Raw genomic sequence first — 193,643 nt, forward strand, 5'->3', positions numbered from 1 at the left:
ACCGCAGGCTGCTGGAGCCGATCGGCAACATCCCGCCAGCCGAGGCCGAGGCGCGTTACTACGCCTCGCTAAATCAGACCGCCATCGCGGCCTGATTTGAACAAAATGGCCTCCGGCAAACCCGGCGCGGTTCAAAGCAGCCAAGCGCACACGCCCAGTCAGTGTTGAATTGCCGTTTACTCAGCCGGCAACTGCGACGCCGTCTGACGTTGGAAACGCGAACGCATACGCGGCGCTATCCACCACGACACGGGCGCTGAAGCGATGGCGCTGACGCCCACGACCCAAGGCATCAAATGCATCGCGAAAGCCGACAGCGGCGTTGCCAGCACCAAGACAACACCGGCGCCAAAAACGACGGCCTGGACCATGACATAGACGAGGATCGAGATTTGAAGTCGGATTGACATTTACGATCTCCTTTAGAAATCGAGGGCAGCTTGGCGGGATGATTTGACGGAGATCGAATGAACCACTCAAACGCGGAATGAAACCGCCAATGAGTCCGCTCTGAATATTCGCCGCAGACATCGATTTAATTGTCCCGCGATGAATATCTTCGTGTCCGTCTTGCACCAACATTGCAGAATATCAATATTTTACAGATGCGGGGCAGGTTCGGAATTTACCTATTTTCTTGCACAGCCCTCGTTTGCAACGGCGTGTCGATGAGCGAACGTGAAGCTGCGCCCGACATGAAGGGGCCGGGCTTTCGCGTGGCGATGTTCTCGTCCATCCGCTCTGAAACGCGCCCGCCGATTTCGACCGGACGTTGCGTCTCAACCTTGAGTAGTTTCCGATCCTGTTGAAGCGATATCCTGGCCGCTACCCTTTTTCACAGGCGAACACCGAACCGCCCCAGGCCTGTTCGAACGGCGCCCAGTCGGCCTAAGAAGCACTCGCCTTAAAAGCGACGCCTTCCGCTTGGCCGTCTGTCATGCGACAAGCGATGGAGGACGAACATGCAGTTTCATCATGCGGCTCTGGCGGGCGAACCGCGCTTGCGCGTCGTCTTCGCGAACAAATCCATCGCGCTTGGCCTTCCATCCGGATCGACGCTTGGCGACATTGCCGCATGGGTCGAGGACCGAAGCCACCGGCACAACGGCCTGCTGCGGTCCGTCCATGTCAAAATGGCCAGCCGGCGCGCCGCCGATATCCATGAATCCAACCAACGTCGCATCTGATCCGGCGCCGCCGCCCGCCTAAACCACTCGGGTTTCTGGTCCAGTCGCCCGTTGGCAAGGGCGGCGACCGCCGCCGACGGTATCCGGCGCCGTGAAGGAGTTCTCCATGCGTTTGATTTTCACCCTCCTAGTGATTGCTTATCTTGTCGGCGTTGGCGTCACGCTGGCGCCGACGATCAAGGCAAACTGGAACACCGCCCCCGCGTCACAATTCGTCGACCGCATCGTGGCGGACCTGCCTGAGGCCTTGTCCTGGCCGGCGACGGCATTTCGCAGCGTCAGGGACAATCCCGGCGCTCCTGAAAAACCTGCCGCTCCGCCGAAGCCCGGCGCCGCCGAGTAGCGGCGGCTTGAGGTCGCGGCGAACGAAATCCGCGCCTAAAGCAAACGCCGGTCCCCGAGGAATCCAAGACATGCAAAATCAAGATCACACGGCGATCGGAAGGCCGCGGGAGTCGATCGAATGGCTCCCGTCTTCCAGACTTTCGCGTTTTGCTCGTCAAACCATCTGAAAATTCATCACCGGACAACCTGTCGCTACCGACATCCGGCGAGTCTTGGACCGCATCGTCTTATGCTTCGTCCCTGAGAGAGCCGGGACCTCCGCTTGGTTTCGAACGAACTGACGATCGAGCCGACCGCCTCGGTCACGCAGGCGCGGGACGTGTTCGGCAATGCCGTGGCGACAGCGACGTTTCAACACATGACCGACCTCTCGGCATCGACAGTTTTGTCGAACTCCAGCTCGATGCCGAACTCTGGCCTGCTTTCGATATCGCCGCATCGGCGATTTCCTATCCGTTGCTGTATACGCGCGACGAGTGGAGCGACCCCGGGGCATTGGCGGTGCGGCAATATCGCGACCCGAGCGGACGCTTGCGGGCATGTCGGCGTCGGTCGCCGTTACGCCTGAAAGTTTCGTGGGCGACGCGCGCTTCGCCGCATGAAAGAGACAACCCCTGCCGGCATTCGGCGGGCGGTCTTGGTCAATCCCTCACACGCGAGTCCGCGATCGGACGTGTTGCAGCATTGTCCATCTCTCATAAAGCTGCTCAAGAGCCGCACAACGGCGGCCGGGTCACCCCCCACATGAGCAAAGGAAGAAACGATGACATCAAGCGCCGAGGGGAAAAGAACCGCTCTGGTCACAGGAGCCAACTCGGGCCTGGGCAAAGCCATCGCCATGGCTTTGGCGGCGCAGGGCATGCGCGTTGGTCTGGTGGCGCGCGACCGCGCGCGGGGCGCGTTGGCGCTGGAGGAAATCCGCGCCGCCACGGGCAACGACGATCTGCATCTTTTCGTCGCCGATCTGGCGGACCAGTCGGCGATCCGCGCCCTGGCGCAAGCTTTGCGCGAACGTTTCGAGCATCTGCATGTGCTGGTGAACAACGCCGGCACGGCCTTCCCCGAGCGGCGGCTCAGCCCCGACGGCATCGAATCCGCGCTGGCTGTGAACCATCTCGGCCCGTTTCTCCTCACCAACCTGCTGCTCGACCTGCTCAAGGCGAGCGCGCCGGCGCGGATCGTGAACGTCGGCACGCGCATGAACACGGCGATGGACTTTGACGACCTGAACTGGAGTCGGCGCCCCTACCGCATGATGCAGGCTTACGGCCAATCCAAACTCGGCAACCTGCATTTCACCTTTGAACTGGCGCGCCGGCTCCGGGGCGGCGGCGTGACCGTCAACTGCGTTTTCCCGGGCGTCTTCAATTCGAACCTGGGTGGGACCGACGGCGCCCAAAACCTCTTCTGGAAGCTTGTCGCCCGACTATTGGGCTGGGCGATCCCTTCCGCCGCGCAGGCGGCGCGCCGCGTGCTCTATGTCGCCACGGCGCCGGAACTTGCGGACGTGAGCGGGCAATATTTCGGCGACCGCAAGACGATTCCGGCGCCCGCCCAGGCGCGAGACCCCGAAGCCAACCGCCGGCTGTGGCGCATCAGCGAGGAGCTGACGGGCCTCCAGTCCGGCGGCGCGAGCGGTTGACAAATCAATTGCCGCCGGCCGCTTCGTCATGGGGCTTCAGGAAGCCGTCATAGGCGCTGGTGACGGCGTCGAGCCTTTCGAAATGCGGGAAAGCGCCCGTGGGAAACACGTTGAAACGCCAATTGGCGCGGCCTTGGACTTGAGTTTCGTGGCGGTAGTCGACGAAATCCCCGCGCACGCCATGCGCCATCCAGACCGGATGGGTCAGGCGCTTATACAGAAGCAGCGCGTCCTTGCTGAACAGATAGCCAGAGACGAAAGCATAGGGCGCGTAGCGCGCGCCCGGCTGATGGGTGGTGAGGTAGGCGTAGTCCCACATCCCCTGGTCGAAATCCTGCGAGCCAAAGGTCTTCTTCAGGAAGAACTTGATGCTGGATCGGCTGGTCAGCGCGTTGAACAGGCCGTGGCTCCAAAGCGGGACATTGAGCGCCGCGCGCAGCCAGGGCATCCCGCGATTGCCGCCGCGGGCGTCGTCGCGCGGAACACCTTCGAAGCCGGTCGGACTAATGAACGCCAGGGTGCGAAAACTGGCGGGCCGCTCCAGCGCGGCGCGGGCGAGAAACTCGCACGACAATGACAGCGCCAAGGCGTCGACCGCGCCGGCATGGCGGCGGCCGATCTCCTCGACCGCGGCGTGAATTGCGTCGGTCATGAGCTTGACGCTGTAGGCGCGGTCGCTGCGGTCGGACTGGCCGAAACCCGGCAGATCGAGCGCGTAGACCGGCCGCTTCCCGGCGTAGTGATCGAACAGCGGCTTGACCTCGTAGGCGGACGGGGTGGCGTTGATGCTGTGGATCAGCAGCAACGGGGCGACGCCCTCGGCGCCGCCGGCGCTGTAGATGGCGATCCGTCCGGCGGCGCCGTTGATGTCGGTGCGATGGCCCGACAGCGGATTCGGCAACTTCGGGTAGGTCTTACCCTCTACAGTCGATTTCTCGATGGCAATTTCATTCATCAAACGTCTCCCAGCTTTCAGGCGCGGCGCGCGGCGGGCAAATATTAATAGCACTGCTCCGAGCATCGTAGGTTCACCACGAAAAGGCAATGCTTGGCCTCGTCATGAGTTCCCTGACGGCGAGGTCCTCCCCAACGCTGAGCCATCCCTGATAGAGCTGGCCCCGGTTGTCTGAACAGTTTCCCGCGAAAGATAACTGGTGTTCTTCCGGGTTTGGTTCTAGCGGATTGCCGCGCGTTTGTCGCGATGGAGGGCGGGCGTAGCCCAACCGGAATTGCGACAAGTTTGCTGACGCGTGACGACGGCCCGCGAAGCGATCAGGTTCTATCGCTTGCGCTGGCGCATCGAGGAAGTGTTTCGCATGCCGAAGACGGACGGGCTTGCCTTGGAGAAAAGCCAGATCAGCAGGCGTCGCGCCTGTTCAATCCGGCTGCGATGGCGATTGGCGCCGTCACCCTTTGGTAAGGTTCCGCAAGGAAATATGTTGGGCGCTGGTCTCTTGCGATGACAGTTCGGACAGTCCACATTGATGCCCGATTTTCACAAGCCGGGATCGACGCGCTGTTAAGCAACGCAATTTCGCGAGGGCGCGGTGAACAGGGCGTGGCGAACCGGGCGCGCGCCATTTGCGGGATATCAAGGCGACACGGCCCGTCTTGGACGATATAATGGCGCCAATCAAAAATGATATAAATTCGGCGACGAAATGTCGTCGAACGGGGGGAGGCGGAATGTTCCAGGTTCGTATTCACGGCCGTGGCGGCCAGGGCGTGGTCACCGGGGCGGAAATGCTGTCGGTCGCCGCTTTCATTGAGGGGCGCCACGCTCAGGCTTTTCCCAGCTTCGGTTCGGAGCGCATGGGCGCGCCGGTCATCGCCTTTTGCCGCATCGCCGACCGGGAAATCCGGCTGCGCGAGCCGGTCCAGGATCCGGATTGCCTGGTTTTGCAGGATCCCACCCTGCTGAAGGTGATGGACGTGTTTTCCGGCCTGCGGGAAAACGGCTTTTTGCTGGTCAACACCAACAAGACGTTCGATGATCTGCATTTGGGCGCCATCGTCGAAAAATTGCCGGCGGGCCATGCCGTCATCGTGCCGGCGACCGATCTGGCGCTGAAACACGTCAAGCGCGCCGCGCCCAACGCCGCGCTTCTCGGCGCCTTCGCCGCGCTGACCGGCCTCGTTCATTTCGACAGCGTCAAGCGCGCCATCGCGGAAACCTTTCCGGGACGAATCGGCGAGGCCAATATCGCCGCCGCGCAGGACGCATACGATCTCGTAATGGCTCAGGAACGCGCCACGGCGGCGTGAGGGGAGCGGCTATGCTCAAGCAAATCGAAGGTTCGCACGCGATGGCCGAGGCGATCGCGCTGTGCCGTCCCGAAGTGATCTGCGCCTATCCGATCACGCCCCAGACCCATATCGTCGAGGGACTCGGCGAACTGGTGAAATCCGGCGAATTGGAAAATTGCGAATTCATCAATGTCGAGAGCGAGTTCGCGGCGCTTTCGGTGGCGATCGGGGCCTCCGCCGCCGGCGCCCGCGCCTATACCGCCACGGCCTCGCAAGGCCTGCTGTTCATGGCCGAAGCCGTCTATAACGCCGCCGGCCTCGGCCTGCCCATCGTCATGACGCTGGGCAACCGGGCCATTGGCGCGCCGATCAACATCTGGAACGACCATTCCGACGCCATGTCGATGCGCGACGCCGGCTGGATTCAGCTTTTCGCCGAAACCAACCAGGAGGCGGTGGACCTGCACATCCTCGCCTTCCGCCTCGCCGAGGAATTGTCCATGCCGGTGATGGTCTGCGTCGACGGGTTCATCCTCACCCACGCCTTCGAGCGGATCGATATTCCCGAGCAGGCGCAAGTGGACGCCTTCCTGCCGCCCTACGATCCGGTGCAGGTGCTCGACCCCGAGAATCCCGCCTCCATCGGCGCCATGGTCGGCCCCGAGGCTTTCACCGAAGTGCGCTTTCTCGCCCATTACAAGCAACGGCAGGCTTTGCGCCTGATCCCCGCCTTCTCCGCCGAACTCGGCAAGATTTTCGGACGGGCGACGGGCGGGTTGCTGCGAACCTACCGGATCGAGGACGCCGAGACGGTTGTCGTCGCCATGGGGTCGATCTGCGGCACCATCAAGGACACCGTGGACGAAATGCGCGAGGACGGCGTCAAGATCGGCGTGGTCTGTCTCGTGTCGTTCCGGCCTTTCCCGGTAGAGGCGCTCGGCGAGGTTTTGGCTGAAGCCAAGGATGTCGTGGTGGTGGAGAAAAGCATCGCCGTCGGCGTCGGCGGGGCGCTCGCCGACAATATCGAGGGCGCCTTGCGCAATCTGGAAAAGCGGCCCCGGCTGCATTCGGCCATCGCCGGTCTCGGCGGCCGGCCGATCCCGCGCGACAGCTTGCGCCGCCTGTTCGAGACGGCGGTCACGGACCCGTGGGAAGGCCCGCATTTCCTCGATCTCAACGACCGGGTCGTCGGGCGCGAGATTCATCGTGTGCGAAAAGTCCGCCGTTCCGGTTCGACCGCCGAGAATATTTTGCGCCAGCTCGCGCTGACCAGCCAATTGCCGCAGGATTGAAGGAGAGCGCCATGACAGACGTCCAAATGACCGATGTTCCCGCGCTCGCTCCAGACGAAGCGCAGCAAAAACTGAAGTTTTACCAAAAGGGCACGTTCACCGTCGGCAACAGGCTGATTTCGGAGGGCGAGCGTTCCGTGCAGGCCTCGCAGGCGCGCAGCAACGCGCTGACGTCTGGCCATCGCGCCTGCCAGGGCTGCGGCGAGGCGCTGGGCGCGCGCTATGCCATCGACGCCGCTATGCGCGCGAGCGGCAACGATCTGATCGCCGTCAACGCCACCGGCTGCCTGGAGGTGTTCACCACGCCCTACCCCGAAACCTCCTGGCAATTGCCCTGGCTGCACTCGCTGTTCGGCAATGCCGCGGCGGTGGCGACCGGCGTCGCGGCGGCCATGCGGGTGAAGGGCAAAAAGACGCGCGTGATCGCGCAAGGCGGCGACGGCGGCACCACCGACATCGGCTTTCAATGCCTGTCCGGCATGTTCGAGCGCAACGACGACGTGCTCTACATCTGCTACGACAACGAAGGCTACATGAACACCGGCGTGCAGCGCTCCTCCGCCACGCCGCCGGCGGCGCGCACCGCCACCACGCCGGCGCTGGGGCCGGAGCCGGGCAATGTGTTCGGCACCGGCAAATTCGTGCCGAAAATCGCCGTCGCCCACAACATTCCCTATGTCGCCACCGCGACGGTCGCCGATCTGCACGATCTCGAACGCAAGGTCGTCAAGGCCATGGCGATCCACGGCGCGCGCTATATCCAGATCAACGTCCCCTGCCCGCTCGGCTGGGGCGCGCCGTCCTGCGACACCATCAAGCTGGCGCGGTTCGCGGTGGAATGCGGGCTGTATCCGATTTTCGAGGCCGAACATGGCCGCGTCACCCATGCGCGAAAAATCAGGAAACAGATTCCGGTGCGAGAATATCTGAAATTGCAGAAACGCTATGCGCATCTGTTTCGCGGCGGCGTGGACGATCCCCGCGTGGCGCGGATACAGGCGATCTGCGACGCCCATATCGCCGAATATGGCCTGCTTGGCGATGACGAAGAAGTGTGAGGACACATCATGGATCATGATTTCGCCGTCACTCTCGACGTTGGCTCGTCGCTCGCCAATCATACCGGCTCGTGGCGCACGTTTCGGCCCGAATATGTCCATCGCCTGCCGCCCTGCAACCATGCCTGTCCGGCCGGCGAGGACATCCAGGGCTGGCTGTCGCTGGCCGAAGCCGGCGATTACGAGGGCGCGTGGCGGGCGCTGACGCGAAACAATCCGCTACCGGCGGTGATGGGGCGCGTCTGCTACCACCCGTGCGAAACCGCGTGCAATCGCGCGGGGATCGACGCCAGCGTGGGCATCAATTCGGTCGAGCGTTTTTTGGGCGACATGGCCATCGCCAAGGGCTGGGCTTTTGCGCCGCCGACAGCGAAGAGCGGCAAGAAGGTTCTGGTCGTCGGGGCCGGGCCGGCGGGGCTGTCGGCCGCCTATCATCTGGCAATGCTGGGCCATTCGCCGACCATCAAGGAGGCGGGACCGGCGCCCGGCGGCATGATGCGCTTCGGCATTCCCAAATATCGCCTGCCGCGTGAGACGCTCGACGCCGAAGTCGCGCGCATCGTCGCGCTTGGCGTCGCCATCGAGTATGATTGCAAGGTGTCCGACTTGCGGGCGACCATGCGCGAGGGCGGCTTCGACGCCGCCTTCCTCGCGGTGGGCGCCCATATCGCCAAGCGCGCTTACATTCCCGCCGGCGAGGCCGCCAAGGTGCTCGACGCCGTGCAGGTGCTGGCCTCGATGGAGGGCGAGGATCGGCCGCTGCTCGGACGCCGCGTCGTCGTCTATGGCGGCGGCAATACCGCGCTCGATGTCGCGCGCACAGCCAAACGCCTTGGCGCCGAGGAGGCGATCATCGTCTATCGCCGCACCCGCGAAAAAATGCCGGCGCATGATTTCGAGCTGGAGGAGGCGCTGGAAGAAGGCGTCATGATGAAATGGCTCTCGACCATCAAGAACGTCGAGGCCGGCTCCCTCACCGTTGAAAAAATGGTGCTCGACGAAAAAGGCTTCCCGCAGCCGACCGGCGAGTTGGAAACGCTGGAAGCCGATTCCGTGGTGCTGGCGCTCGGGCAGGATGTGGATCTGTCGCTGCTCAATGGCGTCGAGGGGTTGAAGATCGAGAAGGGCGTGGTTCAGGTCGGCGCCAACATGATGACCGGCGCCGCGGGCGTGTTCGCCGGCGGCGACATGGCGCCCTCGGAGCGCACCGTCACCGTGGCGGTCGGCCACGGCAAGAAGGCCGCGCGCAACATCGACGCTTTTTTGCGCGGCGAAGTCTATGCGCCGGCGCCGAAACATGAACTCGCCTCGTTCGAAAAGCTGAACGCCTGGTATTATGGCGAGGCGCCCAAAACCGTGCGGCCCACGCTGGAGCTGGCGCGGCGCTCCTCGACCTTCGAGGAAGTGGTGGCGGGCCTCGACGAAAGCAATGCGCTTTACGAGGCGCGGCGCTGCCTGTCCTGCGGCAATTGCTTCGAATGCGACAATTGCTATGGCGTCTGCCCGGACAATGCCGTGATCAAGCTCGGTCCCGGCAACGGCTTCAAGTTCAACTACGATTTCTGCAAGGGCTGCGGCGTCTGCGCCAGCGAATGCCCCTGCGGCGCAATTCGCATGGAGCCGGAGGAAATCTGATCGGGCGCCCCAACCCTCAGTGCGCGGCGATCACGGGACGCTGCGCGCCGGACAACCAGCCAAACAGACCCTGCCAGGGTTTTCGCGCGGCGCGGCGGCGCGCGGCGGGCGCCGGCGGGTTGAAATCCAGCGTCGCCGGCAGAGGTTCGGCCTCCAGCGCCGCGAAGGCGCCGCGCAGCCGTTCGGCGCCCCGGCGCCATTCCGCCGCGCGTCGCGCGGCTTCGCCATCCCGTTGCAGCAGCGCCTCGACTTCGGCGCGCCGCGACGGCTCCAGCAGATCGTCGGCGTAACCGTGCAGGTCGGCTTCGCATAAGCTGGAGGCGGCCCGCAGATGCGGCTGGGGGACGCCCGTCAACGCGCTCGCCAGTTCGGCCCGCGCGCGCGCCAGCCGGATCAGCGCCTGCGCCCCGGTCATGTCGAGCACGGCGCCGATGTCCGCGTAATCCAGGCGTTCAAGCGTCGCCAGCGCCAGCACGGCGCGCGATTCGAACGGCAGGCGCGGCAGCGCCCGCGCTTCGGGCGACCAGGGAGAGTGACGCGCGTCGCGCTGGAAGCCGCCGGAAGCCTCGGTCTCCTCGAACAGGGCGAAGTCCGCTTCGCGCCGCGAAAACTCCCGCGCGAGCCGGGTCAGGCAGCGCAGCAGCGCCAGCCGAAGCGCACCGGGCGGTTGCAACGCCCCGCCCTCCCGCGCCAACAGGCCAGCGCGCCAGAAGCTCAGCAAGGCCTCGTGCGCGAGATCGTCCGCGTCCTGGTCCGCGCGGCTCCGGGCGCCGGCGCGCGCCTCCGCCACCGGCCAGCGGCCGAGCAGGGCGTGGGCGCAGCGCCGCAGCGCTGGCGTCAGACTGGCTGCGGTCTCATGCTTGGCTGCGGTCTCATGCTTGGCGACGGTCTCTTGCATGGCGACCCCCTCCGGCTTTATCCCGCTTTGCCAAGGGATTGGCGTCGGGACGGTTCACAATATATTAATATATCGTAAACTGTTCCGTACGTCACCGCCAGACGCCCAAGCGCCTTGTTCCGGTTTATCAACGGATTCCGCGCGCTCAGGGATCCACAGGCTTGGCGCGTGGCGCTCTTGCTTCCGGCGTCGGGCGCGGGTAAATGCCCCCAAGCGCAATTGTGGATGCATTGCGGCGAATCGGCCGAAAGCCGGCTTCGGCGGACCAAGACAGTGTCCGACGAGCCAAGAAAAGGTTCGGCGTGCCAATATGGCCGCGACGTCGCCGCAAGCGAAACACAGGATTGTTCATGACGATAATTACTGAGGAACCCGCCACCCTCGCCGTTCAATCGGGGGTCTTGCGCGGCAAGCGCGGATTGGTGATGGGCCTCGCCAACAACCGCTCGATCGCCTGGGGCATCGCCAAGGCCGCCCGCCTCGCCGGCGCCGAAATCGCCCTGACCTACCAGGGCGAGGCGCTGGAGCGCCGGGTGCGCCCGCTGGCGGCCGAACTCGACGCCCATGTGGTCGGCGAATGCGACGTCACCGATGGCGCATCGATCGACCATGTCTTCGCCGAAGTCGAAAAGCTTTGGGGCGGGCTGGACTTCGTCGTCCATTGCATCGCCTTTTCCGACAAGGACGAACTGACCGGCCGCTACGTCGACACCAGCGAGAAAAACTTCACCACTTCGCTGGCGATCTCCTGCTATTCCTTCACTGCGGTGGCGCAGCGCGCCGAAAAGCTGATGAAGACCGGCGGGTCCCTGCTGACCCTGACCTATTACGGCGCCGAGAAATGGATGCCGCATTACAATGTGATGGGCGTCGCCAAGGCCGCGCTGGAGGCCAGCGTGCGCTATCTCGCCGCGGATCTGGGCGAGAAGGCCATTCGGGTGAACGCCATTTCCGCCGGGCCGATCAAGACCCTGGCGGCCTCGGGCATCGGCGACTTCCGCTATATCCTGAAGTGGAACGAATATAACGCGCCGCTGCGCCGCACCGTGACCATCGACGAAGTCGGCGAGAGCGCGGTGTTCCTGCTGTCGCCGATGGCGCGCGGCGTCACCGGCGAAATCCTCCACGTCGACGCCGGCTATCATGTCGTCGGCATGAAGAACCCCAAGGCGCCCGACATCGGCGAAATCGTGCGCGGCAAGGACTGAGCCGCGCCGATGACGCCGCCGCTGTTCTTCCTGCGTCACGGCGAAACCGATTGGAACGCGGAAGGGCGGCTGCAAGGCCAGAAGGACATCGACCTCAACGCGCTCGGCCGCCAACAGGCGGCGCAAGCCGGGCGCAAGCTGAAGAAAATCCTGTCCTCCCGGGGCCTGGACCCCGCGGCCCTGTGCTGGCAGGCCTCGCCGCTGGCGCGCACCCGCGAAACCATGTTTCTCGCGCGCAAGGAACTTGGGCTGCCCGCCGAGGGCGTCGTTTTCGACGCGCGACTCAGGGAATTCACCTTCGGACGCTGGGAGGGCAAGACCTGGCCGGAGGTTTGCGCCGAGGACCCGGAGGGCGCGGCGGCGCGCGACGCCGACAAATGGCGTTTTCGTCCCCCCGGCGGCGAATCCTACGCCGATCTCACGGAAAGACTGCGGCCCTGGCTCGACGCGCAGCACGAGCCTTCAGTGGTCGTTTCGCATGGCGGCGTCGCCCGCGCGCTGATGCATCTCATCGGCGGTCTCTGCGTGGAGCGCGCCCCGACCGCCGACATTTTTCAGGGGCGGGTGCTGGTGTTTTCGGCGGGACGGTTCGACTGGATATAATACGTCTCGCCGCCGTGAGCGTCAGCCATTGCAAAGATCAAGTTCGGTGAACGCGCGTTCACCGAACGTGCTCTAATGTCTCACGGCGATGGTGAATTCGCCGGCGGCGATCCGGTCCGGCAGGCGACCGGCGAAGGTGGCCACCGCCTCCTCGCCATAGGTTTCGACCAGCTCCTGCAAGGCCGCGAACAGAGCCGCGTGCGCAAAACTTTCGCTTTCGATCCCCGCGAGAATGGCTTCGGCCAATGCCTCGGTGACATAGGCCAAGGCCGCGCGACGCTCATCCTCGGCGCCAGAGAGTTCGACGTAATCTTCGGTATCGTGCGGGGTCATCATGGGGAAAGCTTAACCGCCAAACGCGCCCGTGGCGAGCAAGGTCTTAAGAAAGGGTTAACGCCAGTCCGCGCGGCCCGACCAAGCCATTCACAAGACGCCAACCATGCAACCAATTGTTTAAAATCATTTTTCGCTATATTGCGTCGTGATGTCGTGAGCCAGGCGCCCGCCCTCTTCCAGCAAACGGCGCCGCGCGAGGTCGGCGACGGGCGTGCATTGCCTGTGGAAATATTCATAGCCGCGCAAGCCATGGTTGTAGGCACCCGCGAGACGCTCGCGCTGGAGCGGGCCGGCGTCCTGCGAGTCCATCAGTTTGCGCATCGATTGGCGCCAGGCCGATTCGTCGCTCTTGCCGGCCGCCTCGCCGCAGAGCGGATCGAGCGCCGCCAGCGCGCCCATGATTTCCGACAGGCGCAGCAGTTGCGGCTGATAGGACGGCGGCGCCGTCTCGACCACGGTCGCGGGCGCCGGCTTTTGCGGTTCGGGCTTGGCCACGGGGGCGCGACGTTTTTCGGGCGCGGCTTTATGCGGCTTGTGCGGCTTGCGCGGGATCGCCTGGCGCTGTGGAGCCAAAACGGGCGGCGGCGGCGGCCGGTTGTCGAAAAATTGAAAGAATTGCGCGCGCGCGGGTTCCGCTGGCGCCAGCAACGCGGCCAGAGCGCAAAAAACCGCCAGTTTCGGCCAAGGCGCCATCATGGCTTCGCCTCCACCAGCTTTTGGGCGCCCGCGACCACGGCCGCCAGATTCGGCGTGAGCGCGAGATCGGCAAGGTCGTCGGGGCTTCGCCATAAAATTTCGCCCGCCTCGGCGCTGGTTTCCCCCTCCCCGGCGATCCAATGCGCCGCGAAGGAGAGGATGACATAATGCCGCTCGACCCGGCCGGCGCCATCGCGCTGGATGTGCTCGACCGGCCGGTTGAAGGCGCAGATACGCGCGAGCACGCCGGTTTCCTCGCGCAATTCGCGCAGGGCCGCCGCCTCCAGCGTCTCACCGGTTTCGACCAGGCCTCCGGGCAGCGTGTACCTTTGCGCGTAAGGCGCGTCGGTGCGGGTCGCCAGCAGCACCTTGCCGTCGCGAAACACGGCTATGCTCACGGCCAGGGCCGGCTGTGCCGGATAGTGACGGCGCGGCGCGCTCACGGCGTCCTGACTCACGGATACAGCGCCTCGCGGGTCCAGTCGCCGCGGGGCTCGGGGCGGCGGTAACACAGGCGCTCGTGCAGGCGGAACGGCTTGTCGGTCCAGAATTCGATTTCCACCGGCCGGATGCGATAGCCGCCCCAATGCGGCGGGCGCGGCACGTCGCCCAGGCCGAAGCGCGCGGCCTGCGCGGCGACGGCCTTTTCCAGCGCGAACCGGCTCTCCAGCGGGCGCGACTGCGCGCTGGCCCAGGCGCCGATTCGGCTGTCGCGGGGGCGACCGGCGAAATAGGCGTCCGATTCGGCTTCCGTCACGTGCTCGACCGCGCCGCGAAAGCGGAACTGCCGGCGCAGGCTCTTCCAGTGCAGCACGCCGGCGGCCATCGGCCGCGCCGCCAATTCGTCGCCCTTTGCGCTTTGCCTGTTGGTATAAAAGACGAATCCCTGATCGTCGTAGCCGCGCAGCAGCACCATCCGGGCGTTGGGCATGCCGTTTTCGTCCACGCTCGCCAGGCACATGGCCTCGGGATCGTTGATCTCGCTGGCCCGCGCCTCCTCCATCCAGCGCGCGAACAGGCCAAAAGGCTCGTGCTCGGGCAAATGCTTACCTGCCGTTAATGCGTTCATTGGATGATGCCCTTGTCCGGTTCGGCAACTGGACCTGTACCCGGATTACACCTGCTTGCTTGTACGTTCGCGTCCCCTTCCTAGCAAAACGCCACAGCGTGGGCTGCATTTTTTTGCGGTCCGCCGCGCGATGGCGTTAAGTCTCGCGCTGGCGGCGCTGTCGGGTTGCTCCGTGGTCAACCCGCTCAATCCCGACGTGGACATGCAGGCGACCGGCTCCGTCGCCGGCGCGCCCGCGACGCCGGCCAAAACCGCCCTGCCCGCCGGGCTCGACGCCGAGGACCGGCACCGGGCGCTGGGCGCGCTCGGCGTCGCGCTCGATCCCCAGGGCAATGGCGCGGCGGTGCGCTGGGACAATCCGGTGACCAAGGCGCGTGGGCTGGTGACGCCGGTCGGCTTCGCCTATCCCGAAAATGGGCTGATCTGCCGCAAATTTTCCGCGCGCTTCGAGACCGCGACCGGCGCAAAGAGCCGGGCGGGCGCAGCCTGCCGCGACAAGAACGCCGTGTGGACCCTGTCCGAAATCCACAAGGGCGCGTGAAGGCGCGCAAGAGACGCGCAAGAAACGCACCCCCTTGCGCCCGGCCGCGTTCAAGACCACATAACAGACAAAAGACATGCCGCCGGCGCCGTTGAGGGCCGGCGAGAAAATGGGCTTTGAAAGATGCGTGATCCCTATCAGATTCTCGGCGTCGCAAAGGACGCCTCGCAGGCCGATGTGAAAAAGGCGTTCCGCAAGCTCGCCAAGCAGCACCATCCCGACCAGAACCCCAACGAGCCCAAGGCCAAGGACAAATTCGCCGAGGTCAATTCGGCCTATGAAATCCTCGGCGACGAGAAAAAGCGCGGCGCCTTCGACCGCGGCGAGATCGACGCCGAAGGCAAGCCGCGCGGTTTTGAAGGTTTTCCCGGCGGCGGGTTCCGGCGCGGCGGTCATGGCGGCGGCCCGGGCGGCGGCGCGGGTCCGGGCGCGCATCCTTTCGAGTTCAATTTCGGCGGCGGCTCGCCGTTCGACGCGGCCGACATCTTCTCCGACCTGTTCGGACGCGGCGGACCCGGCGCGGCGCGTGGCGCAGGCGCCGGTCCTGGCGCGCGCGCGCGCCAGCCCGGCGCGGATATCGCGCTGGACACCCATGTTTCGCTGGAAACCGCCCTGCACGGCGGCAAGGCGCGGGTGCAGACGCCTTCGGGCAAGACGCTGGAGATCAATGTTCCCGCCGGCGTCGAGGAGGGCAAGCAGATCCGCCTGCGCGGCCAGGGCCAGCCCAGCCCCGGCGGCGGCCCGGCCGGCGACGCGCTGGTGACCGTCCATATCCAGAAACATCCGCATTTCCGCGTGGACGGCCGCGACATCAGGCTCGATTTGCCGGTAACGCTCTATGAGGCGGTGCTCGGCGGTCGGGTGGAGGCGCCGACGCTCGGCGGCAAGGTCGAGCTGACGCTGCCGCCCAAGAGCAATTCCGGCAAGACGCTGCGCTTGCGCGGCAAGGGCCTGCCGGCGGCCGGCGGCCAGCCCGCCGGCGACCTCCTGATCACCCTGCGCATCACCCTGCCCGACGGCGGCTGGGCCGAATTGGAGGAGGTGGCCAGGAAGATGCAGGCCAAGCAGCCATATGATCCGAGGGTGGAGCTGGCGAAGTAGGCGCGGTGGCGGCGCGGGTGGTGCGCGCGGCTGTTTGGTTGACGCATGCGGGCGCTTGAGATGGGTGCGGTGGCGGCGCCTGCCTCGGCGGCGATGCGCCACATGTGACCATGACCTTGTGGCGGCGACGATCCGAATGCGGCGGTAACCGGAAATCGAGCAAAGGGCCGGCGTCGAAGCTAGACCGGTCGATGGCTAACGGGAAAGCGGAAAGGATGCGGCATAACCGGAAATCCGCGCATCCGTGTTTTTCGACAGTCGTTAACATCTCGGCGCGGCGCGCCATCAAAAGTCATCCCTGAAACCATTCCGTCTTCACGAGACGGAAAACTCTTGGAAAAGAAAGGCCGCCAAATGGCGGCCTCGCTTTGCGTTCGACACCTTGCCGCCGCGGCTTAATGGTGGATGTGGCGGCGATGCTGACGATGGTGACGATGATGAGGGCCTGATCCACGGGAAATACTTGGCCCCGCCACGTAGCCAATCGTGCCTCCTGCGACTGCCCCGACGGGTCCGCCGACAAGCGCGCCGGCTCCTGCTCCCATCAACCCATCATTCAGCCGCTCGCCGGCCGTCGCGGGGACTCCAGTCAGCGCGACGCACGAAAGAAGAACGGCGATAAAACGAATATTACTCATTGACATATCCCATATTTGGCGCCGTCTCTCTAAGCCAATAAGTGGCTGAATCAAGCAACTTACGTATGCTTTCGAGCCAGCCAGCCTGCTAAAGTGGAAACATTATTCGACTTAAGGCGACGTTGGTATTCATCACTGAAAATCGGCCGGCTCAGATTTACTCGGCGCAACTCTTGTTTTACTTTATTTTTCTACGCCGCACAACCGAAAATGCGTTGAACAACACTGAGGGTCGTTCAGGGGTCACGCGTGTGAGTGCTTCTCGCTGCTGGAACGTCCGTTGAGTTAGGCGACTCCCGCCGGCGGGAGCTTCATGCCGCAGGACCGCAACGAACCGCATCGCGACCTTCGCGCAAGTCACCACGAGGGACTCCAACGGCAACGAGACGACGACTGGACGGCTTCGAGCCGTCGCGCCGGCGCGTTCAAGTGTCGTGGGTGGACAGGCCTCGGCGCGATGGGTCGAAGCTGGCCCGTCCCAATACTGAGCCGCGCGGGATTACGGCTGAAACTCTTGCGGGCGGCCGTGGCGCGCCCTGAAGTCGGGTGTCTTGGAATGGAAAGCAGCCCCCTTCGGCGATCCTGGCCGGGTCCAAATCCGAGGTCCGGCCCTTTTCGGCCCCCTCGATGCGCCACGATATACCTGACGTTAAACCGTGGGCGCCAGATTGGCGCCATTGCGTTGACTTGAGATCGAGCCATGAAGGAAGATCCTTACAAGCTTCGGGCCATCGGCTTGCTGATCGCGGCCGGCTTCGTCGGCGGGCTGTTCGTGCAGTACAAGGCGCCTGGCGCTTTCGCTTTCGCCAACCACAAGCCGGAAAAGAAAAAGGGCGTGGGCGGCGGCAACGAGGTCATTCTACAGGATGACGGGTCCGAGGAGGCCGCGCCCAAGGGCGCCGCCCTCAACGCGCCGCCCCCTTCCGCCGCCGCCGAGATGAAACGGCGCGAGGAGATGGCGAAAAAGGCCGAGGAGGCGGAAAAGCAGAAGGCGCCGCCGCCCGAGGAGGTCACGCCTCAGATTCTCGGACGGTTCGCGGCGATCTCGACCATTGTCGACAATACTCTGGAAATCACCCGACCCGATGGCGAAAAGCGCTACCTTTATTTCGCGCCGCGCGGGGTCGTCGGCGAGTTCGGCGGCGCCAGGATCGACGCGCGGCTGTGGACGCGCGAAGGCGATCAACTGTGTCGCGGCCAGGGCGACGACAAGCGCGAATGCTTCCATCTCTCCGTTCGCCTGAACGACGACTTGCGCAAGGGTTCGATCAAGACGCTCCAGGATCGCATCCGCGGCATGAGCGATGGCGCGCCGATCGGCGCTGTCGAGGGGCTGGCGCAGAACGCGCGATTGCTGCGCGGCAATATCCGCAAACTTCCAGGCTATGTTCCGCTGCTCGAAGGCAAGCCCGGCTCCGAATGGACCCGCGACCGCAACGCCAGCGGGCGCAGCTTTGTTGGCGCCCTTTTGCTGCGCCAGCGCAAGGACGAGGACCGCGCCGCCACCTTCTTCGCCCCCAACGGGCTGTTGTTCGAAGTCTCGCGCGCGACGCGCCAGGCGGTCAACCTCTGGGTTGGCGGCTGGCGCCGACAGGGCGAAATGATCTGCCGCGATCTCAGCCCGGAGGAAAGCGCGCGGGCCGGCGGCCGCGCCGAGGAATGCGCCCATGCGCGTCTGGCCGATGGACGCGTCGAATTCGCGGAAGCCGCGCCGAGCCGGCGCGCCTACCTGCGCGCGCCCTGGGCCGATGAAGACCCGGAGCCGGCGACTCCCGCCGTCGTTGCGCCCGCGAAAGGCGAGGTCAAACTTGCGCCGCCGCCGCGCGCGCCCGACGCCGAACCGTCCTCGTTCACGGATTTGCGCTGACACCGTCCCCTCCCTTGGCGCACGACGCCCGGGGGCGGGTGGCGTTCAGAAATGCGACTGGATGAAGCTCATGAAAAATCCGCCGGCGGACAAACCAACCATCAGGAACGCGCCATTGCCGACGATGCCGAGCCCCTTGTCGCGAAGGACCATGTGGACGGCATAGCCCAAAATAAGCGTCACCCCGAGCAACACGGGCAGCAGGATGGCAAGATCTATCGAATCGCCTGAACTTTCCACGAGACGTCTCCCCGTTTCCGCAGGTGAGAAAACCGCGAAAATCTGAAATCTTCGCTAAACAGCGAGACGGGCGCCCTTTCGATGGTGCGGGCGGCCGGACTTGAACCGGCATAGCCTTGCGGCTGAGAGATTTTAAGTCTCTTGCGTCTACCGATTTCGCCACGCCCGCGCAAAACCGTTTTAGCGCACGACCCGCCAAAGGCAAATCAGGTTTTGGCAAAACTTCGCGCCTGCCCGGACGCCACCGGGAAACCACATTTTCGTTAAAATTGTCTCAACAACTTGACCGGGGGTCACAATTTTGTGAAACCTTGCAGGTCCGGAGAATTTCGTGCCCCCACGCATCGCCCTCGTCGTCGGTCTCAAGCAAGAAGCCCGAGCCGCAGCTACCCCCCTGACCATCGTGGGCGGCGGTTCAGCCCAACGAATCTACGATTTGCTGAAACGCGCGGGGCCAATCGACGCCGTGATGAGTTTCGGCATCGCCGGCGGCATCGCCCCCGGCCATACGTCGGGCGATGTGATCCTGGCCGACATGATCATCGCCGACGAGATGTATCGGACGGATGCGCGCTGGCTGCAAACGCTGGCGCGGAAAATTCCGAACAGCCGCATCGGGGCGCTGGCCGGCGTGGACGAGATGATCGGCTGCCGCCGTCAGAAGGCGCGCTTGCACCGCAAAACCGGCGCGCTGGCGGTGGACATGGAGTCGCATGGCGCGGCGCGTTACGCGCGCGAGCGCGGCATACCCTTCGTCGCCCTGCGCGCCGTGGCCGATCCCCATCACCGCGTGCTGCCGCAATCGGCGCTCGTCGGCATGAATCCGGACGGCTCGACCAACGTCCCCGCCGTGTTGCGCAAACTGGCGCGCAGGCCGGGCGACCTGCCCGGCCTGATCTTGACGGCGCGCGAGGCCGGCGCCGCCATGCGTTCGCTACTCCGCTGCCGCGGCCTCCTGGGCGAGCTTTTCGGCTTCGACCACGGCGTTCAGCCGCTCCTCGACCTGCGCGGCAAAGGTGAATTGCGCCGGCCGCTGTTTGTCGAGGGCAATATCGGGCTTCATGGGGCCTTCAGTGTCGACGCCGAATAGAGCCGTCTTGATCGCCGCCCAGGGGTTGCGAATCGCGTGCTTCACGGCGCTCGGCTCGAAGCCGCAATGCACCATGCAGTCGGCGCATTTCTCGTAATTGCCGACGCCGTAGGAGTCCCAGTCGGTCGTCTCCATCAGCTCCTTGAACGACGAGGCGTAGCCCTCGTTGAGCAGGTAGCAGGGCCGCTGCCAGCCGAAAATGGTGCGCGCCGGATTGCCCCAGGGCGTGCAGGAATAGTTCTGGTTGCCCGCCAGGAAGTCGAGGAACAGCGACGACTGGAAGAAATCCCACTTCTTGCCGCCATTCCCCCGCCGGAAGATGGCGCGAAACAGATCCTTGGTCTTGGTGCGGTTGAGGAAGTGCTGCTGGTTGGGGGCGCGCTCGTAGGCGTAGCCCGGCGCGACCGTGGCGCCGCCGTTGACGCCGAGACCTTTCAGCGTATCCAGGAAATTGGCGACGCGTTCGGGATCGGCGTCGTTGAACAGGGTGCAGTTGACGCTGACCTTGAAGCCTTTTGCGCGGGCGGCGGCGATGGCTTTTACGGCGCGATCGTAGACCCCGTCCTGGCACACCGACTTGTCGTGCATCTCGCGGTCGCCGTCGAGGTGGACCGACCAGTTGAAGGCCGAACTCGGCTCGAATTCGTCGAGCTTCTTCTCAAGCAGCAGCGCGTTGGTGCAGACCGTGACGAATTTCTTGCGGTCCAGCGCGCCCTTGACGATTCGGGCGAGATCCTTGTGCAGCAGCGGTTCGCCGCCGGCGATCACCACCACGGGGGCGCCGCATTCGTCGATCGCCTCCATGCAATCTTCAAAGGGAAGGCGCTGGTTCAGGATCTTGTCGGGATAATCGATCTTGCCGCAGCCGGAGCAGGCGAGATTGCAACGAAACAGCGGCTCCAGCATGAGCACAAGCGGGTAACGCTTGCGGCCGAGCAGATGCTGCTTGACGATATAGGCGCCTATGCGCGCGCCTTCGAACACCGGTATTCCCATACTTCTCTCCGGTTTCTCCGGCGTCCATCACGATCGACACGGGAGGTTGGGTGCGCAGCGGTCTTGCGGCCCACGCTGCTCTGGCCATTCGGCCCAAGCCATAGTCCGGCGCCGTATTCGCCGCAAGCAAAAACCAGCCCAGCTTGGCCTCGAACAGGGTAAGCCCCGCAAGGCGGTTTCTTTTCTTGAGAAAATAACGCAGTTTGCGCGCACTTCAACGGAACGCCCACTCATGCCTTCCCCTGTTCTTCATCGCGCCGGCGAGGAAATCGCCCTTGTCGCCCGGCTGGTTTCGCTCTGCGCCCGGCGCAAATGGCTCACTTTGGCGCTGTCGCTGGCGCTGACGGCCTTCGCCGCCTGGTACGCCGTCGGCCATTTCGCCATGTCCACCGATCTCAACACGCTGATCGCCCAGGATCTGCCGTGGCGCCAGCGCGAGATCGCGCTGAGCAAGTCGTTTCCGCAGCGCCAGGACATGCTGCTGGCGGTGCTGGACGCGCCAAGCCCCGAACACGCCAATGCGGCGGCGCGCAAGCTCCAGGCCGCGTTGCAGACGCAAAGCGAGCATTTCAAGGACGTCCGCTCGCTGGAAACCTCGGATTTTTTCGCGCGCGAGGGGCTGCTTTATCTGCCGAAGCCCGACGTTTCCGCGCGCATGGGGCAATTGATCGACGCCCAGCCATTTTTGGGCGCGCTGGCGCGCGATCCCAGTCTGCGCGGCTTCGCCGGGACCATTGGCCTGATGGGCGGCGCGCAGGGCCAGCCGGCAGAGGGCCAAAACTCAAAGGGACAAGACTCAAAGGGCCAGCCGCCGAAGGGTCCGCCCGCCGCCGAAACGCAGGCGATGGCCAAGTCGCTTGGCGCCGTCGCGGAGGCGCTCGACGCCGCCAGCGCCGGCAAAGCCGCGAATTTTTCGTGGTCGGCGCTGTTTTCGGGCGCGCCCCCCAGCGTCGCCGACAAACGGCGCTTTCTCCAGATCAGCCCCAAGCTCGACTATTCCGCGCTGGAGCCCGGCGCGAGCGCCAGCGACGCGGTGCGCGCGACGGCCCAAAAGCTCGGCCTGACGCCGGAACTGGGCTATCGTGTTCGGCTCACCGGCGATGTCGCCATGCAGGACGAGGAATTTGGCACGCTGGCCGACGGCGCGGCGCTGAACAATTCCCTGATGGTGGCCGCCGTGCTGCTGATCCTGTGGCGGGCCTTGCGCTGGGGCAGATTGATCCTTGCGGTAATGGCGAACATGATCATGGGCCTCGCCCTGACCGCCGCCGCCGGTCTGGCCATGGTGGGCGTGCTCAATCCGATTTCCGTGGCCTTCGCCGTGCTGTTCGTCGGCATTGGCGTCGATTTCGGCATCCAGTTCACGGTGCGCTACCGCGAGGAGCGGTTTCAGCACGACGCGCTCGATACCGCGCTGAACCGGGCCGGCGCCGGCGCCAGCCTGCCTTTGGCTCTCGCCGCGGCGGCGACGGCTGCGGGGTTTTTCTCCTTCATTCCGACCGCCTATCGCGGCGTGTCCGAACTCGGCCTGATCGCCGGCGTCGGCATGATCCTGGCGTTTGGCTCCACCCTCACCCTGCTGCCGGCGCTGCTGGCGATTCTGAAACCGCCGCCGGAAACGGCGCCGGTCGGCTACGCCTTTCTGGCGCCGATCGACCGGTTCCAGACCGGCCACAGGAAACTGATCGTTTTCGCCGCGCTCGGCCTTGCGCTGTTGGGCGCGCCGCTGCTGACGAAAGTGAGCTTCGACATCAATCCGCTCAACCTGCGCAGCGCCAAGGTCGAGTCGGTCGCCACCATGCTCGAACTGACCAGCGACCCGCGCAATGCGCCCAATTCCATCGAGATTTTGACCGGAAGCCTGACGGAAGCCGACGCCCTGGCGCAAAAACTGCGCGCTCTGCCGGAAGTCGATAGCGTGACCACGCTCACGAGCTTTGTGCCGGAAGACCAGAAGGCGAAGCTCGCCGAGATCGCCGACGCCCGCGACCTGCTTGGCTCAACTTTGTCGGTCAAGCCCCTGCCCGCCCCCACCGACGCGGAAGATGTCGCCGTTTTACGCGCGAGCGCGCAGGCTTTGGCGCGCGCGAAAGGTTTGGAGGCGATGGCGGCGGCGTTCCAGCGCCTTGCCGACGCGCCGGCCGCGTCGCGCGAACTGGCGCGGCGCCATGTCATCGCGCCGGTGGAGTCGCTGCTCGGCGATGTGCGCAAATCCCTGGCCGCCGCGCCGGTCGTTCTGGCGGATTTGCCGCCGGAACTTGCGCGCGACTGGGTGTCAGCCAACGGAAAGGCGCGGCTGGAGCTGTTTCCGCGCGGCGACCGCAACGATTTCGCGAACTTGCGCAAGTTCTCCAACGTCGTGCGCAAAATTGCGCCGGAGGCGGCGGGGGCGGCGGTGTCCATTCTGGAATCCGGCGACACCGTGATCAAGGCTTTCGCGCAGGCCGGGGCGCTGGCGCTGGTCTCCATCACGCTGCTGCTTTGGCTGGCGCTGCGCCGCATCGGCGATGTGGCGCTGACGCTGGCGCCGCTGCTGCTCGCCGGGGTCTATACGATGGAGATTTGCGTCCTCATCGGTCTAAAACTGAATTTCGCCAATATCATCGCCTTGCCGCTGCTGCTGGGACTCGGCGTCGCCTTCAAGATTTACTATGTGATGGCGTGGCGGGCCGGCACGGCGCATCTGTTGCAGACCAGCCTGACGCGGGCGATCTTCTTCTCGGCCATGACCACGGCGACGGCGTTCGGCAGCCTCTATCTGTCCAATCATCCGGGCACGTCGAGCATGGGCGAGCTTCTGGCCTTGTCGCTCGCCACCACCTTGTGCGCGGCGGTGTTCTTCCAGCCGGCGCTGATGGGGCCGCCACGTCCACAGAGTGAGTCTGAATGACCGGAAATCCCGCGAAAATCGGCGTCCTCACCATTTCCGACCGCGCCAGCGCCGGGATTTATGAGGACATTTCCGGCCCGGCCATCCGCGATTGGCTGGCGCGGGCTCTGTCTGTTTCGTTTGAACTGGACATGCGCGTGATCCCCGACGGGTTTGAGCGCGTGCGCGACGAGATCATCGACATGGCCGATGTTTCCGGCTGCTGCCTCGTGCTCACCACCGGCGGCACCGGGCCGGCGCCGCGCGACCTCACGCCGGAGGCGACACTGGCGGCGTGTCACCGGGAGATGCCGGGCTTTGGCGAGTTGATGCGGATGAAGAGTCTGGAGCAGACCCCCACCGCCATTCTGTCGCGCCAGACCGCCGCCCATCGCGGGGCGTGCCTGGTGGTGAACCTGCCGGGCAGCCCGCGCTCGATCGACCTGTGCCTGTCCGCCGTGTTTCCGGCCATTCCCTATTGCGTGGAACTGATCGGCGGGTCCTGGCTCGACACCCATGCCGAGGTGGTGACGACGGTGCGGCCGAAGAAATAGCGGGCGGAGCGCGCCGCAAAGGGCGGTTGCGATGGCCCTGGGTCGAGACGCCGCCGATAGCTCGCCGCGATGATAATTCGCTGGTTCGCGTTGAGCCGCGCGCGCGATCAACGGCGGAGATCGGCGGAAAGTCGCCCTTTGCGCCCTTGAGATTGGGCGCGGCGTTTGCGCATCGCGTCGCCTAATATATTTGCCGGCCATCAACATATTTATTACGCACGTCATGTATAAATATCTAACAATAATAGATTTCATGGTGCGTTAACGAGTAGGAACCATATTGAACCAAGATACGTTTCATTCCGATGCCGGCTAATGGAAACAGAACATGCATTTCATCGACTGGACGATAAGCAAAAAAGTGCTGAGCCAGCTTTTCGTGTTCGGCCTTGTCGCGCTACTCGGCCTCGGCTTTGCGATGACGCGGCTGAGCGCCACGGACGCCGCCTACCGCCAACTCATCGAAGGAGAGGCCTCCGGAACCATTCATCTGGCGCGCGCCAGTCGTCTCGCCCAGGCGTCGGTATCGGCGATTCATGAGAATATCACGGCGGGGACCGAAGCGGAGAACAGCGCGGCGTCCGGGAAGAGACTCAAAGCCGCGCGCGACTATGACGAGGAAATCGCCCGAGCCCGCCTCCTCCTGCCGGATCGCGCTGCGGAGATCGACGCCATCTCCCGGAATTTTCATGCCGCTCTCGATAGCGCCTGCCTCGCCACGACCAAATTGGCGAATTCATTCGCTCAGGCCGAGCTTGCGACGGCGGCGGCGACCATGCGCCGGGACTGCGAGCCTGAACTGACCAAGGTTATCGCTTCCCAGATCAGCCTGAATGACTCCGTTCTCGCCGCCATGAACAAGGATACCAACGATCTCGGCAAAGCCACCGGCGGCGCCATCCTGTGGACGTCCATTGCTCTGTTCTCGGGCTTGCTGATCGCCTTGGGCGGGGCGATTCTTTTGGTGAGAACCTTCGTCACCGCGCCGCTTAAAGCCCTCGATGACGCCATGATCGCCGTGAGCCGGGGTGATTATAATTCAAGGATCGAGGGGGAGCGTCAGGACGAAATCGGATCGATGGCCCGCACGCTGGTGGTTCTCAGCACCGGGTTGCGGGACGGAGAGCGGATTCGCGGGGAGCAGGCGGCCCGCGTCGAAACCTCGCGCATCCGGTTGGAAAAGCGCGAGCGGCTGTCCGGTGATTTTGTCACAAACATGCAGCAGCTTGCCGGCGGCTTCTCGCGATCCTCGACGGAAGTGGCCGATTCGGCGCGCAGTCTCGCCGGGACGGCGGAAGAAACCTCGCGTCAGGCGCAAACCGTCTCAACCTCCGCGACGGACGCCGCCAACAATGTGCAAACCGTCGCGTCCGCTTCGGAACAACTGGCCGCATCGGTGCGCGAAATCACCCTTCAGGCCAATCGCTCGGCGCAAATTTCCGAAACCGCCTTCCGGGAAGCCGAAGCCTCCAACGCACGCATCAACGCCCTCGCCACAAACGCCTCGGCCATCGGCGATGTCGTCAACCTGATCAAAGGCATCGCCAATCAGACCAACCTCCTCGCGCTCAACGCGACGATTGAAGCCGCGCGCGCCGGCGAGGCGGGCCGGGGTTTCGCCGTCGTCGCCTCCGAGGTCAAGCAACTGGCGTTGGAGACGGCCAGGGCGACCGACGAAATCGCCCACAAGGTCGAGGAAATCCAGCAGGCCACGAGTTCGACCGTCACGTCGATCAGCGAAATCGTCAAGACGATCTCGCTCGTCAAGGAAGGCGCCATATCCATTGCGGCGTCCGTCGAACAGCAAGGCGAGGCGATCGCCGAGGTCGCCCGCAACTGCCAGCAAGCCGCGACCGGCACTCAGGATGTCACGCAAAATATCGCTCAAGTCGGCGAAGCCGCGAATATGACGGGTTCGGCTTCGACGCAACTCATGTCCTTGTCGGACGGATTGTCCACGCAAGCCACCAACCTCACGCAGACGGTTTCGGCCTTCGTCCGCGATCTCGCCGCCGCGTAGCTGTCCCTGTCGCTCAAGGCGCGGTTTGCGTCCCCTCATCCGGCTCGCGCTCTCAGCGCGAGCCGCCTTCTTCCGCAACGAGAGAAGGAATCTCCCTGTTGCCGCGTTGCATCACTTTCGCCAAACCACGCGAAAAAGGGTTTTTTTCCTTTCAAAAGTACGTCAGAGTTCGCAACTCATTTTTTGGGGTGTAAATGTCGGGGCCGGCGACCGAGAAAGCCTCCAGCGCCAAGGCGCGGCGGCTGGTGGAGATGACGGCGGCCTATCGGCCGTTCGACGGGACGCCGGATGAATTCATCGGCGCCGACGGGCGTCCGCGCGGCCACTGGCTGGAATTCTTCGACAAGATGGCCGGCCTCGGCGCCGACGATATCGCCCGCCGCTTCGAGGCCATCGAGCGCAACATCCGCGAACAGGGCGTGTCCTACCGCGCTTACGGCGAAACCACCGAACGCATCTGGCCGCTCAGCCATATGCCGCTGCTGATTTCGGAAAAGGACTGGGCGGTGATCGAGGCTGGCGTCACCCAGCGCGCCGAAATTTTCGATCTGCTGCTCGCCGATCTCTATGGCAAGGGCGAACTGGTCCGAAACGGGTTTTTGCCCGCCGCCGCCGTCACCGGCAGCTCCGACTTCCTGCGGCCCATGGTCGGGGTCAAGCCGCGCGGCGGACGCTGGCTCAATGTTTACGCCGCCGATCTCGGACGCGGCCCGGACGGGCAATGGTGGGTGCTGTCCGACCGCGTCCAGGCCCCCTCCGGCCTCGGCTATGCGCTGGAAAACCGGCTCAATCTGACGCGCGCCTTCCAGGCGATCTACCGCGACATGAACGTGCGCCGGCTCGCCCCGTTCTTCCAGGCGTTTCGCGCCGGCCTCGCCGCGCTGGCCAGCCGCTCCGACCCGCGCATCTGCCTCTACACCCCCGGCCCCTACAGCGAGACCTATTACGAACAGGCCTATCTCGCCCGCTATCTCGGCCTCGTGCTGGTCGAGGGCGCGGACCTCGTCGCCCGCGACGGCCTCGCCCATGTCCGCACCATCGCCGGGCTGAAGCGGGCGGATGTGATCTGGCGGCGCATCGACGCCGATTTCGCCGATCCGCTCGAACTCAAGAGCGGCTCGCAACTGGGCGTGCCCGGTCTGGTCGAAACCATCCGCCATGGCAGCGTCGCCGTCGTCAACGCGCTCGGCTCGGGCGTGGCCGAAACCCCCACGCTGCTCGGCTTCATCCCCGCGCTCGCCGGGCGCCTGCTCGGCGAAAAACTGCTGCTGCCGAACATCGCGACCTGGTGGTGCGGCCAGGCGCGCGAACGCGAACATGTGCTGTCGCGCTTGCAGGACATGGCGATCGCCCCGGCCTTCGGCTCGGCGACGACGCGCTCCCAACTCGGCCGCACTGTCGTCGGCAGCGAACTCACGCCGGTGCAGCGCGAGCGCCTCGCCGAGGCGATCCGCACGCGCGGCGCCGATTATATCGGGCAGGAGGTGGCCAGCCTTTCCACCACCCCGACCTGGGTCGGCTCCAAGCTCGAGCCGCGCCCGTTCGTGCTGCGCGTGTTCGCCGCGCTCGACGCCGACGGCAAGTTCCATGTCATGCCCGGCGGCTTCTGCCGCATTTCCGACCGGCTCGACTCCCGCGCCGTCGCCATGGGCGCGGGCGTGCAGACCACCGATGTCTGGATCGTCTCCAACAAGCCGGTGGCGCAAACCACCCTGTTGCCGCAGACCGAGAATGTCTCGATCCGCCGCATCATGGGCAATCTGCCGAGCCGCGCCGCCGACAATCTGTTCTGGCTCGGCCGCTATCTCGAACGCGCCGAGGCGACGCTGCGGTTGATCCGCTGCCTCGGCAAGCGCGTGATCGAGAACGAGGATTTGACCGCCGAGGGCGCGGCCACCATGCAGCGCCTGCGCAAACTGCTCACCGACTGGGGCGCGGCCCCCGCCAGGCCGAAAGTCGCGCTGACGCCGCAGGGCTTCCTCAACACCGCTTTGTTCAACGTCGATGAATTCGGCTCGGCGATCGCGCTGGCCCACAACGCGCAGCGCACGGCGGCGGTGATCCGCGAGCGCCTGTCCGCCGACACCTGGCGCATCGTCGTCGAACTGCTCCAGGGCCTGCAAGGCTGCCAGCCGCCGCTCGACGAGGCCGAGATCCTGGAACAGGCGGACATCGCGCTTCAGGCCATCGCCAGCATTTCCGGCCTGGCGCAGGAGAACATGAACCGCGTCGCCGGCTGGCGCTTCCTGGAAATGGGCCGCCGGCTGGAGCGCGGCGTCAACACCGGCCGCTTCATCCGCGCCTTCGGCATGGAGCAGGCGCGCGGCGCCGATTTCGACGTGCTGCTCGATCTGATCGATTCGCAAATCACCTATCGCTCGCGCTACCTCATCGGCGTCGCGCCCTATCCGGTGCGCGACATGGCCCTGCTCGACCCGTACAATCCGCGCTCCGTCGCCTTCCAGACCGCGCGGCTGGCGGAGCATATCGCCACCTTGCCGGTGCTGCGCCAGGATGGCATGCTGGAGCCGCCCAACCGCATCGCCATCAATCTCGACGCCGACCTGCGCACCGCCTCCGCTTCCGCCGTGACCACGGAATTCGTGATGTCGGTCGAGCGCCGGCTGCTGCAACTCGCGGATTCCATCGCCGCCCGCTATTTCCTGCAAGGGGCCAATGCGGCGCAGGCCGAGAAACAGGTGGGCCTCGCGTGATTTACGACATCCGCCACATCACCACCTACGCCTATGAATCGTCGGTCTCGTTCTCGCTCTGCGCGCTGCGCCTGCGCCCGACCAGCCGCGCCGGGCAAAAGGTGCTGTCGGTGGATGTGACGCTCGACCCGCCCGCCGCCCAGCGCACCCCGCGCTTTTGCTTCTTCGGCAATTCCTTCGAGATCGTGCGCGTCGATGACGAACATCGCGAGCTGAAGGTCACGGCCAAGGCGCGGATCGCGGTGGCGCGGCCCGAAGCGCCGGCCGTCACGCCGCCCTGGGAGGAAGTGCGCCAGCAGGCGTTCGGCGCGCACGATCTCGGCCCGCAATCGCCCGCCCATTTCATCTACGCCAGCCGCGCCGTGTCGCTCGACGAGCCGGTGGTGGCCTATGCCCGGACGAGCTTTCCGCCGGACCGCGAAATCCTCGCCGGCGCCCGCGACTTGATGCGAAGAATTTGGGACGATTTCGACTACGACCCCAAGGCGACGCTGGTCTCGACGCCGCTCGGCGAGGCCTTTTCCAAGAAAAAGGGCGTGTGCCAGGATTTCGCCCATATCATGATCGCCGGCCTGCGCGGTCTCGGCCTGCCGGCGCGTTATGTCAGCGGCTATCTGCGCACCGCGCCACCGCCTGGACAGAAGAGACTGGAGGGCGCCGACGCCACCCACGCCTGGGTCGCCGTGTGGTGCGGGCCGTTTGACGGCTGGGTCGGCCTCGACCCGACCAACAATATTTGCGTCGGCGACGACCACATCATTTTGGCTGAAGGGCGGGACTATGCCGACGTCGCGCCGATCGAGGGCGTGATCCTGTCCACCGGCGGCCAGGACGTGTCGGTGGCGGTGGACGTGATCCCTGTCGCGGCGGAAAACGCCCCGCCGACGTTCAAATAGGCGTTCTGTCCGAAGGTTTCAGCGCTCAGCCCGCCGCGCCCGCCCGAGAGATTTCGCGAACGGTCTTGGTCGAAACGGCGACCTGGTTGGTCGCGGCTGAAATCGAGGCGATGCTCTGGCTGATCTGCTCGACGCCGGTCGAGGCGACCTGCATGTTCTCCGCGATCTCGCGCGTGACCGCCGTCTGCTCCTCCACCGCCGTCGCGATGCCGGATGAGATTTCGCTCAGCCGGTTTATGGTCTCCGCGATCGAGCCGATGGCGGCGACGGCGCCGCGCGTGGCGTCCTGAACGGCCGCGATCTGCGCGGAAATTTCGCTGGTGGCCCTGCCGGTCTGATCGGCCAGCGCCTTGACCTCATTGGCGACGACGCCGAAACCGCGTCCCGCGTCTCCGGCGCGCGCGGCCTCGATGGTGGCGTTGAGCGCCAGCAGATTGGTCTGCGTGGCGATGGTGGAGATCAGCGAGGTGATTTCGCCAATGCGCTGGGTCGTCTGCGCGAGGCCGTTGACGATGCGATCGGCTTCGCCGGCCTGGGTGACGGCGTCGGTGGACATGTGCATGGCCGTGGTCACCTGCCGGCTGATTTCCTGCACCGAACCGGCCAGTTCCTCGGCGCCGGCGGCGACAGCCTGCACCGTCACGCTGGTCTGCGCCGCGGCGCTGGCCGCGCTGGCCGCGCGCTCGTCGGTCTCGAAAACCCTCTTGGCGACTTCGCTCAATTCCTCATCGACCTGGCGCGCGGTCTGTTCGCGGTGGCGGCGGCGCACGTAACTGCCGGTGATGTCGGTGGCGAATTTCACGATTTCGGAAATCTTGCCATTGGCGTCCAGGATCGGATTGAAAGAGGCGACCAGCCAGACTTCCTTGCCGCCCTTGCCGATCCTCTTGAATTCGCCCACCTTGGGCTGGCCGCGCGCCAGATCGTCCCAGAACTGGCGATAGTCCGGACTCGCGGCATAGGCGCCCTCGACGAAGATCGCGTGACGCTTGCCGATGACTTCCTCGCGGCTGTAGCCCATCGCGGAGAGAAAATTGTCGTTGGCGTCGAGCACGACGCCGTCCGGCGCGAAATGGACGACCGCCTGAACCCGTTTGATCGCCGCGACCTGTCCTTCGGCCGCGACCGCGCGCATTTTTTCCTCGGTGATGTCGGAAGCGATCTTGACGACCTTGACGACCTTGCCGCCCGACAGCACGGGATTGTAGGACGCATGAATCCAGACTTCGCGGCCGTCCTTGCCAATGCGCTTGAATGCGCCCGCCTTGAACTCGCCGCGCGCCAGGGCGGGCCAGAAGTCGCGATATTCGGCGCTGTCCCGATAGGCCGGCTCCACGAACATGGAATGAGGACGCCCCAGAATCTCCGCGCGCGAATAGCCAAGCGCCCGCAGGAAATTGTCGTTCACCGCGGCGACCTTGCCATCGGGCGTGAATTCGATCATGGCGTGAGACTTGTCGAAAGCCTCCAGCGTCTCCGCCGCATGGCCGTTATCATGCCATAGCCTCATGAGATCCTCGAATTCCTTGTTGAGGCCGCGCGACCAGGGACGACGATATGTCGTGATGTCGATTGGATATTACGGGGACTAGCCTGCGTGTAGCTTGCGCGCGCCGCGCCATCATGGCGCCGCCTGCAACCGCTCCCGCGCCGCCCTGCGCGCTTTTTTCGCCGCCAGCACCAGCGGCACGCATTGTGTTTTATCGTCGTGGATCGCCACGCAATCCATGCATTGGAAACATTCGGCATAGATCACGGCGCCGCCGCGCTCGATGGCGCCGTAACGACACTTCACCCGGCACATCTGGCACGGCGTTCCACACTCCCGACGGCGCGGAATCCAGTTGAACAGCCGAACGTAACTCAGCGCCGAGAAGGTCGCGCCGAGCGGACACAGGTAGCGGCAGAAAAACTTGTAGTGGAACATGCCCAGGATCAGCAGCGCGACCGCATAGAGCACGAAGGGCGCGGAGCGGATGAACAGCAGCGTGATCGAGGTCTTGAACGGCTCGACCTCCGCGACCCTTTCCGCCTGCGACGAAAAGAAGATCGCCGTGACCAGGATGGCCGCCAGCACGAGAAATTTCGGCAGCCGCGCCAGCCGCTCGTAGCGTTGCGGCAGGGAGAATTGCCGCAGCTTGGTCACGCGCGCGATTTCGCCGAAAAATTCCTGCAAGGCGCCGAACGGGCACAGCCAGCCGCAAAAGGTTCCGCGTCCCCAGATGAACAGGGCGGCGACGCCGAAGACCGTCACCATCAGCGTCGGCGGGTCCCACAGGAAGAACTGAAAAGTCCCCTGCCCCCGGATCGCCTTGATCAGCCCGAACAGCCAGACGATCGACAGTTGCGCCTGCGCGATCCAGCCGATGAAGACCAGCGTGAACGCGAGAAAGCCGAGCCGGAAGATTTTGAACGCGCGCGGCGAGCGCACCAGCAGTTTCTGGCGCGAAAGCGCGAAGGCCAGCACGATCAGGCCCGCGCTCAGGATGGACATGTCGCGCGCCCGGCTCGCCCAGATCGAGCGCAGACCCAAACCCTTGTCGTCCGGCGGCAGGTCGAACAGATCTTGCGGCAGGATGTAGTCCAGCTTGAAGTCGGTGGGGAATTTTTCGGGATAGACAATCCCCTTTTCGCGGATGACGCGGATCGAAAATTGCGAGGACGAGGCGGGATCGAAGGCGGCTTCCGGCGCGATGCGCAGCACCGCCACATCGGCGCCGGCGAAATCGGGCAGATCGAGCCGGTCGCGCCAGACGAAATCGCGCCACGCCACCGGCGCGCCGGCCTGCGCCAGCCCGATCAGGTCGGGCGTCGCGCCGGGCACGAAACTTTCGGGCATGAAGGTCCAGCGCCCCAGCGAAATCACCATCATGGCCGGGGCGCCGTCGAGTTGGCCCATCAGCTTGCGCCAATTGGCCTCCCCCAGCAGATTGCGGCCGATAATGGGGACATCGACTTCCGCGATATAGAGATCGGCGAAGGCGCCGCCGGGGTCCGCCAGCCCCTCGCGGTCCAGCCCCTCGGCTTCCGTCGCCTTGTAAGCCTGTTCGACTTCGGCGTTGCTCACGCGCAGACGCCGGATGTATCCGCGCTCCAGCATTTGCGCGAAGGTCAGCGGCGCGAACACGCCCGGCCGGATCTTGGCGACGCGGTTGGGGTCGCGCCCCCTGGAAAAGCCCAGGCGTTCGCGCGCGACCTGAAGCGCCGCGTTGACGATGGTTTCATTGATGATGCGCACGGAGGCCGTGGCCTTGGACACCCCGTCGATCTCGGCCGCCACGCCGTCGCGGTTTTTGGTGGCGAGCTTGCGCGGGGCGACGATCTTGATCGCCTGGTTGAGCGACAAGCCCTCATATTGCTTGACGAAATCGTTGAGCGGCTCCGGCCCCAGGCCATCGACGAACACCGGCTCGTGTTGCGACAGCACGCGCACGCTGAGGAAGGCGCCATTGGGCCGCAGCGCCACCAGCAGGTTGACCGGCGTGCCGGAAAAGCCGGGAATGGGCTCGAAATCCACCGACTCGAACACATAGGCGGCGAGGACGTCGCCGTTGTAGCTCTGCTTGAGGATCGGCCAGACCGGCAGGACGGGATCGCGTTCGCCGACACTGTAGGGCTTGGGAAACAACAGCTCCACGCCCGCGCGGTCCAGCGTCGCCGCCGCCGCCACACCGCCAATCAGCATCAGCAGCGCGGCGCACGCGCCGACGAGCACGCGGCGTCCGGCGCGCCATAGTCCAGAAACCATTGCCCCTCCCCCGAGCGCATTCGCGCCAGAGCCTTGTTCTTGTTTGCTTGTTCACGGCCGAACTCCGGCGGTGAACAAGCTCGGGCAGGTTGTGCGAGGCGGAAAACATCGCCTATAGTACTTTCTCACAATTGCGCGCCGAACCCGTCACACCAACGGGTCAGAACAAGACGCGCGGGTGATGGGAGCATCGTTGAGTGAGCGAACAAGCGGAGCGCGACGGCGTGGTGATCGCCTCCAGCAGCGCAGGCAGCCCCGAACAGGCCGCGCGGGACATAGCGGCGGACATCGCCCGACAGAGTCCGGACGAGGCGCCGCGCGACGCGCTGGCGGGGCTGATCTGTTTCGTCTGCGCCAGCCATGACGCCGCCCGTTTCGCGGCGGAGATCGAAACAGCCCTGCCGGGGGTGGCGATCTATGGCTGCACCACGGCGGGCGAACTCGCCCCCTCCGGCTGGGCTTCGCAATCGGTGGTGGCGCTGGGTTTCCTGCGCCGCGATTTCACCCTGGTCGCCCATCTCGTGCAAAACCTGTCGCATTTCTCGGTCGAGGCCGGCCGCGCCGCCTTCATGGAAACGCGCGACGCCCTGATCGCCAGCGACCCGCGCATCGAGCCGGAACATTGTTTCGGGCTGCTGCTGATCGACGGCCTGTGCCGGCGCGAGGAGGCGGTGATCTCCGCGCTTTATTCCGCGCTCGACGAAATCCCGGTGGTCGGCGGCTCGGCGGGCGACGCCTTGAGCTTCGACAAGACCTTCATGATCCGGGGCGGCGAGGTTTTCAGGGACGCCGCGCTGCTGCTGCTGTTTCATACCAATCTGCCGTTCGCGCCGTTCAAATGCGATTATTTCGAGCCGACGCAAAACAAGCTGGTGGTGACCGACGCCGACACCGACCTGCGCATCGTCCGCGAATTGAACGCCGAACCGGCCGCCGCCGAATATGCCCGCGCCGTCGGCGTGATGGAGAGCAAGCTCGAAACCTCCTCCTTCGCCTCGCATCCGGTGCTGGTGGGCGTCGGCGGCCAATATTACGCCCGCTCGATCCAGAAGGTGAACGCGGATGGCTCGCTGTCGTTCTTCTGCGCCATTGACGAGGGGCTGGTGCTCACCGTGGCCAAGCCGCGCGATCCCTATGAGAGCACGCTGGCGACATTCGTCAGCATGGAGGAGCAGCTTGGCTCGGTTTCGCTCTATATCGGCTTCGATTGCGTGCTGCGCCGGCTCGACGCCGAGCGCCGCCAGATCTCGCGCCGCCTGTCCGAGCTTTACCGTTCGCGCCGCGTGATCGGCTTCAACACTTATGGCGAACAGTTCCGCTCCATGCACGTCAACCAGACCTTTACCGGAATCGCGCTTGGACGGCGCAGCCGGGAGGACGCGGCGGAATGAATGGCGACGGCGCGGAAAATGTCGATGAGCTGAAGAAGCGCATCGCCAAGCTCGAAAAGATCAACAGCGCGCTGATGTCGCGCGTCGAGCGCTCGGTGGACAGCCAGTTCAACGCCTTTTCCCTGTTCGAGACGGCGATTTCGCTCGACCATCAGGTGCGCCGCCGCACCCAGGAACTCTCGCAAGCCATGCGCTCGCTGGAAAAGGCCAAACGTCAGGCCGAGGCCGCCTCGTCGCTGAAAACCACCTTCGTCACCTCGGTCGGCCACGACCTGTTGCAACCGCTCAACGCCGCCCGACTCGCCCTGTCGGCGCTGCACGAACTGCCGGGCGCTCCGGAAGCGGGCGTGCTGGTGGAGCAGGTCGATCGCAGTCTCGTCGCGCTGGAAGACCTGATCCGCACCCTGCTCGACCTGTCGAAACTCGACGCCGGCGTGATGAAGCCGGACTTGCGCGACGTCCCGCTCAACGACGTGCTGGAGCCGCTGGCGCGCGATTTCGCCTATTTCGCGCAAAAGCGCGGGCTGAAGCTGAAGATTTTTCCGTCAAAACTGCATGTGCGCTCCGACCCCTCCATGCTCCGGCGCATCCTGCAAAACCTGCTCGCCAACGCCCTGCGCTACACCGCCCATGGCGGCGTGCTGGTGGGGGCGCGCCGACGCGGCGACCGGGTGATGGTGCAGGTGTCCGACACCGGGCCGGGCATTCCCGAGACCAAGCGCGAGGCGATTTTTCAGGAATTCAAGCGCGCCCACAGCGATATACCCGGCGAGACCGGATTCGGCCTGGGGCTGGCCATCGTGCGCCGCTTCGCCCAGGCGCTCGACCATCCGGTGCGGCTCGCCTCCAATGTCGGGCGCGGCTCGACTTTTTATGTGCGCCTGCCGCGCGCGGCGGCGGCGACGAAGGATCTCCCGGCGCCGCCGCCGCTGCCGCGGCTGTTCCACTCCCCCGTGGCCGGCGCGAAAATCCTGCTGATCGAGAACGAGCCTTCGGTGAGCGAGGCCATGGTCACGCTGCTGGAGCGCTGGGGCTGCGACGTGGCGGTGTCCGGCTCCGGCGACGAGGCGCTGGAGCGCCTGCGCGCCCTGCCGGCCGCGCCGCATATCGTGATCGCCGACCTGCACCTCAACAATGACGAACGCGGCACGCAGGCCATCGCGCGCATCCGGGCGACGTTGGGGGCGGACATCCCCGCCCTGATCGTCACCGCCGACCATTCGGCCAAGTCGGAGGAAGAGGTGCGCGCGGCCGGCCTGGAACTGCTGAGGAAGCCCGTGCGCCCCGCGGAGATGCGGTCGCTGCTGTCGTTCCTGCTGACGTAAGACGGAATTCGGGCGTCGCGCGCCTTCAGGCTTGAAATTCAGCCCAGCACATCGGCGTCTCGAACACTTTTACCGCAGTCAGGCGCGGCAGGTCGGGGCTGACCTTGCGGAAAATCCACAGCGCGATGTTTTCCGCCGTGGGATTTTGCAGCCCCTCGACCTCGTTGAGCAGATGATGATCGAGTCGCGCCAGCACCGGCGCGAACGCCGCCTCGACATCGAAAAAGTCGATCACGAAGCCGGTATGGGGATCGACTTCGCCCGACAGCGTCAGTTCGACGCGATAGGAATGGCCATGCAGCCGGCGGCAGCGATGGGTTTCCGGCACATGGGGCAGATGATGCGCGGCCTCGAAGGTGAAGCCCTGGGTGATGGTGATTGGCATGGCCGGGGTCTTAGAGCATGATGGTGTCAAGGGGAAGACCAATCCCTCGCCCCGCGCGGACGGAAGCAGCCGGCGCCGTCAGCGGCTGAATGTCGTCGCTATTCGAACGCCACATCGCGGCGGCGCGCGAGCAAATGTTCGCCGCCGTCCATGGGAAACAGCGCGCCGGGCATGTCGGGATGGTCGAGCAGGAAACCGATCAGCGCGCACAGGTCTTGCGGCGGCAGCGCGCGGCCCGTCGGAATTTTTTGCGCATCCTCGGCGAAACGCGCCTCGTCCTGCGGTCCCGACGGGAACATCAGGCCGGGCAGAAGGCCGAACGCGCGCACATCGGCGCGGCCCGAGCGGCCCCAGAGTTCGGTGAGAGTTTGCAGGCCGGATTTTCCCAGCGTGTAGGAATAATAATCCGGATTGAGATTGAGCAGCTTTTGGTCGAGGATGTTGAAGACGCTGATTTTTTGCTCCTCGCGCTTTTCCCGGCAGGCCGTCTCCAGGATCAGGAACGGCGCGAGCATGTGGACCATGAAACTTTCCACAAGCAGATTGGCGTCGCCCCCGCCTGGAAAATCATGGACGAAATGCGAGGCGTTGTTGACGATCGCCTCGGGAACGCCGAACGGTTCGGCCAGTCCGGCGCAAAATGCGTCAATTTTTTCGCGCGTGGCGAAATCGAAGGTGAGAACTTCGACCGCCGTCCCGTGGTCGCGCAATTCGGCCGCCAGCGCCGCCACATTCTTGCGTGGGCTGCGCTGGTGCAGCAGCAGGGCATAGCCGCGCCCCGCGAAAAATCGCGCCAGCGGCGCCGCCAGCCGGCTGGAGGCGCCCGTTATCAACGCGCTCCTCAAGCCGGTGGAGTCCAGCGGGCGCGGGTGCGGAACAGGTCGATGCCGGCGCCGCGCGTCTCGTTGTAGATGTCGGGCTTGCGCACCGAAATCTGGCAGGCGGCCACCCGCTTGTCGCCGAAGCAGGCGTCCACCACGCGGTCGGCCACCGTCTCCAGCAGGTCGATATGGCCGTCCTTCTCCAGCGCCAGAATGCGGTTGCGCACCTTGTCGTAATTGATGATCGGCATCTGGTCGGCGCGGCCGGTCGTGAGCGGCGCATAGAGGCGCGCGGAGACGATCAGCCGGGTCGGGCGCTCGGGATGACGCTCCCAGGGATGCAGGCCGCAGGAAACGTTCACGCTGACATCGTCGAGCACCAGAACGATATGGTCCTCGCCGTTGAATAAGTCCTTCATGCTCCACCTTCCGTCGAGAGCCTCTCTTAAGCCCCGCGCGGGCGCCGAGCAATTGGGCTTGCCCCGGACCTCGCCCGATGGTTCAGTGCGCGCATGACTGCAAAGATCGTGCTCGCGACGTTCGGCTCCCATGGCGACATCCACCCTTTCATCGCGCTTGGCAAGGTTTTGCAGGCGCGCGGCTTTCATGTGACCGTGGCGAGCAGCGGCCAGTATCGGCCGCTGTTCGAGCGCGAGGGGCTGGCCTTCGCCGCCATAGGCCCGGACGAAGAGGAAATGGCGCGTCGCCTCGGCGCCAGCCCGCGCGAATTCGTCAAGGCCATGCTGTCCGACCATTTTTTCATCTTCAAGATCTCGCAGGATCTGCTCGCCGAAAACGTGAGCGATCTCATGCCGTTGGTCGCCGGCGCCGATCTCGTGGTCTGTCACCACATCGCCTATGCCGCGCAACTCGCCGCGGAAAAGCAGGGCGCGCCGCATGTCCAGGTGCTGCTGTCGCCTTTGCTGCTGATGGCCCCCGACGATCCGCCTTTCATGTCCACGCCCCCCTTCGGCGACGCGCCTTTCGCCTACGCGCCGGGCTGGCTGGGCCGCGTCTGGAACCGGATGCTGGCCGCTGTCTTTCGCGAGGCCTTCCGGCCGTTGACGCGCCGCGCGCGAAAATTGCGCGCCGAACTGGGCCTGCCGCGCTCCCGCGATCTGCCCTTCCTCCCCGGCGGCGCCCGCGCCATCCTCGGGCTGTACTCGCCCCTGATGACGCGGGGAGCCGCCAGTGAACTCGCCCTGGGCGCCACTTTTCACGATGGCGGCGTCGTCGCGCCGCTCGACCCGAAGGTCGAGGCTTTTCTGGGGGCCGGGCCGCCGCCCGTCGTCCTGACGCTCGGCAGTTTCGCGGCGCTCGACGGGGCCGATCTGTTGCGCGCCGGCGTCGCGGCGACGCGCGCGATTGGGCGCCGCGCGCTGGTGATCGCGGGGCGCGACGACGCCCGCTTCATCCGGGCGCCCAAGGGCGACGACCTGCTGGTGTGGGGCTATGCGCCGCATTCCGCCGTGTTTCCGCGCGCGGCGGCGATCCTGCATCACGGCGGCGCCGGAACCTGCGTCCAGGCCCTGCGCTCGGGCCGGCCGCAACTGGTCGCGCCGTTCTTCGCCGACCAGCCGGACAATGCGACGCGGCTCGCGCGGCTGGGCGTCGCCCGCGTTCTGCCGCGCCGGGAGTTTACGGCGGAGCTGGCGGCGGAAGCGTTGCGCGCGCTGCTGGAACAGCCGGATTATGCGATCCGGGCGCGGGAGGCTGCCGAGCGGATCGGCCCCGAGGACGGGGCGCGCGCGGCGGCGGATGTGATTGAAAATCTGCTGAAGAATGAACGCCGTCCCGCCTTGGAATCGTTTTCAAGCCAGGCGCATGCCGGTTGGCGCGAAGAAAACGCATAATAACAAAGACGAGCGCCCCGACCTGATGCGATCAGATCGGGGCGCGCGTGCGGCGGCGGGATGGTCTGGCGGAAACGCGCGGCCTTATTGCGGGCCTTCGCCCTTCTTCGCGCCGGAGCGGTCGTATTGGGCGATATAGGCGATGACGTCGGCGATGTCCTTGTCGCTCTTGAGGCCGGCGAAGGTCATGTAGGTCTTGGGCACGTCGTGCTGCGGCTGGCGCAGGTAGGATTTCAACGTCGGCACGTCCCAGACCTTGCCGGAGGTCTTGTTCGCCTCGGAATAATTGTAGCCGGGCACCGAGCCGGCCGGGCGGTCGATGAGGCCGTTGAGAACCGGGCCGTAGAAATTGGTGGCGCCGCGGCCGATGTGATGGCACTGGCGGCAGCTATGGAAGATTTTCTCGCCCGCCGCGGGATCGCCGCCTTCCTGCGCGAACGCGCCGGCGCCGAAGCCGCAAAGAAGCGCGGCGGAAAGAAGAATAGTTTTGCCGTTCATGGCCTGTTTGCTCCGCTAGAACCGTTCGGCTTGACTTGACCTCAAGCTGTTGGCGATCCCATCGACCTTGTTCATCGGGCAAGAACAAGCGACGGGGAATGACACCGGGCAATTAAATCATCGCGCGCGCGGCTTTTCCCCTCTCAATAAGTCCTATTCCTTTTTTCCCAGGGCGCGGTGGAGCCGTTTTGCGCGCGATTTCCCTCGCGGAGCCTCCCGCCCCTCGCGACGAGGGCGACGATTTACCGCAGGCGGGCCGGAAGGGCCAAATCCGCGACACGTTTCGGCTCAAGCCCTGAAATCGGCGGGATCGTAACAGCGCTTCGTCGAGCAGAATTCGCAGGTGACGGTGATGCGGCCATCCTCGCCCACCATGTCGTCGCGTTCGTCTTGCGTGAAATTGCGCAGCATCTCCTCGATGCGCGCATCGGAGCAGCGGCAGGCCGCGCGGATCGTCCGCGCCGGAAAAACCGTCACCCCGCGCTCGTTGAACAGCCGCCAGGCCAAATCCGCGCTGGAGAGGCCGGGGTCGAGCAATTCGTGGTCCTCGACCGTGGCGGCGAGCAGCCGAGCTTCGGTCCAGGCCTCGTCCTCGGAAAATTCCGGCGTCTCATGACCCTCCGGCGCGTCGCCGGGATGAAAATCGGCCATGCGGCGGCGCTCCGGCGAATGCGGCAGGAATTGCGCCAGCAGCCCGCCCGCGCGCCATTGCGTCCCCTGGGCCGTCACCGCCTGCCCGACCGCCAGCCGGACAAAGGACGGGATCTGCTCGGACTGGCTGAAATAGTTCAGCGCCGCCTGTTGCAGCGAGCCGGCCTCGACCGGCGCCACGCCCTGGTAGCGGGCGTTTTCGCCGCCCTGCTCGACAGTGAAGGCGAGATGGCCGTGGCCAAGCAGATGCTCGCGGTCATTCTCCGCCAACGCCGCCAGCTTGCGCGCATCGAAGCGCGCGAAGGCGCGCAGACGGTCGGGCGCGTCGAAATCCACCACCAGAAGGTCCACCACGCCATCGGTGCGGGTCTGCAACTGGAAACGGCCGTCGTCCTTGAGGGTTGTGCCGAGCAGCACACACAGGACGGCGGCCTCGCCCAAAAGTTTCGCTACCGGCGCCGGATAGGCGTGGCGCGTCAAAATCGTGTCCAGCGCCGGCCCGAGCCGGGCGATGCGCCCGCGCATGTCCAGCGGCTCGACCGCGAAGGGCAGGACGGAATCGTCCGGAAGCTCGGGCGAAGCCATCAGGCGACGACGCCGGTCAATTCGGCCTGAAGGCACCAGGCCAGAATGCCTTTTTGCGCGTGCAGGCGGTTCTCCGCCTCGTCGAACACCAGGGATCTCGGTCCGTCCATCACTTCGTCCGTGACCTCCTCGCCGCGATGGGCCGGCAGGCAATGCATGAACACCGCGTCCTTGGCGGCGTGACGCATCAGCTTGGCGTTGACCTGATAGGGCGCCAGCAGGGCGTGGCGCAATTTTTCGTCCTTGTCGCCCATGGACACCCAGCAGTCCGTCAGCACGCAGTCGGCGTCCTTCACCGCCTCGCAGGGGTCGCGCATCACATTGACGCCGCCGCCCTCTTTTCGCGCCCAGGAAATCAGCTCGGGACGCGGCGCCAGCTCCTCGGGCGTGGCGATGTCCAGGGTGAAGCCGAATTTCGCCGCCGCGTGGACCCAACTGGTGAGGACGTTGCAGGCGTCGCCGACCCAGGCGACCCGGGCGCCGGAAATATCGCCGCGATGCTCCTCGAACGTCATCAGGTCGGCCATCACCTGACACGGATGTGTCTTCTTGGTCAGGCCGTTGATGACAGGCACGGTGGCGTGGGCGGCGAGATCGGCGAGATGCTCGTGGCTGAGAATACGGATCATGATGGCGTCGACGAAGCGCGACAGCACGCGCGCCGTGTCGGCCATGGTCTCGCCGCGCCCAAGCTGCATTTCCGCGCCGGTCAGCATGATGGTCTCGCCGCCGAGTTCGCGCATGCCCACGTCGAAGGAGACGCGGGTGCGGGTGGACGGCTTGTCGAAGATCATCGCCAAAGTGCGGCCTTCGAGCGGCCTGTTTTCCGCGCGGCGGCCTTTGACGCGGCGGCTCTTGATGTCGCGGGCGAGATCGAGAACGGTGCGCAGTTCGGCGCGGGAGAAATCCGACAGATCGAGAAAGCAGCGCCGCGCCGGCGTGGGAAGTTGCGAAATGTTCATGCCTTTTCCGGCTCCTTGGCCGCCTTCATCGCCGCGCAGGCCTCCGCCAGCCTGTCCACGCCGATCCTGATTTCCTCGTCGCTGACGATCAGGGGCGGCAGAATGCGCACGACATTGTCCGCCGCCGGGATCACGATCAGTTTTTTCGCGCGGGCCGCTGCGGCGAATTCGGCGGGCGCGACCGTGAGCTTGAGGCCCTGCATCAGGCCCTCGCCACGGATTTCAGTGACAATCTCGGGATAGGCGGCGGTGAGGCCGGCGAGTTGCTGGCGCAGGACGAGGCCTTTTCGCGCGACCTCGTCGAGGAAGCCGTCCGCCAGCATGATGTCGAGCACGGCGTTGCCGCAGGCCATGGCGAGCGGATTGCCGCCATAAGTGGTGCCATGCGTGCCCAAGGTCATGCCCTTGCCGGCCTCCTTGGTCGCCAACACGGCGCCGAGCGGGAAGCCGCCGCCAATGCCCTTGGCCGAGGCCAGTATGTCCGGCGCGACGCCGTAAAGCTCATAGGCGAACAATTTGCCGGTGCGCCCCATGCCGCATTGCACCTCGTCGAAGCACAGCAGCAGCTTGTGATGATCGCACAGGGCGCGCAGGCCGCGGATGAAATCACGGTCGCCGACGCGTATGCCGCCCTCGCCCTGGATCGGTTCGACCAGAATGGCGCCGGTTCGCGGCCCGATCACCCTTTCCGCCGCCTTGAGATCGCCGAAGGCCACTTGGTCGAAGCCCGGCGTTCTTTCGCCGAAACCGTCCAGATATTTGGCGTTGCCGCCGGCGGCGATGGTGGCGAGCGTGCGGCCGTGGAACGCGCCCTGGAAGGTGACAATATGGAAACGCTCGGCCGAACCGTTGGCCGCATTCCACTTGCGCGCCATCTTGATCGTCAGCTCCAGCGCCTCGGCGCCGGAATTGGTGAAAAACACCGTATCCGCGAAACTCGCATCGCACAGCCGGCGCGCCAGACGCTCGCCCTCGGGCATCTGGAACAGGTTCGAGGTGTGCCAGAGCTTTTTCGCCTGCTCGGTCAAGGCCTCGACCAGATGCGGATGGTTGTAGCCAAGGCTGGCGACCGCGATGCCGCCGCCGAAATCCAGATATTTTTCGCCCTGCGTCGAAAACAGCCAGGCGCCCTCGCCGCGCTCGAAGGCCAACGCATAGCGCGCATAGGTCGGCAATAGAGCAGAGGTCATGTTGAACTCCCAACCGGCGCCGGCAAGCAAAGAAGCGCCGCCCAGAAAATGAAACAGCCGCCCCCTGGGACGGCATCGGCATGACGCGATCTTAGAAAATCCTGGCGCCAGGGTCAAATGGCGATCGTCCCCGCCCTTTGTGTCCAATCTGCAATGGGCTGGGGAAAACCTTATTGATGCGTTAAGGACTCTTGCGCGCGATTCCAGGCATGTTGTAGATTCTCATCCGTCGACTACGACATTTTGTTGCGGCGCGCGTTTGATCGGCGTCGTCTCGTCAGTCCCGTTGTAAGACTTTTGCGCCCGCGGCTTTGTCGCGCCAGCGGAGGAGGACTTATGCGCGACGGGGGTGAAAGGAATTGGAGACCGCTATATGTCCTGGACCGATGAACGTGTCGAGACCCTCAAGAAAATGTGGCTCGACGGTTTGAGCGCCAGCCAGATCGCCAATGAATTGGGACATGGCGTCAGCCGCAATGCCGTGATCGGAAAGGTGCATCGTCTGGGCCTGTCGGGCCGCGCCAAATCCCCCGCCGCGACGCCAGCGCGTCCGCGCAAGGAGGAGCCGGTTCGTCCCCAGGCCGCGCCCGCGCCCCTGACGCACGGCGCAATGACGCACGGCGCCCTGGCGCTGGCGATGGACGCGCTTCCGGCCCCCGCGCCTGCGCCGCGCGTCGCGACGGAAGAGGTGGTCATCGCCATTTCGGAGCGCGTGACCATCATGGACCTGCGCGAAGCCATGTGCCGCTGGCCGCTCGGCGACCCCACCAACCCCGACTTCCGCTATTGCGGGGCGAAGATGCAGATCGGCGCGGGGCCCTATTGCCTCGCCCACGCCCGTATCGCCTACCAGCCAGCCCAGGACCGCCGCCGCGACCGCGAAAAGCGCACGGCGATCCGCTAAAAAAAAAGGGCGCCGTTGCGGCGCCCTTTTTTTTCACGAAATGACCCATTCGGCCGCGCAAGCCGGTGTCGCGCCGATGAACGCCTATTCCCGAAAAGGGTGCGCGGTTTTCGGCAAAGAATATGCGCAAAACCAAAGAGCCGGAGCTAATTCGGTGAACGGGAGTTCACCGAATTAGCTCCAGGGCGCGAGGCGGGCGCCGCTCAGAGCTTGTCCACCTGCCCATATTCCAGTTCGACCGGCGTGGCGCGCCCGAAGATCGACACCGCCACTTTTACGCGCGAACGGCTTTCGTCGACCTCTTCCACCAGGCCTTCGAACGAGGCGAACGGGCCGTCGTTGACGCGCACCTTCTCGCCCACCTCGAAGGAAACCGAGGTTTTCGGACGATCGACCCCCTCCGCGACCTGCCCCTTGATCCGCTCGGCCTCATGGTCGGGGATGGGAAAGGGCTTGTTGTCCTGGCCCAGGAAACCCGTGACCTTGGCGGTGTTCTTGATCAGATGGAACACTTCGTCGGTCAGGTCGCATTTCACCAGCACATAGCCGGGAAAGAATTTTCGTTCGGCGTTGAATTTTCGCCCGCGACGAACTTCCACGACCTGCTCGGTCGGCACCAGGATTTCGTCGAACTTGTCGCTCAGGTTGCGCTGCGCCGCGCCTTCGCGGATCGACTCGGCGACCTTCTTTTCAAAATTGGAATAGGCGTGGACGATATACCAGCGCTTGGTCATGAATCTGCCCTGTAGGAACTGAAGCGTTTTCAGGCGAAGGCCGGTTCGCGTGAAGACAGCGCTTGAAAAAGCTCGGGCTCAGCCGCCGAAGCTGAGGATGAAGCGGACGCCGAGACGGATGATCTGATCGACCGAAAGGAAGAAAAGCGCGGCGAAGAAGACCATCACCGCGACCATGCCAGTTGTGATCATGGTTTCGCGGCGCGTGGGCCACGTCACCTTGGCGGCTTCGGAACGGACTTCCTGTAGGAAAGTGAACGGATTGGCCATGGGGTCCGGCTTTGTCTGTTCGGACCGTCCGGAGCGAACGGTCGCGGGCTAAAAAAGTGGGCGCGAGACCTCTCGGTCGCGCGCCTCACAGGGCTTTATAGCGAAATCGAACCCGCTCGCCAAGGATTTTATTAAGCGCCTTGCTCCGGCGGCGGTTTTCGGCCTTTCGCTCTCCGCCGCGCGCGGCCGGCGAACTGGTTGAGACCTTCCACCAGGACCGAGAAACCGATGGCCGCATAAATGAAACCTTTCGGCACGTCATAGCCGCAGGCGTCGGTGAGCAGGCTCATGCCGATCAGCAGCAGAAAACTCAGCGCCAGCATCTTCACCGTGGGATTTTCGCTGATGAACCGGCTCAGCGGCGCCGCCGCCACCATCATCAGCAGGATGGCGATGATCACCGCCGCCACCATGATTTCAAGATGGTCGGCCATGCCGATCGCCGTCAGCACGCTGTCGAACGAGAAAATGATGTCGAGCAGCGCGATCTGCACGATGGCCCTGATGCAACTCCGCGCCGGACGCCCCCCGCCTTCGGCCTGCTCGTCAAGCGCGATCTCCTCGTGAATCTCCTGCGTGCCCTTGTAGAGCAGGAACAGGCCGCCGAGCGCCAGCACGATGTCGCGGCCGCTGAACGCATGGTCGAACACCGTGAACAGGGGCTGCCTGAAATGCGCCAGCATGCACATGCTGGAGAGCAGGCCCAGCCGGAAGACGATGGCGAGCGCCAGTCCGAACCGCGCGGCCAGCGCCCGCTTTTCCGGCGGCAACCCCTGGGTGGCCAGGGCGACGAAGACGAGATTGTCGATGCCGAGCACGATTTCCATGGCGGAAAGGCTCAGCAAGCTGATCCAGCCGCCAATCGTGGTGAAGGGTTCAAGATATTCCACGTCATGCCCTTGGATGAGAAAGCCGCTCTCTAACGCAAAAACGCGCGGCGGGACAGATCACCCCCCGACCGGCAGCCTCAGCGTGAACACCGCGCCGCCCCCCGGCCGGTTGGCGGCGGAAATGGCTCCGCCATGCTCGCGGGCGATGGAATAGGAAATCCACAGCCCCAGCCCCGTCCCCTCGCCCACCGTCTTGGTGGTGAAGAACGGCTCGAACATTTTGTCGAAGGCGCTCTCGGCAATGCCGCCGCCATTGTCCTCGACGACAATCTCCACCTCGCCATTGACGGCCCGCGCCCGCACGCTGACGCACGCATCCGTCTGGCCGCGCACCGCATCCAGCGCATTGTCGATCAGGTTGACGACGATCTGGTGAATCTGCCCCTCATTGCCCCACAGCGCCAACCCGTCCTCGACATCAATGGCGATGCGCGCCTGATGCTTTTTCGACCGCGCCGCCCATTGCGCCGCCACCGCCACGATGCGCGCGACGTCGATTCTTTGCGCCTCGTGGACGCGGTTGAACGAGAGCCGGCGCAGGTTTTTCACGATCTCGCTGATGCGCTGCGCGCCTTCGAGCGTGCCATCGATCAGCGGCGCGAGGTCGTCGAGAATGGGGTCGATGCGATATTTTGCCCGCAGCGCCGCCGCGTCCACGTCCTCAAGTTTTTGCGCCTCGGCGAAATAATTCGACAGATTCTTCCTGTACCGCTCGAGCACATGCACATTGCCATAGACAAAACTGATGGGGTTGTTGAGCTCGTGAGCGACGCCGGCCACGAGGCGGCCGAGGCTCGCCATCTTCTCCTGTTCGATCAGCTTTTTTTGCGCCTGCTGCAGGTCGAGATGCGCCGTGCGCAGCGCCTGATAGGCGCGACGCAATTCACCGATCGGGCGCCCCGTCAGCACGGCGCCGACACAGCGGCCGGACTGGTCGAACCGATTGGAAAAGTTGATCGCCATCACATCCGACGGCCCGCCCGCCGTGGCGAAGCGCAATTCGCAATCGCCCGCGCGCCCGCCGCCGCACAAAAAACCGCGCGCCGCCGCCCGGTCCGCCTCGACCAGCACATCGAGCAGCGGCGAGCCGATCAGACCCGCCTCTGCGCGGCCGAGCAGTCGCACGAAAGCCGGATTGGCCTGGATAATTTTTCCCTCGGCGTCGCAAACCGCGAGAATGTCCGAAACCGACGCGATCACGCTGGAAATGAAACGCTGCGCTTCCTCCAGCTCCGCGTTCTTGGCTTCGAGATCGGATTCATAGCGCAGCAGATCGGAATAGACCTCGTCCACGCGCTTGACGACTTCCTGCCAGACGGACTCCTGCCCATCCGACAATTCGCCGTCATCGCCCGCGCCCGCCAGCGCGAGAATGTTTTCCGGGCGCGGCGGACGATGGGTCATTGCTCATAGCCCCCGCCGACATCCCGGCGCAGGTCGTAGCGGTCGATTTTCGCCCGCAAGCCAACGCGCGACAGACCGAGTTTTTCGGCGGCATGGCTGATATTGCCCGCGCAATCCAGCAGCGTCTTCGCGATGGCCACGCGCTCCAGCGCCTCGACCTGGTCCTTCAGCGTGGACGGACCGTTGAAATTTTTCGCCGCGCCGCGCTCGGCCCCAACGCGCGCGGACAGCAGATGCGCGCCGAGCGGCTCCTCGGCCTCGGCCATCACCACCATGCGCTGGATTTCGTTATGCAACTCGCGCACATTGCCGGGCCAGACATAGGCGCACAGCCGCCGCATGGTTTCCGGCGCGAAGCCGGGAATCTTGCGCCGGAAGGAGCGGTTGACCTCGGCCAGAATGCTTTCCGCGATGCGCGGAATGTCGCCGCGCCGCTCGCTGAGCGCAGGCAGGTGGATGGGGAAGGCGTTGAGGCGATAGAACAGGTCGCGCCGGAAACGCCCCTGTTCGACTTCGTTTTCGAGATCGCGATTGGTCGCGGAAATCACGCGCACGTCGATCTTTCGCGAGCGCGCGGCGCCGAGCGGGCGGATTTCACGCTCCTGCAACACGCGTAAAAGCTTGACCTGAAACGCCGGCGACGTCTCGCCGATTTCGTCGAGGAAAATCGTGCCGCCGTCGGCGAGTTCGAACAGGCCGATGCGGTCCTGATAGGCGCCGGTATAGGCTCCCTTCTTGCAGCCGAACAATTCGCTTTCCAGCAATTCATCCGGCAGCGCGCCGCAATTTTCGATGACGAACGGCTTGTCGCCGCGCGCCGAACCGAAATGAATCGCGCGGGCCAAAAGTTCCTTGCCGGCGCCGGACGCGCCGGTGACCAGAACGGAAATATCGTAGCCCGTCGCCTTGCGCGCCAGCGCGAGCGTATCGACCATCGGCCCGTTGGGATCGTGGACGATGCGGTCGAATTCGAACATTTTCTTCTGTTCGCGGCGTCGCTCGGCGAGCACGCGATTGAGGGTTCCATGCGACGGTTTGGACTCCGCGCCAACGCCCCCCGGCTCCTTCTGCAAATGATAAAGCCTGACAGCGTCGCGCACGGTTTCCAGCAGCTTTTCCGGCCGCCAGGGCTTTGTGATGTACTGGTAGATTCCGGCCTCGTTGACGCCGGCGATGATGTCCTCCGATTCCGAAAAACCGGAGATGATCATGCGCACCGGATCGGGCCAGGTCTCGCGCACATGGCGCAGGAAATCGACGCCTGATACGCCGGGCATGCGCTGGTCGCACAGAATGGCCTGCACCAGATCGCCCGCGAGAATGGCTTCCGCCTCCTGCGCGTTGCTGGCGAGCAGCACGTCGAATTCTTCGGCGAGAACGCGCTTCAGCGACTCTTGCGAACGCAATTCGTCGTCGATGATGAGAACGGCGCCGGATGTCATGTTGGCCTCAACAAATTCTTGCTCAGCAAATTCTTGGCAATTGCTCGCCGGACAGCCAGTCCACGATGCGCCCGCCGCCGAACGACGTGCGCATCTGCACGAAATGATGCGGGTCGTCCACGCAGGCCCCGATGATCGCGGCGTCCTTGCCGAGCGGATGTTCGCGCATCACGCGCAACAATTTTTCCGCGGCTTCCGGCGCGACGAAAGCGATCAGCTTGCCCTCATTGGCGACATTGAGCGGATCGAGTCCGAGCAACTCGCAGGCCGCCGCCACTTCCGGCTTGACCGGCAGCGCGTCTTCCTCGATGCGCACGCCGATGTTCGACTGGCGTGCGATCTCGTTGAGGGTGGCGGCGAGCCCGCCGCGCGTGGGGTCGCGCAACAGCCGCAGGCTTTCTCCGCAGGCCGCGACCATGTCAGCGACCAAACCGTTCAGCGCCGCCGAATCCGACAAGATCTGCGTCTCGAATTGCAGGTTTTCACGGCTCGACATGATGGCCACGCCATGATCGCCAATCGTGCCGGACACGAGGATCACGTCGCCCGGCCGCGCCTTGTCGCCGGACAGGTCGAGACCATCGGGAACGACGCCGATTCCGGCGGTGGAGATGAACACGCCATCGGCCTTGCCGCGCTCGACCACCTTGGTGTCGCCGGTGACGATTTTCACGCCGGCCTCGCGCGCCGCCGCGCCCATGCTCTCGGCAATACGTGCGAGGTCGGCGAGCGGAAACCCTTCTTCGAGAATGAAGCTCGCCGACAGATGCAACGGCCGCGCGCCGGCCATGGCGAGATCGTTGACCGTGCCATGCACGGCGAGCGAGCCGATATTGCCGCCGGGGAAAAACAGCGGCGACACCACATAGCCGTCGGTGGTCATGGCGAGTCTTCCGGGCGGGACGGAAAACACAGCCTGATCGTTGCCTTGGGCAAGTAAATCGTTGGCGAAATTTTCCGCAAAAATCTCGCCGATCAACTGCGCCATGGCGCGACCGCCGGCGCCATGCGAGAGATCGACTTTTCCCGTTTTCAGATCGAGTTTTCGAGCACGAAGGCGCGGGGCGCTCATGACGCTCTCCTGTTTTCGGAATCGCGGAAACGGCCGTAGGTCCAATGCGCCGCGCAGGAGCCTTCCGACGACACCATGCACGAGCCCATCGGGGTTTCCGGCGTACAGACGGTTCCAAACAATTTGCAGTCGGTCGGGCGCTTCTCGCCGCGCAAAATGGCGCCGCATTCACAGGCCGGATTGTCCTGCGCCGCGACGGTGTGAACGTCGAAGATTTTTTCGGCGTCGAACTCCGCATAAGCGTCGCGGAGTCTTAACGCGCTGTCGGCGACGGCGCCGAGGCCGCGCCACTCAAAGGTGTCGCGCAATTCAAACACCTGCGCGACGGTCTCCTGCGCCTTGAGATTGCCGTCCTGCGTGACCGCGCGGATGTATTCGTTCTCGACCATGGCGCGGCCGTCGTTGACCTGCCTCACCAGCATGAGAATGGCCTGCATCACATCGAGCGGCTCGAAACCGGCGATCACCACGGGCTTGGCGTAGGTTTCCGCGAAATGTTCGTAAGGCCGCGTGCCGATCACGGTGGAGACATGCGCCGGCCCGACAAAACCGTCGAGCGGCACTTTGCTGGCGCCTTCGGGCGCGCCGACAATGGCCTGGATCGCGGCCGGCGTCAGCACGTGGTTGCAGAACACCGAGAAATTCTTCAGCCCCAGCTTTTTCGCCTGCAAGATCGCCAGCGCGCTGGGCGGCGTGGTGGTCTCGAAGCCGATGCCGAAGAAAACAACTTGGCGCGCGGGTTTTTCCTGCGCGATGCGCAGCGCGTCCAGCGTCGAATAGACCATGCGTATGTCCGCGCCATCGGCCTTGGCTTTCGTCAGGCTCATGCCGTCCGAACCGGGCACGCGCATCAGGTCGGCATAGGTGCAGAGCGTGACCTCTGGGCGCCGCGCCAGCTTGATTGCGTCGTTCAGGCGTCCGACCGGCAGCACGCAGACGGGACAGCCGGGACCATGGATCATGCGCAGATTTTCCGGCAGCAAATCCTCCAGCCCATAGCGCGCGATGGCGTGGGTGTGGCCGCCGCAGAATTCCATGAAACGATAGGGGCGATCCGGCCGGACTTCCCTGGCGATGGTGGCGGCGATCCCGCGCGCCAGCTTGCCGTCGCGATATTCATCGACATATTTCATGACGCGACCACGCCGGCTTCGGCCAGGAGTTCGAGCGTCTTTTGCGCCTCTTCCGGATCGAGCTTGTTGAGCGCATAGCCAACATGCAGGATGACGTAATCGCCCACCGACACGTCCTCGACCAAAGCGAGCGAGATCACTTTCCCCACGCCGTCGAGACTGACTTTCGCCATGTCGCCGTCCAGCAGTTCCGTCACCTGGACGGGGATTGCGAGACACATGTTTTCACTCCCTATGTTGGCCGCGCCGCCGAGGCTCGGCGCAGCAGCAACCCATCAACCGCTCTCCCTCATGGTGAGGAGCGCCGCAAGGCGCGTCCCAAACCATGGGCGGACGCTCAAACCTTCATCAGAACCGCCCGCGCCAGCGCCGCCTGTCCGAGCGACAGGCCGCCGTCGTTGGGCGGCAGTTTGCGCGCCAGCAACGGCGCGCGATTTTCTTCGCGCAGGCGCGCGGCCAGACCTTCCGAGAGAATGCGGTTCATCATGCAGCCGCCGCCAAGCGCGATCTTTTCGCCGGATTGCGTGAGGGCGCACAGCGCCTCGGAAAAACCCGCGATCACTGTTCCATGCAACAGTTCCGCGCCCGCGCGCGCATCGGGCCGCGCGTCGATGAAATGCGCCAGCAACGGCGTGAAATCGAGTTTCCCGTCGCGCCAAACGAAGCCGCCAGCAAGCACCCTGGGTTCGCGCGCCAAAGCTTCGAGACGCATGGCCGCCTGGCCTTCGAACTCCTGTCGTTCAGGATAACCGAGCAGAGCGGCGGCGGCGTCGAACAGGCGCCCGAGGCTGCTGGTTTGCGGATGTTTCGCGCCGAGCATTTTCGCCGCCTGCGCGGCTTGCGGAACGGCGCTGAAAAAAGCCGACGCCTCGTCGAGACGGCCGAGCGCTGCAAAGGCCGCGACGCCCATGCGAAACGGTTCGCGCGCGGCGCGGTCGCCGCCCCAGAGCGGCAGCGCGCTGAGCGATCCTTCGCGGGTAAACCCGCCGTGGCCGTCGAGCCGCAAGACCTCGCCGCCCCAGACGGCGCCGTCCGCGCCAAGCCCGGTTCCATCGAGCGCGGCGCCAAGGATTTGCGTCTCGCCATGCTCCGCGCCTATGGCGGCGATATGCGCCGCGTGATGCTGGAAGCGCAGCACGGGCGCGCCAAAGTCTTCGGCGAAGCGGGTCGAGAGATAGTCGGGATGCAGATCGCAGGCGACCGCCTCCGGCGCGATGTCGAGCAGGCGCAAAAGGTGCGTCGCGCTCTCCTCGTAGAAGCGAAAGGTTTCGGCGTCGGAGAGATCGCCGATGTGCTGGCAGACAAACGCTTCTCGCCCACGGGTGAGCGTGAGGGTCGCTTTCAAATGACCGCCGCAGGCCAGCACGCTCGGCCCGTCTTCTCCGAGGTCGATGGGCTCGGGAACAAAGCCGCGCGCGCGGCGCAGAAAGGCGGGGGCGCCATCCACGATGTGCATCACGCTGTCGTCGGCGCGCACGACGATGTCGCGGTCGTGGGTGACGATCAGGTCCGCGATTTTTTCGAGCTTGCGTTGCGCTTCGTCATTGTCGGTGATGAGCGGTTCTCCGCCGGGATTGGCGGAGGTCGCGACGACAGCGAAAGCGCAAGGCGCGTTGCGCTGCGCGCCCGCCGCACGGAACAGCAGATGATGGACCGGCGCATAGGCCAGCATCACGCCAAGACGCGTCATGTCGGGCGCGACCGTGTCAGGCAGGTTGCGAGATGAATCGATCAGAACGATGGGATGCGCGGGCGCGCGCAGCAGCGCCAGTTCGGCGGGCGTTGGCCGACCGAACAAGGCGACCGACGCTGCATTGGCCAGCATGAGCGCGAAAGGTTTTGCCTCCCGGTCCTTGCGGCGGCGCAGTTCCAAAACCGTGTCCGCGTTGCGCGCGTCGCAGAGCAGATGGAAGCCGCCGATCCCTTTTAGCGCGACGATCTTTCCGGCGCGCAGCGCGGCGACGATGTCTTGCGGCTGATGCGACAGGCGCGGCCCGCATTTTTCGCAGGCGATGGGTTCGGCGTGGAAGCGACGATTTGTTGGGTCCGCGTAGTCGTTTGCGCAATCCTCACACATGGGAAAGCGCGCCATCGCCGTTTGCGCGCGATCATAGGGCAGCGCGCGGGTCAGGGTGTAGCGCGGGCCGCAATGCGTGCAGTTCACGAACGGATAAAGATGGAAGCGGCTCGACGGATCGAACAGATCGTCGAGGCATTTTTCGCAGGTCGCGGCGTCGGCGGGGATGCGAGTTTGCGCCCTGCCTTGCCGCGTGGTCTCGATGACAAAGCCTGTGTCGCCGCGCGGAAAAATTTCCTCGCATTCGCAAGAATCGAGACGCGCCAGCGGCGGCAGTTCGGCGTGAAGGGCGGCGACAAAGTCTTGCGTAAAACCTTCGACTTCGATCAGCACGCCTTCGGAATCATTGCGCACGAAGCCGGACAGGGAAAAACGCGCCGCCAGTCCATGCACGAAGGGCCGCATGCCCACGCCCTGCACCGCGCCACGCAAGCGCAAATGCAGGCGCGTCGGCTGCTGTTCGCGCTGGCGGGCGGGTTGCGTCATTCCTTCCTCGCCAGAGCGGCGCGTGCGGAAATCCAGGCGTAAAAGCTGGCGAGGCCCTCGCCGGTGCGCGCCGAGACGACCAGGATTTGCAGGCGCGGATTCACGCGCAAGGCATGAGCCAGACAGGCGCCGACGTCGAAATCGAGATGCGGCAGAAGGTCCGACTTGTTGAGGATCATGAGGTCGGCGGCTGCGAACATGTCGGGATATTTGGCCGGCTTGTCCTCGCCCTCGGTCGTGGAAAGCAGCACCACCTTGTGCGCCTCGCCGAGGTCGAAGGCGGCGGGGCAGACGAGATTGCCGACATTCTCGATGAACAGCAGCGAATTGTCGGCGATGTCGAGTTTTTCCAGCGCGTGGCCGATCATGTGGGCGTCGAGGTGGCAGCCTTTGCCGGTGTTCACTTGCAACGCCTGGACGCCGGTGGCGCGGATGCGCTCGGCGTCATTGGAGGTCTGCTGGTCGCCCTCGATCACGGCGATCGAAAACTTATCCTTGAGGTCGGTGATGGCGCGCACCAGCAGCGAGGTTTTTCCCGAGCCGGGGCTCGACACGAAATTCAGCGCCAGCACGCCCTTGCGCGCGAAGGCCGAACGGTTGGCGTCGGCGTAAGAGTTGTTCTTGCCGAGAATGTCGCGTTCGATCTGGACGATGCGCTCCTGGCTCAGGCCGGGGACATGGACGCCCGCCAGACCAGCCCCGTAATCCACCGCGCCTTCGTGCGTGTGGGCATGGGCGTGGCCGCCATGCGCGTGGACGTGGTCATCATCGTGATTGTGGTGATGATCGTGGTCGTGATGATGACCATGGCCATGATCGTGATCGTGGCCATGGTCGTGCTTTTCCTTCGGCTGTTCGCCTTCGACGCTGGCCGTTCCGCATCCGCAAACCGTGCACATCACTCGACCTCCAGTTCCTTCACGCGCATCGCGTCTCCCGACGTCATCTGCACGTGATATTGACCGCATTCGGGGCACTCGCCGAAGCGCTCGGCGAGCGCCACCGTCTTCCCGCAATCGAGGCACCAGCCGCTGCCTGGCGTCCTCACGATTTCCAGTTTCGCGCCTTCGGCCAAAGTGCCGCGCGCGACCACGTCGAAACAGAACAGCATGGCCTCCGGCTCGACGCCGGAGAGCGCGCCGATTTCCAGCCACACGGTTTTGACACGCGTAAAACCTTGCTTGCGGCCTTCCTCGACCAAAATGTCCACCACGCCTTCGGTGAGCGACATTTCATGCATGGGCCAGTTCCGTGATTTCCGCCTCAGCCTTGATGCAGGGATCGAACACGAAGGCGAGGCGCTCGACGCGGCGTTTCGCCTGCGCGCCCGCGCCGATATTGGCGCCGACAGCCAGGCGCGCGAACGGACCGTCGGGATGGAAATTCCACTCGGTCGGCGCGACGATGCGATAGTCGGAAATCCGGCGGCAGGCGTCGAGGCGGCAGGCGTGATACAGCCGTCCGCGCGCGGATTCCACGGCGGCGAAACCGAAGCCGCGCGCGACCAAATCTTTCGGCGCCGAACCGCCCTGCAAAAGGATTTCAATCGCGGCGGCGGTCTCGATCATCTCGGCCTCGCGCGCTGCGATCCGCGCCGCCAGCGCGCCCTGCGCGAGGTTGCGGCGGGCGGCGAGTCCGGTTTCGACGCGGCGACCCAGCAGGGCCGGGGCGCGGCTGAAAGTCTTGTGCGCCCAGAGCGCTTCGATCACCGCGAGGTCATCGTCCGGCGTCAGGAAATCGGCCCGGCGCGCGCGCAAATTCATGGCGGATTCGTCGGCCTGCGCCTCGGCTTTTTCGCGCGCGAAAACGCCTTGTTCGACGCCGAGACCCAGGCGGGACAATGCGGCGCGCAGCGCCTCGGCGGCGGCGGTTGAGGCTTCGTCGGGGAGGCGGCGCAGCAGCGGCAGAATTTCGCGCAGGGCGGCGATGTCCTCGGGCGCCGGCGTCGCGCCCGGCCAGTCGAGCAGGCTGGCGCGCAGCATTTCCGCGAGGCGTTCGCACAGCAGGGCAAGCGTTTCGTTGTCTTGCGGCGGCAGGCCGGTCGCGGCGCGCGTGGCGGTGGATTGCGCCATCGGGCAGAGCGAGAACAGGCGCCCCGCCAGCGCTGCCGCCTCCTCCGGCGTGCGACCGATGAAGACGGCGCTCGGATCGACGCGCGGCGAGGCGATTTCGACCTCCGCGACAATGCCGTCGCGCGTCCGCGCCAAAATCCGCAGCGCGCCGCTCATGCGCGCTTGCCCAATCGAAAGAAGGCGCGGCGGTCGAGCGCGACCTTCTCTTTCGGCTTTTCGGGCGGCGGCGGCGGCGCGGGGTCGGGCGTCTTCATCAGCGCCGCCATCGCCGCCTCGGCGGTCGCCAGCGCCGCCGCGTGGTCGACAAAATCCTGCATCGGCGAGAACAGTGAGGCGAACAGCAGGCGTTCCCCGTCGAGATCGGTGGCGAGGAAATCGACGTTGCCCGCAGGCAACGCCAGCGTGCGGGTCGCCCCCGGCTGGTCCTCGACTTTTGGCGCGCCCGCGCGCGGCGCGGCGCAGATATTCATGAACCAGGGCGTCAACACAATGCCGAGCGTAAAATCGCCGAAGGGTTGGAAACCGACGCAGGCGACCTGCAAGGAAAAATTGCAGATCGGCATGTCCTTCATGCAGCGCTCGAACAGCTCGGCAAAATGCTGTTCCAGCCGCGCCGCCAGTTCCTGCGATTCCCGGTCAACGTCAGTCATGTTTGTCGAGCCGCAGGAAGCGCGTTTGCGCGGCGTCGCAGTTCGGGCAGCGCCAGTCCTCGGGCAAAGCCGAGAACGGCGTGCCCGGCGCGATCTGCCAGACGGGATCGCCGAGCGCGGGATCGTAGACATGCCAGCACACGCCGCATTCCATTTTTGCGTCGTCGTCGCCGGTCGGCTTGCCGAAGTGCTCGAAAGCGCTCACGCGAAATAGGCCTCCTCGATCTCGCGCAGCCGTTCGGCGCTGTCGATGAAATCCTCGTCGGCCGCGCAGGCCGCCGCCGGCGGGGCGCCGATTTCCAGTGTGTCCAGCACGATTTCGTCGGAAGCGTTGAAATATTGCACCGACCACACGTGTTTTGCGCCGGTCGAATGCACGCGGCAGGCGCCATAGCCCTTGGAAATCAGCTTTACCGAGCCGGGGCCGAGATTTTGCTGCAAGAAGCTCATGTCCACCGGGTTCATCGGCAGCAGCGAGAAGGTGATGGTGTGGGTGGGGTCGCCCTCCTTCCACGCTTCCGAGCGCGCGGAAATTTCCTGCAACAGCGGCATCACGTTCATCGCGCCTTCGGGCGGGGCGCCGATTGTCAGCGGGCGGCCGTTGACGAGCGCGGCGCGGCGGGCGATTTCCGGCAAAGCGGAGACTTCGAGATAATCGGCGAACAATTGGCCGTCGGCGGCGGTGAAGCGCACGCGCCACAGGCCGGCCATATTGGCTTCCTGAATTTGCGCGACCACGCCGTCTGGCGTCGAGGCGACGCCGCCGACTTCGCCGTCGCCGATGGCTTCGGACAACAGGCGCTTTTCGTCGGCGGAAAATTCGGTGAGGTCGAACAATTGGCCGGGCGCGCCCGCCTTCTGGTTTTCCAAGGCGGCGACGATTTTCGGCAGCATGTCGCGCACGCGCGGACAGGCTTTCGCCAGCGCCTCGCCCTCGCCGGTGGCGAGCAGGGAGATGCGGCGCGCCTGCGTGTCTTCCTCCACCCCGATTGGCAGGATGGTCATGGCTTCGTCGGCGCCCTCGGGGGCGACCCAGAATCCGGCTTTCATGTCATTCTCCCTGGCGCACGAAGGCAAATTCGGTTTTCGGACCCTGCGCGGCGACGAGCACGGGCGCATCGGGGGCAAGGGCGGCGGCGATTTTTTGCTGGTAGTCCGCCCAATCCAGGATTTTCGGCAGCACGCCGACCGGCTGGCCGTCGCGCGTCACCACGAGCGAAGGGAAGACGAACACCTGAAAGCGGGTTTTGAGGGCGGCTTCGGCCTCCGGCGCCACCAGGGCGCCTCTGACATGGCCCGCGAACATTTTCAGCAGTTCGGGAAACAGCACAGCGACATCCGAGGTTTCCGGGCGCGGCGCGCCGGCGCCGGAGAAGAACAGCAGCGCGTGGCGGGCGTCGCAGGAGGCAAAGAATGTGTCGATGGAGGCTTCATCGACAGTTGCGACGCCGTGACGCGCGACGAGCGCCTTCAGCAGGGGATGATCCATCAAGCGTTTCCTCGTTTTTCCTCCCGCATATGCAAGAAGGCGGCGGGGGCGTTTTGCGCCGTCAGGCGACAGTATTGGAAACGAAGCTTACAGAAAGAGAAACATTCTTTCCAGTAGAAACCGGGGTCAGTGGTGAATTATTTTTGATCCAGATCAAGCTTGGGCGCAAAAATCTCAAGTCTAACAGCCGACATTGCGCGCGACCGCGTCAGCGCAGATGCTCCGGCAATTGCGGCTCACGGTTGATGAGGTCGGCGAAGGCGGATTCGAAATCCTCGCCGCGCATCGCCGCCTCCAGGCCGTGAAGCGCCTGGTCGATCAGCGCGGCCTCTTCCTCGTCGAGCACGCGCACGGCGCTGTCGATATGGATCAGCAATTTGGCGCCGACCGGCTGCGCGCCGACCAGCAGCACCGACACCCGGCGCAATTCGTCGCCGCGCGCGCAAAGCGCTGTGACATCGTCGCTTTCGATCACGCTCATCGGCACGCCAAGGCACATGAATTCGCTCTCCCGTCGGGACTTGAGGTTACGCCGGTTTGGCGCGGAGGAAAAAGGGCGGCGCGGCAGTGGCCCCGCGCCGCCAATTCGGCAGCCGGAGAGGGAGCGGCCGACAGTTTAGTTCGCCGCCGCCATCGGCCTTTCATAGCTGGCGTGGTCGATGTCATTGGCCAGCAGCGGTTCGACTTTTTCATTGGCGTCGCGACGCGCGCAGGGCGCGCCCCAGCCTTCGAGCACGCCAGCCGCCACCTCCGCCGCGCGGACCAATTGGTCGCGCACGGGTTGCGTCAGCGGGCCGCCCCAGTTCTCGAGATCCTCGGGCTGACAGCCGATCAGCGCCAGTTTTTCCGGATAGCCGCCCATCAGGTCGGCCGCCGACAGCACTTCCTGAAAGCCGGTCTGGTGCAGGCTCATTTTTTTCGCGCCGGTGAATTTCGGCACCTCGTCGTTTTCGACGATTTTCAGCGTTCCCGGCGTCAGACCGTAGTCGATGGCGTCGAAAACCAGCAGATAATCGGCTTCCTGCACGAATTGCACGAGATAGAGGCCCTGGGTGCCGCCATCGAGCAGGCTGACGTTTTCGGGAACGCGGTAGAGGCGGTGGAACGCCTCCAGCGCGCGCACGCCAAAGCCTTCGTCGGCCCACAGGATGTTGCCGATGCCGAGAACGAGAATTTTGGGCTGCGTCATGGTCAGACCTTGTCGTCGCGGAACTGGCGTTCGCCGGAGATCATCGACGAGATCATGCTCTGGCGCGACATGATGTCTTCGCGCACCGCCGCATAGACGTGGACGGCGGCGAACAGGCACAGCACCCACAGGCCGATGTGATGGTAGGTGTGGACGTCCTGGCTGTTGGGGAAGATCGCGAACACCCAGCCGAACGCCTTGGCCCAGAGCGAGTCGCGGCCGGCGCCTTCGGAATACATGGCGAAGCCGGTGCAGATCATGAAGACGGTTCCGAGCGTGAACACGAAGAACATCATCATATGCGCCAGCGGATTATGCCCGACATATTGCCGGGGATATTTGACCATGAAGGCGTACCATTTGGCTTCGTTGAACAGGCCGTCCCAGAAATTCTTCTTCCACACCGGCACCCAGAACAACTGTTTGGAAGCGGCGTTGCCGGCGAAGGTCCAGAGAAACCGCATCAGGAAGAACACGGCCATGGTCTGCCCGGCCGCGAAATGGGCGAAGCGGATGTAGCCCATCTGGAAATGGGCGCTGGCTTCGCCGCCAAGCGAGCCGGGCGGCGTGGCGATGAAATAGCCGGTGACGAACAGAACGGTCATGCAGGCCGCATTGACCCAATGCCAGATGCGCACCGGCGCCTGATAGACATAGACCGTGCGGCGGGCGACGACGACCTGGCCCTTCAACTCGCTGATATCCGCGATTTTCGCGTAATCCATGAAGACCTCCCGGGGAATATGACGCTTTGCCCCTTGCGCCGGGCTTGCCGGGTGGGGCGGAGTGGGGGCGATAGGCCGAGACGGACGAACCCCTCATCCGGCCCCTCCGGGGCCACCTTCTCCCGCAAGGGGAGAAGGTGGCCCCGGCTTGTGGATTAGCGGACCTGGACTTTCGCCATTTCCTGGCCGTCCTCGCTCATCACGTGTGTCGAGCAGGCCAGGCACGGATCGAACGAATGCAGCGTGCGCAAAATTTCCAGCGGCTGCGCGGGATCGACCATCGGGGTGTCCAGCAGCGAGGCCTCGAAGGCGCCGATATTGCCCTTGGGATCGCGCGGGCTGCCGTTCCATGTGGTCGGCACCACCGCCTGGTAATTGTCGATCTTGCCGTCCTTGATCTTGATCCAATGGGCGAGCGCGCCGCGCGGCGCCTCGGTGAAGCCGACGCCCTTGACTTCCGCCGGCCAGGTTTTGGGGTCCCATTTCTCGACATTGGCGGTGGAAGAATCGCCGGCTTTGATGTTGGCGATCAGCTTGTTGTAGAAATACAGCATCTTGTCGGCCGCCCAACTGCATTCGAGGCCGCGCGCCGCCGTGCGGCCCAGCGTCGAGAACAAAGCGGTGACGGGAACGTCGAGCTCCTTCAAGACCTTCTCGACCGGCTCCTTGAATTCGGGCTTGTTCTGGGCGTAGCCGATGATCCAGCGGGCCAGCGGGCCGACTTCCATCGCATGGCCCTTCCAGCGCGGCGCCTTGATCCAGCTGTACTTGCCCTCTTCGTCGAGGCTTTCAATATTGGTCCGCGTCCCCTTGGCCTTGGGGCCGAGCACGTAATTCGGCTCGGTGACGCCATCCCAGGGATGCAGGCCCTTGGTTTCGTCGGGATATTTGTACCAGCTATGCGCGACGAATTCCTGGATTTCCTCGGGGTCGCGGTGATTGACCGGGAAGATCTCCTTCAGATTGCCGTTGATGATCGCGCCCTGCGGCAGCAGCAGATTCGAGGCGCTGTAGTCGTTGGCGCGCTCGGGAATATCGCCGTAGGACAAAACCGACTTGCTCGACAGGCCCCCGCCATAGAGCCAGTCCTTGTAGAACGAGGCGATGGCCAGCAGATCGGGGATGTAAACTTGGTTGGTGAAAGTGATCGAGCGGTCGATGATTTCCTTGACGTAGTTGAGGCGCTCCATGTTGAGCGCGCCGACCCCGCCTATGCCATCGACGTTGATCGGACAGGGCACGCCGCCGACCAGCCAGTTCGGATGCGGGTTCTTGCCGCCGAAGATGGTGTGGATTTTGACGATTTCCTTCTGGAAATCGAGCGCCTCAAGGTAATGCGCCACCGCCATCAGATTGGCCTCGGGCGGCAGTCTGTAGGCGGCGGAACCCCAATAGCCGTTCTTGAACGGGCCGAGTTGGCCGCTCTCGACGAATTTTTTGAGGCGCGTCTGCAAATCCTTGAAATAGCCCGGCGAGGACAGCGGCCAGGACGAAATCGACTGCGCCAGCGTCGAGGTTTCCTTGGGATCGGCGGACAGAGCCGAGACCACATCGACCCAGTCGAGCGCATGCAGGTGATAAAAATGCACGATATGGTCGTGCACCTGCAGCGCCAACTGCATGATGTTGCGGATGGAGTTGGCGTTTTCCGGGATCTTGATGGCGAGGGCGTCTTCCACCGCGCGCACCGAGGTCAGCGCGTGCGTGCCGGTGCAGACGCCGCAGATCCGCTCGGTGAAGGCCCAGGCGTCGCGCGGATCGCGGTTTTTCAGGATGACTTCGATGCCGCGCCACATCGTGCCGGTGGAGACGGCGTTGCGGATGACATTGTTGGAATCGACGTTCACCTCGACGCGCATATGGCCTTCGATGCGGGTGACCGGATCGACGACGACGCGCTTGCCGGAATTGTCGAGTTTGAAGCCGTTCGGCGTTTCGAGACCCATGGCTGCGTTTCCTTAAGGGATTCTTGAATCGGTCTTTGACGGGGGCGAGCGCCTGAGCAGGATTTCCGAAAAGCGGCCCCCGGTTTCGGAGAAAAATCCTGCTCAAACAGAGGACTCTGAGCAAACATCCGTTGGCGAACCAACGAATGTCTGCTGAGCGATCACGTGCCTTGCGACAGGTCTTGGTCCGGCGCCTCAGGCGCCCTTCCGCCGTGCTTCACGCCCAGACGGCCGGCGGCCGTGACGGCGGTGTGGACGACAATGCCCGCGCCAACCACGGCCGCGGCGGCGACGCCGATCTTGTCGGCATTGGCCTCGATGCCGAACTGGTGGATGGTCGAGAGACGCTCGTAGAACGGCCCCTTGTCCCAGAACCCGTCTTCCGAACAGCCGATGCAGCCATGGCCCGACTGGATCGGGAACGACACGCCGTCGTTCCAGCGCACGGTGGAGCAGGCGTTGTAGGTGGTCGGGCCTTTGCAGCCCATCTTGTAGAGGCAGAAGCCTTTTCTGGCGTTTTCGTCGTCCCACTCTTCCACGAATTGTCCGGCGTCGAAATGCGGACGGCGGTAGCATTTGTCGTGGATGCGTTGCGAATAGAACATCTCCGGACGGCCCTGGCGGTCGAGCGTAGGCAATCTGCCGAAGGTGTTGATGAAGGTGATGACGCCGGTCATGACTTCAGCGATGGGCGGACAGCCCGGCACTTTAATGATCGGCTTGTCGGTGATGACCTTGTCGATCGGGGTGGCCTGGGTCGGGTTCGGCTTGGCGGCCTGCACGCAGCCCCAGGAGGCGCAGGCGCCCCAGGCGATCACGGCCATGGAATCCGCCGCCATTTCCTTGAGCCGCTCGACGAAGGGACGCCCGCCGTCGATGCAGAACATGCCGTCCTCGTTGAGCGGCGGATTGCCTTCGACCGCGAGGATATACTTGCCCTTGTACTTCTCGCGGGTCTCCTGGAGGATGGCCTCGGCCTGATGGCCGGCCGCCGCCATCAACGTGTCGTCATAGTCGAGCGAGATCATCGACAGCACGACATCCTTCACCAGCGGATGCGCCGAGCGGATGAAGCTTTCCGAACAGCAGGTGCATTCCAGCCCGTGCATCCAGATCACGGGCACGCGCGGATTGGTTTCCAGCGCGTGCGCGACCTCGGATGCGCCGGTCGCGCCCAACCCCATGCTGGCGGCGGTGAGCGAGCAAAATTTGGTGAAATTGCGCCGGGTTATCCCCTGGCGACGGATCACGTCGTAAAAAGTTTCGGTTGCCGACATCAAGCGCGCTCCTGCCCTGCTCCGTTTTTCTGGGCGCCCCATGGATGAACGGGGCGCCCTCGCGGCGGTGAAGACCGCCTGCGGTTACGCTTGGAATGGCAAGAAGGGCGCCAACTGCGACAATTTGTCCATGTCGGCTTTATTTCAATCGTTTATCCCCGAACCCTTTCGCCGCTGTGGCGGGGAAAATGGAAAGCGCGCTGGCGCCGGAAGCAAGTTTGTTGGCGCCCACGCAAAAAAATACCCCCGCCGGTTCGGGCGGAGGTGGTTTTGACCAAATGTCGCCGCCGCGTCAGTAGCGTGCGCTCACCGGGGGGTCGTAGGCCGGCGGACGGTTGACGATGACCAGCGGCGGACGATCGGGATCGTGGGCATAGACTTGCGTGTAATACAGTTCGAGGCGGAGCGCCGATTCGGACTGCCCGGCGAGGCAGGAGACGCCACAGACCGAGCCGACAGCCTCGTCCTGCACATAATAGCCGCCCGCATGGCTGGCGGGGGCGAGGCCGAACGCCGCCAGAGCGAAGACGAAAGGAACGATTTTGCGCATATTGGGCAACCCGTGAAAGAGTGGGGCGAGCGCGTCGATCTTCTGTGTCAACCCTTGCCGCGACGTTACGGCGCCCGCGCGATGCGCAAACGCGGTGAAGCAAGGGTTAATGCGCGGTGCAGACCATGCACGGGTCGAAACTGCGCACCACATGCTGGATCGCCGCCGCCTTCGCGCCTTGCGCGCCCGTCTCGACCCCGACCAGCGCCTGTTCCAGCGGACCGGGAACGCCAGCGGCATCGCGCGGCGAGAAATTCCAGGTGGTCGGCGCGATGATTTGATAGCTGCGGATCACGCCGCGCTCGACGCTGACCCAATGCCCGAGCGCGCCGCGCGCCGCCTCGATCCTGCCGACGCCAGCACCTTTCACCGCCGCCGCCGAGGCTGCGCAGAAACTCTCGCGCACGTCGAGCGCGCGCGCCCAGTTCTCGGCGGCCAGCGCCACGGCGGCGATTTCCAGCACGCGGGCGACGACGCGCACCAGCACATGGCTGCCGCGAGCGTCGCCGAGCAGCGCGCGAACCAGTTTGTGGCCGGCGACCGCCTGCCGCGCCACGGCCCCGGTTTCCGCCGGCCTGCCGTCGAGACGCGGCGCCTTGGCGAAGGAATAGGCTTGCGCACGCTCCATATCGGGCGTCGTAAACGACAGCGCCGGGTCTTCCGCGCTGTCGGCGAAAAAGGAGGAGGCGACCTGCTCGCCGATCGCCCCCATCGGCAGCGCCGCGCCGGCGGCGTCGGCGACGCCCGCGGGAAACAGCGCGCCCTCCGCCGTGTGATAGGCGCCGAAACTCATCAGCGGCAGGGCGCAACGGCCGAGGGTATCGAGGCGCAGGTCGCGGGCGACGCGCAGGAAGGCGGCGAAATCGCCCGGCCCCTCCGCGAAGGCAGCCAACTGCTCAGGCGTCTCCAACGCCGCGATCTGTTCCAGCGGCGCGCCGAACAGATGTTTTTCGGCGAAGGCGCGGAAATCGCCGAGAATCGCCAGCAGCCGCATCTTGCCGCCGAGATCGAGCGCGCGGGTGACGCCGCCCGGTTGCAAGGCCAGGGAATGCGGCCATTTGCCCGCGATCAGCCCCATAATATGTAGCAGCCGCGCCCGCGCCGGCAGCATGTCGCGCGCGGCGCTCCCCTCCACGGCCTTGAACCGCTTGTGGATCTCGCCATGCCAGGGTTTTGACGCATATTCGGCGCGACAAAAATCTGGCATAAAGAACAGATAGAAATGGCTGAGATGGTCGGCGATGTTTTCCGCCGCATGGGCGAGGTTCGCCGCCAGTTCGCCGTTACGCGGCGGTTGGACTCCGCAGAGTTCGCGTAAAACCGCAGCCGCCGCCAGGCTCTGCGACACCGAGCAAATGCCGCAGATGCGCGGCGCGATGGTCAGCGCATCGCCCGCCGGCCGCCCCACCAGAATCTGCTCGAAACCGCGATAGAGCGTGGTCGCGACCCGCGCCTCCGCGACGCGGCCGTCCTCGACGTCCAGCGTCAGCTCCAGATCGCCCTCGACCCGGTTGAACGGCCCGACAACCAGCCGGCTCATTTCGCTCTCTTGGGGTTGACGACGACGCGGTCGGCTTCGGCGTTTTGGCGCACCCGCGCCGGCGTCGCCGATTTCGACAGAGCGGCCAGCGTCATGAACCAGGCTTTGGGCATGTCGAGCGGCAGGCCCACGGGCACGCCGCCGATTTTCGGGGTGACATGGGTGTCGCGCGCGGCCTCGAAACCGGGCGAGGTGCAGGAAATGCAGGCGAAACCGGCATGGGTGCAGGAGCCGCCGCCGTTCCAGGCGCGCTGGTTGCAATCGCCGATCGCCTGCGTCGCCTTGCAGCCGAGATGCTCCATCATGCAACCACGCTCGGAGAGGACGCGCGCGGAAGCCTTGAACTCGTAAAATTCGTTGCGCGAACAGCCGTGATGGGCGAGATGGCCGGCGAAAAACAGCGGGCGTCCGAGCGCGTCGAGATCGTCGGGACCGAGGTCGCCGGCGGCGAGCGCGGCCAGGGTTTCGACGATCCAGCCGGGATGCGGCGCGCAACCGGCGATGTTGACCACCGGCAGACCGGCCCTGGAGCGCCAGTCCGCGTCGAGACTCCCGCCGGGCTCGGCGCCGTCGTAATGCAGGCCGCAGGCCTCGGTGGGATCGGGATCGCCGGCGGGGATGCCGCCGAACGCCGCGCAGGAGCCGACGGCGACGCAATATTCGGCGTGCTGGGCGAGCGCGCGGCTGAGATCGAGCAGCGTGCGCTGCGTGCCGGACAGCCGGTTGAACCGCCCCGTGCCGTTTGGCCCGCGCAGGATGGACCCCTCGACGCAGAGAATGTCGAGCTGTTGCGCGCCGGTTTCGATGCGCGCGAAAAGCTGCAAAACCTCGTCGCCGGTGGCCTCGCTGACGCTGGGATGCCAGAGCAGGTCGAGGCCGAGGTTTTGCAATTCGGCGAACAACCCGGCGCCGCCCTGTTCCAGCGCCGCCATGGTGCAGCCGCCGCACGAGCCGGCCTGGAGCCACAGCAGGGTTTTGCGCTTGGTCGTCATGGCGCCACTGTCGCCGTATTGACCGGCGATTTCAATGGCCGCGCGCGCTCCCCTTCCCGGCATCGCCCTTGGCAAGACGGGCGGCCGTCCGGGAACGCCCTATGGCGGACAAGATGGCGCGACACGCCGAAACGATGCAGGAGATGGACGCCGGGAGGGTCTTTAGCCCGCGCAAAGCTGCGGTCTTGAGCCGCGGTCTTGGCATTACGAGGCCTGGAGGGCTTCAGGCGGACCGGCGCCCCGCCTGTTTGCGACCATGAAGGGCCTCCGCGCGCCACAGGGGTAAATCCGCGTCAAGGCCTGGGAACATCCCCCCATCCGCGCCAAAAGGCACTTACGTAGTCCCCGCAAAACGCGACTCGACACGCTCGGCCCGATCACAGGCTTCACCGCTAACGCCTTGGGATAAAAGGGACATCTCCCGCCTCGCCCAGGATCTGGCGAGGCCGCGCGCGCCACGCCCGGCTCTGTCAAGCCAAGTTGACGGCACAAAGCGTCAAGCTCATAGTCCACCTGCGTTGCGGCGGCGATATCTCATTGATTTCGCTTACGTTTATGCCGCCTAGCCCCTGAGGCGAATAACCTGCATGCAGGTTAGCACGAAAAGCCAGGGGCTAATTACGAGAGGTGTACAATGGCTGATGTACTTACCCCGGAGCAATCCGAAGAGCTTCACAAGCATGTCATCGACGGAACCCGCGTGTTCTTCGTGATCGCGATCTTCGCGCACGTCCTCGCGTTCGCTTTCTCTCCCTGGCTGCATTGAGGAGTTTCTGATATGAACCAAGGCAAGATTTGGACTGTCGTCAACCCGAGCGTCGGCCTGCCGCTGCTGCTGGGCTCCGTGGCCGTGACCGCTCTGCTGGTCCACTACGCCGTTCTGACGCACACCACCTGGGTCGCCGCGTATTTCCAGGGCGGAACCAAGAAGGCTGCCGCTGTCGAGCACATGCAGGCTCCGGTTGCTTCCCTGCCGAGCAACGTCTCCGTCAACTGAGACGGTTGACGCCATCGGGCGTTAGCTAAACATGTGAAGCCCTTCAGTCATCCCCACGCGGCGCGTCCACCGCCGTTGCTGGCGACAAACGGTCAAGCATGTGCAGCCGAAGAGTGCCGGTCGGTATCGAAGCGATACCGACCGTTTTCGCGTTTGAAGCCGGCATCGGCGCCGTCTAGAGCTTTGAAACCGCATATCCGTTTCGCAAAACCGGCGTCCCCTTTTGCGGGATATGCGCGAGTGCCGGCCGCAGGCTTCGGTGGGGTCGGGATCGCCGGCGGGAATGCCGCCAGAGGCCGCGCAGGAGTCGATTGCGACCCAATATCCGGCTTTTTCGGTCGGCGCGCGGCTGAGAGCGAGCCGCGTAAGCGCCGGCCCCACGCTGACCTGAGTCAATGACTTCAGGGCTGTCAGGGGCCGCCGATTTGACGTTCGGGGGAAAGTCTTAGTTGCGCATGATTTGCGCGGCCAGTTCCGCGACTGTGCCAGGGGCCAAATGGACCGGTTCAGCGGCTGCGCCAGGGGCCGAACCGATGGGTTTGGCGACGGCGTCAGTGGTCAAACCACCCGGTCTCGCGACCGGACCGGTGGAACGTTCAGCGGCCTTTATCGCCAGGCGGAGTTGGCGATCATTGACACTCCAATCCAAATTTAATCTGCCGGTCACGCCAGACTCCGTGATGCCATGGGCAAACCGGCCGTTATCATAACAAAATCTGCGAGAACCGCTTGCGTATTTCAAATTATTCTCGAGGCAATGCTCGCGAAAGGATGCGTCAGCTCGCTTTGCGAGGAGATCATTGATGTAGACGCCGAGCCCCCCGACCATTACAGCCAAAGCGGAATAAGCCACAGCATTATGAAATAATTTAGATTTGATAAGAGTCAAAAAACCAGAATAAATTTTGCTCCACAAGGATGACTCTTCAACAGGCGCAGGCTTGGCCTTGGCGCGCAGGGCGCGCTCCATGAGATGGCGCTGAAGCTCCTCCTCGGCTTCTTTCTTCTTGCGTTCAGCCTCACGCGCTATTTTACGCGCGGCGACCCGGCGCTGGATGACGTCAACCTCAAAGGGATCCTCATCGGCATCTGAAACAACGACTTCACGCGCCTCGGCTGCGAGTTTGTCGCCATCAGGCGCGCCGGACTCGTCATCGGAGACTTGACGAACTGATTCACGCGCCTCGACTCTGCGCTTGAAGACCTCGGCCTCATCGGAGGCGCCGCGAATTTGTTTGCCGCTCATGGTAGATTCCAAACGCATTCGATTTCGAAATTTCCACCATTCAATTACGCCACAAGCGTTAAAACGACATTATCTGGATCAGAAACGCGTTCTTGCTGCATATTTACTCAAACAAAGTGGTTAATAAATTTTATTAATAACTCTAAATCCTAAGGATTACGTTTTTTGCTTTGGCTTTTAATGTCCAAGAAAACGAATTTTTGTAAACCTGCCGGCGACACCATGACTGGCGCGCATATTGCGGATTTTTATTTCAGTTCAAGATCATGGTCGCACAAGGCGACACGAGCCGCCTTGCGCGAAACCAAGCCTCAGCCCTTCACCCCGATCCGCTTGATCTCCCATTGCAAGTCCACGCCCGTCGCCGCTTTCACCCTGGCGCGGACCTCCTCGCCGAGGTTTTCGATGTCGGCGGCGGTGGCGGCGCCGCGATTGATCAGGAAATTGCAGTGCAGCTCCGACACTTGCGCGTCGCCCAAAACCAGCCCGCGACAGCCGGCCCTGTCCACCAATGCCCAAGCCTTTTCGCCCGGCGGGTTTTTGAAGGTGGAGCCGCCGGTCTTTTCGCGGATCGGCTGAGATTTTTCCCGCGCCTGCGTGATGCGGTCCATTTCGGCCAGAATTTCGGCCGATACGCCCGCCCGCCCCTGAAACAGGGCTTGGGTGAAAATAATGTCGTCGGGCGCGCCGCTGTGGCGATAGGTCATGTGGAGATCTTCGACCCCAAACAGATGCGCCGCGCCGTTGCGGTCCACGCCCCGCGCGGAAACCAGCACATCCTTGGTCTCGCCGCCATGGGCGCCGGCGTTCATGCGCAAGGCGCCGCCGATGCAGCCGGGAATGCCGCGCAGAAACGCCAGTCCGTCAATGCCAGCGTCAGCCGCCGCCTTGGCGACGCGCATGTCCGGGACGCAGGCGCCGGCGCGCAGGCGAAAACCGTCCTCGACCTTGACCTCGCCAAAGGCGCGACCGCCGAGCCGGATCACCACGCCGGGAATGCCGCCGTCGCGGACGATGAGATTGGAGCCGAGACCGATCACCGTGACGTCAACGTCTCCAGGCAGACGCTGGAGAAAATAGCACAGGTCTTCTTCATCGGCCGGATTGAACAGGATTTGCGCCGGGCCGCCGACGCGAAACCAGGTGTAAGCCGCGATCTCGGCATTGGCCGTCAGCCGTCCCCGCAGCTCCGGCATGAGACCCGCCAGCGCCGGCGTGACGTCCGCAAAACTCATGAGAAAATCCCATCCAGCCAGGACCGGAACATTTTTGTCCCGGCGCGGGCCGTCGCCGCGCCATGAACCAAAGCCTGTCGGCGCAGTTCGCCCGGCTTGATCCCGACCATGCCCAATTCGCAGGTGTGGCCGATCAGCCAGCTCTCAAAACCCTCCGGCTCGGCTTCCGCATGGAATTGCAGCGCCAGCGCATGAGAGCCGAGCGTAAAGGCCTGATGCGGGCACAAAGGCGTCGAGGCCAGCGAAACCGCGCCCTCGGGCAGACCGAAGGCGTCGCCGTGCCAATGCAGCACGTGCGCGCCCTCCAGGGCGGCGAGCGGCGAATTCGCGACCGGCGCCAGATGCAGCGGCGCATAACCGATTTCCTTGCCCGGCCCCGGCGCGACCGGCGCGCCGAGCGCGGCGGCCATCATCTGCGCGCCCAGGCAAACGCCCAGCGTCGGCTTGCCCGCGCGCAGCCGCGCGCCAATCGCGGCGACTTCCTCGCGCAAAAAGGGGTAATCCTCGATCTCGTGGACCCCGATCGGACCGCCGAGCGCGATCAGCAGATCGCAAGCGGCGATTTCGGCGACCGGCAACGGCCCGACGCCGACCTCGTGATAAATGGCGTCAAAACCGTAATCCGGCAGGATATGCGCGAGGACGCCCAGGTCTTCAAAGGCGAGATGACGCAAAACCAGCGCATGTTTCATGCTCAACCCTCCGCGAGTTGGCCCGGCAGCGCATAGGCCCATTGGCTGATGCTGCCGGCGCCCAGGCACACCACGTAATCGCCGGGTTTGGCCAGGTCACGGATCAGTTTGGGCAAGGCGTCCGGCGTGGGCAGCGTGAACACCTGGCGGTGGCCGTGCGCCTTGATGGCGGCGACGAGATGCTCCTTGTCCACGCCGTCAATGGCGGATTCGCCGGCGGCATAGACATCGGCGACAATAACCACGTCGGCGTCGTTGAAACAGGTGGCGAAGGCGTCGAACAGGCTTTGCAGGCGGGTGTAGCGGTGCGGCTGCACCACCGCGATGACTTGCGCCTTGGTGGAGGCGCGCGCGGCGCGCAAAACGGCGGCGATTTCGACGGGGTGATGGCCGTAATCGTCGAAAATCGTCGCCCCGTTCCATGCGCCGGTGCGGGTGAAGCGGCGCTTGACACCGCCGAAACCGGCCAGACCCTTCTGGATCTGCTCGATGCCGACGCCCAGTTCATAGGCCACCGCTATGGCCGCCGTGGCGTTGAGCGCGTTGTGGTGGCCGGGCATGGGCAGGACGAGATCGTTCAGCGCGATCTCCTTGCCATGCAGGCGGTCGCGGATCGTCACCTGGAAGCGGCACACGCCGCCATCAAGATCGATGTTGGACAGCCGCACGTCGGCCTGGGGGTTTTCGCCATAGGTGATGACGCGGCGGTCCTCGATCTTGCCGACCAATTCCTGCACAGTCGGATGGTCGAGGCACATGACGGCGAAGCCGTAGAACGGCAGGTTTTCGACAAAAGTGCGGAACGCCTCCTTGATGGCGTCGAAGGTCTTGAAATGGTCGAGATGCTCCGGGTCGATGTTGGTGACAACAGCCACATCGGCGGGCAATTTCAAAAACGTGCCATCGCTCTCGTCGGCCTCGACGACCATCCACTGGCCCTCGCCGATGCGGGCGTTGGTGCCGTAGGCGTTGATGATGCCGCCGTTGATCACGGTCGGATCGAGTCCGCCGGCGTCGAGCAAAGTGGCGACCAGCGAGGTGGTCGTGGTCTTGCCATGGGTGCCCGCCACCGCCACGCATTGTTTCAGGCGCATCAGTTCGGCCAGCATTTCCGCGCGGCGCACGACGGGCAGGCGTTTTTCACGGGCGGCGGAGAGTTCGGCATTGTCGCGCTTGATCGCGGTGGAGACCACCACCACCTCGGCGTCGCCCAGGTTTTTCGCGTCATGGCCGATGAAGATTTTGGCGCCCTTGTCGCGCAGGCGCTTGACATTGGCGTTGTCGGAGGCGTCGGAGCCCTGCACCTGATAGCCGAGATTGATCAGCACCTCGGCGATTCCGGACATGCCGATGCCGCCGATCCCGACGAAATGGATGGGGCCTAGCGTGCGCGGCAGTTTCATTTCGGACTCTCTTGCGTTTCGGATTTCTTGGGAGGTTCGCCCATCCCCGCGGCGTGCAGGGTGATAAAGGCCAGCCGCTGGGCGGCGTCGGCCACGCCGGCGCTTCTCGCGGCCTGCGCGCGCTTCGTCAAGTCCTCGGGCTTGGCGAGCGCCTGCCTCAGCCGGTCGGCGAGGCCGGCGGGGGTAAAGTTGATCTGCCGCACCAGTTCCGCCGCGCCGGTCGCGGCGAGATGGGCCGCGTTGGCGGCCTGGTCGGCGTCGATGGCATGGGGGAACGGCACGAGAATCGAGGGCCGGCCGATCAGGGCGAGTTCCGACACGGTCGAGGCGCCGGAGCGGCCGATCACGAGATGCGCGGCCGCGATGCGCTTGGGCAGGTCGGCAAAGAAGGGCGACACCTCCGCCGCGACCTTCAGGCGCGCATAAGCCTCCTTGACGCGCGAAACATCCTCTTCGCGCGCCTGCTGGACCAGGACGATGCGCCCGCGCTCCTCCTCGGTCAGCAGCGCCAGCGCCTCCGGCGCGACATCGGAAAACACCCGCGCCCCCTGCGACCCGCCGGTGATCAGCAGCCGCAATTTCTGGTCCTCGAAACCGGGATACGGAGTTCTCGCCGCCTCCAGCACCGCCGGGCGCATGGGATTGCCGACATAGGCGACGCGGGAGCGCAAATCGACCGGCAGGCCGTCGAGAGTGGGAAAGCCGGAAGCGATCACCTCGGCGCGGCCGGCGAGAAACCGGTTGGCGCGACCGATCACCGCGTTCTGCTCGTGCAGCACCAGCGGCACGCCGCGCAGGCTGCATCCAAGCGCCGGCGGCACGGTGGGATAGCCGCCAAAGGCCACGATGGCGCGGGGTTTCAGCTCCCCGGCGAGATTGAAGGATTCCAGCACGCCATTGGCGAGGGTCAGCAGCGCCATGAACTTGGCGCCGAGTCCGCCCCCGGTCGGCGTGGCCGAGGCGATCTCATGCACGGCCTCGGCGGGGAACCCTTCGGCATATTTCAGAGCGCGGTCGTCGGTGGCCAGCCTGACGCGCGCGCCCTTCGCGGCGAGCGCGTGGGCGAGCGCGGCGGCGGGAAACAAATGGCCGCCGGTCCCCCCGGCGGCGACGAGGATGAGATTGTCGTTTTCCATCAGGCGGCCTGTCCTTCCGGCCCATGATTGAACAGGATTTCCGAGCGCGGACGCTTGCGCGTCACCGCTATCAGAAAACCCATGCCTATGCCTAGGGAAACCAACGACGATCCGCCATAGGAGATGAACGGCAGCGTCATGCCCTTGGCTGGCATGAGATGCAGGTTGACCGCCATGTTGATCGACGCCTGGATGCCGAACAGCAGAACCAGCCCCGCCGTGGCGAAGCGGCAGAACGGATCCTCGTTGGCCGCCGCCTTGATCAGGCCGCGGATGACGATGAAGGCGAACAGAGCGACCAGCGCCATGCAGAAGATCAGGCCGAACTCCTCGCCGGTGACGGCGAAAATGAAGTCGGTGTGCGAATCCGGCAGGATCTGCTTGAACGTGCCCTCGCCCGGCCCCTTGCCGAACCAGCCGCCGGAGACAAAGGCGTCATGCGCGGTTTCGACCTGGAACGTGTCGGCCTGGCCGCCGCCCTCGCCGGGGTTGAGGAAGTTCTGGATGCGCGCCCGCACGTGCGGCGCCAGTTTATAGGCGAGTCCGGCGGCGGTGACCGCGACGCCGCCGAGCGCGGGAAACCACAGCCAGTGGATGCCGGCCATCACGAACAGCGCGCCCCAGACCAGGCAGATCAGCATGGTCTGGCCGAAATCCGGTTGCAGCACCAGCGGAATCACCGTCACCGGCAACAGCGCCACCGCCAGAATATTGCCCGGCACGTCGCGGCGGCGCGACCCTTCCGAAATCGCCCAGGCCGCGAGAATGGTGAAGGCGGGTTTCAGGAATTCGGACGGCTGGATGCCGAAAATCCAGCGCTTGGCGCCCTTGACCTCGTGGCCGAACAGCAGCGCCGCGAAAATCGCCGCCATCGACACGATGTAGAGCAGCAAGGCCGCGCGGCGCAGATGGCGCGGCGGCAGGAAAGAGACCGCGACCATCAGCACCAGCGAGGGCGCCAGCAGCTCGACCTGTCGGTTGACGAAATGGAAGGTCGGCAGGCCGATGCGTTCGGCCACCGGGGGGCTGCCGGCCATGATCAGCACGAGGCCGCAGACGATCAGCGCGCCGACCGCACCCAGCAGCCAGCGATCGACCGTCCACCACCAATCGGCGATCGGAGAACGTTCCGCGCGTGAAACCATTTTTCAGCCCCTTGTCCCTTCGCCCGGAGCCAGAGCCTAATGCCCGGCGCCGCCCTCGCCCTTCGAGACGCCCGCCAGAGCGGGCTCCTCAGGGTGAGGGCTCGTTGATGCCGCGAGAACTTCCGCTTCAACCTCTTCAACCTCATCCTGAGGCGCCTGCGAAGCAGGCGTCTCGAAGGATGCGTCGACGCGCGAGTCCAGCCCCTTCACCGCCTCCCTGAACGCGTCGCCGCGCTTCTCGAAATTCGGGAACTGGTCGTAAGAAGCGCAGGCCGGCGACAGCAGCACCACCGGCTCCGGCGCGTCGCTCGCGGCGGCGTCGCGCGCGGCGGCGGCGGTGGCGACGTCGAGCGTCCCGCATTGTTCGTAATCCACGACGCCTTCGAGCGTGTGAGCGAAATCCTGCGCCGCGGCGCCGATCAGATAGGCCTTGCGCACTTTCGGAAACAGCCGGCGCAGCGGCGTGATGCCGCCCTCCTTGGCCTTGCCGCCGATGATCCAGAAAATATCGTTGAAGCTGAGCAGCGCCTTTTCGGCGGCGTCGGCGTTGGTGGCCTTGCTGTCGTTGACGAACAGCACTTCGCCATGGCGCGCCACCTGCTCCATGCGGTGGGCGAGGCCGGGATAGGATTTCAAACCCGCCACGATTTCGTCATGCGTCACGCCCAGCCGCTCGCAGACGGAAAAGGCGGCGGCCGCGTTCTGGCCGTTATGCGCGCCGCGCAGCGCCGGCGCCCTGGCGAGATCGATCAGGGTTTCGTCGAGCGTCTTCATCGCCGGCAGCGCGAAGACGCGGCGCAGCAGCCCCGCCTCGAAGCGCACGGCGCCGAGCGCCTGCGGCTGGCTGTTGGTGATGCCCACCACCGCATGGCCCAGTCGTTTCAGGAATTGAAAAATCGCCTCGCAGAATATGTCGTCGCGGCCGACGACAGCGAAATCGCTATGCTCGACCAGGCGCTGCTTGATGGCCGCGTAATTCTCCATCGTGCCGTGGCGGTCAATGTGGTCGGGCGTGAGATTGAGCAGCACGCCCACGCTCGGATTGAGCGAAGGCGCGAGATCGATCTGGAAGGTGGAGCATTCCACCACATGGATGCGTTGCTCCGAAGGCGGCTCCAGCTCCAGGATGGGCACGCCGATATTGCCGCCCATCTGCACGTCGCAGCCGGCCTCGCGCAAAATATGCGCGATCAGCGAGGTGGTCGTGCTCTTGCCATTGGTGCCGGTGATGGCGACCAAGGGCGCGCGGGGCGCGTGTCGCGCGCGCTCGCGCAGGAACAGTTCGATGTCGCCGATCACTTCGACGCCGGCGGCTTGCGCCTTGAGCACGGTCCAATGCGGCGCCGGATGGGTCAGCGGCGCGCCCGGCGTGAGGATCAGCGCGTGGAACAAGGACCAGTCGGCCTCGCGCAGGTCATAGGGCGAGAAACCGGCCGCGCTCGCCTTTTCGCGCGCGCTTTCCGAATCGTCCCACACGAAGACGCGGGCGCCGCCGACGGCCAGAGCCTTGGCCGTGGACAGGCCGGAGCCGCCGAGGCCGAACAGGGCGACGGTCTTGCCGGAGAAGGTCGAAACAGCAATCATCAGCGCACCTTCAGCGTCGTCAGGCCGATCAGGGCCAGCACGAAGGCGATGATCCAGAACCGCACCACGACTTGAGGCTCGGACCAGCCGAGCTGTTCGAAATGGTGATGGATAGGCGCCATTTTGAACACGCGCTTGCCCGTGGTCTTGAACGACACCACCTGCACGATCACCGACACCGCCTCCATCACGAACAGGCCGCCGACAATGGCGAGCACGATCTCGTGCTTGGTCGCCACCGAAACGGCGCCGAGCATCCCGCCCAACGCCAGCGATCCCGTGTCGCCCATGAAGATCTGCGCCGGGGGCGCGTTGAACCACAGGAAGCCCAGGCCCGCGCCGATAACCGCGCCGCACATCACCGTGAGTTCGCCCGAGCCCGCGACAAAGTTGATGCCGAGGTAATGGGCGTAAATGAAATTGCCGGCGAGATAGGCGATGATGCCGAAAGTGCCGGAGGCGATCATCACCGGCACGATGGCGAGGCCATCGAGACCATCGGTGAGATTGACGGCGTTGCCGGCGCCGACGATGACCAAAGCCGCGAAGGGAATGAACAGCCAGCCGAGATCGAACAGCCAGCCGTTGATGAAGGGCGCCGCCAGCTTGGTCGCCGGCGCCGCCGCGTGAAACGGCGCGACCAGCGCGGTGGTGAGATCGCTGAACGAAGCCACCGGCGGCGCCGCCGAGGCGCACATCATGAAATAGGCCGCGAGCATGGCGATGCCCGCCTCGATGGCGAGCCGCGACCGGCCGGAAAAGCCGGCGTGGCTCTGCTTTTTCACTTTCAGATAATCGTCGTAGAACCCGATGGCGCCAAAGCCCAGCGTGACGAACAGCACGATCCAGACATAGGCGCTTTTCGGATTGGCCCACAGCACGGTGGAGAGCGCGACGCCCGCGAGGATCATCAGGCCGCCCATGGTGGGCGTGCCCCGCTTGGCGAGATGCGATTGCGGGCCGTCCGTGCGGATCGGCTGGCCCTTGCCCTGTTTCAGCCGCAGCGCGGCGATGACGCCGGGGCCGAACACGGCGACGATGGCGAGCGCCGTGGCGCTCGCTCCGGCGGCGCGGAACGTGATGTAACGAAAGACGTTGAGCACGCTGAGGTGATGGGCGAGTTCGGCAAGCCAGGTGAGCATCTATGCCTCTGATTTCTGCGCCGGCGCCGCGAAACGATTTTTCAGCGCCGCGACCAGCATGTGCATTTTCGATCCGTTCGATCCCTTGACCATCAGCGCGTCGCCGGGACACAGCGCGCGCGCCAACTCGTCTTCGAGCGCAAGCGCGTCGGGCGCCCAGCCGCCGCGCATGTGCTGCGGCAGGGCGTCGAACAGCGACCGGCTCAGCGGTCCCGCCGCGAAGACCAGATCAATGCGGTTTTTTTCGAGCGGCTCGACCAGTTGGCTGTGCAAGGCCGGCCCGCTCGGCCCGAGTTCCAGCATGTCGCCGAGCGCGGCGATGCGGCGGCCCTGGTTGGACACGGGCGCCGCGCCGAGCAGGTCTATGGCCGCGCGCATCGACGCGGGATTGGCGTTGTAGCTCTCGTCGATCAACAGGAAATCGCTGCCCTCGAACAGCGGATCGAGCCGTAACATTTCGCGCGCGCCGCGCCCCTTTGGCGGCGCGAAGGCGGCCAGCGTTTCGGACGCCTTGCGCGCGTCGATGCCGACCGAGCGCGCCGCCAGCAGCACCGCGAGACTGTTCAGCGCCAGATGCTTGCCCAGCGCCCCGAGCTTGTAGAGGAAGTCCTCGCCCAACACCCGCGCCAGCACCAGGGCGGAGGACTCCTGCGGGTCGTAGTCGAGCAATTGCGCGTCCGCCCCCGCCGCCTCGCCGAAGGTCAGCACATGTCCGGCGCCGGCCGCCCGCGCCGCCTGTTCGAGCAGCGGGAAGGTGTCGTTGTCGCGGTTGAGGATGGCGACGCCGCCCTCGACCAGCCCGGAAAAGATCTCCGCCTTGGCGCGGGCGATGGCTTCCACATTTTCGAAATATTCGAGATGCACCGGCGCGACATTGGTGATGACGGCGACATGGGGCCGCACCATGTCCACCAGCGCGGCGATCTCGCCGGCATGGTTCATGCCGATCTCGAACACGGCGAAATCGGCGTCCTCGGGCAGGCGCGCCAGCGTCAGCGGCACGCCCCAGTGATTATTGAAACTTTTTTCGGAGGCGTGGGTGGCGCCGGCCGCGCGCAGCACTTGCGCCAGCGCCTCCTTGGTCGAGGTCTTCCCGACCGATCCCGTCACCGCGATCACCCCGGCGCGCGTGCGTTCGCGCGCGGCGCGGGCGAGTCCCTCCAGGCTTTTCAGGACGTCGTGGACGACATAGAGCGTTCCAAGCCCTTTCAGCGCCTGGGCGTGCGCCTCGTCGACCACGGCCGCCGCCGCGCCGCCCGCGAAAGCCGCCGCGACATAGTCGTGGCCATCGGTTCGGTCGCCCTTGATGGCGAAGAACAGGTCGCCCGGTTCAAGGGTGCGCGTGTCGATCGACACGCCGTTCACGCCGGCTGGCGCGGCGCCGAGGAGGCGCGCGCGCAGCGGGGCGAACAGGCCCAGCCCGCTCCACAGGAACGCCCGCGCCGCCTTCAGCGCGGCGCGCGCGGCGTCGTGATCGGAAAACGGCAGGACGTCGCCGGCGACGATCTGTCCGGTTTCGTGGCCCTTGCCGGCGATCAGCAGCGCGTCGCCCGGGCGCAGCTCCGCGACCCCCGCGCGGATGGCGCTGGCGCGGTCGCCGATCTCGCGGGCGCCCGGCGCGCCCGCGAGGATTTGCGCGCGTATGCTGGCGGGCTCCTCGCCGCGCGGATTGTCGTCGGTGACGATGACCAGATCGGCGCCGCGCGTGGCGATCTCGCCCATGATCGGACGCTTGCCGGCGTCGCGGTCGCCGCCGCAGCCGAACACCACGATCAGGCGGTTTTTCGCGAACGGCCGCAGCGCCGCCAGCGCCTTTTCCAGCGCGTCGGGCTTGTGCGCGTAATCGACGAACACCGGCGCGCCCCGCCGGTCGCCGACGCATTCGAGCCGCCCCGGCGCGCCCTTGAGCTGCTCCAGCGCGGCGAAAACTCTTTCCGCCGGCGCGCCGGCGGCGAGCGCGAGGCCCGCCGCGACCAGCGCGTTTTCCGCCTGGAAGGCGCCGGCGAGCGGCAACAGGATTTCGCGCTCCACGCCGTTGTGGACCAGGATGAGCCGTTGCTCGAACCCTTCGGCGCGCGCGCCCAAAAGGCAGATCCCCTGACCGCCCGCGCCGACCGAAAAGCTCTTTATGCCGCGCTGCGCGCAGGCCGCGATCACCCGGTCGGAAAAGGCGCCGCCGGCGGCGATCACCGCGACGCCGCCCCGCGGCAGCAAATCGGTGAACAGCCGCAGCTTGGCCGCGAAATAGTCTTCGAGATCGGCGTGATAATCGAGATGGTCGCGCGACAGATTGGTGAAGCCGGCCGCGCAAATCCTGACGCCGTCGAGCCGGCGCTGGTCGAGACCATGCGAGGAGGCCTCCATGGCGAGATGCGTCACCCCCTCTTGCGCCAGCGCGTCGAGGGTCTTGTGCAGCGTCAGCGGATCGGGCGTGGTCAGCGAACCATAGACGGCGCCCGACGGCTTGATCACGCCGATGGTGCCGAGCGAAGCCGCCGCAAAGCCGCAATAAGCGAAGATCTGTCGGGTGAAATCGGCCACCGAGGTCTTGCCCGACGTGCCGGTGACCGCGACGATTCTTTCGGGCTGACGCGGATAGAACACCGCCGCGGCCCGCGACAGCGCGGCGCGGGCGTCATCGACCCGCACATAGCGCGCGGCGATGTTTTCAGGCGCGGGCCGGTCGCCCACCACGGCGACGGCGCCGGCGGCCAGCGCCTTTTCGGCGAAAGCCATGCCGTCGGCCTTGGCGCCGGCTAGGGCGAAGAAAATGAATCCGGGCGCGACCGCGCGGCTGTCGGCGGTCAGGCCGGCGACGTCCGCGTCCTCCGGCGCGTCGGGGAAGAAATCCGTGAGCCGCGTCATTCCTCGCCTCCCCCCTGCTGCGCCGGCTGGTTGGCGAAGCCATAGCCCATGCGCGCCAGAATCGGGAAGGGCTGCGTCGGCAGTTCAAGGCGCGGCGGCAGGCCGAGGATGGGCGTGACGCGCTCGATCAACCGGCCCGTGACATAGCCGGAATTGTAGGCGGCGGTGGCGAAATGGCCGTCCTCGGGCAAGCCCTGCGGCTCGTCCATCACCGTCAGGAACAGATAGCGCGGCGCGTCGGAGGGGGCCACCGCCATGAAGGTGGTGAACAGTTTGGTGTGGTCGTAACGGCCGTGGAAAACCTTTTCCGCCGTGCCGGTCTTGCCGCCGACGAAATAGCCGGGAATGTTGGCTTTCCTGGCGGTGCCGACCTCGGCGTTGAGACGCATGATGTAACGCAGGGCCTCGCTGGTTTCAGGTTTTATCACGCGCGGCATCGTGGTCTTGTCGAAATCCGCGGGGCGCTTGAGGAAGGTCGGCGTGACCAGATAGCCGCCATTGACCAGCGCCGCCACCGCCATCATCGCCTGCAACGGCGCCACGGCGAGGCCATGGCCGAAGGCGATGGTCGCCGACGACACCTGCGACCAATGCGCCTGATGCGGCTGCATCGGCTCGCGGCTTTCCGGCAATTCCGTGCGCATGCGGTCGAGCTGGCCCATCTTGCGCAGGAAGCCCTTCTGGTAATCGGGACCGACCGTCAGGGCGAGCCGCGCCGTGCCGACGTTGGATGAATATTTGAACACCTCGGGCAGGGTCAACATCCGGTTCTTGGGGTGGTAATCGTGAATGACATTGCGTCCGATATGCAGCGGCGCCTGGCCGGAGACGGTGGACATCAGTCCGAACTTGCCGGAATCCATCGCCATGGCCAGGGTCAGCGCCTTGAAGGTCGAGCCCATTTCAAACACGCCGTAAGTGAGGCGGTTGAAATTGTCCTCCTTCTGCGCGTCGCGGGGATCATTGGGGTCATAATCGGGCAAGGATGCGGCGGCGACGACTTCGCCGGTGTTGACATCGAGAATGGCGGAGGCGGCGGCCTTGGCGCGGAAGCGCTCCATCGCCTTGGCCAGTTCGTCGCGCAGGGCATGCGTGGCGCGCAGGTCGAGCGACAGCGCGACCGGACGCAACTCCTGCTTGGGCATGGCGATGCCGGAGGCGCGCAGCGCCCCGAGGCCCTGGTCGTCCAGGTATTTTTCCACGCCCATCAGCCCGTCATTGTCGGCATTGGTGAAGCCGACCACATGGGAGCCGAGGCGCCCGTTGGGATAGACGCGCTTGTGCTCGGGCAGGAAGCCGACGCCGGGCAGGCCCAACCGGAAGATCTGGTTCTGCTGCGTCGGCGTGACCTCGCGCTTGACCCAGACGAAGCCCTTCTTCTTGCCGAGTTTTTCGCGCAGTTCGGAGGCGTTGAGATCGGGCAGGATGGCGGTGAGCTGTTCGGTCGCCTCGTCCTTGTCGACGATGGAGCGCGGCTCCGCGAACACCGACATCACCTTGACGTCGGTGGCGAACACCTCGCCATTGCGGTCGGTGAGGTCGGGCCGCGCGGCCGAAACCGCCTCGGCGGCGTCGCGCTGCGCCGAATGCTGGCCGGGCGACAGGCCGAACGCGGCGAGACGCGCGACGAAGACGCAAAACAGCGCGGCGAACAGCAGAGCGACGAGGCGGATGCGGCCCCGGCTCTTGTCGAGATCGGTCGAGCCGAGCGCGCGCCAGAACGACCGGCGCAGGAAGAACGGCGGCGGCGCGGGCGGCGGCGGCGGCGCCGGCTCCACGCCTATGGGCTCGAAATTCGGCTCGATCCCTGGCTCCGTCGCGAGATCGGGCGGTTCGAAACGGTCGTTCTGCGCGCGGGCGGCGGCGGATTGCATGTTCATCACTCCGCCTTCGGCTTAGAGACTGTTTTTAAAGGCTTGGCGACGATCTTGGCCGGCGCGGCGGCGTTCGGTTTCGACGTCGCCGGCGCGCCGCTGGGCGTCGCCGCCCGCGCGCCGTGGGACGGCGTCGCCGGCGCGCTGCTGGCCGAGGGGGTTTTGGTCGGCGCGTCCAGGCCGAGATCGCTCAGCTTGGCGGCGATTTCGTCGCCGCGCGCCGCCTTGTCCGGCACGGCGCTGGCGCTGACGATCTGCGTCAGTTGCAGGGTCTGGCCGCCGAGATATTTGCCCGCCAGCGTCTCGATGCGGTCGGGATTGACGAGGTTCGACCATTCCGCCTTGAGCATGGCGACGCGGTCGGTCTCGCGCGACAGATCGCGCTTGGCCTTGGCCAGCTGCTCGGCCTGATAGAGCGTCGAATATTTGATCTCATAGGCATAAACGGCCGAACCCACCAGCACGATCACGGCGACGATGTTGAGGATGCGGAACATCTAAACCTCCCGGGCCGGGCTGGCGAGCCGCTCCGCCCAGCGCAGCTTTGCGGAGCGGGCGCGCGGATTCTTCAGCGACTCTTCGTAGCCCGCAGCGACGGGCTGACGCCCGTGGAGGGCGAAAGTGGGTTCGGGCGGAGGGATTTCGCCGGGCAACAGCCGCGAGGCCGCGCGCCCGCGCCCGCTGCGGTCGCCGAAAAATTTCTTGGCGATGCGGTCCTCCAGCGAATGGAAGGTCACAACGGCGAGGCGACCGCCGGGTTTCAAGAGCCGCTCGGCGGCCTCCAGCGCGCGCGAAAACTCGTCAAGCTCCTCGTTCACGGCGATGCGCAGCGCCTGAAACGTGCGCGTCGCCGGATGAATGTCCTGGGGGCGGGACGGATTGGCGCGGGCGACGATTTCGGCGAGGCGCAAGGTGGTGAGGATCGGCGCCTTGGCCCGCTCGATGCAGATGGCGCGGGCGATGCGGCGCGAGGCGCGCTCCTCGCCATAGAGATAGATGAGATTGGCGAGGTCGTCCTGCTCCGTCTCGTTGACGAGATCGGCGGCGCTGCGGCCATTGCGCGACATGCGCATGTCCAGCGGCCCGTCGAAGCGGAAGGAAAAGCCGCGCTCGGCCTCGTCGAACTGCATGGAGGAGACGCCGATATCGAGGGCGATTCCATCGAATTTTTGGTCAGCCGCCACCTGCTCCATCCTGGAGAACCGGGTTTCCACCAGTTTCAGGCGTCCGCCCGCCTCGGCGACCAGGTCCTGGCCGGCGGCTATGGCGGTGGGGTCGCGGTCGAGCGCCAGCACGTCGCCGCCGCGCTCAAGAATGCCCCGCGTATAACCGCCGGCGCCGAACGTGCCGTCGATGAAAGTCTTGCCCGGCGCGACGTCGAGCGCGTCAAGCACTTCGGCGAGCAGGACGGGAATGTGGCGCGCGTCGCTCATCGCGGGCCTCGCGCGGGAAAAAGGGGCAAGGGCATGGATTCCTGAAACTGCGCGTGGCGGCGCGCACACCAACCCGGCCAGCGCCGAAACGGCGCCGCGCGGAAGTGGAGGCGGGCTAACATGCGTCATGTCTGGGCGTCAACGCGGCCGGGTTGCGGTGTTCACGCCCATTAAAGCATTCTTAGCGTTAAGACTTTGTTGAGAGAGGAAGAGGTTTTCCGGTCAAAGGCTTGCCCGGCGCCCCTCCCCTTGGGGTTCTCGCGGGGCGATTGAGCGCGCCCGTGTCGGCGCGCTGCACGTGCGCGCCATGGTCGCCCCCCTTGGGAGCAACCACGGCATATGGGTTTTTAGCGCCAGTCGGCCTGTAAGCCGGGTTCTGTATGGCGCCTTGCGGCGCGCGACAGCCATTCATCTGGGACCTCCATTGCTGGAGGCCTCATGCAACCAACCCGGACGACGCCCCGGAGAGGGTGGGTTTCCCCTGTCGTCCCTATTCGGTTTTGCTCCCGGCGGGGCTTGCCTTGCCGCCGACGTTGCCGCCAACGCGGTGCGCTCTTACCGCACCCTTTCACCCTTACCTCCAGCCAAGGAGACTCCTTGGCGCAAGGCGGTTTGCTTTCTGTGGCGCTTTCCCTGGGGTCGCCCCCGCCGGACGTTATCCGGCGCCGTTTCTCCGTGGAGCCCGGACTTTCCTCTGTTTGCCCGCAATCTCCCGATGGGCGATTGCGGGGGAAACAGCGGCTGTCCAGCCGACTGGCGCGCCCTGCTTAGGGTTTTTCCGCAGGCGGCGCAACCGGCGATGTGTCCGGCTTCGGCGCTTCCAGCTTTTCGGCCCGCGCCTCGCAGACCGGCTCATGCGGCGTGCAGGCGATGCCCGGCGTCGAGCAGGTTTTTTGCGTGCAGATCATGCAGCCGTCGGTCCAGGCGAAGCAGTCGGGATGATCCACGCCATATTTTTGCACGGCGCGCTGCTCCGCCGGCGTCGGTTCGGGGCCTGGCGTTTCGGCGAGGGCCGGCGCGACGGCCATACAGAACGCGAGCAAGAAGATTCGGCGCATGTCGCCCTCCCGCCGCCAATCTAGCCGCCGCGACGCCGCGCGCAAGATCGACTTGGCTTGTCGGCCATGGTAAAGCCGCGCCATGCTTGAAGGACTGCCCCCCAACAACGCCGCCTTTGTCATGCGGCTGCGCTGCGATGAAGCGCAGGCGCGCGCGCTCGCCGATCTCGTGGTCGAGACGTTCGACCCCGCCGAAACGGCGGCGGCCGCCTTCGAGGAGCAGGCCTCCACCGCAAGCTGGGCGGCGACGCCGTGGGTGGTGGAAGTCTATTTCAGCCACGCGCTGGACGAAGATAACGTGCGCGAACTGGCGGCGGTGGTCGTCGGCGCGGAGCTGGCGCAACAGATCAGCTTCGGCCGCGTCTCGCAAAAGGACTGGGTCGCGTCCGCGCTGGAGGGCCTGTCGGCGGTGCGCGCCGGGCGTTTTCTCGTGCATGGCTCGCACGACCGCGCCAGCGTCAAGGTCAATGACATCGGCCTCGAAATCGAGGCGGCGCTGGCCTTTGGCACCGGCCACCATGGCACCACGCGCGGCTGTCTGCTGTTTCTGGAAGACATTCTGAAACGCCGCCGCCCGCAAAACATTCTCGATGTCGGCTGCGGCACCGGGGTTCTGGCGCTGGCCGCCGCCCGCGCCTTGCGCGTAAACGTGGCGGCGGGCGACATTGACGCCGAAGCGGTCAAGGCGACGCGCGGCAACGCTTTGCTCAATGGCGCCGGTCCCTGGCTCAAACCGGTGCGGGCGCGCGGCGCCGCCCATCCGGCCTTGCGGCGGCTGGAAGGCTACGATCTGATCTTCGCCAACATTCTGGCCAAACCCTTGCGGATGCTGGCCCCGAGCCTCGCGCAACTCGCCGCGCCCAACGCCGATGTGGTGCTGTCCGGCATGCTGTTGCGCGATGTGCCCGGCGTGGCCTCCGCCTGGGCGGCGCAGGGTTTCGCCATCGCGCGCCGTCGCGCCATCGACGGCTGGGCGACGCTGCTGCTGCGGCGCGGCGGCGCGTGACGCGCCCAGGCGCGCTGCGCGCCGACCTTGCCGATTTACGCGAACATTGGCGCCGGCGCACGCCCGCCGCCGCCTCGATCTGGCCGCCGGCCCTGGCCGCGATCGCGCCAGCGCTGGCTGTTCTGGCCGATATCAGCCTGATTTTCGACGAAATTTTTGCACGGGGCGCCCGTGCGCTGCCGCGCGATCTCGTCGATGTCTTTCAAATCGTCACCCGCTTCGGCGAATCGCATTGGCTGTTCGCGCTGTCGGTCCTGACTTTTGTCGGCGCCGCCGGCGCCCGCGCCTCCGCCGTGACGCGCCGGGCAAGGGCGTGTTTTGGGCTGCTGGCGGCGCGTGCGCTCTATGTCTTTGTCGTGCTGGCGGATTCCGGCCTTCTCTCGCAGGCGCTGAAACATCCGATCGGGCGCGCGCGGCCGGCCCTGCTGGACAAGGTCGGGCCGCATCATTTCGAGTTTTTCTCCCTGCCGTCGATCTACGCCAGCTTTCCCTCGGGCCACACCATCACGGCCTTCGCCACCGCCGCCGCGCTCGGCTTTTTCCTGCCGCGCCGGTTCAAACCCCTGCCCTTTCTCGCCGCCCTGGCGATTGCGGCCTCGCGCGTCATCATCGGCGCGCATTATTGCAGCGACGTCCTCGGCGGCGCGCTGATCGGGCTGGCCTGCGCTTACCTTACGGCGCTGGTTTTCGCGCGGCGAAGACTCGCCTTCACCGTCGCGCCGGACTCGTTCTGGCCCAGGGCGCGGGGATCACGCCTCTGCGCGTAGTCGTGCAAATCCCTTGTCCAGATCGTCCTTCAAATCCTCAATGTCTTCCAGACCGACGGAAAAGCGCAGCGCGGGACCCTCGGGCGCCCATACGGAAGCCGCGCGATAGCTGGAACAGTCGAACGGAATGACGAGGCTCTCAAAACCGCCCCAACTGTAGCCAAGCCCGAACAGCTCCAAACCATCGAGCAGCGCGGCGACCGCCCGCTTCGACGCCGGTTTCAGGATCACCGAAAACAGCCCGGTCGAGCCGAGAAAATCGCGCTTCCACAGCGCATGGCCGGGATGGCTTTCCAGCGCGGGATGCAGCACGCGAGACACTTCCGGCCTTGACTCCAGCCAGCGGGCCAGCGCGAGTCCCTGCTTTTCCGCCTCGCGCAGACGCAGCGCCATGGTGCGCAACCCGCGCAGCGCCAGCCAGGCGTCCTCCTGCCCCGCGCAATTGGAAAACAACTGAAAGGTCTGGCGCAGCCGTTTCGCCCATTTGGCGTTGGCCGAAACGAGGCCGAGCAGCAGGTCGGAATGGCCCGACAGATATTTGGTGCCGGCGTCGGCAGAGAGATCGACGCCGCGTTCATGCGCCGGGAAAAACATCGGCGTCGCCCAGGTGTTGTCCATGATCACGCAGGCGTTTTTGGCGTGGGCGACGGCGGCTATGGCCGGAATATCCTGGATTTCAAAACTTTGCGAACCGGGCGCCTCGACCAGAACCGCCCTGGTGTTGGGCCGGAACAGAGCCGCGATCCCGGCGCCGACCAGCGGATCGTAAAAGGTGGTTGCGATCCCCATCCGGGTCAGAAACGCCTCGCAAAAGCTGCGGGTCGGGCCATAGGCCGAGTCGGTGACCAGCACATGGTCGCCGCTCGACAAAGCGGTGAGCAAGGCGAGGCAGCAGGCGGCGAGGCCGGACGGCGCCAGCACGGTGTCGGCGGCGCCCGAAATTTCGCTCCAGGCCTGTTCCAGCGCTTCGGTGGTCGGCGTGCCGAACGTGCCATAGCGAAAGCGCGAACCCGAGCGCGATTCGAGCGTGGCCATATCGGGAAACAGCACGGTGGAGCCGCGATAGATCGGCGTGTTGACGAAGCCGAACTGGTCTTCCGGCGCGCGGCCGGCATAGACCAGTTTTGTGCGCGCGCGCATGTTTTTGCGCGACTCAGGCGTGGATTTGGACATGAGATTCCCTTTCACGGCGAGAGTGGCGGCGCGCGAGGGGGCGCGTCAAGAGGCGCGCGCCTTGCTTTGTGCGCGCGATTCCCCTATTGAAAAGGCTGAAAATCCCGGCCGCATTTTGCGCCGCGCGCCCGCAATGGCGCGCCGCCGGGAGCAGTTTCAGGATTGGGACGCGCAATGACGGCTCGCATCTTCCGCCCCGCCAAGACCGCCACGCAATCGGGACTTGGCAAGACCCGCGCCTGGCGGCTGGAATATGTCCCGGAGACGCCGCGCGGCATTGAGCCGCTGATGGGCTGGACCTCGTCTTCCGACATGAAGAGCCAGATCAAGCTGACTTTTCCGACCAAGGAAGAGGCGGTGGCCTATGCCGAGCGCAACGCCATCGCCTATCGCGTCGAGGAGCCGAACGAGGCCAAGCGCCGCGTCATGTCCTATTCCGACAATTTCAAGACCAATCGCGTCGCGCCCTGGACGCACTGAAAGCGTAAAAGGCCCCGTAGCTCAGTGGATAGAGCAACCGCCTTCTAAGCGGTAGGTCACAGGTTCGAATCCTGTCGGGGTCGCCATCCCAAGCGCCATTTTCGATGTGCGGAAACGCACGGGAGCGTCGTCTCGTGAACTCACGAGACCGTCGGAAGCGCCTTCGACTGCCGTTGAAGCGCAAGCGCGGCTGCCGCCTGCACTCGGGGCGCGCGTGCGAGGGACCGGTCGAGGTCCACAGGGAAAAGAATGCGCCAGAAGGGGAAATTCGCTTCAGCGGCGTTTCGGATCCGACAAGGCGACGACGTTTGCCCTTCCGAAAAGGCGCTTACGCACCTAACCTGGATTTCCTAACGTAAACAACAATTTATTCATGAACTCCGGGCAAAGTCCTTCACGGCGAGAGTGCGGATATGCCGGCTTAAAGCCGCGATTCATTCGCTCGACGGGAGTGTTGCATCATGGAATTGAGGCTTGTGATCCGCCCACGCGAACCGGCTGAGTTTCCGGGGTGGTCCTTTCCGACGCTGGATGTCGAATTCGATGGCGCTTCCCGCGCATTCTGGATGTTTTACAAGGCGGATACGCCCCCTTGCTTCACGCTTCAGACCATCAACGATATCGTCGATGTGCGGGAATCGCTGCGGGCGTTGTTTCGCGCCGCCGACCCCGAGGCCTTTCCCGTCCGCTATTTCGTGATGGCGTCAAGGCGTTCCGGCATTTTCAACCTCGGCGGCGATCTCGCGACATTCGCGGACTCGATCCGCAAGGGAAGCCGGGCCGCCTTCCGGCGTTACGGACACGCCGCCATCGACGGATTGTACGGTCTCACCCAAGGGTTCGGCCTGCCGATCGTCACATTGGCGCTCGTTCAGGGCGATGCGTTGGGGGGCGGTCTGGAAGCCGCTCTGGCCGAAGACTTTCTGATCGCCGAACGCGGCGCCAAACTGGGTATGCCCGAAGTGGCTTTCAACACCTTCCCGGGCATGGGCGCCGCCAGCACATTGACGCGGCGCATGGGCGCGGCCTGGGCGGAAGAAGTCATGATGTCCGGGAAAGTGTTTTCCGGCGCCGAAATGCACGAACAGGGCCTCGTCGACGTCCTGGCCGAAGATGGCGATGGCGTCGCCTGCGCCAACAAATGGATCGCCGGGGACGAAAGCCGTTTCTCCGACCTGCGCAGCGTGGCGCAAAGCCGTCGCGCCTGTCTGCCGATCTCCTACGAAGAATTGATCGCCGTGAACGATCAGTGGGGCGAATGCTGCTATTCCGTCGGACCGGCGGATATTCGTCACATGGATCGACTCGTCTCCGCGCAAAGGAAGAAGACCCAAGCGCGAAACAAAACAACATCCTCTTAGATCGGCGCCGGTCATGTCGCTTCACAGCAAGCCGTCGCCCAAGACGGTCCCGCCGGACATCCATGCCGATCTGGTCGATTCGCTTTTTGGAACCACGGCTTCGTTTTTCGCTGGCGTGCTCGGCGGTCTGATCGCCCCGGCCATCGCTTATGCCCGCACCGGCGAAAGCGTCTTCATTGGCTTTGCCGCGGCCATGTGCGGCGTGACCGCGTTCCGCATGGCGGTGTTTAGCGCCTATCGCGCCAGCTCGGTTGCGAAACGACGGGAGAATGCGCGTCGCTGGGAAATTTTATACGCGGTCGGCGCGGTTGTTTTCATGATGACCGTCGGCGCAACGGGGGCCATTCTGTTTCAGCGGCACGCCGATCCGATGACCATCATCTATGGGCTGGTCGTCGTGCTCGGCTGCGCCGGCGCCATTCCGGGCCGCAACGCGGCGCGACCCTCCATCGTGCTCGGCCAGGTCGCGGGCCTTTTCCTGCCGCTGTGTCTCGCCTTGTGGCTTGAACTGGAAGGCTGGCACATCGGCTTGTCGGTCCTGTTGCTGATCATCTTTGTGTCGGTCGTGTCGACAACCAGGTTCCTGAACGCCTATCTGCTGACCGCGCTCATCAAGGGGCGCGAAGCCAAGATTCAAACGGACCGCCTCGACGCCGCCCTGAACAACATGTCGCAAGGCCTCTGCATGGTCGACATGAACGGGGTCCTCTCCGTCGTCAACCGCCGTTTCCCGGACCTGTTCGGCATCAAGGCGAATTTGGTTGGGATGGACACGCGCGAACTGGCGCAACAAATCGTGGCGGCGCAGGGCTTGTCGCAACTTGACGGCCATGCCTTCATTGTTGACTTCGATCGTCATATCAACAAGGTGGAAGGGAGCGTTTTCACCGCTGCGCTTGGCGAGGCCATTTTCGATTTTCGTTGCGATCCGATGGATGACGGCGGGCTTGTCATCGTGGCGGAAGACGTGACCGAAACGCGCCTCGCATCGAGAAAAATCGAGCACATGGCGCTGTTCGACACGTTGACCGGTCTTCCGAACCGCATTCAATTCCGCGACCGCATGCAAGCCGCGTTCGATCACAGCGACAAAAGCGGTCTCGGATTTTCGGTCCTTTACGTCGACCTCGACCTGTTCAAGGAGGTGAACGACACGCTCGGCCATCCCGTCGGCGACAAGCTTTTGCGCGAAGTGGCCAAAAGATTGGAAGCCTCGGTTCGAAGCGTCGATCTCGTCGCCCGTTTTGGCGGAGACGAATTCCTGATCCTCATGACTCCGACGCGTGACGTCATCGATCTCGACGCCGTGAGCGAACGTCTGATCGCGGCCCTCAGCGCGCCCTATCAAATCGCCGAACACAAGATTGTCATCAGCGCGAGCATTGGCGCCGCGTCCGCGCCAAAAGACGGCGCCAACGCCGACGACATCATCAAGAACGCCGACATGGCGCTCTATCACGCCAAGGCGTGGGGTCGCGGCTGTTTCCGGCGCTTCTCCGCCTCCATGGACGAACAGGCGCAGAGCAAACGCCAGATCGAGGTCGATCTGCGCAAGGCGCTCGTCCATGATGAACTGGAGGTGTTCTACCAGCCCGTCGTCGATATTCGCACCGGCCGCGCCAACGCTTTCGAGGCCTTGCTGCGGTGGCGTCACCCTTCGCAAGGCTTTATTTCGCCGACGGTGTTCATTCCAATCGCCGAGGAAACCGGCATGATCGTGGAAATCGGCGAATGGGTTCTCAATCGCGCATGTCGCGACGCGGCCTCATGGCCGGACAATATCCGCGTGGCCGTGAATTTCTCGGCGATCCAGTTTCGCCGCAGCAATATCTGCGACGTGATCACGCGAGCGCTTGCGTCCTCGAGACTCGCGGCAAACCGACTGGAGGTCGAGGTCACCGAAACGATCGTCATTCAGGACACGGAAGCGACGCTCCTGGTCTTTCATGAATTGGCCGCGTTGGGCGTGCGTTTGGCGCTCGACGATTTCGGCACCGGCTATTCCAGCCTGAGCTATCTGAACCGATTCCCATTCCATAAAATCAAGATCGATCGCGCCTTCGTCAAAGACCTCGATGATCCCAAGTCGCTCGCGGTCATCACCGCCATCATGCATTTGGCGAAAGACCTTGATATATCGATGGTTGTCGAGGGCGTCGAGACGCCCGCGCAGCTCGCTCTGCTGGCCGCGCGAGGCATTCACGAAATTCAGGGCTTCCTGTTCAGCCGGCCGGCGCCTCTCGGCGAAATCATGGAAATGATCCGAGTTCCCTTCCGTTTGCCCTTTTCGCAAGCGGCTTGAACCTCGTTCCAACAGCTGTTCGATTTCCCAACCGTCAGCGATGTTCGCAGCCGTCGCTATCCTCAGGCGCCGTGTGCCGCGCGCACCAGTTCATAGGGAACCGGCATGACCAGGCGTTGGGCCCGGTACATATGGGACAGGGCGTTGTGACGGCGCAGGTTTTTGTTGAGGAATTCGATTATGGCGTCGTCGCCGTCGCCAATGCCCTCCGCGACGTGGCGCGCCAGCAGCATGTCGCGCATGGCGTGGGCGCTCAAACGTTCGCGATCGAGCATGGCGCGCTCTGCACGCGCCATGCCGATTTTTCTGGCCAGAAACGCGTAAGCGCCGCCAAAAGGAGACAAGGTGAAAGTTGCGCAGGGTTCCGCTGCGATCATCGAGCAGGCCAAGGCGAATTCCAAATCGGCGCCGACCATGTCCCCGCGCGCCCAGGCGACCGCAACCGTGGAGGAATTCGCGATGAGATTGGCGGCGGTGTGAACGAGTTCCGCGAGCCCGTCGTTTTCGGATTGCGTGGCCGAGCCGGCCGAACGATGAGCAAAATCGAAAATCAGAAATTTCGGATTTTCGTCCAGGGCCTCTTCCAAGACATCGCCGAAGGCGACGATGTCGTCGGGGCCGAAACCCGCCGTCCATTTCGAAGCGATGACCGAACTCAGTTCGGGAAGCCGCCGAACGCTGACTTTGTCATCTCCGGCCGAAAAGACCCGCGCGCCGCCGTCGGTTTTGATATGTTCGGCGACATCCAAACCAGCATCGAAAGTCATTGTGTCACGCCCTTTCAGGTTAAGGATATATTAACCGGAGTGACGGCTTTGTCTCAGTTTTTGAATGTTTTTGTTAAGCTTTTCGAAACCATGGTTAATTCTCGGCTCTTTCCCCAACGCGAACCCTTGCCCCCGCCCGCGAACCCTCGATCTTGAAGGGCTGGCCGTCGCGCGTGTTTACGCGGATGGTCTTGTTGCATTTACAGTCGTGGGGTTGCTGGGCGATGTCAGCTTCGGCGCACGCGGCGCTGGACAGCGCCAAAAACGGCGACGGTGGCGAACATCAGCTTTTTCATAAGGCCTCGCGGGAGCCGGGAGGCGAGGCCATCGCGAACGCGCCTCATCACAAAAAAAGAGCGCCGCCAGTACATCCGTGGCGCGCGCTCCTTCCCAGTTGGCCAGTTGGGGAAGGAGCCCCAACCGATCAGTTCGTTATGGTCAACGAAGCTTGCGCGAGCCTCGCCAGCGCGATTTACCCTTTTCGTCCGCCCTGAATCCTTCCCCCGCGCCTGCTCAAATCCTGGGCATGATTACGAATTGTTTATCGCCATGCTCCAGCATAGCATCCCGACAAAGCAACAACACTCGAATTGGAACGCGCCGTGTCGTCCGCGGAAAGCTATGGCGAGCTTGTCCAGATCATCTACAGCAGCCGCAGCCTCCTGGCCGGGACGACGGCGGAGATTGCAGCGGGGATCGCCGACATTCTCGCTGTCTCCCATCGCAACAACGCGCGCGACGACGTCACCGGCGCGCTGTTTTTCAATGGGCGCTCCTTCGCGCAGACGCTGGAAGGCAAATCGCTCGCCGTCGCCGATTGCTATGCGCATATTCTCAAGGACAAGCGACACACCGACATCCGCCTGCTGCGACACGAATACGTCACAGCGCGCTGCTTCGAAGGCTGGGCCATGGCCTATGTCGAGGGTCCGTGCGGCCTGGGATTCACCATTTCGCCCGGCTTTCTGCACGCCACCGTCGCGAAAAACGACGAAGCCGCCGCCGTCCTCGAACTGATGCGCCACGTCATGGCGTATCCGTGAGCGGCTACGCGCCGCCGCGCCCGGGCGCCTCCATCATCGTGTTGAACTGCGTGAACTGCGCGTCATAGTCGCCGCGCCGCTCGGCCTCGCGCAGCAGCAGCACGCGCTCAACCAGAATCTCATGCGCGTCGGGATCGCGCTCCAGCACGGCGAAAGTCTCCGCGATAAAATCTTCCAGCGGCATGGCGCGGGGGTCGGCGGCCTGACGTTCGCCGGTGAGCCCGGTTTGCACATAGGGCGGGGCGATTTCGTGGACCTTGACGGACGTGTCGCGCAATTGCCAGCGCAGCGATTGCCCCCAGGAATGCAGCGCCGCCTTGGTGGCGCAATAGGTGGGCGTCGCCGCCAGCGGCAGGAAGGCCAGGCCCGACGTCGTGGTCAGCACGGCGGCGTCGGCCTGCCGGGTCAGATGCGGCAGCAGCGCCAGGGTCAGGCGGATCGGACCGAGCAGGTTGGTGGCGATCGTGGCTTCGGCCGTGGCGAGGCTGGCGGGATCGCGCAGGTTTTCGGTCTGCATCATCCCGGCGTTGTTGATGAGGACATTGAGATCGGGAAAGATTTGCGTCGCCTCCTCGGCCAGTCGCGCGATGGAGTCGGGGTCCGTCATGTCCACGGTGGCGAACTCCATGCCGGGATTGGCGGCTGCGACCGCCTCCAGCCTGTCGCGCCCGCGCCCCGCGATCAGCACGCGATTGCCCCTGGCGTGAAAGCCCTCGGCGAGGCCGCGCCCGATGCCGGAGCCGCCGCCAGTGATGAGAATGGCGTTGCCGGAAATCTTCATGGTCCAACCTCCTGATGCGGCCGGACTCGACCGCATCCCCAATCTGGGGCCAAGCCGATCAAAATTGAAGAAGGCATGAAAAAGTTCTATACTTACCAAAAAGAGAGTGAAGATGATCGCCAAGGCCGCAACCGAAAACACGTCCGGCGTCACCGACCCGCGGCTCGACGCCCTGGTCACTGAAATCATCGGCCGCGTCGCCGACAAATGGACCATGCTGGTGCTGGAGGAACTGGAGGCGGAGAGTCCGCTGCGCTTCACCCGGCTGCTGGAGCGGGTTGACGGCGTGAGCCAGAAAATGCTGACCCAAACCTTGCGCCACATGGAGCGCGACGGCCTGTTGACGCGCAAGGTCTATGCCGTCGTCCCGCCGAAGGTCGAATATGCGCTCACGCCGCTGGGGCGCGGCCTTGGCGAGGCGTTCTGCGGGGTGTGGCGCTGGGCGGAACGGCATTTCGAAGAGATCGGGGCGGCGCGGCGCGCGTTCGACGACGGTCGCGACCGCTGAAGCAAATTTCCGCGATCTCGATGGTCTTTTCCGCCACCTTGAAGGAATTGGCCACTGGCGGCGGCGGCCTCGGTGGATTATGAAGGCTTTCATGAGCCTTGTGACCGATTCTGACGAACTGGCGGCCTTGTGCCGCGAATTCTCCCAGCATGAATTCGTGACGGTCGATACGGAGTTTCTCCGCGAAACGACCTTCTGGCCAAAAGTCTGCGTCATTCAGGTGGCCTGCGACACCAAGGCCGCCGCCATCGACGCGCTGGCCGAAAACCTGGACATGTCGCCGTTCTTCGAACTGATGGCCAACGAAAAGGTCGTGAAGGTTTTTCACGCGGCGCGGCAGGATCTGGAAATCATCTGGAATCTGGCGAAACTCATTCCCGCGCCTTTGTTCGACACCCAGGTCGCCGCCATGGTGTGCGGCTATGGCGACCAGATCGCCTATGGCGAGTTGGCGCAAAGCCTGTGCAAGGTGACGCTCGACAAGAGTTCGCGCTTCACCGACTGGTCGCGGCGGCCGCTGTCGGACGCCCAGATCGATTACGCCATCGCCGACGTCACCCATTTGCGCGACATTTATCGGGCGCTGAAGCAGAAGCTTGAAAAAGCGGGACGGTTGCATTGGCTGGCCGACGAAATGGCCACACTGACCAATCAGGACACCTACGAAATGCGGCCGGACCGCGCCTGGGAGCGCTACGCCCATCGCGCGCGAAAACCCCGCGACCTCGCCGTGCTGATGGAGTTGGCCGCCTGGCGCGAACAGGAGGCGCAGACCCGCGACGTGCCGCGTTCGCGCGTGCTCAAGGACGATATTCTGACCGAGATCGCGCTGGCGGCGCCGCGCACGGTGGAGGCGCTGGGCAATCTGCGCGCCTTTCCGCGCGGCATGGAGCGCTCGCGCTCCGGCGCGGACATTGTCGCGGCGGTGGAGCGCGGCCTCGAACGCGATCCCAAAACCCTGCCGCGCATCGACCGCGAACGGCGCAGCAACGGCACGGGCGCCACGGTGGAGCTGTTGAAAGTGCTGTTGCGGCAGGTGGCGGAGGCGCAGGGCGTCGCCGCCAAGATGATCGCGACCACGGACGATCTCGAAGCGCTCGCGAGTGACGATTCCGCCGATATCAGCGCGTTAAAAGGGTGGCGGCGCGAGCTGTTTGGCGAAAAGGCGTTGCAGCTCAAGCACGGGCGTTTGGCCCTCACCGTGGAGAAAAACCGCGTCGTGACGCTCGAATATCACGAGGGCGACGCGGAAGAGGAAGCGCCCGAGGCGTAAACGGGGCGCCGCCCCGCTCGCCCCGCCTTTCTCAAATCTCCAGACAGATCTTGCCGAAGTGCTTGTTGCTTTCCTGATGGCGGAAGGCGGCGACGATGTCCTCCAGCGCGAAAACCTTGTCGATCACCGGCTTTAATCCAGTGGCGTCGATGGCGCGGATCATGTCGATCTGCTGGCGCCGGCTGCCGACCAGCACCGCGCGCAATTGCTGCTGGCGCACCAGCGCGTTGACCAATGGGAAATCGCCGGCGAGGCCGGTGAGGATGCCGATCACCGCGATGTGGCCGTGGACGCGCGTGGCGATCATGCTTTGCGCCAGAGTCGCGGGGCCGCCGACCTCGATGACGTGATCGACGCCGCGCCCGTCCGTCAATTTTCGCGCGACGTCGCCCCAGTCGGGCGTGGCGCGATAGTTGATGACGTGATCGGCGCCAAGGCTTTTGAGTTTTTCCAGCTTTTCGTCGCTCGACGAGGTCGCGATCACCGTCGCGCCCGCCTGTTTGGCGAATTGCAGCGCGAAGATCGACACCCCGCCTGTCCCCTGCACCAGCACGGTCGCGCCGGCCTTGACGCGGCCCTCGTCGTGCAGCGCGCGCCAGGCGGTCAGGCCCGCCGTGGTCAGCGTGGCGCTTTCCACCGCGCTCCATCCTCTGGGCGCATGGGTGAAGCCGTTGGCGGAGGCGGTGACCACTTCACGCGCGAAACCATCGACGCCGTCGCCGGGCGTGGTGGCGAAACCCTCGACCTCCGGTTCGCCGTCGAGCCAGGTGGGGAAGAACGTGCTGACCACGGGATCGCCGGGTTTGAAGTCGGTCACGCCCTCGCCGATAGCGACAACTTCGCCGGCGCCGTCGGCCATGGGGATGCGCGGCTCGGTCGGCCCCCACATGCCGCTGACCACGGCGTAATCGTGATAATTCAGCGAGGAGCCGCGCAGCCGCACCTGGATTTCGCCCGGTCCCGGCGCCGGGGCCGCGCGCGTTGTCAGCGTCACCTTGTCGAAGCCGCCGCCCTTTTGCACCACGATCGCCTTGGCCATTTGAGCCTCCCTGTTGGTTGAAGGATTTGACCGCAGATGTTCAGTCGGCGCGAGAAGACCTTGGTCCACTTGCGCGATGTGGCGCGAACACCGAAACCGCCAACCCCGCGAGCACCACGACAATCCCCGCCAGCGTCGCCGCGTTCAGCGTTTCGCCGAACACCAGCGCCGCGCTCGACAGGCCGAACACCGGCACCAGCAGCGAAAACGGCGCGACCAGCGCGACGGGATGACGGCTGAGCAGCCAGGACCACAGGCCGTAGCCGACCATGGTCGGGCCATAGGCCAGAAAGGCCGCCCCGCCCCACACCGCCACGCTCGGATGGGTGAGCGCGTGAACGATGGCCGCGTGATCTTCCAGCGTCCAGGACAGCGCCAACAGCGGCGCCGGCGAAAACAGGCTCGACCAGACGATGAAGCCGAGCACATGCACCCGTCCGGCGCGGATCGAGAACAGGTTGCCCCCCGCCCAGCAGGCGGCGGCGGCCACCACGGCGGCGAAGGGGACAAGCGGCGCCGCGGCGCCGCGTGAAAATGCGATCAGCGCCACGCCCGCCAGCGCCACGCCGGCGCCGATCCATTGCGCCGCGCGGGGTTTTTGCCCCAGCAGCGCCCAGGCGAGCAGGATGGTGAACACGGACTGGATCTGGATCACCAGCGAGGCCAGCCCCGCCGGCATGCCCTGGCTGATGGCGGCGAACAACAGGCCGAACTGGCCCAGACCAATGCACAGGCCATAGCCGGCGAGATCGCGCAGCCGCGCCTTGGGCCGGGGGACGAAAAACACGGCGGGAATGGCGGCGAGAAAGAAGCGCAAGGCGGTGTAGGCGAGCGGCGGCGCCTCGGCCACGCCCGCCTTGATGGCGATGAAGCTGACCCCCCACAAAGCCGCGATCAGCACCGCGAGGGCGAGATCGCGCGCGGGAAGTTTTTCGGGCGTCACGCGATCGCCATCGCCGGCTTGCGGCCGAGCAGCCGCGCCAGTTGCTTGAGCCGGCCGCCGAGCCTTTCGCCGGCGAGATCGGCGAGGTCCGGCGGCAGCGTCAGCAGCAGCTCCCCCTTGGCGCAGGTCAGTTTTACACGCGGCAGCACGCCTGGGTTGGAGGCGGAAATAATATAGGCGACGCGTTGCAGCGCGCCCATGATGCGGGCGCGGTCCATCAGGCGCGGGGTGGCGAGGCCCCGGATCAGCGGATTGACGTCCTCCTCCATGCCGATGTGGCGATAGGCCACGGCCATGCCGAGATAGGCGCGGCCGGCATGATCGACGCCCATGGTCGGGGTGTTGGCGAGCAGGTCCATGGCGAGGCGGGCGCGATGGTCCGGCGAGGTGCGCCAGCCGATATCGCCGTAAAGACAAGCGGCGTGACGCAGTCTTTTCTCCTCCGCCGTTTCGTTGAGCTGGCTCGACGCGAAAAAGGCGTCGGACCAGTGGATCATGTCCTCGCCATGGCCGGGCGAGCGCGAGCGCAACAGATTGTAGGCGCGCGCCGCCTCCAGCAGCGGGTCGCGCGCCTGGGTCGCGGCGTCGAGCCGGGTGTAGAGCAGGCCTTCGCGCACGCCGCCGATCGACACCACCACGCGCGCCGGCTTGCCGCGCCGGATGATTTCCTCCAGCGCCACCGCGCCATAGGCCAGTGAGGGTCGGCGCTGCTGCGACACCACGCCGACGGACACCAGCGCCTCGCTGTCCACGCGCTCCACCAGCGCGGCGAAATCCAGCGCGTCACGCGCGGGAATCTCATAGCCGTGCATGACTTCGAGCGGATAATTGCGCTGGCGCATGTGCAGCTTGGCCAGCGACCGCCAGGTGCCGCCCACGGCGTAAAACGTGCGGCCGCGCAGGGTTTCCAAAGGCGCCGCATCGGCCAGGGCGTCGCGCGCGATTTTCACCGCCGCCTTGGGCGAGGCGCCGGAGGCGTCCATCAGCGCGAGCGCGCCGAGTTTCAAGGACACGCCCACGCCGGGCTGGCCAGCCTTGACCTCGATCAGCTCCAGCGAGCCGCCGCCGAGATCGCCGACCACGCCATCGGCTTGATGAAAGGTGGAAATCACGCCCAGCGCCGAAAGCTCGGCCTCGCGGGCGCCCGAAATCAGTTCGATCGGCCGCCCGATCGCCGCGCCCGCCGCCGCCAGGAAGGCCGGGCCGTTGGCGGCGTCGCGCGCGGCCGCCGTGGCGATCGGCGTGACATCGTCGATCCGCATGATCTCGCACAGCTTGCGGAAGCGCCGCAGCGCCGCCAGCGCGCGCTCCATGCTCTCGGCCGCGAGTTCGCCGGTGGTGGCGACGCCCCGGCCGAGGCCGCACATCGCCTTTTCGTTGAAAATCGGCGATGGCGAGCGCGTCACGCCCTCATAGGCGACGAGGCGCACCGAATTGGAGCCGATGTCGACGATGGCCGCCGGCTTTACGCCGGGCAGCCGGCCCTGTCCCCTGACCATGTCTTCAGTTCCGCTCGCGCTTCTTGAACAAGGGTTTGGGGCTGGACTCGCGCAGGCTGGCGCCGCGCCCCGACAGCGACGGATTGGTCATGAAATACTCATGCAGGTTGAACGGCTCCTCGTTCGGCCCGCACTCGATATGCACGGAGGAGCCGTCGGGCAGCACGCGATAGGATTGCTGGTTGTCCAGCATGTTGGCGACGAGGATCTGGTCGAGAACCTGCTCGTGCGTGGTCGGATTGGTCACCGGCAGCAGCGATTCCACGCGGCGCTCGAGATTGCGCTGCATCAGGTCAGCCGAGGAAATATAGACGTAAGCCTTCTTGTGCGGCAGGCCATGGCCGCCGCCGAAGGCGTAGATGCGGGTGTGCTCCAGGAAGCGCCCGATCACCGATTTCACGCGGATGTTCTCGGACAGGCCGGGAACGCCGGGCCGCAGGCAGCAGATGCCGCGCACCACAAAATCGATGGAGACCCCGGCCTGGCTGGCGTCGTAAAGCGCATCGATGATTTCGGGATCGACCAGCGCATTGCATTTGCCCCAGATCGCCGCCGGCTTGCCGGCCCGCGCGTAACCGACCTCCTCGGCGATATGGGCGAGCAGCTTCTTCTTCAGCGTCAGCGGCGAGACCGACATGCGCTCCAGCCCGACCGGCTCGGCATAGCCGGTGATGTAGTTGAAAATGCGCGACACGTCGCGCCCGATGGCGGGATCGGCGGTGAACAGCGACACGTCCGTATAGATCTTGGCGGTGATCGGGTGATAATTGCCGGTGCCGATGTGGCAATAGGTGGCCAGCGCGCCGCCTTCGCGCCGCACGACAAGCGAGAGTTTGGCGTGGGTCTTCAGCTCGATGAAGCCGAACACCACCTGCGCGCCGGCGCGCTCCAGGTCGCGCGCCCAGCGGATGTTGGCCTCCTCGTCGAAGCGCGCCTTCAGCTCGACCAGCGCGGTCACCGACTTGCCCGCCTCCGCCGCTTCGATCAGGGCGCGCACGATCGGGCTGTCGAGCGAGGTGCGGTAAAGCGTCTGCTTGATGGCGACCACATTGGGATCGTGCGCCGCCTGCATCAGGAACTGCACCACGGCGTCGAAGCTCTCGTAGGGGTGGTGGACGACCAGATCCTTCTGCTTGACGGCCAGGAAGATGTCGCCGCCATTTTCGCGCACGCGCTCGGGAAAGCGCGGGGTGTAGGGCTTGAATCTCAGATCGGCGCGCGGCAGGCTCACCACTTCCGACAGGTCCTTCAGCGCCAGCATGCCTTCCAGCGCGATGATTTCGTCGGCCTCGACATCCATTTCCTCCGCGACAAAAGCGCGCAGGTCGGCGGGCATTTGCGCGTCCGTCTCCAGCCGGATCACCGAACCGCGCCGGCGCCGCTTCAGCGCGGTCTCGAACAGGCGCACCAGATCCTCGGCCTCCTCCTCGACTTCGAGATCGCTGTCGCGGACGATGCGGAACAAGCCCTTGCCCTTCACCGCAAAGCCCGGAAACAGCTTTTGGATGTGGGTGAGGATCAGCGCCTCCATCGCCACCAGCCGGAAGCCGCCGCCGGGCGTGTCCGGCAGGCGGACGAAGCGCTCGATGTTCTGCGGCACGCGCACCAGCGCCTTCATCCGATCGTGACCTTCCTGTTCATAGGTCGTGGCGGCCTCGAGATCCAGCGCCAGCGACAGGCCGAGATTGGGGATGAAGGGGAAGGGATGGGCGGGATCGATGGCGAGCGGCGTGAGAATGGGAAAGACATGGGCGAAGAAATAATCGTCGAGCCAGAGCTTTTCCGCCTTGTTCAACTCGTCGGGATTGACGATGGCCATGCCCTCGGCAACCAGCTCCTCCTGCAAATCGAGCCAGCGCCTGGTTTGTTCGCGCGCCAGCAGGCTGACGCGGGCATGGATCAGCGGCAGATTTTCGGCGGGGGTGAGGCCGTCGTCGGACGGGGTTTCCACCCCGCTGCGCAACTGGCCGCGCAGGCCGGCGACGCGCACCATGAAGAATTCGTCGAGGTTATTGGCGGATATGGAGACGAAACGCACCCGCTCCAGCAGCGGATGCGCCAGATTGGACGCCTCCAGCAGCACGCGGCGGTTGAACTCCAGCCAGGACAATTCGCGGTTGATGAAGCGCTTGGGCGACAGCCGCAGATTTTCATCGGCCAAGGCCGGGTCGCCCGACGGGGTCATGACGGTCACGGACTCAATCGCCTCGCTCATTTACGAATCGCTTTCACACTGCGGCTGAAGATTATTGCGCTGCGGCATAATGTCTCCCCCGCCTTCAAAAGGTCAATCGCTGTCATCGTCGTCGGCGCCACAGCCGAATTGCGGGTTGCCCCGCAAAAACTCGCCGGCGAAGGCGCGCGTCACCGCCCGCCCCCGCGCCAGCGCCTCGCGGTCGAGCGCGCTCACCAGCGCCCCGCAGGTTGCGAGGGAACGCTCGATGCGCGCGGCCAGATAGGCGATGGTGGCCGCGTCCACGCGAATCTGGCGGTCGTCGAACAGCTTGACGAGAATCGTTTGCAGGAACGCCTCGTCGGGCGCGGCGATCTCGGCTTGCGGCATGCGGCGCAGCCGCGACAGCAGGTCGGGGGTCTTGAGGCCCCAGAAGTCGGGCGCGCGCGCCGCCGTCAGCATCAGCGCCGCGCCGCTTTCCATCAACACATTAAGGAGGTGGAACAGTTCTTTCTCCGGCGCCAATTCGGCGTTCTCCAGCAGCAACGCCTTTTCGCCGGCGAGCGCCGGCGGCCCGCCCGCGTCGAGATCGCGCCCGTCAAAAATCCGTGCTCCGGCCCGCGCCGCCCAGATCGCCCCGAGATGGCTCTTGCCCGACCCCGACGGCCCGGTCAGCAGCAGCATGTGGCGCGGCCAGTCCGGCCACAGCCGCACCAGCGCCAGCGCCTGCGCGTTGCAGGGGCTTTCCAGGAAATCCTGTTCGCCAAAGCGCGGCGCCAACGCCAGATCCAGCGGCAATTGCCCGCTCATGTCGGACCGATGTCCATGCCGTGGAACAGCGTGCTCTGCTTGTAGCGGCGCGCGGCGAAGCGCACGACCACGCCGAAGGCGGCCGCCGCCGGCACGGCCAGGATCATGCCGGCGAAGCCGAACAGGCTGCCGAAGGCGAGCAGGGCGAAGATCAGCCAGACCGGATGCAGCCCGACCGAGCCGCCGACCAGTTTCGGCGTCAGGAAATTGCCCTCCAGAAACTGGCCGACGCCGACCACCGCCAGGGCCTCGCCGAACAGGCCGAGGCTCGGCCAACCCTGGACGATGGCGACGACGGCGGAGAAGATCAGCGCCGTGAGCGAGCCGACATAGGGAATGAAGCTGAGCAGGCCGGCCGATGTGCCGATCAGGAAACCGAAATTGAGGCCGATCATCGACAGACCGACGCCGTACCACAGGCCGAGAAAGAGGCAGACCAGCGATTGCCCGCGTAAAAAGCCGCTCAGCGCCCGGTCGATCTCGGTGGCGATTTCGAGCACGGCGGGGCGGTAGCGCGGCGGCACGAGGCTGTGCAGCACGGCGATCATCTCGTCCCAGTCGAGCAGCAGATAGAAGGTGACCACGGGGGTGATGACCGTGAGCGTGACGATGCCGACCAGCGCCTGGCCGCCGGACCAGATGCTCTTGAGGAAATTGCCGAACCATTGCACGCCCTGGCCGACGAAATTGCCCAAGGATTTCTGGATCGATTCATTGGCGCTGGCGCTGTCGATTCCCAGCTTTTGCAGCCAGTCGCCGCCGTATTTCTGCAAGAACTCGGCCGCCTGTTCCGTGATCAGGGACTGAAGCTTGGCGGCATAGACCGGCAGGCTCTCGGCAAAGCCCACCACCTGCCGTCCGAGCACGGGCGCCAGCACGAAGATGACGATGGTCAGCACCACGACGAACACCGCCAGGATCACCAGCGTCGCCAGCAGGCGGCTCAGGCCGAGCCTTTGCAGCCGGTCGGCCACGGGGTCGAGCACATAGCCGAGGATCAGGGCGGCGACGAAGGGCGCCAGCACGCTCGCGGACATGTAAAGGCCGAGACCGGCCAGAACCAGCATCAAAAACCAGAACGCAAGCTGCCATTCAATGCGCATGAGCCAGTCCTCTTGAGGCAGTCCTCTTGGGCCAGTCCCGGGGCGGGCGTCACGAATGCATGTGCGCGACCCACCGTTTGAAATAGGCCGCCAGCGAGGCCAAGGTCAATGCCGCGACCAGCCAGACTCCCGCTGTGAACCAGGGCATGGGGAGATGGAAGGCCAATGCGGCCAACAGCATGACGACAAAAGCGATCTGCGCGGCGGTGTTGGCCTTGGAGAGAAAATGCGGCCGGATGGTCATGGGCCTGTCCATCACCCGGCAGAGGATGACGGCGCCGACAATCAGCAGATCGCGCGTCACCACCAGCAGGACGAGGTAGAGCGGAACCAGCCCGACGCCCGCGAGCGTAACGTAATTGCACACCAGCAGCGCCTTGTCGGCGAGGGCGTCGAGATAGGCGCCGAGTTCCGAACGCAGGTCGAAGCGCCGGGCGATCCAGCCGTCGAGCGCGTCGGACAGGCCGGCGACGACGAAAATCGCGAGCGCCTCGGTCCAGCGCCGCTCCACGATCATCTCGACCGAAAACGGGGCCAGCACCAGACGCGCCAGGCTGATCAGGTTGGGCAGGAAGGCGAACCACGTGCGGGGCATGGAAACTCAACGATACTAAACGCAAGCATATCCCGCAAAAGTGGACTCCGGTTTTGCGAAAGGGAGATGCGCTTTAACGGAAAACCTGAGCTTTCCCCACTTCAAGCCAAGCGGGGAAAGCTTTGGGATACGCGCTGACTATGCGGCGGGCACCGCTCCCTGACAAGGGGGGCGTCGCGGCGGGAACCCGGCGGCGCTCGCCTCACGCGGAGGTTTGCGGGGCAGCCGCGCGCGGCGCGCGGCGCAGCAGCGGAAACATCACCACGATGGCGCACAGCAGAAACACGATTTCAAGGCTGTAAACCGTGTTGTACGGCGTCGCCGCGCCAAATGGCTGCTCGATCGGCAAGCCCGCGACCACGTCGCGAATCACGCCGCCCAGCGCGATGGCTATGCCCGCCGCCGAAGCTTGAACCGCGCCCCAGGCGCCCAGCGCCAGACCGGCCTGATCGTCGGGGGCCGTTTGCATGGTCGCGGTCAGCGTGCCGTGCCCGAACAAGCCGGCGCCGAAGCCGATCAGCGCCGTGCCCAGCGCGAACAGCGCCATGGAATTGAACGGCGCGGCGAGAATGACCGCGAGGAAGGCGGGAATCCCGACCAGGGCGCCGTAGCTGGCCATGCGGAACGGATCCGCGCCGCGGCTCAGGACGCGCGACGCCAGCGCAAAACCGAAAAGGCCGCCGATTGCGAGGGTCGCCGTCAGTTTCGTTGTTTGCCCGACGGTAAGGTGAAGAACCTGACCGCCATAGGGTTCGAGCAGGACGTCTTCCATGCTGAAGGCCATGGTGCCAAAACCGACCGCGACCAACCGACGGATGGCGCCGAGACCCGAGGTGAAATTCACCCAGGCTTCGCGGAACGATGGCAAGCGCGCGGAACTGGGCGCCCCCGACCCCGGCTTGCGCGCCTCCTGCTGCCAGACCGCGGTCACGTTGAGGATCAACGTCGCCACAGCCGCGCCCTGGATGACCTGGATCAGGCGCGCCGGCGAAAACTCCGTCAAAAAGTAGCCGAAAACCTGCGCGCAGACGATCATGCCGAGCAGCAGCGACACATACATGAGGCCCACGACCTTGGGCTGCGACTCAGGCGGCGCCAGATCGGTGGCGAGGGCGAGGCCGACGGTCTGGATCATGTGCAGACCGGCGCCGACCAGCAGGAACGCAGCGCCTCCGCCGAGATAGCCAAGCCAGACCGGCGCGTGATTGGCATGTCCCTGGCCGGTCAGGACGAGAATCGCGAAAGGCATGATGGAGAGGCCGCCGAACTGCAGCAGCGTGCCCTTCCAGATGAAGGGAACCCGCTTCCAGCCAAGCGCCGAAGTATGGTTGTCCGAGCGAAACCCGATCAGGGCGCGCAAGGGCGCGAAGACAAGCGGCAGCGACACCATGATGCCGACCAGCGAGGCCGGCGCCCCGAGTTCGACGATCATCACGCGGTTGAGGGTTCCAACCAGCAGCACCAGCGCCATGCCGACCGAAACCTGGAACAGGGAGAGACGCAGCAGCCTCGACAGCGGCAGTTCCGGCGTGGCGGCATCCGCGAACGGCAGGTAGCGCGCGCCCCGCGCCATCCATGCGCGCATCGCCTTCTCGCTGAATCGGTTCATGAGATGTAGACCCAAGTTTACGACGATTGACAAGTTTACGACGATTGAACCGGCGGGATCCGATGATCGGGAACCAACACCCGCGCCGCGCGCCCAAAGGGCGAATGGAAAGCAGGCGCGCTGACCGCCCCACGTGAAGAAACGACCGGTATCACATGACACCGGCCGCGAGAAAGCTTTATCAGCTCATGGGGCGTCGAATGACGCTGCGATCAACTCAGCCGAAAACGGAGGTCTCGATCGCGGCAGCCTTCTTCACGCCACCCTGCCAGTAGGCCGGGAACCATGTGGTGTGCGAGATCAGCGCAAGATGCACCAGGATCGCAATCACGGTCACGGAGCCGAGCAGCAGCGGGAGGCCAACGCTCGGGTTGACGACAGTCCAAATCTTACCTTGGTTCATATCAAAGACTCCTCAATGCAGCCAAGGAGAGAAAGCGAACGCGAGAACGTGCGCGAAGATCGCGAGCACGAAGAACACGCGGGCGCCGTCGATGACGTGCTTGTGAAGCTCTTCGGATTCAGCTGCGGTCAAGCCCGTCAGCCCCTTTTCATCAGCCATTGTCCACCTCTCATGTAACGCCACCAGCTCCGCTCCACGCGGAAACCACGAGAAGCTTTTTTTGCCTGTGGCCAGGAGGCCCACAGCGCCCCGAGAGTCTCGTTGCGACCTGCAGGCGACCGTCACTATATATTGACACTTGATACTGTCAAGCTGGTGTGACATAAATTTCGACGGAACACGGCTTCTTTTCGGAACCGCTGGCGCGGCTGAGTTTTTCCTACCTTTTGGCCGGATTTCCTGGCGAAGCGGGGGCGATGCGACGGATCGTGTTGGGGCGTGGACTGCGGCTTGCCGCAAGCCGGAAGGAAAGACCCATTCCCTCAACGGGAGGGGCTGGACCGTCTGGCCCGAAGGGCGCAAACCCTTAAGGCTCAGGCATTGCGTCGAAGAAAAGCCTGTTCGTCTGGCGCCGATGCGCTTGTTCGGAAGAGTCGGAAGAGTCGGAAGAGAAGGAAGTAGCCCATGACCACCATCATCACGCGGCTATATGCCGCAGAGGAGCACGCGAACGCCGCGATCCGTGCTCTGAAGCATAGATTCGGGGATGACGAGATCAGCCTGGTTACGCGGAAAAGTGGTGGGGACATCAAGGGAAAGATCATCAAGGGCGGCGTGAAGCCGGCCAACGCGCAAGCTTTGGCCGATAGCGTAAGCAGGGGCGGCGCGGTCGTCACCGTCCGGGCGTCCTGGGGCTTCGCGCGCGAAGCCATCAAGCATCTCGAGGCGCAAAAGCCGACCGGAGCCGGTTCGGAGCATAGCGTCAGGGCCACCGGCGCCTACAATCCGACGCCGCTCTCGAAATTGCTGCACCTGCCGGTTCTGGAGGACTTCGGCTCCGAAATCCTGCTGCTGGATTCGGCGGCGCCGCTTTCGGAAAGCCTGAACATCCCAACGTTGCTGAACACGAAGCCCCAGGCGACGTTGATCGACAAGCCGGCCTTGCTGTCCGACAGCCTGGGCCTGCCGACGATCATTCACACCGAGCCGTTTTCGGCCCTGCTCCCGACCCAGGCCGGCGTGGCCTTGCTCGACATCGCGGCGCCGCTCTCGGACCTCCTGAACCTCCCGACGCTGCTGAACATAAAGTCCAAGGCGACGCTGATCGACGCGCCGACCTTGTTCTCCGACATCCTGAACCTGGCGACGGTCATTCGCACCAAGCCGTTTTCGTCCCTGCTCCCGAGCACGGCCGGCGTGATGCTGCTGGACATCGCGGCGCCGCTCTCGAAGCTCCTTGGTCTTCCGACGCTGATCGACTCAAAGCCCCAGGCGACCTTGATCGATGCTCCGACCTTGCTCTCCGACATCCTGAACATCGGGACCGTCATTCGCACCAAGCCGTTTTCTTCGCTGCTTCCGAGCGAGGCCGGCGTGGTGCTGCTGGATATCGCGGCGCCGCTCTCCAAGCTCCTGGGTCTTCCGACGCTGATCGACTCAAAGCCCCAGGCGACCTTGATCGATGCGCCGGCGTTGCTCTCCGACAGCCTGAACCTGCCCACGTCGATTGAAACGAAGCGGGAGGGCTTGCTGCCGTGCGGGCCGTCCAAGGTGGTCCTGCTCGACTGCCCGGATCCGATTTCCCGCCTGTTCTTCTTCCCGCTGAAGAAGCGCGACTGATGTCCGCGCGCCGGCTTCGCCTCCAGGGGCGCGGCCGGCGATGCGCGGCCGGCTTCTTCCGTCGGCTTCAGAAAACCGCGTGATCGCCGCGATCCGGCGCCGCCGCGCCCGAGATCACGGACGCGTAAAAATCGTACAGCGTCTCGGAGCCCGTCGAGGGCGTGGCCTCCGCGTCGTAGCAGCCCGTTTCCGGGTTCAGCGCCAACATGGATTCGGTCGCGTAATAGCGGCCGATTCGCGCAAATTCGGCCTTTTCCGCCAATCGGGACGAGAGCGGCGCGAGAAAACCGAGCGCCCCGATGATGACGTCCATCAACGCGACCGGAACCTTTCGGAACGCGGGCTTTCGGTTGAGCAGCGAAAACAGGATTTCTCCCTGCCGCTTCGGCGTGATCGCCTCGCCGGGGCCGCCGATGGGAAGCACGCGATTCCAGCGCGACTCGTCCTCCAGGCACGAGGCCAGATAATCAGCGAGATCGTCGTCGCTGATCGGCTTGCACGCCGTCAGCGTCCCGTCGCCGAAAACCAGGAATGGCTTGCCCTGGCGCACCCGCTCGATCTGCCCCGACAGCGACTTGAAAAACGCCGTCGGCCGCACGATGGAATATCTTACGCCCGAGTCGATCAGCGCCTTCTCGAACGCCAGTTTGGCGTGTTGGAAGGCGAGTTGCGGTTTTTGGACGCAGATGGCCGAGAGTTGCACGAAATGGCCGACGCCGGCCGCGCGCGCCGCCTCCAGCAGATTGACATGCGCCCGGTGGTCGATCGCCCAGGCGTCCTTGGGCGCGCCGGTGCGCGAGGCCATGCAGGACACCACGGCGTCGAAGCGCTCGCCCTTGAATCCGTCCGCAGCAAGCGACATCGGATTGGAAAAGTCGACGAACCTGACTTCGGCGCCCGCGACATCGGCCGCGCCGCCGGGCCGCGGGCGCAGGAAACAGACCACCTCATGGCCGCGCCGCGCCAGCGCGCGCGCCGTCGCCCGCCCGATCGTGCCGCTGGCGCCGGCGAGGCAAATTTTCTGGGGCGAGGGTTGCGCTGTGTCGGCGCCGTCGGCCTCGGTCATCATGTTCACGGCTTCCTCATTCCGGTCGGAGCGCGCCAGCGCTTTCGACCGGACTCTTAGCAGCCGCGCCCGCGTGCTCGCAAGACGCGACGTCAGTTGAGGCCGTTCGAGACCGTGACGAACTTCCCATTCACCTTGGCGCCCGCGCCCGTGAGGGTGGCGATGGCGGTGACCGAGATCAGCGCCGCGATCAGCCCGTATTCGAGGGCCGTCGCGCCGGACTCGTCGCATATGAAGCGGAGCAACCCGCCCTTGAGCGTCGTCTTTTTGCGCGCGATGGACCCTTGGAGGCCTGTGCTGGGGTGGAGCGGCATATCCGTACTTCCTTGTGAGACGACTTGTTCTTGAGGAAATCCATACGAGCGCCGGCTTTCCGCAACGTTATGTCCACAATGCAAAAAGGGTTTACCTGCGTTAAGCATGAGCGAGGCCAGCGCGGCCCGCCGAAACCGGTCGACGCGGCGCGCCTTGCCAGCCCCGCGCCAAGCCGCTAGAGCAGGACGCGAGAAGGCAGGCGCCGGTTGTTCGCGAAAACATCGCGAAAATAGCTGAAACTGGACTGCAATGGACGGGATCGCCCGCGCCAGCGCGGGCGCGCAAGACGAGGAGCCTCATGACCCAGCCCGGCGACAAGCCCGCGGGACTGACTTACGCGCAAGCCGGCGTCGATATCGACGCGGGCGCGCGCATGGTCGAACTGATCAAGCCGCTGGTGCGCGCCACGCGGCGGCGCGGCGCCGACGCCGAAATCGGCGGCTTTGGCGGGTTGTTCGATTTGAAAGCCGCCGGCTTCACCGATCCGATCCTGGTCGCCGCCAATGACGGCGTCGGCACCAAGGTCAAGATCGCCATCGAGACGGGCATTCACGACACGGTCGGCATCGACCTCGTCGCCATGTGCGTCAACGATCTGGTGGTGCAGGGCGCCGAGCCGCTGTTCTTCCTGGACTATTACGCCACCGGCCATCTCGACCCGGAAACCGGCGCCCAGATCGTCAAGGGCATAGCGGCGGGATGCCTGGAGGCCGGCGCGGCGCTGATCGGCGGCGAGACCGCCGAAATGCCCGGTCTTTACGCCGGCGGCGATTACGATCTCGCCGGTTTCGCCGTCGGCGCCGCCGAACGCGGCGATCTTTTGCCGCGCGCCAACATTCAAGTCGGGGACGTGGTGTTCGGGCTGCCGTCGTCGGGCGTGCATTCCAATGGCTATTCGCTGGTGCGCAAGATCGTGGAGCGCACAGGCCTCGCCTGGGACGCGCCCGCGCTTTTCGCGGAAGGCAAGACGCTGGCCCGGGCTCTGCTGGAGCCGACCCGCATCTATGTGAAGCCGCTGTTGCAGACCCTGCGCCAGACCCATGCCATCAAGGCGCTCGCCCATATCACGGGCGGCGGCTATCCCGAGAATCTGCCGCGCGTGCTGCCCAAGGGTTTGGGTGTGAAGATCGATCTTTCGGCCATACCGGTGTTGCCGGTGTTCCGCTGGCTGGCCGAACAGGGCGGCGTCGCCGAGCATGAAATGTTGCGCACCTTCAATTGCGGCCTCGGCATGATCGTGGTCGGCGCCGTTTCACGCGCCGACGAGATCGTGGAAGCGCTGCACGCCTCGGGCGAGGCCCCGGTTCGCCTCGGTCAGGTCGTCGAAGCCGGCGACGAACGCGTCGTCTATGAAGGAAAATTGGCGCTGTGAGCCGCAAACGCGTCGCCATTCTGATTTCCGGGCGCGGCTCCAACATGCGCGCTCTGATCGCCGCCGCGAAAGACGAAAAGTTTCCGGCTGAGATCGCGCTGGTTCTCTCAAATGTCGCCGACGCTGGTGGACTGGATTTTGCGCACGGCGAGGGTATTGCGACGGCGGTGGTCGATCACAAGGCTTTTGCTTCGCGTGAAAATTTCGAGCGGGCCGTGCAGGCCGCGCTGGAGGCGAAAAACATCGAACTGGTGTGCCTCGCCGGGTTCATGCGGCTGTTGTCGCCCTGGTTTGTCGAAAACTGGCGCGGGCGGATGCTGAACGTGCATCCCGCGCTGCTGCCGTCCTATCGCGGGCTGCACACCCATGAGCGGGCGCTCGCCGACGGCGTAAAGATCCACGGCGCCACCGTGCATTTCGTCGTTCCCGAAATGGACGCCGGCCCCATTGTCGCCCAGGCGGCGGTGGCGGTGCGCGGCGACGACACGCCCGAAATTTTGGGCGCGCGCGTGCTGGAACAGGAACATGTGATTTATCCGCGCGCGCTGGCGCTGGTGGCGTCCGGCGCGGCGTTGGTGGAGGGCGCGCGCGTGCGTCTCGCCGAGGAGCCGGCGCCGGGGTTGGCGCTGGTGTCGCCGGCTGCGGATTTTTCACGATAGGGCGCGTTTCGAGCGAGGCGGATGCCGGTTCGCGTGAAGAAACTGCCGCGCCTATGCGGTTGACGCCGACACCCACTAAATGTGGATTCAGCTGCGGGCCAGAGCGGAGCCGGCTGATCGGCCGCGATCGGCGGATTGCGGACGGCCGCGGACGCCGCCAGGATGGAGCGTTTTGGCCCAATAAGCTGTCCTTCGTCGTGCATTCAACGGCGCCATGCGGCGGACAAAGACCTGCGTTTAGATCCGGCGGGCCGCCATGGCGGCCTGATTTGAACGAAACGCCTCGGGCAAACCCGGGGCAGTTCACCACAATGTCATTGGGCAATACCAAAAAAATCATTGGATGCTACCAAAAAAATGATATCCTCGCTTTTAATCTCAATAACGTTACTCCGAAACTAGAGGGCTTTGACGCCATCTTAAACGGATTAGTTATCTTAACGAGATTAACAGGAGCTTCGCAAATGCCCATCCGCTTTGCCCAAGCCACCGCCTTTAAGTGGTGGTATCTGAGTTTTACTGCTCTGTTTTGTACAATTTTTTTAGATACATGCGCGCCTAATAGCGCGTGTGCGTTTGCGGTTTATGGGGATATTGGAATTAAGTACGCAGCGGTTGGTGGCCCATCTGGTCCGCTTGGGCAGCCGTTAAGTGATGAGGCCGGCGTTCCCGAAGGAGGTCGATTTAACGACTTTCAACATGGATCTATTTACTGGCACCCCAAGACTGGCGCGCACGTAATCCTTGGGGCTATTCGGGATAAATGGCGTCAGCCGGGATGGGGAGCGGGTTGGCTTGGCTATCCGACCACTGATGAAACAACCACTCCGGATGGGATAGGCCGTTTCAATCATTTTCTGCGGGTCACCAACGGAGCCGAAGCATCAATATATTGGACGCCCAAGACAGGTCCAGTTGAGATCTATGGCGATATTCGAAAACGATGGGCGCAGCTGGGATGGGAAAGGAGTTCGTTCGGCTATCCAATAACTCCTGAATTTCAAGAATACCAAGGTACGCCTATTCGGAGCCAGCAGTTTGAACACGGTAAACTGTGGTGGAGTCCAAAAACAGGTGTAACGACAGAAAACCCAGTCGCGGCTTACACTCCGCCTGCGCCGCCGGCGCCGCAGAAGGTAAAGTATTGCACAGATTACACCTGCGACGCTTGCAAACGGGATGGCCTTCGGTGTGAGTTAAACAGTTCGGCATGTCCTAACATTAATTCATCATGGGCCTGTTACTAGCGGTTGCGGACGATCGCGGTCACCTCATGCGAATGACGGCCGCAGCAAGGTTTGCCATTAACGCGAAGCTGGTGTCGGTCTTACAGGTCTTTCTCTGGTCTGCGACATAGACGAGATGCTGCGATTCCGGTAAGGCGGAATACGGAAACTGCGGCTTACGGCCCGAACGAGACATTCGCCACACCGATCAGTAAGGTCGCCTTCGAGCCGGTTCCTGCCTCTGCATCGAGCGCGCGTCCCTCTATATGTAGTGTCTGCGCTAACCGGATGGGCACGGACAATGCGACAGTCCTGAAAACGTGAGCGCAATGTCCCGGCGTGGATGCCCGGGACAATCTCCCGGTCAAGCCCGGGACGGGGATGACGTCCGTGGGGGCGGGATGGCGGCGGGAGCAAGCCCGGCACTGTTGCCTTCGAGGAAATTTCAATTTCTGATTGTGGCGCGTGGGGTCGAAACCGAGAAAAAGCGCGCGATTTTTGTGACTTTTGTGCGAATTCCTGCATGGAATCGACGATTTTTGCGCGCGCAATCGCTTGGTTGTGTACGAGATGTGCCGGGTTTTGCGCGCGGGGCGCGGTGCGGCGCTTCGGGTGGCTTTGATTTTTTTTATTTTTTTACAAGCGGTTAGTTGACCATGGGGTCTTGATGTCGTTTCACGTGAAACAAAACAAGAACAATATCTTGTGGGGGGCGCATTTCCACTTTAGCGCCGCGTGGACCGCCCTCGCCCTTCGAGACGGCTCCTTCGGAGCCTCCTCAGGGTGAGGGCTGATGACGGGGTTCGGCCTCAGACCCTGTTTCGCCGCGCGTTCACTCGATCCGGCGCAGCCTTGCGATTTCCTGCTGGATTTCCGCCGCCGCGACGCGCTGGGTCGAGACCAGTTGCGCCAGCCCCGCCAGCGTGCGGTCGATCAGGCCGGATTGCGAGAACAGCGATTCCACCTGTTCTATCGTGGCGCGATAGCGTGTTTCCTCGGCGTCGAAGCGCTCGCGCGTGCCGTCGATGATGCCGCCGAGCAGGCCAAGCGACTGCTCCATGCCGGCGATCGACCCTTGAGTCTGGGCCAGCGTCGATTTGGTGTTGGTGGCGAGCTTCTTCACCTCGGAGGCCACGACCGAAAAGCCCCGGCCGGCGTCGCCGGCGCGCGCGGCCTCGATGGTGGCGTTGAGCGCCAGCAGATTGGTCTGGCCGGCGATGGAGTCGATCACCCTGAGCACATTGCGCAAGCCGGACATGGAATCGGCGAGGCTCTGGAACTGCTGCGACAGTTTGCCGGAATTGCCGTCATCGGTAAAATCCGCTTTGGCGGAGGCGAAAATGACGCCGCGCACGCGCTCCATCGCCTCGTGCATCTCCGAGGTCCTTTCCAGCGCGTGTTCGATCTCCTTGACGAAATCGAGCTGCTCGGCCATGCGGGCGATGATGGCCGAACGGAACCTGTTGAGAATGCCCGCCTGCTTCAGCGCGCAGGTGGTGAAATAATTGACGAAGCGCGCGTAATGGATGGGGAAGCCGTCGAGGAAATCGTCGCGATAGCCGGGCCGGTCCTCGAAGAAGGCGATGGCGCTCAGCGTCTCGTTGATGTTGATGCCAAACAGTTCGCCGAAGGTGGAAAAGCCCGCCGCCGGCGCGCGCCACAGATTGTCGAGCGCGGACAGCGCCGCATTGTTGTTGAGGCGGCGCAGGATGCAATCGTTGAGAATCAGGCCGAGCGGCTCCGGCTTGCCGCGCAAGAAGGCCTCGTAGTCCGCGCGGGTCTGGCCGGCGAAATCATTGGCCTTCAGCAGCAGCAATTCGTCGCCCGGATTGACGTCGCAATAGAAATTCACCGCGCCGGTCTGGGTGTCGATGCCGGAAACCGAGCGCACGAAAATTTCGCCGTCGACCTCGACGCCAAAAGTGTGGCCGGCGAGTTTTGCCGGGACGTTCGCGCCGCTGACGCCGAAATGCGCCGCCAAAACCTCGGCGAAAGGGTCGATGTCCATACCGTTGGCGGTGAGCGCGCCGCGCACCACGCGGGCGTCGGGATCGGCGTCGAGAATGGTGAAGCTCTTGCCGGTTTTTGTGAAATTCTGGGTCTTGAACACGCCGTAGCGGCGGCCCGGCGCCATGCGGACAAAGATGATCACCGCCTGGCCGTGCAGGGTCTGGCCGCCGTCGAACAGCGACGTCTCCTTGAAATCGAACTTGCCGCCGGCGGAGCCGCCGATGAACAGGCAGGGGAAGCGGCCGGAGCGATAGACCGCCTCCATCAACACGTCCTCGGCGCCGGACACGCCATCGACGAGCGTGAGCGCGAACACGCGGTTTGCCTCGATCTGGAACGGCGGCGCGACGCGGGCGAGATCGGCGGCGATTTTTTCCACGCGGTTTGCGCGCGTCCCGTCCTTGGGCAACGCGACCCGGTGGACCGACACCGCCTCGAACAGGTCCGGCGGGAAAATCTGCACGGTCAGGCTCGACCAACTGGCTCCCGTCGGGCGATAGAGCGCGCCGGCGTTCGAGCACAATTCACCGGCGGTGGAAACGGCGACCAGCGGCGCGGAGCCGGCGAGCGCCTTCAGCCGCGCCGCCACCTGGGCGAAATCGACATGGGGCGAGATGAAGGCCAGAGCCAGCGCGGCCGGGCGGCCGGCATAGCTGAAATCCTCGGCGGAAAGACCGGCGAGCGCGGCGTCCGAGGTCTTGACGCGCATCGGCAAGGCGGCGACGGCCGCCGGATGGGAACCGGCGGCCTCTGGAACGGGACCGGGCATTGCAGAAGTCTGGTTGCGAGAGAACATTATTCGCCTCTGTTGCCCGCAACCGAGGGCTCCGCCCCGTTCGCGCCGGTTCCATTACAATTCGCCAGTTAGACCCTACAGTGGAGGAGCTTGCGCAAAGCTGACGCCCGGGAGACGATCCCAAAATCGCGCGCCACGCATTCGGACCATATTTCGGCCCGCCGGACGGCGGCGCGGGGCGCGCCGCGCCCGATTTTCGGCAGCGCCCTGCGCGATGACCAGGCGGAGACGACTCCGGGCCTCGTCGCCCATGGCGCGCACGTCAGGCAGACCTGGTTCTCGCAAAAAAAGGCCCACCAAACGGCGGGCCAGGGATCAAGCCGACAGGCTTGAGTTTGGCGGGGTCGGATTGATTGCGCCCGCGCCCCTCCGGGCATTGTTCATTTCATAGCGTCGAAATACGCACCGACGCGACGCCGCGTCCGCGCATGCCCAGTTCGCCGGCGGCGCCGTTGGACACGTCGATGATGCGGCCGCGCACGAAGGGGCCGCGATCATTGATGGTGACGACGGTCGAACGGCCATTGGAAAGATTGATGACCTTCACCTTGGTCCCGAACGGAAGCGAGCGGTGCGCCGCGGTGCGGACGCCGACACGGCTGCCGCTCGCTGTGTGGCCGCGGCCGGAATAATACGAAGCCTTGCCAGCCCAGGTCTGCGCTTTGGCCTGTCCTTCGGGTGCAAGAGAAACAGCAGAAAAAACAATTCCGAGGGTGAGGGTTTTGATCAGGATGCTCTTCAAACGCTGAACCTTTCGCTTGTGTTCACAAAAATGTTATCGCGAAAGAATATGGCTCGAAAAAGACCTGATATTTCGGCTTTTACTGATTACGTTCGTCATGTGTTTGGTTTTTTGCGGCGTCAATTCAATCAAAGAATTAGCGTAATAATTAACTCTACGATTTCTATACGATTATTTCGTGAGTAGGCTACGAAAAGGGACAGAGCACTGTATTCGCGAATCTGTCGGGCGGCGCTTGATTCGCGCATTGGTTGCGTGATTGCGACTGAATTGTGACACAATCCACTCAAGGCAAAAAGAAAGGGCCGGGCTTGCGCCCGACCCCTGTTGGCTTGAAAAAGTGTCAGATCAGCCGACGATTTCGTTGCCGGCGAACCATTGCGCGATCTCCTGCGCGGCGGTTTCCGGCGCGTCGGAGCCATGAACCGAGTTCTCGCCCATGTTCAGCGCATAATCCTTGCGGATCGTGCCGGCGTCGGCCTTTTCCGGATTGGTGGCGCCCATCACGTCGCGATAGCGCTTGATGGCGTCCTCGCCTTCGAGCACCTGAACCACCACCGGCGCCGCCGACATCTGCTCGACCAGTTCGCCGAAGAACGGGCGCGCGCTGTGGACGGCGTAAAAGGTTTCCGCCTGAGCGCGGGTCATGTGGACGCGCTTCTGCGCGACAATGCGCAGGCCGGCGGCCTCGATCTTGGCGTTGATGAGGCCGGTCAGGTTGCGGCGGGTCGCATCGGGCTTGATGATGGAAAACGTGCGTTCTAGAGCCATTGTGGCGCTTCCTTTTGCTGACGAAATGGGCTTGCGGCGCTTATAGACGCGGCGCCCGACTCCCGCAAGCTACCGCCGCGCCTCCGCCAGCCTTCCCTCCAGCGCGCGCGCGTAGGACGACATCGCCAGGCAGAAGCCCAGATAGAACGCGGCGGCGAAAATATAGCCGGTGAGCGCGATTTGCGGCCCCGCCCAGGCCGGATCGAGCCGCGCCGTCTCGATGGCGTGCAGGAAATCGAACAGGCCAACAATGGCCACCAGCGTGGTGTCCTTGAACAAAGCGACGAAATTGTTGACGATGCCTGGAACCACCGCGCCCAAAGCCTGCGGCAGCACGATCAGCCGCAGCCCCTGCCAACGCGAAAACCCCAGCGCGGCCGCCGCCTCGCTTTGCCCCAACGGCACGGCGGCGAGACCGCCGCGCACCACTTCCGCCATATAGGCCGAGGCGAACAAAGCGATGCCGAACAGGGGCCGCAGCAACCGGTCCGGCGCCCAATCGGGCGGCAGAAACAGCGGCAGCAGCACATTGGCCATGAACAGCACCGCGATCAACGGCGCGCCGCGCACAAACTCGATGGTTCCCACGCACAGCCAGCGCAAAGCCGGAAGCTTCGAGCGCCGCCCCAAAGCCAGCGCCACGCCCCCCGGCAGGGCGGCGGTCATGCCGGCCAGCGCCATGATCAACGACACCAGCGCGCCGCCCCACAGGTTCGTCCCCACCACAGGTAGGCCCAGCGCGGGCGCGCCATGCAGCAGGATGAAGCCGACAACAGGCAGGCCGATGAAAAAGCCGCCGAGAGCGTAGTTTTTATATTTCGCGCGCGGGCGCAGCAGCCAGACGATAAGGACGAGCGCGAGCAGGAAAGCGGTGTTGACCCGCCAGGGCTGGGGATAGGCGCCGTAGATGAAGAAAGGCAGTTTCGCGGCCACATAAGCCCAGCACGCCCCGGCGCCCGGCGCGCGGCACAAAGCCCCGTCCGGCGCGGTCCACACGGCGTCGATGAACAGATAGCGGACAGCGGGCGGCAAAAGCAGACCCGCCGCGACCAGCAGGCCGAGCGTGATCGCCGTCGCGCGCGCATCGCCAAACAGTTTTTCGCGCCAGCTTTTTCCGCGCGCCGGCGGCGGCGGCAGCGGAGACAAGAATTCGGCGCGCAGAAAATCGCTCATCTGGCCCCCCATTCGGAGCCGCGCTCGAAGCGGCGCATCAGCGCCAGCGTCAGCATGGAGAGACCGAGATAGAGCGCCATGTCGACGCCGAGCGTCTGCAACGCCGCGCCGGTCTGATTCAGGATGGTGCCGGACACCTGCATCAGGTCGGCGAAGCCGATGAAGGCGGCGAGCGACGAGTTCTTTGTCAGCGCAAGATACTGGCTGATCAGCGGCGGCAGCGCCACGCGCAGGGCCTGAGGCAGGACGACAAGGCGCCGCGTCTGCGCCGCCGAGAGCCCCAGCGCGGAGGCCGCCTCGATCTGACCCCGTGGCACGGCCTGGACTCCGGCGCGCAAAATTTCGGCGATGTAGCTGGCGGTGTAGAAAGTCAGCCCCAAAATCATCGCGGCGGCTTCCGGCGCCAGTCTCAGCCCGCCCTCGACGTTAAAAGCGTTACGCGCCGGATCGAACAGCGGCCAGCCCAGACCCGGAAACGGAAAATAAAGCCCGCGATTGTTGAGCAAGACGCCGCCGAGCGACAGCGAATGCTCCGGCGCCGGCAAGGGCGTGAGCAGCACGATGTACCAGAACAGCAAGTGCAACAGCAGCGGGATGTTGCGCAGCGTCTCGACATAAAGCGCCGCCAGCCGCGACAGGCCCCAATGCGACGACAGCCGCGAAAACCCCACGGCGAAGCCGACCAGGGTCGCCAGCGCGGACGCCACCACGGACACGATCAGCGTGTTGAGCGCGCCCGCCAGCAGGGCGCGGCCGTAGGAATCGAGCGGGGTATAGGGAATGACGCTCTGATTCATGCCAAACCCCGCCGTCTGCCACAGGAAGGCGAAGGAAGTGGGCATGTTGCGCGCTTCGAGATTGGCGCGGGCGTTCAAGAAAGCCGCGACAAAAACTCCGGCGACCAGCAGCAACAGCAGGGCCTGGAGCGCGACGCGCCGGTTCATCGCGTCACCGCACCGGCGGGGCGTAATGCAGCCCGCCGTCGCGCCATTGCGCGTTCAGTCCGCGCGGAATCTTCAAGGGCGATCCCTCCCCCAGATTGCGTGAAAAGATTTCGCCATAATTGCCCACCGCCTTGACGATGCGCGCCACCCAATCCTTGGACAGCCCCAATCCCGCGCCAAAATCATTGTCCGCGCCGAGCAGGCGGCGGATTTCGGGATTTTGCGACTCGCGCAAGGATTCGACATTGGCGGAGGTCACGCCCAGCTCCTCGGCGTCGAGCAGCGCGAAATGGGTCCATTTCACCAGATTGAACCAGCGGTCGTCGCCCTGCCGCACCACCGGCCCGAACGGCTCCTTGGAAAGGGTTTCGGCCAAAACCTCATGGTCGTCCGGCGCCGACAGTTTCAGCCTTTGCGCATAGAGCGCGGAGCCGTCTGTGGTGTAGGCGTCGCAGCGCCCGCTCTCATAGGCTTTCAACGCCTCGTCGCCGCCGGTGAAGACGACGGTTTCGGCTGAAATTCCGGTTTTCCTGAAGTAATCGGCGAGATTGAGTTCGGTGGTGGTGCCCTGCTGCACGCAGATGCTGGCGCCTTTCAGATCACGCACGGATTTCAGATTGCGCGCCTTTCGCGCCAGAAAAGCCTGGCCGTCGAAATAGTTTATGCCAACAAACAGGAGTCCCTGTCCGGCCTCGCGCGATTGCGTCCAGGTGGTGTTGCGCGACAAAATGTCGATCTCGCCCGATTGCAGCGCGGTGAAGCGGTCCTTGCCCGACAGCGGCGTGAACCGCACTTTTTGCGCATCGCCGAAGATCGCCGCCGCCACCGCCCGGCAATAGTCGATGTCGAAGCCGCGCCAAGACCCGCGATCGTCCGGCAGGCCGAAGCCGGCCAGCCCGATATTGACCCCGCACACCAGCGCGCCGCGCGCCCGCACCTGATCAAGCGTGTCGGCGCGCGCCCCCACCCCCGCCAAAAACAGCGCGAGACCGAGCGCCAGGACGATTTTCTTGACGACAAGAACCATGCGCAAACCCACTCTTGCCCCAGCCTATGCGCTCCTCGCCGCACGCGCAAAGCAAAATGGCGGCGCGGGGCGCGCCGACCGAAGCTTGCCTGAGCCGCCACGGCGTTGTTCCTTGCATAACCGCGATCAAGGGGCATATTCGCTTCCAAGGCTTCGGCGACGAACCGGAGCCGCGACATTGCGGAGAGCTGGATGCCCCATCGCCTCAAACATGCCCTGCTGACCGTCGCCGCCGTCGTCTTCCTGATCGAGGCGTGGCTGTGGGACTTGACGATCGCGCTGGGCCACTGGGTCGTTGGCCTGCTGCCCTGGCGGGAATTCAAGGCCACCGTCGTCCGAATCGTGCAGCGCCTGCCGCCCTATGGCGCGCTGCCGTTGTTCCTGATTCCCTTCGTCGTCATCGAGCCGCTGAAGATCATCGCGATCGAGCAGATCGCGCACGGCCATTTTTTTCGCGGCGTCCTGGCCTTCATTGTGCTGAAATTCGTCGGCGTCGGCCTCATCGCCTTCATCTTCGACCTCACGCGCGAAAAGCTGCTGGCCATCGGCTGGTTCGCGAGTTTTTATCGCTGGGTCGTGAAATGGCGCGACAAGGCCCATGCGTTCATTGAACCCTACAAGGTAGCGGTGCGCGCGCGGATCGCCGATCTCAAGTTCCGGATTTCGGAGATCAGACGCCGCCTCAACCTGTCCGCCGGCAAGGGCGGAGTCATGGAGCTGCTCGTTCGGCTGCGGGCGCGGGCGCGCAAGCCGCAAGGCTGAGCGCGTCGCCTTGTCGCCCCGAACGCATCGCCTGGAAATCCCGTCAGGAGACCACCGGGAATGTCGCGCAAATGGCCCAGGCCAGCGCGGCCGCGTTGCTCAGGGCGGCGACGCGCGGATCGCCCGTGCGCGCATAGGTCCAGCGGCTGACCCAGCCAAACACCGCGAAGAAAAGGCAGATGACGGGAACGATGATGACCAGGAAAAACAATTTGTGAGGATTGAGGGCGACGGCGATCGCCAGCGAGACGACGAAGCAGATTTTGGAAAAGACATATCCGCCCGTCGCCGCGCCCGGCCCGCTCGTCAGCCATTCATCGGCAAGAAAATAGATGACGGTGCAACACAGCAGCGCGGGGATCAGCAGCCAGCGCAGCGAGGATGGCGCGATGGAGGTCACGAATGTGTCGATCGGCAACCCGAGGCCAAGCCCGTAATAGGCGAGGACCGCCAAAGCCGCCAGAAGGCGCCCGCGCCAGGGAATGCGCCAACCGGCTCCGCCCGGAGGCTTCGTGAGCCACAGGCCGAGCAAGGTCAGCGCGCCGTAAACGGCGAAATGCGCGGCGAGATAATCGCCAAGCAGGATCGGCAGAAAATCCGTCGGCGCTTTCCATAGGATCAGCGGCGTCAGCAGCGCCGGCGCGACGGTGAGCGGCCATTGCCGTCTCCAGCCAGGTCCGGCCCCCAGCGGCAGCGGCGACAGCGCCGGCAGCAGACGCGACAGCGGCAGCGCGAGAGCGACAAGGCCGAGAAAAAGCAGCGCCATCCCCCCTCCCCTCGCGTCGATGGCGCCGCTTTCCGCGCGTTCGAACACGGCGTTCATCCAGTTCCGCATTTCGGTGAGGCCATCGCGGCTGTAAATGACGCCGATATGCTCGGCGCCTTCGGCATAGGCCAGCCGGCGCGCCGTGCCGCGCGCCATCTCGCCGTAGGTGACCCGTTCCCGCGGCGCCGCGCCGGAGGCCATGGCGACGATCCGCAAGGCGTCGTTTTTCAGGGCCGCCGCCTCCCATGCGCCGTCTATGACCAGAAGGTTTCTCGGTTCGCTCGCCGTCGCATTGCTGCCGAAATTGGAAAAGGCCACCACGCCGGCGACCGCGTCGTTGCGGACCGCGCTGTTGATGATCAGAATCGCCGCCATCGAATGTCCGACAAGGCCCAGCCGTGGCCCCGCACCGGGCAGGGTCAAGCCGAACCGAATCATCTTGTCGATTTCCTCGCCGAGGAGACGCGCGCTCTCGTCGTGGTTCTTGATCCCGCCAGAAAGCGGGCGCGCGTTGCGGCCATGGCCGGCGAAGTCGAAGGTGACGGCGGTATAGCCGGCGTGAGCGAGCGTCATGGCGGCCGGTTGCATCAGTTGTTGCGAACCGGCGAAACCATGGGCGATCACGATTACGGGGCCAGGAGATGCGCTCTCGGACCGAAACACCGAGACGGGAATTTCATCGACTTGCGCATGGTCGATTTTCAAATCGGCCGATGGCGCAAGCAGCGACCAGAGCCCTGTGGCGATTGCGAAAGCAGCGGCGAGAAACACCAAAAAAACACGTTTGTTCATTGAGCCTGGCTGCTTTCGTTCGCGCCTGACGCGCTTGCTGGATTGGGGCGCATGGAAGCGCAATCGTCAAGCGCCGCGCACGGAGGGCCGCGCCCCGGCCTTCCAGCATTCTCAAGCGAAGGCGATTCCAGCTCGCGTGAAGAATATACGCAATAACAAGCCTCTAGAGACCCAATCAGATCAGGACTCCCGAAGCAAATATCAAGAACTTATGGCTCTTATGCAAAGTTTTCACGACAAATGCGAGATGACAAACCGAGCAGTTACGTTCAAGCTCGACCAGAGAAAACAACAATCGTTCAGTTGCATCGCAACGGGCTTGCCTTATGAACAACCTCTGCTTACTCTCTCCCAAATGTTACGCGAATGGAGTTTTCCATGACCTTCAGTCGTCCGACAGCTTTCATGCTTTTTTTATTCGCGGCGACTTCCGGCGCCTCGGCCCAGACGCCGGCCAGCGGCGCTTTCGCGGCGACGCAGGTCTGCCCGGCGACGCGATCGATCCATGGCGGCGCCAGCGCCGACGACGTTCTGGTTCAACCCGGCCAATCCTACACTCTGGTTGGCAAGAACAAGCCGGACGCAACCCATTATCTGATCGAGGTCGAAGGCGCCGAACCGTTGCGCCGATGGGTGGCGACAAAATGCGGCACGATCGATGGCGCGTCGTCCTCAAGTTCGCAACCGGGCGAAAACGGCGGCGCCAATCTGCTCGCCGTGAGCTGGCAGTCGGCGTTTTGCGAGAACCACGCGCAAAAGCAGGAATGCGCGACTCAGACCCCGGAGCGTTTCGACGCCACCCATTTCACCTTGCACGGCCTTTGGCCTCAGCCCAGGGGGGTCGCCTATTGCAATGTCGCCGACAGCTATGTCGCCCTGGACAAGGACCACAATTGGGATCAATTGCCGCCCGTGGCGCTCTCCGACGACACCCTTTCGGCCTTGACCGAGGTCATGCCCGCGGTCGCCTCGAAACTGGAACGGCATGAGTGGATCGTGCACGGAACCTGTTTTCGCGATGCGTCCTCGCAAGACGCCTATTTCGCCCGCGCGGTGAAACTTATGGCGCAGTTGAACGCCTCCCCGGTGCGAGACCTGTTTGCGCACAACATCGGCGGCAAGATTACAGCCGATCAGATCAAACAGGCGTTCGACGACGGTTTTGGCGCCGGCGCGGGCGATCGCGTGATGATTTCGTGTCCGGGCAGCCGCCGCTTGATCGTGGAAATGACCATCGGTCTGGTCGGCCGGATCGACGACAATCCATCGCTGGCCCAATTGATCGCGGCCGCGAAGCCCGTCGCCAATGTCGGATGTCCGTCGGGCGTTGTAGACGCCGTCAAGCGGAATTGACCATTGGCGACGCGCCGGCCGAGGGAAAGCCTCAAGCTTTCGGCTCCGGCCATTTGAAGCCGAGATAAAGCCCGCTGGAGAGTCCCGCGAGGATCAGCAGGTTGGCGCCGAATTTGGGAAAATGAGCGTCGACACCCGCGAACACAGGCGGGAAGACCACTGCGTATTTTCCACGCGCCACGCATGCCTTGGTTGAGTCGCCAACGAATGCCTGCGTGGCTCCTTTGTTTCAGTAGGGTATTTGCCCGAAAACCGGCGGCGGCGCTTCGGTCTGGCTTGCGGCCTCAGGCCACCCCCGCCCGCAGCAGGTCGTGGATGTGCAGGATTCCGGCCGGCTTGCCCGCGTCGAGGATGAACAGGACGGTGATCTTCCTCCGGTTCATCATCTCCAGGGCGGCGGAAGCGAGCGAACCGAGTTTCACGGTGCGCGGGTCGCGCGTCATCATTTCGACGGGGCGCCGGTCCTGCATGTCCGGGCCCCAGTTCCGGCGCAGGTCGCCGTCGGTGATGATGCCGGCCAGGGCGCCGTCGCCATCGACGAGGCCGACGCAGCCGAAGCGTTTGCCCGACATGACCAGGATGACCTCGCTCATGCTGGCGCTTTCCGGCAGCAGCGGCATGTCGTCGCCGCTATGCATCAGGTCGTCCACCTTGTGCAGCCGCGCCCCGAGTTTTCCCCCCGGATGAAAAACCCGAAAATCCCGCGCGGTAAACCCGCGATCCTCGATCAGCGCGACCGCCAGCGCATCGCCGAGCACCAACTGGATGGTGGTGGAGGTGGTCGGCGCGAGACCGTTGGGGCAGGCTTCCTCGACCTGCGGCAACAGCAGCAGGACGTCCGCCGCGCGGCCGAGGGCGCTGTCGCGTTTGGAGGTGCCGGCGATCAGCGGCACGGCGAATCGCTTGGAATATTCGATGAGATCGGCGAGTTCCGACGTCTCGCCCGACCAGGAGAAGGCCAGCAGCACGTCTTCCTGGGTGACCATGCCGAGATCGCCGTGGCTGGCTTCGGCGGCATGGAGGAAAAAGGCGGGCGTGCCGGTGGAGGCCAGCGTCGCCGCCACCTTGCGCCCGATATGGCCTGATTTGCCCATGCCCGAAACCACCACGCGCCCGCGCGCTCCGCGGATGACGTCGATGGCCTTTTCGAGCGCCTTGCCCAGTTCGGCGTCGAGCGCGGCGCGCAACTGCGCCATGCCCCTGGTTTCGATCTCAACGCTTTTTCGCGCGGCTTCAAGTGCGACCCGTGTCATGCGATCCTCTTCTCGCGGGGATCCCTAAACCATCGGCTCGCCTTCGGCAAATTTTCCATGACGTTTGGGGAAACATGACGCCTGTGGAATAACAACAGCTTGCCAGCGACGCAGGTGTTCAATCCGGGTCCGCCACATAGGCGTGAAACCGGATCACCCCGTTGTCGTCCACTTCGCGGTGCAGGCCCTGGATTTCCGCTTCAAAACCAGGGAACAGATTGGCGCCGCGCTCGAACGTCTTGAGATAGTCCAGCATCGGCCTGGCGCGCTCGTCGAGCACTTCGCCCGGCGCGATGGTGGCGATTCCCGGCGGATAGACCACGAACAGGGTGGTGGCGATCTTGCCGAACATTTCGTCGAGCGGCAGATAGCGCACCTGGTTGCGGGTGAGTTTCTGCACCGCCTCCTGCTGGCGCATCACCATGGTCGGCAGATGATCGGGCCGGAACTGGCGGCGTTGCAGGTCTGATGTGTTGGCCGCCTTGTAAAAGGCGTGCATCTGGCCGCACAGGTCGCGCAGCCGCATTTTGGCGTATTTCTTCGGGCGCTTGGCGACGAATTCCGGAATGACCTCGTCGAGCGGCGCATTCTCGTCGTGATAGGTCTTGAAGGCGACCAAAGCCGAGATCAGCGCGCCGGCCTTGCTCGATTCCACGCCGGGGGTGAGCAGGAACAGCAGCGAGTTCAGGTCGTTCTTTTCCGCCACGATGCGGTTTTCGCGCAGATATTGCGCGACAATGGGCGCGGGCACGCCGTGGTCGAGATATTCGCCGGTCTTGCGGCTGAAGCCGGGCGTGATCAGTGTGAGCTTGCAAGGATCGGTCAGGGCGTAATTGTCGGACACATGCTGGAAACCGTGCCATTTGGCGCCGGGATCGAAGGTCCAGTAGGTGGAGTTTTCGGCGAGATCGTCGGTCGCCACGTCCTCCCAGGCCATCCAGCCGTCGGGCGTCTCGACCTCGTCGGGCACGAAGGGGTCGAAGAACCAGGCGTTGGACCTGTCCTTGGCCTTTTCCGAGAATTCCTTGCCGAGCGCCCGGATTTTCTTGCGGATCTCGATGCCGAGCCGAATGGTGTCGTCCCACAGCACCACGCCGGACTTGCCCTTCATCATCTGCGCGCCGACGTCGAGCGAGGCGAACAAAGGATAAAACGGCGAGGTCGAGGCGTGGATGAGGAAGGTCTCGTTGAAGCGCTTGTGCTCGATGCGCCGGCTCTGGCCCTTGATGTGGCGATCCTTGAAATGGATTTGCGAGGCCTGCGAAAAACTCGCGAGCTGCTTGTGGGTCGATTGCGTTGCGATGATGCCCGGGGCGTTCGGACCAAGGTTTTGCAAGCCCATGGCGAAATGGCCGGCAAAGATCGGATGGAACTTCATGAAGCCGGCCCAGGCCTCGTCGAACAGGATATAGTCGCAGAGGTGGCCGATCTTGGCGAGGATCATTTCGGCATTGTAGATCGTGCCGTCATAGGAGCATTGCTCGATCACCGCCACGCGGAACGGGCGCTCGCGCTTCCAGGCGTCCATGTCGGTCACCAGCGGATTTTCGCGGATTTTGTCGCGGATCGCCTTCTCGTCCAAGGCCTCGTAGTCGATCGGGCCGATCAGGCCGAAAGCGTTGCGGTCGGTTTCGAGATAGACCGGTACGCCGCCGCCGAGCACGAGCGCGCCGTGATGCGCCGCCTTGTGGTTGTTGCGGTCAAACAGCACGAGATCGCCGGGCGCGACCAGAGCCGACAAAACGATCTTGTTGGAGGCCGAGGTGCCATTCAGCACGAAATAGGTGCGCTCGGCCCCGAAAATTTTCGCGGCTTCCTTTTGCGCGCGCAGCGCGGGGCCTTCGTGGGTGAGGAGGTCGCCGAGTTCCAGGACGGAATTGTCGAGGTCGTCGCGGAAAATGGCTTCGCCGAGATGTTCGACGAAAATGCGGCCGATCGGGCTGCGGCTGTAGAACACGCCGCCATTATGGCCGGGACAGGTCCAGAGCTGGTTGCCCTCCTCGGCGTAATCCACCAACTCGCCGAAGAACGGGGTTTTCATGGTCTCGGCATATTGCTTGAGCCGCGACACCAGATTTTTGGCGATGAATTCCGGGGTTTCCTCGGCCAGGAACACATAGCCGTCGACATTGTCGAGCACATCGATGGGCAGGTCTTCAAAGCGCTTGCGCCGCACCAGCAGGATGATCGGCATTTCCAGGCCGCGCTTGCGCACATAGGAGATGAGGCCCGCCGTCTTGGAGTTCATCCCCTTCTTGCCCCAATCGACGATCATGCAGCCGATGGCGGCGTCGGTCTTGATCGCCAGCTCCGCATCCTCGACGCGGCGGGCGCGCGTGACCTCGAAACCGGATTTCTCCACCGCCAGCACGATATGGTCGAGACGCGTCCCCTCCAGTTCGTCGGGATCGAACGAGGGCGCGCAGAGCAGGAAATTGAACCGGCGGAAATAGTCCATGGGCGATCCCCGGAGGGTTAAGGGCGGCAAGATTTGGCCACGACGCGTGACCGTTTGATGAAGCCGTATAAAGCAAAAAGTGCGTAAATCTAAACGCGCCTGTTGAAAAGCGCGCCAACCCGGATCGGCCGGCGCGCGAAAAAGTCGCGGTCGAGCGCAATAGTTTGATTGACAATCAATATGGGATAGGGTTCGCGATCCATGATGGCGTCGACCCCCGCGCCATCCGGCGCAACGAGATCATCGGCTCGAAAAAGGCTGGCGTCGTCGCCCTGTTGCGGGATCGCATGGTCAGCGGCGACCTCTCCGCGCCCGGCGCGGCGAGGGTGTATAGAGACGTGGACATCAGCGACAATCTGATTTCCTGAGGAAGAAGGCAGTGGAATGAGCCAGATCACCCGTATCGCCGTGCAAATGGATCCGATCGAGCGCATCAACATCGCCGGAGATTCCACTTTCGCCCTGCTGCTGGAGGGACGCGCGAGAGGATTTGAAATTCTCTATTATACGCCCGACAAGCTTTCCTTGCGCGGGCGCGACGTGGTGGCGACGGCGCAAACCCTGTCGGTGCGCGACATCGCCGGGGACCATTTCACCCTGGGAACCCCGCGCGAAATCTTCCTGCGCGACATGGATGTCGTGCTGCTGCGCCAGGATCCGCCGTTCGACCTGTCCTATATCACCTCGACCCATCTGTTGGAAAAGATCGGCGGCGAGACTTTGGTGGTCAACGATCCCGCCAGCGTGCGCAACGCGCCGGAAAAACTGTTCGTGATGGACTTTCCGCAGTTGATGCCGCCAACCCTGATCACCCGCGACAAGGCGGCGATCGACGCCTTCCGCGCCGAACATGATGAAGTCGTGATGAAGCCGCTGCACGGCCACGGCGGCGCCGCCGTGTTCAAGCTTCAGCATCAGGACGCCAATTACGGCTCGCTTTACGACCTGTTCGCCACTTCGTTCCGCGAGCAATGGGTGGTGCAGAAATTCCTGCCCGAGGTGAAGAAGGGCGACAAACGCATCATTCTGGTCGATGGCCAGCCGCGCGGCGCGGTCAATCGCGTGCCGGCCGAAAACGACATCCGCTCCAACATGGTGCGCGGCGGCGCCGCCGAAGCGGCCGGCCTCACCGAGCGCGAAAAGGAAATCTGCGCCACCATCGGCCCGGAACTGAAACGGCGCGGTCTGGTTTTCGTCGGAATCGACGTGATCGACGGCTGGCTCACCGAGATCAACGTGACCTCGCCGACGGGCGTCAGGGCGATCAAGCGCACCGGCGGCCCCGATCTCGCCGTCGCCATCTGGGACGCGATCGAAGCCAAAAAGTCCGAAAGCCAGAAATCCGAAAGCCCGAAGGCGGAAGCGTGATGACCGTTCTGACCGCGCCGGCGTCCCAGGCCAAATGGAACGGGCCGCGCCTCGAATTGCCGATGAAGACGCTGATCGATCGCGCGCGGATCGACGCGCGGATCGCCGAATGCGCAGAAACGCTCGGAACCAATGCGCGGGAGTTCCGCAAGGCGGCGGTCGAAGTGCTCGCCGAGGCCCTCGCCAAGGGCGCGGAAACGGCGCGGGCGGAGCTTGAATCCGGCGGCGGCGGCCTCGCCTGCGGCGCGCATCTCGCCTATGTCGAAGACGAGATTCTTCGCGCCATCCACACCTGCGTGACCAAATTCATCGTTCCAGACGCGGAATCGACGCCCCTGTGCGTGATCGCGGTGGGCGGCTACGGACGCGGCGCGCTGGCGCCCGGTTCGGACATCGACCTCTTGTTCCTGCTCAACGGCAAGGGCCGCGCCAGCGCCGAATCGATCGTCGAGGCCATCCTGTATTTCCTCTGGGATCTCAAGCAGAAGGTCGGCCACGCCACCCGCACCGTCGAGGAATGCCTGCGCCAGGCCAAGGGCGACATGACGATCCGCACCACGCTGATCGAGACCCGCTACATTCTTGGCGACCAAACCCTGCTCGACACGCTGTTGACGCGGTTCGACCAGGAGATCGTGCGCACCACCGCGCCGGAATTCGTCGCGGCCAAGCTGGCCGAGCGCGACGAGCGGGTGCGCCGCGCGGGATCGTCGCGCTATCTGGTCGAGCCCAACGTTAAGGAGGGCAAGGGCGGCTTGCGCGATCTCAACACCCTGTTCTGGATCGCAAAATACGCCTATCGGGTCCACGATGTCGAAGCGCTGGTCGCCGCCGGCCTGTTCAGCGAGCAGGAGCAGCGGCTGTTCCGCCGCTGCGAGAATTTCCTGTGGTCGGTGCGTTGCCACATGCATTTCTACACCGGGCGCGCCGAGGAGCGGCTGAGCTTCGACATCCAGCGCGTGCTCGCGGAAAGACTCGGTTTCAAGCCGGGCGCCGGCCTTTCCATGGTCGAGCGCTTCATGAAGCGCTATTTCGTCACCGCGAAAAACGTCGGCGACCTCACCAACATCGTTTGCGCCGCGCTGGAAGAGCGCCAGGCCAAGCCCCGCGCCGTGTTCGACCGTATTTTCGGGACGCTGCGCCGCCGCGCAAAGCCGCGCGACCTCGGCCCCTTCGCCATCGAGACCGACCGCGTCACCGTGCCCTCCAACGACGTGTTCGCCAAGGATCCGGTCAATCTGATCAAACTGTTCTGGGTGGCCGCGCATAATGAAATGCCGATCCACCCGGACGCGCTGCGGCTGGTGACGCAGAGCCTGCCGCGCATTGACGCCAAGCTGCGCGCCAATCCGGAAGCCAACCGGCTGTTCCTCGAAATTCTCACCAACCCGCAATCGAGCGAGCGGGCCTTGCGCTTGATGAACGAGGCGGGCGTGCTCGGCCGCTTCATCACCGAATTCGGCCGCATTGTCGCGCTGATGCAGTTCAACATGTACCACCATTACACGGTGGACGAACACCTTTTGCGCGCGGTGCGCGAACTGGCCTCGATCGAACTGGGGCACTTGAAGGCCGAGCTGCCGCTCACCAGCGAGATCATGCCGACCATCACCCATCGCCGCGCGCTTTATCTGGCGGTGCTGCTGCACGACATCGCCAAGGGCCGCCCCGAGGACCATTCCCATGCCGGCGCGGCGCTGGCGCGAAAAATCGGGCCGCGCCTCGGCCTCACCGACGCCGAAACCGAAAGCGCCGCCTGGCTGGTCGAGCAGCATCTCACCATGTCCAATATCGCGCAAAGCCGCGATCTCGCCGACCCCCGCACCATCGAGGGTTTTGCGCGCACGGTGCAGAGCATCGAGCGGCTGAAAATGCTCAGCGTGCTCACGGTCAGCGACATTCGCGCCGTCGGGCCGGGCGTCTGGAACGGCTGGAAGGGCGAGCTTTTGCGCACGCTGTACTGGGAGACCGAACTGGTGCTGGCCGGCGGCCATTCCTCCGTGGACCGCAAGAGCCGGGTGGAGCGGTCGCAGCGGGAACTGCGCGAAAAATTGCCGGCCTGGTCCGACCCGGAATTCGCCGATTATGTCGCGCGGCATTATCCGGCCTATTGGCTCAAGGTCGATCTGCCGCACAAGATCCAGCACGCGCAATTGCTTTACGCCTCGGCGGTGGAGCTGAATTCGCTGGCGACCGAATATTCGACCGACGTTTTTCGCGGCGTCACCGAACTGACCGTGGTGGCGCCCGACCATCCCCGCCTGCTCTCGATCATCGCGGGCGCCTGCGCCGTCGGCGGCGCCAATATCGTGGACGCCCAGGTCTTCACCACCGCCGACGGACTGGCGCTGGACACGATCAGCATCAGCCGCGCCTTCGACCAGGATTCCGACGAATTGCGGCGCGCGGCGCGGGTGGCGAAGTCGATCGAACAGGCCCTGCGCGGCGAGATCCGCGTCACCGAACTGCTCGCGGCCAAGGCCGAGAGCACGCCGGATCGCGCCGAAACCTTCTCGGTGCCGCCCGATGTCGTCATCGACAACAGTCTGTCGCACAAATACAGCGTGGTCGAGGTGTCCGGCCTCGATCGGCCGGGCTTGCTGCACGATTTGACATTCACCCTGTCGAAGCTGAATCTTAACATTGCCTCCGCCCATATCGTCACCTTCGGCGAAAAGGCGGTGGACGCCTTCTATGTCACGGACCTGACGGGGGCGAAGGTTATCAATCCCGCCAGGCACGCAGCTTTGCGGCGACATCTGCTCGATGTGTTCGCCGGCAAGCCGCGCGCCGTGGAATCAGCGTGATTCGGTTTCCGGACGATTTGATGCGAATTTTTGGAGTTGGAAATGATCGGTTGGTTGGGTGATTCGTATTTGTGGGTGAAGACGGCCCATGTGGCGTTCGTGTTCTTCTGGATCGCCGGGCTGTTCGCCCTGCCGCGCTATCTCATCTACATGCACTCGACCCAGCCGGGGTCGAAGGAAGAAGCGCAGTGGACCGAGCGGTGCAACCGCCTGCGCTACATCATCCTGACGCCGGCGCTGATCGCCTCGTGGGTTTTCGGCCTGTCGCTCGCCTTCAACATCGGGTTCGAGGGCAATTACTGGCTGCACGCCAAGCTGCTGATCGTGGTCCTGCTCACGGCCTATCACCTGTGGATGGTCAGCCTCGGCAAGAAGATGAGCCTCGGCAAGCGGCCTGTCGCGGAGAAAACCCTGCGCATCGCCAATGAGGCGCCGGCGATCGCGACGATCCTGGTGGTGATTTTCGTGATCGTGCGGCCGTTCTGACCGCGCGGCGACCATGGGCAAACGGGTGGACCACCCGCGTGCTTCGAAACGGGCCGTTTTCGCCGCGCCGGTGAGGGCGACGTCGATCGCCCTCCGGCGCGCAATTGCTTCGGCGCGTGCGCTTGGCTTGATTTTTGGGGCGAACAGCCCCAAATGCAGGCCACAATTCCTTCAACGAGAGACTCCATGAGCGACGAACAGACCCCGCAGAACGAGGCAGAATCGCTGAAAGCCGAAACCCCGGCCGCCGACGCCCCGCAGTCCGACGCAGAGCGCGACGCCGCCGCCGTCCAGGCCCTGATCGCCGAAAACGCCAGCCTGAAGGACAAGGTGCTGCGCACCCTTGCGGAAATGGAAAATCTCCGCCGCCGCACCGAGAAGGAAGTCACCGACGCGAAAATCTATGGCGTCGCCTCCTTCGCCCGGGACATGCTGACCTTCGCCGACAATTTGCACCGTTCGCTGGACAATGTGCCGGCGGAAGCGCGCGAAAGCGACCCGGCCCTGAAAACCTTCATCGAAGGCATCGAACTCACCGAGCGCGATTTCATCTCGCGCCTGCAACGCCACGGCGTGCGCAAACTCGATCCCAAGGGCCAGAAATTCGACCCGAACTTCCACGAAGCCCTGTTCGAAATCCCGGACGAAAGCATTCCCACCGGCACGGTGGCGCAGGTGGTGGAAGACGGCTTCGCCATCGGCGAGCGCGTGTTGCGCCCGGCCAAGGTCGGCGTCGCCCGAGGCGGCCCCAAAGCCTGACGCCTTCGAGATGTTGACCCTTGGCCCCGCGGCCTGCGCCTCTATAAATCGGCGCTGGACCAGGCCGCGCAGGAGGCTTTGCGCGACGAAATCCGCGAGATTTTGCGCATTGCCCCCCTGTTCCAGCCGGTCATGCCGCGCACGCGCAAAAACTTTTCGGTCCGCATGAGCAATTGTGGCCCGCTCGGCTGGGTGTCGGACGTGTCCGGCTATCGCTATCAGCCTGATCATCCCGACACCGGCCAGCCGTGGCCGCCCATGCCCGAACGTCTGCTGGCGCTGTGGCGCGATCTCACCGGCTATCCCAGGGATCCTGACGCCTGCCTGATCAATTATTACGATTGCAACGCCCGGATGGGCGCGCACCAGGACGTGGACGAACAGGATTTTGACGCCCCGATCGTCTCGATCTCCTTGGGCGACGCCTGCCGCTTCCGTATCGGCGGCGTTGCCCGCGGCGGATCGACGCAGGCTCTGGCGCTGGACTCCGGCGATGTGCTGGTTTTTGGCGGCCCCGCGCGAAAAATGTTTCATGGCGTCGACAAGATCCTGCCGGGAACTTCGACTTTGCTCGACCCGCCCGGACGGATTAACCTGACGCTGAGACGCGCGCGGTGATATCTGTCTTCGCGCAAATCAACCCGCGCGGTGCGACCATGTTCTTATCCGATGAAGCCATCACCCTCGTCTTGTTCTTCGTTGCCATCACGTTCATTGGGATCGCCTTCCGCAACGCCCGAATCCTCAAGGAGAACAAGCGCGCCGCCAAGGCCGCCCGCGAGCGTGAGAACGCTATCCGTCTCGAATTGCCCGTCATCGAGGCCGCCAACCCCGAAACGGTCGGCTGGGTGGCGCGGCGGGAGATCATGCCCGTTGTCGCCGCCGAGCCGCGCTCGGCTTCCGTGGACGGCCACGCCTTCCTCAAGACCAAGGCGCTGGTGGAGCAGCTCAGGGCGCTGAAACACCCGGGCGCGCGCCAATCGCACACGCTCCCTCCCTTCCCGGCGGTGATCGAAACCGCCGCGGGAAAGATCGAGGTCCGGCTCGGACGCGACTCCGCCAACCGCCGGGAATACTGGGTGTTCTACCCCCGCTTCACCGCGACGAGCGTCAACGCCATCGGCCTTATCGTCACCGATCTGCTCGACGCGATCGAACCGGCGGCGGCTCAGGCGGACGAACCCGCGCGCGCATAACCGCGCGCGGGGCCATAGATCAGGCTTCGGCCTTGGCCGGCTCCAGCACCTGCTTCGACTCCACCGTCGAATCCGCCTTGAGGCGGTAGACCAGCGGCACGCCGGTCGCCAGCTCCATGCTCGGAATGGTCTCGGGGGTCAGGCCGTCGAGCACCATCACGAGCGCGCGCAGCGAATTGCCGTGCGCCGCGACAATCACGCGCTCGCCGCGCAAAACCGCCGGCAGGATGTGCTGGTTGTAATAGGGCAGCGCGCGCGCCACCGTGTCTTTCAAACTCTCGCCGCCGGGCGGGGGCACGTCATAGGAGCGGCGCCACAGATGGACCTGGTCCTCGCCCCATTTTTTCCGCGCGTCGTCCTTGTTGAGGCCCGAGAGGTCGCCGTAGTCGCGCTCGTTCAGCGCCTGGCTCTTCTCGACATGCAGGCCGGTCTGGCCGAGTTCGCCGAGGATGAGGTTCAAGGTGTGCTGAGCGCGGGTCAGGTCGGAGGTGAAGGCGGTGTCAAAGGCAAGGCCCAGTTTCTTCAGGCCCTGGCCCGCCGCCTTGGCTTCGGACACGCCGAGTTCGGTCAGGTCCGGATCCTTCCAGCCGGTGAACAGGTTCTTCAGATTCCAGTCGCTCTGGCCATGACGGACCAGAACCAGCAAACGTTCAGACATATGTAACTCCTATGACTACAGGCCGAGCACGTCGGCCATGGAATACATTCCCGGCGTCTTGCCATGTCCCCACAACGCCGCGCGCACGGCGCCAATGGCGAAAATACCGCGATCCTCGGCGCGATGGACCAGTTCGAGGCGCTCGCCGGCGCCGGCGAAGATCACGCTGTGGTCGCCAACCACCGTGCCGCCGCGCAGCGTCGCGAAACCGATGTCGCCCGCCTTGCGCGCTCCCGTATGGCCGTTTCTTTCGCGCACGCTGACGTCCGACAGCGCGACCTCGCGCCCCGTCGCCGCCGCCTCGCCCAGCAGCAGCGCCGTGCCGGAGGGCGCGTCCACCTTCATGCGGTGATGCATTTCGAGAATTTCAATATCCCAGTCGGCGCCAAGAGTGGCCGCGACCTTTTTGACGAGGCCGGCCAGCAGATTGACGCCGAGGCTCATATTGCCGGAGCGCACGATGGTCGCGTGACGCGCCGCCGCGTCGAGCTTTTGCAGATCGTCGGCGGACAGGCCCGTCGTGCCGATGACATGGACGATGCGCGCCTGCGCGGCCAGCGCCGCGATCTCCACCGTCACCGCCGGCGTGGAAAAGTCGATCACGCCATCGGCGTCGAGCAGCGCATGGAGCGGATCGTCGGCGATTTTTACGCCCAAGGCGCCGACACCCGCGAGTTCGCCGGCGTCGCGACCGAGCGCCGGGGAACCTGGACGCTCCAACGCAGCGCCGAGCGTCGCGCCCTCATTGGCCGCGATCGCCTTCACCAGCATTTGCCCCATGCGGCCGGCGGCGCCGACCACGACAAGCCGCATCTTTCCCATTGAAGACTCCATTGCCGCTGTTCTGGAGCGCGATGCGTTTCCACGCAAACGCATCGCGCTCCAGACTCTTTATTTTCGCATGATCTTTTCTAAAAACCGGCGTCCCCTTTTTGGGATCATGCTTAAGCCCTTTGGCCCGCCGCCGAAAGGCTCAGGCCCCTTCGACCAAGGTCATATGAAAATCGGCGGCGCCGATGCGGTGCGACCGCGCATTCTGGTATTCGGCGGAGTGATAGTAAGCCTTGGCGGTCTCGTAATCGTCGAATTCCAGAATGACATTGCGCGACCGAGCGGCGCCCTCAAGCGCTTCCGAGCGGCCGCCGCGCGCGAGGACGCGGGCGTTGTATTTCTTCATCGCCTCGGGCGCCAGAGCCGCATATCTGGCATAGGCTTCGGAATCGGTCACGTCCACGCTGGCGATGATATAGGCTTTGGCCATGTCTTGATCTCGTCCTGTTTCCGTCACTTGCATTTCACAATGCGCCTTTAGACAATTTCCTGTCTGCGGTCGTTGCCCCATCGACAGCGGACAAGCGCCGGGCCGGAGGTACGCCCGGCGTTACTTTTTTTACGATCTCGCTTGCGCGATCTCAGCCTGGATGGCGCGCGCGGCGGCGCGCGGGTCGGGCGCCGCCAGGATAGGCCGCCCCACCACAATGTGATCGGCGCCGCGCGCGAAAGCCTCAGACGGCGTAGCCACCCGCTTCTGGTCGCCCAGCGCCGCGCCCGCCGGCCGCACGCCCGGCGTCACCAGCAGCAGGGATTGGCCGACGAGCGCGCGGGTGGAAACCAGTTCTTCCGGCGACAGGATCAACCCGGCGATCCCGGCGTCGCGCGCCTGTCGCGCGCGCAACGCCACGAGGTCGCAGACATTCAGGCGGTAGCCGCAGGCGGCGAGATCGGCGTCGTCGTAGGAGGTCATCACGGTGACGCCCAACACCTGAAGGGTGGAGCCTTCCGAGCCGCGTTTCGCCGCCGCAAGCGTCTGGGGCAAGGCGTGAACGGTCAAGAAGCGCGCTCCGAGTTTGGCGATTTGCGCCGTCGCTTTTTCGACGGTATTGCCGATGTCGTGCAGTTTCAGATCGACGAAAATCTGCTTGCCGGCGCGCGAAAATTCCTCGACCAGGGCGAGGCCGCCGCCATAGGCCAACTCCATGCCGATCTTGTAGAACGAGACGGCGTCTCCCAGCGCGGCGACCATGTCGCGGGCCGCCGCGACATCGGGAAGGTCGAGCGCGACGATCAGGCGGTCGCTGGCGGTTTTGGGCATTGGATCTTCCGGCTTGAGTTTTGCCGGGCCTTATAGACGTCAAACCGCATAAGGGCAAAATGCGCGGCGGAGCTTACCGCCCCGACCCGCGCCCATTGGAAGCGATCCGCGCCCGCGCCTCGGCGATTTCGTCGCGGATTTCCTGGGCGGCCTGGCGCGACCGGCGCAAGATCATATCGATCACGTCCGGCGGCTCCCGGAACTGCGTCGGGCCATGCGCGCGCCGATAAATGTAGATGCGCGCCGGCGGCAGGTTGAGCCAGATGGGGGCCAGCGCCTGGATGCGGACATGCAGGTTGTGGCCCAAATCCGTAGGGACCGGAGATTTCACGCCATAGGTGAATTGCACGAATCGCCCGCCCTCGCCCATCAGGTCGAAGGCCTGCTGCAACAGCGTGAGCCGGTCATCTTCCGGCATGGTCAGCAAAGGCAGACTCGACACGATCGCCGACGGCTTTTCGCCGATAACGCCCTTCAGCGTCTCGGCAAGCCGGTAGGCGTCGCCGCGCACGATCTTCACGCCGGGAAATTTCTTGGCCAGCAGCGTGCAAAAACTCTTTTCATATTCCACCAGCACCAGCTTGGCGCGCGGCACGCCGCGCGCCAGCAGCGCCTGCGTCACCGGCCCGGTGCCCGGCCCGAGTTCGATGATCGGGCCGCGCGCGACGGGATTGACGCATTGCGCCAGCGCCCGCGCCAGAAACCGTCCGGAAGGCGCGATGGCGCCGGCGATCTTGGGGTTTTCCAGCCAGGAGCGGATGAAGCGCGCTTCGTCGCCCAGATCGACGTCCAGAGGAAATCTGGGCCGCGACCCGTTTCTCGCCACTGGACTTTTTTGCGCGCTCACGGACAATGCCTATCAATTCGACCAAGTGCCTGTCATAAATTAATTACAAAACAGGCCACGTCAAGAAAGCGTCATCCGCAACGGATTTGCAAGCGGAATGTGAGGTTAGGTCAGCAGCGCGACCTCGCGCCGCAGGCGCCCTCAAGGAACAGATCAGGCCAGGTCGAAGAAATCCTTCATCTTCGCGAAAAAGCCCGAAGATTCCGGATGGGTCTTGTTGGTCGATTCCTGGTCGAATTCATGCAGCAGTTCCTTCTGGCGCCGGGTCAGGTTCTGCGGTGTCTCGACATTGGCCTGGATGTACAGGTCGCCAAAGTCCCTGGCGCGTAAAACCGGCATGCCCCGGCCCTTGATCTTGAACTGCCGGCCGGATTGCGTGCCCTCGTCCACCTTGATCTTGATCTCGACGCCATCGACGCCGCGCACCTTGACCTCGCCGCCGAGCGCCGCCTGCACCATGGAGATCGGCACACGGCAATAGAGGTCGGCGCCCTCGCGCTGGAAATAGGGATGCGGCTTGATCGACAGGAAGATGTAGAGATCGCCCGCCGGGCCGCCGCGCATGCCAGCCTCGCCCTCCCCGGCCAGACGGATGCGGGTGCCGTCCTCGATGCCGGCGGGAATGTTCACGGAGAGCGACCGGTCCTTGGTGACGCGGCCGGAACCCGAACAGGTGGGGCAGGGATTGTCGATCACCTCGCCGCGGCCCTGACAGCCTGGGCAGGTGCGCTCGATCGAGAAAAAGCCCTGCTGCGCCCGCACGCGACCGTGACCGCCGCAGGTCGTGCATGTCTTGGGCTTGGAGCCAGCCTTGGCGCCGCTGCCGGAGCAGGTTTCGCACGCAACGGAGGTGGGGATTTTCAGCGCCGCCGACTTGCCCCGGAACGCTTCCTCCAGCGAGACTTCCATATTGTAGCGCAGATCGGCGCCGCGCTCGCGGCCGGCCGTCCGGGCGCCGCCGCGCCGCCCACCCATCACGTCGCCGAACAGGTCGTCGAAAATATCGGCCATGGAGGCGGCGAAGCCCTCGCCCATGCCAAAGCCGCCAAAACCGGCGCCGCCCTGCTCCAAGGCGGCATGGCCGCCACGATCGTAAGCCGCGCGCTTCTGCGCGTCGGACAGGACCTGATAGGCCTCGTTGATTTCCTTGAACTTGGCTTCCGCAGTATGGTCGCCCGGATTCTTGTCCGGATGATATTGAATCGCCTGCTTGCGGAAGGCGCTTTTCAGCTCTCCTTCCGAAACGGTGCGGGCGACTCCAAGGACTTCATAGTAACAGCGCTTGGCCATAGCGGCTTGATCCAGATTCTTCGCGGCGCGCGTGACGCCTCACATTTCTCGATTTACACGTTTTCTTCTCGCGAACCGGAATCCACTTCGCTTGAAAACGCTTTTGAGTTGCGGCGAGCTAAAGCTTGCGCGCACGAAAAGCAAGCCACGCCGATCAATGAAAAGGAAAAAGCCGGCGCGGATCACGCGCCGGCCTGGGGTCAGTGACCCTTCTTGTCGTCCTTGACTTCCTTGAAGTCGGCGTCGATCACGTCCTCTTCGGGCTTGGCGGCGCCTTCGGCGCCCGCCGCCTGCTCGGCCTTGTACATGGCCTCGCCAAGCTTCATCTGCGCCTGCGCCAGTTCGTTGGTCTTGGCGGTGATCGCCTCGACATCCTCGCCTTCCAGCGCGGTCTTCAGCGCGGCGATCGCCGCCGTGATCACGCTCTTGTCGGCTTCGGAGGCCTTTTCGCCAAACTCCGCCAGTTGCTTCTCGGACGCATGGACCAGAGCCTCGCCCTGGTTCTTGGCGTCGACCAGGGCGCGGCGCGCCTTGTCCTCGGCCGCATGGGCTTCAGCGTCCTTCACCATCTTCTCGATGTCGCCTTCCGACAGGCCGCCGGAGGCCTGGATGCGGATCTGCTGCTCCTTGCCGGTCGCCTTGTCCTTGGCGGTCACCGACACGATGCCGTTGGCGTCGATGTCGAAGGTCACCTCGACTTGCGGCATGCCGCGCGGGGCCGGCGGCAGGCCGACGAGGTCGAACTGGCCGAGCGCCTTGTTGTCGGCGGCCATTTCGCGCTCGCCCTGGAACACCCGGATGGTCACCGCCGTCTGGTTGTCTTCCGCCGTGGAGAACACCTGGCTCTTCTTGGTGGGGATGGTGGTGTTGCGGTCGATCAGGCGGGTGAACACGCCGCCGAGCGTCTCAATGCCCAGCGACAGCGGGGTCACGTCGAGCAGCAGCACGTCCTTGACGTCGCCCTGCAACACGCCGGCCTGGACCGCCGCGCCGATGGCCACGACTTCATCGGGGTTGACGCCCTTGTGCGGCTCCTTGCCGAAGAACTGCTTCACCACCTCCTGGACCTTGGGCATGCGGGTCATGCCGCCGACCAGAACCACTTCGTTGATCTCGGCCGCCGACAGGCCGGCGTCCTTGAGCGCCTTCTTGCACGGCTCGATGGTGCGCTGAATCAGGTCATCGACCAGGGCCTCGTATTTGGCGCGGGTCAGTTTCAGCGTCAGATGCTTCGGGCCGGAGGCGTCGGCGGTGATATAGGGCAGGTTGATGTCGGTCTGCACCGCCGAGGACAGTTCGATCTTGGCCTTTTCCGCCGCTTCCTTCAGGCGCTGCAGGGCCAGCTTGTCCTTCTTCAGGTCGATGCCGTTGTCCTTCTTGAACTCGTCGGCAAGATATTCGACGAGGCGCATGTCGAAGTCTTCACCGCCGAGGAAGGTGTCGCCGTTGGTGGACTTCACCTCGAACACGCCGTCGCCGATTTCCAGCACCGACACGTCGAAGGTGCCGCCGCCGAGGTCATAGACTGCGATCGTGCCGGAGCCCTTCTTGTCGAGGCCATAGGCCAGGGCGGCGGCCGTCGGTTCGTTGATGATGCGCAGCACTTCGAGGCCGGCGATCTTGCCGGCGTCCTTGGTGGCCTGGCGCTGGGCGTCGTTGAAATAGGCGGGAACGGTGATGACGGCCTGGGTGACGCTCTGGCCGAGATAGGATTCCGCCGTCTCCTTCATCTTCTGGAGGGTGAAGGCGGAAATCTGCGACGGCGAATAGGTCTTGCCTGACGCCTCGACCCAGGCGTCGCCATTGCCGGCCTTGACGATCTTGTAGGGAACAAGACCCATGTCCTTCTTGGTCATCGGATCGACGAAGGTGCGGCCGATCAGACGCTTGATCGCGAAGAAGGTGTTTTCCGGATTGGTGACGGCCTGACGCTTGGCCGGCTGGCCGACGAGGCGCTCGCCGTCGTCGGTGAAAGCGATGATCGACGGCGTGGTGCGCGCGCCTTCGGCGTTTTCGATCACCTTGGGGGTCGACCCCTCCATCACCGCAACGCAGGAATTGGTGGTGCCGAGATCGATGCCGATAACTTTAGCCATTGTATATGTCCTTTCCTCGCAGAACCGCCGAACCCCGGAGCGGTCCGGCCTGGGCGTCTTTTTCGCCCGGTCCCCGACGATGTGTGAGATTGGGAGCGCGATGCGCGAATGCAAGAGCGTGGCTGATATAGGGGCGCGGATTTTTGCCCGCAAGGCGAAAGGCCAGCATTCGCCATCCGGTCGCAAAAATGTTGTAATTTCGCCACGCGGGGACCAAATTGCGCCCGAACCGGCGCAAATTTGGACGGACTTGCGAGAGTAATAGGTGTTTATTGTTTTTTTTCAGCCGCTTGGATACGAAATCCTCCCCCTGGGGCATCCTGCGCCAGAAGCGTAAACAATGCTATGGTGCATTGACTTTTTGGCCCGGCCCCTGCAATTTGAAAAAAAAGTTCACAAGTAAACTAGTAAGCAAACCAGGGAGACGTCCATTGAACTGCAATCTGTTGGCCAAGACGCTGGGAACCACCGCTCTCGTCTGCTCTTTTTCCGTCGCCGCGCAAGCCGCCGACCTGCCCAGCTCCAAGGAGCCGCTCGCGCCGCCGCCCGTGGCCGAGACCTTCCTGCCCTTCTTCGTGAAGGGCGGCTTCACCTATGCGATCAACGAGTCGCGCTCGAAACTCTACACCCCGCGTGGCGACACGGGCCTGAACGCGACGATCTCCGACGTCGCCACCTTCGGCTACGAATTCGGCTGGTTCGTAACGAAGAACATCTCGATCAACGTTTCCGGCGGTATTCCGCTGACCGCCACAGACAAGACCAAAGGTACTTACCCCTTCCTGCCCAGCGGCACGAACCTGACGACGCTTTTGCCCGCGCTGGTTCCCATCACCGTCGTCTATCACCTCGACAATTTCGGCGCGTTCCAGCCCTATGCCGGCGTCGGCGTCGCGCCCGGTTTCTCGTTCGAAAACAAAAACGCCTATCTCAGGGACGTCAGGGTGAGCGGCGCGCTCAACACCGTTGTCAAGTTCGGCTTCGACTACATGCTGAACCAGCATTGGGGCGTGAGCTTCGACGTGACGAAGGCTTTCGCCTATCTTGAGGGTCGCGGCATCGTCAATTCCGGCCCGTACCGAAACGTCACGGTGGTCCAGCACGCCCATTTCAACCCCTGGCTGCTGTCGACCGCCATTGTCTATCGCTTCGGCCTGTCGGACATCGGGCTCGGAAGCGAGGTCGTCGCCAAATACTGAGCCGCGCCCGGCTTTGCTCCAGGCCCTCCGGACGCCGGGGGGCTTTCTTCATCGGGCGCGACGGCATGAAGTCATCCTTGATCGAAGTCGTTTCGTGATGCGCGCCTTTCTCCTGATTTTCGCCCTGGTCCTCGCGCCTCTGTCGGCGCAGGCGCAACTCGCCCTGCCCGGCGCGGTCGCGCCGACGCCCGAGGGCGAGAGCATGGCGCCGCCAAAGCCCCACGCCGCCCCGCGCAAGACGGAAGGGGCCGGCCCGGTTTCCCGGCCGAAGCCCCCGGCGGAGAGCGCCATTCTCGGCCAGACCCTCAGCCTCAACGGGACGCGCGGCGTGCTGACCGTCGAGAAGACTGGCGACGACTTGCGGGTGACCCGGCTTGTGCTCGCCGGAGCGAAAGTCTCCCATCCCAACCAGTCCTGCGAAGTGGCGATGGGGGACGACGGGCCGATCACGCTGAAGGCGCTGGGCGCGCCCGACGGCGCCACCCGATACGAACTGCAATCCTCCGTCTGCCCGATGCTGCTCGACCTGCTCGGCGGCGCCCTGCGCGTCAGCACGCCGTTCGGCGCCTGCGTCTTCATGCAGGCCGATTGCCGCGCCGATGTCAGCGGCCTCTGGGGGCCGCCCGCCGCCTCGTTCAGCGAAAGCCAGATCAAGACCTTTGAACGCGAACGCGCCGGACTGGAGAAGTCCACGCAGGCGCGTTTCCGCGATTTATTGAATAAATTCAAGAAGAAGCCCGATCTCGCCCGGCTGCTTGTCAAGGACCAGGCCGATTTCGGCGCGTCGCGCTCGAAAACCTGCCGCGATTACGACAAGGAGGAGACGCACGGCTTCTGCGCCCTGCGGCTGACCGAGGCCCGCGACCTCGCGCTGCACGCGCGCCTCGCCGACGACGCCGGCGACAGGAAGGCGGAGAAGGGCGCAGCCGAGAAAAACACGCGCAAGGCGGCGCCGAGAAAACCCGCTGCGGCGCCTCGCCCCACCACTCTTGCGCCCGCCGCCGCGCCAACCGCGCAGCCCGGGCTGTATTGAGAGCGGCGCCGCCAACAGCTCTCCTTGACCCCGTCGCAACGCCAGCCGGCCGCGGAAAATGTTGCCGCCCTTCACTTCGTTTCGGCTAGAGTGCGGTCATCGTCACCTTAGAGCGCGATGCGTTTCCACGGAAACGCATCGCGCTCCAGAGTCTTCGTTTTCGCATGATCTTTTCCAAAAACCGGTGTCCACTTTTTGGGATCATGCTCTTGGGGGAACGCTGAAATGGTTTTGCTCGTCCTTGGTCTGATTCTCTTTCTGGGATCGCATCTCATCCCGACCTTTCCCGCCGCCCGCGAAGGCTTGATCACGCGGTTCGGTCTAAACGGCTACAAAGGCGTCGTCACACTCCCCGCCTTCGCCGGCATGATCCTGATCGTTTTCGGCGCCAGCGCTTTGCGCGGGTCGCCCGCCGACGCGCAACTGTGGACGCCGCCACATTGGACGAAGCATTTGACCTTCGTGCTGATGTTCGTCTCGTTCGTGCTGCTCGCCGCCGCGAATTTCCCCTCGAAAATCCGCGACGCGGTCAAACATCCGATGGTCGCCGCCATCGCGGTCTGGGCGCTGGCGCATCTCCTCGCCAACGGCGATCTTTTGTCGCTGCTGCTGTTCGGCTCGTTCCTGGTCTATGCGGTTTACGACCGCCTGTCCGTGACCGCGCGCGGCGTGGCGCTGAAAGCCCCGGCGACCGGCCTTGGCGGCGACATCAAGGCGCTCGTCGCCGGCGGCATCCTCTGGGCCGTGACCCTGTTCTGGCTCCACGCCTGGGCGGGCGCGCCGCTGCTGTAAGTTTCGTGGACCGCCCTCGCCTTCGAGACGCCTGCTGACGCAGGCTCCTCAGGGCGAGGGCTACTCATGCAGGTTTCAAACCCTTATGTTTCGGTTAGCCCTCACCCTGAGGAAGCCGCGCAGCGGCTGTCTCGAAGGGCGAGGGCGGCCCCAAGGGTGTTTCACCACCCTCCCATCACGACACAGCCAGCGCGCCGTCGCCTTGCAGCGTCGTCCGCGCCTCGTGCCAGGCGGCGAGCGTGGAGCGGTGGCCGATCGAGACCAGAGTGGTCATGGGCAGGCGTTCGGCCAGGATTTGGTAGATCGCGGCTTCCGTCTCCTCGTCGAGCGAGGCGGTCGCCTCGTCCAGCAGCAACCATTCCGGCTTGGCCAGCAAAGCGCGGGCGATGGCCAGCCGCTGCTGCTCGCCGCCCGAGAGCCGCAGCCCCCAATTGTCGCTTTCGTCCAGTTTTTCCGCCAGCTGCGGCAGGCGCGCGTCGATCAGAGCGGCCTTGATCGCCGCGTCGCCATATTTTTCCGGCTCGGCCGGATAGGCCGCCGCATCGCGCAGCGGACCGATCGGCAGATAGGGTTTTTGCGGCAGCAGCATCACCTTGTCGGAGGGGAGATCGACCTCGCCCGCGCCATAGGGCCACAGACCCGACAGCGCCCGGAACAAAGTGGACTTGCCGGCGCCGGACGGTCCGGTGACCAGCAGGTTCCGTCCCCGCCGCACCGCCAGATCGACATCGCGCAGCAACACCCGGCCGTCGGGCAGGGCAATGGTCGCGCCGCGCAGGCCGAGCGAGTCCGCGTGCGCGACCTTGAAGCCGGCCGGCGTCCGCGCGGCCTCGATGGCGGCGTCGAAACCGGTGAGACGGTTGAGCACCGCGCCGAAGCCGGCCAGCGAGGTGTAATAATTAATGAAGAAGGTCAGCGCGCCCTCGACATGGCCGAATGCGGAGGCCGTCTGGGTCATCACCCCCAGCGCGATCTTGCCGGAGAAATAGAACGGCGCGGCGAAGACGTAGGGGATGATCGGGCTGAGCTGGCCGTACAGGCTGGTGAAGGCGGTGAGTTTCTTGCGCTGGTCGACCAGTTCGAGATAGTTGCCGATCAGCGCGCCGAATTTCTCCTTGAGGCTGGCGGCCTCGGCCTTCTCGCCCTTCAGCAGCGCCACCTGCTCGCTATATTCACGCAAGCGCGCCAGCGAGAAGCGGAAATCCGCCTCGACCTTCTGTCGCGTGAACAGGATGCGCGCCAGCGGGCGACCGATCAGGTGGGTGATCGCCGTGCCCGTGCCCGCGTAAAGCAGCGCCACCCAGAACAGCATGCCGGGAAAGGCGAAGTCGGTGCCGGGAAGGGTGAAATTGGCGGACAGCCCCCAAAGCAGGATGGCGAACGACACCAGCGACGACAGCGTCGAGATCAGCATGATCGAATAATTGTAGACGCCGAAGCCATAAGTGCCGCCCTCGGCGCCGCCATCGATGAAGCGCGCCACATCTTCGGAAATACGCTGGTCCGGGTTGTCGGCCCCGTCGGAGGCCAGCGACATGCGGTAATGAGCATGGCCGGACAGCCAGTGGGAAATGTAGAATTGCGTCAGCCAACGGCGCCAGCGGATGACGAGATAGGAGGTCACCACGAATTCGATCACCGCGCTGGCGACATAGATGAAGGCCCAGGGCGTGAACACGAACAGCAGCAGGTGCCAAAATTCCGGGCCGTTCTTCTCCTGGATGGCGTTGAAAAAATCGCGGTTGAAGAAATTCAGCCGCACCGAAATCGCCACCTGCGCCTGGTTGATCAGGACCAGGAAGACCACCATGCCCGTCGCCAGCGCCCGCTCGGTCGTCTTGAAGAGAATCGGGCCGTAGCCCGCCACGGTCGGGGCGACGGCGTGAAAATAGCGGTCGGCGATGCGGGTGAGCCGGCGCACCACCGGCAGATGCGAAACCGCGAACACCAGAACGGCGAACACCGCCACGGTGAGCGGCAGGGTCGAGGGGATCGGCGCCTCCGCCAGCATTTTTGGCCAATAGCCGAAGCGGTTGGCGAAGTCGCACAGGCCGAACGCGATGATCTCGACCGAAAACAGCGCGATGAAAATCTTCAGGAACAGCGACACCGGGGCGCTGCGCCAGCAGCACAGGGCGGCGACCAGACTGAAGCCGCCGAGCAGCTCCAGGATGGCGTCGCCTTGCCCGATGCCGAGACCGATGGCGACGAGAGCGAAGACAGCGACGGCGAGGCCCAGAATTTTCATGCGAGTCCTTGGATCGGATCGAAACGGGGGGATCGAAACGGGCGGGAAGCGCGAATTAGCGCAGCCCCCAGGCGGAATTGCGACTTAAATTTTCGTCATGCGGCCGGCGCGGGCGGGCCAAGGATTCGCCGCGCCTCCGCCTCGTCGCGCCGGATTTGCTCCAGCATGACGTCGAGCGAGGCGAATTTTTCCTCCCTGCGCAGGAAGGCGAGAAAAAACACCTCGATCTCCTTGCCGTAGAGATTGCCGTCGAAGTCGAAAATGTGGATTTCCAGCAGCGGCGGGCCATTGTCCACCGTCGGCCGCCGCCCGAAACTGGCGACGCCTTTCAACCGGCCGCCGTCGACCTCGACCTCGACCGCATAGATGGCGTGGCGCAGCCCGCAGGTCTCGTCGAGCGCGAGATTGGCGGTGGGATAGCCCAGCGTCCGCCCGAGCTTGGCGCCGTGAATCACCTCGCCCGTGACCGACCAGGGATGTCCCAGCAGGGCGGCGGCGGCCGCGACATCGCCCGATACGAGCGCCTCGCGCGTGGCCGTCGAGGACACGGCCTCGATCGAACCCTGCTCGTCGGCTGTGACCTTTTCGACAATTTCGACGGTCAGGCCCAGTTCCGCGCCGCGTGTGCGCAGGAAGGCGGGCGTGCCCGCGCGCTTGGCGCCGAAATGGAAATCATAGCCGACCACAACAGCCGCCGCGCCGAGCCGGCGCAGCAGAATTTCGCTCAGGAAGGCTTCCGCGTCGAGCCCGGCCAGCTTGGCGTCGAAACTCATCACCACCATGCCGTCGAGACCGAGTTCGCGCAGCCGGTGCGCCTTGGCGTCGCGCGAGGTCAGCCGGAAGATGGTGGGCGCGCCGGCGAAGAAATCGGCGGGATGCGGCTCGAAGGTCAACACGACGCAGGGACGCCCGAGTTTTCGCGCCAAATCCCTGGCGCGGAAAATCACCGCGCGGTGGCCGCGATGCACGCCGTCGAAATTGCCGATGGCGACGACGGCGCCCGCGAGCCCCGGCGGCGGCGCCTCGGGATCGACGCTGACAACGAATTTTTCCGATTTCGCCATGATTCCATCCGGCTGACGATTTGCGTCGGCGCCTTTTAACCGGCGCCAACGCCCGACCGTCAAGCCCGATGCGAAAATCAGGCCTTGGCGACGTCCTTCGGCGCCGGCGCCTTCCGCGCGGGCACTTTGACCAGCGCCTCGCCCTCCAGCACGGGCTTGCCGGCGACGGTCGCGAGGCAATATAACTTGCAGCGCGTTCCCCGCTCGATCAGTTCGGCCACTTCGACGGAAACGATCACCTCGTCGCCGATATGCACCGGCCCCTTGAAATCGAGGCTCTGGTGCAGGTAGATCGCGCCGGGACCGGGCATGTGTGTGCCGATGATCGCGGAAATCAGGCTGGCGGTGAACAGGCCATGGGCGACGCGCTTGCCGAACTGGGTCTGCGCGGCGAAATCGTCGTCGAGATGCAGCGGATTGTGGTCGCCCGACAGATGCGCGAAGCTCACGATATCGTCATGCGTGACCGTCTTGCTGATGGTTTCGCGCATGCCGAGGCACAAATCCTCGAAATAATAGGTTTTCCACTTCGCGGTCATCGGACTCCCTCTTGTTCAGCCCGCAGCAAAGCGCGCGCGTGGGCGCATGTCCATTGGCCGAAGGGAGTGGCCGAAGGGAGGCGTCACCAGGCCAGCCGGCCCATGTAGAAGGTCGGCGGCCTGTCCTGATCGGCGAAAAACTGTTTCAGCGCCTCGGCGTCGAGCGCGCCGTCGCGACCATGAAAATCCTCGCGGTGGATGCCGGTGGTGATCCAGACACAATCCATGCCCATGTTTTGCGCGCCGGCGATGTCGGTGTGCATGGCGTCGCCGATGGCCAGGACGCGGGCGGGATCGAGCGAGACGCCATGCGCCTTCTCCAGCATGGCGAGCGCCGCGCGATAGATCGGGGCGTAGGGCTTGCCGGACTGCTCGACCGCGCCGCCCAATTGTTCGTAACGCTCGGCGAGCGCGCCGGCGCAATACACCAGTTGATTGCCGCGATAGACCACCAGATCGGGATTGGCGCAGACCATCGGCAGGTCTTTCGCCCGACAGGCGTTCAAGACCGCCTCATAGTCGGCGGGGGTCTCGACGGTGTCCTCGACCAACCCGGTGCAGACGACGAATCCGGCCTCGTCCAGGGCGACGGGCCTGATCTCGACGCCGGCCATGCGGGAGGCGGCGTCGTAAAGCGGCAGGTCGCGGTCGGGGCCAATCTGGAAGGGCTTGGACGGCAGGCGGCTGGCGATGGCGCGGGCGGACACGTCGCCGGAGGTGGCGATGGCGTCGTAGCAATCGGGCGCGACGCCCAGTTCGGTGAGTTGCGCCGCCACCTCGTAATCCGGGCGCGGCGCGTTGGTGACCAGCGCCACCGCCTTCCCGGTTTTCCGCAAGGCGCGCAGGGCCTGCGCCGCCGCCGGAAACGCCTTGGCGCCGTCGTGCAGCACGCCCCAGATGTCGCACAAAATGGCGTCGTAGCGTTCGGCGATCGCCGAAAGCCCGGCGAGTCCAGTGGCGGGGCTTGGCGGCGTGTCTGTTGGGCGGCGGTCGGTCATGACCTGCGGCTAGCCGCCGCAGCCGCCCAAGTCAATGCTAATCGTGTCAACTTTTATCGTTGCAGCGTCGGCGCGCCGCTGGCGATGGTCGAGGCGCAGGTCGCCGTCACCTTGAAGAAGAAGTCGCGGTTGGCGCTAATCTTCCCAGGAATGACAGGTCGTCCTCGGCATGTTCGCGCCGCTCGTACAGACGTTGATTTTCAGGCAAAGTTTTACAGTTAAATTTTTATAAGATCGTGATGATCTCTACATTACTTTGCGTCAATCACACAAAACTTTCTCCTGCAAGGACTGGCGGCGTCTGCTTCATGGATGTCTCGCCTAATCGGGGGAGCGTGAGCGTCGCTCCTTGGCGCCGCACGCTCTTGTCTCGACGCCCCGCCCCGCCTATGAAGCCGCAAACAGGAAAACACCCATGCCCCCCGCCAAAACCTCCCTCGTCAAAGCCCGACTGCCGCGCGGATTCGTCGATCGCGGCGCCGACGAGATCGGCGCGGTCGGCGCCATGCTCGACGCCATCCGCGAGGTTTACGAACTGTTCGGGTTCGAGGCGGTCGAGACTCCGACCGTGGAATTCACCGAGGCGCTGGGGAAATTCCTGCCCGATCAGGACCGGCCCAATGCCGGCGTGTTCTCGTTCCAGGACGATGACGAGCAATGGCTGTCGCTGCGCTACGACCTGACCGCCCCGCTCGCCCGCCATTTCGCCGAAAACTTTGAATCCCTGCCCAAGCCCTATCGCTCCTATCGCTCCGGCTTCGTGTTCCGCAATGAGAAGCCGGGTCCGGGCCGCTTCCGCCAGTTCATGCAGTTCGACGCCGATACGGTCGGCTCGGCCAGCCCGGCCGCCGACGCCGAATTGTGCATGATGGCGGCGGACACGCTGGAAAAGCTCGGCATCGCGCGCGGCGACTACCTTCTCAAAATCAACAACCGCAAAATTCTCGACGGCGTGATGGAGGTGATCGGCCTCGGCGGCGAGGACGAGGCTTTGCGCCGGCTGGTGGTTTTACGCGCGATCGACAAGCTCGACCGTCTCGGTCCGCCGGGCGTGCGCGACCTGCTCGGCGCCGGGCGCAAGGACGAATCCGGCGATTTCACCAAGGGCGCCCAGCTCGCCCCGGAGGCGATAGAAACCGTGCTCGCCTTCACGGCGTCCCGGCGCGGCAACAACGCCCAGACGCTGGAGGCGCTGGCCGCCCTGGTCGCCGCCTCGCCGCGCGGCCAGGAGGGCGTGGAGGAGCTTCGCGCCATGGATGCGCTGGCCAAGGCCTGCGGCTACAATGAAAACCGGCTGCTGATCGACCCCTCGGTGGTGCGCGGGCTGGAATATTACACCGGCCCGGTGTTTGAGGCCGAACTCACCTTTACAGCGAAAGACGACAAGGGCCAGCCGATCCGCTTCGGCTCCGTCGGCGGCGGCGGCCGCTACGACGGTCTCATTGGCCGCTTCCGCAGCGAGAATGCGCCGGCGACCGGCTTTTCCATCGGCGTGTCCCGCCTGTTCGCCGCGTTGAAAGCCATTGATTCGCCTCTGGTCGCGGCCAGGCCGCATCGAGGCCCGGTGGTGGTGCTGGTGATGGACCGCGACCACCTCGCCCATTACCAGACCCTGGTCGCCCAGTTGCGCGAGGCGGGCGTGCGCGCGGAGCTTTATCTCGGCGGCGCCGGCATGAAGGCGCAGATGAAATATGCCGACAAGCGCCACAGCCCCTGCGTGATCATCCAGGGCTCCAACGAGCGCGATAAAGGCGAGGTCCAGATCAAGGATCTGATCGAAGGCGCCCAGGCCGCGGCGGCCATCGGCTCCAACGAGGAATGGAAGGCGGCGCGTCCCGCGCAGATTTCCGTCAGCGAACAAGATATGGTCGTGAGCGTGCAGGAAATTCTCAGCCGCCACGGCCTCTGACCGATTGGAGACATATATGCGTCGCATTGCTCTCGCCGTCCTGTTCGCCGCGCAAGCCTGCGCCGGCGCCGCGCTCGCCGAAACCCGCTGCGGCTGGGTGGTCAATCCCACGCCGGGCAATTGGTGGCTCACCGACAGCAAGGGCGAGTGGATCATGATGACGCAGGGCGTGGATCGCGACCCCGGCATGGACCGTATTCCCGACACTGCCGGGCGCAATTGGGTGGAGACGAATTCGGGCGGTCATGGTTACGGCTGCGGCTGCATGGGCGGCGCATATGACGCCAAGACCAAGATGGTGACGAAGATCGCGAGCTTCGCCTGGAAGCCGCTGTCGGCCTGCCGCAAGGACAAAGGACTGAAAGCGCCGGAGTGAACGCGCGCGTTCACTCTTGTCTGCGAAAGAAAGTGCTTTCCGTGCGCAATCTTGCTAAAGCGATCCCAAATTTGGGGCGGAGCGGGGAATGAGCGCCGGTCAGGACAATGAAACCTTTCTGCGGAAACTGGAGGCTGCCGGCTATCGCGCCCGCGATCCCGCCATCCTGCAACCCGCATCCGTCTTTCTGGACCTGTCCGGCGAGGACATGCGCGGCAGGCTGCTGCTGACCTCCGACGGCGCGCGGGAATATTGCCTGCGCCCGGAATTCACCATTCCGCTGTCGCTGGCCTATCTCGCCTCGCCCGAGGCCGGAGAACCCGCCGCCCTTTGCGCCTGCGGCCCGGTGTTCCGGCTCGGCGCGGGCGCAAAACCCGAATTCATCCAGGCGGGCCTGGAAAATTTCGGACGCGCCGACCGCGAAGCCGCCGACGCCGAAATTCTGGCCTTGGCGCTGGAGACCGCGGGTCCGGGTCCATGGCGCGTGCGGATGGGCGACGCCTCGCTGGTTTCGGCCCTGCTCGAAAAACTCGAACTGCCGGCCGTCTGGCTGCGGCGCATCCACGCCGGCCTCGCCAAGGGCCAGGCCCTCGGCGAGATCTTTAATCCCAGGCGCGACCACTCCGATCATTCCGGCGTGCTGGCGGCGCTCGACGGCGCCGACAAGGCCGGCGCGCGCGCCCTGGTCGAAGATCTGTTGAAAATCGCCGACATATCGGCGCTTGGCGGCCGCACGGCGAACGAAATCGCCGAACGCTTCCTCGAACAGGCGGAACTGCGCTCCAGCGCCGGTCTCGACGCCGCCAAGCGCGGTCTGCTCGAACAATTCTTCGCCATTTCCGGACAGCCGGATCAGGCCTCCGCGCAGTTGCGCGCCCTGTTCGCCGCCGCGCAACTCGACCTCACGGTGGAAATGAACGCCTTCGACCAGCGCCTGAATTTTCTGGCTGCGCGCGGCATCGACCTGAATACGCTGGAATATTCGGCCGGCTTCGCGCGCAACCTCGATTATTACACCGGCTTTGTGTTCGAGGCCTCGAAAGGCGGCGATCCCGTCATTGGCGGCGGGCGCTACGACCGGCTGCTCTCGACCCTCGGCGCGAAAGAAGACATTCCGGCGGTCGGCGCCGCGATATGGATGGAGCGGCTGTGACGGGAGACCATGACGTGAGCGAAAAACTCGTTCTGGCGGTTCCCTCGAAAGGCCGCCTTCAGGAAAACGCCAACGCCTTCTTCGCCCGCGCCGGCCTCGCCGTGCAGCAGGCGCGCGGCGCGCGCGATTATCGCGGCGTGCTGGCCGGCGTGGACGATGTCGAAGTGGCGTTCTTGTCCGCGTCCGAAATCGTGCGGAACCTCGCCTCCGGCGCCGTGCATTTCGGCGTCACCGGCGAGGATCTGGTGGTGGAGGCCGAGGCGCGGGGCAAGGTCGAGTTGCTGACAAAACTCGGCTTCGGCCACGCCAATGTCGTGGTCGCCGTGCCGCAGGCCTGGATCGACGTGCGCGACATGGACGATCTCGACGACGTCGCCATGGGTTTTCGCGCCCGCCGTGGCGCGCGGATGCGGGTGGCGACCAAATATGTCAACACCACCCGCGCCTTCTTCCGAGATCACGGCGTGACGGACTACCACATCGTCGAGAGCCTCGGCGCCACCGAAGGCGCGCCCGCCGCCGGACAGGCGGAGGTCATCGTGGACATCACCTCCACCGGCGCCACGCTGGTCGCCAACGGTTTGAAGGTGCTGGACGACGGGGTGATTCTGCGCTCCGAGGCCAATCTGGTCGCCTCGCTGGCCGCGCCGTGGACCCCGAACTTGCGCGAGGTTGCGCGAAAAATTCTGGCGCGGATCGCGGCGGAGGAAGAGGCCCGCACCACCCGCGAACTGGTGGCGACCCTCCACGCGGAGCCGGAAGGTTTCGCGGAAAAACTCGACGGGTTCGGCGCAAGATTGCGCCGCCGCAACGCCGATGGCCGCATCACCATGTTCGCCGCCAAGGCGCAGGCTCCGGCCCTGGCCGACTGGCTGGTCGGCCAGGGCGCGGAAGACGTGATCGTGCGCCAGAGCGATTATGTCTTCACGGCGAAGAACCCGCTCTACGAAAAACTGGTCGCGCGCCTCGGCGCGTGAGCGCGGGGGTCCTGAAAGCTAATTTTCCAGGAAGCCCCTGATCCGGTCTGTCGCGTCGGCGATTTTGAGAATGCCGTTGTAGTGCCCGTAGGGGCCGTGCAACTGGATCGTTTCGGCGCCGAGTTTTTGCGCGGCGGTCTCGATCCATTCGGCGCGAAACACCTGATCCCCCGGCGCGTAAATCACCAGGGCCGGCGATTTTATCCGGCTCAAGCCCTCGTCGGCGTTCTCAGCGCCGGCGCCCGCGCCGGGGACGTAAGTCTGGTTGGCGCGAACGAGATAAAGCAGGGCGTTGGCGTCCATGAAAGCCATTTTTTCGCGCGCGGCGTCTGTCAGGGTTTGCTCGATGGCGTAGGGCTCGGCGGCGAGGTCGGCGGGATCGCCGCCGTCGCGTAAAACCCGGCCGATGGCGTTGTCCGCCCAGTCGGCGTCGAGCGCGTTCAGCGTGATCAGCCGCAGCGCCGCTTCCAACCCGCCGCGCGGCGCCCCGGTCTCGTAATAATCGCCGCCGCGCCAGGCGGGATCGAGCCGGATCGGCTGCGCCCACAGCGAAAGCCAGCCGATCAGCCAGCCGTCGAATTTTGGCGCGGCGATCACCGGAATGATGCGCCCAACCCTTTCGGGATAGGAAGCCGCCCATTCAAACGTCTGCATCCCGCCCATGGACGGCCCCATCACCGCATGCAGTCGCCCGATACCCAGCGCATCGAGCACGGCTTTTTGCAGCCGCACGAAATCGGCGATGGCGACGGCGGGAAAACGCAGGCCATAAGGATTGCCCGCCGCGTCGAGGCTGGCGGGGCCGAGCGTGACCACATTGGGATCGAAGGCGTTGAGGTTGCACAGAGAATCGACGGAGATGACGAAGAATTTCTCCGTATCCACCGCCTTGCCCGGACCGATGATCGCATCCCAATAACCGGGCTTGGCGTCGTCGGCGCGGTAGCGGCCGGCGGCATGGCTGGTTCCCGAAAAATAGTGGCAGACGAGGATCGCATTGTCCCGAGCCGCGTTGAGACGGCCGTAGGTCTCGAAGCCCGCGGGAACGTTTTTCAGCCTGACGCCGCTGAGCAGCTCCAGCTCCGGGATGGTCATGCGGCGTTTTTCGACCAAAAAGTCTATCATGGCCAGAGATCGCAAAAATGGTGGGGTGGGCCGTGGCCTGCGCCGATGTGCACATCCGCGCCGGCTTGCAGCGCCCGCGTCAGCCAGGCTTTCGCGCCCCCGACCGCCTCGCTGAGCCCCCGGCCTTGGCCGAGCAGGGCCGCAATGGCCGAAGACAGCGCGCAGCCGGTGCCGTGGGTGTTGCGCGTTTTTATGCGCGGCGCGGTGAATTCTGCAAAATTTTCGCCGTCATAGAGCAGGTCGAGCGCATCGCCTTCGGAGAGATGCCCACCCTTGATTAGAACCGCCGGCGCGCCGAGCGCGCACAGCCGCAGCGCGAGCGCCCGCATGTCCTCGACGCCACGCGCCAATTTTTCGCCCCCGCTTGCGCCATCGGCCAAAATCGCGGCTTCGACCAGATTGGGCGTCGTCAGCCGCGCCAATGGAAGCATTTTTTGCAGGGGCGCCCTCATGGCGGGGCCACCGAGTGCGTCGCCGCTCGTCGCCACCAGCACGGGATCAAGCACGATGTTTTTCGCCCGGGCCCCGGCCAGCGCCTCCGCGATAGCGAAAGCGTTGGCCGGCCCGCCGATCATGCCAATCTTGACCGCATCCACCGCAATGTCGGCAAACACGCTTTCGATTTGGCGTTTCACGAAATCCGCAGGAACCACGCTGACCGCCTGGACGCCCCGCGTGTTCTGCGCGGTGAGGGCGCTGATCGCGGCCATGCCGTAGCAGCCGAAGGCGGCGAAGGTCTTGAGATCGGCCTGTATGCCGGCGCCGCCGGAGGGATCGGAGCCCGCAATCGACAGGATTTTCGCGTAAGCCATGTCACCCCACGGGAAGGAAAGCGGCGGCCAGCGCCCCGCCCATGGCCGAAACGAACAGCAAGGCGTCATGGGCCGCCAGCATCGCACGCGAGGGATTGGCGCGATAGAGCCGCAGCGACGCCCCGGCGGTGGCGAGACTCCAGCCCACCGCGACCACGATCAAAGCAGCGGCGAAGCGCCAATAGTCGCCGGCATAGATTTCGAGCGCCCAGGCGGCCGCGATCAGGGCGAGGCCGAGACCCGCCGTCGCATCGGCGCCGAGGCGCCGGGCCAAGGCGCCCGCAAAAAAGGCCGGGGCGTACATGGCGATCACATGCCAGGACACGGCGGAGAACACGTCGGGCGCCGCTATGCCACAGCCCGACATGGCGCCGGGCGCGCCCACCATCGCCACGGTCATGCCGAACCATGCCAGCGCGGCGATCAGGCTTGGCGCGACAAAGGCGGCCCAGTCTGGCGCGGTCTTTTCATGCAGCGCGGCGCCGGGCAGGATCGGCGCGCGCGCCGTGGTGAAAACCGCCAGAACCAGCACCAGAACCTGGGTCGCCGCTGCGGCGAGCGCCGTCGCGGCGAACAGTTTTTCGGGCGCGTGTTGCGCGACAAAACCGGCGAGCGCGGGACCGATCAGACCGGCCAGCGCGCCGCTGCCGAACACAACCAAGGCCGCCCGCGCGCGACCCCGAGGGTCCGATCCCAGCGCCGCCTCGTGGCGGTAGAACAGCGAAAAGCCCTGCGCCACGCCAAGCCAGAAGGCGCCGAGGCAGAACGGCGCGAACAAGGAGAAGCTCAAGCCGAAGGCCATGATCAGGCCGCCGGCTATGCCGAGGCTGGCGCCCAGAGCCAGCGCCGCGCGGCGGCCAAAAGCGTCGAGCAGGAAAGAGGCGGGAAAGGTCGCCAGCGCCGCGCCAAGCAGCATGGCGATATAGGGCGCCGACATCAGATGCGGCGAAGGCGCCAGCAGACGTCCGGCGAGCGGCAACATGCCAAGCGTCAGGCTTTGCGACAGCACCGACAAGGCGAAGCCGCCAGCGAGGGTGACGACGCCGGGACTCCAGCGGCCGTCGGTCACAAAAGCGGCTGACCCCGGCGAGGGCGCCAGTTCCCGCGAAGGCAAACCTGGTGGGCAGAAGCAGGCCAGACGTCCGGCCCGCGCCATGCCTGAACCGATTTCAGACTCCGGCATGTCGCTCGGCGTGGCGCGCCCCTGGCCGATGGCGGTCATTTCTTCTCGATGTCGTCGTCGAGCAGGATGCGATAGGCCGCGCCTTCGAGATCCTCGTATTGGTTGCGCTTGAGCGACCAGAACAGGCCGTAGAGCGCAAGCAGGCCGAGCGCGATGGCGAGGGGAATAAGGAAGACCAGGACGTTCATGCTGATCTCTTTTCTTCAGGATTTGGCCAAGACATTGACGCTTTTGCCCGGCCCGCGCAAGCGCAGCGCATTGAGCGTCACCAGGATCGACGAACCGGACATGGCTGCGGCGGCGAACAGCGGCGAGGCGTGGCCCGCCATGGCGACAGGCACCGCGATGGCGTTGTAGACGATGGCGAAGGTCAGGTTTTGCGTCATCAGCCCGCGCGCCTTCTTCGCGATCGCCAAAGCGGCGGCGACGGGCAGCAACCTTTCCCCGAGAAACACAGCGTCGGCCTGCCCTTGCGTCAGATGCACAGCATCGATGGGCGAGAGCGAGGCGTGGGCGGCGGCCAGCGCCGGCGCGTCGTTCAGCCCGTCGCCGACCATGAGAACTCTTTTGCCCCGCGCGCCTAAATCTTCGACAAAGGCGATCTTGTCGGCGGGTTTCTGGCCGCCGCGCCAATCCGCAATTCCCAACTTCGCGGCGACCGGCCCCACGGCTTCGGCGCGGTCGCCCGAGAGAATGTGCAGGTCGAGGCCGGCGCCGCGCAAATGCGCGATGATTTTTGCGGCGTCGGGCCGCAGCGTTTGCCGGATCGACAGGCGCGCGACTTTTTCGCCGGCGCGAATGTAAATCGAACTGGCCTCGTTCTCCGGCGGCAAGAACTCGGCGTCGCAGAAGGCGGCGGAGCCAAGCCGCGCCTCGCCGCCTTCATAGGACGCGCACACCCCCTGCCCCGGCGTTTCCCGCGCATCGGGCAGCGGCGCGCCGGCGCGCAAGCTCCGCGCGAGGGCGAGCGCCAGCGGATGATGGCTGGAGCGCGCCAGACGCCCGGCGAGGGCCAGCAGGTCGGCGGGAATGTCGTCGGCATTGGCGACGCCGGACTGCGGCAGGGTCAGCGTGCCCGTCTTGTCGAACACCACGGAGTCGATTTCGCCGAGTTTTTCCAGGCCGCGCGCGTCGTTGAGAAAAAGGCCGGAGCGGAAGAAGGCGCCCGACGCCATCGCCTGCACGGTCGGCACGGCCAGCGCCAAAGCGCAGGGACAGGTGATGATCAGCACGGATATGGCGATCACCAGAGCGTCATGGGCGGTCGCGCCGAAAAACAGCCACCAGCTGAAGCCGGTGATCAGCGCGGTGAGATGGACGGCGGGCGCGTAAAATTGCGACACGCGGTCGGACAGCTGCATGTAGCGCGAGCGCGCGGCGCCGGCCTGTTCGATCAGCCGCGCCGCCTCGTCGATCAGGGCGGAATGGCCGGCGGCCGTCACATCCACGGTGAGCGCGCCCTCGCCATTGACCGTGCCGGCATAGACGTGGTCGCCCAACCGCACCGGTTTTGGATCGGTCTCGCCGGTGATGGCGCTTTCATCGACCGCGCTTGTCCCCTCCACGATCACGCCATCGGCGGGAACGCGCTCGCCGGCGCGCACCAGCAGCCGGTCGCCCGCCGCGAGCGCAGCGACCGGAACGAGCGCCCAATCGTCCGCGCCATCCTTCGTTTCGCGACGCAGCGCGTTCTCGCCCTTCAGAGCCGCCAAATTGCCGGCGGCCGTCCTGGTGCGGCGGCGCATGGCCTGGTCGAGCACGCGCCCAGCCAGCAGGAACGACAGCAGCATGACAGCGGAATCGAAATAGGCGTGGTCGGCGTGATGTTGGGTTTCATAGACCGACAGCGCCAAAGCCAGCGTGACGCCAATGGTGATGGGCACGTCCATGTTGAGCCGGCGCTGGCGGATCGCCGTCCACGCCGAACTGAAGAACGGCTGACCGGCATAGGCGGCGGCGGGCAGCGCGATCAGCGCCGAGACGAAATGGAAGAAATCGCGGGTCTCCGGCGGCAGCGAGGTCGATTGGCCGGACCAGACCGAGATCGACAGCAGCATGATGTTCATGCTCGCGAACACCGCGACGCCCAGGCATTTGAGCAGCAGGTTGAACCGCGCCTGCTCGTCGGCCTCGACCTGCCTTTGCTCGAAGGGATAGGCGCGGTAGCCGATCGCCTCCAGCGCGCCGGTGAAGCGCGCGGGCTCGACCTGCTGGGGATCGTAGGTGAGGGCGAGGCGATGGCTGGTGAGGTTGAGCCGCGCCAGTTTTACGCCGGGCAACCGTCCCATGGCGGTTTCAATGTCGGGCAGGCAGGCGGCGCAGGTGATGCCGTCGATCGCAAGATCGAGCCTTGAACGCCCGTCCTCGTCGTTCCTGACGAAATGCGAGAAATCCGGCGCCGCGCCCATATCTTACTCGACGTTGAAGGCGTTGCGCGACCGGAACGCCTGTTCGCCGTTGCGCTTGAGTTCGATCTCCACGTCCCAGTGTCCCGGCCGCAATTCGGCCGCGCCGGAATAGACGCCGTCGGCGATCCCTGAGGCGGCGACGGTCTTGTCCAGCCTGCTGGTGGCGGGATAGACGAAATGCAGCGCCGCCTCCAGGCCATTGAGCGGCTGCCCGTCCCTGTCCTTGACGGTGACGGTCACCTCGGTGGCGCCGCCCTGGCTGGAGCGGCTCAGGCCCACCGACCAGCCGAGCCCCTCCTGCGCCTTGGCGGCGGCGATTTCCTTGTTATAGGCGACGCCCGCATCGTAGGGATGGGCGATATCGAGGCCCGGATGGGTCATGACCGCCTCGCGCGCCATGTAGAAGTTGACCCCCAGCATCACGCCGAAAAAGCCGATCAGCATGAACAGCACCTTGCGCCCGGTGAGGGGCTGACCCTTGGGCTGGTAATCGCTGTCTTCGATCATCGAAACATCCTTCCTGACGAGCCTCACGGCCCCTTGAAGAAATCGGCGCGCGCCGCCTTTTCGCCGGTCTTCGCGTCCGTCAGCACGAGCTTGATCGGCGTGCTCGTCGGCGGGGCGGCGTCCGGCGGCGTGGTGATCATCACGCGCATTTCCAGCGTCTGGTCCGCTTCGACATGGATGTCCACGCCGTCGCTGGATTTCTGTCCCAAGACTTCGATCTGGCCCTTCGGCAAACCGTCGAGGGTCAGCTTGAAGTCGCGCGCGGCGCCGAGCTTGTTGAGGGCGCGGATGGTGTAGCCGTTGCGCAGCGATCCGTCCGACAGCGCGACATAGATCGGATTGCGGTCGTGCATGACGTCGACGCCCAGCGTGTTGCGGGTCGCGAGGCTAAAGCCCATGATCGCCGCGACGCCCGCGATCAGCGCCATATAGACAATGGTGCGGGCGCGAAAGATTTTGGGCGGCTCGGCGGGAAGCCCCTGGGCGCGGCGGTCGACATTGTTGTCGGTGTCATAGCCGATCAAGCCGGTGGGGCGCCCGACGCGGCTCATCACGTTGTCGCAGGCGTCGATGCACAGGCCACACTGGATGCAGCCCATGTCCAGGCCATTGCGGATATCGACGCCGGTCGGGCACACGACCACGCATTGGTTGCAATCGACGCAGTCGCCGGCGGGCTCGCCGGCTTCGCGCAAGGCCTGCGCCTTTTTCAAGGAGCCGCGCGGCTCGCCGCGATCGACGCGATAGGTGACGTTGAGCGCCCATTCGTCGGTCAGCGCCGCCTGGATGCGCGGCCACGGGCACATGTAGAGGCAAACCTGCTCGCGGGCGAAGCCGGCCAGGGTGTAGGTGGTGAAGGTGAGGATGCCGATCCAGACATAGGCCTCCATCGGGGCCTGGAAGGTGGCGAGCTGCTTTACCAGCGTGGGCGCGTCGGCGAAATACAGCACCCAGGCGCCGCCGGTCCACCACGCGATCATGAGCCACAGCGCGTGCTTCAGGATCGCCTCGACCAGCGTCTGCATGGTCCATGGCTGCCCCGCCTTGATCAGGCGTTCGCGGCGCTCGCCCTGGGTCCAGCGTTCGATCAGCAGGAATAGGTCGGTCCAGACCGTCTGCGGACAGAGATAGCCGCACCAGACCCGTCCCGCCAACGCGTTCATCAGGAACAGGCTGAAGGAGGCGAGGATCAGCAGTCCGGTGATGTAATAGACCTCCTGCGGCCAGATCTCGACGCCGAAAAAGAAGAAACGGCCGTTGGAGAGATCGATCAGCACGGCTTGCCCGGGCTGGCCGGGGCCACGGTCCCAGCGCAGGAAGGGCAGGAAATAGTACAGCAGCAGGCCGCCGATCAGGAGGCCCCACTTTATGTTGCGGAACCGGCCGGACACGCTTTGCGGATAGATCGGCTTGCGGCCTTCGAACAGGGCCTCGGAGGGTTCCGGCTCCGGTTTTCTCAATATTGGATCTTTTTCCACGCTGAGCGTCATGTCGCCGTTTCCGTTGCATCGCCCCGGCGCTGCCGCGAAGGGCGTCGGCTTCGTTCTAGGCATCCCGCGCCTGCGGAGTCGATGACTATTTTGCTCAAATTTGAGCAAAATCAAGTCCGGACTTGACGATCTTTGGGGCGCGACAAATGAAAAGGCGAAGCCGGAACCGCCGGCTTCGCCGCAATCGAGCCTCGGACTCTGGCCGGGCTTACTGGCCGCCGCCCAGCGAGTGGACGTAGATCGTGAGCGACTTGATGGTGGCCTGATCGAGCTTGGCGCCCCAGGCCGGCATCTGGCCGGCGCGGCCGTTGGCGATGGTCTGGACCACCGTCGCCCTGTCCGAACCATAGAGCCACTTCGACTTGGACATCAGGTTGGGGGCGCCCAGATCGAGATTGCCCTTGGCGTCTTCGCCATGGCAGGCCACGCAGTTCTCGGTGAAGATCTTCTGGCCCGCCGACACGTCGGCGTTGGTCGGCTTGATCAGCGACTCCACGTAATCGGCGACCTGATCGATCTGCTGGGTGTTCAGACCCATTTGCGACCAGGCCGGCATGCCCGCCGAAGCGGTGGGATCGTGACCTTCGGCGTCGCCGGCGCGCACGCCATGGGTGATGGTGGCGGCGATCTGGTCGAGCGAGCCGCCCCACAGCCAGCGGTCGCCGGCGAGGTTCGGATAACCCGCGTTGCCTTGCCCGCCCGAGCCGTGGCAGGCCGCGCAATTGTTGCCGAAGGCGGACCTGCCATAGGCGCGGGCGAATTCGGCCAGTTTCGGATCGGCGCTGATCTGCTGCAGGCTCGCCTGCTCGATCTTGCCGACGAATGGCGCGCGGATCGCCTTGAGATTATCGACGTCCTTCTGCACCGCGTCGCGCGAGGCCCAGTTCAGCATACCCTTGGTGTGGCCGCCGGGGAGCGGAATGGCCGGGTAGAGCACCCAATATCCGAAGGCCCAGACGATACAGGCGTAGAACAGCCAGAGCCACCATCTCGGCAGCGGCGTATTTAATTCCTTGATGCCGTCCCATTCATGGCCCGTGGTCGGTGTGCCCGTGGCCGCATCGATATCTTGGTGCGTGTGATCAACCATCGTTCAATCCTCGTTGAGCGGCAGGCGCGCGGCTTCGTCGAAGCTTTTCTTCTTCGATGGCCACAGCGCGAAGGCGATGACGCCCAGGAATGCGACCACGACCAACAGGATGCTCACGACTTTCGCCTGAGCGAAGAAAGCTTCGACGTCCATTTTTCGCCCCTCAGCGCCAGCTGGCCTTGTCGTTAAACTGGGTGAAGTCCACCGTCGTCCCGAGCATTTGCAGATAGGCGACGAGCGCATCCTGTTCGGTCGGGCCGGCCGCGCCATTGCTGGCGTGGGCGACGACCTTGGGATAGCGGGTGGCCAGACCGGCCACCGCCCCGTCGTCCGTGTTGAGTTGCGCGTTGAGGTCGTCCTTGGCCTTGGCGATCATGTCGTCGGTGTAGGGCACGCCTTCGATTTTCAGCACCTTCATGTCTTCCTGAATGTGCGTGTATTCGAGGGGTGAGCTGGCGAGGAAGCCGTAGCGCGGCATGACCGAGCCGGGCACCACCGAACGCGGATTGGTCAGATGGCCGCGTTGCCAGTCGTCCGAATATTTGCCGCCGATGCGGGCGAGATCGGGACCGGTGCGCTTGGAGCCCCACTGGAACGGATGATCGTATTTCGATTCCGCGGCCAGCGAGTAATGGCCGTAACGCTCCACCTCGTCGCGCAGCGAGCGGATCATCTGCGAGTGGCAGAGATAGCAGCCTTCGCGCACGTAGATGTTGCGGCCGGCGAGTTCGAGCGGCGTGTAAGGCCGCACGCCGTCGACCGTTTCAATGGTGCTCTTCAGGTAGAAGAGCGGGCCGATCTCCACGAGGCCGCCAATGGCGACCACGATGAGGATGCCGATCAGAAGAACGAGAGAGTTCTTCTCGAAGATCGCGTGTTTGCTCCAAAGGGACATGTTCGATCTCCTCACTCGGCAGGCGCGAGAGCGGCTTCGGGGGCGCTCGCCAGCTCAGGCGAGGCAATGGTCTTGTAGAAGTTGAAGGCCATGATCAGGGCGCCGATCAGGAACAGGCCGCCGCCCGCCGCGCGGATCACATAGAAGGGGAACATGGCTTCGACGGTTTCGATGAAGGAATATTCCAGGAAGCCGTTGGCGGTATAGGCGCGCCACATCAGACCCTGGAGAATGCCGGACACCCACATGGCCGTGATGTAGAGCACGATGCCGATGGTCGCGACCCAGAAGTGCCAGTTCACCAGCTTCAGCGAGTAAAGCTTGCGGTTGAACACCCAGGGGATCAGGCAGTAGAGCGCGCCGAAGGAGACGAAGCCCACCCAGCCGAGAGCGCCGGAATGCACGTGGCCGATGGTCCAGTCGGTGTAATGCGACAGGGAGTTGACCACCTTGATCGACATCAGCGGACCTTCGAAGGTCGACATGCCGTAGAAGGCGATGGACACAACGAGCATGCGCAGCACGGGATCGGTGCGCAGCTTGTCCCAGGCGCCCGAGAGCGTCATCAGGCCGTTGATCATGCCGCCCCACGAGGGCATCCACAGCATGATGGAGAAGGTCATGCCCAGCGTCTGCGTCCAGTCCGGCAGCGCCGTATAGTGGAGATGGTGCGGGCCGGCCCAGATGTACATGAAGATCAGGGCCCAGAAGTGGATGATCGACAGGCGGTAGGAATAGACCGGGCGTTCGGCGCGCTTGGGCACGAAATAATACATGATGGCGAGGAAGGCGGCGGTCAGGTAGAAGCCGACCGCATTATGGCCATACCACCACTGGAACATGGCGTCCTGCACGCCCGACCAGACGATGTAGGACTTCGGCGAGAAGATCGACACCGGAATGGAGGCGTTGTTGCCGATGTGCAGCATGGCGATGGTGATGATGAACGCCAGCGTGAACCAGTTGGCGACGTAAATGTGGGGCTCCTTGCGCTTCCACAACGTCACTAGGAACACCAGCAGATAGGCGACCCAGACGATGGCGAGCCAGAGGTCGGAATACCATTCCGGTTCGGCATATTCCTTGGACTGGGTGATGCCCAGCAGGTAGCCGGTGCCGGCGATGACGATGAACAGGTTGTAGCCGAGGACGACGAACCAGGGCGCGATCTCGCCGGCGAGACGGGCGCGGCAGGTGCGCTGCACGACGTAGAACGAGGTCGCCAGCAGGACGTTGCCGCCGAAGGCGAAGATCACCGCTGAGGTGTGCAGCGGGCGCAAGCGACCGAAATTCAGCCAGGGCAGACCCATCGACAGATCGGGGAAAGCCAGCTCCAGGGCGATGATCAGACCGACGAGGAACCCGGCTATGCCCCAGAACACCGCGGCGATCGAGGTGAACTTGATCGGGCCGTAGTTGTAGTTCGGCTTGCCGTTGATTTCCTGCGGGATGACGGCGGGGCGGTTCTTGTAACGCTTGATGGTGGCGAAGGCGCCGCCAAATCCAGCCAGGGCGAAAACGATCATGTGGAACGCATAGGGGGCGGTATAGGCCTTCGATGCGATGTAGAGCGCGCCGACCGCGCCCACGAGCGAAACGACGATCATCGTAATTTCGCCAAAGGAGATGGACTTGCCGCCAGATGGCGGCGCTGTGGTGAATGTTTCTGCTTGCGCCATGTTTTCGCCCCAATGAAATCAATCTGGCGCCACAGAGCCTACCAGATCGCCATCGGGCGGACCATTGCCCGCCCCCACAACGCGTTCATTGACGCAAGTCAAATGCCGCGCTCCGGGGCCTCCCATAGCGCCAAAACCCGGCCATGGCGAGAGCGGTGGAGGAACTTTGTCAAATAACTGCGACACTTTGACGCGCCGACTTTCGCCCAATAGCGCGAGGCTCCCGCTGAAAATGGAACAAAGGCAACTTGAGACTTTGGACTAAAGGACAAGGTTTTCCGGGCGTCACCGCTAGATTCCCTTGCGCGAAAACAAGCCGCTCGCCATTTCGCCCGGCTACAGCGTGGATTTATACAAGCGCGCGACCTTCGGGCTGTCGGCGGCGCTTGACCCTGTCCGGCGAGGCGATCCTGATGGTCCTGCTCGGCGGCATGGCGACGATGACCGGCCCCGTGGTCGGCGCGATTTCTGTCGGCGCGATCCCTGAGGCGTTGAACCGGATCGGCGGGCCGGATTTTGCGCAATGGATGACCGCGAGGCTGAGGCGGACGCTTTAAAGCGAAGGGGATCGCGCCGACAAAGAACGCCTCGAAGCGCCGGGAAGCCGAGCCGCCCCTGCGAGGCCTTTGCTTCGCTCAGGCTTGAGTCGCACGCTCGCTCAGCTGTGCAATCGTGTTCCGCAATGCGTCTCTTTGCGCGATGAGAATTGAATATTCAGGACGATCTGGCGACGACGCCTTGATGGCTTCGTCATAATGAACAAGCACTCGCTGTTCGCCATCGACCAGACTCGGGATGATTTTCTCGTCAAGCTCTGTAAACAGCGACGTGACCTTCATCACCACACGGTCAAAAGTTCCCATGAGTGATCCATCCTCATCAACCGGCGCGCCAAGGCGCTGGAGTTGCAGCGCAATGGCGCCGACGCCCTGTTCGTGCAGAGCGATCAGTTCTGAAAAAAGCGGCGCCAGCCCTTTGCCATGAGCATCCTTCAATCCCTCTTCATAGCCGCTGCGCGCATCGATCAAACTGGTATGAAGGCTTGTCAGCTTGCCAACGAGATCGTCCATGATGCGCTCCCAAACAAGATTGAAGCGTCTGTAAACCAGACGCCCATGCCTGCCGGGCTCAACAAGCCACGCCGCTTTTTGTTCCTTGCTGGCGACCTTCCGCCTCTTGAGCCAACGCCGAGACGGCGCCCCGGAGCCTCCCCAGGATGAGGGCTAATGGTTTGATTGGGATGACGGACTCGATCCGGCGCCTTAAACCCGCCGCACCGCCGTCACCTCGGAAAAATTCTTCGAGCGGATGCGGTCGCGCGCGGTTTGCAGCGGCTCGGTCATCACCGTCATGGAATACGCGGTGGCGTGGATGATGGTCTGCTCGCTGGCCATGATGGCGACATGGCCGCGCCAGAAAATCAGGTCGCCGCGCCGCAGGTTGCGCATGCGGTCGTCCACGTCGGCGTGGCGGCCGAGCATGGTTTCCATCAGGTCCGTGTCGCGCGGCGCCGCCACGCCGATGGCGTTGAGCGTCACTTGCACGAGGCCGGAACAGTCGATGCCCATGTCAGTCTTGCCGCCCCACAGATAGGGCGTGTGCAAGAACATTTCCGCCAGTCCGACGAAATCGCTCGCCGGCCGCGTGTTCGGCGCGATGTGCCGGCTGAACACATGGCCGCCGTCCTGGAGCTGCGAGAACTCCGAAGTGGCGGAGACGACATGGACTTCGGCGCCGAACGGCAGCGCGTCGATCGGCGCCGATTTCATGTCGGGCTGGGAATAGACGATCGTGTGGCGCGTGCGCACGCGATAATTGGGCTTGACCGTGTTTTCCGACAGCGCGGTCTCGTCGATATAGCCGACATAGCGGTCGCGATCGAGTTGTCCCCAGCACCAGCCGTTCTTCTGCTCATAGACGATCAGCGTTTCGCCAAACAGCGCCTGCGTGTCGGTCGGGGCGTTCTCGTCGGGCGCGCGCTTCACGTCGACAAAGGAGCGGGTCACCTGCATGCGTTTGCCCGGCGCATAGGCGTCCGCCTGAACCATGTCCTTGAGGTGTTCGGCGGCCAGATCCGGCCGCGCGGGCGTCAATCGCGTATCATAAGTCAATTTCTTGCTCTTCTGTTTCCCCGTTTTAACGCGCCGGCGTTACGAAATCTTCGCCACCCCGAATTTTTCTCGCGCGAGCGCATGGATGAGGCGCGCGGCCTGCGCCTCGCCGCCATCGGGCCGGCCGGGACGCGCCAAGGGAACCCAAGCGTAAATGTCGAAATGCGCCCAGCAACGGCCGGGGCTGACAAAACGCTTGAGAAACAGAGCCGCCATGATCGAGCCGGCCATGCCGCCAGCCGGCGCGTTGGTGAGATCGGCGATCTTGCTGTCGAGTTTCGGCTCATAGGCTTTCCACAGCGGCAGGCGCCAGACCGGATCGTTGCAGGCGAGGCCGTGGCGCGCGATGCTTTCCGCCAGCCCCTCGTCCTCGGTGTAGAATGGCGGCAGATCCGGGCCGAGCGCGACCCGCGCCGCCCCGGTCAGCGTGGCGAAATCGATGAGAAGGTCCGGCTTTTCCTCGTCGGCCAGCGCCAGCGCGTCGGCGAGAATCAGCCGCCCCTCGGCGTCGGTGTTGCCGATCTCGACCGTCAAACCCTTGCGGCTGCGATAGACGTCGCCGGGCCGGAACGCTTCGCCGGATACGGAATTCTCGACGATGGGGAGCAGCAGGCGCAAGCTGAGGTCGAGATTCCCCGCCATGATCATGGCGCTCGCGGCCAAAGCCGCCGCCGCCCCGCCCATGTCCTTCTTCATCAGGCCCATGGCGCTTTCGGGCTTGATGTCGAGCCCGCCGGAATCGAAGCACACGCCCTTGCCGACCAGCGCGAGTTTCTTTTCGCGCTCCGGCTTCCAGCGCAGTTCGACCAGGCGCGGCGCGCGCGGAGACCCCTTGCCGACGGCGTGGATCAGCGGGCATTCGCGTTCAAGCGCCTCGCCCCGGATCACGCGGACTTCGGCGCCGAATTTTTGCGCGACGGCGCGCGCGAAAAACTCCAGTTCGTCGGGGCCGAGATCGTTGGCCGGCGTGTTGACGAGATCGCGGGCGAGCGCGACGGCGGAAGCGATGGTCTCGACCTCGTCGCGGGCGATTCCCTGCGGCGCGACCAGACGCGGCCCGGGTTTGCCGGGTTTGTAGCGGGTGAAACGATAGGCCCCGAGCAGGAAGGCCAGGCTTGCGAGCGTTGGGTTTTCGGGAGACTCGACCAGGCGGTAGACGCCCTCGGGAAGGCCGGCCAGCGCGCCGAGTTGGAACGGATCGGCGCCGGGATCGGCGTCCAGACAGAACAGCACGGCGCTGGCGCCACTCTCCTGAACAAAGCTCAGATGCCGCCCCGCGCGCGGCTCAAAACCGCTCGCTCTGGCCAGCGCCAAGGCCTCCGGGGGGAAGACGTGGGCCTGGGTTTCCCCGGCCAGCGCCGCCTTGATCGCGGCGGCGGGCGCGATCCAAACGGGCGTGGCGGTCTCGCTGGGATCGGCGAATTTCACTTCGGGCAGTTCGAACATGCGTCGTTTTCCATAAGGCGGCGAAAGACGCCCGTCTTTTGACGGGCTATGGGGCGGCGAAAGCGCCCATCTTCTGATGAGATATGCGGGCGGCGAAAGCGCCCCTCCTTCGACGGGCTTTGGCGGGCGGAGGCGGACATTAACGCTCCATTAGGGTTAACGAATTATTCGTTACGTGAGTAGTCGAAATTCAGAGGATAAGCCGTGTCAAACCGATACAAGCCGCGTTTTCTCGCCGGCGTCGCGCTTTGCGCTCTGATCGGTCTTGGCGGTTGCAATAGCGTGAGCATGGACGACGTGACCGGATCGATCGGCGTCCCCTCCGCGCCCGCGTCCAATTCGCCGGAAGATCTGCGCCGCTTTTCGGAGCGCCTGCGCGAACGCTATGAGGCGCACCCCGACGACAAGAAGATCGCCATGGCCTATGCGCGCTCGCTGCGCGCCCGCGAACTGACCGATCAGGCGGCGGCGGTGCTGCAAAATGTCGCCATCAAGAACCCGCGCGACCGCGACGTGCTCGCCGCCTATGGCAAGGCGCTCGCCGACGCCGGGCGGTTGCAGGAAGCCAGGAACACGCTGGAAAACGCCGATTCGCCCGACGATCCCAACTGGTCCGTGGTTTCGACGCGCGGCTCGATCGCCGACCAGATGGGCGAGCACGAGCAGGCCCAGGCGCTGTACGAGACGGCGCTGAAAATCGCGCCGGGCGAACCGTCGGTCCTGTCCAACCTCGGCCTGTCCTACGCGCTGTCGCACGATCTGCGTCACGCCGAGCAGGTTTTGCGCGAGGCCGCCGCCAGCCCGCGCGCCGACATGCGCGTGCGCCAGAACCTCGCCCTTGTGCTGGCGTTGCAAGGCAAGTTCGCGGAAGCCGAGCAGGTCTCGCAGCGCGATCTCTCGCCCCAGCAGGCGCGCGACAATGTCGCCTCGATCCGCCAGATGATTTCGCAAAACAACGGCTGGCGCGACATCCAGGCCGCCGCGACGCGCGGAAAAGCCCAACGCGTCGGCCTCGACGAGACGCGATAAGCGAACCTGTTTCCAAAGAAAACAAGGCGCCGAAGCTCCCCGCTTCCGGCGCCTTTTCATTTTGAGGCGGCGCGCTTTTTACTGCGCGCCGGTGACCTGCATGACGGCGGGCGTCATGATCACCGCGAACAGAACCGGCAGGAAGCACAGGATCATCGGCACGGTGAGCTTGGGCGGCAGCGAGGCCGCCTTCTTCTCGGCCTCCATCATACGGTTGTCGCGCGATTCCTGCGACACGGTGCGCAAAGCCGAACCGAGCGGCGTGCCGTATTTTTCCGCCTGCACCAGCGATGTCACGACGTTCTTGACGTCGTCGAGGCCGGTGCGCTGATAGAAATTGTCATAGGCCGTGCGCCGGTCGGGCAGATAGGACAGTTCCGCCGTCGTCAGGGTGAATTCCTCGGCCAGCGCAATGGAGCGCACGCCGATCTCCTGGCTGACGCGGCGGAATCCATGTTCGATCGACATGCCGGATTCGACGCAGATCAACAGCAGGTCGAGCGCGTCGGGAAAGGCGCGGCGCATGTCGAACTGGCGCTTGGTGATCGCGTTGCTCAGATAGATTTCCGGCCCCTTCAGGCCGACATAAAGCAGCCCGACCACCACCGCGACCTTCTGCAGGAAGCCCATCTCCAGGTGCAGCACCACGAAGGCGTAGAGCGACCCGACCAGCGCCAGTCCGATCGGCGTCACCAGGCGAAAGAACAGGAAGCCGATCTCGGCCTGCGGGCCGCGAAAGCCCGCCTTGGCGAGCTTGGTCTTGGCCTCCTCGGTCGCCAGCCATTTCGACAGGCTGAAGCGATCGACCACGTCCTTCATGTAGGTCCTGGACGAATGGCGAAGACCCAGCTTGGCGCCGCCCTTGGCCATCATCTTCTCGCGTTCGCGCGCGCGCAGGCGCTCGCGCTCGACCGCCACGGACTTCAGGCGCTCGTCGAGATTGTCGCCTTCGAGATAGGGCATGGCGATCACCAGCAGACTGGCCACCGTGATGACGCCGATGAACAGCGCCACGATCGAGCGGGGATCGGCAAGTTTTTCGAAGAGAAGCGCGAGCATGGCGGTCCCGGTTCAGAGCCTATTCCCGAAAAATATGTGCGGCATTCGGACGGAATATGCGGAAAGACTAGATATCGAAGCTGATCATCTTGTTCATGACGAAGCTGCCGAACGCCATGGAGCAGAAGCACGCGAACAGGACGACCCGCCCGGTTTCCTTGAGCCAGAGCTGCTCGATATAGGCCGGGCTGGTGATGTAGACCAGCAGGGCGACGGCGATCGGCAGCGAGGCGATGATATAGGCCGAGGCGCGCGCTTCCGAGGACATGGCCCTGACCTTGTCGGCCATCTTCTTGCGCTCGCGCAACACCTTCGACAGATTGCTCAGGGCTTCGCCGAGATTGCCGCCCGCCTTCTGCTGGATGGTGATGACGATGGCGAAGAAATTGGCTTCCGCCGTCGGGATGCGCTCGGGCATGCGTTCGACCGCTTCCGCCACCGACATGCCCAGGGTCTGCGCCTCGACGATCTGCCGGAATTCGCCGCGAACCGGTTCGGCCGCCTCCGAAGCGATGATGCGCAGGCAGTCGCCCAGCGGCAGGCCCGCCCTGACGCCGCGGATGATCACGTCGACCGCGCTGGGAAATTCGAGCGTGAATTTCTTCAGCCGGCGCTTGGTCATGAAGGACAGCCACATGCTGGGCAGGCCGAGGGCGCCGATGACCAGGCCGGCGCCGCCGAAGATCGGATTGCCGCTGAGCACGAAGATCATCAGCGCGGTGATGCCGCCGGCGATGCCGGAGGCGATCAGGTAGCCCTGCTTCGACATCGACAGGCCCGCCTGCGCGATGCGGACTTCCAGCGAACGCCGCTTCTTCTTGACGTTGCGCTGCTCGAGTTCCTTCAGGCTGTCCGCCACCTGTTTGCGGCGCGCCACGGAATCGACCTGCCGTTCGCCGCGCGAGACCGGCGCCCTGTTCAGCAATTGCTCCTGGCGCTTCTCGCCCCGGACATCGCCGTTGAGAAAGGGAAAGATCAGGAAGGCCGCGCCCGAGGCCGCGGCCAGCGCCAGCAAAACGATGAGGAGCGATCGGAAATCCAAGGCCTGTGGCTCCTATTCACGCAGTTCGGAGGCGTCGAGCGCGGCCGCCAGGCGCGCTTCCTCGTTGAAATAGCGGGCGCGCTCCCAAAAGCGCGGGCGTCCGATGCCGGTCGAGCGATGCCGGCCCTTCAGCTTGCCGTTGGAATCCTCGCCGGTGATGTCGTAGACGAACAGGTCCTGGGTGATGACGGTCTCGCCTTCGAGGCCCATGACCTCGGTAATGTGGGTGATGCGGCGCGAACCGTCGCGCAGGCGCGCCGCCTGGATGATGACGTCCACCGAGGAGGTGATCATTTCGCGGATGGTGCGCGCCGGCAGCGAGAAACCGCCCATGGTGATCATGGATTCGAGACGGCTCAGCGCCTCGCGCGGCGAGTTGGCGTGGAGCGTGCCCATCGAGCCGTCATGGCCGGTGTTCATGGCCTGCAACAGGTCGAAGGCTTCGGGTCCGCGCACTTCGCCGACGATGATGCGTTCCGGCCGCATGCGCAGGCAGTTCTTGACGAGGTCGCGCATGGTGATGGCGCCCTGCCCTTCCAGATTGGGCGGACGGGTTTCCAGGCGCACCACATGGGGCTGCTGCAATTGCAGTTCGGCGGCGTCCTCGCAGGTGATGACGCGTTCGTCGAGGTCGATGTAATTGGTCATGCAGTTGAGCAGGGTCGTCTTGCCCGAGCCCGTGCCACCGGAGATCAGCACGTTGCAACGCACGCGGCCGATGATCTTCAGGATTTCCGCGCCCTCCGGCGAGATCGACCCGTAGCGCATCAACTGGTCGAGCGTCAGCTTGTCCTTCTTGAATTTACGAATGGTGAGCGCCGGCCCGTCGATCGCCAGCGGCGGCGCGATCACGTTGACGCGCGAGCCGTCGAGCAGGCGCGCGTCGCAGATCGGCGAGGCCTCGTCGACGCGGCGGCCGACCTGGCTGACGATGCGCTGGCAGATGTTCATCAATTGCGCGTTGTCGCGGAAGCGGACGCTGGTGAGCTGGATCTTGCCGGCGACTTCGATATAGGTCTTGGTGGAGCCGTTGACCATGATGTCGGCGATCTCGTCGCGCGCCAGCAGCGGTTCGAGCGGGCCATAACCGAGCACGTCGTTGCAGATGTCCTCGAGCAGGTCTTCCTGCTCCGCGATCGACAGCACCACATTCTTGATGGCGATGATCTCGTTGACGATGTCGCGGATTTCCTCGCGCGCGCTCTCGGCGTCGAGCTTGGACAATTGCGACAGGTCGATGGCTTCGATCAGCGCGCCGAAGATCGCGCCCTTGGTCTGGTAATATTCGTCGGACCGGCGCGTCTCGGGCGCGGGCGCCGGCTGCGGAATGGTGGGCTGGGGCGTGATGGCGACAGGCGCCGCGATCGCCTCGACCACTGTAGAGGACGGACCCTGGCTGGCGCGCGGCGCATCGGTGGTGGCGGAACGCTTTCCGAACATTTCCGTCTACATTCCCTCTGGATATCCGGCCTCATGCCGGAAGATTCTTTTCCGCGAACCCGGCCGCGCCGGATCCGTCAACCCTTTAGAGCGGCGAGCAGCGGTTCGAGAAACCCCTTGCGCTCGCGCTTGATCGGCGCGCGGCCGGTGACCGCGCGGGCGATGTCGCTGAAGACGGCGGCGGTCTTTTCGCCCTCGTCCAGTTCGGCGATCATCTGGCCATTGTTGGAGGCCGCGCCGAACATCTTGGCCTCGAAGGGCACGAGCGCCAGGGGCTCGGCCTCGACCGCCTTGGAGAAGTCGGCGACAGCGATTTCCGGGCGCTTGGGCATGCCCACGCCATTGAGCACCAGCCGCGGCGAGGGATCGTTCTTGCGGGCCGCGCGCAGCGTGTCGATCAGGCTCTTGGTGTTGCGCAGGCTGGCGAGATCGGGCGCGGCGACCAGCACGGCCTCGTCGGCCGACACCATCATCCGCCGCGACCACGCCGTCCACATGTGCGGGACGTCGAGCACGATATAGGGCGTGGTGGCGCGGAGAATCTCCAGCAGCGCGTCAAAGGCGGTTTCCTGGAAGTCGTAGCAGCGTTCGACCGTGGCCGGCGCCGCGAGGATCGACAGCCTGTCGCTGCATTTCGAAAGCAGGCGGTCGACCAGGTTGGAATCGAGCCGATCCGGCGCGAACACCGCCTCGGCTATGCCCTGCGGCGGATCCTGGTTGAAGTCGAGCCCGGCGGTGCCGAACGGCAGGTCGAGATCGACGATCACGGTGGAGGCGTCGAGGTCGCGCGAAATGGCCCAGGCGAGATTGTGCGCGAGGCAGGAGGCGCCGACGCCGCCCTTGACGCCGGTCACCGCAATGACCCGCCCGAGCGAGCCGGAGGAGTCCTGCTGGTATTGCGCCGAAAGCGCCGCGACGAAGTCCATCACGCCGAAAGGCTTGACGAGGTAGTCGGACACGCCGCGCGCGATCAGCTCGCGATAGAGCGTGATGTCGTTCATCTTGCCGATGACGATCACCTTGGTCCCGGCGTCGCAGAATTCCGCCAGATTGTCGAGTTGCTCGATCAGCTCCGCGCGCGATGCGCTGGTCTCGATCACGATGACATTCGGGGTCGGCGACGTGCGATAGGCCTCGATGGCGGCTTGGGCGCCGCCCATGTTCACCTTGACATGGGCCTTCTCCATGCGGCGGTCGATCGCGGCCTCGCCGATCAGTTGCGCCAATTCGTGCGTCTCGCAGAACGCCTGCAACGAGATGCGCGGCGCCGGCGCGATTTGCGCGTATTGAGCGTTTTCCAGATGTGGATGCATCGAATCCGTCATGGATCAGTTCCCTACGCCGCCGATATTGCTGTTCTGGACGCTCCAGTTCGTGCCGGGATCCTTGCCATCGCGAATGGCGACGATGCCGCGCGAACGCATGGTCGAGTCCGGCGGATTGCTGGCGGCCGGACCGAGCAGATCGCGCGGGTCCGCCGTCTGGGCCGCGATCATCTGCTGGCTGGCGCAACCGAAATTCCAGTAGGGCTTGTTCTCCCAGGTTTCGGTGGAGGAGCCGGAGGCGAGGTCGTTGGGCCACTGGCCGCAGCGGGTGCGGGTGCGCGCGACCACGCTGGCGTAGGAGAGGCGGATCGGCGCGGCGACGCTGGGGTCGGCGATCGGATAGGAGGAGATCGACACATAGCCGCGCGCGCCGCCGGCGACCAGAGCCTGACGCAGGCCCGGAACCGCCGCGCGCGCTTCCGCCGCGCCGGGACCGCCCCGCGGCAAGGCCACGGCGATGTCGCCGGAGCCGGAGTGGCTGTACTCCTTGGCGAATTCCTTGACCTGCGCCCTGGTGCGCTCGTCGAGCGCGCCGCCGCGCACCTGCGGGAGGACGTCGATCGCGGCGCGGCTGTTGGCCAGTTCGATGGGATGACGGGCGCGATAGTCCTGGTTCTCGATCGAGCCGGTGACGACCCGGTCGGCGCCGCCGTTGGAGCAGGCGGCGAGCGGCGCGGCGAGGAGCAGCGCGGCCACTTTCAGCCAGGCTCTCGGGCTGGAGGGGTTCGCGGTCTTGATCAAGCGGGAATGCGGCATGGTCTTGTCCATAGCTTTCGTGTCTTGCTCGCGAACCAAGCTCAGTCGTGGATGAAGCCGACCCGGCCGCTGAAGTGCTTGGCGGCTTCGGGATTGTCGGTGGTCGAATAGAGCTTGTTGACGCGCCCGAGCAGCCAGGCCTGCGGATCGTTCGAGTCGGTGTAGTTGTCGTCCGGCCGCGACAGCGCGTTGGCCTGCACGGACTTGGCGATATAGGGGGTGACGATGATCATCAGCTCGGTTTCCTGGCGCTGATAGTCGCGCGAGCGAAACAGCGAGCCGAGGATCGGCAGGTTCATCAGCCCGGGCACGCCGTTGATCGCCTGGTTGGAATTCGACTGGATCAGGCCGGCGGTGGCGATGGAGCCGCCGGTGGGCAATTCCACCGTGGTCTCGTGCCGGCGGGTGCGGAACCCCGGCGCCGAGATCGTGCCGGTGGAGACCGTGGTGCTCGGATCGATTTCCGCGACCTCGGTGGCGAGGCGCAACGAGATGCGCCCCGTGGACAGGACGATCGGGGTGAAGTTCAGCGTGACGCCATAGGTCTTGTAGCTGACGCTGACGATGCAATTGCTGGTCGTGCCGGAGCCGGTGCAGCTCGTGCCCGAGGAAATCGGCACCTCGCCGCCAACCGTGAACTTGGCGCTCTCGCCCGAAACCGCGGTGACCGTCGGCTCCGCCAGCACGCGGGCGACGCCGTTGCGTTCGAACGCCTGCAGCGTCTGCGACAGCGAGTTGCCGCCGCCGAAATTGCTCTTGGTCGTCAGCGCGCCCGAGCTGTAGGACTGGCCGTTCAGCGCGAAGGGATTGTCCTGGACGAACGAGCCCCATTTGCCCGCCAGCGTCGAGGCGGTGACGCCCAACTGCTTGGTGACCGTGCGCTGCACTTCGGCGATGGTGACCTTGATCATCACCTGATCGCGGCCGCGAATGGTCATGGCGTTGACGATCTGTCCGACCTTGGCCGCCGTGGGGCCGGCCCCGCCGGCATTGTTGGTGGCCTCCACGAAACCCTTGGCGACGTCGAGCGCCGTCTGCATCTCGGCGGCCGAATCGACCTCGCCGGTCAGGATGATCGAATCGTTGATCGTCCGCGCGATCACCTTGGTGGTGGGCATGGCGGCGCGCAGAATGTCCTGCAGCTCGCCGATGTCGCGGCCGATGGATATCTCCAGCGCCCCGATGCGCTGGCCCTGCTTGTCCATGGCGAAGATCGAGGTCTGGCCGGTGGACTGGCCGATCACGTAGACCTTTCGGGCGGAGCGCACCACGGCGTTGGCGACGGCGGGATTGCCGACGAAAATCTCGCCGGCGTCGACCGGCAGTTCGATGATCACGGACTTGCCGACGCCCATGTTGATGCGGCGCGCGCCCCTGTCGGTGGTGAACTTGATGACTTCGCCATCGCCGATGACGCCGGCGCGGACCGGCGCGAGCGCGGGCGCGGCCAGGGCGAGAAGAACCGACAATCCGCCAATCAGCCAAGGACGCGTCATGTGCATTTTCATCAACTCCAAAGGGCGAAGCTCGCGCGGCTTGAGGCGAGCGGGCGGCGGATCACTTGCCGCGCGATTGGGTGGCTATTCCGGCGCGCACGATGGTCACGCCGCGATCTCGGGTTTGCGAGGCGACCGAGACCGACCCGCCCGCCTGTTTCGCGCTGTCCTGCATCGAGCGCAGGATCAGGGACAATTGTCCGACGCGTTGCGCGAGAATGATGGTTTCGGCCTGGTAGGGATCGAGTTCGAGCGTCGCGGTCGATCCGCCCGTGGTCGGGGGGCCGCCCTTGTCGTTGGCGTTCTGGCCGATCGCGAGCACGCGCACGTTGGTGACGAGCGTCTCGGACACGAAGGCGTCGCCCGCGCCGCTCTTGGCGGCGTCGTCATCGCGGTAGATGTGCACCACGTCAACGCGATCGTTGGGCAGGACGAAATTGCCGGCGGTGGTGGCGCCGCTGCCTTCGATGTTGATGGCGACGGCGCGATAGCCGGGGGCGAGGACCGCCGAAAGAAAGCCCGACGACGCGCCCTTGAACAACCTTTCGGCGCGCAGCGGCTCGCCGGCGAGGAAAGAACCGCGCACGACGGATTCCTTGACCTCTTCGATGGCGTTGGGACGCTCGACCTTGCGGATCACGCCCTGGATCGGCGAATCCTTCGGCCAGTCCTGCCAGTTCACGTCGGCGGGCTGGATCACGGAGCCGAAATTCAGCTCATGCGTCGCGACGAGGATCTGGTCCTTGGGGACCGGAGGCGGCGCGATCACGACCGGAGCGGGCGCCGGCGCGGGCTCCGGCTTGTCCAGCACCAGATAGATGGCGGCCAGTCCGCAAACCGCTACAAACCCCAGGGAAATGAGCCGGGCTCTTTTCATGGTTCTTCAACAATCCAGCATTTGCTCCGGTTGGAGCGCCCAAGGGAATTCAAACAGCGAAAGGTCAAATTAAGGTTAATGGATCGTGTTGAATCTTACCCACGGTAACAAATGAGGAAAAAGCTGCTTGAAGGCTGGGTATTCGCGAGGACGCGCTCCGCGTCGAGCGGCGGCGCCCCCAAGCCCGCGGCGGCGCCTCTCAAGAAGGCGCGGGCGGGCCATCGCAAGCAGACGGGCCATTACTGAACCGGAAAGCTGTTGTTTTCACATCGGGAGCGCTTCGAAAGGCTCCGCGGCGACCCGGACCCGTTCCGCGACCGCGCCATGGCGCGCGGCAAAGCCCAACGCCTTCCGCAGAGGAAAGTCGGCTCGGGCCAATCAACCAAGGCGACAGGCCTTGAATACAGAGTCGCCTTTACGGAAGCTCGGCAACGGAAAGGGCCGGCCATCGCTGGCCGGCCCGTCCGCGCGGAAGACCTGTGCGGAAGAGCAGTCTTGGTTCAGGCCCCGAGCGTTTTCAAAAACAGTTGCGACTCGGGGTAGAGCAGGATGCCGGTGATCGCGAGGGCGATGCCATAGGGCGCGCCGACTTTCGCGTCATGGAGCCGGTCGATCCAGGCGCGGCCGCGCGCCCAGCCGGGAAGCGGCAGGCGGCGGAACGCAAGGACGCCCAGGGTGAGCGCGCCGCCGATCAGCGACGCGATCAGCCCATATTCCGCGAGATGTTCGAAGCCCAGCCAGACCGCCGTGGTCGCGGCGAATTTTGCGTCGCCGCCGCCAATCTGGCCGAGGGAAAACAGCACGAAGGTGATCGCGAGCACGCTCAGGCCGCAGGCCAGATGCAGGAGAATGGCCGAAGCCGGCAAACCCGTCAGCAAAGCGATGCCCACAAAGGCCGCGACCAGCGCGATCGAGATCCAGTTCGCGATCGTCATGGTGAACAGATCCGAAAAGGCCGCATAGGCCATCAAGGCGGGAAAGACGACGAGGATGAGGGAGTCGATCATGGGGTTTCCGGATTCAGTTCGGCGCTTTCATGATCTCCGGTCTGGATGAACCATTCGTTACCCGCGCGCAAGAATTTCTGGCGCGCAAAAATTGGCTGACGCGCCTGGGCGCGGGCGCGGGACAAGCGCGTCTGGCCGAAGGCGCGTTGCGGAGGACGCAGCGGATCGCCTCATGATGTGAAAGCTGAGCCTAGCGCATTTTCAAGCGAAGTGGACACCGGTTCGCGTGAAGAAAATGCGTTAAAATAATATTCTAGAGCTTTTTCATGTTTCCACGAAACGTGAAAAAGCTCTAGCCGCCCAGCCGCAACTCAGTTCAGACCGTTGGAAATGGCGATGAACTTATTGTTGAGCTTCGAGCCAACCGCCGTGAGGGTCGTGATGGCGGCGACGGAGATCAGGGCGGCGATCAGGCCATATTCGATGGCGGTGGCGCCGGACTGATCCTTGGCGAAACGAATGATCAGGGACTTCATGACGGACTCCAACGTGAATCTCACTCGGCGCGCGAGGCCTCCAAGGCCCCGGCGACGTCCTTCAACGTATCTCCAGACAGTTTCATTCAAGTTAATATCAACATTTAGACCGATACACCTAAGACAATATCCCAAATACCTTACATTACGCTGGTAAATTACATGACCATTGGTAAATATTGCTCACAAATTATTCGTGTCTGCGCGGGATAGACATGAATACGCCAAGACGGCGGATCAACAGGGCCAAGCCGGCCGCCGCGCCCATCGGTCAGGCTGATCGGCGCCCAAGTCGCCTCGTTCGTGGGAAGAGTGGTTTTTCGGGGGCGATATGTTGCGTCACGCCACCGGCGCCCCGCGGGAAGGCGCGCCCGGACCTTCGGGCCACGCTCCCGCGAACCGGGACGGTTGCGGAGCGATCATGGATCCTGAAAACCGCGTCGGCGGTCAGAGCGCCGAAAGTTCGGATCGGAGGCCGCGCCAAGCCAATCCTGAAGAGTGCGGCGTCAAGACGCGGGCGCCGCAAAAAAAAAGCGGCCTCCGGATGACCGGAAGCCGCGAGATCAAACCGCCAGGGCGGCGAGCGACCGTTAGTTCAGGCCGTTGGAGATGGCGATGAACTTGCTGTTCAGCTTGGTGCCAACGGTGGTCAGGGTGGCGATCGCGACGACGGAAATAAGGGCGGCGATCAGGCCATATTCAATGGCGGTGGCGCCGGACTCATCCTTCACGAAACGAGCGAAAAGCGACTTCATGTCAAACTCCTGGTTTAAGCTGTCAGCCCTGGAACTGCTCGGGACCGGCGCTGACACCGAGAAGCTACGATTGAAGCTCTTGCCGTTGGGTTAACATGATTGCTCAATCAGTTGGGAAGCTAAGTGACGTTGCGGAGCACAGCGGTTCCTCCGAACATTTTTGCTTTAAGAACCTTTGGTCATTGCATCCGGGACAGACATGAATGGCCCCGCGAATTTCGCCACTTATATCAAAAATACACTGGGGCATGACGGCGGAATCAGGCCATTTAGTCTTCATTCACCAAATTCGGTTCTAATCCGAAAAGAAGACGTTCAGCGGGTGGGAGACGAATATGCGTTTTGACGCGGCAGCGCGGGTGTTGGGCAGGGCGACGATCCTCGCGAGCCTGATGGCGCCCGCTCATTTCCTGTTGTCGCCCACGCAGGCCGCGGCCGGCGCGCGCGACCTGGTCACGGTCACGGTCGATCGCGCGCGCATCGCTCGAATTCCCGAGAAGACCCAGACCCTCGTCATCGGCCAGCCGGGCATAGCCGACGTCACCATGCTCAAGAACAGCGGCATGGGCGTGATCACCGGCAAGAGCTTCGGCGAAACCAACCTGATCGCGCTGGACGGCGAAGGCAACATGCTGGGCGAATGGATCATCCGCGTCGGCGCCGAAAAGGCGGACCTGCTGGTGCAAAATGGCATGAACCGCGAAAGCTACATTTGCGCGCCGAATTGCCTGCCCACGGTCGAATTGTCCGACAGCAAGACCATCGCCGCCGATCGCGCGGGCGCGGTGTCCGCGCATACCGGCTTCTCGTCGGGAAAATGATGCGGACGCGCGACGTTTGATCCGCATGGTTAAGCAAACGGAAACGACTTTGGATCAGATTACGCCAGAAACATAGGTCGACGAAAACTTGGCCGACGAAAACTTGGCCGACGAAAACTTGGCCAACGAAAACCTGGCCGGGCGCCAGCGTCCCCTTGCACGGCGTAACGAGGATCGGTTGGTGGAAGCAAAGGTCGAAACCGCGCCCAAACCCAAACCGGCGCATCGACGCGCGCTGGCGCGTTTCGGGCGCGATCGGCGCGGCGTCGCCGCCCTCGAATTCGCAATGGTGTCGATTCCGTTTCTCGGACTGCTCTGCGCGATCTTCGAAACCGCCTTCGTCTTCTATACGCACGAGGTTTTCGACACCACCGTCGCCAATGTGGCGCGGCAGATCCTCGTCAACCAATATACCTCGACGACGCAGACCGCCGCGAATTTCGTCGGCCGGGCCGGCCAGGCGGCGCCGGAGGGCACCAATGGCTACAGCCTGTGCGGCTCGCTGCCCAGCTATTTCCTTTGCGGCAACATCAGGGTGAACATCTCCGCCACGGCGGCGGGCGGCACATTCGCGTCGCTGTCCAGAACGATCACCGACAGCTTCATCGCCAACCCATCGACCAACGTCAATCTCGGCGCGCCCGGGTCGATCGTGGTGTTCCAGGCGTTCTACGCCATGCCGATCTATCTTTCGGTTCTGCTCGCGAGTGGAACCAATGCCAACCAAGTCTCCAACCTCTACAGCCAGACGTCGGGATCGGTGATCAACAACCCCTTCGGTTCCGGGCTGGTGCACAAGATCTATTCGGTCGTCGTGTTCAGGAACGAGCCGTCAAGATCCGAAAGCTCGCGTCGCCCCTGAAGGCGGCGCTCGACCGGCTCCTGCGCCGTTTCGGACGCGCGCGGGCCGGAATCGCGGCGGTGGAGTTCGCCTTCATCCTGCCGATGATGCTGGTGCTTTATTTCGGCCTCGCCGTGCTCGGCCAGGGCCTGGAGGTCGGCCGCAAGGTGCAGTTGGCCTCGCGCACGCTGGCGGACCTTACCTCGCAACAATTGCCGTCCAGCGCGACCGGCGCGGCCGCGGACGGCAATTGCCCCGCCAACAGCAGCACGCCATGCGTCTCCGACGGCGATCTCACCGATTTCTACGCCGGCGCGCAACTGGTCCTGACGCCGTTCGGGACCACGACCCTGAGCGCGACAGTGAGCGAGGTGATCTTCGACAATCTCACCGCCACTAACACCAGCGGTTGCTGCAAGGCGCGCGTGGTGTGGAGCGCCGGTTTCGGCGCGAGCCCCACGCTGCGCGCCTGCGGCGTCGCCGGCTTGACCGCGGTCGCCAACGGGACCAACGGCGCCGCGGTCATGCCGCGAGGCAACTATCCCAGCGGCGGCGAAGGCGCTTATGTGGCGTCGGGGACGGCCAACACCACCGATTACTATCTGATCGTCGCGGACGTCACCTATCAATTCCAGCCGGGCTACGATTTCAAGCTGTTCAACTGGAGCGGCAACGCCAATGGCGGGACCGGCTACACCATCGCCCATACCACCTATATGACGCCCCGCAACGGCGCCACCACCGCGATCCAGTGGACGCGAAGCGGCACGGTCGCGAACTATAGAAACTGCACATCGGGTACGGATTATTACGTACCGTAAGCTTGAGCGTGTCCAGATTCGACTTTTCCCGCCCCAGACGTGATTTTCATGGAGGGCCCAAAAATATTTCGACCAAAACCAATGTATTTTTTCAGATCGCCCGGTATTTTTTGTCACATTCTCCTGCTATTAGCCCGACGTCCGCAAAACTGATGGACGAGAGATTTTTGTGATGCTCTATCATTTTCAAATCATCGATCCCCAAGGCGGTCGGCGCGAGGTTGACTCCTTGCGCCTGCCCGATCTGGACGCCGTCTGGGAGCGGATCGCCGCGCTGGCTTCGGCGCGCGACGCCGAAGGGCGCCAGATCCGCGTGACCAACGAGGCCGGCGGCATCGTCGTCCTCGTCGGCGTCTGCACCGCGCGGCGCCTGCAAACTTTGCGGGCGGCGTGATTCCGTAAAAACAGGCTCGACGGCGCGCCGATCCTGAGGCAGATTTCTTCCATGTACCGCGCTGTCACCCAGAACATAGAAATCATCGCCATCCCCCTTTACGCTCCGGAGCGCAGCGCCCCGGAGGAAGGGCGCTATTTCTGGACCTACACGATCGAGATCGTGAATCACGGTCCCGTCCAGGTGCAACTGGTCTCGCGCACCTGGCGGATCACCGACGCCGCCGGACACGTGGAGACCGTGTGCGGCCCCGGCGTGGTGGGCGAGGCGCCGATCCTCGAACCCAGCGGCAGTTTCCGCTACACATCCGGTTGCGCCCTGGCCACGGCTTCGGGCATCATGTCCGGCTCCTATCGCATGGTGGACGCCGACGGCCACGCCTTCGACGCCGAGATCCCCGCTTTCTCGCTCGACAGTCCCGTGGAGCGGCGCGTGCTGAACTGAGCCCGCGTCCCGCGCCTGTCGCCCACGGCAAATGACAGCCCCATGTCCCGCGCGCCTGCTCCTTTTCGCAATCCCCTGTCTTGAACGGTTGCCTTGGCCCGTCTGGCGCCTAAACTGCTTCACCTGATCTCAAGCCGCGAGATCATGGTGGGTGGCGCGCAGCATGGATGCAAAGATGAAACCCCAGTCAGCCGACCCGACGCTCGACCGCGCCATCGCCCTGCTCGACCGTCTCGTCGGCTTCGACACCGAGAGCGCGCGCAGCAATCTCGCCCTGATCGATTTCGTCGAGGATTACCTGCTGGGTCTCGGCGCGCGCTTCACCCGCATCCCCAACGCGAGCGGCGACAAGGCGGCCCTGTTCGCCACCTTCGGTCCCGACGGAGACGGCGGCGTGCTGCTGTCGGGCCATACGGATGTGGTTCCGGTCAAGGACCAGCCGTGGTCCTCGCCGCCCTTCGTGCTGCGCCGCGACGGCGGCAGGCTTTATGGACGCGGCACATGCGATATGAAGGGTTTCGACGCGATCTGTCTCGCCATGGCCCCGGAGTTTTCCCGCGCCGCGCTGAAGAGACCGATTCACATCCTGCTGAGCTACGACGAGGAGACCAGTTGCACGGGCTGCCTCGATTCGATCGCCCGGTTCGGCCAGGATCTGCCCCGCCCGGCGCTGGCCATCATCGGCGAGCCGACCCTGATGCAGGTGGCCGACGCCCACAAGAGCGTCACCACCTATCGCACCGTGGTCTCCGGCCACGAGGCCCATTCCTCGAAGCCCTGGCTCGGCGTCAGTGCGGTGCATATCGCCTGCGAACTGGTGGCGGCGCTCGAAAAAATCGGCGAGGAGCTTTACGCGGAAACCGATCCGCTCGGCCGGTTCGAGCCGGCCTGGTCCACGATCCATGTCGGCATGATCGAAGGCGGCACCGCGCGCAACATCATGGCGCGGCACTGCGAATTCGCCTGGGAGTTTCGCGGCCTGCCCGAGGTTCCCTACGACCGGGCGCTGAAGAAATTCGAGGTGGTCTGTGAAGAGGTGAAGGCGCGCCGCATGGCGGGATTTCCCGGCGCGAATATCGAAACCTTTTCCGACATAGCCGTGCCCGGCCTGCGCGCCGAGCCGGATTCCGCCGCCGCGACGCTCGCGCTGGCGCTGGCCCAGGCCAACCACACCATCGCCGTGCCCTACGCCACCGAGGCCGGACAGTTCCAGCGGCGCGGCGGCCTGCCGGCCGTCATCTGCGGCCCCGGCAGCATCGACCAGGCGCACCAGCCCGACGAATATATCGAAATCGCCCAGCTCGAAGCGGGGCTGGCGTTCCTGCGACGACTCGCGGACAATTTCTCGCGGTGAACCGCAAGGTTTGGCGCGCGCAAGGGCTGGCGCGCGTCCAGCGGAACCCACACATAGAACAAGCTCGGTGAACTCAAGTTCGCCGAACTTGTTCTAGTTCTTTGGTTTTGCGCATATTCTCTTCCGAAAACCGCACACACTTTTCGGGAATATGCGCTGGAACCGACCGGAAATGGGAGTGAAGCCGACGCATGACAGACGCCGCCACACGGGACGATGCGCGCAAGCCGGCGCAGGTCGAGGCGCCGCTGCTGCGCGTCTCCCGCCTGAACAAGAGCTACCCGACCCCGCAAGGCCCCGTCGCCGTGCTGAAAGGCGTCGATCTCACGCTGGCGCGCGGTGAAAGCGTCGCCCTGATGGGCGAATCCGGCAGCGGCAAAAGCACGCTGCTGCATCTCGTCGGCGGCCTCGACCAGGCCGATGACGGCGAGATTGTCATCGATGGCGTCGATGTGACCTGGCTGTCGGACACCGGGCGCGCGGCGCTGCGGCGCGAAACGCTGGCCGTCGTGTTCCAGCAGTTCAACCTGATTCCCAGTCTGAATCTGCAAGCCAATGTCGCGTTCCAGGCGCGTCTCGCCGGCCGGTTCGATCCGGCCTGGACGGACGAGTTGATCCATCGCCTAAAACTGCAAGACCTGCTGGAGCGCTATCCCGAACAATTGTCCGGCGGCCAGCAGCAGCGCGCCGCCATCGGGCGGGCGCTGGCGGTGCGGCCGCGCCTGCTGCTGGCGGACGAACCCACCGGCAATCTCGACGAGGCCACGGCGGATGACTTCATGGCGCTGGCGCTCGATGTCGTCGCGGCGACAGGTTGCGCCTTCCTGATGGTGACGCACAGCGAGCGGCTGGCGGCAAGACTTCAGCGGCAAGTTCGCCTCAGCGCGGGACAAGTCCGCCTCAGCGCGGGAGTGATCAACCAGCCGTGAAACAGATTTTCTGGACCTTCGTCACGCTGCTCAGCCATTGGCGCCGCCGTCCCGGCAACTTTTTCGCGCTGTTCGTCGGTCTGGCCATCGCCACGGCGCTGTGGAGCGGCGTTCAGGCCCTCAACGCGCAAGCGCGAAAAAGCTACGACCGCGCGGCGTCCGTGTTTTCGGGCGGCGGGGCGCAAAGCCTCGTCCCCACCAGCGGCGCGACCATCCCGCAAGAGCTTTTCGTCAAACTGCGTCTCGCCGGCTGGAAGGTCTCGCCGGCGCTCGAAGCCACGGTTTTGGTTCGCGGAACGCCCTTCCAACTGATCGGCGTCGAGCCGCTGACCCTGCCGCGCGGCGGGCAACTCGGCGGTCTGGTCGATGGCGGCGACTTTTCCGCCTTTTTCGCCCCGCCGGGACAGGTCATTGCTCCCCCGGAGGTTTTGCGCGATCTCGGGGCCAAGGACGGCGACCGGATCGCCCTCGACACTGGCAAGAGTCTGCCGCCGTTGCGCTCAAGCGCGCAGGCGCCGCCGGGACTCCTCACCGTCGATATCGGCGTGGCGCAAACCCTGCTCGGCCGGCCCGGCCAAATGTCGCGGCTGATCCTGCGACAGCCCCCCGACAACGACGCGCCGTCGCTGGCGTCGGTGGTGGGCAACGCCTTGCGCCTGCTTCCGGCGGGCGAGGAGGAGGCCGACCTGAAGCGGCTGACCGAAAGTTTCCATCTCAACCTCACCGCTTTCGGCCTGCTCGCCTTTCTCGTCGGCCTGTTCATCGTTCACGCCGCCTTTGGCCTCGCCTTCGAACAAAGGCTCGGCATGGTGCGAACCCTGCGCGCCGTCGGCGTGTCCACCCGCGCGCTCGCCGCCGCTTTGTTCGGCGAAGTGGCGCTGCTGGCGCTGGTCGCCGGCGGTTTTGGCGTCGCCGCCGGTTTCTGGCTGGCCTCGGCGCTGCTGCCCAATGTCGCGGCCAGTCTCGACGCGCTTTACGGCGCGCGGGTCGCGGGCGGGCTGACGCTGGACCCGACCTGGCTGCTGTCGGGTCTCGGCATCGCCCTTGTCGGCGCGCTGGTCGCGGCGGCGGGCGGCCTCGCCAAGGCGTTGCGCCTGCCCATCCTCGCCGCCGCCCAGCCTTTTGCATGGCGTCAGGCCCAGCAAGTTTTCATGCGCCGGCGGGCATGGCTGGCGCTGCTCGCCTTCGGCGCGGCTTTCGCCGCCTATCTCTGGGGCGACAGCCTCTATACCGGTTTCGCGGCGCTCGCCGGCCTGCTGTTCGGCGCGGCGCTGCTGCTGCCCGTTCTGCTCTCCGCCGCCCTGCGGCTTGGCGAGTCCTTTTCGAGCGCGCCGCTGGTGAACTGGTTTTGGGCCGACAGTCGCCAGCAGCTTCCCGGCCTCGCCCTCGCCCTGACCGCGCTTCTGCTCGCCTTCGCCACCAATGTCGGCGTCGGCGGCATGGTCGAAGGGTTTCGCCAGACTTTCGCGCATTGGCTGGACGAAAGACTGGCGGCGGAGGTCTATTACGAAGCGGCGGGCGCGCCGGAAGCGCGGCGCATCGAGGCTTGGCTCGCGACCCGACCCGAGGTTCTGGCCGTGCTGCCCTCGGCGCGAACCAGCGTCCGGCTCTCCGGCTGGCCAACGGAAATTTTCGGCATGACGCCGCACGAAACGTTTCGCGCGCATTTCCCGATGATCGATCAGGCCCCCGACGCCTGGGAGGCGCTGCAACGCGGCGATGGCGCGCTGATCAGCGAACAACTCGCGCGCCGCCTCAAACTCGGGCTGGGATCGTCGCTCGATCTTCCGACCGCAAGCGGGATCTGGCGGGTAAAAGTCGGGGGCGTCTTTCCCGATTACGGCAATCCCAGGGGGCAGGCGCGGATCGACATAGACGCGCTCACGCGCCATTGGCCCGACGCGCCGCGCGTGTCCTATGGACTGAGGGTGGCGCCGCAGGAGACGCCGCGCCTGATCGCGGCCATGCAGGCCGAATTCGGCGAAAAAATCGTCCGCATCGCCGACCAGGCCGCCATCAAAAAAATCTCGACGCGCATTTTCGAGCACACATTCGCGGTGACGACGGCGCTCAACACGCTCACCCTGGTCGTCTCGGCCATCGCCCTGCTGGCGAGCCTGACGACGCTCGGCGACACCCGTCTGGCGCAGGTGGCCCCGGTCTGGGCCAGCGGCGTGTCGCGCCGGCGCCTCGCGCAGCTCGAATTTTTGCGCGTGCTGGCGCTGACCGCCGCCACCGCCGTCCTGGCCGTCCCGCTCGGGCTGGGCCTGTCCTGGTGTCTGGTGGCGGTGGTGAACGTGCAGGCGTTCGGCTGGCGGCTGCCGTTTGAAATCTTTCCCTGGCAATGGGCCGAAATTCTGGCGCTGGCGCTGTTGACGGCGGCGATCGCGTCGATCGCGCCGATCCTGCGCTTCGTGCGGACCACGCCGGCGCAACTGGCGAGGATTTTTGCCAATGAGCGCTAAATGGATTTTTTTCGCCGCGTTGGCCTTCACCTCTCCCGCCTTGGCGCAAGGCTATGCCGGGCTTGGCGACGACGCCGGCGGTTTTGAGCGGGTGGTTCCCGGCAAGCCGCTGGTGTTCCCGCAGGATTTCGGCGCGCATCCGAAATTCCGCACGGAATGGTGGTATGTCACCGCCAATCTCACCGACGAAACCGGCGCGTCCTATGGCGTGCAATGGACCCTGTTCCGACAGGCGAGCGCGCCGGGCGAGGAGCGACAGGGCTGGGCCAACCAGAACGTCTGGATGGGCCATGCGGCCGTGACCAGCGCAAGCGAGCACCTGTTCGCCGAGACTTTCGCGCGCGGCGGCGTTGGGCAGGCCGGGGTGACGGCGCAACCGTTTCGGGCGTGGATCGACGACTGGAATTTTTCCGCGCAAGATAATGCGCCGCCCGACTCGGGGCTGTCGCGTGTAAAACTGTCGGCCAGCGGCGAAAACTTTCGCTACGCCTTCGATCTCGTCGCCGACGGACCGCTCGTGCGCCAGGGCGACAACGGGTTCAGCCTGAAATCCGACGACGGGCGCGCCTCCTATTATTTCAGTCAGCCGTTTTACAAGATCGCCGGCGTGCTCACGCTGCGCGGCAAAGAGATCAAACTGTCGGGCCGCGCCTGGATGGACCGGGAATGGAGCACCCAATATCTGGCGGCCAGCCAGAAGGGCTGGGACTGGTTCTCGCTGCATTTTTCCGGCGGCGAAAAACTGATGCTGTTTCGGATGCGCGACACCAGCGGCCGCGATTTCCGCTCGGGGACGTGGATTTCAGCCGATGGCGCGACGCAAAAGCTCGACCGCGACGACATCGCGCTGACGCCGCTGGAGCAGACCCCTGTCGCGGGCCGGAGCGTTCCAACGCGCTGGCGGCTGCAAGTCAAAAGTCGCGGCCTCGATGTCGAGACGGCGCCGCTCAACGCCGCCAGTTTCATGGCGACCAGTTTTCCCTATTGGGAAGGCCCGATCGCCTTTCACGGCTCGCAACAGGGCAAGGGCTATCTGGAGATGACCGGCTATTAGGGCTTCGTTCGGTTTCCGCGAGATCGCTTCGCGATCCGCGAAAACAACTCGCGCGGAATTCCCTTTAGTGAAAGGGGAATTCCGCGCGAACGGAATACGAAATCCGAATGGATCATTCGGATTTCGTATCAAACCCAGCGGTGACGGCGGCCCCATGCGGTGATCGGCTCTTCCAGAATTTTGGTCATGATCCAGGCGAGCAGCACGGTCACGGGAAAGGCGGCGGTGGTGACGGCAAGCTGCGCCGGCGTCGAGATATCCGGCAGGCCGCCGAGGATCCCACCGTGCATCAGACCGAGAATGGCGAGATGGGTGAGATAGACGCTGTAGGAAATGTTGCCGAAGAAGATGAGAACCTTGTTCTCGAAGCGCGGCGCCTCCGGCGCGCCCTTGACCAGCATGAGGATGAAGGCGCCGGCGCCGATCGACATCAGGAAAGGGCCGAAAATCTCGAAACGCGGCCCCACCACCGAGCCGTCGAATTTTTGCAGCACGAAGGTGAGGACCATGCACAGGATCGGCGTCAGCCGCACATGCAGGTGATATTTCGCCCAGTCGATGGCGTCGGTCTTGACCAGCACCGCCAGGATCATGCCGGCGAGCAGCACGTCGGCGGAGGTCGGCAGCAGCGCTATGGGGGCGATGGTGATGTCGCCGTGCAGCACGCCATGGGCGCGCAACCCCAGCCCCATCAGACTCAGCGCGATCATCAGCGGCAGCCAGGCCCGGCGCGGCGTCAGCATGAGCAGGAACGGCGCCACCAGATAGAATTGCTCTTCCAGCGCCAGCGTCCAGGTCGGCGACAGCCAGTGCGCGCCGACGCTCTGCATGTTGATCAGGAAATAATTCTGCAGGAAGACCAGATAGGACCAGACCGGCAATTGCGCGGCGCCATCCGACCATTTGTTGCCCAGCAGCCAGCCGAGGGCGATAATGACCGAGGTGGCGGCGAAATAGGTCGGAAAGGTGCGGCAGACCCGGCGCAGGTAAAACACGCTGAGGAAATTGCTCGCATCCATCTTTTCGACGATCAGCCGTCCGACCAGATAGCCGCTGAGGACGAAGAACACCAGAACCGCCGTCCAGCCGACGCAGAGCACGCCGATCCCGCCGGGAACTTCGCCGTAATAATGCGAGACGATGACAAAGAGAGTCATCAGGCCGCGCAGGCCGTCGAGCGCGGGAATGCGTATATCCGAGACTTTGGCCTTTGGCTTTTCCGCCGAGGCCAGGCCCGCGTCCGCGATGAAACCTTCGGCGCCGGCGCCGAGCGATGAGTCATACGTCATGGATGAGGCTCCGCCCCTTTCCTATAACGTAGCGTCGCCAAATGAATCCGGCGTAAACGGCCTTACGCTTGACGAAACCGCCAGACGCTCGCGCGCTTGATCTCGCAATCCTCCAGCGCGCGGGTGACGGGCACGCTGTAGTCGGCGACGCTCACGAGCCGGTCGCGGGCGAGATAGGCGCGGCCGGGATCGCCGATCAGGACCAGGGCGCCGCGCCGGTGCAAAGCCTCCATCCAGTCGGTGATGGCGCGCGCCATGTCTTTCTCATAGGAAACGTCGCCGGCGAGCGCGACATCCCAGCCCTCATCGGCGCCGACGGCGAGATTGTCGCGCGGGAAAATCTTGACGCCATTGGCCTGCGCGTTGAGCCGCATCGACTCCAGCGCGAAAGCGTCGATGTCGCAGGCCTCGACCCGCGCCGCGCCGGCTTTTGCCGCGGCTATGGCGACGAGGCCGGACCCCGAGGCGAAGTCCAGCACGGCCTTGCCGGCCACGATTTCGGGATGGTCGAGGATGTAGCGCGCCAAAGCCTGTCCCCCCGCCCAGGCGAAGGCCCAGAACGGCGGCGGCAGGCCGATCTGGCCCAACTCATCCTCGGTTTTCTGCCAGAGGGCGGTGGCCTCGTCGGCGAGATGGAGACAAATTTCCGGCGCGTGGGGCGTGGGTCGCAGTCGGGTTTCGGCGCGAATGAAGGCGGCGCGGTCGGCGATCAAAGCTGTTCCTTCAGTTTGCGCCTCAAAACCTTGCCGACGTTGGACTTGGGCAAGTCCTCGCGGAACAGGAAGGCGCGCGGCGTCTTGTAGCCGGTCAGCCGCTCGCGGCAAAACTTTCGCAAGTCCTCCTCGGTCAGTCCCTCGCCGCGCGGGACGACGAAGGCCACCACTTCCTCGCCGCTGGCCGCGCTCGGGCGGCCGACCACGGCCGCTTCGTTCACCAGGGGATGTTCGACCAGCACGTCCTCGACTTCGTTGGGATAGACGTTGAAGCCGGAGACGATGATCAGGTCTTTCAAGCGGTCCACGATCTTGAGCTGGCCGTCGGCCAGGAACACGCCGCCGTCACCGGTTCGGAAAAAACCGTCGGCGGTCATGACCGCCTGCGTCGCCATCGGCCGGTCCCAATAGCCGGGCATGACCTGCGGGCCGCGCGCGCAGATTTCGCCGGTTTCGCCCTGCGCAACCTCCACGCCCTCGGCGTTGCGGATGGAGATTTCCGTGGAGGGGACGGGATAGCCGACCGTGCCGGTGAACGCCTCGATGTCCGGCCGGTTGCAGCACAGCACCGGCGAGGTCTCGGACAGACCATAGCCTTCCAGCACCGGCTTGCCGGTGAGGTCGCGCCATTTGCGCGCCACCGCCGCCTGCATGGCCATGCCGCCGGCTATGCTCAGGGCCATTGTGCTGAAATCGACCTTGCCGATGTCGGGGTGGTCGGCGAGCGCGTTGTAGAGCGTGTTGACCCCGGCGAAAATATGGAAACGACTCTTTTGCAGGGTCTTGACGAAGCCCTGGATATCCCTGGGATTGGCGATCAGCAGACAGGAGCCGCCTTTCAGGATCTGGAACCAGAAACAGGCGGTCAGCGCGAAAATATGATAGAGCGGCAGCGCCGTGATCATGACCGTCGCGGTCGTCGGCAATTCGTCGCCGAACCAGTCCGCGCCCTGCTGGACATTGGCGATGAGATTGCGGTGCAGCAACATCGCGCCCTTGGCCGTGCCGGTGGTGCCGCCGGTATATTGCAGCACGGCGAGATCGTCGCCGGACACGGCGACGGGCTGCCGTTCGAGCTTGCGCGCCTCCGCCAGAATCTTTGTGAAAGTCGTGGCGCCCTGCATCGGCGCCTCGGGAACGGCTTTTTTCACACGGCGCGAAACGAAATTGACCAGATGGCCTTTCAGGCCGATCAGGTCGCCCGGCGCCAGCAGGATCACCTGTTCCACCGGGAGCTTGTCGCGCACGGCGGCGACCGTGGCGCCGAAATTCTCCAGCACGAACAGGAAGCGCGGCGTGGAATCGACCAGTTGGAACTCCAGTTCCCGCGAGGTGTAGAGCGGGTTGACGTTCACCACCACGCCGCCGGCCTGGAGGATGCCAATCATGACGGCCGGATAGGCCATGACATTGGGGCCCATGATGGCCGCGCGCTCGCCCTTCTTGAAACCTTGCGCCTGCAACCAGGCGGTCACGCTGTCGGCGGCCCGCCCCATTTGCTCGTAGGTCAGGCGCGCGCCAAAACTCTCCGCGACCACGCGATTTGCGAATTTCGCGCGCGCGCCACGCCAGAGTTCGACAAGCGTGGGGTAAGGCGGCTGCGACATTTCCAGCGGGCGCCCCGGCGGGTAATGCCTCAGCCAGGGCCGCGCGACGAGAAGCTCGGCGGATGTGTTCATCGTTCTCCCCCCAAAAATTTTATTAGTTTATATATGAACAATCTCACGTCCCTTGACAAGGCCTCCGCAAATGCGGCGCGCGACCAACTTGACGCCGCCGGCATGAAGGGCGAAGCTGGGGCCAAGCGGTCGTCTTTCAGCGGCCTATGTTAGGATTGTCGTGGGGAGTGGTCGAGAGTTGTTCTATTTCACAGCCCTGACCACACTGGCGTCCGTGCTGCTTTACGGCGGACTTGGGCTTAGGGTCGGCATGGCGCGGGTCGCTTACAAGATCGAGGCGCCGGCGATATCAGGCCATCCCACCTTCGAGCGGCTCTACCGCATCCAGATGAACACGCTGGAATGGTTGCCGGTCCATCTCGTGGGCTTGTGGATGTTCGCCCTTTACGTCAGCGATATCGGCGCCGCCGCGCTTGGCGCGGTCTGGATCGTCGGACGCATCCTCTATGCCCGCGCCTATCTCGCCGATCCCAAAAGCCGCACCGCCGGCTTTGCGATCTCGTTCGCCGCGATGCTGCTGCTTTGCGTGGGCGCGATCGGCGATATTGTCGTTCGGCTTGCGCTCGGCGATTGAACCCGACGCGGCGGGCTGAACATCGGCGCCGAACGAGAACCGCCGGCGCCGATGGAAGACCTCATTTCACCCCAAGCAGCGCCAGCATGATGGCGCCGGAAATGGCCGTGCCGAACACGCCGGCGAGATTCGGCCCCATGGCGTGATAGATCAGGTAGTTCTCGCTGTCATATTCGAGCGCCACATTGTGGCTGACCCTGGCCGCGATCGGCACCGAGGCGATGCCCGCCGAACCGAGCAGCGGGTTGATCTTCTCCTTCAGGAACAGGTTCAGGATCTTGGCGCCGATCACGCCCGAGCCGGTGCCGAACAGGAAGGCGATCAGGCCGAGGCCGACGATCTCGATCGTATCGATGGTGAGGAATTTGTCGGCCGCCATGGTCGAGCCGATCGCGACCGTCAGCACGATGATGATGACGTTCATGACCTCGTTGGCGGCGGTTTTCGCCAGCCGGTTCACCACCAGCACTTCGCGGAACAGATTGCCGAGCATCAGCATGGTGATCAGCGGCGCGACCGGCGGGAAGAACAGGTTGACGATGATGCCGATCACGATTGGGAACGCGATCTTTTCGAGGCGCGTCACCTGCCGCGACTGTTTCATGCGGATCCGGCGCTCGTCATGGGTGGTGAGCAGCTTCATCACCGGCGGCTGAATCAGCGGCATCAGCGCCATATAGGAATAGGCGGCGACCGAGATTTGCGGCAGCAGGTGCGGCGCGAGCTTGATCGCCATGAAGATCGCCATGGGGCCGTCGGCGCCGCCGATAATGCCGATGGCCCCGGCTTCATTCAGGGTAAAGCCCAGGAGCTTGGCGCCGATCAGGGCGACGAAAATGCCGAGATGGGCGGCGGCGCCGAGAATCACCAGTTTGGGATTGGCGATCATCGGCGCGAAATCGGTCATGGCGCCGACGCCGAAGAAGATCAGCGGCGGCACGATCAGCAGCTCCACGCCCTGATAGGCGTAATGAAACAGGCCGCCGGGCTGGGTGAGGTCGGAGCCGGGCACGTTGGAGATGATGCAGGAGAAGCCGATGCCGACCAGCAGCAGCGGCTCGTAGCCCTTGGCGACCGCGAGATAGATCATCGCGCAGCCGATGGCGATCATCACCACATTGCCCCACCAGAAATGGGCGAGGCCGGTCTGATCCATCAGAGCGCCGAGAAAGGATAAAAACTGTTCGATCAAGGCAACGCCCCTTCCGCCGGACTGGCGGCTGTCAATGATGGGTCTTCGTCAATGATGGGTCTTGCGCAAAGCCTCTTCGTCCACCTTGCCGATCCGGTTTAGGAGCGGGAACAGCGCCAGCACGACGCCGATTCCGCTGATCATCACCAGTGACGCGAAGAAATCGACCAGGCTGAGCATCAAGGCTCCGTAGAGCGTGTCGGGCATCGTCATGGAACGAATTTCCTCATGCCAGCGTGAGCAGGACGGCGCCGGTGTCCACGGAATCTCCAGCCTTCACCGCGATGGCGACGACCTTGCCTTCGCCGTGGGCGTGGACCTCGGTCTTCATCTTCATCGCCTCGATGGTGACGATCTTGTCGCCGGCCTTGACGGCCTGGCCAAGCGTCACATCGACCGATTGAACGCTGCCGGCGAGCGGCGCGACCTCGTCGCCCGCGCCCGCCACGGGACGGGGCGCGGGCGACGAGGTCGCG

The 193,643-nt window shown here is 64.6% G+C and carries 185 protein-coding genes, 2 tRNA genes, 1 other RNA gene and 2 pseudogenes; 66 read left to right on the forward strand and 124 right to left on the reverse strand.

Features of this window, described 5'->3' with window-relative positions; genetic code table 11:
• Positions 1–176 precede the first annotated feature (176 nt).
• Positions 177–410, reverse strand: coding sequence for a hypothetical protein (locus tag CCR94_RS13875; RefSeq protein ID WP_104508447.1), 234 nt, complete (start codon positions 408–410; stop codon positions 177–179).
• Between the two features lie 552 nt (positions 411–962).
• Between CCR94_RS13875 and CCR94_RS13880 the strand changes: the two genes are divergently transcribed.
• The 4 genes from CCR94_RS13880 (at position 963) to CCR94_RS13895 (ending at position 3,174) form a co-directional block, all read left to right on the forward strand.
• Positions 963–1,187 carry a hypothetical protein gene (locus CCR94_RS13880; protein WP_104508448.1) on the forward strand — a complete coding sequence of 75 codons (225 nt, stop codon included), beginning with the start codon at positions 963–965 and terminating at the stop codon, positions 1,185–1,187.
• A gap of 106 nt (positions 1,188–1,293) precedes the next feature.
• Positions 1,294–1,530 carry a hypothetical protein gene (locus CCR94_RS13885; RefSeq protein WP_146090002.1) on the forward strand — a complete coding sequence of 79 codons (237 nt, stop codon included), beginning with the start codon at positions 1,294–1,296 and terminating at the stop codon, positions 1,528–1,530.
• A gap of 120 nt (positions 1,531–1,650) precedes the next feature.
• Positions 1,651–1,776: a transglutaminase N-terminal domain-containing protein gene (locus CCR94_RS26670; protein ID WP_425332335.1), complete on the forward strand. Its 126-nt coding sequence runs from the start codon at positions 1,651–1,653 to the stop codon at positions 1,774–1,776.
• A 519-nt stretch (positions 1,777–2,295) separates the two neighbouring features.
• Positions 2,296–3,174 carry an SDR family oxidoreductase gene (locus CCR94_RS13895; protein WP_104508450.1) on the forward strand — a complete coding sequence of 293 codons (879 nt, stop codon included), beginning with the start codon at positions 2,296–2,298 and terminating at the stop codon, positions 3,172–3,174.
• A gap of 4 nt (positions 3,175–3,178) precedes the next feature.
• On the opposite strand, the gene CCR94_RS13900 is transcribed toward CCR94_RS13895, so the two are convergent.
• Positions 3,179–4,129, reverse strand: coding sequence for an alpha/beta fold hydrolase (locus tag CCR94_RS13900; RefSeq protein WP_104508451.1), 951 nt, complete (start codon positions 4,127–4,129; stop codon positions 3,179–3,181).
• 731 nt (positions 4,130–4,860) lie between these two features.
• Between CCR94_RS13900 and CCR94_RS13905 the strand changes: the two genes are divergently transcribed.
• From CCR94_RS13905 to CCR94_RS13920, 4 genes are read left to right on the forward strand one after another with little or no spacing between them, the layout of a single operon-like run.
• A complete protein-coding gene (locus CCR94_RS13905) occupies positions 4,861–5,439 on the forward strand; it encodes a 2-oxoacid:acceptor oxidoreductase family protein (RefSeq protein WP_104508452.1) in 579 nt (192 codons plus the stop codon).
• A gap of 11 nt (positions 5,440–5,450) precedes the next feature.
• Positions 5,451–6,713, forward strand: coding sequence for a transketolase C-terminal domain-containing protein (locus tag CCR94_RS13910; protein WP_104508453.1), 1,263 nt, complete (start codon positions 5,451–5,453; stop codon positions 6,711–6,713).
• Positions 6,714–6,724: 11 nt separating this feature from the next.
• Positions 6,725–7,771: a thiamine pyrophosphate-dependent enzyme gene (locus CCR94_RS13915; RefSeq protein WP_244594072.1), complete on the forward strand. Its 1,047-nt coding sequence runs from the start codon at positions 6,725–6,727 to the stop codon at positions 7,769–7,771.
• A 9-nt stretch (positions 7,772–7,780) separates the two neighbouring features.
• Positions 7,781–9,406, forward strand: a complete 1,626-nt coding sequence (locus CCR94_RS13920) for an NAD(P)-binding protein (protein WP_184421399.1) — start codon at positions 7,781–7,783, stop codon at positions 9,404–9,406.
• A gap of 16 nt (positions 9,407–9,422) precedes the next feature.
• Here CCR94_RS13920 and CCR94_RS13925 read toward each other — a convergent pair whose 3' ends face one another.
• Entirely contained in the window at positions 9,423–10,304 is an 882-nt protein-coding gene (locus CCR94_RS13925; protein WP_104508455.1) for a hypothetical protein, read from the reverse strand.
• A 350-nt stretch (positions 10,305–10,654) separates the two neighbouring features.
• Here CCR94_RS13925 and fabI point away from each other — a divergent pair, with 350 nt between their 5' ends.
• Positions 10,655–11,512, forward strand: a complete 858-nt coding sequence (gene fabI / locus CCR94_RS13930) for an enoyl-ACP reductase FabI (RefSeq protein ID WP_104508609.1) — start codon at positions 10,655–10,657, stop codon at positions 11,510–11,512.
• A gap of 9 nt (positions 11,513–11,521) precedes the next feature.
• Positions 11,522–12,115, forward strand: a complete 594-nt coding sequence (locus CCR94_RS13935) for a histidine phosphatase family protein (protein ID WP_104508456.1) — start codon at positions 11,522–11,524, stop codon at positions 12,113–12,115.
• A 72-nt stretch (positions 12,116–12,187) separates the two neighbouring features.
• On the opposite strand, the gene CCR94_RS13940 is transcribed toward CCR94_RS13935, so the two are convergent.
• The 4 genes from CCR94_RS13940 to pdxH all read right to left on the reverse strand — a co-directional run bounded on the left by CCR94_RS13940 (position 12,188) and on the right by pdxH (position 14,216).
• Complete coding sequence (locus CCR94_RS13940) at positions 12,188–12,448, reverse strand: hypothetical protein (RefSeq protein WP_104508610.1); 261 nt, start codon at positions 12,446–12,448, stop codon at positions 12,188–12,190.
• 126 nt (positions 12,449–12,574) lie between these two features.
• The gene (locus CCR94_RS13945) at positions 12,575–13,147 is read right to left on the reverse strand and encodes a TIGR02301 family protein (protein WP_244594073.1); all 573 of its coding nucleotides are present in this window, start codon (positions 13,145–13,147) and stop codon (positions 12,575–12,577) included.
• Positions 13,144–13,605, reverse strand: coding sequence for an NUDIX hydrolase (locus tag CCR94_RS13950; RefSeq protein WP_244594074.1), 462 nt, complete (start codon positions 13,603–13,605; stop codon positions 13,144–13,146). Before CCR94_RS13950 ends, CCR94_RS13945 begins: the two co-directional genes overlap by 4 nt.
• Entirely contained in the window at positions 13,602–14,216 is a 615-nt protein-coding gene (pdxH, locus tag CCR94_RS13955; RefSeq protein WP_104508458.1) for a pyridoxamine 5'-phosphate oxidase, read from the reverse strand. Before pdxH ends, CCR94_RS13950 begins: the two co-directional genes overlap by 4 nt.
• Positions 14,217–14,346: 130 nt before the next feature.
• Here pdxH and CCR94_RS13960 point away from each other — a divergent pair, with 130 nt between their 5' ends.
• The 3 genes from CCR94_RS13960 to CCR94_RS13975 all read left to right on the forward strand — a co-directional run bounded on the left by CCR94_RS13960 (position 14,347) and on the right by CCR94_RS13975 (position 18,363).
• A complete protein-coding gene (locus CCR94_RS13960; protein WP_104508459.1) occupies positions 14,347–14,757 on the forward strand; it encodes an RT0821/Lpp0805 family surface protein in 411 nt (136 codons plus the stop codon).
• A 123-nt stretch (positions 14,758–14,880) separates the two neighbouring features.
• Positions 14,881–15,858, forward strand: coding sequence for a DnaJ C-terminal domain-containing protein (locus tag CCR94_RS13965; RefSeq protein WP_104508460.1), 978 nt, complete (start codon positions 14,881–14,883; stop codon positions 15,856–15,858).
• A 1,338-nt stretch (positions 15,859–17,196) separates the two neighbouring features.
• Positions 17,197–18,363 carry a hypothetical protein gene (locus tag CCR94_RS13975; RefSeq protein ID WP_104508461.1) on the forward strand — a complete coding sequence of 389 codons (1,167 nt, stop codon included), beginning with the start codon at positions 17,197–17,199 and terminating at the stop codon, positions 18,361–18,363.
• A 45-nt stretch (positions 18,364–18,408) separates the two neighbouring features.
• Here CCR94_RS13975 and CCR94_RS13980 read toward each other — a convergent pair whose 3' ends face one another.
• Positions 18,409–18,603, reverse strand: a complete 195-nt coding sequence (locus CCR94_RS13980) for a hypothetical protein (RefSeq protein WP_104508462.1) — start codon at positions 18,601–18,603, stop codon at positions 18,409–18,411.
• An 82-nt stretch (positions 18,604–18,685) separates the two neighbouring features.
• Positions 18,686–18,772, reverse strand: a tRNA-Leu gene (locus CCR94_RS13985).
• Positions 18,773–18,934: 162 nt separating this feature from the next.
• Between CCR94_RS13985 and CCR94_RS26020 the strand changes: the two are divergent.
• Positions 18,935–19,489, forward strand: a pseudogene (locus tag CCR94_RS26020) (phosphorylase family protein); the annotation flags it as partial.
• Positions 19,490–19,537: 48 nt separating this feature from the next.
• Here the strand turns inward: CCR94_RS26020 and hpnH are convergent.
• Positions 19,538–20,689, reverse strand: coding sequence for an adenosyl-hopene transferase HpnH (gene hpnH / locus CCR94_RS13995; protein ID WP_104508464.1), 1,152 nt, complete (start codon positions 20,687–20,689; stop codon positions 19,538–19,540).
• Between the two features lie 232 nt (positions 20,690–20,921).
• Here hpnH and hpnN point away from each other — a divergent pair, with 232 nt between their 5' ends.
• From hpnN to CCR94_RS14020, 5 genes are all read left to right on the forward strand, one after another.
• Positions 20,922–23,579: a hopanoid transporter HpnN gene (hpnN, locus tag CCR94_RS14000; protein ID WP_104508465.1), complete on the forward strand. Its 2,658-nt coding sequence runs from the start codon at positions 20,922–20,924 to the stop codon at positions 23,577–23,579.
• Entirely contained in the window at positions 23,576–24,112 is a 537-nt protein-coding gene (mog, locus tag CCR94_RS14005; RefSeq protein ID WP_104508466.1) for a molybdopterin adenylyltransferase, read from the forward strand. Before hpnN ends, mog begins: the two co-directional genes overlap by 4 nt.
• 328 nt (positions 24,113–24,440) lie before the next feature.
• Positions 24,441–26,132: a methyl-accepting chemotaxis protein gene (locus CCR94_RS14010; RefSeq protein WP_104508467.1), complete on the forward strand. Its 1,692-nt coding sequence runs from the start codon at positions 24,441–24,443 to the stop codon at positions 26,130–26,132.
• A gap of 194 nt (positions 26,133–26,326) precedes the next feature.
• Positions 26,327–28,846: a circularly permuted type 2 ATP-grasp protein gene (locus CCR94_RS14015; RefSeq protein WP_104508468.1), complete on the forward strand. Its 2,520-nt coding sequence runs from the start codon at positions 26,327–26,329 to the stop codon at positions 28,844–28,846.
• On the forward strand, positions 28,843–29,742 hold the full coding sequence (locus tag CCR94_RS14020; protein WP_104508469.1) for a transglutaminase family protein: 900 nt from the start codon (positions 28,843–28,845) through the stop codon (positions 29,740–29,742). Before CCR94_RS14015 ends, CCR94_RS14020 begins: the two co-directional genes overlap by 4 nt.
• Positions 29,743–29,767: 25 nt before the next feature.
• Here CCR94_RS14020 and CCR94_RS14025 read toward each other — a convergent pair whose 3' ends face one another.
• Entirely contained in the window at positions 29,768–31,252 is a 1,485-nt protein-coding gene (locus CCR94_RS14025; RefSeq protein WP_104508470.1) for a methyl-accepting chemotaxis protein, read from the reverse strand.
• A gap of 111 nt (positions 31,253–31,363) precedes the next feature.
• Complete coding sequence (locus CCR94_RS14030; protein WP_104508471.1) at positions 31,364–33,490, reverse strand: 4Fe-4S binding protein; 2,127 nt, start codon at positions 33,488–33,490, stop codon at positions 31,364–31,366.
• Between the two features lie 197 nt (positions 33,491–33,687).
• Between CCR94_RS14030 and CCR94_RS14035 the strand changes: the two genes are divergently transcribed.
• A complete protein-coding gene (locus CCR94_RS14035; protein WP_244594075.1) occupies positions 33,688–34,881 on the forward strand; it encodes an FIST N-terminal domain-containing protein in 1,194 nt (397 codons plus the stop codon).
• Entirely contained in the window at positions 34,878–36,206 is a 1,329-nt protein-coding gene (locus CCR94_RS14040) for a hybrid sensor histidine kinase/response regulator (protein WP_104508472.1), read from the forward strand. The genes CCR94_RS14035 and CCR94_RS14040 overlap by 4 nt, the downstream gene beginning before the upstream one ends.
• Positions 36,207–36,231: 25 nt before the next feature.
• Here CCR94_RS14040 and queD read toward each other — a convergent pair whose 3' ends face one another.
• The 3 genes from queD to CCR94_RS14055 form a co-directional block, all read right to left on the reverse strand.
• Positions 36,232–36,585, reverse strand: a complete 354-nt coding sequence (queD, locus tag CCR94_RS14045) for a 6-carboxytetrahydropterin synthase QueD (protein WP_104508614.1) — start codon at positions 36,583–36,585, stop codon at positions 36,232–36,234.
• Between the two features lie 104 nt (positions 36,586–36,689).
• Entirely contained in the window at positions 36,690–37,424 is a 735-nt protein-coding gene (locus CCR94_RS25115; RefSeq protein WP_158254763.1) for an SDR family NAD(P)-dependent oxidoreductase, read from the reverse strand.
• 8 nt (positions 37,425–37,432) lie between these two features.
• The gene (locus CCR94_RS14055) at positions 37,433–37,831 is read right to left on the reverse strand and encodes a dihydroneopterin aldolase (RefSeq protein ID WP_158254764.1); all 399 of its coding nucleotides are present in this window, start codon (positions 37,829–37,831) and stop codon (positions 37,433–37,435) included.
• A gap of 93 nt (positions 37,832–37,924) precedes the next feature.
• Here CCR94_RS14055 and CCR94_RS14060 point away from each other — a divergent pair, with 93 nt between their 5' ends.
• Positions 37,925–39,265: a glycosyltransferase gene (locus CCR94_RS14060; protein WP_104508474.1), complete on the forward strand. Its 1,341-nt coding sequence runs from the start codon at positions 37,925–37,927 to the stop codon at positions 39,263–39,265.
• Between the two features lie 84 nt (positions 39,266–39,349).
• Here the strand turns inward: CCR94_RS14060 and CCR94_RS14065 are convergent, their stop codons facing one another.
• From CCR94_RS14065 to CCR94_RS14080, 4 genes are all read right to left on the reverse strand, one after another.
• Complete coding sequence (locus CCR94_RS14065) at positions 39,350–39,763, reverse strand: c-type cytochrome (protein WP_104508475.1); 414 nt, start codon at positions 39,761–39,763, stop codon at positions 39,350–39,352.
• 288 nt (positions 39,764–40,051) lie between these two features.
• Positions 40,052–40,999, reverse strand: a complete 948-nt coding sequence (locus CCR94_RS14070) for an Hsp33 family molecular chaperone (protein ID WP_104508476.1) — start codon at positions 40,997–40,999, stop codon at positions 40,052–40,054.
• Complete coding sequence (argF, locus tag CCR94_RS14075) at positions 40,999–41,961, reverse strand: ornithine carbamoyltransferase (protein WP_104508477.1); 963 nt, start codon at positions 41,959–41,961, stop codon at positions 40,999–41,001. Before argF ends, CCR94_RS14070 begins: the two co-directional genes overlap by 1 nt.
• Entirely contained in the window at positions 41,958–43,151 is a 1,194-nt protein-coding gene (locus CCR94_RS14080) for an aspartate aminotransferase family protein (RefSeq protein ID WP_104508616.1), read from the reverse strand. The genes argF and CCR94_RS14080 overlap by 4 nt, the downstream gene beginning before the upstream one ends.
• Positions 43,152–43,524: 373 nt before the next feature.
• On the opposite strand from CCR94_RS14080, the gene CCR94_RS14085 reads away from it, so the two are divergent.
• Positions 43,525–44,055 (forward strand): GcrA family cell cycle regulator, encoded by a 531-nt coding sequence (locus CCR94_RS14085; RefSeq protein WP_104508478.1) that lies wholly within the window; start codon positions 43,525–43,527, stop codon positions 44,053–44,055.
• 203 nt (positions 44,056–44,258) lie between these two features.
• Here CCR94_RS14085 and nusG read toward each other — a convergent pair whose 3' ends face one another.
• The 24 genes from nusG to CCR94_RS14210 all read right to left on the reverse strand — a co-directional run bounded on the left by nusG (position 44,259) and on the right by CCR94_RS14210 (position 65,993).
• Positions 44,259–44,789 carry a transcription termination/antitermination protein NusG gene (gene nusG / locus CCR94_RS14090; protein WP_104508479.1) on the reverse strand — a complete coding sequence of 177 codons (531 nt, stop codon included), beginning with the start codon at positions 44,787–44,789 and terminating at the stop codon, positions 44,259–44,261.
• 78 nt (positions 44,790–44,867) lie between these two features.
• Positions 44,868–45,059, reverse strand: coding sequence for a preprotein translocase subunit SecE (gene secE, locus CCR94_RS14095; protein WP_104508480.1), 192 nt, complete (start codon positions 45,057–45,059; stop codon positions 44,868–44,870).
• A gap of 131 nt (positions 45,060–45,190) precedes the next feature.
• Complete coding sequence (locus tag CCR94_RS14100) at positions 45,191–45,949, reverse strand: TerC family protein (protein ID WP_244594076.1); 759 nt, start codon at positions 45,947–45,949, stop codon at positions 45,191–45,193.
• A gap of 57 nt (positions 45,950–46,006) precedes the next feature.
• Positions 46,007–47,353 carry a sensor histidine kinase gene (locus CCR94_RS14105; protein WP_104508481.1) on the reverse strand — a complete coding sequence of 449 codons (1,347 nt, stop codon included), beginning with the start codon at positions 47,351–47,353 and terminating at the stop codon, positions 46,007–46,009.
• Positions 47,350–48,795, reverse strand: coding sequence for a sigma-54-dependent transcriptional regulator (locus tag CCR94_RS14110; protein WP_104508482.1), 1,446 nt, complete (start codon positions 48,793–48,795; stop codon positions 47,350–47,352). Before CCR94_RS14110 ends, CCR94_RS14105 begins: the two co-directional genes overlap by 4 nt.
• A gap of 22 nt (positions 48,796–48,817) precedes the next feature.
• On the reverse strand, positions 48,818–49,867 hold the full coding sequence (hypE, locus tag CCR94_RS14115) for a hydrogenase expression/formation protein HypE (RefSeq protein ID WP_104508483.1): 1,050 nt from the start codon (positions 49,865–49,867) through the stop codon (positions 48,818–48,820).
• Positions 49,864–51,000 carry a hydrogenase formation protein HypD gene (gene hypD / locus CCR94_RS14120; protein WP_104508484.1) on the reverse strand — a complete coding sequence of 379 codons (1,137 nt, stop codon included), beginning with the start codon at positions 50,998–51,000 and terminating at the stop codon, positions 49,864–49,866. The genes hypE and hypD overlap by 4 nt, the downstream gene beginning before the upstream one ends.
• Complete coding sequence (locus tag CCR94_RS14125) at positions 50,997–51,221, reverse strand: HypC/HybG/HupF family hydrogenase formation chaperone (protein WP_104508485.1); 225 nt, start codon at positions 51,219–51,221, stop codon at positions 50,997–50,999. Before CCR94_RS14125 ends, hypD begins: the two co-directional genes overlap by 4 nt.
• 116 nt (positions 51,222–51,337) lie before the next feature.
• Entirely contained in the window at positions 51,338–53,563 is a 2,226-nt protein-coding gene (gene hypF / locus CCR94_RS14130; protein WP_104508486.1) for a carbamoyltransferase HypF, read from the reverse strand.
• Complete coding sequence (gene hypB, locus CCR94_RS14135) at positions 53,560–54,462, reverse strand: hydrogenase nickel incorporation protein HypB (protein ID WP_104508487.1); 903 nt, start codon at positions 54,460–54,462, stop codon at positions 53,560–53,562. Before hypB ends, hypF begins: the two co-directional genes overlap by 4 nt.
• Positions 54,462–54,803 carry a hydrogenase maturation nickel metallochaperone HypA gene (gene hypA, locus CCR94_RS14140; RefSeq protein ID WP_104508488.1) on the reverse strand — a complete coding sequence of 114 codons (342 nt, stop codon included), beginning with the start codon at positions 54,801–54,803 and terminating at the stop codon, positions 54,462–54,464. Before hypA ends, hypB begins: the two co-directional genes overlap by 1 nt.
• The gene (locus CCR94_RS14145; protein ID WP_104508489.1) at positions 54,796–55,791 is read right to left on the reverse strand and encodes a nickel-dependent hydrogenase large subunit; all 996 of its coding nucleotides are present in this window, start codon (positions 55,789–55,791) and stop codon (positions 54,796–54,798) included. The genes hypA and CCR94_RS14145 overlap by 8 nt, the downstream gene beginning before the upstream one ends.
• Positions 55,788–56,285 (reverse strand): [NiFe]-hydrogenase assembly chaperone HybE, encoded by a 498-nt coding sequence (gene hybE, locus CCR94_RS14150; protein ID WP_104508490.1) that lies wholly within the window; start codon positions 56,283–56,285, stop codon positions 55,788–55,790. The genes CCR94_RS14145 and hybE overlap by 4 nt, the downstream gene beginning before the upstream one ends.
• Positions 56,278–56,490: a rubredoxin gene (locus CCR94_RS14155; RefSeq protein ID WP_104508491.1), complete on the reverse strand. Its 213-nt coding sequence runs from the start codon at positions 56,488–56,490 to the stop codon at positions 56,278–56,280. The genes hybE and CCR94_RS14155 overlap by 8 nt, the downstream gene beginning before the upstream one ends.
• Entirely contained in the window at positions 56,487–57,335 is an 849-nt protein-coding gene (locus CCR94_RS14160; RefSeq protein ID WP_104508492.1) for a hydrogenase expression/formation protein, read from the reverse strand. Before CCR94_RS14160 ends, CCR94_RS14155 begins: the two co-directional genes overlap by 4 nt.
• Position 57,336: 1 nt before the next feature.
• Positions 57,337–57,774, reverse strand: coding sequence for a thioredoxin domain-containing protein (locus tag CCR94_RS14165; protein ID WP_104508493.1), 438 nt, complete (start codon positions 57,772–57,774; stop codon positions 57,337–57,339).
• 208 nt (positions 57,775–57,982) lie between these two features.
• Positions 57,983–58,273, reverse strand: a complete 291-nt coding sequence (locus CCR94_RS14170) for a HypC/HybG/HupF family hydrogenase formation chaperone (RefSeq protein WP_104508494.1) — start codon at positions 58,271–58,273, stop codon at positions 57,983–57,985.
• 117 nt (positions 58,274–58,390) lie between these two features.
• Entirely contained in the window at positions 58,391–58,963 is a 573-nt protein-coding gene (locus CCR94_RS14175) for a HyaD/HybD family hydrogenase maturation endopeptidase (protein ID WP_104508495.1), read from the reverse strand.
• A 2-nt stretch (positions 58,964–58,965) separates the two neighbouring features.
• Positions 58,966–59,688 (reverse strand): Ni/Fe-hydrogenase, b-type cytochrome subunit, encoded by a 723-nt coding sequence (gene cybH / locus CCR94_RS14180; RefSeq protein ID WP_104508496.1) that lies wholly within the window; start codon positions 59,686–59,688, stop codon positions 58,966–58,968.
• A 155-nt stretch (positions 59,689–59,843) separates the two neighbouring features.
• A complete protein-coding gene (locus CCR94_RS14185; protein ID WP_104508497.1) occupies positions 59,844–61,634 on the reverse strand; it encodes a nickel-dependent hydrogenase large subunit in 1,791 nt (596 codons plus the stop codon).
• Between the two features lie 161 nt (positions 61,635–61,795).
• Entirely contained in the window at positions 61,796–62,914 is a 1,119-nt protein-coding gene (locus tag CCR94_RS14190) for a hydrogenase small subunit (RefSeq protein ID WP_104508498.1), read from the reverse strand.
• Positions 62,915–63,203: 289 nt separating this feature from the next.
• Complete coding sequence (locus CCR94_RS14200; RefSeq protein ID WP_146090004.1) at positions 63,204–63,461, reverse strand: hypothetical protein; 258 nt, start codon at positions 63,459–63,461, stop codon at positions 63,204–63,206.
• A gap of 106 nt (positions 63,462–63,567) precedes the next feature.
• A complete protein-coding gene (locus tag CCR94_RS14205; protein WP_104508501.1) occupies positions 63,568–65,001 on the reverse strand; it encodes a nickel-dependent hydrogenase large subunit in 1,434 nt (477 codons plus the stop codon).
• On the reverse strand, positions 64,998–65,993 hold the full coding sequence (locus CCR94_RS14210; protein WP_104508618.1) for an NADH-quinone oxidoreductase subunit B family protein: 996 nt from the start codon (positions 65,991–65,993) through the stop codon (positions 64,998–65,000). Before CCR94_RS14210 ends, CCR94_RS14205 begins: the two co-directional genes overlap by 4 nt.
• A gap of 634 nt (positions 65,994–66,627) precedes the next feature.
• Here CCR94_RS14210 and CCR94_RS14215 point away from each other — a divergent pair.
• Positions 66,628–66,759, forward strand: coding sequence for a light-harvesting protein (locus CCR94_RS14215; protein ID WP_104508502.1), 132 nt, complete (start codon positions 66,628–66,630; stop codon positions 66,757–66,759).
• A gap of 12 nt (positions 66,760–66,771) precedes the next feature.
• Positions 66,772–66,990, forward strand: coding sequence for a light-harvesting protein (locus CCR94_RS14220; protein ID WP_104508503.1), 219 nt, complete (start codon positions 66,772–66,774; stop codon positions 66,988–66,990).
• 445 nt (positions 66,991–67,435) lie between these two features.
• Here CCR94_RS14220 and CCR94_RS14225 read toward each other — a convergent pair whose 3' ends face one another.
• The 15 genes and pseudogenes from CCR94_RS14225 to CCR94_RS14290 form a co-directional block, all read right to left on the reverse strand.
• A complete protein-coding gene (locus CCR94_RS14225; RefSeq protein WP_146090005.1) occupies positions 67,436–68,236 on the reverse strand; it encodes a hypothetical protein in 801 nt (266 codons plus the stop codon).
• Between the two features lie 311 nt (positions 68,237–68,547).
• A complete protein-coding gene (gene murB, locus CCR94_RS14230) occupies positions 68,548–69,471 on the reverse strand; it encodes a UDP-N-acetylmuramate dehydrogenase (RefSeq protein WP_104508505.1) in 924 nt (307 codons plus the stop codon).
• The gene (locus CCR94_RS14235; RefSeq protein WP_104508506.1) at positions 69,468–70,163 is read right to left on the reverse strand and encodes a glutamine amidotransferase; all 696 of its coding nucleotides are present in this window, start codon (positions 70,161–70,163) and stop codon (positions 69,468–69,470) included. Before CCR94_RS14235 ends, murB begins: the two co-directional genes overlap by 4 nt.
• A gap of 2 nt (positions 70,164–70,165) precedes the next feature.
• A complete protein-coding gene (gene murC / locus CCR94_RS14240) occupies positions 70,166–71,566 on the reverse strand; it encodes a UDP-N-acetylmuramate--L-alanine ligase (RefSeq protein ID WP_104508507.1) in 1,401 nt (466 codons plus the stop codon).
• Positions 71,563–72,702 (reverse strand): UDP-N-acetylglucosamine--N-acetylmuramyl-(pentapeptide) pyrophosphoryl-undecaprenol N-acetylglucosamine transferase, encoded by a 1,140-nt coding sequence (locus CCR94_RS14245; RefSeq protein WP_104508508.1) that lies wholly within the window; start codon positions 72,700–72,702, stop codon positions 71,563–71,565. The genes murC and CCR94_RS14245 overlap by 4 nt, the downstream gene beginning before the upstream one ends.
• The gene (locus tag CCR94_RS14250; RefSeq protein ID WP_104508509.1) at positions 72,702–73,847 is read right to left on the reverse strand and encodes an FtsW/RodA/SpoVE family cell cycle protein; all 1,146 of its coding nucleotides are present in this window, start codon (positions 73,845–73,847) and stop codon (positions 72,702–72,704) included. The genes CCR94_RS14245 and CCR94_RS14250 overlap by 1 nt, the downstream gene beginning before the upstream one ends.
• Positions 73,848–73,883: 36 nt before the next feature.
• Positions 73,884–75,431, reverse strand: coding sequence for a UDP-N-acetylmuramoyl-L-alanine--D-glutamate ligase (murD, locus tag CCR94_RS14255; protein ID WP_104508510.1), 1,548 nt, complete (start codon positions 75,429–75,431; stop codon positions 73,884–73,886).
• On the reverse strand, positions 75,431–76,573 hold the full coding sequence (gene mraY / locus CCR94_RS14260) for a phospho-N-acetylmuramoyl-pentapeptide-transferase (RefSeq protein WP_104508511.1): 1,143 nt from the start codon (positions 76,571–76,573) through the stop codon (positions 75,431–75,433). The genes murD and mraY overlap by 1 nt, the downstream gene beginning before the upstream one ends.
• Positions 76,574–78,025, reverse strand: a complete 1,452-nt coding sequence (locus CCR94_RS26025; protein ID WP_244594087.1) for a UDP-N-acetylmuramoylalanyl-D-glutamyl-2,6-diaminopimelate--D-alanyl-D-alanine ligase — start codon at positions 78,023–78,025, stop codon at positions 76,574–76,576. It lies immediately after the preceding gene.
• Positions 78,014–79,438, reverse strand: a pseudogene (locus CCR94_RS26030) (UDP-N-acetylmuramoyl-L-alanyl-D-glutamate--2,6-diaminopimelate ligase); the annotation flags it as partial. The gene CCR94_RS26025 and the pseudogene CCR94_RS26030, both read right to left, overlap by 12 nt.
• Positions 79,435–81,318, reverse strand: coding sequence for a peptidoglycan D,D-transpeptidase FtsI family protein (locus tag CCR94_RS14270; protein ID WP_244594077.1), 1,884 nt, complete (start codon positions 81,316–81,318; stop codon positions 79,435–79,437). The pseudogene CCR94_RS26030 and the gene CCR94_RS14270, both read right to left, overlap by 4 nt.
• Complete coding sequence (gene ftsL / locus CCR94_RS14275) at positions 81,318–81,809, reverse strand: cell division protein FtsL (RefSeq protein WP_184421404.1); 492 nt, start codon at positions 81,807–81,809, stop codon at positions 81,318–81,320. Before ftsL ends, CCR94_RS14270 begins: the two co-directional genes overlap by 1 nt.
• Positions 81,810–82,745, reverse strand: a complete 936-nt coding sequence (gene rsmH / locus CCR94_RS14280; protein ID WP_104508513.1) for a 16S rRNA (cytosine(1402)-N(4))-methyltransferase RsmH — start codon at positions 82,743–82,745, stop codon at positions 81,810–81,812.
• Between the two features lie 349 nt (positions 82,746–83,094).
• Positions 83,095–83,502: RNase P RNA component class A (gene rnpB, locus CCR94_RS14285), an RNA gene on the reverse strand.
• 10 nt (positions 83,503–83,512) lie between these two features.
• A complete protein-coding gene (locus CCR94_RS14290; RefSeq protein ID WP_146090006.1) occupies positions 83,513–83,803 on the reverse strand; it encodes a hypothetical protein in 291 nt (96 codons plus the stop codon).
• A gap of 82 nt (positions 83,804–83,885) precedes the next feature.
• On the opposite strand from CCR94_RS14290, the gene CCR94_RS14295 reads away from it, so the two are divergent.
• Positions 83,886–84,809 carry a 50S ribosomal protein L11 methyltransferase gene (locus CCR94_RS14295; protein WP_104508515.1) on the forward strand — a complete coding sequence of 308 codons (924 nt, stop codon included), beginning with the start codon at positions 83,886–83,888 and terminating at the stop codon, positions 84,807–84,809.
• The gene (locus tag CCR94_RS14300; protein WP_158254765.1) at positions 84,806–85,576 is read left to right on the forward strand and encodes a phosphatase PAP2 family protein; all 771 of its coding nucleotides are present in this window, start codon (positions 84,806–84,808) and stop codon (positions 85,574–85,576) included. Before CCR94_RS14295 ends, CCR94_RS14300 begins: the two co-directional genes overlap by 4 nt.
• Here CCR94_RS14300 and metC read toward each other — a convergent pair.
• Positions 85,559–86,749 carry a cystathionine beta-lyase gene (gene metC / locus CCR94_RS14305; RefSeq protein ID WP_104508517.1) on the reverse strand — a complete coding sequence of 397 codons (1,191 nt, stop codon included), beginning with the start codon at positions 86,747–86,749 and terminating at the stop codon, positions 85,559–85,561. The two genes, CCR94_RS14300 and metC, sit on opposite strands and share 18 nt — an antisense overlap.
• 174 nt (positions 86,750–86,923) lie before the next feature.
• Between metC and CCR94_RS14310 the strand changes: the two genes are divergently transcribed.
• The 4 genes from CCR94_RS14310 to CCR94_RS14325 all read left to right on the forward strand — a co-directional run bounded on the left by CCR94_RS14310 (position 86,924) and on the right by CCR94_RS14325 (position 90,892).
• Positions 86,924–87,229 (forward strand): ETC complex I subunit, encoded by a 306-nt coding sequence (locus tag CCR94_RS14310; protein WP_104508518.1) that lies wholly within the window; start codon positions 86,924–86,926, stop codon positions 87,227–87,229.
• 10 nt (positions 87,230–87,239) lie between these two features.
• Positions 87,240–87,315, forward strand: a tRNA-Arg gene (locus CCR94_RS14315).
• Positions 87,316–87,690: 375 nt separating this feature from the next.
• On the forward strand, positions 87,691–88,590 hold the full coding sequence (locus CCR94_RS14320) for a crotonase/enoyl-CoA hydratase family protein (protein ID WP_104508519.1): 900 nt from the start codon (positions 87,691–87,693) through the stop codon (positions 88,588–88,590).
• Between the two features lie 13 nt (positions 88,591–88,603).
• Entirely contained in the window at positions 88,604–90,892 is a 2,289-nt protein-coding gene (locus CCR94_RS14325) for a putative bifunctional diguanylate cyclase/phosphodiesterase (RefSeq protein WP_104508520.1), read from the forward strand.
• Between the two features lie 62 nt (positions 90,893–90,954).
• Here CCR94_RS14325 and CCR94_RS14330 read toward each other — a convergent pair whose 3' ends face one another.
• Positions 90,955–91,659, reverse strand: coding sequence for a Clp protease/crotonase-like domain-containing protein (locus CCR94_RS14330; protein ID WP_104508521.1), 705 nt, complete (start codon positions 91,657–91,659; stop codon positions 90,955–90,957).
• A 602-nt stretch (positions 91,660–92,261) separates the two neighbouring features.
• Between CCR94_RS14330 and CCR94_RS14335 the strand changes: the two genes are divergently transcribed.
• Positions 92,262–92,702, forward strand: coding sequence for a BLUF domain-containing protein (locus tag CCR94_RS14335; RefSeq protein ID WP_158254766.1), 441 nt, complete (start codon positions 92,262–92,264; stop codon positions 92,700–92,702).
• A 4-nt stretch (positions 92,703–92,706) separates the two neighbouring features.
• Here CCR94_RS14335 and CCR94_RS14340 read toward each other — a convergent pair whose 3' ends face one another.
• Positions 92,707–93,483, reverse strand: a complete 777-nt coding sequence (locus CCR94_RS14340; protein WP_104508523.1) for an SDR family oxidoreductase — start codon at positions 93,481–93,483, stop codon at positions 92,707–92,709.
• A 112-nt stretch (positions 93,484–93,595) separates the two neighbouring features.
• On the opposite strand from CCR94_RS14340, the gene CCR94_RS14345 reads away from it, so the two are divergent.
• Together CCR94_RS14345 and rnd are read left to right on the forward strand one after the other, a co-directional pair.
• On the forward strand, positions 93,596–93,991 hold the full coding sequence (locus CCR94_RS14345; protein WP_104508524.1) for a winged helix-turn-helix transcriptional regulator: 396 nt from the start codon (positions 93,596–93,598) through the stop codon (positions 93,989–93,991).
• Between the two features lie 91 nt (positions 93,992–94,082).
• The gene (rnd, locus tag CCR94_RS14350; RefSeq protein ID WP_104508620.1) at positions 94,083–95,264 is read left to right on the forward strand and encodes a ribonuclease D; all 1,182 of its coding nucleotides are present in this window, start codon (positions 94,083–94,085) and stop codon (positions 95,262–95,264) included.
• Positions 95,265–95,295: 31 nt separating this feature from the next.
• On the opposite strand, the gene CCR94_RS14355 is transcribed toward rnd, so the two are convergent.
• From CCR94_RS14355 to CCR94_RS14400, 10 genes are all read right to left on the reverse strand, one after another.
• The gene (locus tag CCR94_RS14355) at positions 95,296–96,303 is read right to left on the reverse strand and encodes a zinc-dependent alcohol dehydrogenase family protein (RefSeq protein WP_104508525.1); all 1,008 of its coding nucleotides are present in this window, start codon (positions 96,301–96,303) and stop codon (positions 95,296–95,298) included.
• Positions 96,304–96,343: 40 nt separating this feature from the next.
• Positions 96,344–97,246 carry an EamA family transporter gene (locus tag CCR94_RS14360; protein WP_104508526.1) on the reverse strand — a complete coding sequence of 301 codons (903 nt, stop codon included), beginning with the start codon at positions 97,244–97,246 and terminating at the stop codon, positions 96,344–96,346.
• Positions 97,243–98,745: an exopolyphosphatase gene (ppx, locus tag CCR94_RS14365; protein WP_104508527.1), complete on the reverse strand. Its 1,503-nt coding sequence runs from the start codon at positions 98,743–98,745 to the stop codon at positions 97,243–97,245. The genes CCR94_RS14360 and ppx overlap by 4 nt, the downstream gene beginning before the upstream one ends.
• Positions 98,746–98,749: 4 nt before the next feature.
• Positions 98,750–100,960, reverse strand: coding sequence for an RNA degradosome polyphosphate kinase (locus tag CCR94_RS14370; RefSeq protein WP_104508528.1), 2,211 nt, complete (start codon positions 100,958–100,960; stop codon positions 98,750–98,752).
• 72 nt (positions 100,961–101,032) lie between these two features.
• The gene (locus CCR94_RS14375; RefSeq protein ID WP_104508529.1) at positions 101,033–101,728 is read right to left on the reverse strand and encodes a P-loop NTPase family protein; all 696 of its coding nucleotides are present in this window, start codon (positions 101,726–101,728) and stop codon (positions 101,033–101,035) included.
• Positions 101,725–102,831: an AI-2E family transporter gene (locus tag CCR94_RS14380; RefSeq protein ID WP_104508530.1), complete on the reverse strand. Its 1,107-nt coding sequence runs from the start codon at positions 102,829–102,831 to the stop codon at positions 101,725–101,727. The genes CCR94_RS14375 and CCR94_RS14380 overlap by 4 nt, the downstream gene beginning before the upstream one ends.
• A 49-nt stretch (positions 102,832–102,880) precedes the next feature.
• Positions 102,881–103,426: a CDP-alcohol phosphatidyltransferase family protein gene (locus CCR94_RS14385; protein ID WP_104508531.1), complete on the reverse strand. Its 546-nt coding sequence runs from the start codon at positions 103,424–103,426 to the stop codon at positions 102,881–102,883.
• A gap of 202 nt (positions 103,427–103,628) precedes the next feature.
• Positions 103,629–105,035 carry a PucC family protein gene (locus CCR94_RS14390; RefSeq protein WP_104508532.1) on the reverse strand — a complete coding sequence of 469 codons (1,407 nt, stop codon included), beginning with the start codon at positions 105,033–105,035 and terminating at the stop codon, positions 103,629–103,631.
• A gap of 217 nt (positions 105,036–105,252) precedes the next feature.
• A complete protein-coding gene (locus CCR94_RS14395; protein WP_104508533.1) occupies positions 105,253–105,438 on the reverse strand; it encodes a light-harvesting protein in 186 nt (61 codons plus the stop codon).
• A 12-nt stretch (positions 105,439–105,450) separates the two neighbouring features.
• On the reverse strand, positions 105,451–105,597 hold the full coding sequence (locus CCR94_RS14400) for a light-harvesting protein (RefSeq protein WP_104508534.1): 147 nt from the start codon (positions 105,595–105,597) through the stop codon (positions 105,451–105,453).
• A 465-nt stretch (positions 105,598–106,062) separates the two neighbouring features.
• On the opposite strand from CCR94_RS14400, the gene CCR94_RS14405 reads away from it, so the two are divergent.
• Positions 106,063–107,217: a hypothetical protein gene (locus CCR94_RS14405; RefSeq protein WP_104508535.1), complete on the forward strand. Its 1,155-nt coding sequence runs from the start codon at positions 106,063–106,065 to the stop codon at positions 107,215–107,217.
• 67 nt (positions 107,218–107,284) lie between these two features.
• Here CCR94_RS14405 and CCR94_RS14410 read toward each other — a convergent pair whose 3' ends face one another.
• Both CCR94_RS14410 and CCR94_RS14415 read right to left on the reverse strand, forming a co-directional pair.
• Positions 107,285–108,283 carry an NAD(P)H-binding protein gene (locus tag CCR94_RS14410; protein WP_104508621.1) on the reverse strand — a complete coding sequence of 333 codons (999 nt, stop codon included), beginning with the start codon at positions 108,281–108,283 and terminating at the stop codon, positions 107,285–107,287.
• A gap of 92 nt (positions 108,284–108,375) precedes the next feature.
• Positions 108,376–108,597, reverse strand: a complete 222-nt coding sequence (locus CCR94_RS14415) for a Flp family type IVb pilin (protein ID WP_104508536.1) — start codon at positions 108,595–108,597, stop codon at positions 108,376–108,378.
• A 299-nt stretch (positions 108,598–108,896) separates the two neighbouring features.
• On the opposite strand from CCR94_RS14415, the gene purM reads away from it, so the two are divergent.
• The 3 genes from purM (at position 108,897) to CCR94_RS14430 (ending at position 111,876) form a co-directional block, all read left to right on the forward strand.
• Positions 108,897–109,970 carry a phosphoribosylformylglycinamidine cyclo-ligase gene (gene purM, locus CCR94_RS14420; protein WP_104508537.1) on the forward strand — a complete coding sequence of 358 codons (1,074 nt, stop codon included), beginning with the start codon at positions 108,897–108,899 and terminating at the stop codon, positions 109,968–109,970.
• Positions 109,967–110,629 carry a phosphoribosylglycinamide formyltransferase gene (gene purN / locus CCR94_RS14425; protein ID WP_104508538.1) on the forward strand — a complete coding sequence of 221 codons (663 nt, stop codon included), beginning with the start codon at positions 109,967–109,969 and terminating at the stop codon, positions 110,627–110,629. The genes purM and purN overlap by 4 nt, the downstream gene beginning before the upstream one ends.
• A 269-nt stretch (positions 110,630–110,898) precedes the next feature.
• Positions 110,899–111,876, forward strand: coding sequence for an LGFP repeat-containing protein (locus CCR94_RS14430; RefSeq protein WP_158254767.1), 978 nt, complete (start codon positions 110,899–110,901; stop codon positions 111,874–111,876).
• 811 nt (positions 111,877–112,687) lie between these two features.
• Here the strand turns inward: CCR94_RS14430 and CCR94_RS14435 are convergent.
• From CCR94_RS14435 to CCR94_RS14465, 6 genes are all read right to left on the reverse strand, one after another.
• Positions 112,688–114,634 carry a methyl-accepting chemotaxis protein gene (locus CCR94_RS14435; protein ID WP_206605841.1) on the reverse strand — a complete coding sequence of 649 codons (1,947 nt, stop codon included), beginning with the start codon at positions 114,632–114,634 and terminating at the stop codon, positions 112,688–112,690.
• A 412-nt stretch (positions 114,635–115,046) separates the two neighbouring features.
• On the reverse strand, positions 115,047–115,403 hold the full coding sequence (locus tag CCR94_RS14445) for a septal ring lytic transglycosylase RlpA family protein (RefSeq protein WP_104508542.1): 357 nt from the start codon (positions 115,401–115,403) through the stop codon (positions 115,047–115,049).
• Between the two features lie 348 nt (positions 115,404–115,751).
• Positions 115,752–116,174 carry a nucleoside-diphosphate kinase gene (gene ndk / locus CCR94_RS14450; RefSeq protein ID WP_104508543.1) on the reverse strand — a complete coding sequence of 141 codons (423 nt, stop codon included), beginning with the start codon at positions 116,172–116,174 and terminating at the stop codon, positions 115,752–115,754.
• A 69-nt stretch (positions 116,175–116,243) separates the two neighbouring features.
• Positions 116,244–117,347 carry an amino acid ABC transporter permease gene (locus tag CCR94_RS14455; RefSeq protein WP_104508622.1) on the reverse strand — a complete coding sequence of 368 codons (1,104 nt, stop codon included), beginning with the start codon at positions 117,345–117,347 and terminating at the stop codon, positions 116,244–116,246.
• Positions 117,344–118,291 carry an ABC transporter permease subunit gene (locus CCR94_RS14460; RefSeq protein WP_104508544.1) on the reverse strand — a complete coding sequence of 316 codons (948 nt, stop codon included), beginning with the start codon at positions 118,289–118,291 and terminating at the stop codon, positions 117,344–117,346. Before CCR94_RS14460 ends, CCR94_RS14455 begins: the two co-directional genes overlap by 4 nt.
• Before the next feature lie 4 nt (positions 118,292–118,295).
• On the reverse strand, positions 118,296–119,318 hold the full coding sequence (locus tag CCR94_RS14465) for an amino acid ABC transporter substrate-binding protein (protein WP_104508545.1): 1,023 nt from the start codon (positions 119,316–119,318) through the stop codon (positions 118,296–118,298).
• 192 nt (positions 119,319–119,510) lie between these two features.
• Here CCR94_RS14465 and CCR94_RS14470 point away from each other — a divergent pair, with 192 nt between their 5' ends.
• Positions 119,511–120,080, forward strand: a complete 570-nt coding sequence (locus CCR94_RS14470) for a hypothetical protein (protein WP_104508546.1) — start codon at positions 119,511–119,513, stop codon at positions 120,078–120,080.
• Positions 120,081–120,123: 43 nt separating this feature from the next.
• Here CCR94_RS14470 and CCR94_RS14475 read toward each other — a convergent pair whose 3' ends face one another.
• Positions 120,124–121,638 (reverse strand): alpha/beta hydrolase, encoded by a 1,515-nt coding sequence (locus tag CCR94_RS14475; protein WP_104508547.1) that lies wholly within the window; start codon positions 121,636–121,638, stop codon positions 120,124–120,126.
• 378 nt (positions 121,639–122,016) lie between these two features.
• Here CCR94_RS14475 and CCR94_RS14480 point away from each other — a divergent pair, with 378 nt between their 5' ends.
• The gene (locus CCR94_RS14480; protein WP_244594078.1) at positions 122,017–122,991 is read left to right on the forward strand and encodes a ribonuclease T2 family protein; all 975 of its coding nucleotides are present in this window, start codon (positions 122,017–122,019) and stop codon (positions 122,989–122,991) included.
• A gap of 31 nt (positions 122,992–123,022) precedes the next feature.
• Here CCR94_RS14480 and CCR94_RS26345 read toward each other — a convergent pair whose 3' ends face one another.
• The 3 genes from CCR94_RS26345 to CCR94_RS14490 form a co-directional block, all read right to left on the reverse strand.
• Entirely contained in the window at positions 123,023–123,151 is a 129-nt protein-coding gene (locus CCR94_RS26345; protein WP_275112816.1) for a hypothetical protein, read from the reverse strand.
• A gap of 124 nt (positions 123,152–123,275) precedes the next feature.
• The gene (locus CCR94_RS14485; protein WP_104508548.1) at positions 123,276–124,244 is read right to left on the reverse strand and encodes a KpsF/GutQ family sugar-phosphate isomerase; all 969 of its coding nucleotides are present in this window, start codon (positions 124,242–124,244) and stop codon (positions 123,276–123,278) included.
• Between the two features lie 118 nt (positions 124,245–124,362).
• Entirely contained in the window at positions 124,363–126,702 is a 2,340-nt protein-coding gene (locus tag CCR94_RS14490; RefSeq protein WP_104508549.1) for an Orn/Lys/Arg family decarboxylase, read from the reverse strand.
• Between the two features lie 164 nt (positions 126,703–126,866).
• Between CCR94_RS14490 and CCR94_RS14495 the strand changes: the two genes are divergently transcribed.
• The 7 genes from CCR94_RS14495 to CCR94_RS14525 all read left to right on the forward strand — a co-directional run bounded on the left by CCR94_RS14495 (position 126,867) and on the right by CCR94_RS14525 (position 133,318).
• Positions 126,867–127,070 (forward strand): hypothetical protein, encoded by a 204-nt coding sequence (locus CCR94_RS14495; protein WP_104508550.1) that lies wholly within the window; start codon positions 126,867–126,869, stop codon positions 127,068–127,070.
• A gap of 16 nt (positions 127,071–127,086) precedes the next feature.
• Positions 127,087–128,070 (forward strand): glutathione synthase, encoded by a 984-nt coding sequence (gene gshB / locus CCR94_RS14500; protein ID WP_104508551.1) that lies wholly within the window; start codon positions 127,087–127,089, stop codon positions 128,068–128,070.
• Positions 128,070–130,877 (forward strand): [protein-PII] uridylyltransferase, encoded by a 2,808-nt coding sequence (locus CCR94_RS14505; RefSeq protein WP_244594079.1) that lies wholly within the window; start codon positions 128,070–128,072, stop codon positions 130,875–130,877. The genes gshB and CCR94_RS14505 overlap by 1 nt, the downstream gene beginning before the upstream one ends.
• 42 nt (positions 130,878–130,919) lie before the next feature.
• Positions 130,920–131,363 carry a CopD family protein gene (locus CCR94_RS14510; protein WP_104508625.1) on the forward strand — a complete coding sequence of 148 codons (444 nt, stop codon included), beginning with the start codon at positions 130,920–130,922 and terminating at the stop codon, positions 131,361–131,363.
• A gap of 186 nt (positions 131,364–131,549) precedes the next feature.
• The gene (gene grpE / locus CCR94_RS14515; protein ID WP_104508552.1) at positions 131,550–132,122 is read left to right on the forward strand and encodes a nucleotide exchange factor GrpE; all 573 of its coding nucleotides are present in this window, start codon (positions 131,550–131,552) and stop codon (positions 132,120–132,122) included.
• A gap of 33 nt (positions 132,123–132,155) precedes the next feature.
• Entirely contained in the window at positions 132,156–132,740 is a 585-nt protein-coding gene (locus CCR94_RS14520) for an alpha-ketoglutarate-dependent dioxygenase AlkB (RefSeq protein ID WP_104508553.1), read from the forward strand.
• Between the two features lie 38 nt (positions 132,741–132,778).
• The gene (locus CCR94_RS14525) at positions 132,779–133,318 is read left to right on the forward strand and encodes a hypothetical protein (protein ID WP_146090007.1); all 540 of its coding nucleotides are present in this window, start codon (positions 132,779–132,781) and stop codon (positions 133,316–133,318) included.
• A 19-nt stretch (positions 133,319–133,337) separates the two neighbouring features.
• Here CCR94_RS14525 and CCR94_RS14530 read toward each other — a convergent pair whose 3' ends face one another.
• The 7 genes from CCR94_RS14530 to dnaK all read right to left on the reverse strand — a co-directional run bounded on the left by CCR94_RS14530 (position 133,338) and on the right by dnaK (position 140,301).
• Positions 133,338–133,976, reverse strand: a complete 639-nt coding sequence (locus CCR94_RS14530) for a 2,3-bisphosphoglycerate-dependent phosphoglycerate mutase (protein WP_104508555.1) — start codon at positions 133,974–133,976, stop codon at positions 133,338–133,340.
• A gap of 15 nt (positions 133,977–133,991) precedes the next feature.
• A complete protein-coding gene (dapB, locus tag CCR94_RS14535) occupies positions 133,992–134,789 on the reverse strand; it encodes a 4-hydroxy-tetrahydrodipicolinate reductase (protein ID WP_104508626.1) in 798 nt (265 codons plus the stop codon).
• Between the two features lie 160 nt (positions 134,790–134,949).
• Positions 134,950–135,237 (reverse strand): DUF1330 domain-containing protein, encoded by a 288-nt coding sequence (locus CCR94_RS14540; protein WP_104508556.1) that lies wholly within the window; start codon positions 135,235–135,237, stop codon positions 134,950–134,952.
• A gap of 129 nt (positions 135,238–135,366) precedes the next feature.
• On the reverse strand, positions 135,367–136,068 hold the full coding sequence (gene pyrF / locus CCR94_RS14545; protein ID WP_104508557.1) for an orotidine-5'-phosphate decarboxylase: 702 nt from the start codon (positions 136,066–136,068) through the stop codon (positions 135,367–135,369).
• 73 nt (positions 136,069–136,141) lie between these two features.
• Positions 136,142–136,915 (reverse strand): class I SAM-dependent methyltransferase, encoded by a 774-nt coding sequence (locus CCR94_RS14550; RefSeq protein WP_184421407.1) that lies wholly within the window; start codon positions 136,913–136,915, stop codon positions 136,142–136,144.
• Positions 136,916–137,068: 153 nt separating this feature from the next.
• Positions 137,069–138,205: a molecular chaperone DnaJ gene (gene dnaJ, locus CCR94_RS14555; RefSeq protein WP_104508558.1), complete on the reverse strand. Its 1,137-nt coding sequence runs from the start codon at positions 138,203–138,205 to the stop codon at positions 137,069–137,071.
• 200 nt (positions 138,206–138,405) lie between these two features.
• Complete coding sequence (gene dnaK / locus CCR94_RS14565; protein ID WP_104508560.1) at positions 138,406–140,301, reverse strand: molecular chaperone DnaK; 1,896 nt, start codon at positions 140,299–140,301, stop codon at positions 138,406–138,408.
• A gap of 431 nt (positions 140,302–140,732) precedes the next feature.
• Here dnaK and CCR94_RS14570 point away from each other — a divergent pair, with 431 nt between their 5' ends.
• The 3 genes from CCR94_RS14570 to CCR94_RS14580 all read left to right on the forward strand — a co-directional run bounded on the left by CCR94_RS14570 (position 140,733) and on the right by CCR94_RS14580 (position 143,325).
• Positions 140,733–141,500: an OmpW/AlkL family protein gene (locus CCR94_RS14570; protein ID WP_158254768.1), complete on the forward strand. Its 768-nt coding sequence runs from the start codon at positions 140,733–140,735 to the stop codon at positions 141,498–141,500.
• Positions 141,501–141,597: 97 nt separating this feature from the next.
• Positions 141,598–142,533, forward strand: a complete 936-nt coding sequence (locus CCR94_RS14575) for a hypothetical protein (protein WP_104508562.1) — start codon at positions 141,598–141,600, stop codon at positions 142,531–142,533.
• Between the two features lie 225 nt (positions 142,534–142,758).
• A complete protein-coding gene (locus CCR94_RS14580) occupies positions 142,759–143,325 on the forward strand; it encodes an NnrU family protein (protein ID WP_104508563.1) in 567 nt (188 codons plus the stop codon).
• A gap of 175 nt (positions 143,326–143,500) precedes the next feature.
• Here CCR94_RS14580 and CCR94_RS14585 read toward each other — a convergent pair whose 3' ends face one another.
• The 4 genes from CCR94_RS14585 to CCR94_RS14600 all read right to left on the reverse strand — a co-directional run bounded on the left by CCR94_RS14585 (position 143,501) and on the right by CCR94_RS14600 (position 148,174).
• Positions 143,501–145,573: an ABC transporter ATP-binding protein/permease gene (locus tag CCR94_RS14585; protein WP_104508564.1), complete on the reverse strand. Its 2,073-nt coding sequence runs from the start codon at positions 145,571–145,573 to the stop codon at positions 143,501–143,503.
• 95 nt (positions 145,574–145,668) lie between these two features.
• Entirely contained in the window at positions 145,669–146,637 is a 969-nt protein-coding gene (locus CCR94_RS14590; RefSeq protein WP_104508565.1) for a bifunctional riboflavin kinase/FAD synthetase, read from the reverse strand.
• Positions 146,638–146,714: 77 nt separating this feature from the next.
• A complete protein-coding gene (locus CCR94_RS14595; protein WP_104508566.1) occupies positions 146,715–147,176 on the reverse strand; it encodes a MaoC family dehydratase in 462 nt (153 codons plus the stop codon).
• Positions 147,177–147,259: 83 nt separating this feature from the next.
• Complete coding sequence (locus tag CCR94_RS14600) at positions 147,260–148,174, reverse strand: TIGR01459 family HAD-type hydrolase (RefSeq protein WP_104508567.1); 915 nt, start codon at positions 148,172–148,174, stop codon at positions 147,260–147,262.
• 415 nt (positions 148,175–148,589) lie between these two features.
• Between CCR94_RS14600 and hisS the strand changes: the two genes are divergently transcribed.
• The 4 genes from hisS to hisG all read left to right on the forward strand — a co-directional run bounded on the left by hisS (position 148,590) and on the right by hisG (position 152,589).
• Entirely contained in the window at positions 148,590–150,083 is a 1,494-nt protein-coding gene (hisS, locus tag CCR94_RS14605; protein WP_104508568.1) for a histidine--tRNA ligase, read from the forward strand.
• Positions 150,084–150,099: 16 nt separating this feature from the next.
• Positions 150,100–150,459 (forward strand): DUF4087 domain-containing protein, encoded by a 360-nt coding sequence (locus tag CCR94_RS14610; protein ID WP_104508569.1) that lies wholly within the window; start codon positions 150,100–150,102, stop codon positions 150,457–150,459.
• A gap of 88 nt (positions 150,460–150,547) precedes the next feature.
• Positions 150,548–151,612, forward strand: a complete 1,065-nt coding sequence (locus CCR94_RS14615; protein WP_104508570.1) for an ATP phosphoribosyltransferase regulatory subunit — start codon at positions 150,548–150,550, stop codon at positions 151,610–151,612.
• Positions 151,594–152,589, forward strand: a complete 996-nt coding sequence (gene hisG, locus CCR94_RS14620; protein ID WP_104508571.1) for an ATP phosphoribosyltransferase — start codon at positions 151,594–151,596, stop codon at positions 152,587–152,589. Before CCR94_RS14615 ends, hisG begins: the two co-directional genes overlap by 19 nt.
• A gap of 18 nt (positions 152,590–152,607) precedes the next feature.
• On the opposite strand, the gene CCR94_RS14625 is transcribed toward hisG, so the two are convergent.
• From CCR94_RS14625 to ccoN, 11 genes are all read right to left on the reverse strand, one after another.
• The gene (locus CCR94_RS14625) at positions 152,608–153,714 is read right to left on the reverse strand and encodes an alpha/beta fold hydrolase (protein WP_104508572.1); all 1,107 of its coding nucleotides are present in this window, start codon (positions 153,712–153,714) and stop codon (positions 152,608–152,610) included.
• On the reverse strand, positions 153,711–154,526 hold the full coding sequence (gene thiD, locus CCR94_RS14630; RefSeq protein ID WP_104508573.1) for a bifunctional hydroxymethylpyrimidine kinase/phosphomethylpyrimidine kinase: 816 nt from the start codon (positions 154,524–154,526) through the stop codon (positions 153,711–153,713). Before thiD ends, CCR94_RS14625 begins: the two co-directional genes overlap by 4 nt.
• A gap of 1 nt (position 154,527) precedes the next feature.
• Positions 154,528–155,748 carry an MFS transporter gene (locus tag CCR94_RS14635; RefSeq protein ID WP_104508574.1) on the reverse strand — a complete coding sequence of 407 codons (1,221 nt, stop codon included), beginning with the start codon at positions 155,746–155,748 and terminating at the stop codon, positions 154,528–154,530.
• A complete protein-coding gene (ccoS, locus tag CCR94_RS14640) occupies positions 155,745–155,897 on the reverse strand; it encodes a cbb3-type cytochrome oxidase assembly protein CcoS (protein ID WP_104508575.1) in 153 nt (50 codons plus the stop codon). The genes CCR94_RS14635 and ccoS overlap by 4 nt, the downstream gene beginning before the upstream one ends.
• A gap of 15 nt (positions 155,898–155,912) precedes the next feature.
• Positions 155,913–158,117, reverse strand: a complete 2,205-nt coding sequence (locus CCR94_RS14645; RefSeq protein WP_104508576.1) for a heavy metal translocating P-type ATPase — start codon at positions 158,115–158,117, stop codon at positions 155,913–155,915.
• A 3-nt stretch (positions 158,118–158,120) separates the two neighbouring features.
• Positions 158,121–158,624, reverse strand: coding sequence for a FixH family protein (locus tag CCR94_RS14650; protein ID WP_146090008.1), 504 nt, complete (start codon positions 158,622–158,624; stop codon positions 158,121–158,123).
• 23 nt (positions 158,625–158,647) lie between these two features.
• Positions 158,648–160,114, reverse strand: a complete 1,467-nt coding sequence (gene ccoG / locus CCR94_RS14655) for a cytochrome c oxidase accessory protein CcoG (protein WP_104508578.1) — start codon at positions 160,112–160,114, stop codon at positions 158,648–158,650.
• 208 nt (positions 160,115–160,322) lie between these two features.
• Positions 160,323–161,204 carry a cytochrome-c oxidase, cbb3-type subunit III gene (gene ccoP, locus CCR94_RS14660; RefSeq protein ID WP_104508579.1) on the reverse strand — a complete coding sequence of 294 codons (882 nt, stop codon included), beginning with the start codon at positions 161,202–161,204 and terminating at the stop codon, positions 160,323–160,325.
• Between the two features lie 3 nt (positions 161,205–161,207).
• Positions 161,208–161,357, reverse strand: coding sequence for a cbb3-type cytochrome oxidase subunit 3 (locus tag CCR94_RS14665; protein ID WP_104508580.1), 150 nt, complete (start codon positions 161,355–161,357; stop codon positions 161,208–161,210).
• Positions 161,358–161,367: 10 nt separating this feature from the next.
• A complete protein-coding gene (ccoO, locus tag CCR94_RS14670) occupies positions 161,368–162,099 on the reverse strand; it encodes a cytochrome-c oxidase, cbb3-type subunit II (protein ID WP_104508581.1) in 732 nt (243 codons plus the stop codon).
• An 11-nt stretch (positions 162,100–162,110) separates the two neighbouring features.
• The gene (gene ccoN, locus CCR94_RS14675; protein ID WP_104508582.1) at positions 162,111–163,778 is read right to left on the reverse strand and encodes a cytochrome-c oxidase, cbb3-type subunit I; all 1,668 of its coding nucleotides are present in this window, start codon (positions 163,776–163,778) and stop codon (positions 162,111–162,113) included.
• Between the two features lie 386 nt (positions 163,779–164,164).
• Between ccoN and CCR94_RS25120 the strand changes: the two genes are divergently transcribed.
• Positions 164,165–164,335 (forward strand): hypothetical protein, encoded by a 171-nt coding sequence (locus CCR94_RS25120; RefSeq protein WP_158254769.1) that lies wholly within the window; start codon positions 164,165–164,167, stop codon positions 164,333–164,335.
• A 78-nt stretch (positions 164,336–164,413) separates the two neighbouring features.
• Here CCR94_RS25120 and CCR94_RS14680 read toward each other — a convergent pair whose 3' ends face one another.
• The 3 genes from CCR94_RS14680 to CCR94_RS14690 all read right to left on the reverse strand — a co-directional run bounded on the left by CCR94_RS14680 (position 164,414) and on the right by CCR94_RS14690 (position 167,335).
• The gene (locus tag CCR94_RS14680; RefSeq protein WP_104508583.1) at positions 164,414–164,848 is read right to left on the reverse strand and encodes a DUF2383 domain-containing protein; all 435 of its coding nucleotides are present in this window, start codon (positions 164,846–164,848) and stop codon (positions 164,414–164,416) included.
• 192 nt (positions 164,849–165,040) lie between these two features.
• Positions 165,041–165,889, reverse strand: coding sequence for a C40 family peptidase (locus tag CCR94_RS14685; RefSeq protein WP_146090009.1), 849 nt, complete (start codon positions 165,887–165,889; stop codon positions 165,041–165,043).
• A 39-nt stretch (positions 165,890–165,928) separates the two neighbouring features.
• Positions 165,929–167,335, reverse strand: coding sequence for a leucyl aminopeptidase family protein (locus CCR94_RS14690; RefSeq protein ID WP_104508585.1), 1,407 nt, complete (start codon positions 167,333–167,335; stop codon positions 165,929–165,931).
• A 204-nt stretch (positions 167,336–167,539) separates the two neighbouring features.
• Between CCR94_RS14690 and CCR94_RS14695 the strand changes: the two genes are divergently transcribed.
• Positions 167,540–168,364, forward strand: a complete 825-nt coding sequence (locus CCR94_RS14695) for a tetratricopeptide repeat protein (RefSeq protein WP_244594082.1) — start codon at positions 167,540–167,542, stop codon at positions 168,362–168,364.
• Positions 168,365–168,442: 78 nt separating this feature from the next.
• Here the strand turns inward: CCR94_RS14695 and CCR94_RS14700 are convergent, their stop codons facing one another.
• The 10 genes from CCR94_RS14700 to CCR94_RS14745 all read right to left on the reverse strand — a co-directional run bounded on the left by CCR94_RS14700 (position 168,443) and on the right by CCR94_RS14745 (position 178,597).
• A complete protein-coding gene (locus CCR94_RS14700; protein ID WP_104508586.1) occupies positions 168,443–169,423 on the reverse strand; it encodes a type II secretion system F family protein in 981 nt (326 codons plus the stop codon).
• 67 nt (positions 169,424–169,490) lie between these two features.
• The gene (locus CCR94_RS14705) at positions 169,491–170,465 is read right to left on the reverse strand and encodes a type II secretion system F family protein (protein WP_104508587.1); all 975 of its coding nucleotides are present in this window, start codon (positions 170,463–170,465) and stop codon (positions 169,491–169,493) included.
• A 12-nt stretch (positions 170,466–170,477) separates the two neighbouring features.
• A complete protein-coding gene (locus CCR94_RS14710; protein ID WP_104508588.1) occupies positions 170,478–171,905 on the reverse strand; it encodes a TadA family conjugal transfer-associated ATPase in 1,428 nt (475 codons plus the stop codon).
• A 77-nt stretch (positions 171,906–171,982) separates the two neighbouring features.
• The gene (locus tag CCR94_RS14715; RefSeq protein ID WP_244594083.1) at positions 171,983–173,230 is read right to left on the reverse strand and encodes a cellulose synthase operon protein YhjQ/BcsQ; all 1,248 of its coding nucleotides are present in this window, start codon (positions 173,228–173,230) and stop codon (positions 171,983–171,985) included.
• Between the two features lie 3 nt (positions 173,231–173,233).
• Positions 173,234–173,986 carry a CpaD family pilus assembly protein gene (locus CCR94_RS14720; RefSeq protein ID WP_158254770.1) on the reverse strand — a complete coding sequence of 251 codons (753 nt, stop codon included), beginning with the start codon at positions 173,984–173,986 and terminating at the stop codon, positions 173,234–173,236.
• Positions 173,987–174,027: 41 nt separating this feature from the next.
• Entirely contained in the window at positions 174,028–175,488 is a 1,461-nt protein-coding gene (locus tag CCR94_RS14725) for a type II and III secretion system protein family protein (RefSeq protein ID WP_244594084.1), read from the reverse strand.
• A 55-nt stretch (positions 175,489–175,543) separates the two neighbouring features.
• A complete protein-coding gene (gene cpaB / locus CCR94_RS14730) occupies positions 175,544–176,359 on the reverse strand; it encodes a Flp pilus assembly protein CpaB (RefSeq protein WP_104508591.1) in 816 nt (271 codons plus the stop codon).
• Between the two features lie 500 nt (positions 176,360–176,859).
• Positions 176,860–177,366 (reverse strand): A24 family peptidase, encoded by a 507-nt coding sequence (locus CCR94_RS14735; protein WP_104508592.1) that lies wholly within the window; start codon positions 177,364–177,366, stop codon positions 176,860–176,862.
• Positions 177,367–177,677: 311 nt separating this feature from the next.
• Positions 177,678–177,842, reverse strand: coding sequence for a Flp family type IVb pilin (locus tag CCR94_RS14740; protein ID WP_104508593.1), 165 nt, complete (start codon positions 177,840–177,842; stop codon positions 177,678–177,680).
• 590 nt (positions 177,843–178,432) lie between these two features.
• The gene (locus CCR94_RS14745; RefSeq protein ID WP_104508594.1) at positions 178,433–178,597 is read right to left on the reverse strand and encodes a Flp family type IVb pilin; all 165 of its coding nucleotides are present in this window, start codon (positions 178,595–178,597) and stop codon (positions 178,433–178,435) included.
• 335 nt (positions 178,598–178,932) lie between these two features.
• On the opposite strand from CCR94_RS14745, the gene CCR94_RS14750 reads away from it, so the two are divergent.
• The 9 genes from CCR94_RS14750 to CCR94_RS14790 all read left to right on the forward strand — a co-directional run bounded on the left by CCR94_RS14750 (position 178,933) and on the right by CCR94_RS14790 (position 187,720).
• Complete coding sequence (locus CCR94_RS14750; RefSeq protein WP_244594085.1) at positions 178,933–179,418, forward strand: pilus assembly protein N-terminal domain-containing protein; 486 nt, start codon at positions 178,933–178,935, stop codon at positions 179,416–179,418.
• Positions 179,419–179,506: 88 nt separating this feature from the next.
• Positions 179,507–180,280, forward strand: coding sequence for a TadE/TadG family type IV pilus assembly protein (locus CCR94_RS14755; protein ID WP_104508595.1), 774 nt, complete (start codon positions 179,507–179,509; stop codon positions 180,278–180,280).
• Positions 180,281–180,339: 59 nt separating this feature from the next.
• On the forward strand, positions 180,340–181,080 hold the full coding sequence (locus CCR94_RS14760) for a TadE/TadG family type IV pilus assembly protein (RefSeq protein ID WP_104508596.1): 741 nt from the start codon (positions 180,340–180,342) through the stop codon (positions 181,078–181,080).
• 172 nt (positions 181,081–181,252) lie between these two features.
• Complete coding sequence (locus CCR94_RS14765; protein ID WP_104508597.1) at positions 181,253–181,474, forward strand: hypothetical protein; 222 nt, start codon at positions 181,253–181,255, stop codon at positions 181,472–181,474.
• Between the two features lie 51 nt (positions 181,475–181,525).
• Positions 181,526–181,918 (forward strand): Co2+/Mg2+ efflux protein ApaG, encoded by a 393-nt coding sequence (apaG, locus tag CCR94_RS14770; protein WP_104508598.1) that lies wholly within the window; start codon positions 181,526–181,528, stop codon positions 181,916–181,918.
• A 175-nt stretch (positions 181,919–182,093) separates the two neighbouring features.
• Positions 182,094–183,272: an acetylornithine deacetylase gene (argE, locus tag CCR94_RS14775; RefSeq protein ID WP_244594086.1), complete on the forward strand. Its 1,179-nt coding sequence runs from the start codon at positions 182,094–182,096 to the stop codon at positions 183,270–183,272.
• 191 nt (positions 183,273–183,463) lie between these two features.
• Positions 183,464–184,201, forward strand: a complete 738-nt coding sequence (locus CCR94_RS14780; protein WP_104508600.1) for an ABC transporter ATP-binding protein — start codon at positions 183,464–183,466, stop codon at positions 184,199–184,201.
• Positions 184,198–186,666, forward strand: a complete 2,469-nt coding sequence (locus CCR94_RS14785) for an ABC transporter permease (protein ID WP_104508601.1) — start codon at positions 184,198–184,200, stop codon at positions 186,664–186,666. Before CCR94_RS14780 ends, CCR94_RS14785 begins: the two co-directional genes overlap by 4 nt.
• Positions 186,656–187,720 (forward strand): lipocalin-like domain-containing protein, encoded by a 1,065-nt coding sequence (locus CCR94_RS14790; protein ID WP_104508602.1) that lies wholly within the window; start codon positions 186,656–186,658, stop codon positions 187,718–187,720. The genes CCR94_RS14785 and CCR94_RS14790 overlap by 11 nt, the downstream gene beginning before the upstream one ends.
• A 128-nt stretch (positions 187,721–187,848) precedes the next feature.
• Here CCR94_RS14790 and CCR94_RS14795 read toward each other — a convergent pair whose 3' ends face one another.
• The 3 genes from CCR94_RS14795 to CCR94_RS14805 form a co-directional block, all read right to left on the reverse strand.
• Positions 187,849–189,009 (reverse strand): acyltransferase family protein, encoded by a 1,161-nt coding sequence (locus tag CCR94_RS14795; protein ID WP_104508603.1) that lies wholly within the window; start codon positions 189,007–189,009, stop codon positions 187,849–187,851.
• A 62-nt stretch (positions 189,010–189,071) separates the two neighbouring features.
• The gene (locus CCR94_RS14800; protein ID WP_425332336.1) at positions 189,072–189,719 is read right to left on the reverse strand and encodes a class I SAM-dependent methyltransferase; all 648 of its coding nucleotides are present in this window, start codon (positions 189,717–189,719) and stop codon (positions 189,072–189,074) included.
• Positions 189,719–191,401 carry an AMP-binding protein gene (locus CCR94_RS14805; RefSeq protein WP_104508605.1) on the reverse strand — a complete coding sequence of 561 codons (1,683 nt, stop codon included), beginning with the start codon at positions 191,399–191,401 and terminating at the stop codon, positions 189,719–189,721. The genes CCR94_RS14800 and CCR94_RS14805 overlap by 1 nt, the downstream gene beginning before the upstream one ends.
• A gap of 178 nt (positions 191,402–191,579) precedes the next feature.
• On the opposite strand from CCR94_RS14805, the gene CCR94_RS14810 reads away from it, so the two are divergent.
• Positions 191,580–191,975: an MAPEG family protein gene (locus CCR94_RS14810; protein WP_104508606.1), complete on the forward strand. Its 396-nt coding sequence runs from the start codon at positions 191,580–191,582 to the stop codon at positions 191,973–191,975.
• A 61-nt stretch (positions 191,976–192,036) separates the two neighbouring features.
• Here the strand turns inward: CCR94_RS14810 and CCR94_RS14815 are convergent, their stop codons facing one another.
• From CCR94_RS14815 to CCR94_RS14820, 3 genes are all read right to left on the reverse strand, one after another.
• A complete protein-coding gene (locus CCR94_RS14815; RefSeq protein ID WP_104508607.1) occupies positions 192,037–193,167 on the reverse strand; it encodes a sodium ion-translocating decarboxylase subunit beta in 1,131 nt (376 codons plus the stop codon).
• A gap of 48 nt (positions 193,168–193,215) precedes the next feature.
• Entirely contained in the window at positions 193,216–193,380 is a 165-nt protein-coding gene (locus CCR94_RS25435) for a hypothetical protein (protein WP_170068950.1), read from the reverse strand.
• Positions 193,381–193,393: 13 nt separating this feature from the next.
• Positions 193,394–193,643: biotin/lipoyl-containing protein (locus CCR94_RS14820; protein WP_146090010.1), on the reverse strand; the 250-nt coding region annotated here is incomplete at its 5' end.

Origin of the sequence: Rhodoblastus sphagnicola (assembly GCF_002937075.1) — a bacterium.
Classification (GTDB): Bacteria; Pseudomonadota; Alphaproteobacteria; order Rhizobiales; family Beijerinckiaceae; genus Rhodoblastus; species Rhodoblastus sphagnicola.

Coding starts and splice junctions, on each gene's coding strand:
- CCR94_RS13875 (WP_104508447.1), bottom strand. CDS start 410: ATGTCAATCCGACTTCAAATCTCGATCCTCGTCTATGTCATGGTCCAG.
- CCR94_RS13880 (WP_104508448.1), top strand. CDS start 963: ATGCAGTTTCATCATGCGGCTCTGGCGGGCGAACCGCGCTTGCGCGTC.
- CCR94_RS13885 (WP_146090002.1), top strand. CDS start 1,294: ATGCGTTTGATTTTCACCCTCCTAGTGATTGCTTATCTTGTCGGCGTT.
- CCR94_RS26670 (WP_425332335.1), top strand. CDS start 1,651: ATGGCTCCCGTCTTCCAGACTTTCGCGTTTTGCTCGTCAAACCATCTG.
- CCR94_RS13895 (WP_104508450.1), top strand. CDS start 2,296: ATGACATCAAGCGCCGAGGGGAAAAGAACCGCTCTGGTCACAGGAGCC.
- CCR94_RS13900 (WP_104508451.1), bottom strand. CDS start 4,129: ATGAATGAAATTGCCATCGAGAAATCGACTGTAGAGGGTAAGACCTAC.
- CCR94_RS13905 (WP_104508452.1), top strand. CDS start 4,861: ATGTTCCAGGTTCGTATTCACGGCCGTGGCGGCCAGGGCGTGGTCACC.
- CCR94_RS13910 (WP_104508453.1), top strand. CDS start 5,451: ATGCTCAAGCAAATCGAAGGTTCGCACGCGATGGCCGAGGCGATCGCG.
- CCR94_RS13915 (WP_244594072.1), top strand. CDS start 6,725: ATGACAGACGTCCAAATGACCGATGTTCCCGCGCTCGCTCCAGACGAA.
- CCR94_RS13920 (WP_184421399.1), top strand. CDS start 7,781: ATGGATCATGATTTCGCCGTCACTCTCGACGTTGGCTCGTCGCTCGCC.
- CCR94_RS13925 (WP_104508455.1), bottom strand. CDS start 10,304: ATGCAAGAGACCGTCGCCAAGCATGAGACCGCAGCCAAGCATGAGACC.
- fabI (WP_104508609.1), top strand. CDS start 10,655: ATGACGATAATTACTGAGGAACCCGCCACCCTCGCCGTTCAATCGGGG.
- CCR94_RS13935 (WP_104508456.1), top strand. CDS start 11,522: ATGACGCCGCCGCTGTTCTTCCTGCGTCACGGCGAAACCGATTGGAAC.
- CCR94_RS13940 (WP_104508610.1), bottom strand. CDS start 12,448: ATGACCCCGCACGATACCGAAGATTACGTCGAACTCTCTGGCGCCGAG.
- CCR94_RS13945 (WP_244594073.1), bottom strand. CDS start 13,147: ATGATGGCGCCTTGGCCGAAACTGGCGGTTTTTTGCGCTCTGGCCGCG.
- pdxH (WP_104508458.1), bottom strand. CDS start 14,216: ATGAACGCATTAACGGCAGGTAAGCATTTGCCCGAGCACGAGCCTTTT.
- CCR94_RS13960 (WP_104508459.1), top strand. CDS start 14,347: ATGGCGTTAAGTCTCGCGCTGGCGGCGCTGTCGGGTTGCTCCGTGGTC.
- CCR94_RS13965 (WP_104508460.1), top strand. CDS start 14,881: ATGCGTGATCCCTATCAGATTCTCGGCGTCGCAAAGGACGCCTCGCAG.
- CCR94_RS13975 (WP_104508461.1), top strand. CDS start 17,197: ATGAAGGAAGATCCTTACAAGCTTCGGGCCATCGGCTTGCTGATCGCG.
- hpnH (WP_104508464.1), bottom strand. CDS start 20,689: ATGGGAATACCGGTGTTCGAAGGCGCGCGCATAGGCGCCTATATCGTC.
- hpnN (WP_104508465.1), top strand. CDS start 20,922: ATGCCTTCCCCTGTTCTTCATCGCGCCGGCGAGGAAATCGCCCTTGTC.
- mog (WP_104508466.1), top strand. CDS start 23,576: ATGACCGGAAATCCCGCGAAAATCGGCGTCCTCACCATTTCCGACCGC.
- CCR94_RS14010 (WP_104508467.1), top strand. CDS start 24,441: ATGCATTTCATCGACTGGACGATAAGCAAAAAAGTGCTGAGCCAGCTT.
- CCR94_RS14015 (WP_104508468.1), top strand. CDS start 26,327: ATGTCGGGGCCGGCGACCGAGAAAGCCTCCAGCGCCAAGGCGCGGCGG.
- CCR94_RS14025 (WP_104508470.1), bottom strand. CDS start 31,252: ATGAGGCTATGGCATGATAACGGCCATGCGGCGGAGACGCTGGAGGCT.
- CCR94_RS14030 (WP_104508471.1), bottom strand. CDS start 33,490: ATGGTTTCTGGACTATGGCGCGCCGGACGCCGCGTGCTCGTCGGCGCG.
- CCR94_RS14040 (WP_104508472.1), top strand. CDS start 34,878: ATGAATGGCGACGGCGCGGAAAATGTCGATGAGCTGAAGAAGCGCATC.
- CCR94_RS14055 (WP_158254764.1), bottom strand. CDS start 37,831: ATGAAGGACTTATTCAACGGCGAGGACCATATCGTTCTGGTGCTCGAC.
- CCR94_RS14060 (WP_104508474.1), top strand. CDS start 37,925: ATGACTGCAAAGATCGTGCTCGCGACGTTCGGCTCCCATGGCGACATC.
- CCR94_RS14065 (WP_104508475.1), bottom strand. CDS start 39,763: ATGAACGGCAAAACTATTCTTCTTTCCGCCGCGCTTCTTTGCGGCTTC.
- CCR94_RS14070 (WP_104508476.1), bottom strand. CDS start 40,999: ATGGCTTCGCCCGAGCTTCCGGACGATTCCGTCCTGCCCTTCGCGGTC.
- argF (WP_104508477.1), bottom strand. CDS start 41,961: ATGAACATTTCGCAACTTCCCACGCCGGCGCGGCGCTGCTTTCTCGAT.
- CCR94_RS14080 (WP_104508616.1), bottom strand. CDS start 43,151: ATGACCTCTGCTCTATTGCCGACCTATGCGCGCTATGCGTTGGCCTTC.
- CCR94_RS14085 (WP_104508478.1), top strand. CDS start 43,525: ATGTCCTGGACCGATGAACGTGTCGAGACCCTCAAGAAAATGTGGCTC.
- nusG (WP_104508479.1), bottom strand. CDS start 44,789: ATGACCAAGCGCTGGTATATCGTCCACGCCTATTCCAATTTTGAAAAG.
- secE (WP_104508480.1), bottom strand. CDS start 45,059: ATGGCCAATCCGTTCACTTTCCTACAGGAAGTCCGTTCCGAAGCCGCC.
- CCR94_RS14105 (WP_104508481.1), bottom strand. CDS start 47,353: ATGACCCATCGTCCGCCGCGCCCGGAAAACATTCTCGCGCTGGCGGGC.
- CCR94_RS14110 (WP_104508482.1), bottom strand. CDS start 48,795: ATGACATCCGGCGCCGTTCTCATCATCGACGACGAATTGCGTTCGCAA.
- hypE (WP_104508483.1), bottom strand. CDS start 49,867: ATGAGCGCCCCGCGCCTTCGTGCTCGAAAACTCGATCTGAAAACGGGA.
- hypD (WP_104508484.1), bottom strand. CDS start 51,000: ATGAAATATGTCGATGAATATCGCGACGGCAAGCTGGCGCGCGGGATC.
- CCR94_RS14125 (WP_104508485.1), bottom strand. CDS start 51,221: ATGTGTCTCGCAATCCCCGTCCAGGTGACGGAACTGCTGGACGGCGAC.
- hypF (WP_104508486.1), bottom strand. CDS start 53,563: ATGACGCAACCCGCCCGCCAGCGCGAACAGCAGCCGACGCGCCTGCAT.
- hypB (WP_104508487.1), bottom strand. CDS start 54,462: ATGTGCACGGTTTGCGGATGCGGAACGGCCAGCGTCGAAGGCGAACAG.
- hypA (WP_104508488.1), bottom strand. CDS start 54,803: ATGCATGAAATGTCGCTCACCGAAGGCGTGGTGGACATTTTGGTCGAG.
- CCR94_RS14145 (WP_104508489.1), bottom strand. CDS start 55,791: ATGAGCGGCGCGCTGCGGATTTTGGCGCGGACGCGCGACGGCATTGTC.
- hybE (WP_104508490.1), bottom strand. CDS start 56,285: ATGACTGACGTTGACCGGGAATCGCAGGAACTGGCGGCGCGGCTGGAA.
- CCR94_RS14160 (WP_104508492.1), bottom strand. CDS start 57,335: ATGAAAGCCGGATTCTGGGTCGCCCCCGAGGGCGCCGACGAAGCCATG.
- CCR94_RS14165 (WP_104508493.1), bottom strand. CDS start 57,774: ATGGATCATCCCCTGCTGAAGGCGCTCGTCGCGCGTCACGGCGTCGCA.
- CCR94_RS14170 (WP_104508494.1), bottom strand. CDS start 58,273: ATGTGCCTTGGCGTGCCGATGAGCGTGATCGAAAGCGACGATGTCACA.
- CCR94_RS14175 (WP_104508495.1), bottom strand. CDS start 58,963: ATGACGCAGCCCAAAATTCTCGTTCTCGGCATCGGCAACATCCTGTGG.
- cybH (WP_104508496.1), bottom strand. CDS start 59,688: ATGGATTACGCGAAAATCGCGGATATCAGCGAGTTGAAGGGCCAGGTC.
- CCR94_RS14185 (WP_104508497.1), bottom strand. CDS start 61,634: ATGGGTCTCGAAACGCCGAACGGCTTCAAACTCGACAATTCCGGCAAG.
- CCR94_RS14200 (WP_146090004.1), bottom strand. CDS start 63,461: ATGCGCAAAATCGTTCCTTTCGTCTTCGCTCTGGCGGCGTTCGGCCTC.
- CCR94_RS14205 (WP_104508501.1), bottom strand. CDS start 65,001: ATGAGCCGGCTGGTTGTCGGGCCGTTCAACCGGGTCGAGGGCGATCTG.
- CCR94_RS14210 (WP_104508618.1), bottom strand. CDS start 65,993: ATGACGACCAAGCGCAAAACCCTGCTGTGGCTCCAGGCCGGCTCGTGC.
- CCR94_RS14215 (WP_104508502.1), top strand. CDS start 66,628: ATGGCTGATGTACTTACCCCGGAGCAATCCGAAGAGCTTCACAAGCAT.
- CCR94_RS14220 (WP_104508503.1), top strand. CDS start 66,772: ATGAACCAAGGCAAGATTTGGACTGTCGTCAACCCGAGCGTCGGCCTG.
- CCR94_RS14225 (WP_146090005.1), bottom strand. CDS start 68,236: ATGAGCGGCAAACAAATTCGCGGCGCCTCCGATGAGGCCGAGGTCTTC.
- murB (WP_104508505.1), bottom strand. CDS start 69,471: ATGAGTTTTGCGGACGTCACGCCGGCGCTGGCGGGTCTCATGCCGGAG.
- CCR94_RS14235 (WP_104508506.1), bottom strand. CDS start 70,163: ATGAAACATGCGCTGGTTTTGCGTCATCTCGCCTTTGAAGACCTGGGC.
- murC (WP_104508507.1), bottom strand. CDS start 71,566: ATGAAACTGCCGCGCACGCTAGGCCCCATCCATTTCGTCGGGATCGGC.
- CCR94_RS14245 (WP_104508508.1), bottom strand. CDS start 72,702: ATGGAAAACGACAATCTCATCCTCGTCGCCGCCGGGGGGACCGGCGGC.
- CCR94_RS14250 (WP_104508509.1), bottom strand. CDS start 73,847: ATGGTTTCACGCGCGGAACGTTCTCCGATCGCCGATTGGTGGTGGACG.
- murD (WP_104508510.1), bottom strand. CDS start 75,431: ATGATTGCTGTTTCGACCTTCTCCGGCAAGACCGTCGCCCTGTTCGGC.
- mraY (WP_104508511.1), bottom strand. CDS start 76,573: ATGCTCACCTGGCTTGCCGAACTCGCCCATCACCTCAGCGTGCTCAAC.
- CCR94_RS14270 (WP_244594077.1), bottom strand. CDS start 81,318: ATGAACATGCAATCCGCCGCCGCCCGCGCGCAGAACGACCGTTTCGAA.
- ftsL (WP_184421404.1), bottom strand. CDS start 81,809: ATGTTCCGCATCCTCAACATCGTCGCCGTGATCGTGCTGGTGGGTTCG.
- rsmH (WP_104508513.1), bottom strand. CDS start 82,745: ATGAGCGACGCGCGCCACATTCCCGTCCTGCTCGCCGAAGTGCTTGAC.
- CCR94_RS14290 (WP_146090006.1), bottom strand. CDS start 83,803: ATGCGCCGAATCTTCTTGCTCGCGTTCTGTATGGCCGTCGCGCCGGCC.
- CCR94_RS14295 (WP_104508515.1), top strand. CDS start 83,886: ATGCTTGAAGGACTGCCCCCCAACAACGCCGCCTTTGTCATGCGGCTG.
- metC (WP_104508517.1), bottom strand. CDS start 86,749: ATGTCCAAATCCACGCCTGAGTCGCGCAAAAACATGCGCGCGCGCACA.
- CCR94_RS14310 (WP_104508518.1), top strand. CDS start 86,924: ATGACGGCTCGCATCTTCCGCCCCGCCAAGACCGCCACGCAATCGGGA.
- CCR94_RS14320 (WP_104508519.1), top strand. CDS start 87,691: ATGGAATTGAGGCTTGTGATCCGCCCACGCGAACCGGCTGAGTTTCCG.
- CCR94_RS14325 (WP_104508520.1), top strand. CDS start 88,604: ATGTCGCTTCACAGCAAGCCGTCGCCCAAGACGGTCCCGCCGGACATC.
- CCR94_RS14330 (WP_104508521.1), bottom strand. CDS start 91,659: ATGACTTTCGATGCTGGTTTGGATGTCGCCGAACATATCAAAACCGAC.
- CCR94_RS14340 (WP_104508523.1), bottom strand. CDS start 93,483: ATGAAGATTTCCGGCAACGCCATTCTCATCACTGGCGGCGGCTCCGGC.
- CCR94_RS14345 (WP_104508524.1), top strand. CDS start 93,596: ATGATCGCCAAGGCCGCAACCGAAAACACGTCCGGCGTCACCGACCCG.
- rnd (WP_104508620.1), top strand. CDS start 94,083: ATGAGCCTTGTGACCGATTCTGACGAACTGGCGGCCTTGTGCCGCGAA.
- CCR94_RS14355 (WP_104508525.1), bottom strand. CDS start 96,303: ATGGCCAAGGCGATCGTGGTGCAAAAGGGCGGCGGCTTCGACAAGGTG.
- ppx (WP_104508527.1), bottom strand. CDS start 98,745: ATGGTCAGGGGACAGGGCCGGCTGCCCGGCGTAAAGCCGGCGGCCATC.
- CCR94_RS14370 (WP_104508528.1), bottom strand. CDS start 100,960: ATGAGCGAGGCGATTGAGTCCGTGACCGTCATGACCCCGTCGGGCGAC.
- CCR94_RS14375 (WP_104508529.1), bottom strand. CDS start 101,728: ATGAGCGGGCAATTGCCGCTGGATCTGGCGTTGGCGCCGCGCTTTGGC.
- CCR94_RS14380 (WP_104508530.1), bottom strand. CDS start 102,831: ATGCGCATTGAATGGCAGCTTGCGTTCTGGTTTTTGATGCTGGTTCTG.
- CCR94_RS14385 (WP_104508531.1), bottom strand. CDS start 103,426: ATGCCCCGCACGTGGTTCGCCTTCCTGCCCAACCTGATCAGCCTGGCG.
- CCR94_RS14390 (WP_104508532.1), bottom strand. CDS start 105,035: ATGAACCGATTCAGCGAGAAGGCGATGCGCGCATGGATGGCGCGGGGC.
- CCR94_RS14395 (WP_104508533.1), bottom strand. CDS start 105,438: ATGAACCAAGGTAAGATTTGGACTGTCGTCAACCCGAGCGTTGGCCTC.
- CCR94_RS14400 (WP_104508534.1), bottom strand. CDS start 105,597: ATGGCTGATGAAAAGGGGCTGACGGGCTTGACCGCAGCTGAATCCGAA.
- CCR94_RS14405 (WP_104508535.1), top strand. CDS start 106,063: ATGACCACCATCATCACGCGGCTATATGCCGCAGAGGAGCACGCGAAC.
- CCR94_RS14410 (WP_104508621.1), bottom strand. CDS start 108,283: ATGACCGAGGCCGACGGCGCCGACACAGCGCAACCCTCGCCCCAGAAA.
- CCR94_RS14415 (WP_104508536.1), bottom strand. CDS start 108,597: ATGCCGCTCCACCCCAGCACAGGCCTCCAAGGGTCCATCGCGCGCAAA.
- purM (WP_104508537.1), top strand. CDS start 108,897: ATGACCCAGCCCGGCGACAAGCCCGCGGGACTGACTTACGCGCAAGCC.
- CCR94_RS14435 (WP_206605841.1), bottom strand. CDS start 114,634: ATGCCCGGTCCCGTTCCAGAGGCCGCCGGTTCCCATCCGGCGGCCGTC.
- ndk (WP_104508543.1), bottom strand. CDS start 116,174: ATGGCTCTAGAACGCACGTTTTCCATCATCAAGCCCGATGCGACCCGC.
- CCR94_RS14455 (WP_104508622.1), bottom strand. CDS start 117,347: ATGAGCGATTTTCTGCGCGCCGAATTCTTGTCTCCGCTGCCGCCGCCG.
- CCR94_RS14460 (WP_104508544.1), bottom strand. CDS start 118,291: ATGAACCGGCGCGTCGCGCTCCAGGCCCTGCTGTTGCTGCTGGTCGCC.
- CCR94_RS14465 (WP_104508545.1), bottom strand. CDS start 119,318: ATGGTTCTTGTCGTCAAGAAAATCGTCCTGGCGCTCGGTCTCGCGCTG.
- CCR94_RS14470 (WP_104508546.1), top strand. CDS start 119,511: ATGCCCCATCGCCTCAAACATGCCCTGCTGACCGTCGCCGCCGTCGTC.
- CCR94_RS14475 (WP_104508547.1), bottom strand. CDS start 121,638: ATGAACAAACGTGTTTTTTTGGTGTTTCTCGCCGCTGCTTTCGCAATC.
- CCR94_RS14480 (WP_244594078.1), top strand. CDS start 122,017: ATGACCTTCAGTCGTCCGACAGCTTTCATGCTTTTTTTATTCGCGGCG.
- CCR94_RS14485 (WP_104508548.1), bottom strand. CDS start 124,244: ATGACACGGGTCGCACTTGAAGCCGCGCGAAAAAGCGTTGAGATCGAA.
- CCR94_RS14490 (WP_104508549.1), bottom strand. CDS start 126,702: ATGGACTATTTCCGCCGGTTCAATTTCCTGCTCTGCGCGCCCTCGTTC.
- gshB (WP_104508551.1), top strand. CDS start 127,087: ATGAGCCAGATCACCCGTATCGCCGTGCAAATGGATCCGATCGAGCGC.
- CCR94_RS14505 (WP_244594079.1), top strand. CDS start 128,070: ATGACCGTTCTGACCGCGCCGGCGTCCCAGGCCAAATGGAACGGGCCG.
- CCR94_RS14510 (WP_104508625.1), top strand. CDS start 130,920: ATGATCGGTTGGTTGGGTGATTCGTATTTGTGGGTGAAGACGGCCCAT.
- grpE (WP_104508552.1), top strand. CDS start 131,550: ATGAGCGACGAACAGACCCCGCAGAACGAGGCAGAATCGCTGAAAGCC.
- CCR94_RS14525 (WP_146090007.1), top strand. CDS start 132,779: ATGTTCTTATCCGATGAAGCCATCACCCTCGTCTTGTTCTTCGTTGCC.
- CCR94_RS14530 (WP_104508555.1), bottom strand. CDS start 133,976: ATGTCTGAACGTTTGCTGGTTCTGGTCCGTCATGGCCAGAGCGACTGG.
- dapB (WP_104508626.1), bottom strand. CDS start 134,789: ATGCGGCTTGTCGTGGTCGGCGCCGCCGGCCGCATGGGGCAAATGCTG.
- CCR94_RS14540 (WP_104508556.1), bottom strand. CDS start 135,237: ATGGCCAAAGCCTATATCATCGCCAGCGTGGACGTGACCGATTCCGAA.
- pyrF (WP_104508557.1), bottom strand. CDS start 136,068: ATGCCCAAAACCGCCAGCGACCGCCTGATCGTCGCGCTCGACCTTCCC.
- dnaJ (WP_104508558.1), bottom strand. CDS start 138,205: ATGGCCAAGCGCTGTTACTATGAAGTCCTTGGAGTCGCCCGCACCGTT.
- dnaK (WP_104508560.1), bottom strand. CDS start 140,301: ATGGCTAAAGTTATCGGCATCGATCTCGGCACCACCAATTCCTGCGTT.
- CCR94_RS14575 (WP_104508562.1), top strand. CDS start 141,598: ATGCGCGCCTTTCTCCTGATTTTCGCCCTGGTCCTCGCGCCTCTGTCG.
- CCR94_RS14580 (WP_104508563.1), top strand. CDS start 142,759: ATGGTTTTGCTCGTCCTTGGTCTGATTCTCTTTCTGGGATCGCATCTC.
- CCR94_RS14585 (WP_104508564.1), bottom strand. CDS start 145,573: ATGAAAATTCTGGGCCTCGCCGTCGCTGTCTTCGCTCTCGTCGCCATC.
- CCR94_RS14590 (WP_104508565.1), bottom strand. CDS start 146,637: ATGGCGAAATCGGAAAAATTCGTTGTCAGCGTCGATCCCGAGGCGCCG.
- CCR94_RS14595 (WP_104508566.1), bottom strand. CDS start 147,176: ATGACCGCGAAGTGGAAAACCTATTATTTCGAGGATTTGTGCCTCGGC.
- CCR94_RS14600 (WP_104508567.1), bottom strand. CDS start 148,174: ATGACCGACCGCCGCCCAACAGACACGCCGCCAAGCCCCGCCACTGGA.
- hisS (WP_104508568.1), top strand. CDS start 148,590: ATGCCCCCCGCCAAAACCTCCCTCGTCAAAGCCCGACTGCCGCGCGGA.
- CCR94_RS14610 (WP_104508569.1), top strand. CDS start 150,100: ATGCGTCGCATTGCTCTCGCCGTCCTGTTCGCCGCGCAAGCCTGCGCC.
- CCR94_RS14615 (WP_104508570.1), top strand. CDS start 150,548: ATGAGCGCCGGTCAGGACAATGAAACCTTTCTGCGGAAACTGGAGGCT.
- hisG (WP_104508571.1), top strand. CDS start 151,594: ATGGATGGAGCGGCTGTGACGGGAGACCATGACGTGAGCGAAAAACTC.
- CCR94_RS14625 (WP_104508572.1), bottom strand. CDS start 153,714: ATGATAGACTTTTTGGTCGAAAAACGCCGCATGACCATCCCGGAGCTG.
- thiD (WP_104508573.1), bottom strand. CDS start 154,526: ATGGCTTACGCGAAAATCCTGTCGATTGCGGGCTCCGATCCCTCCGGC.
- CCR94_RS14635 (WP_104508574.1), bottom strand. CDS start 155,748: ATGACCGCCATCGGCCAGGGGCGCGCCACGCCGAGCGACATGCCGGAG.
- ccoS (WP_104508575.1), bottom strand. CDS start 155,897: ATGAACGTCCTGGTCTTCCTTATTCCCCTCGCCATCGCGCTCGGCCTG.
- CCR94_RS14645 (WP_104508576.1), bottom strand. CDS start 158,117: ATGGGCGCGGCGCCGGATTTCTCGCATTTCGTCAGGAACGACGAGGAC.
- CCR94_RS14650 (WP_146090008.1), bottom strand. CDS start 158,624: ATGATCGAAGACAGCGATTACCAGCCCAAGGGTCAGCCCCTCACCGGG.
- ccoG (WP_104508578.1), bottom strand. CDS start 160,114: ATGACGCTCAGCGTGGAAAAAGATCCAATATTGAGAAAACCGGAGCCG.
- ccoP (WP_104508579.1), bottom strand. CDS start 161,204: ATGGTTGATCACACGCACCAAGATATCGATGCGGCCACGGGCACACCG.
- CCR94_RS14665 (WP_104508580.1), bottom strand. CDS start 161,357: ATGGACGTCGAAGCTTTCTTCGCTCAGGCGAAAGTCGTGAGCATCCTG.
- ccoO (WP_104508581.1), bottom strand. CDS start 162,099: ATGTCCCTTTGGAGCAAACACGCGATCTTCGAGAAGAACTCTCTCGTT.
- ccoN (WP_104508582.1), bottom strand. CDS start 163,778: ATGGCGCAAGCAGAAACATTCACCACAGCGCCGCCATCTGGCGGCAAG.
- CCR94_RS14680 (WP_104508583.1), bottom strand. CDS start 164,848: ATGGACGATCTCGTTGGCAAGCTGACAAGCCTTCATACCAGTTTGATC.
- CCR94_RS14690 (WP_104508585.1), bottom strand. CDS start 167,335: ATGTTCGAACTGCCCGAAGTGAAATTCGCCGATCCCAGCGAGACCGCC.
- CCR94_RS14700 (WP_104508586.1), bottom strand. CDS start 169,423: ATGCTCGCGCTTCTCTTCGAAAAACTTGCCGATCCCCGCTCGATCGTG.
- CCR94_RS14710 (WP_104508588.1), bottom strand. CDS start 171,905: ATGTTCGGAAAGCGTTCCGCCACCACCGATGCGCCGCGCGCCAGCCAG.
- CCR94_RS14715 (WP_244594083.1), bottom strand. CDS start 173,230: ATGACGGATTCGATGCATCCACATCTGGAAAACGCTCAATACGCGCAA.
- CCR94_RS14720 (WP_158254770.1), bottom strand. CDS start 173,986: ATGCCGCATTCCCGCTTGATCAAGACCGCGAACCCCTCCAGCCCGAGA.
- CCR94_RS14725 (WP_244594084.1), bottom strand. CDS start 175,488: ATGCACATGACGCGTCCTTGGCTGATTGGCGGATTGTCGGTTCTTCTC.
- cpaB (WP_104508591.1), bottom strand. CDS start 176,359: ATGAAAAGAGCCCGGCTCATTTCCCTGGGGTTTGTAGCGGTTTGCGGA.
- CCR94_RS14735 (WP_104508592.1), bottom strand. CDS start 177,366: ATGATCGACTCCCTCATCCTCGTCGTCTTTCCCGCCTTGATGGCCTAT.
- CCR94_RS14740 (WP_104508593.1), bottom strand. CDS start 177,842: ATGAAGTCCCTGATCATTCGTTTCGCCAAGGATCAGTCCGGCGCCACC.
- CCR94_RS14745 (WP_104508594.1), bottom strand. CDS start 178,597: ATGAAGTCGCTTTTCGCTCGTTTCGTGAAGGATGAGTCCGGCGCCACC.
- CCR94_RS14750 (WP_244594085.1), top strand. CDS start 178,933: ATGCGTTTTGACGCGGCAGCGCGGGTGTTGGGCAGGGCGACGATCCTC.
- CCR94_RS14765 (WP_104508597.1), top strand. CDS start 181,253: ATGCTCTATCATTTTCAAATCATCGATCCCCAAGGCGGTCGGCGCGAG.
- apaG (WP_104508598.1), top strand. CDS start 181,526: ATGTACCGCGCTGTCACCCAGAACATAGAAATCATCGCCATCCCCCTT.
- argE (WP_244594086.1), top strand. CDS start 182,094: ATGAAACCCCAGTCAGCCGACCCGACGCTCGACCGCGCCATCGCCCTG.
- CCR94_RS14780 (WP_104508600.1), top strand. CDS start 183,464: ATGACAGACGCCGCCACACGGGACGATGCGCGCAAGCCGGCGCAGGTC.
- CCR94_RS14790 (WP_104508602.1), top strand. CDS start 186,656: ATGAGCGCTAAATGGATTTTTTTCGCCGCGTTGGCCTTCACCTCTCCC.
- CCR94_RS14795 (WP_104508603.1), bottom strand. CDS start 189,009: ATGACGTATGACTCATCGCTCGGCGCCGGCGCCGAAGGTTTCATCGCG.
- CCR94_RS14805 (WP_104508605.1), bottom strand. CDS start 191,401: ATGAACACATCCGCCGAGCTTCTCGTCGCGCGGCCCTGGCTGAGGCAT.
- CCR94_RS25435 (WP_170068950.1), bottom strand. CDS start 193,380: ATGACGATGCCCGACACGCTCTACGGAGCCTTGATGCTCAGCCTGGTC.